The organism is Parafrankia soli (assembly GCF_001854695.1).
Lineage (GTDB): Bacteria > Actinomycetota > Actinomycetes > Frankiales > Frankiaceae > Parafrankia > Parafrankia soli.
In genome coordinates this window covers 1-167,260 of the sequence record NZ_MAXA01000268.1, presented here as the reverse complement: position 1 = coordinate 167,260, position 167,260 = coordinate 1, and the positions used below count along the sequence as shown (strand labels likewise).

Annotated in this window: 141 protein-coding genes and 3 pseudogenes; 64 read left to right on the top strand and 80 right to left on the bottom strand. The window is 72.6% G+C overall.

The window, feature by feature from the left end:
- Window positions 1-463: TerC family protein (locus BBK14_RS32215; protein WP_420849208.1), on the bottom strand; the 463-nt coding region annotated here is incomplete at its 3' end.
- 880 nt (window positions 464-1,343) lie between these two features.
- Between BBK14_RS32215 and BBK14_RS32210 the strand changes: the two genes are divergently transcribed.
- A complete protein-coding gene (locus BBK14_RS32210; protein WP_071066905.1) occupies window positions 1,344-1,763 on the top strand; it encodes a hypothetical protein in 420 nt (139 codons plus the stop codon).
- 122 nt (window positions 1,764-1,885) lie between these two features.
- On the opposite strand, the gene BBK14_RS32205 is transcribed toward BBK14_RS32210, so the two are convergent.
- From BBK14_RS32205 to BBK14_RS32190, 4 genes are all read right to left on the bottom strand, one after another.
- Window positions 1,886-2,530 carry a class I SAM-dependent DNA methyltransferase gene (locus tag BBK14_RS32205; protein WP_071066904.1) on the bottom strand — a complete coding sequence of 215 codons (645 nt, stop codon included), beginning with the start codon at window positions 2,528-2,530 and terminating at the stop codon, window positions 1,886-1,888.
- A 289-nt stretch (window positions 2,531-2,819) separates the two neighbouring features.
- Window positions 2,820-4,964, bottom strand: coding sequence for a tetratricopeptide repeat protein (locus BBK14_RS32200; RefSeq protein ID WP_083391399.1), 2,145 nt, complete (start codon window positions 4,962-4,964; stop codon window positions 2,820-2,822).
- Between the two features lie 228 nt (window positions 4,965-5,192).
- On the bottom strand, window positions 5,193-7,571 hold the full coding sequence (locus tag BBK14_RS32195) for an FdhF/YdeP family oxidoreductase (protein WP_241832023.1): 2,379 nt from the start codon (window positions 7,569-7,571) through the stop codon (window positions 5,193-5,195).
- Window positions 7,572-7,674: 103 nt separating this feature from the next.
- Window positions 7,675-8,346: an enoyl-CoA hydratase-related protein gene (locus BBK14_RS32190; protein ID WP_071066902.1), complete on the bottom strand. Its 672-nt coding sequence runs from the start codon at window positions 8,344-8,346 to the stop codon at window positions 7,675-7,677.
- A gap of 956 nt (window positions 8,347-9,302) precedes the next feature.
- Between BBK14_RS32190 and BBK14_RS32185 the strand changes: the two genes are divergently transcribed.
- The 3 genes from BBK14_RS32185 (at window position 9,303) to BBK14_RS42550 (ending at window position 12,909) form a co-directional block, all read left to right on the top strand.
- Entirely contained in the window at window positions 9,303-10,658 is a 1,356-nt protein-coding gene (locus BBK14_RS32185) for a DUF2889 domain-containing protein (protein ID WP_071066901.1), read from the top strand.
- Window positions 10,659-10,794: 136 nt separating this feature from the next.
- Window positions 10,795-11,430, top strand: a complete 636-nt coding sequence (locus tag BBK14_RS32180; RefSeq protein ID WP_020460044.1) for a response regulator — start codon at window positions 10,795-10,797, stop codon at window positions 11,428-11,430.
- Between the two features lie 396 nt (window positions 11,431-11,826).
- A complete protein-coding gene (locus tag BBK14_RS42550; protein ID WP_071066900.1) occupies window positions 11,827-12,909 on the top strand; it encodes a protein kinase domain-containing protein in 1,083 nt (360 codons plus the stop codon).
- Window positions 12,910-12,939: 30 nt separating this feature from the next.
- On the opposite strand, the gene BBK14_RS32170 is transcribed toward BBK14_RS42550, so the two are convergent.
- Entirely contained in the window at window positions 12,940-15,258 is a 2,319-nt protein-coding gene (locus BBK14_RS32170; RefSeq protein ID WP_241832022.1) for a HelD family protein, read from the bottom strand.
- A 104-nt stretch (window positions 15,259-15,362) separates the two neighbouring features.
- Window positions 15,363-16,094, bottom strand: a complete 732-nt coding sequence (locus tag BBK14_RS32165; RefSeq protein ID WP_071066898.1) for a TetR/AcrR family transcriptional regulator — start codon at window positions 16,092-16,094, stop codon at window positions 15,363-15,365.
- Window positions 16,095-16,642: 548 nt separating this feature from the next.
- Between BBK14_RS32165 and BBK14_RS39240 the strand changes: the two genes are divergently transcribed.
- Window positions 16,643-16,807 (top strand): hypothetical protein, encoded by a 165-nt coding sequence (locus tag BBK14_RS39240; RefSeq protein WP_020460040.1) that lies wholly within the window; start codon window positions 16,643-16,645, stop codon window positions 16,805-16,807.
- Between the two features lie 107 nt (window positions 16,808-16,914).
- On the opposite strand, the gene BBK14_RS32160 is transcribed toward BBK14_RS39240, so the two are convergent.
- Complete coding sequence (locus tag BBK14_RS32160) at window positions 16,915-17,226, bottom strand: hypothetical protein (RefSeq protein WP_071066897.1); 312 nt, start codon at window positions 17,224-17,226, stop codon at window positions 16,915-16,917.
- Window positions 17,227-17,679: 453 nt separating this feature from the next.
- On the opposite strand from BBK14_RS32160, the gene BBK14_RS32155 reads away from it, so the two are divergent.
- Both BBK14_RS32155 and BBK14_RS32150 read left to right on the top strand, forming a co-directional pair.
- Window positions 17,680-17,979 (top strand): Prokaryotic metallothionein, encoded by a 300-nt coding sequence (locus tag BBK14_RS32155; protein WP_235013981.1) that lies wholly within the window; start codon window positions 17,680-17,682, stop codon window positions 17,977-17,979.
- A 142-nt stretch (window positions 17,980-18,121) separates the two neighbouring features.
- Window positions 18,122-18,688: a GNAT family N-acetyltransferase gene (locus BBK14_RS32150; protein WP_241832021.1), complete on the top strand. Its 567-nt coding sequence runs from the start codon at window positions 18,122-18,124 to the stop codon at window positions 18,686-18,688.
- 22 nt (window positions 18,689-18,710) lie between these two features.
- Here the strand turns inward: BBK14_RS32150 and BBK14_RS32145 are convergent, their stop codons facing one another.
- The 4 genes from BBK14_RS32145 to BBK14_RS32130 all read right to left on the bottom strand — a co-directional run bounded on the left by BBK14_RS32145 (window position 18,711) and on the right by BBK14_RS32130 (window position 21,511).
- Window positions 18,711-19,145 carry a CBS domain-containing protein gene (locus tag BBK14_RS32145; protein ID WP_071066896.1) on the bottom strand — a complete coding sequence of 145 codons (435 nt, stop codon included), beginning with the start codon at window positions 19,143-19,145 and terminating at the stop codon, window positions 18,711-18,713.
- Window positions 19,146-19,299: 154 nt separating this feature from the next.
- Window positions 19,300-20,397 carry a cation diffusion facilitator family transporter gene (locus tag BBK14_RS32140; RefSeq protein ID WP_071066895.1) on the bottom strand — a complete coding sequence of 366 codons (1,098 nt, stop codon included), beginning with the start codon at window positions 20,395-20,397 and terminating at the stop codon, window positions 19,300-19,302.
- Entirely contained in the window at window positions 20,394-20,810 is a 417-nt protein-coding gene (locus tag BBK14_RS32135; protein WP_071066894.1) for an ArsR/SmtB family transcription factor, read from the bottom strand. The genes BBK14_RS32140 and BBK14_RS32135 overlap by 4 nt, the downstream gene beginning before the upstream one ends.
- A gap of 107 nt (window positions 20,811-20,917) precedes the next feature.
- Entirely contained in the window at window positions 20,918-21,511 is a 594-nt protein-coding gene (locus tag BBK14_RS32130; protein WP_071066893.1) for an alpha/beta hydrolase, read from the bottom strand.
- Window positions 21,512-21,688: 177 nt separating this feature from the next.
- Between BBK14_RS32130 and BBK14_RS41510 the strand changes: the two genes are divergently transcribed.
- Window positions 21,689-21,823: a hypothetical protein gene (locus tag BBK14_RS41510; RefSeq protein ID WP_255565694.1), complete on the top strand. Its 135-nt coding sequence runs from the start codon at window positions 21,689-21,691 to the stop codon at window positions 21,821-21,823.
- Here BBK14_RS41510 and bfr read toward each other — a convergent pair.
- Together bfr and BBK14_RS32120 are read right to left on the bottom strand one after the other, a co-directional pair.
- Window positions 21,820-22,293, bottom strand: a complete 474-nt coding sequence (gene bfr / locus BBK14_RS32125; RefSeq protein ID WP_071066892.1) for a bacterioferritin — start codon at window positions 22,291-22,293, stop codon at window positions 21,820-21,822. The two genes, BBK14_RS41510 and bfr, sit on opposite strands and share 4 nt — an antisense overlap.
- Before the next feature lie 349 nt (window positions 22,294-22,642).
- A pseudogene (locus BBK14_RS32120) lies at window positions 22,643-23,079 on the bottom strand (response regulator).
- Between the two features lie 318 nt (window positions 23,080-23,397).
- Between BBK14_RS32120 and BBK14_RS32115 the strand changes: the two are divergent.
- The gene (locus BBK14_RS32115; protein ID WP_071066891.1) at window positions 23,398-24,723 is read left to right on the top strand and encodes a hypothetical protein; all 1,326 of its coding nucleotides are present in this window, start codon (window positions 23,398-23,400) and stop codon (window positions 24,721-24,723) included.
- Window positions 24,724-24,733: 10 nt separating this feature from the next.
- On the opposite strand, the gene BBK14_RS32110 is transcribed toward BBK14_RS32115, so the two are convergent.
- The 5 genes from BBK14_RS32110 to BBK14_RS32090 form a co-directional block, all read right to left on the bottom strand.
- The gene (locus BBK14_RS32110) at window positions 24,734-26,290 is read right to left on the bottom strand and encodes a CoA transferase (protein ID WP_071066890.1); all 1,557 of its coding nucleotides are present in this window, start codon (window positions 26,288-26,290) and stop codon (window positions 24,734-24,736) included.
- Window positions 26,268-26,957: an AIM24 family protein gene (locus tag BBK14_RS32105; RefSeq protein WP_071066924.1), complete on the bottom strand. Its 690-nt coding sequence runs from the start codon at window positions 26,955-26,957 to the stop codon at window positions 26,268-26,270. The genes BBK14_RS32110 and BBK14_RS32105 overlap by 23 nt, the downstream gene beginning before the upstream one ends.
- Window positions 26,958-27,030: 73 nt before the next feature.
- On the bottom strand, window positions 27,031-27,822 hold the full coding sequence (locus tag BBK14_RS32100) for a class I SAM-dependent methyltransferase (RefSeq protein ID WP_241832020.1): 792 nt from the start codon (window positions 27,820-27,822) through the stop codon (window positions 27,031-27,033).
- Between the two features lie 27 nt (window positions 27,823-27,849).
- The gene (locus BBK14_RS32095; RefSeq protein WP_071066889.1) at window positions 27,850-28,296 is read right to left on the bottom strand and encodes an NUDIX domain-containing protein; all 447 of its coding nucleotides are present in this window, start codon (window positions 28,294-28,296) and stop codon (window positions 27,850-27,852) included.
- A 42-nt stretch (window positions 28,297-28,338) separates the two neighbouring features.
- Entirely contained in the window at window positions 28,339-29,346 is a 1,008-nt protein-coding gene (locus BBK14_RS32090; protein WP_071066888.1) for a TerB family tellurite resistance protein, read from the bottom strand.
- A 342-nt stretch (window positions 29,347-29,688) separates the two neighbouring features.
- Between BBK14_RS32090 and BBK14_RS32085 the strand changes: the two genes are divergently transcribed.
- On the top strand, window positions 29,689-30,045 hold the full coding sequence (locus BBK14_RS32085; protein WP_071066887.1) for a hypothetical protein: 357 nt from the start codon (window positions 29,689-29,691) through the stop codon (window positions 30,043-30,045).
- A 101-nt stretch (window positions 30,046-30,146) separates the two neighbouring features.
- Here BBK14_RS32085 and BBK14_RS32080 read toward each other — a convergent pair whose 3' ends face one another.
- Window positions 30,147-31,049 (bottom strand): proline dehydrogenase family protein, encoded by a 903-nt coding sequence (locus tag BBK14_RS32080; protein WP_241832019.1) that lies wholly within the window; start codon window positions 31,047-31,049, stop codon window positions 30,147-30,149.
- A 237-nt stretch (window positions 31,050-31,286) separates the two neighbouring features.
- On the opposite strand from BBK14_RS32080, the gene BBK14_RS32075 reads away from it, so the two are divergent.
- Complete coding sequence (locus BBK14_RS32075; protein WP_071066885.1) at window positions 31,287-33,197, top strand: DUF7800 domain-containing protein; 1,911 nt, start codon at window positions 31,287-31,289, stop codon at window positions 33,195-33,197.
- Between the two features lie 1,846 nt (window positions 33,198-35,043).
- Here the strand turns inward: BBK14_RS32075 and BBK14_RS32070 are convergent.
- Together BBK14_RS32070 and BBK14_RS32065 are read right to left on the bottom strand one after the other, a co-directional pair.
- On the bottom strand, window positions 35,044-36,381 hold the full coding sequence (locus tag BBK14_RS32070) for an ATP-dependent 6-phosphofructokinase (protein ID WP_071066884.1): 1,338 nt from the start codon (window positions 36,379-36,381) through the stop codon (window positions 35,044-35,046).
- Window positions 36,382-36,848: 467 nt separating this feature from the next.
- Window positions 36,849-38,027, bottom strand: coding sequence for a phosphotransferase enzyme family protein (locus BBK14_RS32065; protein ID WP_420849207.1), 1,179 nt, complete (start codon window positions 38,025-38,027; stop codon window positions 36,849-36,851).
- A 454-nt stretch (window positions 38,028-38,481) separates the two neighbouring features.
- Between BBK14_RS32065 and BBK14_RS32060 the strand changes: the two genes are divergently transcribed.
- Window positions 38,482-38,841, top strand: coding sequence for a DUF6011 domain-containing protein (locus BBK14_RS32060; protein WP_071066883.1), 360 nt, complete (start codon window positions 38,482-38,484; stop codon window positions 38,839-38,841).
- Between the two features lie 97 nt (window positions 38,842-38,938).
- Here the strand turns inward: BBK14_RS32060 and BBK14_RS32055 are convergent, their stop codons facing one another.
- Together BBK14_RS32055 and BBK14_RS32050 are read right to left on the bottom strand one after the other, a co-directional pair.
- Window positions 38,939-40,114, bottom strand: a complete 1,176-nt coding sequence (locus BBK14_RS32055; protein ID WP_241832018.1) for a cobalt-precorrin-5B (C(1))-methyltransferase — start codon at window positions 40,112-40,114, stop codon at window positions 38,939-38,941.
- 8 nt (window positions 40,115-40,122) lie between these two features.
- Window positions 40,123-40,749 (bottom strand): precorrin-8X methylmutase, encoded by a 627-nt coding sequence (locus BBK14_RS32050; RefSeq protein WP_071066882.1) that lies wholly within the window; start codon window positions 40,747-40,749, stop codon window positions 40,123-40,125.
- Window positions 40,750-40,949: 200 nt separating this feature from the next.
- On the opposite strand from BBK14_RS32050, the gene BBK14_RS32045 reads away from it, so the two are divergent.
- From BBK14_RS32045 to BBK14_RS32005, 9 genes are all read left to right on the top strand, one after another.
- Window positions 40,950-46,151, top strand: a complete 5,202-nt coding sequence (locus BBK14_RS32045; RefSeq protein ID WP_071066881.1) for an AAA domain-containing protein — start codon at window positions 40,950-40,952, stop codon at window positions 46,149-46,151.
- Window positions 46,148-46,630: a hypothetical protein gene (locus BBK14_RS32040; protein WP_241832017.1), complete on the top strand. Its 483-nt coding sequence runs from the start codon at window positions 46,148-46,150 to the stop codon at window positions 46,628-46,630. The genes BBK14_RS32045 and BBK14_RS32040 overlap by 4 nt, the downstream gene beginning before the upstream one ends.
- A gap of 174 nt (window positions 46,631-46,804) precedes the next feature.
- Window positions 46,805-47,023 carry a hypothetical protein gene (locus BBK14_RS32035; RefSeq protein WP_071066880.1) on the top strand — a complete coding sequence of 73 codons (219 nt, stop codon included), beginning with the start codon at window positions 46,805-46,807 and terminating at the stop codon, window positions 47,021-47,023.
- Between the two features lie 213 nt (window positions 47,024-47,236).
- Window positions 47,237-48,040: a DUF3050 domain-containing protein gene (locus tag BBK14_RS32030; RefSeq protein WP_071066879.1), complete on the top strand. Its 804-nt coding sequence runs from the start codon at window positions 47,237-47,239 to the stop codon at window positions 48,038-48,040.
- A 132-nt stretch (window positions 48,041-48,172) separates the two neighbouring features.
- Window positions 48,173-50,035 (top strand): class I adenylate-forming enzyme family protein, encoded by a 1,863-nt coding sequence (locus tag BBK14_RS32025; protein ID WP_071066878.1) that lies wholly within the window; start codon window positions 48,173-48,175, stop codon window positions 50,033-50,035.
- A 100-nt stretch (window positions 50,036-50,135) separates the two neighbouring features.
- Complete coding sequence (locus BBK14_RS32020; protein WP_071066877.1) at window positions 50,136-50,795, top strand: carboxymuconolactone decarboxylase family protein; 660 nt, start codon at window positions 50,136-50,138, stop codon at window positions 50,793-50,795.
- 43 nt (window positions 50,796-50,838) lie between these two features.
- The gene (locus tag BBK14_RS32015) at window positions 50,839-51,777 is read left to right on the top strand and encodes an NAD(P)-dependent oxidoreductase (protein WP_071066919.1); all 939 of its coding nucleotides are present in this window, start codon (window positions 50,839-50,841) and stop codon (window positions 51,775-51,777) included.
- A gap of 433 nt (window positions 51,778-52,210) precedes the next feature.
- The gene (locus BBK14_RS32010; protein ID WP_071066876.1) at window positions 52,211-53,581 is read left to right on the top strand and encodes a hypothetical protein; all 1,371 of its coding nucleotides are present in this window, start codon (window positions 52,211-52,213) and stop codon (window positions 53,579-53,581) included.
- A gap of 68 nt (window positions 53,582-53,649) precedes the next feature.
- The gene (locus BBK14_RS32005; RefSeq protein ID WP_071066875.1) at window positions 53,650-55,932 is read left to right on the top strand and encodes an AfsR/SARP family transcriptional regulator; all 2,283 of its coding nucleotides are present in this window, start codon (window positions 53,650-53,652) and stop codon (window positions 55,930-55,932) included.
- Between the two features lie 105 nt (window positions 55,933-56,037).
- On the opposite strand, the gene BBK14_RS32000 is transcribed toward BBK14_RS32005, so the two are convergent.
- Window positions 56,038-56,448: a hypothetical protein gene (locus BBK14_RS32000; RefSeq protein ID WP_071066874.1), complete on the bottom strand. Its 411-nt coding sequence runs from the start codon at window positions 56,446-56,448 to the stop codon at window positions 56,038-56,040.
- 120 nt (window positions 56,449-56,568) lie between these two features.
- Window positions 56,569-57,804, bottom strand: a complete 1,236-nt coding sequence (locus BBK14_RS31995; RefSeq protein WP_083391392.1) for an enoyl-CoA hydratase/isomerase family protein — start codon at window positions 57,802-57,804, stop codon at window positions 56,569-56,571.
- Between the two features lie 88 nt (window positions 57,805-57,892).
- Here BBK14_RS31995 and BBK14_RS31990 point away from each other — a divergent pair, with 88 nt between their 5' ends.
- Window positions 57,893-59,347 carry an amidohydrolase family protein gene (locus BBK14_RS31990; protein ID WP_071066873.1) on the top strand — a complete coding sequence of 485 codons (1,455 nt, stop codon included), beginning with the start codon at window positions 57,893-57,895 and terminating at the stop codon, window positions 59,345-59,347.
- 510 nt (window positions 59,348-59,857) lie between these two features.
- A complete protein-coding gene (locus tag BBK14_RS31985; protein WP_071066872.1) occupies window positions 59,858-61,093 on the top strand; it encodes a cytochrome P450 in 1,236 nt (411 codons plus the stop codon).
- A gap of 140 nt (window positions 61,094-61,233) precedes the next feature.
- Here the strand turns inward: BBK14_RS31985 and BBK14_RS31980 are convergent, their stop codons facing one another.
- Window positions 61,234-63,060 carry an ABC transporter ATP-binding protein gene (locus BBK14_RS31980; RefSeq protein WP_071066871.1) on the bottom strand — a complete coding sequence of 609 codons (1,827 nt, stop codon included), beginning with the start codon at window positions 63,058-63,060 and terminating at the stop codon, window positions 61,234-61,236.
- Window positions 63,057-64,769, bottom strand: a complete 1,713-nt coding sequence (locus tag BBK14_RS31975; RefSeq protein WP_071066917.1) for an ABC transporter transmembrane domain-containing protein — start codon at window positions 64,767-64,769, stop codon at window positions 63,057-63,059. The genes BBK14_RS31980 and BBK14_RS31975 overlap by 4 nt, the downstream gene beginning before the upstream one ends.
- 458 nt (window positions 64,770-65,227) lie before the next feature.
- Between BBK14_RS31975 and BBK14_RS31970 the strand changes: the two genes are divergently transcribed.
- Complete coding sequence (locus tag BBK14_RS31970) at window positions 65,228-66,100, top strand: AraC family transcriptional regulator (protein WP_071066870.1); 873 nt, start codon at window positions 65,228-65,230, stop codon at window positions 66,098-66,100.
- 315 nt (window positions 66,101-66,415) lie between these two features.
- Window positions 66,416-66,679: a hypothetical protein gene (locus BBK14_RS31965; RefSeq protein WP_071066869.1), complete on the top strand. Its 264-nt coding sequence runs from the start codon at window positions 66,416-66,418 to the stop codon at window positions 66,677-66,679.
- A gap of 171 nt (window positions 66,680-66,850) precedes the next feature.
- On the opposite strand, the gene BBK14_RS39235 is transcribed toward BBK14_RS31965, so the two are convergent.
- A complete protein-coding gene (locus BBK14_RS39235; protein WP_165938707.1) occupies window positions 66,851-67,015 on the bottom strand; it encodes a hypothetical protein in 165 nt (54 codons plus the stop codon).
- Window positions 67,016-67,367: 352 nt separating this feature from the next.
- On the opposite strand from BBK14_RS39235, the gene BBK14_RS31960 reads away from it, so the two are divergent.
- The gene (locus BBK14_RS31960; RefSeq protein ID WP_071066868.1) at window positions 67,368-68,243 is read left to right on the top strand and encodes a hypothetical protein; all 876 of its coding nucleotides are present in this window, start codon (window positions 67,368-67,370) and stop codon (window positions 68,241-68,243) included.
- 35 nt (window positions 68,244-68,278) lie between these two features.
- On the opposite strand, the gene BBK14_RS31955 is transcribed toward BBK14_RS31960, so the two are convergent.
- Window positions 68,279-68,767, bottom strand: coding sequence for a flavin reductase family protein (locus BBK14_RS31955; RefSeq protein WP_071066867.1), 489 nt, complete (start codon window positions 68,765-68,767; stop codon window positions 68,279-68,281).
- A 291-nt stretch (window positions 68,768-69,058) separates the two neighbouring features.
- Here BBK14_RS31955 and BBK14_RS31950 point away from each other — a divergent pair, with 291 nt between their 5' ends.
- The 4 genes from BBK14_RS31950 (at window position 69,059) to BBK14_RS41830 (ending at window position 71,649) form a co-directional block, all read left to right on the top strand.
- Window positions 69,059-69,910, top strand: coding sequence for a type 1 glutamine amidotransferase (locus BBK14_RS31950; protein ID WP_241832015.1), 852 nt, complete (start codon window positions 69,059-69,061; stop codon window positions 69,908-69,910).
- Window positions 69,911-70,303: 393 nt separating this feature from the next.
- Entirely contained in the window at window positions 70,304-70,531 is a 228-nt protein-coding gene (locus BBK14_RS31945; RefSeq protein WP_420849206.1) for a recombinase family protein, read from the top strand.
- Complete coding sequence (locus tag BBK14_RS41835) at window positions 70,528-70,848, top strand: helix-turn-helix domain-containing protein (protein WP_338045531.1); 321 nt, start codon at window positions 70,528-70,530, stop codon at window positions 70,846-70,848. Before BBK14_RS31945 ends, BBK14_RS41835 begins: the two co-directional genes overlap by 4 nt.
- A gap of 108 nt (window positions 70,849-70,956) precedes the next feature.
- Complete coding sequence (locus tag BBK14_RS41830; protein WP_338045530.1) at window positions 70,957-71,649, top strand: RNA-guided endonuclease InsQ/TnpB family protein; 693 nt, start codon at window positions 70,957-70,959, stop codon at window positions 71,647-71,649.
- On the opposite strand, the gene BBK14_RS31935 is transcribed toward BBK14_RS41830, so the two are convergent.
- Window positions 71,556-71,789, bottom strand: coding sequence for a DUF433 domain-containing protein (locus BBK14_RS31935; protein ID WP_071066866.1), 234 nt, complete (start codon window positions 71,787-71,789; stop codon window positions 71,556-71,558). The genes BBK14_RS41830 and BBK14_RS31935 overlap by 94 nt on opposite strands.
- A 155-nt stretch (window positions 71,790-71,944) precedes the next feature.
- Here BBK14_RS31935 and BBK14_RS31930 point away from each other — a divergent pair, with 155 nt between their 5' ends.
- Window positions 71,945-74,242, top strand: a complete 2,298-nt coding sequence (locus tag BBK14_RS31930) for a protein kinase domain-containing protein (RefSeq protein WP_071066865.1) — start codon at window positions 71,945-71,947, stop codon at window positions 74,240-74,242.
- A 65-nt stretch (window positions 74,243-74,307) separates the two neighbouring features.
- Here BBK14_RS31930 and BBK14_RS41035 read toward each other — a convergent pair whose 3' ends face one another.
- From BBK14_RS41035 to BBK14_RS31920, 3 genes are all read right to left on the bottom strand, one after another.
- A complete protein-coding gene (locus BBK14_RS41035) occupies window positions 74,308-74,625 on the bottom strand; it encodes a hypothetical protein (protein ID WP_420849209.1) in 318 nt (105 codons plus the stop codon).
- Between the two features lie 331 nt (window positions 74,626-74,956).
- Window positions 74,957-75,271, bottom strand: coding sequence for a hypothetical protein (locus BBK14_RS31925; protein ID WP_131802481.1), 315 nt, complete (start codon window positions 75,269-75,271; stop codon window positions 74,957-74,959).
- 571 nt (window positions 75,272-75,842) lie between these two features.
- The gene (locus BBK14_RS31920) at window positions 75,843-76,163 is read right to left on the bottom strand and encodes a hypothetical protein (RefSeq protein WP_071066863.1); all 321 of its coding nucleotides are present in this window, start codon (window positions 76,161-76,163) and stop codon (window positions 75,843-75,845) included.
- A 59-nt stretch (window positions 76,164-76,222) separates the two neighbouring features.
- On the opposite strand from BBK14_RS31920, the gene BBK14_RS31915 reads away from it, so the two are divergent.
- Both BBK14_RS31915 and BBK14_RS31910 read left to right on the top strand, forming a co-directional pair.
- On the top strand, window positions 76,223-76,441 hold the full coding sequence (locus BBK14_RS31915; protein ID WP_071066862.1) for a hypothetical protein: 219 nt from the start codon (window positions 76,223-76,225) through the stop codon (window positions 76,439-76,441).
- Window positions 76,442-76,504: 63 nt separating this feature from the next.
- Window positions 76,505-77,500 (top strand): hypothetical protein, encoded by a 996-nt coding sequence (locus BBK14_RS31910; RefSeq protein ID WP_071066861.1) that lies wholly within the window; start codon window positions 76,505-76,507, stop codon window positions 77,498-77,500.
- Window positions 77,501-77,825: 325 nt separating this feature from the next.
- Here the strand turns inward: BBK14_RS31910 and BBK14_RS31905 are convergent, their stop codons facing one another.
- From BBK14_RS31905 to BBK14_RS31835, 15 genes are all read right to left on the bottom strand, one after another.
- Window positions 77,826-78,062: a FitA-like ribbon-helix-helix domain-containing protein gene (locus tag BBK14_RS31905; RefSeq protein WP_071066860.1), complete on the bottom strand. Its 237-nt coding sequence runs from the start codon at window positions 78,060-78,062 to the stop codon at window positions 77,826-77,828.
- Window positions 78,063-78,199: 137 nt separating this feature from the next.
- Window positions 78,200-78,517, bottom strand: coding sequence for an antibiotic biosynthesis monooxygenase family protein (locus BBK14_RS31900; RefSeq protein WP_071066915.1), 318 nt, complete (start codon window positions 78,515-78,517; stop codon window positions 78,200-78,202).
- Between the two features lie 17 nt (window positions 78,518-78,534).
- On the bottom strand, window positions 78,535-78,858 hold the full coding sequence (locus BBK14_RS31895) for an antibiotic biosynthesis monooxygenase family protein (RefSeq protein WP_071066859.1): 324 nt from the start codon (window positions 78,856-78,858) through the stop codon (window positions 78,535-78,537).
- Window positions 78,858-79,598, bottom strand: a complete 741-nt coding sequence (locus tag BBK14_RS31890; protein WP_071066858.1) for an SDR family NAD(P)-dependent oxidoreductase — start codon at window positions 79,596-79,598, stop codon at window positions 78,858-78,860. The genes BBK14_RS31895 and BBK14_RS31890 overlap by 1 nt, the downstream gene beginning before the upstream one ends.
- Before the next feature lie 102 nt (window positions 79,599-79,700).
- On the bottom strand, window positions 79,701-80,978 hold the full coding sequence (locus BBK14_RS31885; RefSeq protein ID WP_071066857.1) for a beta-ketoacyl synthase N-terminal-like domain-containing protein: 1,278 nt from the start codon (window positions 80,976-80,978) through the stop codon (window positions 79,701-79,703).
- Window positions 80,975-82,246 carry a beta-ketoacyl-[acyl-carrier-protein] synthase family protein gene (locus tag BBK14_RS31880; protein WP_071066914.1) on the bottom strand — a complete coding sequence of 424 codons (1,272 nt, stop codon included), beginning with the start codon at window positions 82,244-82,246 and terminating at the stop codon, window positions 80,975-80,977. Before BBK14_RS31880 ends, BBK14_RS31885 begins: the two co-directional genes overlap by 4 nt.
- A 77-nt stretch (window positions 82,247-82,323) precedes the next feature.
- Entirely contained in the window at window positions 82,324-82,746 is a 423-nt protein-coding gene (locus tag BBK14_RS31875) for a cupin domain-containing protein (protein ID WP_018505688.1), read from the bottom strand.
- 10 nt (window positions 82,747-82,756) lie between these two features.
- Entirely contained in the window at window positions 82,757-83,251 is a 495-nt protein-coding gene (locus BBK14_RS31870) for an SRPBCC family protein (RefSeq protein WP_071066856.1), read from the bottom strand.
- A 49-nt stretch (window positions 83,252-83,300) separates the two neighbouring features.
- Window positions 83,301-83,558, bottom strand: a complete 258-nt coding sequence (locus BBK14_RS31865; protein ID WP_071066855.1) for an acyl carrier protein — start codon at window positions 83,556-83,558, stop codon at window positions 83,301-83,303.
- Window positions 83,559-83,949: 391 nt separating this feature from the next.
- Entirely contained in the window at window positions 83,950-84,327 is a 378-nt protein-coding gene (locus BBK14_RS31860; protein ID WP_018505685.1) for a TcmI family type II polyketide cyclase, read from the bottom strand.
- Between the two features lie 332 nt (window positions 84,328-84,659).
- Complete coding sequence (locus tag BBK14_RS31855; RefSeq protein ID WP_020459985.1) at window positions 84,660-85,658, bottom strand: LuxR C-terminal-related transcriptional regulator; 999 nt, start codon at window positions 85,656-85,658, stop codon at window positions 84,660-84,662.
- Window positions 85,659-85,720: 62 nt separating this feature from the next.
- Window positions 85,721-86,344: a GTP-binding protein gene (locus BBK14_RS31850; RefSeq protein WP_020459984.1), complete on the bottom strand. Its 624-nt coding sequence runs from the start codon at window positions 86,342-86,344 to the stop codon at window positions 85,721-85,723.
- Entirely contained in the window at window positions 86,325-86,696 is a 372-nt protein-coding gene (locus BBK14_RS31845) for a DUF742 domain-containing protein (protein ID WP_020459983.1), read from the bottom strand. Before BBK14_RS31845 ends, BBK14_RS31850 begins: the two co-directional genes overlap by 20 nt.
- 116 nt (window positions 86,697-86,812) lie before the next feature.
- Complete coding sequence (locus BBK14_RS31840) at window positions 86,813-87,232, bottom strand: roadblock/LC7 domain-containing protein (protein WP_018505681.1); 420 nt, start codon at window positions 87,230-87,232, stop codon at window positions 86,813-86,815.
- Window positions 87,232-90,642 carry a sensor histidine kinase gene (locus BBK14_RS31835; protein WP_071066854.1) on the bottom strand — a complete coding sequence of 1,137 codons (3,411 nt, stop codon included), beginning with the start codon at window positions 90,640-90,642 and terminating at the stop codon, window positions 87,232-87,234. Before BBK14_RS31835 ends, BBK14_RS31840 begins: the two co-directional genes overlap by 1 nt.
- A gap of 1,669 nt (window positions 90,643-92,311) precedes the next feature.
- Between BBK14_RS31835 and BBK14_RS31830 the strand changes: the two genes are divergently transcribed.
- From BBK14_RS31830 to BBK14_RS31810, 5 genes are all read left to right on the top strand, one after another.
- Window positions 92,312-93,292 (top strand): hypothetical protein, encoded by a 981-nt coding sequence (locus BBK14_RS31830; RefSeq protein ID WP_071066853.1) that lies wholly within the window; start codon window positions 92,312-92,314, stop codon window positions 93,290-93,292.
- A gap of 303 nt (window positions 93,293-93,595) precedes the next feature.
- Window positions 93,596-93,919, top strand: a complete 324-nt coding sequence (locus BBK14_RS31825; RefSeq protein WP_083391396.1) for a DUF6343 family protein — start codon at window positions 93,596-93,598, stop codon at window positions 93,917-93,919.
- A gap of 122 nt (window positions 93,920-94,041) precedes the next feature.
- Complete coding sequence (locus BBK14_RS31820; RefSeq protein ID WP_071066852.1) at window positions 94,042-95,337, top strand: DUF445 domain-containing protein; 1,296 nt, start codon at window positions 94,042-94,044, stop codon at window positions 95,335-95,337.
- A gap of 11 nt (window positions 95,338-95,348) precedes the next feature.
- Window positions 95,349-96,983 carry a glycosyltransferase family 87 protein gene (locus BBK14_RS31815; RefSeq protein WP_071066851.1) on the top strand — a complete coding sequence of 545 codons (1,635 nt, stop codon included), beginning with the start codon at window positions 95,349-95,351 and terminating at the stop codon, window positions 96,981-96,983.
- 663 nt (window positions 96,984-97,646) lie between these two features.
- A complete protein-coding gene (locus tag BBK14_RS31810; RefSeq protein WP_198541493.1) occupies window positions 97,647-99,047 on the top strand; it encodes a DEAD/DEAH box helicase in 1,401 nt (466 codons plus the stop codon).
- Window positions 99,048-99,210: 163 nt separating this feature from the next.
- On the opposite strand, the gene BBK14_RS41030 is transcribed toward BBK14_RS31810, so the two are convergent.
- Entirely contained in the window at window positions 99,211-99,387 is a 177-nt protein-coding gene (locus BBK14_RS41030) for a hypothetical protein (protein WP_235013670.1), read from the bottom strand.
- Window positions 99,388-99,740: 353 nt separating this feature from the next.
- Here BBK14_RS41030 and BBK14_RS31800 point away from each other — a divergent pair, with 353 nt between their 5' ends.
- The 4 genes from BBK14_RS31800 (at window position 99,741) to BBK14_RS31785 (ending at window position 107,677) form a co-directional block, all read left to right on the top strand.
- Window positions 99,741-101,315, top strand: coding sequence for a pyridoxal phosphate-dependent decarboxylase family protein (locus tag BBK14_RS31800; RefSeq protein ID WP_071066848.1), 1,575 nt, complete (start codon window positions 99,741-99,743; stop codon window positions 101,313-101,315).
- Window positions 101,316-101,720: 405 nt separating this feature from the next.
- On the top strand, window positions 101,721-105,257 hold the full coding sequence (gene dnaE / locus BBK14_RS31795) for a DNA polymerase III subunit alpha (protein ID WP_071066847.1): 3,537 nt from the start codon (window positions 101,721-101,723) through the stop codon (window positions 105,255-105,257).
- Between the two features lie 329 nt (window positions 105,258-105,586).
- On the top strand, window positions 105,587-107,068 hold the full coding sequence (locus tag BBK14_RS31790; RefSeq protein WP_071066846.1) for an SAM-dependent methyltransferase: 1,482 nt from the start codon (window positions 105,587-105,589) through the stop codon (window positions 107,066-107,068).
- A gap of 99 nt (window positions 107,069-107,167) precedes the next feature.
- A complete protein-coding gene (locus tag BBK14_RS31785; protein WP_071066912.1) occupies window positions 107,168-107,677 on the top strand; it encodes an NUDIX domain-containing protein in 510 nt (169 codons plus the stop codon).
- 235 nt (window positions 107,678-107,912) lie between these two features.
- On the opposite strand, the gene BBK14_RS31780 is transcribed toward BBK14_RS31785, so the two are convergent.
- Together BBK14_RS31780 and lat are read right to left on the bottom strand one after the other, a co-directional pair.
- The gene (locus BBK14_RS31780; protein ID WP_071066845.1) at window positions 107,913-109,514 is read right to left on the bottom strand and encodes an aldehyde dehydrogenase family protein; all 1,602 of its coding nucleotides are present in this window, start codon (window positions 109,512-109,514) and stop codon (window positions 107,913-107,915) included.
- The gene (gene lat / locus BBK14_RS31775) at window positions 109,511-110,959 is read right to left on the bottom strand and encodes an L-lysine 6-transaminase (RefSeq protein ID WP_235013671.1); all 1,449 of its coding nucleotides are present in this window, start codon (window positions 110,957-110,959) and stop codon (window positions 109,511-109,513) included. Before lat ends, BBK14_RS31780 begins: the two co-directional genes overlap by 4 nt.
- A 397-nt stretch (window positions 110,960-111,356) precedes the next feature.
- On the opposite strand from lat, the gene BBK14_RS31770 reads away from it, so the two are divergent.
- The 4 genes from BBK14_RS31770 to BBK14_RS31755 all read left to right on the top strand — a co-directional run bounded on the left by BBK14_RS31770 (window position 111,357) and on the right by BBK14_RS31755 (window position 117,216).
- Entirely contained in the window at window positions 111,357-113,138 is a 1,782-nt protein-coding gene (locus BBK14_RS31770; RefSeq protein WP_071066843.1) for a protein kinase domain-containing protein, read from the top strand.
- Window positions 113,139-113,366: 228 nt separating this feature from the next.
- On the top strand, window positions 113,367-115,442 hold the full coding sequence (locus BBK14_RS31765; RefSeq protein WP_071066842.1) for a protein kinase domain-containing protein: 2,076 nt from the start codon (window positions 113,367-113,369) through the stop codon (window positions 115,440-115,442).
- Window positions 115,443-115,609: 167 nt separating this feature from the next.
- A complete protein-coding gene (locus BBK14_RS31760; protein ID WP_071066911.1) occupies window positions 115,610-116,050 on the top strand; it encodes a carboxymuconolactone decarboxylase family protein in 441 nt (146 codons plus the stop codon).
- A gap of 146 nt (window positions 116,051-116,196) precedes the next feature.
- Entirely contained in the window at window positions 116,197-117,216 is a 1,020-nt protein-coding gene (locus BBK14_RS31755) for an ADP-ribosylglycohydrolase family protein (protein ID WP_071066841.1), read from the top strand.
- A gap of 109 nt (window positions 117,217-117,325) precedes the next feature.
- Here BBK14_RS31755 and BBK14_RS31750 read toward each other — a convergent pair whose 3' ends face one another.
- From BBK14_RS31750 to BBK14_RS31740, 3 genes are all read right to left on the bottom strand, one after another.
- Window positions 117,326-118,444, bottom strand: a complete 1,119-nt coding sequence (locus BBK14_RS31750) for a S8 family peptidase (RefSeq protein WP_235013724.1) — start codon at window positions 118,442-118,444, stop codon at window positions 117,326-117,328.
- Window positions 118,445-118,619: 175 nt separating this feature from the next.
- On the bottom strand, window positions 118,620-119,603 hold the full coding sequence (locus BBK14_RS31745) for a hypothetical protein (RefSeq protein WP_071066839.1): 984 nt from the start codon (window positions 119,601-119,603) through the stop codon (window positions 118,620-118,622).
- Window positions 119,604-119,743: 140 nt separating this feature from the next.
- The gene (locus tag BBK14_RS31740; protein WP_071066838.1) at window positions 119,744-120,277 is read right to left on the bottom strand and encodes a peptidase inhibitor family I36 protein; all 534 of its coding nucleotides are present in this window, start codon (window positions 120,275-120,277) and stop codon (window positions 119,744-119,746) included.
- A gap of 1,076 nt (window positions 120,278-121,353) precedes the next feature.
- Here BBK14_RS31740 and BBK14_RS31735 point away from each other — a divergent pair.
- The gene (locus BBK14_RS31735) at window positions 121,354-121,977 is read left to right on the top strand and encodes a hypothetical protein (protein ID WP_083391389.1); all 624 of its coding nucleotides are present in this window, start codon (window positions 121,354-121,356) and stop codon (window positions 121,975-121,977) included.
- 237 nt (window positions 121,978-122,214) lie between these two features.
- Here the strand turns inward: BBK14_RS31735 and BBK14_RS31730 are convergent, their stop codons facing one another.
- Window positions 122,215-122,559, bottom strand: coding sequence for an ArsR/SmtB family transcription factor (locus BBK14_RS31730; RefSeq protein ID WP_071066837.1), 345 nt, complete (start codon window positions 122,557-122,559; stop codon window positions 122,215-122,217).
- Between the two features lie 67 nt (window positions 122,560-122,626).
- Here BBK14_RS31730 and BBK14_RS31725 point away from each other — a divergent pair, with 67 nt between their 5' ends.
- The gene (locus BBK14_RS31725; protein WP_241832014.1) at window positions 122,627-123,190 is read left to right on the top strand and encodes an LLM class oxidoreductase; all 564 of its coding nucleotides are present in this window, start codon (window positions 122,627-122,629) and stop codon (window positions 123,188-123,190) included.
- Here the strand turns inward: BBK14_RS31725 and hepT are convergent.
- The 4 genes from hepT to BBK14_RS31700 form a co-directional block, all read right to left on the bottom strand.
- Window positions 123,166-123,588, bottom strand: coding sequence for a type VII toxin-antitoxin system HepT family RNase toxin (gene hepT / locus BBK14_RS31720; protein WP_071066836.1), 423 nt, complete (start codon window positions 123,586-123,588; stop codon window positions 123,166-123,168). The genes BBK14_RS31725 and hepT overlap by 25 nt on opposite strands.
- A 3-nt stretch (window positions 123,589-123,591) precedes the next feature.
- Window positions 123,592-123,984, bottom strand: coding sequence for a nucleotidyltransferase domain-containing protein (locus BBK14_RS31715; RefSeq protein WP_071066835.1), 393 nt, complete (start codon window positions 123,982-123,984; stop codon window positions 123,592-123,594).
- Between the two features lie 1,269 nt (window positions 123,985-125,253).
- Complete coding sequence (locus BBK14_RS38625; RefSeq protein WP_157904373.1) at window positions 125,254-125,421, bottom strand: hypothetical protein; 168 nt, start codon at window positions 125,419-125,421, stop codon at window positions 125,254-125,256.
- A 435-nt stretch (window positions 125,422-125,856) separates the two neighbouring features.
- Window positions 125,857-128,001 (bottom strand): diguanylate cyclase domain-containing protein, encoded by a 2,145-nt coding sequence (locus BBK14_RS31700; protein WP_241832013.1) that lies wholly within the window; start codon window positions 127,999-128,001, stop codon window positions 125,857-125,859.
- Window positions 128,002-128,945: 944 nt separating this feature from the next.
- Between BBK14_RS31700 and BBK14_RS31695 the strand changes: the two are divergent.
- Both BBK14_RS31695 and BBK14_RS31690 read left to right on the top strand, forming a co-directional pair.
- A pseudogene (locus tag BBK14_RS31695) lies at window positions 128,946-130,241 on the top strand (APC family permease); the annotation flags it as partial.
- 241 nt (window positions 130,242-130,482) lie between these two features.
- Entirely contained in the window at window positions 130,483-130,950 is a 468-nt protein-coding gene (locus tag BBK14_RS31690) for an SRPBCC family protein (RefSeq protein WP_083391386.1), read from the top strand.
- Between the two features lie 116 nt (window positions 130,951-131,066).
- Here BBK14_RS31690 and BBK14_RS31685 read toward each other — a convergent pair whose 3' ends face one another.
- Window positions 131,067-131,846 (bottom strand): helix-turn-helix domain-containing protein, encoded by a 780-nt coding sequence (locus BBK14_RS31685; protein ID WP_071066831.1) that lies wholly within the window; start codon window positions 131,844-131,846, stop codon window positions 131,067-131,069.
- 84 nt (window positions 131,847-131,930) lie between these two features.
- Here BBK14_RS31685 and BBK14_RS31680 point away from each other — a divergent pair, with 84 nt between their 5' ends.
- Window positions 131,931-132,914 (top strand): LLM class flavin-dependent oxidoreductase, encoded by a 984-nt coding sequence (locus BBK14_RS31680; RefSeq protein ID WP_071066830.1) that lies wholly within the window; start codon window positions 131,931-131,933, stop codon window positions 132,912-132,914.
- A gap of 250 nt (window positions 132,915-133,164) precedes the next feature.
- On the opposite strand, the gene BBK14_RS37925 is transcribed toward BBK14_RS31680, so the two are convergent.
- Complete coding sequence (locus tag BBK14_RS37925) at window positions 133,165-133,683, bottom strand: hypothetical protein (RefSeq protein WP_131802479.1); 519 nt, start codon at window positions 133,681-133,683, stop codon at window positions 133,165-133,167.
- Between the two features lie 161 nt (window positions 133,684-133,844).
- Window positions 133,845-134,309 (bottom strand): flavodoxin family protein, encoded by a 465-nt coding sequence (locus BBK14_RS31670; RefSeq protein WP_071066828.1) that lies wholly within the window; start codon window positions 134,307-134,309, stop codon window positions 133,845-133,847.
- Between the two features lie 232 nt (window positions 134,310-134,541).
- On the opposite strand from BBK14_RS31670, the gene BBK14_RS31665 reads away from it, so the two are divergent.
- From BBK14_RS31665 to BBK14_RS31645, 4 genes are all read left to right on the top strand, one after another.
- Window positions 134,542-134,898, top strand: a complete 357-nt coding sequence (locus BBK14_RS31665) for an ABC transporter permease (protein ID WP_071066827.1) — start codon at window positions 134,542-134,544, stop codon at window positions 134,896-134,898.
- A gap of 280 nt (window positions 134,899-135,178) precedes the next feature.
- Window positions 135,179-136,456, top strand: a complete 1,278-nt coding sequence (locus tag BBK14_RS31660; protein ID WP_071066826.1) for a TIR domain-containing protein — start codon at window positions 135,179-135,181, stop codon at window positions 136,454-136,456.
- Window positions 136,429-137,346: a PfkB family carbohydrate kinase gene (locus BBK14_RS31655; protein WP_131802478.1), complete on the top strand. Its 918-nt coding sequence runs from the start codon at window positions 136,429-136,431 to the stop codon at window positions 137,344-137,346. Before BBK14_RS31660 ends, BBK14_RS31655 begins: the two co-directional genes overlap by 28 nt.
- 297 nt (window positions 137,347-137,643) lie before the next feature.
- Window positions 137,644-138,531, top strand: a complete 888-nt coding sequence (locus BBK14_RS31645) for a DMT family transporter (protein ID WP_071066823.1) — start codon at window positions 137,644-137,646, stop codon at window positions 138,529-138,531.
- 36 nt (window positions 138,532-138,567) lie between these two features.
- Here BBK14_RS31645 and BBK14_RS31640 read toward each other — a convergent pair whose 3' ends face one another.
- The 3 genes from BBK14_RS31640 to BBK14_RS31630 form a co-directional block, all read right to left on the bottom strand.
- Window positions 138,568-139,602, bottom strand: coding sequence for an AIM24 family protein (locus BBK14_RS31640; protein WP_071066822.1), 1,035 nt, complete (start codon window positions 139,600-139,602; stop codon window positions 138,568-138,570).
- A 29-nt stretch (window positions 139,603-139,631) separates the two neighbouring features.
- Window positions 139,632-140,309, bottom strand: a complete 678-nt coding sequence (locus BBK14_RS31635; RefSeq protein WP_071066821.1) for an AIM24 family protein — start codon at window positions 140,307-140,309, stop codon at window positions 139,632-139,634.
- 96 nt (window positions 140,310-140,405) lie between these two features.
- Window positions 140,406-142,025, bottom strand: a complete 1,620-nt coding sequence (locus BBK14_RS31630) for a TerD family protein (protein WP_071066820.1) — start codon at window positions 142,023-142,025, stop codon at window positions 140,406-140,408.
- Between the two features lie 642 nt (window positions 142,026-142,667).
- On the opposite strand from BBK14_RS31630, the gene BBK14_RS31625 reads away from it, so the two are divergent.
- Window positions 142,668-143,702: an aldo/keto reductase gene (locus tag BBK14_RS31625; protein WP_071066819.1), complete on the top strand. Its 1,035-nt coding sequence runs from the start codon at window positions 142,668-142,670 to the stop codon at window positions 143,700-143,702.
- Between the two features lie 65 nt (window positions 143,703-143,767).
- Here BBK14_RS31625 and BBK14_RS31620 read toward each other — a convergent pair whose 3' ends face one another.
- Together BBK14_RS31620 and fdhD are read right to left on the bottom strand one after the other, a co-directional pair.
- Entirely contained in the window at window positions 143,768-144,355 is a 588-nt protein-coding gene (locus tag BBK14_RS31620; RefSeq protein WP_071066818.1) for an Ntn hydrolase family protein, read from the bottom strand.
- 94 nt (window positions 144,356-144,449) lie between these two features.
- Window positions 144,450-145,310 carry a formate dehydrogenase accessory sulfurtransferase FdhD gene (gene fdhD, locus BBK14_RS31615; RefSeq protein WP_020459906.1) on the bottom strand — a complete coding sequence of 287 codons (861 nt, stop codon included), beginning with the start codon at window positions 145,308-145,310 and terminating at the stop codon, window positions 144,450-144,452.
- A gap of 335 nt (window positions 145,311-145,645) precedes the next feature.
- Between fdhD and BBK14_RS31610 the strand changes: the two genes are divergently transcribed.
- The gene (locus BBK14_RS31610) at window positions 145,646-146,425 is read left to right on the top strand and encodes a sporulation protein (protein WP_071066817.1); all 780 of its coding nucleotides are present in this window, start codon (window positions 145,646-145,648) and stop codon (window positions 146,423-146,425) included.
- Window positions 146,426-146,730: 305 nt separating this feature from the next.
- A complete protein-coding gene (locus BBK14_RS31605) occupies window positions 146,731-147,264 on the top strand; it encodes a DNA polymerase beta domain-containing protein (protein ID WP_241832012.1) in 534 nt (177 codons plus the stop codon).
- Window positions 147,265-147,326: 62 nt separating this feature from the next.
- Here BBK14_RS31605 and BBK14_RS31600 read toward each other — a convergent pair whose 3' ends face one another.
- Window positions 147,327-147,797: a DUF3995 domain-containing protein gene (locus BBK14_RS31600; protein ID WP_241832011.1), complete on the bottom strand. Its 471-nt coding sequence runs from the start codon at window positions 147,795-147,797 to the stop codon at window positions 147,327-147,329.
- Between BBK14_RS31600 and BBK14_RS42545 the strand changes: the two genes are divergently transcribed.
- Window positions 147,701-148,069, top strand: coding sequence for a Tn3 family transposase (locus BBK14_RS42545; protein ID WP_116430197.1), 369 nt, complete (start codon window positions 147,701-147,703; stop codon window positions 148,067-148,069). The genes BBK14_RS31600 and BBK14_RS42545 overlap by 97 nt on opposite strands.
- Window positions 148,070-148,260: 191 nt before the next feature.
- On the opposite strand, the gene BBK14_RS31590 is transcribed toward BBK14_RS42545, so the two are convergent.
- The 3 genes from BBK14_RS31590 to BBK14_RS43090 all read right to left on the bottom strand — a co-directional run bounded on the left by BBK14_RS31590 (window position 148,261) and on the right by BBK14_RS43090 (window position 150,906).
- Window positions 148,261-149,043: an oxidoreductase gene (locus BBK14_RS31590; protein WP_071066815.1), complete on the bottom strand. Its 783-nt coding sequence runs from the start codon at window positions 149,041-149,043 to the stop codon at window positions 148,261-148,263.
- A gap of 77 nt (window positions 149,044-149,120) precedes the next feature.
- Complete coding sequence (locus BBK14_RS31585) at window positions 149,121-149,852, bottom strand: TetR/AcrR family transcriptional regulator (RefSeq protein WP_198541490.1); 732 nt, start codon at window positions 149,850-149,852, stop codon at window positions 149,121-149,123.
- 733 nt (window positions 149,853-150,585) lie between these two features.
- Window positions 150,586-150,906: a hypothetical protein gene (locus BBK14_RS43090; protein WP_241832010.1), complete on the bottom strand. Its 321-nt coding sequence runs from the start codon at window positions 150,904-150,906 to the stop codon at window positions 150,586-150,588.
- On the opposite strand from BBK14_RS43090, the gene BBK14_RS43085 reads away from it, so the two are divergent.
- Window positions 150,896-151,525, top strand: a complete 630-nt coding sequence (locus BBK14_RS43085; RefSeq protein ID WP_241832009.1) for a pectate lyase — start codon at window positions 150,896-150,898, stop codon at window positions 151,523-151,525. The two genes, BBK14_RS43090 and BBK14_RS43085, sit on opposite strands and share 11 nt — an antisense overlap.
- A gap of 54 nt (window positions 151,526-151,579) precedes the next feature.
- On the opposite strand, the gene BBK14_RS31575 is transcribed toward BBK14_RS43085, so the two are convergent.
- The 4 genes from BBK14_RS31575 to BBK14_RS31560 form a co-directional block, all read right to left on the bottom strand.
- Window positions 151,580-152,356 carry a DUF4097 family beta strand repeat-containing protein gene (locus BBK14_RS31575; RefSeq protein WP_071066812.1) on the bottom strand — a complete coding sequence of 259 codons (777 nt, stop codon included), beginning with the start codon at window positions 152,354-152,356 and terminating at the stop codon, window positions 151,580-151,582.
- On the bottom strand, window positions 152,349-153,083 hold the full coding sequence (locus BBK14_RS31570) for a response regulator transcription factor (protein ID WP_198541489.1): 735 nt from the start codon (window positions 153,081-153,083) through the stop codon (window positions 152,349-152,351). The genes BBK14_RS31575 and BBK14_RS31570 overlap by 8 nt, the downstream gene beginning before the upstream one ends.
- Window positions 153,084-153,114: 31 nt before the next feature.
- Window positions 153,115-154,413, bottom strand: a complete 1,299-nt coding sequence (locus BBK14_RS31565) for a sensor histidine kinase (RefSeq protein WP_071066811.1) — start codon at window positions 154,411-154,413, stop codon at window positions 153,115-153,117.
- Window positions 154,414-154,945: 532 nt separating this feature from the next.
- Entirely contained in the window at window positions 154,946-155,371 is a 426-nt protein-coding gene (locus tag BBK14_RS31560) for a GNAT family N-acetyltransferase (RefSeq protein ID WP_041255763.1), read from the bottom strand.
- A 260-nt stretch (window positions 155,372-155,631) separates the two neighbouring features.
- Here BBK14_RS31560 and BBK14_RS31555 point away from each other — a divergent pair, with 260 nt between their 5' ends.
- Window positions 155,632-156,264, top strand: a complete 633-nt coding sequence (locus BBK14_RS31555) for a GNAT family N-acetyltransferase (protein ID WP_241832008.1) — start codon at window positions 155,632-155,634, stop codon at window positions 156,262-156,264.
- A 39-nt stretch (window positions 156,265-156,303) separates the two neighbouring features.
- Here the strand turns inward: BBK14_RS31555 and BBK14_RS31550 are convergent, their stop codons facing one another.
- The 4 genes from BBK14_RS31550 to BBK14_RS31535 form a co-directional block, all read right to left on the bottom strand.
- Entirely contained in the window at window positions 156,304-158,628 is a 2,325-nt protein-coding gene (locus BBK14_RS31550; RefSeq protein ID WP_071066810.1) for a S9 family peptidase, read from the bottom strand.
- Window positions 158,629-160,410: an N-acetylglutaminylglutamine amidotransferase gene (locus BBK14_RS31545; protein ID WP_071066809.1), complete on the bottom strand. Its 1,782-nt coding sequence runs from the start codon at window positions 160,408-160,410 to the stop codon at window positions 158,629-158,631.
- A 256-nt stretch (window positions 160,411-160,666) separates the two neighbouring features.
- Window positions 160,667-163,264 (bottom strand): carboxylate--amine ligase/circularly permuted type 2 ATP-grasp protein, encoded by a 2,598-nt coding sequence (locus tag BBK14_RS31540; protein ID WP_071066808.1) that lies wholly within the window; start codon window positions 163,262-163,264, stop codon window positions 160,667-160,669.
- Window positions 163,265-164,160: 896 nt separating this feature from the next.
- Entirely contained in the window at window positions 164,161-165,123 is a 963-nt protein-coding gene (locus BBK14_RS31535; RefSeq protein WP_071066807.1) for a LysR substrate-binding domain-containing protein, read from the bottom strand.
- A gap of 110 nt (window positions 165,124-165,233) precedes the next feature.
- Here BBK14_RS31535 and BBK14_RS31530 point away from each other — a divergent pair, with 110 nt between their 5' ends.
- The 3 genes and pseudogenes from BBK14_RS31530 to BBK14_RS41010 form a co-directional block, all read left to right on the top strand.
- Window positions 165,234-165,797 carry a peroxiredoxin gene (locus BBK14_RS31530; RefSeq protein ID WP_071066906.1) on the top strand — a complete coding sequence of 188 codons (564 nt, stop codon included), beginning with the start codon at window positions 165,234-165,236 and terminating at the stop codon, window positions 165,795-165,797.
- Entirely contained in the window at window positions 165,797-166,336 is a 540-nt protein-coding gene (gene ahpD / locus BBK14_RS31525; RefSeq protein ID WP_020459890.1) for an alkylhydroperoxidase, AhpD family, read from the top strand. The genes BBK14_RS31530 and ahpD overlap by 1 nt, the downstream gene beginning before the upstream one ends.
- Window positions 166,337-167,005: 669 nt before the next feature.
- Window positions 167,006-167,260: pseudogene (locus tag BBK14_RS41010) on the top strand (FadR/GntR family transcriptional regulator); the annotation flags it as partial.

Here is a 167,260-nt window from a genome sequence, read left to right as displayed (position 1 = left end):
AGCTGCCCTCTTCCTCCTTGAGGATCTTGTAGGTGCTGTAGAAGAGGACCGCCGCGAAGGCGAACAGCACCGCGGTGAACCGGCTGACCACGGCCACTCCGGCAGCCAGAAAGATGCCTCGGAACACCAGCGCGCCCATGACGCCGAAGAACAGCACGCGGTGCTGGTAGGCCCGCGGCACCTTGAAGTAGGCAAAGATCAGCGCGAAGACGAACAGGTTGTCGACCGACAGGCTCTTCTCCAGCAGCCASGCAGTGGTGTACTCCACCCCCGGCGTCACGCCCAGAACCAGGAAGACGACCGCCCCGAAGACGAGGCCGAGRCYGACCCACACCCCGCTCCAGGCGGCAGCTTCCTTGAACCCGATGACATGCGCCTCCCGGTGCGCCAGCAGATCCACGGCCAGCGACACGACCACGGTGACGGCGAACGCCACCCACAGCCAGAACGGCACATCAAGCACGGAAGACCCCTCACGAGGGCGGAGTGAAAGCCTGCTCCCTGAAAAGTCTGACCCCGCAGTTCCGGCTTGTCGCCCGCACCCACGCGATGGACGCCCCAGACCTCGGCTGCCGTCCATCGATGCAGGGGCAAGAGCGTCTGTGCCGGCGCGGCGCTGACAGTCCTCCTCCGGAGGATGCTTGCTGAGCAGGGCCTGGCCTGCCGGTCGACCGCGGTTCGCCGGGGCGACCAGGCGGTCCGGCTTGACCTGGAGTGCGGCCAACGCCTGGCGGAGCCGGCCGACGACACTGCCCGGACCGGGGCCGGGTCGGCAGCCGCCGTACCAGGGGGATGACCGGAATACGACCGGAAGCCGCTATAGCGATCAAGGGACGGCGCTGTTCGTCGACGATGAGGGGATCCCGGTAGTCCTGGCGGAAGAACCAACGTCAACGCGGGTCAACGGCCCTGCCACGGTGGCCTACATCCGCGAAACCGCTGGTCAGACGCGCCCGCGCCTTGACCGGAACGCGCATCGGGATCTACTACACGGACCTGAGTCCCGGGCCTACGGAGGGGCTGTGGAGCAGCCTTCTCGCCACACACCCGTCCCGGCTCGCAGCCCCCGCCGGCGACACGACACGACGGTTCGCCGTCGGGTGTTCCCGCTCTGCCGGGGGTCTCCTACGCTGCACCTGGCGCGTCGACGAGGACCGCCCGTTGCCGCGCCCCAGGGCCGGGAACGTCCCTCCACGCGGGACGTTCCCGGCCTTTCCTCGTCCCCGGGTTACAGCCCCCACCCCGCGACCACCACCCCGGCGAGGGGTTCCGGCCTCGCCGAGAAGACAACGAATGCGCTGGTCGGCGCGGACAGGGCGGCGGAGCAGAACGGCCGTTTCACCGTGCTGAAGGAGGCCGTCGACCGGATCGGAGACGACACCGACCGCCTGGATGTCGCCGGTCTGGCCGACACCATCCCGGCCGCGCTCGCCGTCTGTCGCACCGCGGGTCTGCCCGCCGACCCGGTTGAAGCGACCGACGCCCAGGCGGACGCGGCGGCGGGATGCGCCGCGGCGGCACGAACCCGGGACCAGTTCGCTATCACCGACTACCGGTCGCTCGTATTCGCGACCACACTGCGTATCGAGGGGGCCATGGGTTTGTTGACCGCGGCGAGCGAAGCGGACAGCCGCTACCAGCCCCTCGTCGAGGGGATCGAACCAGTCCAGCAGGACCTGCAGACCCTCGCGTTCGATCAGCTGCGCACCGACGGCCCCAATCTGCTCACCGCCTGCGACCGCCAGGGATTGCCGCACAAGTAGAGACGAGGCCGTCCAGAGACTTGCCGGGGTGCAAGTCGAGGACGTCGACCGCACGGCGGACGGTCAACCCGTTCGTCGGCAGCGTCGACGACTGGATGTCGCTGGCACCCGCTGGTGCCCTCCTACAGGCAGCGGGCCAGCAGCTGTGCCTGCCGGCCTCGTTCTTCATCCGTCGGTGCTCGCACCAGCCGGGCTACCTCGACAAGGCCTGCCTGCCTCACCAACCCGGCGAGGTGATCGGGCGGCCAGCGGTAGGCGCCTGTCACCCGATGGTCGTAGGCGTGCACCCCGGCCGCGGACTCGTCTGTGGCCAGGAAGCCGAGGAGCAGGTGGCCGCCGGGCGCCAGGACACGGTGGACCTCAGCGAGGACGGCGGGGATGTCGGCGGGCGGGGTGTGGATGAGCGAGTAGCGGCAGAGGGCACCGCTGACCGCGCGGTCCGGCAGGTCCAACGCGGTCAGCGTGCCCACCTCGAACCGCAACCCTGGATGAGAGCTTCGAGCCAAGGCGACCATCTCCGGCGACAGGTCCACACCGAACACGTCCAGCCCCAACCTGTGCAGGTAGGCCGTCGCATAGCCAGGCCCACAGCCAAGGTCAGCGACCGGGCCCGCGAGATCGCGCACGACGTCGGCGAACGCGGACAGCAGCGCACGCTCCAGCGGCTGGCGATCGAGCACGTCAGCGAAACGCTCGGCATACACCTCGGCCACACCGTCGTACGCCGCCGCGACGGTCGCCAGATAGCTCGGGGCAGACTCGGCCATGGCCGATCATCATAGGGGTGGGCCACACGATCATCGGCCCTGCCGACCAACGCGACCGGAACCCTGCCACCTACCGGGGCCGGTCACAACAGCACTCACGTGACATCAGACATGCATTTCGTTCCTTAAATGATGTTGAAATGGATACGGCGGGACCGTCACCTCTCCGGACCCCACGACACGGCCGCACCAGCCACGCCAATAACCACGTACGCCCGTCCCCCAGCGCACCATCCACCTGTTCCTACGTCGAAGGTTCGCCCCTGTGCAGCAGGACGCGCGGCCGGACTCAGCCACCCGACCACAGCGCGCGGATGTCCTCCCGGTGGCCCTGGGCCCACCGGGTGACCCAGGCGCGCGGGCCCGCTGGAGGGTCGTCGTGCCATCCGACGACGTCCCAGCCGATGACTTCGGTGAACAGGTCGCGGCCGGCGTCGGCTGCGCCGAGAGCGGCCAGGTCGAGTGCGAGGTGCAGCGCCGCGTACAGGGTCAGCGGATGCTCGTCGCCGAGGCGCGCCCGTGCGCCGGCCAGTGCGCGGGTGTGCAGGTCGCGGGCGTACGCGCAGCGGCCGAGGCCACGCAGCGCGACGCCGAGCACCGCCGCGGTCCACACGGTGTCCGGGTGGGCGGCACCGGACGTCCGGCCGCGGCGGGCGAGCGTCTCCGCGAGCAGGCCGTGGGCCGCGGTGTACTTCCCCAGCCGGGTCAGGGCGTGGCCGAGACTGTGCGCCGAGCGCAGGGTGTCGCGGTCGTCCGGGCCGAGCTCCGCCCGCTGCCGGGCGACGGTGTCGTGCAGCAGGCGGGCGGACTCGTCGTGATCGCCGCTCTCTCCGAGCGCACGCGCGAGGTTCCAGGCCGAGTGGAGGGTGTCGCGGTGCTGCCCGCCGAGCACTCGGACCCGGCGGGCATGGACGTCACCCAGCAGCGCCCGCGCGGAGTCGGGGTCGGCGGACCCGTCCACGCGGATCGACGCCTCCAGGTCGGCGGCGGCGAGCGTGTCCGGGTGATCCGGGCCCAGCTGACCGCACCAGCGGATCCGTGCCCGGTGAGCGAGCCGTTCGCCCGCCTCGTATCCGGCGGAGGCGGCCAGATAGCGGGCGGTGCGCAGCACCAGCCGGCGGTGGTCCGGGCACTCCTCGTCGATCCACGTGGTGAGCGTGCGGACGTGCGGGTCGAGCGTGGCGAGTGCCGGCCAGGATGCCGGGTCCGTGGGGTCGGGACCGGCGTGGTGCGCACAGACCAGCAGCCGCTGGGCGCCGAGCAGGGCCGCCGCCCGCCGGTCTCCGGCCAGCCGGCCGCGCACCAGGGCCTGGACGTGCCCGTGCACGCGGATCGTTGTCCCGTTCCAGTCGGCCAGCCCGAGGCGGTCGAGCCGGCCCGCCGCGGCGGCGGTGCCGGCCGGCGCCCGGGTGAGCGCCAGGGGCTCCACGGCAAGGAAAGCCATCTGTTCAAGGAGACCGGCCGCGGCAGGATCGGCCCCGTCGAGTCGCGCATGGCCCGCCGCGACAGCCGCGGCGACCGGATCGGCCGGCGAGGCCGCACCCGGATCGGAGCCGGGCGCGGCGCCGGCCGAGGTGCCGGGAGCCGCGCGGCCCGGCCCGCGTGGGATCTCCGGGCCCGGGAGCCGCGAATCAGCCCCCCGCCCGAGCAGGGCCAGGTAGTCGGCGACCGGCTGGCCGGTCGTCGCCAGGTGGCGGCCGGCCAGCGCGACCGCGAAGGGGACGTCCGCCAGCACACAGGCAAGCGCCTCCGCGGCCGGCGGGCTGATCCCGCGGTGGTGCTGCCGCAGTAGCAGGACCGACTCGTCCCGGCTGAGGTCGCCGACCTCGATCAACACCGGCGCGAGCCTGGCCACTGCCGGTCCGCGGCTCGTTACGAGCATCCGGCCGCTGTCCGGCGGTGCCACGGCGGCCAGGTCGCGGGGATCACCGACGCCGTCGTAGATGAGCAGCCAGTCCGTGCGCTGGCCGAGCTCGGCCCACAGACGGCGCAGCACGGCGGCGCGGGGGCCGGCCGCCGGCGGGGCGATGGCGGCGGCGAGCTGGGTCAGGCAGGACTCGGCGCGTTCGGGAGTGTCCGCGTCCACCCACCACACCAGGCCGTAGTCGCCGGCGTGCTGATGCGCGTACTCGACAGCGAGCCGCGACGCGCCCATCCCACCCGCCCCGCGCGCGGACACCAGCCCGACGCTGTGCCCCCGGCCGACGTCACGTCCCTGACCTGCGTTGCGCCCCCGGCCGAAGTCGTGTCCCCGGCCAGCTCCTGGCGGGCGCAGTTCGCGGTGAAGGCGCTGGAGCAGCGCGTCGCGGCCCACGAAGAACGGGTCGCGGCGCGGGACGTTCCATTCGGCCGGCTGCCAGTCGCCCGTGGCACGGGTCGCGGGGAGCCTGGGACGGACACCCTCGCGCGGGTCCGGTCGGCCGCCGGTCAGCACCCGCGTCACCTCGGATTTGCTCAGCAGTCAGGTCGGTGTAACCCGCGTCGATCCCCCGCGGGACGAACCCGTCGACCGGATCCCCATCTTCACCGACAGTCGGTGCTGTCAGCCGCGTCCGCGCCCGGCCAGGTGGGGGTGGCGGCATCGCCGCAGGCCAGGGGCGTGCCACCGGCTCCCGCCGCCGCCACCTCGGTGGGGATCCGCGCCGGGCGCCCGCGGGCCGCGTCACTGTTCCGGGTGGACGTCCAGCCGGATCAGGATGGACTTCGACGTCGGGGTGTTGCTGCGCTTGGCGGTGCTGTCGAGGGGCACCAGGACGTTGGTCTCCGGGAAGTAGGCGGCGGCGCAGCCGCGGGCGGTGGGATACGAGACCACCCGGAAGTCGGGGGCGCGGCGCTGCACGCCGTCGGTCCAGACCCCGATCAGGTCGACCCGGGCGCCGTCGGCGATGCCGAGCTCGGCCAGGTCGTCCGGGCTTACCAGCACGACCCGGCGGCCGTGGCGGACCCCGCGGTAGCGGTCGTCCAGACCGTAGACAGTGGTGTTGTACTGATCATGGGAGCGGATCGTCTGCAGAAGCAGGTGGCCGGGGGGCGTCGGCCGGATCTCGCAGGTGTTCACGGTGAACGCGGCCCGCCCGCTCGGCGTCGGGAAGGTCCGGCTGTCGCGGGGCGGGTGCGGGAGCAGGAAGCCGCCGGGCTCGTCGAGGCGGGCCTCGTAGTCGGCGAACCCGGGGACCACGTTCGCGATGTGCGCGCGTACCCGCCGGTAGTCCTCGGCCAGCGCCGCCCAGTCGACCGTCGGCGCGGCGGCCGTGGCCGTGGCCGTGGCCGTGCGGTCGAGGGTCGCCGCGGCCAGGCCACAGATGATCGCGATCTCGGAGCGCAGCTCGGGCCCGGCCGGGGCCAGCCGGCCGCGGGAGGCGTGGACGGAGCCCATCGAGTCCTCGACGCTGACCCGCTGCGGGCCGCCGGCCTGGACGTCCAGCTCGGTGCGGCCGAGTGTGGGCAGGATGAGGGCGCGCTCGCCGGTGATGGCGTGCGAGCGGTTGAGCGCGGTGGAGACCTGCACGGTGAGCCGGCACCGGCGGATCGCGTCCTCGGTGACGGCCGAGTCCGGCGTCGCGGCGACGAAGTTGCCGCCCATCGCGACGAACACCTTCACCCGGCCGTCGCGCATGGCCCGGATGGTGTCGACGACGTCCAGGCCGTGGTGGCGGGGCGGCGCGAAGCCGAACTCGGCGCCGAGGGCGTCCAGGAACGCGTCGGGCATCCGTTCCCAGATGCCCATCGTCCGGTCGCCCTGGACGTTGGAGTGGCCGCGCACCGGGCAGACCCCCGCGCCGGGACGGCCGATGTTGCCCCGCAGCAGCAGGAAGTTCACCACTTCCCGGATCGTCGCTACGGCGTCCGGGTGCTGGGTCAGTCCCATCGCCCAGCAGACGATCATCTTGTCGGCGGCGAGGACCCGCCCGGCGAGCTCGTCGATCTCATCTGGGCGTAGACCGGTGGCGGTGGCGACGTCGCCGGGGGTCAGGTGGGCGCGTACGTGCGCCGCGAACTCCTCGAACCCGGTCGTGTGCCCGGCGATGAAGGCCTGGTCGAGGACGGTGCCGGGGCTGGCCTCCTCGGCGGCGAGCAGCCGGGCGGACAGCGCCTGGAACAGGGCCATGTCCCCACCGAGGCGGATCTGCAGGAACTGGTCGGCGAGCGCGGTGCCCCGGCCGAGCACCCCGGAGACCCGCTGCGGGTTACGGAACCGCATCAGCGCCGCCTCGGGCAGCGGGTTGACCGCCACGACGCTGCCACCGGCCCGCTTCAGCCGCTCCAGCGACGTCAGCATCCGCGGATGGTTCGTGCCCGGATTCTGCCCGACGACGAGCACCAGGTCCGCCGTCTCCAGGTCCTCCAGGGTGACGGAGCCCTTGCCGACCCCGATCGTCTCGGTCAGCGCGGCACCCGACGACTCGTGGCACATGTTCGAGCAGTCCGGAAGATTGTTCGTGCCGAACGCCCGGGCGAAGAGCTGGTAAAGGAAAGCGGCCTCGTTGCTCGTCCGCCCCGAGGTGTAGAAGGCGGCCTCGTCCGGGTTTTCCAGGCCGGTCAGCTCGTCCGCGACGATCCGGAACGCCTCGTCCCAGCCGACGGGGGCGTAATGGTCGCTGCCCGCGGCCTTGTACACGGGGTTGATGAGCCGGCCCTGCTCACCGAGCCAGTGCCCGGAGCGGGTGGCGAGGTCGGTCAGGCTGTGCGCGGCGAAGAACTCCGGTGCCACCCGGGCCCGGGTGGCCTCCTGCGCGACGGCCTTCGCGCCGTTCTCGCAGAACTCGGCGCGTGAACGGTCGTCCGGCCGCGGGTCGGGCCAGGCGCAGCCGGGGCAGTCGTAACCGTCGTCCTGGTTGAGCAGCCGCAGGGTCTGCACGGAACGGCGCACGCCCATCAGCTCCCGGCAGCGCGCCAGCGCGTGTGCCACGCCGGGAACACCGGCGGCGGACGTCGCCGGTTCACCGATCCTCAGCTCACCGGCACTCAGCTCACCAGTGCGCGGCTCACCAGTGCGCGGCTCACCGGTGCTCGGTTCGCCGGTCCTCAGCTCGGGGTCCATAGCGGTCCGTCCGTCGTCGGGAAGCTCGCTGGTCGGGCGGCCGTCCGTCCGTCCGTCCGTCCGACGCTACGCGCGGCGCGCGCGAACGGGGAGGTCCGCCGCGTCAGCCGAGGGGACGCTCCCGGTCGCGCAGGGCGTCCAGGACGGGGGCGTACATCCGTGCCTTGATGGTGCCCAGGGTGGTCCCCGCCCGGCCGGCCTGGGCTCGCGCGATCTCCACGCCGGTGCCGCGTACCTCCTCCTCCGCCACCGCGCGGTCGACGACGGCGGCGGCGCAGGCGTCGCGGCCGCCGTAGCGGCGGGCCGTGGTCATCGCCTCGTGCGCGGTCTGCGGGCTCAGCCGGGCCTGGATCAGCGCGGACATCGCCGCGGTGAAGGGGATGTCGATGTCGGCCTCGGGCAGGCACCAGTAGCCGCGGTCGGCCCGCATCACCCGGAAGTCGTGCGCCAGGGAGAACATCGCGCCCGCGGCGAACGTGTGCCCCTGCAGCGCGGCCACGGTGACCACCGGCAGGGCCAGCATCCGGGCCAGCAGTTCGTGGACGCTGACCGCGTACTCCTGCTGCCGGTCGGCGTTCGCGAGCAGCCAGTCCAGATCCAGCCCGTTGGAGAAGTACTTCCCGGTCGCCGCGGTCACCAGGGCCCTGGGCCCGGTCGCCTTCTCCACCTCGTCCAGTGCCGTGTCGACGGAGGCGATCCAGTCCGGGTGGAAACGGTTCTCCCCGTCGCCGATGTCGAGGACGAACACGTCGTCGTGGCGGTCGAGCGTGGGCACGGCGGCTCCTTCTGGGCGGGCGGCGGACCGGGCTGGTGGGACTGACTCGGCGGGACCGGGCTGGCGGGGGTTCGGCCGCTGGCGTTGACCAGGCCGATGACCACCTGCCCCGCAACGGTTCCCGGTACCCGCACCACTTCGACCCACAGCCGGATCACTCTGTCGCGCATGCGACCCCGATGCACTGTTCCTGATGCAGCGCGTCAGAAGAAATGTCCGTATCGACCCGAAGGTCAACAAAGGTCACGTTGACGGGTGGGGGCATCCGGCAGGAATCGCCGAGCGGGAACCGGCGACCGCAGTGACAGCCGACGATCTCAAGGCCGGCGAGACCCGACCATCGAGCAGGCGACCGAGCAGGGCCAGCCCGCGGTGAAGACAACGGCACGCTCGACGCCACGTTCACCGAGTTCGGGCAGCCGGTCACGGCCTCCGCCCCCACCGACGTCTTCGGGATCCCGCGAGCCGCCTCCTGATCCGGTTCCACCCGCTCTCCGGCGACGCCCGCCGGGTGCGCGCTTCCGCGCGCCCGGCGGGCGTCACGCGTCCGCGGTCGACCGTGACCGCCGCCACGGCGGTCCTCCGCCCGGTTTTTCGAATACAACCGGGATCAATAAGAAACAGAAAACGGCAACGACGAACACTGGTTCGCTGTTATCTCGAACACAGCCCATCCGGGAATCCCCGGGCGACAGTCCGACCACGGCACGACCGGCCGGGCATCCAAGCGGCGCAGGTCACACATTCGGACGAGCTATGTGAAAAGGCCATCACCCACGAGGGAGGTGATTTGCCGGCGGCCCGCCATATCGTGGGAAGCCAAGTAACCCGCGGGAACCGCGGCTACCGTGCTGCGGCCATTGGCCACGGCCAGCGGGAGCCACGGCAAGTGGGAGCCGCGGGCGCGTGCACCGAGGAGCGGGTGCGCGCACGACAGCAGTGATCGGAGTACGCGCATGGCGCACGGTCAGACGGCCCCCGTCGCCGTCCAGGCATCCCCGACCCAGGTGCCCCGCCAGGCCCCCGGCCGGACCGGTCCCCGCAGTCCGCACACCGGCCGGCCCCGGTCCGGCGAGGATGCCCGCCGCTCCGGCACCGGCGGCCCCCGCACCGGCCAGCCGCTCCCCGGCGCCGACACGGCCGTCGGCCAGTGGCCGGGGACCACCGGCTCGGCGCAGGGCACACCGCCGCGCCGCCCCGGCTCCGTCCGGCGGACGACCTCGATCATGATGGAGCGCCCGGACGGCCTCACCGGCCCGCTGCACCTCACCGGTGTCGGCCGTGACCTGCTGACCACCGCCACGGGCGAGGTGGAGGTCCTCGGCGAGGCGCGGCTGCGTGTCGTCCTCGACTACATGGCCGCGCCCGGCCCCGTCCTCGAGATCGAGTCCGAGCCTGCCGTTCCCGGCCTCGCGAGCCTGGTCGGCGCCTCGGCGCGGGCCGGCTTCCGCGGCGCCGCCCGGCAGATCCTCGCGGCCGCCGACGCCGACGCCGCCGGCGCAGAAGGCGACGCGGCCGACACCGACAGCGGCGTGGCCGACAGCAACGGCGACGGAGCTGGTGGGGCGTCCACCACCCGGCGCTCGCTACTCGAGCAGCTCCTCGACGACGTGCCCGTGGCGACCCTGGTGTCGGGCTCCGCGCTCGGGCGCAACGGCATCTTCCGCGACGACCCCTCGCGGCACGCCGGCGCGGAGGCCGGCGGCAACCCGATGCTCGACGTCTGCGCCGGCTGGCAGCGGGAGGGGCTGCTCGCCCGCGTCTCCGCCGAGCGCAGCGCCGACCCCGAGGCCCCGGTGCGGACGACCATGGTCGTGGCCGGCGACCTCGCGGTTGACGAGGACCCGCTCGGGTGGCATCCGCTGCCGCCGATGGGCACCCATGCCATGCGCCGCCTGCGCCGCATCGACCTCGTCCCGATCGGCGGCGAGCCCGCCGGCGCCGGACCCGCCCGTACCGGGGCCGCGGACGGGGCCGCCGCCTTCCGGGCCGACGTATTCTTCCGCGACACCTACCGGGAGGCGTCCGGCGCCGAGGTCGTCGTGCACGAGTACGGGATCGACGCCACGGTCGACCAGTCGGCCCGCGTCGTGCGCTCGATGGGGCGGGCCGGGGTCCTGCCGGGCCCCGAGTGCCCCCAGGCACTGGCCAGCGCCGAGCGCATCGTGGGGCTCGGCGCCGCGGACCTGCGCCGCACCGTCTCGCGCACCTTCACCGGGACGACCACGTGCACGCACCTCAACGACACCCTGCGCTCCCTGGGCGATCTCCCCGACCTGATCGAGCGGCTCCGCTCGGCCACCGCCCGCTGAGGATGGCCGACCGGTCGCCGTCATCGGGCCTTCCGCGCCGGGCATCAGGGACAAAAGTCCTGCACCCGGAGTCCGTACCGGCCGACCTCCCGTCCGGGAGGCCGCGGCGCGTCTCCCCGCGGGTACCTTGACGATCATGACTGGTGTTCGCGTCTTCCTGCTGGACGATCATGAGATCGTCCGCCGGGGCATCCGGGAGATGCTGGAGGACTCCGGGGACATCGAGGTCGTCGGCGAGGCGTCGACCGCGGCGTCCGCGCTGCGGCGCATCCCGGCCGCCCGTCCGGACGTCGCGGTGCTCGACGCCCGGCTGCCGGACGGAAGCGGGATCGAGGTGTGCCGGGAGATCCGCTCGGCGCAGCCCGCCGTGGGCTGCCTCATCCTGACCTCCTATGACGACGACGACGCGCTCTTCGCCGCGATCATGGCGGGGGCCTCGGGGTATCTGCTGAAGCAGATCCGGGGCAACGACCTGGTCGGGGCGATCCGCACGATCGCCGCCGGGCGCTCGCTGCTCGATCCCGCCGTCACCCAGAAGGTGCTGGCCCGGCTGCGCGACGAGCCCGCCGAGGACGAGCAGCTCGCCGCGCTCGGCAGCCGCGAGCGCCAGATCCTCCGGCTGATCGCCGAGGGCATGACGAACCGCCAGATCGCGGGCTGCGTCCACCTGTCGGAGAAGACGGTGAAGAACTACGTGTCGGCGATCCTCGGCAAGCTCGGCCTGACCAGCCGCACGCAGGCCGCCGTGTTCGCGGCCCGACTCAAGAGCTGACGGCGGCCTGGCCGCTGACACACGGGGCCGGTGGGCGGCACTCCGTCAGCTGCGCGTAAGTGCCTCCCGCCAGTGCCAGGCGGGCGAGGTGCCATCGCCGCGCGGCTGCCCCAGGTAGAGGGCGGAGGCACCGGCCACGGGGGCGGGCGGGAAGTGCCGGACCGGCCCTGGAGCGGTTTTCGAAACATTCCCGAGCAGGTGCCCGCGGACGTCCGCACCTCGCTTCGGACGTCCCGCCCGATCGGTCCATCGCCACCACCATCGGACCGCCACCGCGCCCGGACTGTCCGGTTGCCGACAGTGCGGGCCCTGGCACGCAACCAGGCGTGATTACTCCGCATCATGACTGACGGAACGGCGCGCGGCCCGGCGTGCCGGCCAACCGCCGGAGGGCCCATGGACGCGTGCCGCAGCGCCGAGGAGCCAGTCACCGCTCCCGGCGGCCAGCCCGCCGCCGGCCCGCTGCGGCCTGACGATCCCTCCGAGCTGGGGCACTACCGCGTTCTCGGGCGGCTCGGCGAAGGCGGGGTGGGCACCGTCTTCCTCGGCGCCGCCGACCTTGAGCGGGTGGCCGTCAGCGTGGCCGCGGCGCTGACCGCCATCCACGGCGCCGGCCTGGTCCACCGTGATCTCAAGCCGGCGAACGTCCTGCTGTCGTCCCTGGGGCCGCGCGTCATCGACTTCGGGATAGCCCACGCGGCGGACATCACGCACGTCACCCGGGACTCGATCGTCGGAACGCCGGCGTTCATGGCTCCCGAGCAGGCCCTGGCCCAGCCGGTGTCCGGCGCGGCCGACGTGTGGGCCTGGGCCGGCCTGGTCGCCTTCGCCGGAACCGGCCGGTTGCCGTTCGGGGACGGCCCGCCCGAGGCGCAGATCTTCCGGATCGTCCACGGCGACCCGAACCTCGACGGGCTCGACCCGGCGCTGGGCACCGTCGTCCGGCGGGCGATGAGCCGCCAGCCCACGGACCGCCCCACCGCGCAGGACCTACTGCAGCAGCTGGTCACCCTCGGCGTCGAGGTCCCGGCTTCGGCGACATCCGCACTCGCGCTCCCCGCGGCGGCCGGCGGTACGCCGCCCCAGGGTCGGGCGCCCGCGAGCGACCCGATCCCGCCCACCAGCCCAGCCGGCCCGTCCAGCTCACCCAGCTCACCCAGCGCGGCCCGGCGGACGCGCCCGGAGCACCGGCCGTCCGGACGCATGCTCGACGACCGGCCCGCGGGCTCCGTCATCGGGATGCACCCCGCCGCGGGCAGCGAGGTGAGCCGGGACGCGGCGATCGAGCTCGACGTGTCCGACGGGCCGGGGCACACCACCGTCCCCGACCTCGTCGGGCGGTCGGAGGTGGACGCCCGCTCCGGGCTGTACAGCGCCGGCCTGGTGATGGTCATCCAGGAGAACAGCGGGCCGTCGTCATCGCCCAGCTGCCGCGGGCGGGCCTCGTCACCCGGGGGGCGACCGTCACGATCACCGTGAGCCAGCCCCGGTCGAACGGCGACTCGCAGGTCACGCAGACCCCGGAGCCACCTCCAGTCCCCTGACCAGCGCGGGATCCGGGCGGCCCGCTCCCCCGGGCCGGGGTACCCGCGGGAACGGGCCGCCCTGATCCGCGAGAGCGCTCGGGAGCTCACCCGTGTGGATCACTGCCAGGGAGGTCACCGCCCGGGTCAGCACCACGTAGAGCCGGCGCAGCCCCTGGACGGAGCCCGGCCCGGAGCCGGCGACGGACGCCGGGTCGACGAGGACCACATGGTCGAACTCGAGTCCCTTCGCGAGCGACGCGGGCACGACAGTCACCGGCCGGGACGCCCGCCCTTCCGGCACGGGCTTGTCGGTGAGCGAAGCGCCCTCGGTGGGCTCGGCGTCGCCGGTGAGCACAGCCTCGCCCGCGGGCTCGGCGTCCACGGTGAGGGCGGCGTCCTCCGTAAGAGCGGCGTCGTCGGTGAGGGCGGTGGCGGGCAGGCCCGCCGCGCGCAGCGACGCCGTCAGGCCGCCGACAGCCTCGTCAGGGGCGATCACCGCCACCGAACCGCCGCGGCCCAGCCCGGCACGGACCTGGCGCGCAGCCTCGCCGGCCAGGTCGTCCAGCGGGGCGGCGATCACCCGCAGCGCACCCGGGACGGCGCGGGTCGACGACGCGGGAGGCAGATCCGGCGCGATGCTCGGGAGCAGACGGTCGGCGAACGAGAGGATCTCGGCCGGTACCCGGTGGCCCCGGGTCAGCACCTCCAGCCGCGCGGCGGGCTTACCGAAGTGGGCAAGCGCCTGCTCCCAGGAGCGCGCGGCCCAGGCGGTGGTGCCCTGGGCCAGATCCCCGAGGACGGTGAGCGAGCCGGTGGCGCAGCGGCGTCCGACGGCCCGGCACTGCATGGCCGAGAGGTCCTGGGCCTCGTCGACGATGACGTGCCCGAACGCCGGCACGCCGTCGATCAGGTCCAGTGCCTCGTCCAGGCAGAACAGGTCGGCGGGCGACCAGCGGACGGCCCGCCGCGACGTCGGCCGGTCGGCCAGCAGCAGGCGCTGCTCGGGCGCGGAGAGCACGCCGTCGGCGGCGTGGGCGAGCAGGGCGGGGTCGGTGAACAGCCGGTGGATCAGCCCGGCCGCGTCGGTGCGCGGCCAGACGGCGTCGACCGCCGCCCGGACGGACCGGGTGCGGGCGAGGCGCTCCACCGCGGAGTCGGCCGGCAGGTGCCCCCGCTCCTCGGCGCGGCGGACCACCGCGGCGGCGATCCGCCGGGCGAGCAGGTCCCGGGCCACGCGATGGCGGTGGCCGCCAGCCTGGATGCCGGCGGCCAGGCCGGCGATCTCGTCGCCGCTCACCGTCCACCGACCGAGCGAGCTCGTGATCAGGGCAGCCGGCGGGGAGGCGCCGGGCCGGGTGGCGCCGAGCGCCCGGCGGATCACCACGGCCATCCGGGCATCGCCCTTGATCTCGGCCACCGGCTCCGGGTCGGTTCCGCGAGCCGTCGCGACGTCCACGAGGGCGGCGAGACTACGGTGGGTGACAGTGAACTCGCCGAGCGCGGGCAGGACCGCGCCGATGTAACGCAGGAAGGCCCGGTTCGGCCCGACGACGAGCACCCCGGCGCGGCTGAGCCGCTCCCGGTAGGCGAACAGCAGGTAGGCGGCCCGGTGCAGGCCGACCGCCGTCTTGCCGGTGCCCGGCGCGCCCTGGACACAGACACTCACCTCGAGATCGGCCCGGACGATCTCGTCCTGCTCCGGCTGGATCGTCGCGACGATGTCACGCATGGGCCCCGAACGGGGCCGCGCGATCTCGCGGGCGAGCAGGTCGCCTCCGGCCGGCCCGCCGGCCCGTGACGCGCCCGCCGGGCCGGGCGACGGTTCGACGAGTGGCTCCTCCTCGAACGCGGTGAGCTCGGGGCCGTCGAACCCGAACCGGCGCCGCGCCACGAGCCCCATCACGTCGCCCCGATGGGCGCGGTAGTACGGACGGGCGATGTCGGTGCGCCAGTCGACGACCAGCGGATCATCGCCGGCGGCCTCCCGCACATGGCGCCGTCCCAGGTGGACGCGCCGACCCGGCGCGGCGGCGGCGCCCGCGGCGTAGTCGATCCGTCCGAAGAACAACGGCGCCCCGCTCGCGGGGTCGCTCAGCGCCTCGAGGCGCCGCCGCCGCGCCGCTTTCAGGGACGCGTTCGTCACCTTGTCAGCGACGGGGTCGCCTTCGGCGATCTCCGTCGCCTCGGCCTCGTGCCGCATCCGGACCAGCGCCGCGCGGGCGCGGTCCAGGTGACGGCGCTCGGCGGCGAGCTCCGCCGACCACGGATCCACCGACCGGGCGTCCGCTGGCCGGAGATCCACGGACCGGGGATCCTCATCGCGCCCCTCGGCCGCGCCGTCGCCCATGCCGACCCCTCCACTTTACGAAGTCAATAACTTGACCGAGTAAAGCAGATCGAAACCGCTCACCCGGCCCCGGGCACCGTCCGACCCTGAAGATCCGTCCGATCGGGGAAGTCCGCCCGGTCCGCACGATCCGCCCGGTCCGGGAGATCCACGAGTCCCGGGAGGTTCGCGAGTCCGGCGAGCGCGCCGAACGCCCGGCGGGCCGCCGCCTCGGCGTCGGGCAGGACGTCCACCGCGGCCGCGCCGGCGTCGAGGCGGCGCCAGTTCTCTCGGGCCAGCACCCGTTGCACGGTGAGGACCGCCGCCGCGGCGAGCCGCGCGTCCACCTGGGCGGCGGGCGAGCCGGCCGCCTCGGCGAACGCGTCCGCCAGGGCGTCCTCGTCGGCGGCGGTGTACTGGGCCATCCGGCCCAGCAGGCTCGGGGTCGAGAAGACCAGGCGATGGTAAGCGAGCACCTCGGGCGCGTCGCACAGCCCGGTGACCGGTTCGTGCTGTCGCAGGCCCGCGAGGAAATGAGCCTCGAGAGCGGCGAGCGGCGACTGGCCGGCCGACCGCGCCCGCACCACCCGGGCCGCTTCACCACGGTGGTCGAGCACGCGGTGGAGGACGAGGTCCTCCTTGGCCGGGAAGTAGCTGAACAGCGTCGGTTTCGACACCTCGGCGGCCGCGGCCACCTCGGCGACGGAGACGCGCTCGAAGCCCCGTTCCAGGAACAGCGAGACGGCGGCGGCGGACAGCGCGTCGCGGGTGCGCTGCTTCTTGCGGTCCCGCAGGCCGAGTGGCTCGGTCATCGCCGCCGCCTACCCGCTCCGCTCCCCCACGAGCCGTCGAAGGGCCTCCGGGGCGCGACTGTGCCGCCGGGCCGCCGGGCGTCCGGCGGTTCGCTCGGGTGCGATCTCGTACTTCACGACATGCACAGTAAGGCGCGCCGGCGCCGGACCGTCACGACCCCGACGGGCCCGGGTGCGACCAGGACCCGCCGGCCGGCGCGCCGGTGTCCGCTACCAGGCGTCAAGAGCGGCCCGGAAGGGAAAGAAGATGGGACAGGCACGCGGACCACCAGGCGTCACAGCCAGTTCCCCGGCGGCCCGCTGCACCGCTCCGGCGGCTCCGGCGGCAGGCGTCCCGCACTGCCGGCGGGCCGACGACGCAATAAAGGGGGACGGGATGACGCGACAGCGCCGATCACGCCCACCTGGGGCGGAGATCGCCGCACCGGGGACAGATCGTCACTTATCGCATCCGGGCCAGGCCCGAAGTTAACACGAAGGAAGCCTGGATTTAATTTCTGTTGAATCGCCGTGTGCAATTCTGCAGTATGCAGACAGGTGGTGCTCCCGTGGTCGATATCGTTAAGATAGCAGCGTCGATCGACGATATCCCCACCGTTGAGGAAACAGACGCGATGCTGGAGGAGCTGCGCAGGCTCCCACGCACCATGGAGACGATCAGGTTGATGGATGACCTGCTGGAGCTCCGATCGCTACTCGGCGCGACGTGCTGAGAACGCGCGCCGAGTAGCGTCGGAGGGCTTGGCGGCGCACCGCTGGACGCACTGTTCAACTGTGGTGCGCCGACATTCCGGCCTGGCCGGTCAGCAGGAGGGTGTTACTAGGCGCCGAAACCCTGCTGGCCCTGCTGGCCCTGGTTGCCCTGCTGGCCGCCACCGAAGCGCTCGCCGGCCTGACCCTGGCCGCCGCCGACACCGGCCAGCTCACGCAGGCGGTTCTCGACGTAACGCTCGCTGTGGTGCGTCTTGTCCGCGATCCGGGCGACGAGGTCATTGATGTCGGTCGCGGAGTCGAGGTCCGCCGCGCTGACCTGACCGAACTGGTCAAGGAGGCGGTAGCGGAGCTGCCGCCAGTTCTGACGGAGCTGCTGCTCCACCTGCTGGCGCTGCTGCTGCTGCTCCTGCTGGCTCATTTTCTGATCCCTTTCTCAGTGGTCATTTACTGGCGCGCACCGAGGTGCGGGGCGAACGCTACCGCAGCGACTTCGGGCAGCGTCAAACCCACGCCGGAATCCGAATGTGTGCGGCCAGTCCGGGGCCACCACGGCGGAAACAGCCCGCCGGGCGCATAAACGGTGCCCAGGGTTCAGCACGAGGCCGACCGATGAATACCGGCTCGCCGGCCATCATTTCGCCGTTTCCCGCCGAAGCGGATGGCGTCGCGGCCCGACGCCACGCGCTCGCCGCTCGCATCACCGGCGAACCGCCGACCCGGCCGCGGCGGAGTGCCGCGATCGCGCCGGTTCGCCCAGGGACCGCCGGGGGCGAGAACGTGCGATCAGGAGCGCACCGAAAGTAGCGTCGGGACGTCCTGACGCAAGGAGGCTGTCATGCGTGCGTGCGACACCTGCGGAAACGATTACTGGATGTCCTTCGAGATCCGGGTCGTCAGCGGTGAGACGTACACCTTCGACTCGTTCGAGTGCGCGGTGCAGAAGCTCGCCCCGCGCTGTGAGCACTGCGACTGCCGGGTGATCGGGCACGGCGTGGAGGTCTCCGGGCGTTTCTTCTGCTGTGCGCACTGCGCACGCCAGGCGGGCGGAATGGGCCGTGAGATCCGCGACGCCGTCGGAGCGCACCCCGACGGATCGGCGGCCGGGGCGGGAGACGGTGCGCACCGGCGACGGGTCGGCCAGGCGACGGCGGGCGAGCGGTCGGATGGGTGACAAACACCCTGGAGCGCCTGTTTTCCGCAGGTGAACTGGATGGGTGACCGGACCCACCACGCAATCAGAACGCTGGCATCCGGAACGGCGGAAACGAGAACGGCGGAAACCGGAACGGCGCCGGCTCGTACGCCGGAGCCGCGTGCGAGCCTGCCCGCCACCGGGGCCGCGAATCCGCCTGCTGCGCCCCGGCGAGCAGGCCATCGTCGACGAGGTGTTCGCCGGGCTCTCACCGAGAAGCCGTTACCTGCGTTTCCACGCGCCGCTGGGCGCCCTTCCGGCAGCGCACCGCCGCGCCCTCGTGGACGTCGACGGCCGTGACCACATCGCGCTCGTCGCGGTGGAACGCCGTCCGCTGGGAATCGCGCGGCTGATCCGCACCGGACCGGCCGAGGCCGAGGTGTCGGTCGCGGTCGTCGACGACGCCCACCGCAACGGGGTGGCCCGTCGGCTGCTCGCCGAGCTCGAACGTCGCGCGTGTGCGGCCGGTGTCCGCGAGCTGCACGCCAACGTGCTCGCCGAGAACACCGCCGCGCTGGCGCTGTTCCGGGCGAGCTTCGCGCAGGGCCCGTGCGTGGTGGAGGGCGATGTGCTGCGCCTGACGTGCCTGCCGGGCCGCCGTGCGCGGTGGCCGGCCCGGCCGGGCCGGCCGGGCCGGCCGGCCCGGCGCCGCCGTGGCAGGCGCCGGGCGACGCCTGCCACGGGCTGACGCCGGACGGGACCGGTCGGGATCAGGTGACCCGGTCCGCCGGGCCGCTCTTGATCGCCTCGACGAGAGCACCGAGCTTCTCACCGGAGAGGTTCCTGGCCAGGTCCGCCTCGCTGATCATCCCGACGAGCCGCTTGTTGTCGATGACCGGCATCCGCATCACCCGGTGCTCCATCATCTCGTTCAGGACGGTGTCGAGGTCGGCGTCCGCCCGGACGAACAGCGGCTTGCCCTTCCCGAGGTCACCGGCCCGGGTCGACGCCGGGTCCCGGCCCTCCGCCACACAGTTGATCACGATGTCGCGGTYGGTGATGATGCCACCGAGGCGGTCGTCGGCGCCGCAGATCGGCAGCGCGCCGACGCCGAGGTCGCGCATCATGCGGGCCGCGCTGGCCAGTGACTCGTCCGCGCCGACGCACTTCGCGTCGCCGTGCATGATGTCCCGAGCGGTCGTCATGGCTGTTTCCCCTTCGTCGTCATGCCTGCTGGGAGCCGTCCCGCGGCTTCCGGGGAAGCCGCGATCCGACTCGACATGACATACCCACCGCGACTGGGTGCACACGATCAGTCCACGATGGCGACGGTGCGCCAGGGAGGCGGGGCGCCGGGAATCAGTGGCGGTGCGCCGGGGCCAGCTGGTGCACGGTCACCCTGCGCACGTCGCACGGGTCGCCGCCGGCGGGCGAGCACGGCTCGCACTCCGTCTCGACGGTGGCGTGCACGACGCCGTGCTTCTCCGCCAGCACCGCCTTGACCCGGTCGGAGACCGCCCGCGCCTCCTCGAGTGTCGGATGGCCGGCCACCTCGACATGGGCGCTCGCCGCGGCGACCCGGTCGGACAGGCCCCACACGTGCACGTCGTGCACCCCGGTCACGCCCTCCACGGCAAGGACGTCCGCCTGCACTGCCGCCAGGTCCAGCCCGGCGGGGGTCGCCTCGAGCAGCACCCGGGACGACTCGGCCAGCAGGCGCACGCCCTGGATCCCGATCAGTGCCGCCACAACCAGGGAGAGCACCGGGTCGAGCCAGTACCAGCCGCTGGTGAGCCAGATGACGAGCCCGGCGCCGGCCACCGCGACCGACACCAGCGCGTCGCCGGCCAGGTGGGTGACCGCCGCCCTGGTGTTGAGATCACCGTGCCGTTCGTGGACGAAGAGCGCGCTGACCCCGTTGCCGACGGCCGCGGCGATCGCCACGATCAGGACGACCAGGCCGTCGACCGGCTCGGGGTGGGCGAGCCGCCCGGCGGCCTCGACGCAGACCAGGGTGGTCACGACCAGCACGCTCGCCGCGTTCGCCTGGGCGGCGAGCACCGGCCAGCGCAGCCCGCCGAAGGTCCGGGTGGCGGACGGCGCCTGCCTCGCGAGCCGGATCGCCATCAGCGCGAACGCGACGCCCGCCGCGTCCACGAGGTTGTGCGCGGCGTCGGCGAGCAGGGCGACCGACCCGACGAGCAGCCCGGCCGCGGCCTGGCCGACGACGATCGCGACGTTCAGGCCCGTCGCGAACGCCAGCCTGCGGTGCTGGGAGTCGAAGCCGCGCGGAGCGGACCGACCCGCCGCGTGCTCGTGCCCGCCCGGCGCGCCGGGCCCGCCGTGGGCGTGGGTGTGGCCGGAGTCGTGGCCGTGGACGGGCCGGGTCTGCGGCGGGACGAGACCCTGACCGTTGTCGTGCCCGTGGTCGCCGTGGCGGCCTTCGGGGGTGTTCACCGGTCCACCAGGTCGGTGAGGTCGCGCGCGGCGACGCTCCCACCAGTGGGCACGAACCGGGCCGGCTGCTCCCCCGCAGGCGCGACGAGATCGCCGCCGGGCTCCCCGTGGGCGTGGTCGGGGTCGACCGCGAGCACCACGCTGAGCAGGTCGTCCAACGCGTGCGCGAGGGCGTCGTCGGCGAGCTCGTAGCGCAGGCGCCGGCCCTCGGAGACGGCCACCACCAGCCCACAGCCCCGCAGACAGGCGAGGTGGTTGGAGAGATTCGTCCGGCTCACCGAGAGGACCTCGGCGAGCTCCGTCGGGTAGGACGGGCCCCTGCGCAGCACGAGTAGCAGGCGTGCCCTGGTGGGATCGGACAGAGCGTGCCCGAACCTGGCCAGGACCTCACCGTGCACCACAAGCTTCACCATAGACTGAACAGTACAGCGACCGCTGACGTCAGTCGAGCCTGAACAATTGACACAGCCCGAACGGTCGACACAGCCACCTGGCGCCCGCCGGGCAGCGGGCGCGAGCCTCAGCCGGCGATCAGGTCCTCGAGGAAGAGCAGCACCCGGGCCGGGACACTGCGCCGGCCCGGCCCCGCCAGCACGGCGTGCCCACCGGGGACCACGGTCAGCTCGGTCCGGGCGGCCGTCCGGGTGGTCATCCGCACCAGCTGCAACGGGCTGATCGGGTCGTCCCGGCCGTGGATGAGCAGGATGGGGAGATCGGGCAGCACCCGCGGCGGCGGGTCGCCGACAGGTATGCCGGCGACCGGCACGTGCAGCAGCGGCAGCCCGAGCAGGACGAGCCCGTCGGGGCGCACGGCGGGTGAGCCGGYCATCGCCAGTGCGGCCAGCGCGCCCGAGTCCGAGCCGAGGAGGACGAAGGGGAGTCCGGGGCGGCGCACCTCGCCGACGGCGTGCGCCACGTTCCCGCTGGCGGGAACGACCGCGGCGGCGTAACCGTCGAGCGCCAGCCGCCGGGCGAGCCACTCGTAGGGCTCGCGGCTCTCGCCCCGCCCCATGAGTATCGCGACGGCCACCCGGACCGGCTCGGCGAGGAGGTCGTCACCCGGGACGGCGTCGTAGTCCGCGAGCGGGGGGCTGATCGTTGTCGAGGGCGTCATGGCGCCGTGGTCTCCTTCTCTGGCGCTCCGTTGCGCCGTCACGGCCCGCGGCGGGGGATACGCGAGGCTCGTGCCGCCGGCGTCACCGGCGCCGCGGCCCCGGGCCCACATGAGTCACGGCGGGGCCAGGAACCCCGGCAGACTATCTCCCGCGCCGGGGTAGCGGCGGAGGCCGGGGTGTCCGCCGAGCGACACCGCCAGGCGACACCACCGAACCGCACCGCCCACGGCGGGCCCTCCGCCGATCCCGGGGCGCGGCGCCCCGGGATCGGCGCGACCGGCGCCAGCAAGCCGTCGCCGATCCCCGACTAGCTCTCGTGGATCTGCTGCGTGAGGTAGTTCGTCGCGCCGAGCTGGGCGATCAGCGTGAGCTGGGCGTCCAGCCAGTCGATGTGCTCCTCCTCGGAGACGAGGATCTTCTCCAGCAGCACCGCCGAGCCCACGTCCTTCTTCGACCGGCACAGCGCGATTCCGTCACGCAGAAGGCTGACCGCCTCGTCCTCCTGCGCCACGTCGGTCTCCAGCTGCTCCTGCACGGTCTCGCCGATCCGCAGGGTGTGCAGCCGCTGCAGGTTGGGTAGGCCGTCCAGATAGAGAACGCGCTCAATCAGCGCATCGGCGTGTCGCATCTCGTCAATGGACTCGTGGTAGAAGTAGTCCGACAGTCGGCGATATCCCCAGTTACGCTGCATCCGCGAATGCAGGAAGTACTGGTTGATGGCCGTCAGCTCGTTCGTCAGCACCTTGTTCAACAGGTCGATGATGTCCTTGTCGCCACGCACCGTCTACATCTCTCCTCAGTCGTCTTCGACGCGCCCACAGGCCGCGGGGGTGCAGCCCTTCCGGACGAACGGCCACGGTCACCGGGACCTCCGGCACCGTTCCGGCACGTCCGCGCCGGTCCGTCCTGGGCGGCGTCGCGACGCAAGGTACCCGGACCGTCGCCGGACACCCTGGCCACCGCCACCGGTGGCCGCCGCCACCGGATTGGGCCGGCGCGCCGCAAATTCGCCCAGGAAACAGGAAATCACAGTGGAGCCCGGCGCGCATACCGGTAAGAGCGCCGCGAACCTCACATCGACGCCTATTTAGGCTAGCCTGTCCTCAGTTAGGGAAGGCTTCGCTGACGCGTCACCGGCGAGGCAGCCGCACCAGACCGAGATAGAAGTCGTCGATCCGATGAATCACCTCGGTGAAGGCCTCGAAGTCCACGGGTTTCGAGACGTAGGCGTTCGCGTGCAGCGTGTAGCTGTACAGCACGTCGTCCGGCGCCTCCGAGGTTGTCAGCACAACCACCGGGATGGACAGCAGCCGCGGGTCCGCCTTCAAAGCGCTGAGAACCTCCCGGCCGTCCATCCGCGGCATGTTGAGGTCCAGCAGGGGATGAGGTCGGGCCGAGGGTTCGCGGGGTCCCGCAGGTAGGCCATCGCCTCCACGCCGTCGACGGCCACGTGGAGCTCGTGGTTGACACCGCGGTCGGTCAGCGCCTCCTCAACCATCAGCGTGTCGCCGGGGTCGTCCTCCACCAGCAGGATGTTGAACGCGCGAACAGCGGCGGCAGCGGTCACGAACGGCCTCTCTTGTCACGGAGTCTGGATCAGGTCACGGAGTCTGGATCAGCTCGGAGCACCGGCCGGACGCCGTGGCGTCACGCCCGTGTCCGGCCATCGTGCGACCGCCGGGCACGACCGTCGGCGCGGCCAACGATAGGCCGATCGACAGCGGGGCGGGGCGCGGGGCGTCCACCCGCGTGCTCCCGTCCGCGGGTGCGCCACGAACCACCAGCCACCCGGACCAGCCCCGACGACGAGGCGTAGCCGTCGTGCGACGCTGAGGCTGGATCGGTCCCCACCGGAACATCGTCAAGACAGCATGGAGTGCCATCGATGCGACGTGCCGTGGACGCGGACGCGGCGCTGTTCGTGGGCTGCGCGCTGACCAACGCCCTCGGCATGACCGGGCTGGTCCGCACCTTCGGCTATCCCGGCATGCTGAACGACCCGGCCGCGGCGACGCTGGCCGCGCTGGGCTCGCGGACCTGGACCCTCACACTGTTCACCCTGCTCACGGCGGCATCCGCGGTGCTGCTCGTGCCGCTGACGACGCGAATCGTCCGCCTCGGGGCCGGCCCGGGCCCGGGCCGGCCGGCCGCGAACCCGAACCGGGCCGCCTGGGTGCTGCTCCTCACGGGCCTCGCCGCCGCGACCGCCATGATCTTCGAGTGGTCCTTCTGGCTCATCGGGGTGCCGCTACTCACCCGCAATCCGCCAGGACCCGGGCCGATCTCCCCCGGTGTGACCACCTTCGACGCGTTGCGCGTCACTCTTGGTGTCCTGTGCGGCGAGACGATCGGCCCGCTGCTGCTGGCCGCCTGGACCGTCCTGGTCGCGTCCCGTTTCGTCGCGTCCGTCTTCGATGACTGGTGGCCGCTCGCGCCCGCCCGTCCTGACCGTCCTGACCGCCCCGGACGCAGCCCGCTCGGAGGCCGGCTCGTCGGGCGCGGGCTGGTCGAACGCGGTCGCCGCGTTGTCGCCGCGGCGGCGGACTGGCTGCGGTTGGAGGTCCTGCGCTGGGCGCGGCCCGTCCTCATCGGGAGCGGCCTCGCCTGCGCCGCGCTGCTGTTCGCGGCCGCCGTCTCGGCGGCGGGCCTGCTCCCCACGCCCCACCTGCCCGTTCTCGCTCGCCTGCTGTGGAGCCTGTGGCTGGCCGGGATCGGGGCCCTGGTCTGGATCTCGCGGGCCCGGGGAGCGGGCCCCCGGCACGGGGCGGGGGGCCACGGCGTCGTCCTCGGGCTCCCGTGGCGGGCGGGCGGGCCCCGGGCGGCCGCCCGGCCGCGCCCGTTCCAGCGCACGCCCTTCCGGTATACGGCCTACCGCGCCGCCGCGCGGAGCAGGGCGCTCCCCCGGCACCGGCCAGGTCAGCTCGACGCCGGTCCGGTGAAACTGCGGGCCGAAGTAGGCGGACTGGTCGGAACGGACGGGAACGACGCCGTCACCGAGGCCGGCGACGAGGCGGTCGTGGACGCGGGTCCCCACGCCCGCGTCGCTCATGCCACGGCCGATGCCCACGCCGACGCCAATGCCGGCCCCGGCCCCGGCCCCGGCCCCGACGACGACGGGACGGATCCGCCGACCGAGATCGTCTCCGGGCTCCGGGAGGTCCACGCGGCAGGCGACGACGAGCCCGCGGATTCCGGGTCCGCTGAGGGCTGACCTCGTCCGCTCAGCCGGGCAGGCGGGGGCGGCGCGGCGCGAGCACCCGGCCCTGGGCGCCGGACTGGCGCACCGTCCAGCCGAGCTCGTCGGAGCCGGTGACCGACCAGGGCCCTTCCCCCCACCGACGCCCCGGATCGCTCAGCCCTCGGCCGCGGACCCGCGGGGCGGCGACGAAGGCCGCGACGTCGCGCATGGCGACGTCCAGCAGGGCCCCCCGCCCGGCCGCCCGGCACAGCGCGACCGCCAACGCGCCGAAGAGGCCGGTCAGCGGGTCGGCGATCGCGTCACCGCAGAACACCGGGACGGAGCCGCCGGGAGCCGTCCGGTCCCAGCCGACGAGTCCGCCGGCGACGGCGGCGTCGTCACCGAAGGCGACCGGGCCGGGCCCGTGCCCGCCGGCGCCGGCCGCCCGCCCGTACCCGGTGATGCTCAGCCAGACCCGACCGGAACGGGCCCGCACCCACCGGTCGGCGTCCAGACCGAGCTGCGCGAGCGCGCGTGGCCGGGAGCCCTCGATCACGACGTCGGCCCGCTCGACGAGCCGGTGCAGCGCCGCCCGCCCTCGCGGGTCGGTGAAGTCGAACCGCTCCTCGTCCTGGCCCGCGTGCAGCCACCGGTAGAAGTCCGGGTCACCGAGCCGTGCCCCGTCCGGGCGGTGCACGCTCTCGACCTTCACAACCCGCAGGCCCATCCGCCCCAGCAGGCGGGCCGCCAGCGGACCAGCCCACAGCGACGAGAGGTCGACGACAAGGGGACAGCCGGCCCCGTTCCCAACCGCTGCCGGTCCGGCGGCCTCCCCCTGCCGGCCCGGCACCTCGCTCTGGACGGCGATGCCCTGGACGGCGATCCGGACCGGTGGCCGGGGCTCGGCCGGCTCGGCGGATGGGAGCGACGCCACGGGTAGCCCAAGCAGCCAGGCACGATCGACCAGGTCGGCGCGGTCATGGGCGGGCAGCAGGGCGGTCAGCGCCGCCCATGTCGTCTCAAGTGGGTCACGGTGGCCACCCGCGGGTGCGGTGACCTCCGCGGGATCCACGCCGAGCAGCGCCGGGAGCATCTCCACGTCGTCCCGCCGGGCGAGGTTCACCGCGACCCAGCCGTCGGCGGCCCGCAGCAGCCGGCAGCCGCCGTTGGCGGAGATCGTCCCGCCACGGCGCAGGCCGAGCAGCGCGGCCCGGCCCACGAGCAGCTCGGGGACGTCAACCTCGACCGCCGCGCCCAGCTGCGCGGACGCGGCGCGGAGCAGCGCGGCGGCCGCCCGGGCCCGCCCCAGCACCGGGGCGTCCGGCACGACCGGGACCGCCGCGGGCCGGCCGGTGAGCCACATGAGCCCGGACCCGGCCCAGTCGAGCGCGGGCCTGGCCGCGGGCGCCGCCGTCGGTCGGGCCTCGAACGGCGCGGCCTCGAAGGGCAGGTATTCGAGCGGGAGGGATTCAAGCGGCAGGCCCGCCGCGAGCAGCGCCTGTCGCAGTTCGACTTCCAGCTCGGCCTCGGCCTCGATCTCGGCGTCGGCGTCGATCTCGGCGTCGGCGGGGCCGAGGTCAGCTGCTCGGTTCCGCGCCACGGGCCGGGATCTCACCACACTGGACCACCACGAAGCCACCGCGCCCGCTGTACTCGATCTGGGCGAGCTCGCCGGAGGTGCGCCCGATCAGATTGCCCACCTTGAAGCTGGAGATCACCCGGGTGCGGACGCCGGCCGTCCAGGCGACTGCCGCGTCGCGATCGACGCACACCGGCTCGTCCGTCGGGAGGACGAGCGGGCTGCCCAGGCACAGCACGCCGACACCGCCCGTTCCGGAGACCTCGGTGTTGAACACGCCGCCCGCGATCATCGCACCGATCCCGCCGGACGTCGTAGTGATCTTGTAACGGACGCCGGACTCCAGGGCGAGCAGGCTGCGGCCGTTGACCGTGATCCGGTCGTTGTCCAGGTGGAAGATCGAGATGTGGCTGCCGGACTCCGCGAACCAGACGGTGCCGCGGCCCTTGACCCGCATCAGGTCCTGGCCCTCGCCGGTGACCGCGCGCCGGAGATAGCCGCCGACGCCCTGCCCCTTGTAGGCGAAGTCGACCTTGCCGCGGTAGGCCACCATGGACCCCTGCTTCGCGTACATCTCGCCGCCGTCGAGGCGGACCCGGAGCATCCGGTCGCCCTCCTCGAGCGCGAACGGCGGACCGCCGGAACTTCCCGCCGCATGCTGCCCAAGTGGTTGATTCACAGGCACCATTGAACGCCGGACGGCGATCCCCGTCACCACCGATCGACAAGGCCGGGCCGGCCGATCCGCCTCCGGGGCCGGGTCAGTCCCGGCGGTGCACGCTCACGGCGTAGCCGTCCTCGGGACGGTCGGGCGCGCCGTCCCAGGTCGCGAAGCGGCGCTCGAGGGTGAGGCCCGCGCCCGCGCACCAGCGGTCGTACTCGGCGAGGCCGAAGGGCGCCTCGGGCAGCGGCAGGTGCGCGCCGTCAAGGCCGAACCCGGCGACAAGAAGGCCACCCGGGCGCAGGACACCCGCGAGGACCCGCAGCACGTGCGCCTCCGTGCCCTCCGCGAGCAGCGGGATCACGTTGCCCGCCGCCACGACCAGGTCGAACGGGCCAGCCCGGCCCGCCGGCGCCGTGGCGCCCTGGTCGGCGAGCGCGGCGGGCAGGTTCGCGAGATCGCCGAGAATCCAGGTCACCTCGCCGGACACCGCCTTCGCCCGCGCGAGCATCGACGGGTCGACATCGACACCGGTGCACGAACAGCCCAGCTCGGCGAGCCGGATGGCGACCCGCCCGGTGCCGCAGCCGGCGTCGAGGATCCGCGCACCGGCGGGGACGAGCGCGGCGCAGAAGCTCGCCTCGCCGTGAATGTCCAGGCCGCTGGCCGCGAGGCTCGCGAACCGCTCGTCGTAGCGGTCCCCCACGGCGACGCTCGGCGCACCTCCGCCGCGTGTACCGGTCAGGGACGCCCAACGGCTCGGCGGCGCCTCCCCCGCCGGGCCGCCCGAACCAGCCCGGCCGGCCGCGGGGCCACCCTGCCCGAAAAGATCACCGGGGAGATCACCGGGCTGATCCGGGAAACCGCCGCGTTCGCCGGTGCCATTAACCACCAGGCGAGATTATCGGACGGCGGAGTGTCACCTCGCGGCCGGCGCCGCTCCGTGCCAGCTCGGCTCCCGGTCGGCCAGCCAGCCGTGGATGACGTCCCGCAGGCTCGCCGGGCGCAGGTCGAGGCCGGACAGGTTGCCGATCGACACCGAGGTGATGTCGACGTCGAACTCATGGCTGCCGATCTGCGACCCCCAGGGCAGATCGGCGGCGAACAGGACGTTGATCTCCTGGTGGCGGACGCCGCCCTCGACGTAGACGTTCTCGGCGCAGCCGATGAACTCCAGGTCGGCCACGTCGAGGCCGGCCTGCTCCTGGGTCTCTCGGCGCAGGGCCGCCTCGACCGTCTCTCCCGGGTTCACGTTGCCGCCCGGCAGGTAGAACCACGGCTGCCCGCGGCGGTTCGCCAGCAGCACGCGGTCCTGGGCGACGAAGAGCACCCGGGCGCTGATCTCGACGGGGGCGGGCGGGGCCATGAGTGCTCCAAACGGGGGGTCGATGCGGGGGGTGCGGGCGGGCTAGGCGATGCGACGGGCGGAGTGCATCCCGAACTCGGCGGGGTCCAGCCTGAGCACCTGCACGGCCTCGAGGACGACCGCCTGTTCGCTGGCGACGAACTCACCGTCCACCCGCCCGATGACCTCGCCCAGATGGATCACCGCCGCCGCCTCCGTGGGCCGGTTGCGGACCTTCGCGATCTCGGCGAACGCGGCGGCCCGGCCGGCCTGCGGATCGGTGACGAGGCGCCGCAGGTGCGCGTCGAAGAGGGCCTCGAGCTCGTCCGGCGGGAAGTGCGACATGACCGGGTCGCTGGCCACGAACGCGCGCAGCCCTTCGCGTTCCGCCGGGTCGACCCGGCCGTCCGCGGCCGTCACCAGCGCGCACATCGCGACCGCGGCGTCGCGGAAGGCATTGCCGCGAAGCTCCTCCCGCCGGGCGGCGAGCTGCGCCCGCAGGGACGCGACGGAAAGGCGGCGCCCGAGGCGCCCGACCTCGCCGGCGCCCGGCGCGATGCCCCGCCAGACGGGCCATTCGTCCATGGCCCACCTACGTACCGCCGCGCCCACCGGCAGCGGGCGGATCCGCGTGGTGAGGAGCAGACCGGACTCGACGAGGGCCAGGTCGTACCCCTGCCAACCGGGCGGGACCGGTACTCCGGCCGGCCACTCGGCGGCGAACAGGATCGTCAGGGTGTGGGCCTGCCCGAGGCCGGCGGCGCTACCCAGGTCTCCCCCGGCGTGCTCGGCGTGCTCGGCCGCGCCGACGAAGCGCCAGCCGGGCGGCCGCGTCGCGGACGGGCCGCCAAGGCGCCCGGCCGGCCGGCGGGCGGGGGCGGCGCCGAGGGACCCCAGGTCACCGAGGCCGGCGACGTGGCGGGCCAGCGCCTGCTCGGTGTGCTCCTCGGGCTCCACCGGACCGCCCGGCAGCACGTGCCAGGTGTCGTCCGGCGGGCGGGCGAGCAGGACGCTGCCGCCCACCCGGACGAGCAGGCGGGTCTCGAGCCGTATCGAGGCGGGCGAGGACATCGCGGTGAACCTCCCGGGGCCAGGATGAGGAGCGCGGGTGCCCGCGTGGACAGGCCGCGGGAGACATCATCCCCCAGACGGGTGGTCCGCCGGCACGGGCCGCCGCAGCCACTCGGTCACGGATGTGGTCCGACCGTCACCGAAACGGACCGAAGACGGGTCCGGGCCGGGTCGCGCCTCGGCGCATCAATTCGCCGCCGTTGGTGTAGCCCGGCGCATGTCGGGCATGCAGGGAGCACGGACGAAATCTGCCTCCCGGCCCCGCTTTCGACCCGAGAGCGGCAGTAGCCGAGCCGCCGTCCGCTCATCTCACCCTGTGCGGCCTTGGAAGGGCGGTGCGACATGCGCACGGTTATCGCTGCGGCGGTCCTCGTCGTCACGGCGGGGGTGGGTTTCGCCCTCGTCGGTGGCGCGGGCGGCGCCGCGTGGAGCTATGCCCTGGTGGTTCTGATCGCCGTCGGCGCCGCGTGGTTCGCCGCCCGCCTCGCGCCCGGCCGCCGGCTGGGAATGGGCGACGGCACCTGCCCGGAGTGCCGTGGTGAGGGGCGGGCCTTCTACGGCAGCGGCCGGACGACCTACCGCCGCCGCTGCCGGGCGTGTCGCGGCTCCGGCTCGGCCCCCGCCGACCTGCGGATCCCTGAGGCCCTGCTCCACCCGGGCACCCGGACCGACGGGGAGACCGTCCCGGTCCGGCAGTGACTCCCCGTCCGGCGGTGACGACACGAGCCGAACGACTCCGCTCTGTCCCGTGCCCGCCGGCTCCGTGTCCGTCGCCCGCTCCGGCCGGCCCGCCCGCGGACCTACCGCGGGCGGGCCGGCCGGAGCGGGCCGTACCCGACGCACACCCTGGTCCGGTAGCCCTCGGCGGCCAGCCGCCGGTGCTCGCGGCCGAGCGTGCCCGTCAGGGCCTGGAACTCGAAGCTGTCGCGGCGGCGACCGACATGCATGGCCAGCCGGGCGGTGAGCGCGATCAGCCCCGGATCGTCTGTGGCGGCCATGGGATAGCCCGGTCCGGCCATGAGGACACCCAGGGAGCTGGCGAACGCACCGCGCCGGTCGAGCCGCGCCCGGCGCGCGCCGGGCGCCGACTGCCTGGCCCGCGCGGGCCCCGGACACAGCCGGACCCGGCAGCCCGGACGGGCGAGGTCCCGGCAGTCCGCCACGGTGCGGGCCAGGCCTGTCCGCAGCACGGCACCGGTCGCCGGGACGTCCCGGCGCAGCTCCGACAGGGTCACCAGCATCGCGTCGACGGCGGCCGGTTCGGCGGCGTCCAGGGGGAAGATGTCCAGAGTGACGGTGGCGCCGACCTCGCGGGCGCGGGCGCAGATCTCGGCGGCGTTCCCGTGGGCGATCTTGGCACCGTCGCGGGGGACGGCCTGGCCGACCGCGGCGAGCCGCAGACTGATGTCGAGATCGTCGGCGATCCCGGCGCGGTCGGCGAGGTCGAGCAGGGTCAGGTAGGAGGCGGTCGTGGCGCCCGCCGCCTCGGCGTCTGTCGCGATGGGCCCGACCCGGTCGATGCTCGCCAGCACCCGGGCGTCCGCGACCTGCGCGGCCCGCGCGAGCGCGTCCACCGGACCGGCTCCCGCACGGTCGAGGCGGTCGACGAGCGCCCTGGCCGCAGGAACCCGTCCGGCCAGCTCACGGGCCCGCCCGGCGGCCGGCGGCCGCTCCGCCCGGCGCTGCGTCCCGGGGCGGATCACGGCCGGCTCCGATGCGGACGAGCGCCGGCAACCACCCACGATCGTGACTGTATGGACACAGATAGAAGCCTCACGTAACCGCCGGCCGCTGTCCAACCGAACGGCCATCCGGATTACCGCGGCCGGCGACCAGGATTCCGCCAGCGGTGATCCAGTTCGCCGCGGCCGGTCACCCACCACCGCGGCGGGCCACCCCCCGTTGGGCGCCTCCCACGGGGCACGGAGAGAGTAGGACTCATGACCAGCCTCCTCCTCGGACCCATGCACCGGTATGCCGGCGACCGCCACGTGTCCGTGTGGGTGGAGACCGACGAGCCCTGCACCGTCGAGATCCGGTCCGGGCTCGGGCCACGCGCGGCGGCGCCGACCTTCGCCGTCGCCGGGCACCACTACGCGCTGGTCGTGGTCGACGGCCTCGAGCCGGGCACGGCCTACCCGTACGAGGTCTGGCTCACTGCGGCGGGCGTGCCATCGCCCGACCAGGCGGTGTGCGTCTGGCCCGAGGAGGGCAGCCCGCCCAGCCTGCTGCGGCCGGTGGGTGGCGACCGTCCCGTCCGGCTGGTGTTCGGCTCGTGCCGGGTGACCGCGCCGCAGGAGAAGCCGTACACGCTGTCCCCCGGTGAGGACCCGCGTGGCCTGGGCACCGACGCGCTGCACGCCCTCGCCCTGCGCATGGCCGAGACCCCGCCGGACACCTGGCCCGACGCGCTGCTGCTCCTCGGCGACCAAGTCTACGCGGACCACGTGTCGCCGGCGACCGCGGCCCGCGTTCGGGCCCACCGTGACGTCACGGTGCCGCCCGGCGAGGAGATCGCGGATTTCACGGAGTACGCCTGGCTGTACCAGGAGGCCTGGTCACAGCGGGAGATCCGTTGGCTGCTCTCGACCGTCCCGACCGCGATGATCGCCGACGACCACGACGTCCGCGACGACTGGAACATCTCTGCCGCCTGGCGCGCCGAGATCCGGTCGCAATCCTGGTGGGACACCCGGATCACCAGCGGGATCATGGCGTACTGGCTGTACCAGCACCTGGGCAACCTGGATCCGCGGACGCTCGCCGACGACCCGGTGTTCACCGCGGTCACGGCGCTTGCCTCCGGCGGCGAGGACGGCGAGAACCTGCTGCGCGCCTTCGCCCGGCGGGTCGACCGGATGCCGGACCTCGGAGCACTCGCGTCCGACCAGGACCACGACACCAGCACCGCGGTCGGTGACCACGCCGGCGCCGGCCACGACACCGGTGACCTGGCCGGCAAGCGCCCCCCGACGCCGCCACGCTGGAGCTACCGGTGGGACCTCGGCCGCACCCGGCTGATCGTCATCGACTCCCGCCTCGCCCGGGTCGTCGCCCCCGACGGGACCCGCGCCATGGTGCACGACGCCGACTGGTCCTGGATCCGGGAACAGACCCGGCACACCGGCGAAGTCGATCACCTCTTGCTCGGGACGTCCGTGCCGTACCTGCTCACCCCGACGATCCACAACGTCGAGGCGGCGAGCGAGCGCCTGGCCTCCGGCCGCTTCGGACGGATCGCGGCCGCCGGAGCGGAACGGCTGCGGCAGGCGCTCGACCTCGAGCACTGGGCCGCGTTCAGCGACTCCTTCATCCGCATGACCCAGCTGCTCGGCCAGGTCTCGACCGGTGAGCACGGCCCGGCTCCCGCGAGCGTCGTGGTGCTGTCCGGGGACGTCCACCACGCATATCTGGCCAGGGCGGAACCTGCCCGCGGCCCGGTCGCGGCAAGTCGCGCACCGGCCGACCCCGCCGCCGGTACGCACCTCACCGGAAGCCACGCCACCACGACCGGCACCGCCACCACCAGCGCCACCAGCGCCGCCGGTGGCGAGTCGGCGGTATGGCAGGCGGTGTGCTCGCCGTTCCGCAACCCGCTCGGGACCGGCGTCCGCCGGATCGACGCGCTCTCCCGGCGCCGCCCGCTCGCCGCCGTCTCCAGCCGGGTCGCCCGGCTGCTCGGCATGCGGGGGCAGCCCGTTCGGTGGAAGGTCACCCACGGGCCGTGGTTCGACAGTCAGCTCGCCACGCTCCTGCTCGACGGCCGCGCCGCGACCATGACGCTGGAGAAGACCGAACCGGACGGCAAGCCGGGCGGCCTCGACGAGGTCATGCGCGCGACGCTGAGCTGAGCGACGGCGCACCAGGTCAACGAGATCACCCMATCTGGTGACGCCCACGTCGGGCAGGCCGTAGCACACAGCCGAAAAGCCGAATCCGGAGACGAGAAGATTTTCCATGTAGCGGGGCCGCGACGGCCGCGGAAAGCATGTCGAAGACGCCGACGAACGCCGCCGCCGACCTGCGGGACGATAACTGCCCCAGCGAGCCGTCTACCGATAAGTGATCGTCGCTGCCCCGATCACTCACGGGCCCGTGCCGATTGCCGTGGACAGCGCAGCCACCTGGCTGCGGCCGGCTGCCGCGCGTCAAAACCATCTGTTCACCGACTTCGACGGCCTCGTCGGCATCCTCCCGTGCATGGCCTGGACGCAGGCAACACCGGCCGTACCTGGTCGAGGACCTCGCCACCGCCATCGACCTGACTCCGGGCCATCGTGATCTCAAATCGGCATCACGAGTTGAATCTCGCCAGCTGGAACGGATCCACGCAATGAGATAAGTCCGCATGGACTACCTGGCGGTCCCGATCGCCGTTYGGCGTGTCGCGCGAGCAAGGATCTTTGTTCCTGATATTTATTTAGACACCGCACCCGCCGACAGCCAGGCCGTCAGGAAAGTCCGCACGGCACCAAGAATCTCTTTCGGCATGGCGCCCGATTTCCGGGAGGAATCAGAGGAGTCTAGGAAGGCCTCGACGGATGCTGTCGAGATACTGGATCTTGTGGGCAGTCGGCGGGCGCCGCGATCACGCCATTCTGGTCATGTGCGAACCTACCGTCCCACGTTCCTGATCCCCTGACACTTTTTGTCGTACGCCTCGAAAAACAGGCGGATTCCCCGTGCCGGTCTCCACCAAACCGGAACCACCCGCCGCGACACTTCGGCCTAACTGTCGGAGCTTTTTTAATTCGAGCACCAATGGTGCCGAGAGTTCTACCGGATCGACAGCTCGGTCGAACCAGCGCCGGAGGTCTTTGGAGTGCGCCCTGGGTGCGATGGGGAAAAGCCGACGCGGAGAGAGCGACCTTTCCTAAGGGAGGTCAAAACCCAGGATCCGTGGTGACGTTGTGGTCGCACCGGAGACTGGATCCATGCGCCACAGTACATGTTTCCCGCATGCAACGGAGATAAAATATGAGCCGTTATACCCTCAAGAAAAACATAGTCAGAGCCACCGTCATGCTGTCGACAGYCGGAGGCTTGCTCGGCACCATGATGATCAGTCAGGCGTCCGCCGCCCCGACTGAACCGATAGCCGAAAGCCTCGTACGGAGTTTTTACAATACTCCAGACCCGGACGACGCGACGAGTTCCGAATCCCCGCCTGCATTCATCGCCCTGTTCGATCGCAAAGACGACTGCAGGGACATCTTCGAGAAGTGCCCGGGACCCCCTGGGCCTCCCGGGCCTCCCGGGCCTCCCGGGCCTCCCGGACCTCCCGGACCTCCCGGACCTCCCGGACCTCCCGGACCTCCCGGACCAAGCGCCGGGGCCAGCAGCACAGTCGTCTTCGCCACCGCCGACAGGTCCGCGCTTGTGTCCTGCCCGGTAGGCACCTTTGCTCTCGGCGGCGGCGGCGTGTCGTCGAACGGAAGCGCCCTCACCGCGTCGTTCCCCTTCCCCCTCGTCGGCTCGCAGGCGACCGGCTGGGTGGCCAGCCACAGCGCCAATCAGCCGATTACCGTATACGCGATCTGCGCACCATGAGCCACCACGGGGCGTAATCTCGTTTGCCGAGATCGACGGCCCGTGCCAGCGCCGGGCGGGCGGCACCCGGTCCATCTCGTCGGGTACCGCCCGCCCGGTCGATCCCGCTGCCGGCTGGCCACTGTGCCAGGAAGCCGAATCCCCGGCTCAGCCGAAGCGGTAGGGCTGGCCGGTGGCCTCCAGGACCGACATCCACAGGTCACCGGCCGGGTCGACCTGGTTGCGCTGGCTGACGGCGAGCGCGATCGGGATGTGGATGAACCGGCGGCGCCAGCGCCCGACGACCATCTCCGTGCGCCCGGACATCGCGGCGTGGACCGCCGCGTGCGCCAGCCGGATCGTGTAGACGTTGTCGTACGGGTTCGCCGCCACGCTGCGGATGTGGTAGCTCGGGTCGATGTACTTCAGGTTGAGCTCGGCGCCGCGGGCGGCGAAATCCTCGGTGATCCGCCGGGAGAGCTCCGGGCCGATGTCGTAGAGCTTGCGGTTCCCCGAGGCGTCGGACGACTCGGGCAGGCCGGCGACCAGGTCCTGCCCGGCGCCCTCCGCCACGACGACGACGGCATGGCCCCGCTTCTCGACCCGCTGACGGATGTAGGCGAGCAGGCCCCGCTCCCCCTCCAGGGTGAAGGGCAGCTCCGGGATGAGCACGATGTCCGCGTCGCTCTTGGCCAGCACCGCGTAACAGGCGATGAAGCCGGAGTGGMGGCCCATCAGCCGGACAATGCCGACCCCGCCGGGAGCCGAGGTCGCCTCGGCGTACGCGGCGCGGATCGACTCGGCGGCCTTCGCGAACGCGGTCTGGAACCCGAAGCTCTGGTCGATGTAGGGAATGTCGTTGTCGATCGTCTTCGGGATACCGACGACCGCGATCTTCTCCCCGCGCTCGGCGACGATGCCGGCGATCGCCCGCGCACCGCGCAGCGTGCCGTCGCCGCCGATCACGAACAGGATGTTGATGTTCATCCGGGACAGGCAGTCGACGATCTCGGCCGGGTCCTGCTGGCCGCGGGAGGTGCCGAGGATCGTGCCGCCGTCCTCGTCGATGTTCGCCACCCGCTCCGGGGTGAGGTCGACGACGCTGTGCCCGTACTTGGCGATGAAACCCTGGTAGCCATGCCGGAAGCCGAAGATCCGGTTCACGCCGTAGTGGTTGGTCAGCTCGAGCACCAGCCCACGGATGACGTTGTTCAGACCGGGGCAGAGCCCCCCGCAGGTCACGATCCCCACCCGGGTCTTGGAAGGGTCGAAGTAGATCTTGCGGCGCGGCCCGGCGGGCTCGAAGCCCGGCAGCTCGTCCAGCGGCACCTTCCGCGCGGAGATCATCGAAACGGTGTCGTCGAAGAGGACCTTGTCGCCCTCGTCGATGTAGTGCTGGGTCGTCGGCCGCGCACCGAGCAGCGGGAGCAGCGGCGAGTCGATCCGGCACGGGCCGAGCCTGCGGACGTCCAGCTCGGCGCCGTCGACGGTCAGCGGCTCGTCCACGGCCCCCCGATCCCGGCACCGCTACGGTCCCCCGACGCCCGACTGGATCGGACCACGATCGCCCCAGCTCCCTTCCGTTTCTCGGACCGAGCGTACCGGTCCGGACGACTCGCCCACCGGCGCCATCGGCCGGGCAACCCGGTCATCACGCGGCGGACACCAGCCGATCGCCATCTCGCAAGGTGGATGGCGCGCAACCGACACCTCGCGGACATACCCGGGGCGACCTCCGGACAGGCCTCCCGGCCTCGCGGGACGAGGCCCGACGTCCCGCGACGTTCCTTGGCAGCGCCCGGCCACCGGCCACCGGCGCTCCTGGCCGGCCCCGGCCGGCCCAGCCACCGCCTCCCCACCACCCATTCCCGCCGCCCCGGACGCGACGCCCCTCGGCGGCCCTCGCTGGACTGCCGTGGCGGCTCAGTGACACCCGCGACTCACTCACCCGCCACGCCGCAACGGGGACGGGACTACGGACGGGAATGGTGCGGAAGGTCCGGTAGCAGGGTGCCGGTGAGGTAGCGGTGGGCGAGCTCGGCGGTGTCCCGGGCGTACACGGCGGCGTCGGGGACGGCGTCGGAGTGCGGGTGGGTGCCGAGCCAGCCGACGAGCAGCAGCCGGCGCAGCAGGACGAGTGTCGGCACGACCGCGAGGTCGTCAGGCCCGAGTGGGCGGTGGGCTCGGTAGGCCTCCAGCCAGGCCGCGACCAGCGCCGGCAGGGCGGGACTGTGCTCGATGAACGACAGCGCCGCGGCGAGGTCGTAGAGGTACCAGCCGAAGCCGCAGTCATCGAAGTCGATCACGTTGATCACCGTGCCTGACCGTGCGACCGCCGCACCGCCGGCGGCCGCACGGTCAGGGGCTCGGTGGGCGGCCGGCCGGGCCACGAGCAGGTTGGCCAGGCGCATGTCCGCGTGGATCAGCCCGAAGCGGTCCGGCCCGCGGCCATAGGCGGCGAGCCCGCGCTCCACCTCCGCCGCGGCCGGTTCGAACATCGTGATCACGTGCTCCGCCTCGCCGGGCAGCGCCGCCGCCACCCCGGCGCGCCAGCTCCCCCACCGTGCCCCCGGCCCGAGCGTCGCGTGCCAGGACCAGGCGAAACGCCTGAACCCGGCGGGCCGTGACCAGCGGGCCGCATGGTCGTGCATCCGGCCGGCGATGTCGCCGAGGAGGCCAAACGAGGAGATCAGCCCGGCGGTGTCACCGAGCTCGGGCGAGACCCCGTCGACCCACTCGAACAGCACGGCGTGCCGGATCGCATCCCCCGACCGGACGGTGGTCACCACCGATCCGAACCGGTTCGCCACCACCGGGGGCGTGGCGACCACTCCCTCGGCCCGAAGCGCCGTCACCCAGGCCAGCTCGGCGGCGATCTCGGCGGCATCGTGATACTCCGGCCGGTGCAGCCGCAGCGCCCAGCGACGGCCCCCGGCGGCGTCGTCGATCCGGTATGTCATGTTCTCGGAGATGTTGACCAGGGTCGGCACCGGGGCCGGCCCCAGGTCGTAGGCAGGCAGGACGTCGGCCAGCGCCCCGGCGAGCTCAAGCAGCACTCCGGTAACCACGCCGGTCCCGCCTCCGTGCTCACCGGCCCCGTCGCTGAGTTCACCGGGCTCGCTGGTCCCGTCGCCAGGTTCGCCGGTTCCCACCGTGCCCATCCCCCTCATCACCCATGTCCGCCAGCGGCCTGCTGTCCGCCCCGCAGTCCACTCGAGACACGCGGCCGGGCACCTCAGCCGATGCACGTTGTCGCAGCAGCGTATGGAGTGGCTGAGTCGACTCGCATCGCCGCGCCACCCGGGCGTCAGGCGCGCCCGGCCCAGGCGCCGCCCGCTCCCGGCGTCGCGGGCGATTGTCGGGGTCGGCCTCGAGCCCCGGGATTCTCGCGGCGGGCTGGATGCGGCCCGACAATCACTCATGCGGCGCAGAAGGAACTCCACCCGACCGCGCTCTCGGTTCCCCGTTTCCCCGGCCGGCCTTCTTCCAAGGAGCAGGACGCACGGCCGGCGCGGGCCAGGAAATCATGGTGGATAATTCCGGGAATTCCCGCCCGACGAGGTACCGGAAGATATCATTTGGGTACGCACTCCGAGGGGAGCCGACATGACCGTTCCCATCACTCCCGCCCCCATCCCCGTGGCCACACCCACCCTGTGCCTGCGCTGCGGCCGCGCGCTCACCAGCCCGCTCAGCGTCGCCGTGGGGCTCGGGCCCGGGTGCACGCGCCACATCCGCCTCACCGTGCCGACCCTCACCGGCTACTCCGACCAGCAGCTTGAGGATGCTCTCGAGCTGCTGGAGCTCGGCGGCCTCACCCCGCTGCGCGGTCGCCGGGTCTGGCTCACCGTCGGCCATCGCGGCGCCACCTATCGAACCGCCGTCACCGGGCACTGCACCTGCGTCGCCGGGCTGTACGGAAAGCCCTGCCATCACGCGGCCGCCGTTCACCTCGTCGCCGCATAGTCGACGGTCCAGCCGTCGGCCCGCGGCGAATTCCGCCGGAATTCGCCGCGGGCCGCAATCCGGTTCTGCGGGCGGTCAATCTGGTTTCGGCCACCGGTCAGCAGGTCCCGTCCGAATGCCCCACCACCGTTCCGGCCCGGTCGATAACGAGGACGTCGACCGTCACGGACGCCTCGCGCAGGACCTCGCAGGCGGTCCTGCGGGCGTCGGCGGCGATGAGATCACCGAGTGCTATCCCCGCGTCGTCGCAGACCCGCAGCGCTCCGAGGGCGGTGTTGGCTCCGAGGATCGCGGCCTGAAGATCCTCGCCCGCTCCGCCGGAGCGGGCGAGCGCGGCGAGGCCGGCGAGGTCGACGCGTGAGCGGCCGGAATGCAGGTCGAGGTGTCCGGCGGCGAGTTTCGCCAGTTTGCCGACCCCGCCGACGACCGTCAGCCGTGGGATCGGGTGACGCCGCAGGTACTTGAGCACGGCGCCGGCGAAGTCACCCATGTCGAGCAGGGCGTCGTCGGGGATGCCGTACCGGTCGCGGGCGACCTGCTCGGAGGTGCTGCCGGTGCACGCGGCCACATGCCGGTGGCCCGCCGCACGAGCCACGTCGATGCCACGGCGAATGCTGTCTATCCACGCAGAACAGGAATAGGGGACGACTATTCCGGTGGTGCCGAGGATCGACAGCCCCCCGAGGATTCCCAGCCGCGGGTTCCAGGTGCGCGTCGCGAGCTCCGCTCCGCCGTCCACCCCGATCGCGATCTCGACGTCGCCGCCGCCGTGTGCCGCGGCGACTTCGGCGACGGCGGCGCGCATCATCCGGCGGGGCACCGGGTTGATCGCCGGCTCCCCCACCGCCAGCGGTAGGCCCGGCCTGGTCACCGTGCCCACTCCCGCGCCGGCGCGGAACACCACGCCGGTTCCCGGCGCTCCGCGGCGGACGGACGCCGTCACGACGGCGCCGTGTGTGACGTCGGGGTCGTCCCCGGCATCCTTGATCACGGCCGCGGTGGCCGAGTCGGGCCCGAGCCACTCGCGGGCCAGCGCGAACGCGGGCCGAGCCCCGCCAGGCAGGGTGATGGTCACCGGATCGGGGAACTCGCCGGTCAGCAGGGCGGTATAGGCGGCCGTCGCCGCCGCCGTCGCGCAGGCGCCGGTGGTCCAGCCGTACCTCAGCGTGCCGCGGTCGGCGCCGGACCGCCGGCCCGACCGCTCGCCCGCGGTCCCCGGCGCGGACGCACCTCGCGGTTCCAGCACCGGGTCGGAACCCGATTCCGTCGCCACCGGTCCGGTCAGTCCGCGTCGCGGGCGAGGGCGTTCACGGCCGCCGCGGCCATCGCGCTGCCGCCGCGCCGGCCGTGCACCACGAGGTGCTCGAGCCCGCTCGGGTGGGCGGCCAGGGCCTGCTTGGACTCCGCCGCCCCGACGAAACCGACCGGCACCCCGACGACGGCGGCCGGCCGGCCGGCTCCGTCCTCGACCAGTTCGAGCAGGCGGAACAGCGCGGTCGGGGCGTTGCCGACGACGACCACCGCGCTGTCGAGGCGGCCGCGCCACAGCTCCACCGCGGCGGCGGTGCGGGTGGTTCCCGAGTGCCGGGCGAGCTCCGGGACCCGCGGGTCCGAGAGCGTGCAGATGACGGGGTTGTCCGCGGGCAGCCGGCGGCGGATCACCCCGGCGGCGACCATCGCCGTGTCGCAGAGCACCGGCGCGCCGCCGACGAGTGCGGCCCGCGCCGCGGCGGCCACCCCGGGAGAGAACGCGATGTCACGGACGAGATCGACCATCCCGCAGGAGTGGATCATGCGTACGACGACGTGGGCGAGGTCGGCGGGCAGGCCGGTCAGGTCCGCCTCGGCCCGGATCGTCGCGAACGACAGGCGGTAGATCTCGTCGGCGTCGCGCAGGTAGCCGGTCATCGGGCGGCGATCAGGCCGATCAGGCGGGCGAGCACCCGCGGAGCATATGTGGGCAGGTCGCCGTGCGCACCCGACCCGGCGGCGGCCTGCGCGACGGTTCTGTCGGTGCGGCGCCGTATCGTCGCGGTGTCCCGCCAGCCCGGCCCGTGCGGGCGGACGGGGCGCTCCGCGCCACCTGACCCACCCGCCGGAGGAGTCCGATGTCCGCCCTCGACCTGGTCAAGAGCCGTTCGCTCCGCCTGCTCGACTACCTGGCCGCGCTCGCCACCGACCTGCGCGGTGCGCCGCGCCGCCGCCTGGCCGAGTACACGCCGGTGCCGGTGCTGCCGCGTGACGTGCCGGTGCACGCGGCCGTGCGGCTCGGCCCCGGCGAGACGCGGGCGAGCTGGCTGGAGGTCGGCAAGGTCGCCGCCCCGGAGCCGCCACGGGTCCCCCGGGAGCTGTATCCCTACATCGGCGGGGTGGAGGTGCTGCCGGACGCGCCACCGGCGCTGCCGGTCGATCTGCCCGAGCGGGCGGCCGGGCGCGGTGAGGATCCCGCCGCCGTCACCCGCGCCCATGCCCGGTGGGTTCACGACTCCTGGCAGCCCTGGGCGGCGCCGGCCCGGGCGGCCCACGCCGCCCGGCAGCTCTACGAGAGGCTGTTCGACCTGCGGTTGCGGCATGCCGCCGACACCGCCGGGCTGCAGCTCGTCTGGGGCCACTCGGTGCTGAGCTGGCAGCCGGCCGCGGCCGGTGGCGAGCAGGTAATCGTCGAACACCCCCTGCTGGTGACCCCCGTGCAGGTGGAGGTCGACCAGGACACCGGCCTCATCCGGGTGTCGCCGGACGGTTCGACCGTGCTGGAGACCGATCCGGTGCGGGGGCTGGAGGCACCGGAACTCCGGTCGCTGCCCGGCCTGCGCGACCGGCTGCGCGCGGACCCGCCGGACGTGTGGGATCCGGCCGAGCTCGCCGAGATCCACGATCAGCTGGTCGCGCCGCTCGGTCTGGACGCCGCCGTCCTGCCCGGGCCGGACCTGCCGCCCCCCGGGCCGGACGCCCGTGTCGTCGACACGTGGGTGCTGTTCCTGCGGCCGCGGCCCGCCACCGGCGCGCGTTTCTACAGCGAGCTGCGCGAGGCGATGGCCGAGCTCGACTTCCTGCCCGAGGCGGTCGCCGCCGTCGTCGCGCCGGACGCGCTGGTCACCGAGGCACTCGAGGAGGCCCGCGGCGAGTTCGCCGGTGGCGGGAACCCGGATCCGATCAGCGGCGGAGCCGACGACGGCTGGGCGGCGACAGGGGCACGGCTGCTCATGCCGCTGCCGACCAACGATGACCAGGAGCGGGTGGCGACCCAGCTGGCGACGTCCCGTGGCGTCACCGTGCAGGGCCCGCCGGGCACGGGCAAGAGCCACACGATCGCCAACCTGGTGTGTCACCTGGTGGCGCACGGGCGCCGCGTGCTCGTGACCGCGCAGGACGAACAGGCGCTGGTGGTCCTGCGGGAGAAGATCCCCGCCGAGCTGCGGCACCTCTCGGTCGCCGTTCTCGGTTCCAGCCAGGCCGACATCGAGGAGCTGCGCGCCTCGGTGGTGGAGATCCAGGCCGCCGTCGCCGATGTCGACCTGCGCGCCGAGACCCGTCAGGTCGCCGGGCTCGCCGCCGAGCTGGACGCGGTGCGTTCCCGCACCCGCGCGCTGGAGCTCGAGCTGGTGGAGCTGCTGCGCGGCGAGGAGCACGAGTTCGAGCTGCCACACGGCCGGGCCCGGGCGGCGGACGTCTCCGAGTGGCTCGCGCGCAACGAGCACGAACTCGGGCTCGTCCCCGACCGGCTCGACCCGGTGGCGCCACCGCCCCTGCGGCCGGGCGAGCTGGTCGACCTGGTCGCGCTGGCCCGGCAGATCTCCCCCGAGGAGGCAGCGGCCGCGGGCCGGCCGCTGCCGGACCCGACGGCGCTGCCGGGCGCCACGCCGCTGTCCGCGCTGTTCCAGCGGTTGGACGAGCTGGGCTCCGGCGTGGCCGAGGCGGAGCGCGCCGGGCTCACCGCCATCGCGGTCGATCAGCTGGGCGAGGCTGGGCTCGCCCGGCTGCGCGCCGAGACCCTGGCCGGCGTCGCGGCGCTGCGCGCGGTCGAGGAGCCGTGGCTGGTGGCCCTGCGCGACCAGTGCGCCTCCTCGCCCCGCCTGGCCGACTTCTGGCGCGGCCAGGCGGCCGAGCTCGCGGCGGCCGTCACCGCGCTGCACGCCCTGCGCGTCCGGGTGTTCGGGCACACCGCGCAGGTGCCGGGCGGTGACCCCCGTGACCAGCTCCGGCTGCTCGGCGAGCTGCGCGAGCGCCTCGCCGGCGGGCGCGGCCTGCCCCGGTTCGGTGGGCGGGAGCTACGGGAGTTCGCCGAGCGGCTGATCGTCGACGGCTATCCGGCGAAGACGGTCGCCGACCTCGACATCGCGGCCGCGGTGATCGAGGGGCGGGTGCGGTCCGCCGCGGCGCTCACCCGCCATGCGGACATGGCCGTCCAGCTCGGCGCGCCTCCCCTGGCCGAGGGGCCCGGGGGCGGCGGTGAGGCCGGGGTGTTCGCCGCGCTGCCCGCGCTCGACGCGGTGAGCTCCGCGATGGCGGCCGCGCTCACCTGGGACTCCGGCCCCGGCCCGGCGCTGGCCGGCCGGCTGCGAGCGCTCTTCCCGGCGCTGCCCGTCCGCCCGACGTCCTCGGACCTGCTCCGTCACGCCGAACTGCTCGAGCTCGCCGGGGCACGGATAGCCCAGCGCGCGGCCGAGACCGAGCTCGCCGACCTGGCCGAGCTGCTGCGGATCGGCCGGCACACGCCCGAGGCGAGTGTGCTGTGGTCGGAGCTGACCGACGCGCTGCGGAGTCGGGATCTCGACGCCTGGGCGCGGGCGCTGGAGGAGTCGGCGCGGCTGCGTGCGTTGCGCCCGGCGGCCCACCGGCGCGCCGAGCTGGCGGAGCGGCTCGCCACCGTGGCCCCCCGCTGGGCCGGGCTCATCCTCGCCGACCTAGGCGATCCCACCACCTGCGGTGATCCGGAACAGCTCGCCGGGCTGTGGCGGTGGCGGCAGGCCGAGACCTGGCTCGACGACCTCCATTCCGGCGCCGACGTCCCGGCATTGCAGCGGCGTCTCGACGATGCCACCGAGAGCGTCCGCCGACTCGTCCTCGAGGTTGCCCGCCGCTCCGCCCGTCTCGCGCTGGCGAACAATCTCGGGCCGGAGCAGCGGCAGGCCCTCACCGGGTGGGTGCAGGCGCTGAGCCGCATCGGCAAGGGGACGGGCCGGTTCGCGGGGCGTTGGCGGGCCGAGGCGCGCGGCCACATGACCGAGGCGATGGGCGCCGTCCCAATCTGGATCATGCCGATCCACCGGGTGATGGAGAGCTTCGACCCCCGGGTGAACGACCCGTTCGACGTCGTGATCGTCGACGAGTCCAGCCAGTGCGACGTGCTCTCGCTCGGCGTGCTCAGCCTGGGCCGCAAGGCGGTCGTCGTCGGCGACGACCAGCAGACCAGCCCGTCGGCCGTCGGCATCCCCCGCGACCGGGTCTTCGCCCTGATCGAGGACCACCTGCCCGACGTCGCGCACCGCTCGCTGCTCGACGTCGAGGCGAGCCTCTACGACACCGCGACGCGGGTGTTCCCGCGCACCGTGGTGCTCAAGGAGCACTTCCGCTGCCTGCCGGAGATCATCGGCTTCTCCAACCGGTTCTACGACCACCAGATCCTGCCGCTGCGGGAGACGCCCGAGGTCACGGTCGGCCCGGCACTGCGGCCGGTCCGGGTGGCCGGCGGCGGGCGGGCACCGGGCAGGTTCGGCGACGCCAACGCGGTGGAGGCGGCCGCCGTCGTCGACCAGATCGTCGACTGCTGTGCCGACCCGGCCTACGACGGGATGACGTTCGGCGTCGTCACCCTGCTCGGCGCGGGCCAGCCCCGGCTGATCGAGCACAGCCTGGTCGAGAAGCTCGGGGAGGAGGAGTACGTCCGCCGCCGGATCCGGGTGGGCGACCCGTACCAGTTCCAGGGGGACGAGCGGGACGTCATCTTCGTGTCCGTGGTCGCCGACGACAACCGCTCGGCGGCCACCCGGCGGCGCGACATGCAGCGGGTCAACGTGGCCGCGAGCCGGGCCCGTGACCAGCTCTGGGTCTTCCACACCGTGGCCGCGGAGACGCTGCGCGACGACGACGTGCGCCGCCAGCTCATCGAGTACATGTACGCCGCCCGGGCCCCCGACGAGGTGGCGCGGCTGCAGGACCTGTGCGAGAGCGAGTTCGAGCGGGCGGTGCTGCGCGAGATCCTCGCCCGGGGGTTCCGGGTGCGCCCGCAGCATCCGGTGGGGCGCTTCCGCATCGACCTGGTGATCGAGGGCGAAAGCGCCCGGATCGCCGTCGAGTGCGACGGGGACCGCTACCACGGCCCGGAGCAGTGGGAGGCCGACCTGCGCCGCCAGCGCATTCTCGAGCGGCTCGGCTGGACCTTCTGGCGGATCAGGGGCTCGGAGTTCTACCGGCACCCCGCCCGCACCCTCGACGGGCTGTGGCAGCGTCTCGACCAGATGGGCATCCGCCCGGCACCGGCGAGCCCCACGCCGCCAGACCCAGCCGAGGAGATGCGCTGGACGCCGCTCGCCCCGACGGTCCCGACGGTCCCGACGGCGCGGATCGCGCCGGACACCCAGCCGAACGCCGGATCCCCGGACGCGCCCACCGCCCCGCTCCGGCCGGCCGGCCCCGGTACCCCGCCTGATTCAACGGGCCCGGGGGGCTCGGGCATCGCGGATCTCGGCACCCCGGGCGTCCCGCCCGGGGTGCCGTACCAGCGGCCCGAGCCGCCCGGGGAGAGCACCGCCACCGGACCAGCGCACCCGGGACCGAGCAGAACGGGGCCGCCTGTCGGGGCGGGGGACGCCGTCCCGGACGGATACCGCCATGCCGGGTGGGTCCGGCCGGAGGAGGCTGAGGCCGTGCTCACCGCCCTGGCCCTCGCCCGGGACGTACCGGTCGGGGCGACCGGGGGCCGGGCCCGCATCGTCGCGATCGACCCGTGTGATCTCCTGCTCGCCCATCCGGAGCTCGCGGCGTCGGGGTCCGGCGGTGGCGAGGTCGAGCCCCAGCCCGGAGCCGCCGTGCTGCTGCGGCCGCGGGCGGGTCCGAACGCGGGCGGGCGCCGGATCACCTGGCTCACCGAACGCGAGGCACGTGCGGTGCTGCGGGCCGCGGACCGGCGCCGCGACCAGCCGGTCGACCTGTCCGACCGTGCTCCCACCGGGCCCGGTGGGAGCACCCGGGCCGGGCTCGTGCAGTACTTCCCCGAGGAGTCGGACGTCGCCCGGCGGTACGGCTCGGTGACCAGGCTGCTGCGCGCCGAGCCCGCGGGCGGACGACCACCGCGCCCGGGCCGGCCGTGAGCGCCGGCGGCTACCCTCGGCTGATGCCGGCCCGCCGTTCCGTCCGCGCCTCGCTGCTCTGGGCGGCGTTGCTGGCGGTGCTCGGGCTGGTCGGCGCCACGCCGAACGCTCTGAGCCAGGCCGCGGCAGGGGCGGGCTGGTCAGCGGACATCGCCGCGATCGCCCCGGCGGCCGTGACAGCCGACGGGCCGGCGGCCCCGAGCACGTCAGCGTCCCCGGGCACCCTGTCGAGCGCCTCGACCGCGGCCGCGCCGATCCCCACGGATCTCGGACGTGCCTGGTTCGACGGCCGGCCGCCGATGGTCGGCCAGCAGCAGCGCTCGGACCACCAGCTCCTCGCGCTGGGCGCCGCGCTGGGTGTTCTCGCGGTGGGTGCCGCCTGGCTGGTGCCGGGCCGGGGTTCCGCCGGGCGCACCCCGTTCGAGCATCGCGGCGGCCCCGGCCCGCGCGCGCCGCCGAGGGCGCCCGCCTACGCGTGACGCGACCGACTGCCCCGAGGGGAACGGACTCCACGCCCGCTGACACCCGCGTCGCAGCATGCTGAACAGCCACGTAACCCGCTGAACAGCCACGTAGCCCACTGAACGCGTCCTGCTACGCGTCCCCGTGTCACCGGACCGTGGAGCGGCTCCTCTGGACGTTCCAGGAGCCGTATGAATCCCGAGTTCGAATGGGGCCGCCTGCTGATCGCGGTCGCCCTGCTCGCCGTCATGTTCGCCGTGCCGCTGGTCTTCGTCGTCCGGGATCACCTGGCCGACCGGCGGCGTTACGGCGAGGCGGCGCTGGCCGCGCCCGTCCGCTACGCACCGGACGGGCGCCGCTACCGCGAGGGCTACCCGCCTTCCGGGGAGGACCCGAAGCAGCGGCCCTGACGGTGCCGTCCGAACCGGGGCGGCCGGCGCGGCGCCCATGCGCCCGCGCCGGCCGCCCCGGCCCCATGCCAAGTAGCGGCAGGAAGCTGCCGGCACGCTACCGGTGCGCTACCGGAGACGGGAAACCTGCTCCCACCGGTCCCCCACGGGCCGTCCGGTCGACGGACGGCCGCGGACGGCCGGTTCCTCAGGCCGTCGAAAGGTGGATGACCCGTGCCGAGTCGCTATTCCTGGGGTGGCGCCCATCCGTCGGTCCGGTGGCTCAAGGAGGAGATAACCCCGGCCCGGGACGACGTTCTCACGCATGCCGTGTACGGCCGCCTGGTGACGCCGGACGACGTCACGACCTTCATGACCAGCCACGTGTTCGCGGTCTGGGATTTCATGTCCCTGCTGAAGACCCTGCAACGCRGGCTCACGTGTGTCGACGTGCCGTGGGTGCCGACCCCGCACCGGAACTGCCGCCGCCTGATCAACGAGATCGTCCTCGTCGAGGAGAGCGACGAGTACGGCGACTCCTACATCAGCCATTTCGAGCTGTATCTCCAGGCGATGGCGGAGGCCGGGGCGGACACCGGGCCCATCGAGCGATTCCTCGCCGAACTGGCCGCCGGTACCCCCGTGCCGGAGGCGGTCTCCCGCGCGCGGGTGCCGGCGCCGGCCGCGCGGTTCGTACGCCTCACCTGGGACCTGCTGGGCTCCGCGCCACTGCACTCTCTGGCCGCCGCGTTCGCCTTCGGGCGCGAGGACCTGATACCGGAGATGTTCACCCAGGTCCTCGACGGCGACGTCGACTTCTCGGCCTTCCGGGACTACCTGTCCCGGCATGTGGCCGTCGACGGGGAGCAGCACACCCCCATGGCGATGGAGATGCTCGTGGCCCTCGCCGGCGACGACCGGGAGCGGTGGCGGGAGTGCGCGGCCGTGGTGCGGGACTGCCTGCGGGCCCGCGCGGCRCTGTGGGACGGCATCGCCGCGTCGCTCCCGAACCGGCGTCCCGTCCAGCAGGTCTCCTGACCACCGCACCAACGCCGCCGCGCCACCACCCGCCACATGGCCACATAGCACCCGTTTGGCCACCTTGCGCCACCAAACCACCTCACACAAACACCGCTTCGTCGTCTCACCCTCCGGCCGTCAGGAGCGCCGATGATCGTCGCCTTAGTCGTGGTCCTGGGAGTCCTCGCCGCCTACACGGCGTTCGTCTGCACGTCGGTCGCGCTACCCCGACGGCTGCGACTCGCACTGGGACCGATATCGCTGGAGCGGATCCCCGACCGGGCGGCCCGCCGCCATCGCGGCCGGGTTCTCTTCACCAGCGACGAGCCGTGCTCGTGGTCCGTGCCCCAGCCCGGTGGCACGGGCGGGCCCGGCCCGGACAGCTGGACGGCACGGGACGTCCAGACCACGGCCGGCCGCGTCGCCGCGGCCCTGTCCGCCCTCGGTCTGCGCCACGGCCAACGGGTTGCCATCCTCAAGCGGAACCACTTCGACATCCACCTCCTTCATCTCGGGGTGGTGCGCGCAGGCGGGGTCGCCTGCCCCATGAACGGCGCCTTCGCCGCCGACAAGGTCGCGCCCTACCTGCTCAACGTCAACGCCCGGATCCTGCTGGCCGACGTCCCGACGCTGCTGCGCGTCCTGCGCGAGGGCGGCGCTCCGGACGGGGTCGACACGGTCGTCCTGGTCGGGCGGGCCGGCGACACCCCGGAGACAGACGTCCGGGAGCTGTCCGCCGCGCTGGAACGCGCCGGGGTGCCGGCCGTCCACTGGATCGAGGAGCTGCTCGCGGCGGTCGAGCGGCCCGCCCCCGCCGTCCGCCGCGGCCGGCGGGAACCGCTCTACCTGGTCCACACCTCCGGCACCACCGGGTTCCCCAAGGCGGTGATCCTGCGCAACGGGCCGCAGGCCCGCGCCATCCGCGGGTGGCTGTGCTACGTCCACGTCTCGCCACAGCGGGACAAGGGCTACTTCGCGGTGCCCAACAACCACCAAGCGGTCATCATGACCTTCCACAGTCTGCTCCTGCTGGGTGTGCGGACCCACTGGACGCGGGCGACCGGCCTCGACTTCGACGCGCCGCGGGCCGTCCAGGAGCTGGCCAGCGGCCGCTACACCGGTTTCTTCGGCTTTCCGATCACCTACACCCAGCTCAAGGAGGTCCCGCTCGCGGCGCACGACCTGCGCGCCATGCGGTTCTGGGCGAGTACGGCCGACGCCGCGCACGAGGAGATGATCAGGCCCTGCGTCCGGGTGGGCGGCACGTTCCGCCGGCTGGGCCTGCCGATGGGGGGCTCGGTCTACCTGGACGCGCAGGGCTCGAGCGAGGTCGGCACCCCGTCGGTGCTGCGCTACTACAGCCGGTTCACCCGTCGCTACGAGCGCCGGATCGGCCGGCGGCACTCCACCCCCTTCGGGCCCCGGGTCCGCATCGCCCGGGACGGCAGGGTGGTCCCGCGCGGAGAGGTGGGCCGGCTCGAGGTCCGCGGGAGGACGCTGTTCGAGGCCTACTGGAACAACCACTCGCTCACCTACGAGGCCGTCCGCGACGGCTGGTTCTTCACCGGCGACGTGGCCCGCTGGTCGGGCGGCCACGTGGTCCAGCTCGACCGGGAGGTCGACGTCATCCGCACGCGGGTGGGAGAGGTCTACAGCCTTCCCATCGAGGAACGCGTCCACCGGCACCCGGCGGTCTTCGACGCCTGCGTCTACGCCGCCCGTCAGCCTGACGGGAGCCAGCTGCCCGCCGCGGCGGTGGCGGTGCGGTCCGGCGCCTCGACCACCGCACGGGAGCTGCGCGACGAGCTGAACGCGCTGTTGACCCCGGCCGAACACCTGGTGGCCGTGGAGATCGTGCCGTGGGACGAGTTCCCGATCGGGGTCACCGGCAAGACGCTCAAGCGGGCGTTCCGTGAGCGGACCGAACCGACGCCGGTGCCGGAGGCGAACCGCCCCGTCGCCCTGGAGATCGCCGACCGCCCGGCGCCACTGGTCGCGGCCTCGTCCGGCTAGCCCCCATGCGGTGTCCCCGCCGGCCGGCCGGACGCGGGCCGGCCGGCGGAAGCCGGGACGGGGCGGCGCACGCCCCGCAGTCGTCGACAGAGGGACGGACATGACCATCACAGGAACGGATCGCCAGGGCCTCGACACGAAGGGCCGCCGCTGGGTCGAGCTGGTGTGCCTCGCCTCGGCCGGCTCCGCCGACACGCTCGCCGAGCGGGTACTCGAGGTACTCGACCGGGACGAGATCACCCTGGCGGAACTGCAGGAGTTCGTACTGCAGTACGCCGTGTACGCCGGCTGGCCGCGGGGCTCGGAGGCCGAGGCCGTCATCCGGCGCCAGTGGGCCCGGCTGCGGTCCGAGCGAGGCGAGGAGATCACGCCCTGGCCGCTGCTCGACACCGCGTCGCTGGGCCCGGAGAGCTGGGAGACACGGCTGCGGGCGGGCGAGGACGCCTTCCGCACGGTGAACCTGCTCGAGGCCCCGCGCCGGGACACGCCGTTCGTCCAGGCCGGGATGCTCGGGTTCGTGTTCGGGCAGGTGTGGCGACGGCCGCACCTGACGGTACGGGAGCGACGACTGATCTCGATCGGCGTCTGCGCGACCGCGCAGACGTTCCACGCGCTGCGCCACCACGTCCGCTCGGCCCTCGAATCGACGGACCTCTCCGTGGCGGACCTGCGGGACGTTCTCGACGAGGTGAGCAGGCACATCCCCGCGCGGGCCGCCGAGACGCTGCGGGACGTCCTGTTCCAGGACGACTCGCGCTGACCGCCGCGGACCGAACCCTTCCACCGCTGAGGAGACGCACGTGATGCTGGCCGCCCCGCAGGGAGACTCGTCCCTGGCCAACGAGACCTACGGCTTCGTCGGCCTCGGGCATCAGGGTTCCCAGATAGTCAGGCGCTGTGCCTCCGCCGGCCGGCACCTCGTCGTGTACGACACGCAGACGGACCGCGCCGAGCAGTTCCGGCCCGCCGGGATGAGCGTCGCGGGGACGCTGGCGGAGCTGGGCCGCCGCGTCACCGTCGCGAGCGTGTGCGTCTACTCCGACGAGGACGTCCGGACGGTCGTGGCGGGGCCGGGAGGGCTGCTGGAGACGATGCGGTCGGGCGGCCTCGTCGTCATCCACAGCACCTGTTCGCCCCGGACCTGCGTCGATCTCGCCGCCCGGGCCCGCGGACGTGGCATTAGAGTCCTCGACGCCCCGGTCAGCAACGGTGCGCCCGACGAGTCGGGCCGTCAGCTCGTGGTCCTGGCCGGCGGCGACCGGCGGGATGTGGACAGGTGCGCGCCTGTCTTCGAGCTGTTCGGGAGAACCGTGGTGTACACGGGTGACGTGGGCAGCGCCCAGCTCACGAAGCTGGTGAACAACGCGCTGTTCATCGTGCACCGCAGCGCCGCCGTCGAGGCGCTTCGGGCGGCGGGCGCACTGGGCCTTGACCCGGACGGGGTGCGGGTGGCCCTGCAGGAGTGCAGCGCGAACGCGCGATCGCTCCCCATCCCGGGCGGCCCGCCCATCGGTGGGCACGGCGGCCCTCCCCCCGAAACGTTCGTGGCGCTGTTGACGAAGGACCTGAATCTTCTGGAGGCGTCGCTGGCCGACTGCCTTCCAGGCACGGAGCACCTCGTCGCCACCGCACGCCGCGCGCTCGCGACGATGCTGGCCCCGCCGGCCCCGCCGGCCCCGGCCGGCTTCGCCACGGCACCGGCCGACCTCACTCCGGCACCGCGACCGATTGTGACGGCCTGATTCGCCGGACACGTGATCCCGCCGGAACAACCGGATTCGTTCCCGGCCGCCGGCGGTTTCCACGAGAACCCGTCCGCGCAGGTGAGAAACCCGTACTTCCCAGTTTCCCGCCCGCCACGCCGGACACAGCAACGCCGATCTCGACGAAGAACGGTGACGGGCAGCGCGGAAGATCTCGCGCCGAATGTAACCAAACGTAGTGTGTTGACAAGTCTCCACCCGCAATCCAAACTCCTAATCGAGTTGGCGAGAAAAACGTTTCACGGACGGCAATGAATCGACCGGCAATGGCAGCGGGGAAAAGTGGGACCCTGCCGCGGATCGGCCGGCACCTCTGTCCGCCGGTGGGCATCGCCGGCGGGCGGCGGCCGCCGCTGCGCGGATACGGGATTCCAGAGCCCCGCCCTGACTGGCGACGTGAGGACAGACCAGGTTGTTTCGGAACCACCAACGAAGACGGCCACCGCGAGAAAAACAGATAACGGCGCTCCTGCGGGGCGCGCGGGACGCGGGACGCGGCGGTGACCTGCACCTGGCGATCGCGTTCCAGTCGAGCGCGGGCCGGCTGGCGCGCGTGCTCCACGCACAATCCCCCGGGGACGTGCGCGGAGCCCAGCTGCTCGGTGGCGTCCTGTATGACCTGGCAGCCCTGCTGCATCGGGCCGGCAGTGACGGCGAGGCCATACGGGCACTCGAGGACAGTGAGCGGGCGTACGCGACCCTCGCCGGGCGCGTACCGGCGGCGGGTGGGTGGATCTCCGACGTGTACGCCCGGCGCGCCGTCCTGCACGCCCAGCGGGGCTGCGGCGCGTCCGCGCTGGCGGATGCGCAGGCGGCGCTGCGCGCCCGCCACGTGCTCGACGGGGCCGACGGGGCCGACGGCCCCGATGAGGCCCGGACCCTCGCGCTCGGCAGCGACGTCCTCGGCGCGTTCGGGGACCCGGACATGGCGGTCGCGGCCGCCGACCGCGCCGTGCGCGGCTACCTGAGCTGTTTCGGCCCGGCCGGCGTGGCCGGCCCCGGCCTGCCCCGTACCTCCCCCCACGTGGGCTACCTGGCCCGGGCCTGCCGGGTGGCGGCCGTCATCCGGCAGGCCCGCGGGGCCGGCGAGGAGGGCCGGGCCGCCCGGTTGGCGGCCGCGGCCGCCAACCTCGGCGCCTCGGCGCCGGCGACCGTTCTGGAGCGGCGGTTCTCCTCACCGAACCCGCCGGATCTCGCCACCGGCCTGGAGGACGCGCTGCGCGTGGTGCCCCGCTGTGGTGGCGATGGCCGTCGCGCCGAGCTGCTGCGCGCGGCGCTGGTGCGCGCACGGGCCGACCGAACCGCCCTGACCTGGTACGAAGGCGTCACCGTCGACGCACCCGAGACGACAGCGGGCACGGCGACCGGCGCCACGATGGGCATGGGGCCGCCCGGTGTCGGAGGGTTGCTGGCGCGGCTCGCCACGGCCGTCCTGCCCACCGACGCCGCGGCCGGGATGCGGCTGGCCCTGGAGGCACACCGCCTGCGCGCCGGCGCACCGGCGGCCCGCTCCGGCCGGGCGCACGCGGATGACGCGGCCTGGGCGGAAGTGCTGCTGACCGCCAGCAGGCAGGTCGCCGGCACCGGGGACACACTGTTCGCCCTGGATCTCGCCGCCTGGGCCGCCCGAGCCACGCAGGCCCCCGCGGACACCTGCCCGGCGGGTGCGATCGACGGTCTCGACGCGTGCGAGGGGGGACCACCTCGACACAGCTCCCGGCCGTCCGACATCCACTGCCGGCCGGATCTGGGTACCGGGGCCTGGGAGGCCCTGCCGTGCTAGCGGCGGCGCCTCGGGACGCGCCAAGGGCATCCATCCCGGTCAGATCACCCGATCGCCCTGGAGGACCGTTGAAGACAGCCGGAACGGACCAGGCCGGCGGGATCCCCCGGTTCCAGCTGCTCGGCCCGCTCGAGGTCCGAGACGGGCACGACCGCCCGATCCCGGTCTCCGCCGCGAAGCAACGCGGTGTGCTGGCCGCGCTGCTGGTCGACGCGGGCACCGTCGTCTCGACGGACCGATTAGCCGACCTGCTCTGGGACGGCTCGCCACCACCGTCCGCCAAGAAGACGCTGGAGAACTACCTCAGCCGGCTGCGCCGGCTGCTGGGGCCGGCGGTGGGTGGGCACCTCGTCACCCGTTCCCCCGGCTATGTGATCGAGCTCCGGGACGGGCTGGAGGTCGACCTGGTCATGCTGGCCGATCTCGCCGGACGGGCGCAGGAGGCCGCCGACCGGGCGGACTGGACCCGTGCCGGCCGCGACGCCCGCGAGGCGCTGGCGCTCTGGCGCGGCGACCCGTTCTGTGACGTGCCGGTGGAGCGGCTGCGGTGCGAACAGACACCGCACCTGGCCGAGGCCCGGTTGCGGCTGCGGGAGCTGGCCCTGACCGCCCAGGTGATGCTGGGCGATCACCACATCGCCCTGCCCGGTCTCCGGCGCCTCGTCGAGGAGACCAGAATCCGGGAGCACCCCTGGGAGCTGCTGATCAGCGCCCTGTACCGCTGCGGCCGCAAGGCCGAGGCGTTCGAGGCGTACCGCCGTGTCGGCAGGATCCTGCGGGATGAGCTCGGGGTGGATCCCGGCCGCGGGCTCCAGCGCCTGCACGGCCTGATGCTGGCCGACGACCCGCATCTCCTGCCCACGGCGGACGTCCACGCGCGCCTGCCCCCGCCGGGCACGCCCGGGACTCCGCCGGCCGACACCCTCCCGCCGCCGGCCGACACCCTCCCGCCACCGGCCGACACCCTGTCGCCACCAGCCGGCACCCTTCCGCCACCGGCCCCGCCCGGGGCGTCCGCCCGGCCCGGACCGCCCGTCCTGTCGACCGTGGACGCCCCGGCAGCCGAGGTCCGCCAGGGCGTCGCCGCCCGCTACGGGAGCCTGCCGGCACCGCGCACGGCCACCGATCCGGACCCGGCGCGGGCGCTGCGCCTGCTCAGCGGATGGGACGGAGACGACCTGCCACTGGCGGCGGCGGGTGCCATGCTGCGCCGGCCGGTGGAGATCGTGCGGCGTGAGCTGGGCATCCTGACCGATCTGCGGCTTCTGGAGAGCCCCGCCCCGGGCCGGCACCGGCTGCCCCCCGCCGTGCGGGTGTTCGGGCGCACGGTGGCCCGGGCCCAGCACACCGACGCCGAGCGGCAGGAGGCCCTGGCCCGGCTCCTCGGGTGGTATCTGCAGACGGCGATCGCGGCCGAGGACGTGCTGCATCCCTACGGCCGTCGGCAGGTCCCGGGTACGGGCGTGGCCGAGTTCCCCCGCGAGGGCTTCGCCAGCTACGGGGACGCGTCGGCCTGGTTTTCGGCCGAGCACGCGAACCTCGTGACCGCGGTCCGGGTCGCCGCCTGCACGGCCGAGCACACCATCGCCTGGCAGTTGGCGGCCGGTCTGACCGGCTATCTCCATCTCAGCAAGCGCTGGACGGACTGGATCACGACCGCCCAGATCGGCCTCGTCTCCGCCAGGCACCTGGGCGAGCGGTCCGGCGAGGCCGCGCTCCTGCTGAGCGCCGGCCTCGCCTATCGCGACCTACGCCTGCTCGGCCGCTCCGTCGACCTGATCGAGAAGGCGACGGCGATCCGGCAGGAGACGGCGGACCCATGGGGTGAGGCGTGCAGCCTGCTCGGCCTGGGCCAGGTGCACGGACCGGACCAGATGATCGTCCACCACCGCCGCGCGGAGAAGATCTTCACCGAGGCCGGGAACCTCTGGGGCTACGCCCTGACCCAGATCGAGCGGGGGCGGGCCCTGCGCAGGCTGCACCACCCCGAACGGGCGGTCGCCTGCCACCGCGGCAGCGCCGCCATCCTGGCGGACCTCGGTGACCTGTGGGGAGTGGGGCTGGCGCACCTCGGCCTGGCCGAGGACTACCTGGCCTACGGAAGCCACGAGGACGCGGCCACCTCGTGCCGCCGCTCGCTGGCGGTCTGCTGCGAGATCGGCGACCGTCACACCAGCGCACGCGTCCTCGCCCTGCTGGGACAGATCTACCTCCAGCTCTCCGATCCGGCTGCCGCCCACCAGGCATGGAGCAGGGCGTTGCGGATCTTCGAAAATCTCGCCGACCCGCGCGCCACGCAGGTCCGGGTGGGCATGGCGAACCTCGACGCGGCGGTGGCGATGGCGTCCTGACCGCGGCTGGTCGGCGACGGTCGTCAGCGAAGGGCGGACGGCGGAGGGCATTCCGTGAACGGGCGGCCCGCCGACGTTCCGTGGGCGGAGACACGCACCGAAGTCCTACGGGAAACGGAAGGTCCGGGGGTGCAGCTGGGGGCGCAGCGGCAGCAGGAACGGGAAGGCGGTGCGCCGCTGCGGCCACTCGTCGCGCGGCCAGGTCCGCCAGGACGGCCAGGGCACCGCGTGTACCGGCCGCGGCAGGCCGAGGGCTGACGGCGGTTCCACCGCGGGCGGCAGCGGGGTCTCGGCCCAGTCGACCGTGAGGCTGCCGCAGAACGCGCACGGCGGACCGCCGCGAGGCGAGGGGACCGGGACCCCGTTGTACCGGTAGACCTCGACGAGGCCGCCGTCGTCGTCGAACCAGCGGGTGACACCGAACGAGCGCTCCCACGCACGGCCGCATCGCCGGCATCGGTAGAAGATCTCCACGTTCGCGTTCTCCACGTCCACCACAGGGTGTTCGACGCTCATGGACCGAGCCCTTCGTCCGCTTCGGTGGGGTCAGGCCTGCCCCCACCTCTGCCCGACAGGGGCGGAGTTAACCCGGGACGGGAGGTCGTCACCCAACTCGCCGCGCGGCGACCTGGGCGATCACACCGGAGGGCGGGCGTCTCCGCGCACTGGGCGGACCTCGTCAACCAGGCCCCAGTTCGCCGCGGTGGCGGCGTCCAGCGGCCAGCCGGTCAGCGACAGGAACGCGGCGCGCTCCCGACCGACCCGGCGCACGACGCTGGACGTCCCACCCGCGCCGGGCACCAGCCCCATCGCGAGCTCGGGCAGCCGGAGGGTGGTCGCCGGATCGGCGATCACCCTCCGGGCGAAGGCCGGGACCTCCACCCCGGCTCCCACGCAGGTCCCGTGCATGTACGCGGTGACCCGGCGCGCGCAGCGCAGCAGCGACAGCGGGATGCTGCGGGTGGTCCGCACCGCGTGGGCGCGGGCCGGGTCGGGCAGCGAGCCGAACTCGGTGAGGTCGCCGCCGCTGCAGAACGAGCGGCCGGCCCCCCGCAGCCGCACCTCGGCGACGGTCGGGTCGGCCCCGGCCAGGGCGAACGCGGTGGCGAGGCCGTCCCGCAGATCGCGGCTCACCGCGTTGTGCACGCGCGGCCGGTTCAGCACGACCCACAGCTCGTCGCCGTCCCGCTCGACGAGAACCGCCGGCTCCGTGGGCTGGCCGATGGGCTCGGCACGCACCGGCGCGGTGGCGGCCCCGGCCTCGCGACGCTCCCGCGCGGCACGATGCCCGGCGAGCCAGGCGGCGAACTCGGGGCCGCCTTGCAGCGTCGAGTAGGTGAACGACTCGGCGATCACGGCGTCGCGGACGTCGATCCCCGCCGAGTACCGCACCAGCTGGGTGAACGCCACGCAGGCGCCGGGGACGGCACGGGTCATGGCTGCGATCGCGCCGAGGGCGGCCGTGAACCCGTCGCCCGGCCGCAGCGGGCCGACCCACGGGGCGGGCGGCGTGGCCTCGCCGGTCAGCAGCACGTCGTAGCCGGCCGACTCGATGCCCGGGGGGAGATCGGCGAGATCCGGCGCGACACCCACCAGCACGCACGGCAGCCAGCGGGCGAGCTCGCCGACCTCGACCGCCAGCGGGCCGTGGGCGCGCACGGCCAGCAGCGGCCGTCCGGTGTGCGCGGCGAACATCTCGGGATCGGCGCGCAGCAGGAGCAGCGCCTCCTCCGGCTCCAGGACATCGATCTCCGGGACAGCCACATCCGCGGCGGCGACATCCGGGGCAGCGACGCCGGGGACGATCGTCGTACTCCCCCGCCCGGTCGGGTGGGCCCCCGCCTGGTCCTGACGAACATCCACGGCGCCCACGTTAGGCCCGTCCCGTGCCGTCGTGCCGGGCACGGGCCCGCGCACCGTACTCTCGGGCTGCCGCTCCCCCGCGCCCCGAGGTGATCCCGTGCTGGTCAGACGCGCCGAGGCTGTCCTGGGCCGCGGTGGGCGGCCGGCGGGCGGGCTGGTGGACGTCCGGATCGGCGGCGGGGTCGTCACCGAGATCGGGCCGCCCGGGCAGCGCCTCGCCCGGCAGCGTGGCGAGGACGAGCTCGACGCCGTCGGCGGGGCCCTGCTCCCCGGCCTGCACGACCACCACATCCACCTGATGTCGCTGGCCGCGGCCGCGTCATCGGTCGTGCTGGGCCCGCCTGAGATCACCGGGCCACGGGATTTCGCGAACCGGCTGCGGACGGCCGCCGCCGCGGCGCGCGCCGGGACGGCCGGCGGCTGGCTCCGTGGGGTCGGCTATCATCCGGCCGTCGCCGGGGACCTCGACCGGGTGGCCCTGGACGCGCTCACCGGCGACGTCCCGGCCCGGGTGCAGCACCGGGGCGGCGCACTGTGGGTGCTCAACTCGGCCGGTCTGCGCGCGGTGGGCCTGGGCCCGGAGTCCTTTCTGGACGTCGAGGGCGTCGAACGGACGCCCGACGCGGTTCCCACGGGGCGGCTGTGGCGGCTCGACGGCTGGCTGGCCGGCAGGGTTCCGCGTGTTCCGGCCGATCTCGGCGCGGTGGGCCGGGCCGCCCTCGCCGTCGGTGTCACCGGCTTCACCGACGCCACCCCGCAACGGCGGCCCTCCGATGCCGCCGCGCTCGCCGACGCCGTCGCCTCGGGCGCGCTGCCGCAGCGTCTGACGCTGATGCGGCCGTTGGACGGCGGACCAGCCCTCCCGGACGGGATCTCACCCGGCCCGGTGAAGATCATGCTGGATGACACGAACCTGCCACCGCCGGACGCGCTCGCCGAGCGTGTCCGGTGGGCGCACCGGGCCGGCGCCTCGGTGGCCGTGCACTGCGTGACCCGCGTCCAGCTCGTGGTGGCCCTCGCCGCGATCGGCGACGCGGGCCCGCCGCCGCCGGGCACCGCCGACCGGATCGAGCACGGCGCGGTCGTCCCGCCGGAGCTGGCCACGCTGGTCGGCGCCGCCGGGCTCACCGTCGTCACCCAGCCGAACTTCGTCGCCGAGCGCGGGGACGCCTACCTCGCGGAGGTCGACCCGGACGACCTCGACTGGCTCTATCCCTGCCGGTCGCTGCTGGCCGCTGGGATCGCGGTAGCGGCCGGCACCGACGCACCCTTCGGTCATCCGGACCCGTGGCGGGCCATCCGGGCCGCCCGCGAGCGGCGCACGGCGTCCGGTCGGGTGCTCGGCGGCGGGGAGCGGGTCGACGGGCGGACCGCGCTCGACCTGTTCCTCGGCCGCCCCGGCGACCCGGCCCGCCCCCGCCGGCTCCACCCGGGTCTGCCCGCGGATCTGTGCCTGCTGCGAACACCGCTGGACGACGCGCTGGCCGACCCTGACGCCGCGCACGTCGCGGCCACGATCATCGACGGCGCGCTCGCGCACACGGCGCCTTAGGGTCCGTCACGGCACCCGGCCCGCATGCTCCGCCGGGCCACGTCTCCCGCCGGGCGCGTCGACTGCCGGGCCGGGTCCACTGCTGAACCGGGTCCTCTGCCGGGGCGCGTCAGCCAACCACAGACCGGGACTCCGCGCCGGGGAACCAGCTGCCAGGCCCTGGCATGTTTTGACCCGAGGCAAATCGGCGGTCTTGCTCTCCCGCAACGATCGCCTCGCTAGGGTAATTTCGACGCAACTGCCCAGGTTCGAGGGGGTTTGTGCGATGACGGACCCGGGCCGGCACGACCACCGGGCGGGCGGTCGCCACCCACCGCGGATGAGCACATCCCGGCCGATCTGAGGGCCGAGCGCGTACCACAACGTCACGCCCGCGCGGCGGCGCGGCCGTCTCCGCCCGGCCCTCAGATCGGCCGGCACCCGCGTACACAGCACCGGCAGCGATCCCCCGTCAGGCCGTGCGCGGTGCGTCGTTTCCTGACCCTGACCGTGAAAGGATCCATTTCTCCCATGTCGGTCACCGAGACTGTGCCTCAGGATCAGGACCAGGATCTTCCGTCCTTTCCTTTTCCGGACACCTTCAGCCCGCTCCCGTCGGGAACACTGGCCGAGATCGCCCGGCGCGCGCCCGCGATACGGGTTCGTTTCGGCCCCGGGCAGATCCCGATCTGGCTCATTGTCCGGCACGCCCCGGCCCGGGCGATGCTCAGCGACCCGCGCTTCTCCCGTACGAAGACGCTTGAGTTCCGGCCCCCGCTGACCGGGGCGCAGATTCCCGACCCGAACTCGCTGCTGTGGCTGGATCCGCCCGACCACACCCGTATCCGACGGCTGGTCTCCACCGGATTCGCCCACCGCCGCATCGAACAGCTCCGGCCGTGGGTCGCCGAGACCGCCCGCCGGCACGTCACCGCGATGACCGCCAAGGACGCCCCGGCCGACCTGCGCGCCGCCCTGGCCGCCGCGCTGCCGGTCGACGTCATCTGCCAGATCCTCGGCGTTCCGGAAATCGACCGGGAGAACGTCCGGACGTGGAGCGAGACGCTTTTCCGCTTCGCCACCAACCGGGAGGCCGCCGCCGCCGGGCAGAAGGCCCTGTACGGCTACATGGACAGCCTGGTGCGCGAACGGCAGGCCCAGCTCGCCGCGGGAGAGCCCGTGACGAAGCTGTTCGACGTCCTGATCACCACCCAGGACACCGACGACGGCCGGCTGAACGAGGTCGAGCTGCGTTCGCTGGCGCTGACGCTGCTCATCGGCGGGTTCGAGACGACCGCCGGCGTGATCACCAATGCGGTCACCACGCTGCTGACCGACCGGTCGCAGTGGGAGTCGCTGGTCGGCAACCCCGCGCTGCTACCGAACGCCGTCGAGGAGCTGCTGCGTTACCACCCGCTGTCGATGACCTTCCCCCGGGTCGCGACCGAGGACGTCGATCTCGGCGAGTTCACCGTGCGGGCCGGCGAGGTCGCGATCGCCCCGTTCGCCGCCACCAACCGGGACCCGGACCTCTACGACGACCCCGACCGGCTCGACCTCACCCGGGAGCCGGTGGCGAACCTGGCCTTCGGCCACGGGGCGCACCACTGCATCGGTGCGCACCTGGCCCGGGTCGAGCTGACCGAGGTGCTCTCCGCGCTGATCGACATCGTTCCCACCCTGCGCCTGGCGGTGCCGGTGTCGGAGCTGCGCTACGAGCTCGCCGCGCCGATCGGCCGTCCGGAGAAGCTACCCGTCGCCTGGTGACTCACCCGCCGGCGCGCCTGCCCACCCCGGCGTGGCCCGTCCGGCCACGTCGGGGTGGGCGCCGCGACCGGACGGGCTCCCTCGTCACGAGCGCAGACGTCAGGCCCGCCACGCACCCGTCGGCCCACCCGTCGGCGACCTCACGCCGAGGCCGAGGACGGAGCGCTGCTCGCGGGACCCTTGGTGGGATCACCGTTCGACGACCAGGCCGACCACATCCGCGCGTAGTGACCGCCCGCGGTCACGAGCGCGTCGTGTGAGCCGCTCTCCACGACCCGGCCCCGGTCGAGGACGACGACCCGGTCGGCCGCCGCCGCCTGCGTCAACCGGTGGGCGACCAGCAGGACGGTGCGGCCACTCAGCGCCCGCTGTGCGGCGAGCTCCAGTCGCCTGGCCCCGGCGCTGCCCGCCTCGGCGGTGGCCTCGTCGAGGATGACGATCGGGGCGTCGACGAGGAGGATGCGCGCGAGCGCGAGCTCCTGGGCCTGCGTCGGGGTGAGCCGGTGGCCACCCTTCCCCACGACGGTCCGGATGCCGGACGGCAGCGCGGTGACCCACTCCAGCGCGCCCGCCCGCTCCAGCGCCCCCTCGAGGTCCGCTTCGGTGGCCTCCGGCCGGGCCAGCCGAAGATCCTCGATCAGCGGCCCGGCGAACACGTGGACCTCCTGGGTGATCAGGCCCACCGACCGGCGCAGCTCGTCCGGGCCGAAACGGTCGACCGGCTGGCCGCCGAGCCGCAGCTCACCGGACGCCGGCGGGTGGAGCCCGGCGACGAGCTTGGCCAGCGTGGTCTTGCCGGCGCCGCTGGCACCGACCACCGCCAGGCGTTCCCCGGCCGGCACGGCGAGGTCGACACCGTGCAGGACCTCATGGCCGGCCCCGTAGGCGAATCGGACGTCGCGCAGGTCGATCGACGGCTCGGTGAGGACCGTCTCCTCCCGCTGCTCCGGCAGCGGCACCCCGGCGACACCGACGAGACGGGACAGTGCCGCGCCCGCCTCCTGCACCATGTCGATCATCATCAGCACCATGTTGACCGGTTCGAACAGGCGGCTGAAGTAGAACGCCGCGGCCGTGGCCGCGCCGACCGTCACGGACCCGTCCCGGACCAGATAGAAGCCGGCGACCAGGACGGCCGCCACGCCGATGGCCTCGGACAGGTGCATCCGGCCCCAGAAGCGCGTCCGGAAGCGCATCGCCCGGAAGGAGCAGTCCATCGCCTCCTCCGACCGCCCCGCCATCAGCCGCAGGTGGTCGGGACCGAGCCGGAAGGCCCGGACGGTGTCCGCGCCGCCAACCGAGTCGAGCAGCTGCTGGGCACGGGCGCCCTCGGCCACCCGCTGGGCGGCGAACACCGGTCCCGATCGCCGCAGGTACCACCGCAGCGCGTAGAGGTCCGTCGGCACGGCCAGCAACGCGACGGCGGCGAAACGCCAGTCGATGACCGCCAGGCCCACCGCCGTCATCCACACCAGGAAGACGGACATGGCCAGCGTCGGCACGATGTTGCGGATCGCCGTCGTCACGACCTCGACGTCACCGCTGATCCGCGCCACGAGGTCGCCGGCGCCACTGCGCTCCACCGCGCCCGAGGGCAGGTGCAGCGCCCGCTCGACCACCTCCTCCCGTAACGTCGCCAGAACGGGCTCGGCGACGAACGCGATCAGCGTCCTGGTCAGCACCTGGAAGACGCCCGTGGCGACCGCGACGAGCACCAGGACCTGGACCGGCCAGACGATCGCCCCCCGGTCACCCTCGATCGCCGCGTCGATCACCCATCCGAGGGCCCGCGGCGTGACCAGCTGGACAGCCGCGCCGACCGCCAGCGCCAGGACCGTGAGCACCGCGAGGTACCAGCGGGGCCGCAGCAGGCGGAGCGCGTACCGCCAGGTCTCGCCTGCTCCCGCCTTCGGGAGGAGACCGTCCTCGGGCTCCGGGCCCGCGGACGGGCCTGGGCGGCGCCTCATGCGAGCACCAGCTCGCGGTAGCGGGGGTGCGAGCCGACGAGCTCCTCGTGGGTCCCCTCGGTTGTGATCACGCCGCCGTCGAGCACCACGACACGGTCGCAGAACGACAGCACGGCGGGGCTCGAGGTCACGCAGACCGTGCTCGCGCCGTCGCGCAGCTGTCTGACGCCCTGCGTGATCTTCAGCTCGGTGAGCGAGTCCACCGCGGTCGTCGGCTCGTGCAGCACCAGCACGGGGACGTCCGCCGCCAGGGCCCGGGCAAGGGCGACCCGCTGGCGCTGACCGCCGGACAGCGACACCCCCCCGTGCAGGAGCCGGGTCCGCAGGCCCTCGCTGAGCACCTCCTCGAGGTCGTCGAGCCCCGCCGCCGCGACCACCGGGCCCAACTCCGCCCCGGGCGCCGCGGAACGGATGTTGTCCGCCACCGTCCCCTCGAACAGCTCGGCGTCGTGCGGGGCCACCAGGACGACCGATCGGGTCTCGTCGGGGTACAGCTGCGCGACGGACTCACCGTCGAGCAGGACGGTTCCGGTCTCGGGGTCGGCGTCGCGGGCCAGGACCGCCAGCAGGGCCGCCGCCTCCTTCGGATCGGAGGCGACGATGCCGACGAACTCGCCCGCCGCCACCTCCAGGTCGAGACCGCGGATGGTGCCGGCCGAGAAGCCCTCGAAGCGGAGGCGCCCGGGGCCGGCCGCCGTGGCCTGGCGGGTGCCGCCGACCGCGTGGGGGGCGTCGAGGATCGCGGCGATGCGACCGGCCGAGGCCAGCGACTGCGCGCGCTGCGAACCGAAGCCGGTGATCCGGTTGAGGGGATCGACGAGGAACTGCGCCAGGCCGACCGCGGTGATCAGCGCGCCGATGCTGATCGACCCGCCGGCGGCCAGCCGCCCCGCCACCAGGGTCACGGCGGCGAGCAGACCACCGGCCAGCACGACGGCCACCGCCCGCACGGTCGACTCCGCGGCCGCCGAGCGCAGGGTCGCACCCAACGCCTCCCGGCTGGCCGACCGGTAACGCGCGACGGCGGGACGCTCACCACCGAAGCCCTTGAGGACCCGCAGGCCGGCGATCAGGTCCGCGGCCAGGCCGGTCGCCGCGGCCATCTTCGCGCGTTCCGCGGCGCTGCGGTGCTCCAGCGGCCGGCCGAGCACATGCGTGATCACCAGCAGCAGCACCGAGCCCGCGGTCACGAGGGCGGTGAGCGGCAGGGAGAACCGGACGAGGGCGACCACGGCCACGCCGACTCCCGCGAAACCGGAGATGGCCATCGCGGTGGCGTAGTTCAGCATGCCGACCTTCAGGGCGTCGCCGGTCGCCAGAGAGACGAGCTCGCCGGGCATCCGCTCGGCCCCGGCGGCGCCGCGTGGGTCGAGAACCCGTTCGGCCAGCAGCATCCGCAGGTCGTGACCGGCCCCCTGGGTCGCCCGCAGGTTCGCCCGGAAGCCCCACCTCATCGCGCAGGTCAACACCACGAAGAGCCCGAGGAGCGCCGCCAGCCACCACAGCATGGACGGGCCGTCCCCGGTCGCGACCGCGCGGTCGACGGCGAGGCCGATCGTGACCGGCACGAGTGCCTCGGCCACCTGGTGGCACGACAGGAAGAACGACGAGGCGCCGAGGTGGCGAAGCTGGCCCCTTCTCGCCCGGCGCAGGATCGACGCGGCCGTGTGGGTCTGACCGGTGGAATCAGGTGCCACCGCCGCGTTCACGGAGCGTTCCACCCAGCGCCATGAGTTCCTCGCACCGCGCGCGCGGGTTCTCTTTCCTCCCGCTGCCGGGCATACAGCCGGGACTGTTTGGTCGGCAGGTTCTTCCATAACAGGTCTGGCGGCTCGACCACGTTGCCGTCAATGCCCACCAGGACCGGATCGTCCCACTTAATTTTTGTCTCCTCGGCCGTCGGATCGGGAAGCCGTCGGCGCGCGCATCGAATCAGCGGGAACTGTGATCGCACCTTTCGACTTCCCCATACTTGTACGCTTCGCGGCCGTGACCGTCTCTGCATCTACGGCCAGATAGCCAACACAAACGGCCAACATCAACACACGGATCCGGGCGCAGGCCGCCGACCTGCACATCCAGCGCGGCCGACGGCCAGACTGATCGCCTTCCGGCGCGCGACCGTGACCGGTAGACCACAGCAGGCCCCGTTTGTACACTCTCGACCATGACCGCCTCCGCACATTCCGCCAGGAGAGCGCCGGAAACGGCCAGAGCCAGCCTGGTCGATGTGCGCCGAGGGGGGCAGGCCCTCGGCGGCAGCTACCTGTACGAGGGCGAGCGGCTCGTCACCGGCTGGCACTCACACGACCTGCACCAGATCGAGTACGCGGTCGCGGGCGTGGTCGAGGTGGAAACCGCCACCGCGCACTACCTGCTGCCGCCGCAGCAGGCCGCGTGGATTCCCGCCGGCCTCGAGCACCAGGCCACCATGAACACGGCGGTGCGGACGGTGTCGGTGATGTTCGACCCGCGGCTCGTCCCGCATCCCGGAGACCGCGCCCGCATCCTCGCGGTGGCGCCACTCATCCGCGAAATGATGATCTACGCCCTGCGGTGGCCGATCGCCCGGGCGGAGCACGACCCGGTGGCCGACGGCTTCTTCCACACGCTCGGCCACCTCGTGTCCGAGGCACTCGACCACGAGGCGCCACTCAGCCTGCCGACCTCGACCGACCCGATCGTGTCGGCGGCCATGGCCTACACCCAGAACCATCTCGACTCGGTGACGGTCGGTGAGGTGAGCCGGGCCGTCGGCGTGTCCGAGCGGACGCTGCGCCGCCAGTTCCGCTCGACGCTCGGCCTGTCGTGGCGCAGCTACCTCCTCCAGGCCCGCCTGCTGCGCGCGATGGCGCTGTTCGCCGTGCCCGGGCAGTCGGTGCTGGAGGTCTCGACGGCCGTCGGCTTCGACAACGGCAGCGCGTTCGCCCGCGCGTTCTCCCAGTACTGCGGCGAGACGCCGTCGTCCTACCAACGGCGGATAAGCACCGCGCCGCAACCATTGACCGTGTCCGGCACCGCGGCCGGGCAGCAGGCCTGACGCCGCGGCTCCGGCACGCCCGACGGCTCCGGCCAGCCGGGGCGAAACTGAAAAGCCGGCAGCGCCTCCCGCATTTCACCCGGCTGCCCGGGCGACCGAGATGACGGCTATTAACGCCTCTCGTGCGCCCTTTTCGATTCCCGATCGGGGAGCATCCCAGATGCCGCGGCCCATTCGGCGCCAGACATCCCAAGTGCGACCTTGAGTTCGCATTCCGGCGGCGCTTCAACGCCATCCGAAGCAGCTGGGGTAGCGTTCGCTGCGCGCCTTCAGGCGCGTCAGGAAAACGACCACCGAGAAGGGGATCCAAAGAAAATGATCCAGCAGCAGGAGCAGCGCCAGATCGAGCAGCAGCGGCGCCAGGTGGAGCAGCAGCTGCGCCAGAACTGGCGGCAGCTGCGCTACCGCATCCTCGACCAGTTCGGCCAGGTCAGCACGGCGGACCTCGACGCCGCCACCAACATCAACGACCTCGTCGCCCGTATCGCGGACAAGACGAACCACAGCGAGCGGTACGTCGAGAACCGCCTGCGCGAGCTGTCCGGTGTCGCGGCCAACCAGGGCGGCCTGTTCGTCTGAATGGACTGTCCAGCGCATCTCGGCGCTGGACAGCCGGGCGATCGGCAGCGCCAGCCGTCCGACACCCCGCGGTAGAGGAATGCCAGGCCGGTCAGGACTCGGCACATCCTGGGGGAACGTGACGTAAGCCGGCACCCCGCCCGAACTTCGATCGCTACTCGGCGCGTGCTCTCACTCCGCCGCGCCGAGTAGTGACCGAAACTCGAGAAGATCGTCCATCAGCTTGATGTTCTCCGGGGTCCTCGGGAGCTGACGCAGCTCCTCGAGGATCACGTCCGTTTCCTCCATGGTGGGAACATCATTGATCGACTCGACCAGCCTGACGATGTCCGTCATGGGAATACCACTCTCCCGCCGTTGTGACGCGGATGGGCCGACCCGGTACCACACCACCGGATGTCACGCAAACCAAGAGTCGCACACGGCGATTCACCGGAAGTTAAGCTCCGGGCTCCTTCCGTGTTAAATGCCCCTCTGGAACCGCTTCGGCACGGTGGGCTACATCTCGCCCGCAGTGCCAGAGCCGGTAGCGGCAAGGCCGCTACCGGTCCGCTGGCCGCGCGCTACCTGCGCCAGGGACCCTCGTCGCACCCGGTTCACCCGGCCGTGTGATCCGCGGCGGCGTCCCGGTAGCCAGCTCCGAGAGCCCGCGGCCCGAGCGGCCCGCGCCAGAGAAAGGCTCCAGTTCATGCCCATCGATGTGTCGCAGTACGCCGGCGTCTCCGCGACCGACTACCTGCTCGAGCTCGTCGACCTGTTCGAGAACTCGAACATCGGAATCATGGTCACGGGCTTCGACGGAACCGTGCGCCGGGCGAACCGGGCGCAACACCGGATCGCGGACTGGCCCGACGCCAGCTCGTCGCCCTCCGGGCTGTCGGCCAGGGCGCTCCTGGACGCCGCGACCTGGGACCGGCTCACGGCCACCGCGGCCGACGGGTACGCGCTCCACAACGTGCCGGTCACGGTCCGCCGGGCCGACGGCTCGACCGCGGACTGCCTGCTCGACGTCAACGGCGAGCCGGACGGCGGCATGCTCCGCATCGTCACCCGGCCGGCGTTCCAGGCGTCCCTGCCGGGGCCCGACAGCACCGACGCGTCGGAGTGGCACCGCGAGTGGGACCAGGCCGACGTCTCCCCGCTCGTCGAGCCGCTCGACGAGGCGGGCGTCCAGTCGCTGACGAAGGAGCTCGACGATCTCTTCGAGCTCCTGCCCGTCCCCGTCCACGCGATGGCCCGCACCGCCGAGGTGCGGCGGACCAACCAGGTTCACCTGCGGTTGCTCGGCTGCGAGGACGAACCGGCGCGGTTCGTCGGCCAGAACCTCCTCCCGATCTTCGCGGTCGAGGCGGACCTGGTGGCGATGGGCGAGGCCATGACCGGCCAGAGTGGGATCGTCAACTTCCCGACCACGATCCGCCGGCTCGACGACTCACTCCTGCCGATGATCGTCTATTCGAGCATGGTGATGCGGGACGACGCCTTCGTCGGCACCCGCTGCTTCGTCTTCTTCGCCGACGCGTCGGACGCCCCCGACAGCGCACCGGCCGGCGAGCCTGCCTGAGAGCCGACCCCGCGGGGCCGATCAGTCGGGGCCCGTCAGGCGGGGTGGCCCGGTTCCATGTCGCGCACGTCCTGGAACCCCAGCTGGCGCAGCGGACCGTGGAACTCCCCCGCGACCGGATCGATCACGAACGCCGTGTGGTCACCGACCTCGACTGTGGTCATCACGGGACCGGCGAACCAGGCACGCGGACCCGCCAGCACCGGCATCCCGAACGGCCCACCCGACCAGCGACAGCGGGCGAACTTGTCGACCTCGTCGCCGGTGAGCTCGCCGAACAGCTTCGACAGCTCCCGGTCGGCGACGTCGAGGAGGTGCACGGCCAGGTGCGTCGCCCGCCGGGCCACGCCGAAGGTGTGGTTGCCGCGTGAGACGCAGACGAGGTAACGCGGCGGATCGATGCTGCACTGGGTGTGGAAGCCGACGAGGCAACCGCTGCGCTCACCGCCCGCCGCGGTGGTCACGATCGCCATCGGATAGCTGACGACGCTCACCGCCTCGTGAAACGCGCTCGGTTCGACCATGGATCGCCCAGCTCCTCTCCTGCCCAGGTACGGCATCTCCCGCCCAGGTGCGACGTTCCCGCCCCACACTGCCGGCCGCCGGGTCGGCCGGGTGCCTGGGACATTCCCAGAGATCAGCGCCTCACGCCCGTCCCGGCGGTCGCACGGCGCGCCCCGCCAGGCGCGCCCCGCGGCCGGGCCGCACCGGCTGCCTTCCGGACCCCGGGGCGGGCCAGCTCGACGACTGGGGTATCCCGATCGGGATCTGGTTCTGAGCCGTCCGCGAGCACGTGGCGTACCGTCGGGAACACTGTGGGCGTCGAGAACACGCTGGGCTCCGACAAGGCGATCCGGGCCGGCACGCCGCCACGGGCGGTGGTGATCGTGCACGACGTCACGGATGGGGCCGCCGTGGCCGAGATCGGCAGCGTCGGCGACCGGCTGCGCCACCACGGCATCGACTTCACCCTCGTCACCTCCGGCTCACCGCCGCCCTCGCCGCGGTCGCTGGACCTGGTCGTGGTCATGGGCTCGGACAAGTCCGCCTACGACGACACCGTGCCCTGGCTGCCGTCCGAGCTCGCCTACCTGCGGGCCGCGGTCGAGGCCGGGACACCGGTGCTCGGGATCTGTTTCGGCGGCCAGTTGCTCGCCCGCGCCCTCGGCGCCGCCGTGCGGCAGGCGCCGCGCCCCGAGCTCGGCTGGCGCTCGGTGACGACAGCGGCGCCGGATCTCGTCCCCGCGGGCCCATGGCTCGAGTTCCACTTCGACACCTTCGACGTCCCGCCCGGCGCCGAGGAGATCGCCTGGACCGCGGACGCCCCGCAGGCGTTCCGCTCCGGGCCGCACCTGGGCGTCCAGTTCCATCCCGAGATCACGCCGGCCAGTTTCGAGGGGTGGGTCCGCGGGTGGCGGGAGCAGGGGCTCGAGCCGTGGCTGCGCGGCCACGGCGTCGACGCCGCCGCCCTGCGCGCCGAGATCGCCACCCGGGCCGACGAGGCGCGGCACCGCTCGGACGCCCTCTTCGACGCCTTCTGGGCGAGCGCACGCACCACAGCCGGCCCCGGACGGCCCCGGACGAAGCGAGCCGGCCGTCCCGGCGCGACGGGTTCGGGGCATCGCGACGCGACGGGCTCCGGACGTCCCGGTGGCAGACCGTCGTGATCGCCACCCGCCCTTCAAGGGCCTACGCGACGACTTCGACCCGCGTGACGCGACCCGCGAGGGCTGACGCGCCGGACCAGCCTCATGCCACGTCGCCCCGGGATCCTCCCTGTCGGTACCTACGATCGCCTGATGTCGAAAGGCAGAGCGCGTATTCGCATCCGGTCGCGCAGCAGTGTGACAACCGCGCCTGCTACGCCACCCGAGGAGACAGGTTGGCGTCGACAAGCACCCTCATGCGGGTTCGGCGAGGGGGTAAAATTGCTGCCGGTCCGGCGTCTGGTAGCTCCGGGTAGCGCCATATGATGGCACTGTGAATCTCAAGGAGTGGGCGGCCGCGCGTGGAGTGGGTTACTCCACCGCGCGGCAGTGGTTCCTTGACGGGAGGCTCCGGTGCCCGCGCGCAAGGTCGGCGGGCTGATCCTCGTCGAGGAGCCCAGCCGGCCCGCCGCGAAGGTGGTGGTGGTGTACGCCTGCGTGTCGTCCGCCGACCAGCGTGGCGAGCTGGACCGGCAGGTCGCCCGGGTCGCCGCGTGGGCGGGCGAGCAGGGCATCCCGGTCGGTCGGGTCGTGACCGAGGTCGGCTCCGCCGCCGCCGTGAACACCAAGGCGGCGCGGTGAACACGAAGGTCTTGCGGGCGTACCGGTTCGCTCTCGACCCGAACGGCGCCCAGCGTGCCGCGATCCGCCGCCACGCGGGCGCGGCACGGTTCGCTTTCACCTGGGGGCTGGCTCGGGTCAAGGCAGCGCTCGCGCAGCGCGACGCCGAGAGGTCCTACGGTCTCGACGGGGACGCGCTCACCCTGGTGCCGTGGACGCTGCCCGCGCTGCGCCTGGCCTGGAACACGGCCAAGAACGACGTCGCCCCCGTGCGTGGTGGCCGGAGTGCTCGAAGGAGGCGTTCTCCGCCGGCCCGGACCATCTCGCTCGGGGCCTGAAGAACAACACCGACTCCCGCAGGGGGAAGCGGTGCGGCTGCTCGGCGTGACCGTCTCCCGCACCGCGGACCGCTGGCACGTCAGCCGCTCGCCCGGTCGCTGCGCACGTTGCGCCACCAATCCCGCGCCTACGCCCGATCGAAGCCCGGTTCCACCGGCCGACACACACACGCCGCCACGCTCGCGCGTATCCACGCCCACGTCGCCCACCAGCGGCGCGACGGGCTACACACGCTCACCACACGGCTCGCCACGAACCATGATGTCGTGGTCGTCGAGGATCTCCACACCGCGGGGATGGTCCGTAACCGGCGGCTTGCCCGCGCGGTCGCGGACACCGGGATGGGTGAGATCCGCCGCCAGCTCGCCTACAAGACCCTCTGGTACGGCTCGCGGCTGGTCGTCGCGGACCGCTGGTACCCGTCCTCGAAGACCTGCTCCGGCTGTGGCTGGCAAAACCCACACCTGCGACTGTCGGACCGCACGTTCACCTGCCAGTCCTGTGCGCTGGTGATGGACCGTGACACGAACGCCGCGGTCAACCTGAAGAACCTCGTCGCCGCCAGTACATCGGAGACGGAAAACGCCCGTGGAGCCGACCGTAGGACCCACCCCGGTGGGCAGGTGGCCACGAAACGGGAACCCGGCACCCGCATCAGCGGGCCAGGCCGGGGGTGCCCCGCCGAGAGGCGAGGCGGCATGACGCGCTACCTGGCGTCCCCATGCAACGGCAGCTCACGTTCGCTCACTGCCGCGGCGGCATACTCCAGGGCGGCCAGGACGTCAGCACGCTCAAGATAGGGATAGTCGGCAAGGATCTCGTCGATGGTGCGGCCGGCCGCAAGCTGCCCGACCACGGCGCTGACTGTGACCCGCATGCCCCTGATGCAGGGCAGGCCGCCCATCCGCGCCGGGTCAACGGTGATCCGTTCAAACGCCATGCCGCCATGCTAACGGCGCATGTTCAGGTCGACTCCGTGCGCGCGTCCAGGGACCACACGGGGTAGCGAAGGCGCAGCGGGATCTGGAGCGGTCCGACAGGCCCGCGATACTGGACGTGCGACGGATCCGGTGCGGCGGCGCGGAGGGGGCAGTGATGGCGGACGTCCCCCCGGGAGTCGAACCGCTGGAGGAGGGCGACCCGACCGAGATCGGCGGGTACGCACTGGCCGGCCGGCTGGGCGTGGGCGGGATGGGCACCGTCTACTTCGGCCACGCCGAGGACGGCAGGCCGGTCGCGGTGAAGGTCATCCGGCGGGAGTACGCCCGCGAGCCGGAGTTCCGCTCGAGGTTCCTGCGCGAGGCGCGGGCGGCGCGCCGGGTCGCGCGGTTCTGCACCGCGGAGGTGCTCGACGTCGACACCGACCGGCCCGAGCCCTACCTGGTCACCGAGTACATCGACGGGCCCACCCTGTCGGACCTCGTCCGGCGCGGCGGCCCGCTGCCGGCACCGGAGCTGGAACGGCTGGGGGTGGCGGTCGCCAACGCCCTGACCGCCATCCACAGCGCCAGTCTGATCCACCGGGACCTGAAGCCGAGCAACATCCTGCTGTCCTCCTCCGGGGCCCGGGTCATCGACTTCGGCATCGCCCGGGCGCTGGAGTCCAGCACCACGTACACCCGGCAGGGCCTCGTCGGCACTCCGGCCTTCATGGCGCCCGAGCAGGCGCTGGGCCAGTTCCTCACCCCCGCCGTCGACGTCCACGCCTGGGGCGGGGTGATGCTCTTCGCCTCGACCGGGCGGATGCCCTACGGGGACGCGGTCACCCCGGTGATCCTCTACCGGGTCGTACACGAGGAACCCGACCTCACCGGGGTCGGCCCCGGGCTGCACGCGCTCGTCCAGGACGCGATGAGCAAGAATCCGGCGGCCCGTCCCACGACGGCGGACCTGCTCCGGCGGCTCACCGAGGGCGGTGACGGACGGGCCGCCACGGTTGCCACCCGCCCGGGTGCCCGCCCGGCGGCCGGCGGCAGCGACGGCAACGCCGGTGGCCGCGACGGCCGTCGCAGCGGCGGCGGCACGGCAGATCATCCCGGTGCGGGCGACGCGGCGTGGTCGGCTCCCGACCCGGTGACCCGCCCGCTCGGCGCGGACCGTCTCACGCCGCCGAGCCGGGCCGCGCCGTTCCCGACGGCGGGCGGTCCCGATCCCGATCCCGGCCGGAGTCTCCCGCCCGCTCCGGTCACGGGCCGGGCCCAGCCGGCGTGGCGATCACCGGCGGCGCTGGTCGCCGCGATCGTCTCCGCCGTACTGGTGCTGACCGTCGGCACGGCGGTCCTGCTGGACCCATTCGGCCTGCGCGGGGACGGCACCCCCGCCGCAGCCGGGTCGCCCACGAGTGATCCCGGTGCCGCCCCGGGCGGCACCCCGACTGGCTCCGGCACGGCTGGGCCCGGCACGCCGATCACGCTCGCCGACTACCGCGACCAGGACGCCGCCGTTGTCACCAAACGGCTGCGTGAGTCTGGCCTGACCGTGCGGACCGCGTCCCGCCAGAGCGGGACGAGTCAGCGGGGCCGGGTGCTCGACACCGAGCCGCCGGCAGGCTCCAGCGTCAGCCCGGGCAGCACCGTGCTGCTCCGGGTCGGCGACGGTTCACAGGCCGAGGCCCGCGGCTGGCGGGTCTTCAAGCGGTACGCGGGCTCCAGCCCGATCAACGCGAGCCCGATCATCGTCGTCAACCCGGCCGGTACCGAACGCCAGATCGGCACCGGCGACAACCCGGTGCTGGCTCCGGACGCGAGCCGGGTCGCCTACACCGGGCCCGACGGCGAGATCCTCAGCGTCCGGCCGGACGGCACCGACTCCCGCCAGATCACCGACGAACCGGACGGGTCGTCGGACCACGCGGCCTTCTCTCCTGACGGCCGCACGGTCGCGTACACCCGCAACATCGGCGGGGTGTTCCTGGTCGGCGCCGACGGTTCCGGCCGCCGCCGGATCAGCACCGTCCGCGACGCTTACGAGCTGTCCTGGTCCCCGGACGGCACCCAGCTCGTGTTCCGGCGCGGCAACGATCAGTCGCTGCACATCCTGGCCCTGGACGGGTCTGTGCGGAACCTGACCGGATCGCCGGTGCCCGGGGCCGCCGCGGTCGAACCGGCCTGGTCCCCTGACGGCGGCACGATCGCCTTCAGCACCTCGGCGGGCGGCATCTACCTGATCAGCCCGAACGGTGGCGACGCCCGCCAGGTCGCCGGCCCGGGCACCTGGCACCCGAGCTGGTCCCCCCAGGGCTCGCTCGTCTTCGTTCAGGACGACGGCGTCGGTGACTTCTTCGCCGCCACCGGCCCGGTACACGTGATGAACCCGGACGGGACCGGGAATCGGGCGCTGGGCGGACAGCCGGCCAGCAGCGTGGTGCGGTGGGCGCCGTCGGCTCGGCAGTGACCGTCCGGGAGTTGCGGACCGCCGCCGGGCACAGGCCGCGACCGCGGCGGCGTCAGGAATCCGCGTCAGGTCCGCGTGGGCCAGGGCCGCGGTGTCCGCGGTGATCTCGCCGGCCATGGCGGCTCACCGCAGCACATTGGCGACCTCCACCGGCATGAGTTGACGTCCTCCCCCGCGTGGTGAACGCCGGGGATTCCAACTCCTACACACCCGCCGGAAGGGGGGCGCGGTGTTGAGGTTCGCGGTTCACGGGCACGGCCAACCAGCGTGAGCCTGCTCGACCTTCGACGCGAAGGCCACATGGCCGGCCGGTCGACGTTCGCCTCCTGAACGATGTTGCTCAGGACGTAGTTGCCACCATGACCGTTCACCAGCACCAACACGCCGATCCCCGAACGGCGAAGCGACGCGGCGACGTCGCGGATGACCGCGGTCAACGGACGACGTGCCGCGCTTCGGTCGGCACGCCACGCGTTGGTGGGAGGAAGTGCGCCCAGGTCGGGGCGCACTGACGTTGGCGAGCTCTAATGAAGTTGAACCCGAGGCCGGTGACAGGGTGTCGCCGGCTCCCACGTGGCCACCGCCGCCAACCAGTCAACGGTCGGATACCCGACGGCCAGGTCCGGTTCGTAAGAGGCACCCACCCGCTCGGGGCGTTACTGAGGTGGGCCCGGGCCGGAGCGGACCGAACCCACCTCGGCCGCGGAAAGGCCCTCAGCCGTCGCGCTTCTGGATGCCGTTCGCCATCACGACGCCGTTGGGATGCGTCGAGGTGCGGCACTTGACGGTCGACATGTAGGCCGTCGCGCGCGGCGCGTACCAGGTGCCGTACAGCGTCGACGCGCTCCAGTTGCAGCGAGCCCACGCCCTGTAGGTGCCGTAGCCCTTGTGGCACCAGGCCCAGGCTGTGCCATTCTCGTGGTCCGTGTGACAGTCATAGGGAGGAGAGGGCTCGCGGGCCTCGGCGGGCGACACCAGGGCCACGCCAGCCACACTGAAAGCGAGCGCGAGGGCGGCCAGCGCGGTCACGAATATCYGGCGCATAGATCTGGATTCCTTCGTCATCGGAATGGGTGGCGAATCTTCATCCGCCTGCTGCCCCCCCAGCCGGCCAGACTATAACAGCCTGCTCGCGACTGCGAGAGTATGCGTCCAGAATCCGAGAGCCCACGGATTGGTGCCGTTTGGCCGGCGCGACCAAAGAGTAGTTCACAATTTCGCTTCCATAGTGGCGGCACAGTTGATTCAAATCGTTCACCATGGTGGYACAATACTTCGATCACTTCACCCCATTGGAGCACGCTTCCGTCCGCCAGCGGCGAGGTGCCAGGGCCGGTGAGCTGCGCGGAAAGAGCCGGGACGACTGCCGCCGACAACCGCGTCTCAGCGACGAGCACGCAATGCCAGTGAGATGAGCGGGTTCGCTGGTGGTTGACTGCCTCGGTTGTTGGTCACGGTAGGTGACGCCGGGGGGCGGTCGGGCGGGGGTGACACGCCCGGCTGTGTGGGGGATGCCCGGGATGCGGGACTTTGTGGGGGACTCCAGGTAGGGAGCGGGTTGTCGAAGCCATACCCCTGTCCCTGGAGTCCTGGTGTCTTTCTACTCGCCTGTCTCGTTGTCGGTGTCGTCCGGGTCCGTGGAGGGCTGGCCGGCGGAGCTGGGCTCGGGGATGGTCGCGGTGCGGCTGGCGGATCTGGCCTGGCCGGGGCGGGTGGGGGCCGATGGCCGTTCGGCGCTGGTCGTGGCGGCGGGTGGGCCGGTCCGTTCCGGGGAGCTGGTCGTCTTTCTGAAGCCGGTGGCCGTGGCGGCGGCGGTCGTGCGCCGTGACGGGCGGGTCCAGGCCGCGGGCCGGCCGGCGGGCCACGCCCGGCTCGGGGTGGTTGAGACGGCGCTGGACGCGCTGACCGGCCAGGACGGCACGATCGATCGGCTCGCCGCCGGCGTCGAACTGGGCGGCCAGATCAGGGGCGGGGCGGGTGATGACCCCGGCGGCGGCGCTGCGGATGGTGCTGGTGGCCACGCTGATGCCCGGCGCCTCCCAGGAGGAGGTGCTGGCGACGCTGTTCGGGGACCTGGCCGGCGTGCCGTGGCGGGTCCCGTTCCAGGTCCCGACCAGCGCGGTGGCGGGCCGCGCTGGGCCCCGAGGTCGTCGAGCGGCTGCAGCGGCTCGTGCTGGCCGCGGTGGCTGGCGAGCATGAGGCCCCCGCGCCGGCGCCCCGGTCGCGGGCCTGAGCCTGGCGCTCGGCGCCATCGACGGCACCGTGACCCGGATGCCGGACACGGCGGCGAACCGGGCCCGTTTCGGGACGGCCCGCGACCCGGCACCGTTCCCGCAGGTGAGAACCCTGCTGGCCACCGACGCCGCGACCCGGGCGACGCTGGCGGTGGTGTCCGGCCCGTCCGGCGGCGAGAAGAGCCAGGCCGAGCAGGAACTGCTCGACCAGATCCTCGCCGCCTGGCCCGAGGTGTTCACGTTCGGCCGGCTCTGGGTCCTCGACCGTAACTTCCCGGGCCTGGACCGGCTCCGCCGCCTGACCGGCACCACGCATGTGCTGGTCCGGCTCAAGGCAGACCTGACCGTCACCCCGGTCGTCCGGCTGCCCGACGGCTCCTTCCTCGCCGACCTCGGCACCGGGACGAAGAAGCTACGGCTACGGGTCGTCGAGTACCACGTCACCCTCGCCGACGAGCCCACGCCCGAACTGTTCGCCCTGGCCACCGACCTGCTCGACTGGCAGGCCTGGCCCGCGCCCGCGCTGGCCGCGGCCTACCGGTGGCGCTGGGACGGCTCCGAGACCACGCTGCGCGAGAACAAGTCCCTTCTGCACGGCACCGGCCCGTCCACCGGCCCGATCCTGCGCTCCACCACCCCGGAACTGATCGCCCAGGAACACGCCGCCTGGACCATCACCACCAGCCTGCTGCGCGCCCTGCTCCGCCAGGCCGCCGCCAGCGCCACCCCGGCCCGCCGCGGCCGACGAGCCGGACAACCCGTGGCGCCCCGCGAACTGTCGTTCACCGCCGCCCGCCGCGCCGCCGTCGCGACCATTCGGTCCGGCGCCGCCACCGCCAGCCTCCCCGACAGACTCGTCCAGGACCGCCACCAGCAGGTACTGGCCGACCTCGGCCGCCACCGCCACACCATCGACCGCAACCGCCACCGCGACCGCAAGGCCAAAAGCCCCCGGCCGTTCCCCGCCGCCGGACCCACCCTGCCCACCCGCACCGCCGCCAGCCGAGTCAACATCGCCGCATAAGTCACTCACCGTCACCAGCAGCCGGGGCAGTCAACCGCCAGCGATCAAGCGGAAGTCGCTGGCATTGCTCAGGCGACCCGCACACCGTCTCGCCACAATCACGAAAGAAGACATACACTTTCTGAACAGCGAGATTATCCACCTGTTACGTCACGCTCTCAAACAGCGGTCCGCCTGGCGGCGGACCGCATGCCCCTGCCCCGCTCCGCGGGAGACCGGATTCCTCCCCGGCCTGAAGTCCGGGAGCTCCGGTGATCCGCCCAGGTGCCGACCTGCCCGCTGTCGACGAGTGCCGCGACCACGAAGCCGGAGTCGACGACGAGGGTCATCGCTGGTCGGCGTCGCGGTGGCCGAGAATCGACTCGACCGACAACCTGCTGCCGACACGCTGCTTGCGATCGCGGACCCGCGCGAGCAGCGCCTCCGCGGCCGGCCGCCGGGCCAGCTCGATCAGCTGGGAGCGTACGTACTCCTGGAGCGAACGACCGCTGAGCGCGGCCCGTGCGGCAAGCTCGTCGCGGGTCTCGTCGGGGACGTCCCGAACGGTGATCGCCGTCGACATAGCAGCGTTATGCTGCGGCCAGCAGCACAATGCCAAACGCCTGGGCATGAGTCATGACGGAGCCCGGCGGCGCGCGGGGGCCGGGCTCCCGCGCGCCGCCGGGACGTGCCGTCCCGCGCCGCTCGAATCCGTTCGGCTCAGAATCCGTTCGGCTCGGTGAAGGGGCCGTCCGGGCCGTAGGCGGCGACCTCGGTGAAGATGGTCGCGCGCATCGCCGGGTCCTGCAGCGGACGCAGCGGCGAGGTGGCCGGCTTGTGATCCGCCCCGCGTTCCCAGGTCACGAACTCGGCCATGCTCGCCCACTCGCTGACGACGGCGAACTTCGCCGGCTCGGCGGCGGAGCGCAGCAGGCGGTTCCCGAGCAGGCCGGGCGTGCCCACCAGCTTGGAGCTGATCTCGTGATAGGCCCGCTCGACCGCGCCCGGATCCTCCGGCGGGTCGATCGCCCACAGCATCACCCGGACGCGGCCGGTCACTCGGCCGCCGCGCCGACGAGGTGGGTGAGCACCGTCCCGGTGGCCATCGAGCCGCTGGCCCGCAGCGGGTGCAGGATCTTGCGGTGCTCCAGGTGCCCGGGGCTCAGCTCGAACTCCCGGAACTGCGGCTCGTCCACCCAGTCGCTGATGATGTAGTACGTGCTCGGCTCGTCCTCGGAGCGGATCAGCCACTGGCCGAGGTTCGCCGGGTGGCTGGTCACGCCGTCCCCGATCCGCAGCCAGGTCTGCTCGAACTCCTGCTCGCGGCCCGGGTGGATGTGCATGGTCAGCATGATGCGGAACGGCTGGGGGTGGCCCATCAGATTCCTCCGTCGACCGTGAAGGTGGCGCCGTTGACGTAGCTGGACACGTCGCTGGCGAGGAACAGGACGACGGCGGCGACCTCGTTGGCCTCGCCGAGCCGGCCCAGCGGGATGCGGTTGGTGTACGCGGCGCGCGCCGCCGGGGGCATGCCGGCCGCCTGGTCGGTCTCGATGACGCCCGGCGAGACCAGGTTCACCCGGATGCCCTTGGAGCCGAGCTCCTTGGACAGCGAGCGGGTGAGGCCGATCAGTCCCGTCTTGGCCGCCGTGTAGTGGGCGCGCAGCGGCACGCCGACGAGCCCGGCGCCGGACCCGATGTTGACGACCGTCCCGGAGTCGCCGAGCAGCGGCAGCGCACCCTGGGTGACGAGGTGGGTCGCGGTCAGGTTGGTGGTCAGCACCTGCGTCCAGGCGTCCAGCGGCAGGTCGGCGTACGGGATGTGGCTGATCGTCCCGACGCTGTTCACGACGATGTCGAGGCTGCCGCCGAGGTGGGTGCCGGCCGCTGACAGCAGCTCGGTGATCTGCGCGGGGTCGGCGACGTCGGCCTGCACCAGCAGGTGGTCGTTGCCGGTGTCCTTGAGCTCGCGGCGCAGGCTTTCGGCGTCCTCGGTCTGGCGCTGGTGGCCGACCACGACGGTGGCGCCGGCCTGGGCGAGCCCGAGCACGACGGCCCGGCCGATACCGCGCGTGCCGCCGGTGACCAGGGCACGCTTGCCGGCCAGGTCTGGGAACATCAGTGATCCTCTCGAAAGGTGAGTCCGGAACGTTCCGGTGGCCTTGGCCACCCGGGATCCCCCGGCGCGCCGACGGCGTCGTCAGCGCGCCGGAGAGGCAGGTCAGTCGGTGTCGACCGCCCGCAGGACGAGCGAGCTGTTGAACCCGCCGTGGCCGCGCGCGTTGACCAGCGCGACCCGGACCCGGCCCTCGCGCGGCGAGCGCACCAGGTCGAGGCCGTGGGCGGGGTCGGGCTCGTCGAGGTTGCCCACGGCGGGGATCACCCCGTCGCGGATCGACAGCAGCGCGGTCGCCGCGGCGAGGGCGGAGCCGCCGGCGCACAGCCGTCCGATGAGCCCCTGCGGGGCGGTGACGGGCACCGCTCCGGCGCCGAAGACGGCCCGGATGGCCTCCGCCTCCAGCGCGTCGAGGTCCGGTGAGCCGGCGCCGTCGGCGAACACGACGTCGACGTCGGCGGGGGTGAGCTCCGCGTCGGCGAGCGCGCGGCGCATCGCCGCGGCCAGCCAGCGCGAGTCCGCCGGCGCCTGCTCGTGGTGCGCGCCGTCGTGGGTGGCCGCGTAGCCGGCGATCTCGCCGTAGACGCGGGCGCCGCGGCGGGCCGCGGCAGCCGGGTCCTCGACGAGCAGGGTCGCCCCACCCTCACCGGGCAGGTAACCGTTGGCGCGGACGTCGAACGGCTTGTAGCCGTCCGCGGGGCTCGCCGCGGAGCTGACCCGGCCGCTGCTGAGGTGGCAGGTCAGCGCGTACGGCGTCAGCCCGCACTCGGCGCCGCCGGCGAGCACCGTGGGGGTGCCGCGCCGGATGGTGCGCCGGGCCTGGGCGAGGCTGTCGACGCCGCCGGCGCCGTCGGAGACGAGGACGCCTGACGGGCCCTTGAGCCCGTGCCGGATCGAGGTCTGGCCGGTCGTCGCCGCGTAGAACCAGGCGATCGACTGGTAGACACTGACCGCGGTGCGCCCGCGCGTCCACAGCCGGGACAGCTCCCGCTGGCCGAAGTCGTTGCCCCCCGAGCCGCTACCGAAGACCACCGACGTCTCGTACGGGTCGTGCTCGGCCGGGTCGTAGGCGGCGTCGGCCAGCGCCAGCTTGGACGCGGCCATGCCCATCCAGGTCCAGCGGTCGGTCTGCACGAGGTAGCGGTGGTCGACGAACTCCTCGGCGACGAAGTCGGGGACCTCGCCGGCGATCCGGGTGTCGTAGCGGCTCGCGTCGAACCGGGTGATCGGCGCGACGCGCAGCTCGCCGCGCAGCGTCGAGGCCCAGTAGGCGTCGAGGCCCACTCCGCTGGGCGCGATGACCCCGAGCCCGGTGATGACCGGCCGCACCGGGCCCGCGGCCCGGCCGACCGTACCGGCCGGCGCGGTGTCCAGGACGGTCATGCCCGGTCCGCCGAGGCCAGGACGATGGCCGACTGGAACCCGCCGAACCCGCTGCCGACCGACAGTGCCGCGTCCACTGTGTGGTCGCGGGCGGTGTTCGGGACGTAGTCCAGGTCGCACTCGGGGTCGCGGGTCGACCAGTTCGCCGTCGGCGGCACCACGTTGTGCTCGATCGCCAGGGCGCAGGCCGCGAGCTCGATGGAGCCGATCGCGCCGAGGGAGTGGCCGACCATCGACTTGATCGAGCTGACCGGCACCTCGTGGGCGTGGGCGCCCAGCGACCGCTTGAAAGCGGCCGTCTCGTGCCGGTCGTTCTGCTTCGTCCCCGACCCGTGGGCGTTGACGTAGTCGACGGCGGACGGGTCGAGCCGCGCCTGGTCCAGGGCGATGCGGATGGCCTCGGCCATCTCGACGCCGTCCGGGCGCAGGCCGGTCATGTGGAAGGCGTTGGACCGCGAGGCGTACCCGCCGACCTCACAGTAGATGCGCGCGCCACGGGCCCGGGCCGACTCCAGCTCCTCGAGGATCAGCACGGCGCTGCCCTCTCCCATCACGAAGCCGTCGCGGCTGGCGTCGAACGGCCGCGAGGCGTGCTCGGGGTCGTCGTTGCGGGCCGAGGTGGCGCGGATGGCGTCGAAGCAGGCGATGGAGATCGGCGAGAGCGGCGCGTCGGAGGCGCCGGCGATCACGATGTCCGCCTCGCCGTCGACGATGAGCTGGTGGCCGTAGCCGACCGCGTCGATGCCGGAGGTGCACCCGGTGGAGACCACGAACGACGGGCCGTGCGCGCCGAAGCGGCAGGCGATCTCGGTGGCCAGGCAGCTCGGCACGAGCGCGTGGTAGAGGAACGAGCTCGCGTAGCGCGGGTCGACCTCCCAGTGCTTCCCGCCGTCGCTGACGACCACGTACTCGTTCTCGAGCCGGGTGGTCGCCCCGACGGCGCTGCCCATGCTCACCCCGACGACCGGCCCGTCGCCCGGCTCGCGTTCGGTGCCGCCGACACCGAGGCCGAGGTCCAGCCCGCTGTCGGCCACCGCCTCCGCGGCCGCGGCCAGCGCGAACTGCACGAACCGGTCGTTGCGCGCGATCTCCTGGCGGGTGAGGCCGGCGGCGAGCGGGTCGAAGTCGCATTCGGCCGCGACCTGTGACCGGAACGGCGACGGGTCGAAGAAGGACAGCCGGCGGGTGGCGGTGCGGCCGTCTGTGAGCAGGGTCCAGAACTCTTTGCGGTTCGAGCCACCGGGGGCGACGACGCCGACCCCGGTCACCGCGGTGCGGCGCGGACCCCCGTCCCGTGACGCCGGCCCGTGAGCGTCGTCCGGCCGCGACCGCTGCGTGGGTTTGTTCACTGCTGCGACTGCTCAGGTAGCGGCTCGGTGTCCACGTGCCCGAGGTCGGGCCGCGGCGCGAGCGGGCTGAGGTGGAAGACGAGGAAGGCCACCTCGTCGCCGGTGTTCACGATCCGGTGCCGCATGCCGATCGGGATGAGCAGGCCGTGCTCGGCGGGCAGCGCGGTGTGCTCGCCGTCGAGGCGGGCGGTGACCGCGCCGCTGACGCAGTAGAGGAACTCCTCGGAGTAGGGGTGCCAGTGCTCGGTCACCACTTCTTCGGGCTGCAGGGTGAGGGTGCCCAGGAACCCGGACTTGGCGCCGACGGTCGCCGGGGACAGCAGCGTGCGGATGTCACCGCCGCGGCGCCGGTTGGCCGGCACGTCGTGGATCGAGAGGACCTTGGGGACCGTCAGGGGCGCGGGGGTTGCGATGCTCACCGTTATCTCCTCAGACCTGCTCGGGAACCTGGACCTGGTCGGCCGCCGGCGCGGCGGCGCGGGCCGCCGCCTCGACCTTGCCGCGGATGGCCGCCTGCTCGCGTGGTGTATTCGTGTTGATCCGCTCGGTCATCTGCTCGGTCGTCACCGGCGCCGTCGGGCGCATCTTGAAGTCCTGCACCCAGCGCATCCGGGTGCCGGTGCCCTCGGGCAGGTACGTCCACTCGATGTGCATGTACTCGAAGGGCCCCGTCTCCACCCGGTAGGCGCGGACCTTGTGGTTCACCGGGTCGAGGGTGCGCTCGGACACCCAGCTCCAGGATGTCCCGTTCTCGTCCGGGTGCATCGTCAGCCGAAACTTGAAGGTGTTCTCGGCCTTCTCGAGGATCTCGACCGAGGCGTACTCGGTGAACAGCGACGGCCAGGACTCCAGGTCGTTCGTCATGGACCAGACGAGGTCGATGTCGGCATCGATGAAGATCGAGTTGTCGGTGTGCCCGCTCATGTGTTTCTCCGGTTCGCTCACTGGAGGGGAATGGTCTCGGCCTGGAGTCTCAGGCGACCTCGGACTGCAGGAGCGCGCTGTTCACCGTGGTGAGGATGTCGGCGAGGGTGTATCCCTCCGGCGCCTCGTTCGGCAGGTCGACACCGAACCGCTCCTGTACCTCGGCCTGGAGCTGCAGGTAGGCGAGCGAGTCCAGACCGATGTCGGTGAACGTCACGCCGAGTTCGGTCGGACGGTCCTCCGGCGGCAGGCCGGCCTGCTCCACGAGGAAGTCGAGAAGCTCGTCGGCGGTCCACTGCAGGGGCATCTGCGTTCCCTTCTCACCATTCCCGCGTCCGCGGGATACGGTTGTGACATCAATCTCTGAAACTCGGGCAGCCTGAAAGCTCGAAAGACAGCGCTCCGGAGACCGGGCGGCCTGAACCCAGGGCACCCGAAACCACGGTGACCTGCGTTCGGGGGGGCTGGGAGCGGACGGCCGGCGGACCGCCGGCCGCGGGCGCGCGGACCCGGCCCGGACAGCGGCGTCCGAGGCTCGGGCAGGGCGGCCTGCGGGCATGGCGGGGCCACCAGCCGCGCGGGGCGGATGGCTGCGCATGCGACGAAGGTCGGGACGGCCCGTTCGTCCTGCGGCGGCCGGCCGCGCGGAGGCGGAGCCCCGGGGCCGGCGCGGAACCTGGTCCCGCGCCGGCGCGGGCTCAGGGACCGCTCTGATCGGCCACCCAGGTGTAGAAGCTGTCGGCCATCGCGTCCCGGGGGCCGCGCCAGGTCTGCGGGTCGTACGCCGCGATGTACTTCTCGAGCTTGCTGTTCACGTCGACGAACAGCGGGTGCTCCCGAACCGGCGGCAGCGTGCCGTTGATGTCCGCCCGGCTCTCGATGAGATGGAAGTACAGCCCGTGGAAACGGAAAAGGTCGCGCCGGGCGACGCCGACGAGATGTGGAAGCTCGCCGGCGTCCGACTCCGCGAAGACGTCGGCGACCGCACCGGCGTCTTCGGGGTTCATCCGGGCGACAATCAGCGTCCGCTGGCTGGTCGTGCGTTGGTTCGGAACCGAGCCGGATTCCGTCGGCACTCGATCTCCTCTTTCGCCAGTCACGATGAACAGGCTGCGCCGCGCGTGTTCGAACACGGCCGACCGCTACCGAAGGGCCGGATCGACCMGAAGGCACCGGCCATATCGGATGCGCTCGGCACCAACACGCGCAAGTGACCGGTCTCACGCGTTCGCCGGTCGGCGAAGCCACCTGGCCGGTTCCTGCTGTGGTGGTCCGCGCCAGTTATACGTAATTCCGGTTGCTCATCGGAATCATGCGGCCCATCGGAACTTCTGTCCGGCATTCCGGGTGGCAGGAAGTTGCCCTGACCATCTACTGCCAACGATCCGACCAACTGATCACAACGCGGTTACAACCAACCCCGCCGGGCCGCGACCGTCCCGGCCTGAAAGCGGCTACGGGCGTCCAGGCGGGTCATGAGGTCGGCGACCATCCGACGCACCGTACGGACGGACACCCCGAGATGGCGGGCCGCCGCCTCGTCCTTCACACCCAGGCTGAGCAGCCTTAAAAGCAGCCGCTCGGTGTCGTTCGGCCGGTCGTCCGCAGGGCTCTCCAGGTCGCCGTCGGCCTCCGCGGCCAGCGGCTCGGCGCTGTCCCAGACCTGCTCGAACAGCATCGTGACCAGGTTCGCCAGCGCGGGCGAGCGCACGATCAGCGCGTGCGGGTCGGTGCCGTGCTGCACGAACTGCACCAGCCCGACCCGGCCGTCCACGGTCGTCGCGTCGATGCGCGGGTCGTCGGCGAGCCGGGCCTCCAGGCCGTGCGAGGCGACCGTGCGGACGTAACCGACACCCGTCTCGTCGGTGCTGACCGTGCGTGGGAGGACGCTGCGCATCGCGACACCGCGCTGCAGCGCCCGCAGCTCGACCGGGAGAACCTCCGCGGTCAACGCCGGCGGGCGGCCGCGCCGGGTGTGCAGCGCGAGCACCTCCTTCTCGGCCCGGCCGACAAGGGTGAGCAGTTCGGCCCGGGCCTGGTCGGCGCTGTCGATGTGCTCGACCTCCGCGCCGTCCCCACCGGGCCGGTTGTCCAGGTACTCCGAGACGAACGTGCTCACCTGTGCCCGGGCCCGGACAAGCCGCTCGTGGCGGCGGATGAGCGCCTCGTGCTGAGCCTGGAGCAGATGCTCCAGACCGGCCTCCGGGTGGACGGCGACCAGGTGGCCGGGGTGTTCGGTGGAGGGCAACAGCAGTGACAACTCGACGAGCCGGTCCCGTGACCGGCGGACCGTGTCGTTCGCCTGCCCCACCGCCGTGGCCACCCCGTCGACATCCATGTCGGGATGTCTCAGCCACAACCGGTAGGCCGACAGCGTGACGTCGTCGAGACCGAGAAGCTCGAGCAAGATCCCCTTCCCAGGTCGAAGCGGATGGTCCGCGGGCGCTGGGGCGGCACGCGCGGTGTCGTTCACCGTGAGCCGGTCGGCAGCCCCGGTCGCTGACTCTCCGCGGAGACCACCTCCAGGGCGTGGCGGACCAGCGCGATGAGCGACTGGCGCACCGACTCCCGCTGGCGGGCGTCGCACAGCACCATCGGCCGGCGGGGGTCGAGGTCCAGCGCCGCGCGGATGTCCTCGCTGCGGTAACGGCGCGCGCCCTCGAAGTGGTTCAGGGCGATGAGGAACGGGATGTCACGTTCCTCGAAGTAGTCGATGGCGGGAAACGAGTCGGCGAGACGGCGGGTGTCGACGAGCACGATCGCGCCGATCGCACCCAGGACGAGTTCGTCCCACATGAACCAGAAGCGGTCCTGGCCGGGGGTCCCGAACAGGTAGAGAATCACGCTGTCGACCAGGGTGATTCGGCCGAAGTCCATGGCCACCGTCGTCGTCGTCTTGGACGCGACGGCGCTGGTGTCGTCAACACCGATACTCGCGGACGTCATCGCGGCCTCGGTGGTGAGCGGGGGAATCTCGCTCACCGCGCCGACGAACGTCGTCTTCCCGACTCCGAAACCACCGGCAACGATGATCTTGACCGGATGCGGCGCCGGTGTATCGGCCGCTCGGGTCCTAGAGAGCCTGGAGTCCACTGAGCACCTTTTCGATAATCGCCACGCTGGGGCGGTCCGACGTTCGTTCGGGCCGGTGCACACTCACCAGCCCGGCGTCGAGCATGTCGCCGACGAGCACACGTGCCACGCCGACTGGGAGGTTGAGTCGGGCGGAGATCTCGACGACGGACTGGAGCCGCTGGCAGAGCACCGCTATGGCACGCTGCTCCGGTTCCAGCGTGGTCGCGATGGCCCGCCCCTGCGGAGAGGTGGACACCAGGGCCACCAGATCTAGGGTCCGGTTACTGGGACGGGTGCGCCCCCCCGTGACGGCGTAGGGCCGCACCACCGGCCCGGCCTCGTCGTCGAACCATTCCTCATCCCCTGACACCGCGGTCCTCCTGCCTGGGATCGTCATTTGCCCGCGGTGGCCGCGTCACCGGTTCCAGCCCGTGGGGAACGGGCCGGAACCGGTGACGCGCCACCGCGCGTGCATTCGGACAGGTCCTAAATCGGCAGCGCCGACTGCATTTCGGCGCGAAGCTCCGGCGTCAGAAACTCACCCACCCTCGTCACCAGCAGCGCCATCTCGTAGGCGATGAGACCGATATCCGCGCCCGGGCTGCTGAGAATAGCCAGGCACGAGCCGTCACCGACCGCGGTGACGAACAGGAATCCCGCCTCCATCTCGACGATGGTCTGCCGAACGTTACCGCCGCCGAAGAACCGGCCGGCGCCCCGGGCGAGGCTGTTGAATCCGGACGCCACCGCGGCGAGCTGGTCAGCGGTGGCCCGGTCCATTCCACGCGAGGTCGCAAGCAGCAGACCGTCCGAAGAAAGCACGATCACATAGGTGACCTCGGGGACCTTCTTGACCAGGTTGTTGAGCAACCAGTTCATGTTCTCCGACGGCCCCAGCGGACGCATCAGGTTACCTTCCTCACATCATCTCCGTCATTGGACACCGTTCCGTCCTCGATCCCACGGCCGAAGTTGGCCTGGAAGGACGACATCATGCTGCGGATCTCCTCGGGTGAACGAGGGCCCGCGGCGAGCGCCGAACGGCCCGCGTCCGCGTTCTCCCGGCGCAGCTGCGGCGCCAGGTTCGCGCGCCGCCGCCGCTTGGGCAGGCCGAGCTCGTCGAGACCGTCGTCGGCGGACTCCTCCGCCGCGGCGGCTCCCGTGTCGAACGGGGGTGCCGCCGGCGGCGGGTTGGCCCCGGGGTAGGCGGAGCCCCCACCGGTGGACTGCCCCGGGTGCGACGACCGGGCCGAGCGGCGGAAGGCGCCGTCGCCGATGCCGCCGTCCTGGCGTCCGGGGTAGGCCTGTTCCGCCCCGCCGTACCCGTTCTCCCGCATGGGACGGCCGAATTCCTGGCCGCGGTCCGCGCGGGGCTCGCGGTAGCCGGTCCCGTCCCCGGCCGGGCCCTGCTGGCCCGGTGGCGTGTAGTCGGCGCGGGCGTAGTCGCCCGAGGCCCGCCCGGTCCGGGAGCGGGACGGCAGCCCGGCCCCGGGCTGGGAGTCAGCCGAACCGAAACCGTCACCCGAACCGAAGCCGTCACCCGAGCCGAAACCGTCACTCGAGCCGAAACCGCCGCCGGTCTCCTGCCCCTGGCCGCCGTCGTTCCCGGGACCGCCGTCGTTCCCGGGACCGCCGTCGTTCCCGAAGCCGCCGCCGGTGCCGAAACCGGACCGGCTGAACTCGGCGGTGTGGTAATCCGAGTCAGCGAAGCCACCCGATCCGTTGCCGGCCATGCCGTTGGCGCCGACATCGGTCGCGCCGCCACCGAAGCCGCCGGCGTAGCCGCCGCCGTCACCGAAGCCCGCGTCACCGTAGCCGCCGCCGTCACCGAAGCCGTTCGGACCGAAGCCGCTGAACTGACCGGTGTCGGGCGGAGCGCTGAACAGCGAGCCGCCACCGAACTCGCCACCGCCCGGAGGCGGACCGAACAGCGAGGCCGCCGGGTCGGACCGTCCGTCGGACCAGCCCGTGTTCCTCCCGGCCCCCGCGTCGTCCGGGTAACCGGCGCCGTCCCGGGACGGCGGGAGCTCGGCCCGCCGCGTCGGGCCGGTCAGCTCGCCCGGACGGCGCGGCGGTACCGGACCGTCGTCGTCTCCCTCGCCGTCTGTCCGGTTCCTGCCACCGGGCTTCTCCGCGACGAACCAGCTCGACCGCGCCGTGGCGAAGACCGGGAGGTCGTCGATCAGCGTCTCGTCGGCGCTGGGGCCGGCACCGTTGACGGCTCCGCCCGCCGACAGCGCCGCCGCGTCCAGGGCGTCCCCGGGGATGTCCCCCGCCCAGTGGCCGTTGCTCTCCGGGCCGGACGCGCCGGCCCCCACCCGCTCGCTGGTGCCGTTGAGCGAGCCGGCCAGGCCCGAGCCCTGGGCGCCGACGCTCGACGCGCCGACCGCGGCGAACTCGCGCGGACCGCTGTCCTCGCCCTTGTCGTCGGAGGCACGCAGCAGGGTCGCGGGCAGCAGGACGATCGCCATCGTGCCGCCGTACGGCGACGGCCGCAGCCGCACCTGGACGTCGTGCCGCTCCGCCAGCCGGCTGACCACGAACAGACCCAGCCGCTCGCTGGTCGACAGGTCGAACGGCGGCGGGTTCGCCAGCCGGTTGTTGAGCGCGTCGATCTCCTCCTGGTTCATCCCGAGCCCGCGGTCCTCGATCTCGACCACGAAGCCGTTGGAGACCGGGTGCCCGGCGACCTGCACGGGGGTGTGCGGGGGCGAGAAGGAGGTCGCGTTCTCGATCAGCTCGGCGAACATGTGGATCACGTCACCGACGGCGTGGCCGGAGACGGCGCCGCCGGTGATGGGCAGGACCTTGACCCGGGTGTAGTCCTCGACCTCGGCGACGGCACCGCGGACGACGTCCTTGATCGGAACGGGCCGGCGCCAGCCACGGGCGGGCTTGGAGCCGGAGAGGACGATGAGGTCCTCGGCGTGGCGACGCATACGGGTCGCGAGGTGGTCGAGGCGGAACAGCTCCTCGAGCTCGTCCGGGTCGGTCTCCTTGCGCTCCAGCGCGTCGATGATCTTCAGCTGGCGGTGGATCAGGGCCTGGCTGCGGCGGGCGAGGTTGAGGAAGGTGTCCCCGATGCTCTTGCGCATCGCGGCCTGCTCGACGGCGGTGCGCACCGCCACCTCGTGCACCGTGGCGAACGCCTCCGCCAGCTGGCCGATCTCGTCCTTGCTGGTCGCGGGTACCGGGAAGGACTCGGCGTCGATGTCGACGGGCTCACCCCGGTGCAGCCGGTCGACGACGCTGGGCAGCCGGTCGTTGGCGACGTCGAGCGCTCCGCCTCGCAGCCGGCGGAGCTGGCCGATCATGGGGCTCGCGACCAGCAGCGAGATCACGACCGAGAGCACGAGAATGAATGCCACGCCGATGCTTCCGAGCAGGGCGTCCCGTGAGGCCGTGGAGGCGATGTCGCGGCTTGTCGCCGCCAGGTCGTTGGCGATCCGCACCTCGACGTCGTGCATCTGCGCGATCTTGCCGTCGGCGGCGGTCCGCCAGGCATCGAGGGTGACGTCGGGAGYCTCCTGCCCGCTGAACCTGTTGACCACGTCTTCGCGCATCTGGTTGACGCCGGTGGCCGAGCGCCCGACCGTGTTCGTGAACAGCTCCAGCTCGGCCGGCGTCGCCGTGGAGCGGAACTGCTCGGTCCAGGCGGTCTCGGCACCGGCGTAGGCCAGCAGAGCACGCAGCATCTGCGGCGTGGCCTGACTCGAGGAGAGCATCTGAGCGACAGATCCACGCTGCTGGGAGGCTTGTTCCTTGGCCTGGGCGATACCGGCCAGCGTGGTAGAGCCGTTGACCAGCTTGGCGTCCGAGCTACCGGCCGCGATCCGCGCGTTGAGCAGCAGCAGCTCGTTCACGGCCTCGTTGTAGAAGGCCCCGTTCGACGCGATCTCGGTCTGGTGCGCGTCGATCTGCTTGCGGTGCTCGCCGAGCTGGTCGAGATGGGTACGGATGGAGCTCAGCGTCGTGCCGAGGGCGTCGCGCGCGGATGCGGGCAGCGCCTGCTCGTCGGCCAGGTAGACGGCGAGGGCGTCGTCCACCGGTTTGCGGGCATCCACAGCCTGCTGGCCCAGCATCGGGATGAGGAAGTTCGAGCCGACGTAGGAGTTGGTCGCATAGCGTTCGCGCTGAAGCACGTGGACCAGGTTGTTACCTTTGATCGAGAAGTCGGCGAGCGCCTCGATCCGGTTCGCGGCCCGGACGTTGTCGACGTCCCCGCGCACCTGTATCGCGCTCAGCACGGCCAGCGCGGCCAGCGGGACGATGAGAATCACCACTAGCTTCGAGCGGATGGGCCAATTCCGGAGCATCCAGTCCTCTCGTCCGACGCCCCGGGGTTGGGCGCCTCGTGTGCGGGTTGAGCGAGTCGCTCATTCGATGCCTGGTCCGCGACGGACGGCGCGCGACAAGGGCGGACCGCGATCGAATGACACCCGGCCCGMGCCCGCCTGAAAGCGTCCGACGTCGGACAACTGTAGCGAGCCTGCCTGCAAGTCCCCTCAGCACGTCCCATCAGCACACCGATGAGGACGGCGAGAGTGGGCGACCTTTGTCAACCGGCTCACGGAAGGGGTATTCCCGGCAGGAATCACGGAATCACAGGCTGTAAGCGCTCCCCGCCTTGGCGCCAGCGATTGTTGGACGCCCTTTGATATACAGGAATACATACGGCATGGTGATGCACATCACATCAGGCGTGGTCTAGGTCCTGTCCCGATAGCCGTCAGCAGGCGTACTACCTGCGCATTCGCAAATGGGAACCGATCACCGTCGACGAACGGCGCAGCGGACGGGGAAGCCCCGGCGGCCCGCGGCGGCCCATTCGCCCGCGGCGCAGGCCACCATGCCCGGCGCCCGAACGCGGGCCGACACGCCCGAGGCATCCGACGGCACGGAGCGCCCCGGATGAGCAAATTTGCCGCCCGTTGGGTTGAAGTCGGGTTTGGGTTCGCGATCCGGAGCGCTGCGCCGACCCGCCGCGCGACCCGGCGGCCATCCACCGCCGGCGCCTCGGACGGTCGCTGTCGCGGCAGCCGAACTCACTGCCGCGTGACGGCGATCCCGCGCGCAACCGCGTGAAGACCCAGGTGGGACGTGCCCCGGAGAGACCGGCCGGGACGGACCGGGTCCCGCCCTCACACCCCTGGATTTGACCGAAAGCGGCATTCCTCGTGTAGCAGCTTCGACCAGGCCGCTCCCCGCCGACCGCACCGCCCAACCCGGTTTGCGCTGCTGGCCACCAGACATCCTCGCTGGCCACCGGACGTCCCGCCGGCCGCCGCGCGCAACCCGCGGACCCGCACAACCCGCAAGCCGCTGTCCGAACACGGGATGGTCGCAAGACCGCGGACAGGGCGCGAGCGATCAGGCTCATTCGATCGGGCATTACGCGGGTACCGGCCGTCCGCCGTTCGACTCCGGTCCCACGGACGCGGTGCTGTACCGCATCGTCCACGGCACACCGCGCCTGGACGGCCTGCCCGGCTGTCGCACGGCTGGAGCAGAGCGCGGCCGGGCGGCGCCGCCTCGCCGTCGACGGTGCCGGGACGACCTTCGCCGCCGCGGGCGGCGGGGGCGGCGGGGGCGGCGGGGGCGGCCCGACCGTGTTCACCGTGGACCCGGCGCGGCTCGTCCGGCTGGCCTGCGCCGGTGAGGACGCGCCCGACGAGCGGTGGTGGTCCCGGGAACTGCCGGACGTCCCCTTCCTCGGCCCCTGCACACGCTGCGCGAGCGCCCACTCTCGATATGGTCGCCCGACGCGGCAGGCAGGCGCTCAGCGCCAGGTACCACCCACGCAGCGCGACCAGCGGCGGCCGCCCCCCGTGGATGCAGGTCACAACACTTTCCCCGCCGCCACCTGGCACGCCACCGTGGACATGCAGGACACCGGGGCGCAACGGGGCCGACGCGGCCAGACCACCATGAGCAGCCGAATCACACCGACGCCCGCCATCCGTTTGGAGAAGGAGCGTTCGGTCCATGACTGTCGGGGAGTGGCTCGTCTCGGTCGGGGTGCGTCATCTGGTGACGATGCCGGACGGGCCGTCCCCGGGCGCGGCGCTGACGGGGCCGGGCTCGCCCCACCAAATCGCCGCCCCGGATGAGGCCTGCGCCCGCCTGCTGGCGACAGCCGCCGCCGCACTGGGCCACGGACCTGGCGCGACCTGGGACGGCGAGGTGCTCACGCTGCTGTCCGCGCCGGCCGTGGCCTCCCCCGGGGCCCCGCCCGCCGCACCGACCCGGGTGGATCCGATCCCCTCACCGGCCGCCCTGGTCGCCGCGCTCGAGGCGGCCCGCGCCCGCGGCACGGCCGAGATCCGGCTGCGGCTGGGCTTCCCCCTGGACTTCCCCGTCCCCGTGTCTGCCGCCGCGCCCGCGCCCGTGGCGACGGCGACGGCGACGGCGACGGCGACGGCGACGGCGACGGCGACGGCGACCGAATCGGGCACCGCGGCCGGTGCGGCGTCCGAGGTCGTCGGCTCGCTCCTCGCACGGGACGACGCGCCGCTCAACCCGGCCCGCGCCGCCGCCGACGTCGCCGAGACGCTGCCGGCGAACGGGATCGTCCTGGCCGAGCCGGGTGCCGCCGGGCTGTGGGTGGATCACACCGTGCCCACTGTCGGCGGAGAGGTGCGCGTCGCGCCAGCCGGGGGCGGTGTGGCGGTGGCCGGTGCCCTGCTGGCATGGCGGCAGGGCCGGGTGGGGGTGGCGGTCGTCGAGCAGCCCCCGACCGGCACCGCCGCCACCCTGCTCGAGCTGGCCTCGGATCTGGATGCCAGCCTGGTCGTCGAGGTGTGGGGCCGCAGGGGCGGGCTCCGCTCGGCCTCCGACCACCGCGAACGCCTGGCCGCCGCGCTGGGTGCGGGCGGGGTCCGGGTGATCGAGGTCCCGGTCGATTTCACCGCGACGAAACTGCTCATCGACGCGGTCGGCGACGCCGCGGCCGCGCAGGCACGCTAACGCCGGGCTACCGGCACCGGGGCTCTGGCGGCGGGACACCGAGGCCGCCGCCCGGCGACCGACCGGGCCGCGCTAGCGAGAACATCGCGGGAACAGGCGGGAACGCGCCGTCACCTACGCTCGCAGACCCCTCCACGCCTTTATCACGGGATGAAGCATCGGAGGGGGCCAGGCAGGCCGACAGGCAACTTCCTGCCAAACCTTTTCGATACCCTTTTTATGTCTGATGATTACTTTCCTGTGACCTCCCCTGCTGCGGGGTGGTCCTGGTTCGTCCGCGCCTGGGCGGGCACACCGCAGGGCGTGACCGCTCCAGTGCCCCGGCAGCGCACCGAACGCCCCGCGCACCCCCCACCCTGGTGGCGCACACCGTGGTGGCGCCGGCTGGGCTCGCTCGGCGACGCGCGGACGGGTGCCGCGCCGGCCGCCAGCGCCCTCGGCCTGCGCCGGGCGCTGGCCGTGTTCGGCCTGGTCTTCTGCGGGGTCTTCAGCGGTCTGCTCGCGGTGGCCGGCCGAACCGTGCCGGCGGTCGTTCTCGGGATCATCGCCGCCACGGCGCTGGTCGACCTCGTCGTCATCCATCGCCGCGCGGGCGCGGCCCGCCGGGCTGACGGGCCGCGCCCGTAGGGTGTTGCTGTCTCCCCGCCGGAGCGGGTCGGCGCCGCCGCGCGAGCCCGGCCCGGGCCCGCGCTCTCCGGCAGGGTCCTGCGGAGGGGCGGGCGGGCGCGGATGACACCTGTGGGCGGGCGATGACACTGACAGCGACGGGCGGGGCCCCACGCGATCTCGGCGGCGACCCGTTCAGCGAGGCCCGCATGCGCCAGGGGCTGCGCCGGATGCGCACCATCGCGACCGGGCTGCTCGCCTTCATGGTCACCGTGTACGTCGTCGCCTGGCGGTGGGACGCCTCCGGCGCGCCGGGCTGGGTCGGCTACGTGGCGTCCGCGGCCGAGGCCGGCACGGTCGGCGCGCTGGCTGACTGGTTCGCGGTCACCGCGCTGTTCCGGCACCCGCTCGGGCTGCCGATCCCGCACACCGCGATCATCCCGCGCCGTAAGGACGCCCTCGGCCGCGGCCTGCAGAACTTCGTCGGGACGCACTTCCTCGCCGARGAGGTGATCCGCGAGAAACTGGACCAGCTCGGGGTCGCCAGCCGGGTCGGTGGCTGGCTGCGCCGCCGGGAGAACGCCGAACGCGTGACCTCCGAGGTCTCGGCACGGGTGGCCTCGATGATCTCCGGCATCAGTGACGACCTCGTCCGCGAGCTGGTCGAGAAGACCGTCCTGCCCCGGCTCGTGGAGCGGCGGTGGGCGGGGGTGCTCGGGGTGGCCCTCGACCGGGTGGTCGCGGAGGGCACGCATCATCACCTGGTCGACCTGCTCGTCGCCGAGATCGAGGACTGGCTGAAGCAGAACCCGGACACGGTCGTGCGGATGGTCCGGGAGCAGGCGCCGGCCTGGTCGCCCAAGTGGCTCGACGAGGCGGTCGCCGCCAAGGCGTACGCCGAGGCGCTGCGGTTCGCCGCCGACCTGCGGAGGGACCCCGACCACCGGGTGCGCCGCGCGCTGGACTCCTTCCTCACCACGTTCGCCGAGCGCCTGCGCACCGACGACGAGCTCGGCGACCGGGTGGAGGCGCTGAAGCGGCGGATCATCGCCCACCCGGAGACCGACCGGGCGGTGTCGGCGATCTGGGCGACCGCCCGCGGCGTACTGCTCGACCTGACCACGGACCCGGACGGAACCGCGCGCACCAGGGCCACCGAGGAGCTGGCGGCCTTCGGGAACCGGCTCGCCACCGAGCCGGCGCTGGCGTCCACCGTGAACCGGGCCGCCGCCGACATCGCCGCCCGCACCGTCGGCCGCTACCGCGAGGACATCGCCGCCGTCATCGGGGACACCGTGGCCCGCTGGGAGCCGGCTGACACGTCCCGGCGGATCGAGCTGCACGTCGGTCGCGACCTGCAGTTCATCCGCATCAACGGGACGGTGGTCGGCGCGCTCGCCGGCCTGGTCATCCACCTGCTCACCGAGCTGCTGCTCTGACGGGTGGGAACATGACCGACGCAGCACACGACGACCCTGGGGGTTGGGTGGAGCGCCGACCGGAGCAACGCGGCACGGGGCCGGGCCGTGCCCGGCCGCCGGCGGCCGTGGCCGCGGCGGCCGGCGCCGCGGGCCCGCTCGTCATCGCCGGGCTCCTCGCCCTGATCTGGGTGGGCTACGTGGCCCCGATCGCCCACTTCGACGTCGACGTCTTTCTCCGCGCGGGCGCGGCGGTCGCCGACGGCCGCGACCCCTACCCCCCGCCCGGCACACCCGAGGTCTACTCCGGTTTCGCCTTCGTCTACCCGTACCTGGTGTCGCTGCCGTTCGTCCCGCTCTCCGCCCTTCCCGGCGCCGCCGAGCTGTTCATCGCGCTGTCGGTGGTCGCCCTGCTCGCCGCCTGCCGGCTCGCCGGCGCCGGCCGGTGGACGTTCGCCCTGGTGCTGACGGCGTCCTGCACCATCACCGGGCTGCAGATGGGCACCCTCAACGCGCTGCTGTTCTGCGGGCTGGTGGCACTGTGGCGGCTGCGGGACGTCCCCGTGGCGGCCGGGGTCCTCACCGCGGTGCTCGTGTACAGCAAGCTCTTCCTCGTCCCGGTCGTGCTCTGGCTCGCGCTGACCCGCCGGCCGCGCGCGACGGTGGTGGCGCTCGTCACCCTGGCCGCGCTGTTCGGCGTCGGGGAGATCTACAGCCCGGTGGCGGCGCACACCTACGCCGACATGCTGTCCGTCCTCGCCCGCGAGGAGGCGCCCGACGGGCTGAGCCTCACCGGGCTGCTGATGAACGTCGGGCTCGGCCTCGGCGCCGCCACCTGGGGCGCCCGCGCCGCCGCCGGCCTGCTGCTGGCCGGATGTCTGTGGCGGGCCCGCGGGCGGAGCCGCGCCGGCGGCGACGGGCTGCTGTTCGCCGGCGTGGTGGCGGCGGCACTCGTGGCCTCGCCGATCGTGTGGAGCCACTATCTGCTCCTGCTGGTGGCCCCGCTGCTCGCGATCACCCGCGGCGGCCCGGGCCACCCGGCCGCCCCCGGCGACCCGGACCTGCCCCTCGCTCTGTTCACCGGCGGCAGCTGGCTGCTGGTGACCCCACATCTGAGCACTCCGATCGACCTGCTCGTGGCGGCCGTCGTCCTCGGTCCGCTGGTCGCCCTGCCGCTGGTGCGCACGGCCCGTCGGCGGCGGGAAGGACGTCCAGCCGACCCGGACCAGGCGACCGAGCCGGACCATGTGGCTGGGTCGGGCCATGGGGCCGAGCCGGCGGTCGCGGCACCGGCCGTGGCGGTGCCTGGGAGCCCCGTACCCGGGCTGGCCGCGGCCGAGCCGGTGGCGGCGCCACGGATGGCCATGACGGCGCTACGGGCTGTCCTGGTGGCCGCGCTGGTCGGCGGGGTCGGGGCGGTGTGCTGGATCGCGGCGCGCGCCCGCGGCGAGGACGCGCGGGTCGTCGGCGCCTACGGGGCGCTCGTCGGAACGCTGGCCCTGCTGGCCTGGGCGGTCGGCGCCAGCCGGGACCGGGGGGCCGCGCAGCCTGGTCCGGCGGGCCCGCTCGGCCCGGTGAGCCCGCGCCGGCGCCGGGTCCGGTGGCCGGTGCCGATGCCCGCCACCGGCGCGCTGCGCACCCGAACGGGCCGGGTGCACCCCCAGTAACAGATGCCCRCCAGGCATGGGCAATCCGGCGTATGCTGACGTCTTCAAGGTCATCTAAAGAGGAAATGTCGTCCAACCGACTCCGAACCGCAGTTCGGCGCTTCACTGGACCAGATGTGACGTAGAACCTCCTCCCCTGATGGTTAACCACACACCTCGCGCCCCCCGATCACGGCCCGGTACGAGGTAACGTCTTCATGTCGGCGTCACCGAGGGCAACCACCCCCGGGGCGGCGACAAGATCTCTGGGGCATCCGGCCAATCGGGCCGGATGTCCGAAGGTCGGTGCGAGCGCCATGGCGGTCTCAGACCGCGGTTGGGTCCGGTCGCGTGAAAACCGGCCGCCCCCTGGCCGCCGGACGACACTTTCCGCGCTTGTAGACCACGCCGCATGGCGCGTGGAACCGACGTGGCGTTGTTCTGTCGGCCCTGACCTGATCGGCGGATCCCCTGACTCAGCCCCGCAGCACCCAGCCCACCCCCGCCCACCGTCCGGCCCGTCCCTCCCGGGGCGGCCGTACCCGTCCCACCGGACACGGCCGCGGCGGGCCTCGTCCCGCCCCGTTCCGCGGCGGTGAGCGCCCGGCGGCGCGCCCGGCGCTCGCCACCCGCTCCCCCCGTCCGCCCGCCGAGTCCTTCGCCGAGGCGGGCCTGCCCCCGCGGCTGGTCTCCGCCCTCGCGGACAAGGGCATCCACGGGCCGTTCCCGGTCCAGGCCGCCACGTTGCCCGACGTGCTGGCCGGCGAGAACGTGCTCGGCCGGGCCCGCACCGGCTCCGGCAAGACCCTGGCGTTCGGCCTGCCGCTGCTCGCCCGGCTCGCCACCACCGGCGCCGCCCGCCCCCGTCAGCCCCGCGGGCTGATCCTCGTCCCGACCCGTGAGCTGGCCCAGCAGGTCAACGACGTGCTGGCCCCGCTCACCCGGGCGCTGGGGCTGTGGATGACCCCGGTCTACGGCGGAACGTCGATCAGCCGGCAGATCTCGGCCCTGCGCCGGGGTGTGCACCTCGTCGTCGCCACCCCGGGCCGGCTCACCGACCTGGTCGAGCGCGACGCCTGCATCCTCGACGAGATCGAGATCACCGTCCTGGACGAAGCCGACTTCATGTGCGACCTCGGGTTCCTCCCCGCGGTCAAGGCGCTGCTGGACATGACCCCATCCGACAGCCAGCGGCTGCTGTTCAGCGCCACGCTGGACCGCGAGGTCGAGGTCCTCGTCCGGGGCTACCTGCCCGAGCCGGTCCTCGTCGCCGTCGACCCGGAGGTGTCGCAGGTCTCGACCCTGGCCCGGCACGCGATGGAGTCCGTCGACCGCACCGCCCAGCTCCGGCTGGTCACCGCGCTCGCCTGCGGCGCCGGCCGCACCCTGGTGTTCGTGCGCACCCAGCGCGACGCCGACCGCGTCGCGCAGGCGCTCACCGAGGCCGGGGTACCGGCCGAGCCCCTGCACGGCGGCATGCCGCAGGGGGCCCGCACCCGGGCGCTCGCCGGGTTCACCGACGGGTTCTACCGGGTTCTGGTCGCCACCGACGTCGCCGCCCGCGGCATCCATGTCGACGGCATCGGCCTCGTACTGCACCTGGGCCCGCCCGAGGACGCCAAGACCTACCAGCACCGCGGCGGGCGCACCGCCCGGGCCGGGGCCGACGGCGCCGACGTCCTGGTGACCGTGCCGGCCGAGCGTGGCAAGGCCCGGTCGCTGCTGCGGGCCATGGGCATCCCGACCCAGCCGGTCCCGACGCAGCCCGACGACCCGATCGTCGCCGAGCTCGCCGGACCGCCGGCGCCGCCGGTCGACCCGGCGACCATCCAGGCCCGCCGCCAGCGCAGCGACGGCCGGCGTGGTGACGGCCGACGCGACGGTGGCGGCCGCCGGGACTCCGCCCGGCGCGACGGCGCGCCGCGTGAGGGCGGCCACCGGCGCGGCGGGCCGGGCGCCCGCACCGCCGGCTCGACCTTCACCGGGGCGGCCCGCGACGCTCACCGCCCGGGCCGCCCGGCCCGGGGCCTGGCCCAGACGCGCCCCGCGCCGCGGGTGGACCCCCACCCCGCGCCCGGAGCCTGATCCCACCGCCCCGGGCCTGACTCCGACTTCGGGTCAGGCCCGGGGATGGCTCTCATACGAACGGTGCCCCGGAACGCTTCCGCGTTCCGGGGCACCGGTGGTTTCGTCTCGGCTTCCTGGATCAGTCGCGGGCCGCGACCTCCGGAGGATCACCCGACGGTGGTCACAGCGAGCGCGAGACGCCCAGTCGCAGCCGGTTCGGGTTCGCCACCGGGCCCAAGGAGAGCCCATCGGTGCTCGTCTCCGAGAGGTCGGCGACATCCGCCGTTACTGAGACCACCTCCCGCTGACCTGGCACCACAGACCCCATCTCGGGGCCAACCGACTCGTCCTGCTCCATGCGCAACACCTTTCCGAAGAGGCGCCGAATCGACACTGGATACCAAAACGGTATCGAGTGGACCCACATCCTTACGCACCAGGTGTCTGCGGTCACAGTGATCCCGACCCGCCCCCGGCGCCGGGTCCGATGTGCTCGCTCCGGACGTCCCGTGCCACTCACAGCCACCACCAGCACGGACGATTGGCCGGCCGCGTGGCGCCGGCCTCCAGTCGGGAGGGTCACGCCGGCGCGCGGGTGGGCCCGGATGTCCGGCATTCTCGGGACACAGCTCGCGGACGGGCCGGAACGGCCGACGGGAAGCAGGCGGCTCGGCGGCCGGCGCGGACCGTCCAGGACTGGAGGGGTGACCGGTGGCGGGAGGCCGACTCGACGGCACAGACACGCTGGACGGCACAGACACACCGGATGGCACGGACACACTCGGCGGCACGGACACCCCGAACGGCGCGCAGACTTCGACAGCCCAGGCCGCGCAGGTCCGGGCGGCGACGGTCCGGGCCTTCGAGCATGTCGCGGGGTACCTGGACGGCCTGCGGGAGCGCCCCGTCGCCCCGGCCTCGGGATACGAGAAGATCCGCGCCCAGCTCGGCGGGCCGCTGCCGGCCGGGCCCTGCGATCCCGTCGAGGTCGTCGACACGCTCGCCGCCGCGGCGGCCGACGGGCTCACCGCCACCGGGTCGCCCCGCTTCTTCGGGTACGTGATCGGCGGGATCGTGCCCGCGGCGCTGGCCGCCGACGTGATGGCCGTCGCCTGGGACCAGAACGCGGGCCTGTCCAGCCTGGCCCCGGCGGCTGCCGCCGCCGAGTCGGTGGCCGGGTCGTGGGTCAAGGAGCTGCTCGGGCTGCCCGCGTCCGCCTCGGTCGGAATCACCACCGGCACGCAGATGGCGCACGTGACCGCGCTGGGCGCCGCACGGCACCGGGTGCTGGCCCGCCACGGTTGGGATGTGGAGGCCGACGGCCTGCACGGGGCCCCGCCGGTGCGCGTTCTCGTGGGCGCCGACCGGCACACCACGGTGGATGTCGCGCTGCGCCTGCTGGGGTTCGGTACCCGCCGGCTGACGGTGGTGGCCGCGGACGAGGCGGGGCGGATGCGGCCCGACGCGCTGCGCGCGGCGCTCGCGGACGGGTCCGGCCCGGCGATCGTGGTGGCCCAGGCCGGCGAGATCAACACCGGCGCCTTCGACCCGCTCGCGGAGATCTGCGCGATCGGCCACGAGCACGGGGCGTGGGTGCATGTGGACGGCGCCTTCGGACTGTGGGCGGCCGTGTCCGCGTCGGCCCGGCGCCGGGACCTGGTCGCGGGGATGGCGGCTGCCGACTCCTGGGCCACGGACGGGCACAAGTGGCTCAACGTGGCCTACGACTGCGGGATCGCGATCGTCGCCGACGATCGGGCGCACCGGGCGGCGATGTCCACCCGGGCGGACTACCTCGTCCACGCCACGGACGGCGAGCTCGACCCCCTGGAGTGGACGCCGGAGTTCAGCCGGCGGGCCCGCGGGTTCGCCCTGTACGCCGCGCTGCGCTCGCTCGGGCGGTCGGGCCTGACCGAGCTGGTCGACCGCTGCTGCGCGCACGCGCGGCGCTTCGCCGTGTCCCTTGCCGCGCTGGACGGCGTCGCGGTGCTCAACGAGGTCGAGCTCAACCAGGTGCTGGTGCGGGTGGACGACGACGACGCGACGACTGCCGCGACCACGGATCTGGTGGTCGCGGGCGGGGAGGCGTTCGTGTCGGGCACGGTGTGGCGCGGCCGGGTGGCGATGCGGGTCTCGGTCTGCAACTGGACGACGACCGAGGCCGACGTCGACCGGGCGGTGGCCGCGGTGGCGGCCGCCGCCACCGGGGCCCGCGCCGGCAACCGCCCCCGCGCCGCCGCCGCCCACACGACCAGCCATCCTCGCGCGGGCTCGGCAGGCGGGTAGCCCGACTCGGCCCGACCAGCGCCGCACCGTCCTCGGTGCAGTCCGGTGCGCAGTCCTGCGTGTAGTCCTGCGTGTAGTCCGATGAAGAGCCGGCGGGTGTGCGACGGCCTGTTTGCGTGCCCCCGGGCGGGACACGTCGGCATCTTCCCGAAGTCCGTCCAGCGGGCCGGGTTAGGCTGCTGGGAAGACGCCGGACGACGACCGGCACCCCACACGGACACCGAGAGACACAATGCCGTCACCGTCACCCCGAGAATCAACCTGAGGACAATTGAACGAGGGAACTACCTAAATCTCGTCACACGTTTCTCAGCGCGTCACCGAACACCCCGAGCCACCGCCCCAGCACCGCCTCCCACAGAGCATCGACCGGCGTGCCCTCCGCGCGCGGGAAGGTCCGACGACATGCCGAACTCTTTCGTCCACCTTCACGTTCACACCGAGTACTCGATGCTCGACGGTGCGGCACGACTCAAGGACATGTTCAACGAGGTCTCGCGGCAGGGCATGCCCGCCGTGGCGATCACCGACCACGGCTACATGTACGGGGCGTACGACTTCTACAAGCAGGCGACCGCGGCGGGCGTKAAACCGATCATCGGCTGCGAGGCATACGTCGCGCCGGAATCACGGCTGCTCAAGCAGCGCGTCCGCTGGGGCGAGCCGCACCAGAAGAGCGACGACGTCTCCGGCGGTGGCTCCTACACCCACATGACGATATGGGCGCGGAACGCCGAGGGCCTGCACAACCTTTTCCGGCTCAATTCCCGGGCGTCCATCGAGGGCCATTACATCAAGTGGCCGCGCATGGACCAGGAGATCATCTCCGAGCACGCCGCGGGCCTGATGGCGACGACCGGGTGCCCGTCCGGAGAGGTCCAGACGAGGCTGCGGCTCGGCCAGTACGACGCCGCACTGAAGGCCGCCGCGACCTACCAGGAGATCTACGGCCGCGACAACTACTACTGCGAGATCATGGACCACGGCATCGAGATCGAGCGCCGGGTCCGTGACGGGCTGGTCGACATCGCCCGCGCGCTCGACATGCGTTTCGTGGTCACCAACGACTCGCACTACACCTACGAGTCCGAGCGGACGACCCACGCCGCGCTGCTGTGCGTCCAGACCGCCTCGACGGTGGCGAACCCGTCCTTCCAGTTCGAGGGCTCGGGCTACTTCCTGAAGAGCGCCGAGCAGATGTACGCGATCGACACGTCCGACGCCTGGCAGCAGGGCTGCGAGACGACGCTGATGATCGCCGAGCGGGTCGACCCGGCCGGCATGTTCACCAAGCAGAACCTGATGCCGCGCTTCCCCGTCCCCGAGGGGGAGACCGACGAGTCGTGGTTCCGCAAGGAGACCTGGGCGGGCATGGCCCGCCGCTTCCCCGACGGGTTCGACGAGGAGCACCGCGCCCGGGTCGAGTACGAGCTCGGGGTCATCCTCGCGATGGGCTTCCCGTCCTACTTCCTGGTGGTCGCGGACTTCATCATGTGGGCGAAGAGCCAGGGAATCCCGGTCGGCCCCGGGCGCGGGAGCGCGGCGGGCTCCATGGTCGCCTTCGCCCTGGGCATCACCGACCTCGACCCCATCCCGCACAGCCTGCTGTTCGAGCGGTTCCTCAACCCCGACCGCGTCTCGATGCCGGACATCGACATCGACTTCGACGAACGTCGGCGCGGTGACGTGATCCGCTACGTCACCGAGAAGTGGGGCGACGACCGCATCGCCCAGATCGTCACCTACGGCACCATCAAGGCGAAGGCCGCCATCAAGGACTCCTCCCGGGTCCTCGGCTACCCCTACGCGGTGGGCGACCGGATCACCAAGGCGATGCCGCCGGCCGTCATGGGCAAGGACATCCCGCTCGGCGGGATCTTCGATCCCAAGCACCCCCGCTACAGCGAGGCCGGCGAGATCCGGGGTCTCTACGAGTCCGACGCGGACGTCCGCAAGGTCATCGACACGGCGAAGGGCCTGGAGGGGCTCATCCGCCAGGCGGGCGTGCACGCCGCCGGTGTGATCATGTCAGCTGAACCGATCATCGACCACATCCCGGTGTGGCGTCGCGACGCCGACGGCGCGATCATCACGCAGTTCGACTACCCGACCTGCGAGAACCTCGGCCTGCTGAAGATGGACTTCCTCGGCCTGCGCAACCTCACCGTGATGGACGACGCGGTGCGCAACGTGGAGGCGAACCGCGGCTTCAAGATCGATCTGATGGGTCTGGAGCTCAACGACGCCGCGTCCTACGAGCTGCTCGCCCGCGGCGAGACGCTCGGGGTGTTCCAGCTCGACGGCGGGCCGATGCGCTCACTGCTGCGGATGATGCGCCCGGACAACTTCGAGGACATCTCCGCCGTCCTCGCGCTGTACCGGCCGGGGCCGATGGGCGCCAACTCGCACATCAACTACGCGCTGCGCAAGAACGGCCAGCAGGAGATCACCCCGATCCATCCCGAGCTCGCCGAGCCGCTGGCCGACATCCTGGACACCACCCACGGCCTGATCGTGTACCAGGAGCAGGTCATGGCCATCGCGCAGAAGGTCGCCGGCTACACGCTCGGCCAGGCCGACCTGCTGCGCCGCGCGATGGGCAAGAAGAAGAAGGAGATCCTCGACAAGGAGTTCGTGYCGTTCTCCGACGGCATGAAGGCCAGCGGGTTCTCCGAGGCCGCCATCAAGACCCTGTGGGACATTCTCGTCCCCTTCTCCGACTACGCCTTCAACAAGGCGCACACCGCCGGCTACGGCCTGGTCTCCTACTGGACGGCCTATCTCAAGGCGAACTTCCCAGCCGAGTACATGGCGGCGCTCCTGACCTCGGTACGCGACGACAAGGACAAAAGCGCGATCTATCTGAACGAGTGCCGGCGGATGGGAATCCGCGTCCTGCCGCCGGACGTGAACACCTCCGACGCCGACTACACCGCGCACGGCGACAACGAGATCAGGGTCGGCCTCGCCGCGATCCGCAACGTCGGCATCAACGTCGTCGAGTCGATCGTGCGCAACCGGAAGACGAAGAGCCGGTTCACCTCGTTCCCCGACTTCCTCGACAAGGTCGACGCCGTCGCCTGCAACAAGCGCACGGTCGAGTCGCTCATCAAGGCCGGTGCGTTCGACGCCCTCGGCCACACCCGCCGCGGCCTGGTAGAGAAGCACGAACAGGCCGTCGACGCGGTGATGGGCGTGAAGAAGAAGAACGCCGAGGGCCAGTTCGACCTCTTCGCCTTCGACGGCGAGGACGCCGAGGAGGACACCGCCCCCATCTTCGGCGTGCAGGAGTTCTCCGACCAGGAATGGGACAAGTCCGTACTGCTCTCCCACGAGCGGGAGATGCTCGGGCTCTACGTCTCGGACCATCCGCTGCTCGGGGTCGAGCACATCCTCGCGGCGAAGGCCGACTGTGGCATCGCCTCCCTCAACGGCGGCGACTACCCGGACGGCTCGGTCGTCACCATCGGCGGGATCATCTCCAGCCTGCAACGCAAGGTGACCAAGCAGGGGAAGCTGTGGGCCCTGGCCACCGTGGAGGACCTCGAGGGCGGCCTGGAGGTCATGTTCTTCCCGGCGACCTACGAGACCTGCTCGACCCAGCTCGCCGAGGACGCGGTCGTCATCGTCAAGGGGCGGGTCGACAAGCGGGAGGACACCCCGCGCCTGGTCGCCTCGGATCTGACCGTGCCCGACCTCAGCGAGCACTCCCTGAGCCCGCCGGTGGTGATCACCCTGCCGGCGTCGCGGGTCAACCCGCCCACCGTCGATCGGCTGCGCGAGGTGCTCGGTGACCACCCCGGCACCACCGAGGTCCACCTGCGCCTGCAGTCGGCGAGCCGCACGACCCTGCTCCGGCTCGACGACGCTTACAAGGTGCAGCGGACGGCCGCGCTGATGGGTGACCTCAAGGCCCTGCTAGGGGCCTCCGCCGTCGCCTGAACAAACCCCCGGCCGGGGCCCCTGCCCGGGGCTCCCGCCGCGGTCCGACGCCTGCCGTCACCTCCTCCGCGCGACGCTGGCTGGTGGCCCATCACCGCGACACGCGCGACGCGATCCGCGACACCGTTTGCGACACCCCTCGCCGGGGGGAGCATGGGCGTTGACGTGGGTTCGCGTCGCCCTGCCTTCGCCGACGCCACCCCTGGCAGACTGATGGGCCGAGTTCCGCGTGCACCGCGAGACCGGCCTCCGGGCCGCGTGCGCACCGCGCGGGCCCGGTGGCGGCGCCTCCGGCAGGCGGACCCGGTATCCCGGGACCGGAGGAGAATGTGACGGTCGATCGTCCCGTCGACACAGAACCCGACCAATCCGCGCTCGACCAATCCGCGCTCGACCAGCCCGCACTCGATCACCAGCCCGCCGCCGCGACACGGCCGGACCGGCCCTCAGCGCCGCCGCTGACGGCCGACGCGGGGCCGCCTCGGCAGTGGAGCCCCCCGACGACCCGGCCCGCGGGCTTCGACTGGCCGTCCGAGGTCGACCGGGCCGGCCGGGACCTGCTGCTCGACCTGTTCGGGCCCGACCCGGAAGTCCGCGTCGAGATGTGGGACGGGTTCATCCTCGGGCCCGACACCTCGACGAAGGTGGTCATCCGCTCGCCGCACGCGCTGCGACGGGCGCTGTTCCACCCCGGCGAGCTGGGGTTCGCCCGCGCCTACGTGGCCGGCGACGTCGAGATCGACGGGGACGTCTTCGCCGCGCTGGCACTGCGGGAGCGGATCGCGCGGCTGCGGCCGTCCCCGGCGGCGGTGCGGGCGCTGGCGGTGCTCGTCCGCCAGTTCGGCCCGCGGCCGCCGCAGCCGCCTCCAGAGGAGGCCCGGATGCGTAGGCACGGCCGGCAGCACAGCCGTTCCCGCGACGCCGCCGCGATCTCCCACCACTACGACGTCTCGAACGACTTCTACCGGCTGGTCCTCGGGCCGTCCATGACCTACTCGTGCGCGGTCTGGGACTCACCGGCCACCAGACTGACCGCCGCGCAGACAGCCAAGCACGAGCTGGTCTGCCGCAAGCTCGGTCTGCGGCCCGGCGAGCGGCTGCTGGACATCGGCTGCGGCTGGGGCAGCATGGCGCTACATGCCGCGTACCACCACGGTGTCCAGGCGGTGGGGATCACGATCTCCGCGGAGCAGGCAGCCGAGGCACGCCGCCGGGTCACCGAGGCGGGCCTGGAAGACAAGATCGAGATCCGCCTGCAGGACTACCGGGAGATCACCGACGGCCCGTTCGACGCGATCAGCTCGGTGGGCATGGTCGAGCACGTCGGCCGGGCGAAGCTGCCGATCTACTTCGACAACCTGTTCCACCTGCTCCGGCCGGGCGGGCGCCTGCTCAACCACGGCATCTCCTTCCCCGGCGACCCGGTCGGGGCCGCCCGCGGCCGGCCGCGACTCGGTCCGCTCCCACTGCCCCGCGACGCTGACTTCCTGCACCGCTACGTCTTCCCCGACGGGGAGCTGCACGAGATCGGCGCGCTCGTCACACTGATGCAGGCCGGCGGCTTCGAGGTGCGCCATGTGGAGAACCTGCGCGAGCACTACGCGCTGACGCTGCGGGCGTGGGTCACCAACCTGGAGAACCGGTGGGACGAGGCGGTCGCGCTGGTCGGGGCGGGCCGGGCCCGGGTGTGGCGGCTGTACATGGCCGGCTCCGCGCTCAGCTTCGAGGCCGGCCGGTCGCAGATCCATCAGGTCCTGGGCGTGCGCCCCGATTCCGGCGCCTCGCACCAGCCGCTGAGGCCGTCCTACTGACCGACTGGGCGTCCTACTGACCCCGTCTGGGAGGTCGGACGACAAGGATCCGAGGATCCCCCGGTGTGCCCCGTCGGCCCGGGCTGGGATCGTGCCACCGTGAGCGAACTGGTCGAGCACGTCGACGGGCAGGACCGCGTGCTTGGAGTAGTCACCCGCGGCGATGCGGTGCGTCAGAGTCTGCCGCACCGCATCGCCGCGACGATCTGCCGCGATGGAGCGGGCCGGATCCTGGTACTGCGGAGATCCGAGCGCCTGACCCGGTTCCCCGGACACTACGACGTGCTGGTCGGCGGCGCGGTTGGGGTGGGTGAGTCCTACGAGGACGCGGTCGCCAGAGAGCTGACCGAGGAGCTGGGCCTGCGCCTGCCCGTCCGCTTCATGTTCAAGTTCTTCCACCGGGATGCCACCGGTCCCGTTTGGATGGGAGTGCACGAGGCTCTGGTGGTGAACCACCCCCTGGCCCCGGACCCCGAGGAGATTTCCTGGCACGGCTGGCTGACCAGTGCCGAGACAGACGCAGTCGTCAACCGACCGCGCTTCGCGCCCGGAGGGCGAGAAGCGATGTACCGGTATCAGGAACATCGGAACCGTCCAGCAACGCCCTGACCGCCCGCCGGCCACCGCCAGGCCCACCGCGCACATTTCCTGCAGGCGATGCCATCCGCCCCCCCCCCCCGCGGAACCACCAACGATCATGCGCAATCCAGCTCTTATACACGGCCAGCTCCGCCGCCGGGCGATGTGTGGCCGTTCAGTGAGTCCAGGCTGTCACTCAGCCGCCGCGGTTCCTCGACGCTGTGCATAGCGACCACGCTGGCCTGATACTCATCGCTTCGAGGCGTCAGCGCGGCAGGCGGAAGCCGAGGTCGGCCGGGGGGACGGAGACGTCCAGCTGGGCCTTCTGGAGGCGGCCGGAGAGTTCCCAGGTCAAGGACTGCCAGCGGGTCACCTGGTCGAGGACCCACTGGCCGGACTGACGGGCGCCGTTGCCGGAGCGCCCGTTGCCGCCGAAGGGCAGGTGCGCCTCGGCGCCGGAGGTGGAGGTGTTCACGCTGACCATTCCGGCGCGCACCCCGCGCCGGAAGCGCCGGACGGTCACCGGGTCCCCGGTGAAGATCGACGAGGACAGCCCATAGCCGGGCAGGTTCGCGAGCTCGACGGCCTCCTCCAGGTGGCGGTAGGTGGTCAGCCCGACGATCGGGCCGAAGGTCTCCGCGGTGAACAGCTCGTCGTCGGGGCGTACCCGGTCGACGACGACCGGGTGGTAGTAGAGGCCGGGCTCGGGGTCGCCGACGAACCCGCGCCGCGGGCTGGCCGGGCCGATCCGGCCGAGCGCGGTGGACCCGAACGGCTCGTGGTGGTCGCGGACGCACGCCAGATAATCCTCGAACCCGGCGGCGAACCGCGCGTCGAGCAGCGGGCCGTAGAGGACGTCCCGGGTCGGGTCGCCGAGCACGGCGCCGCTGACGGCCGCGGCCAGCCGGCGCCGGAACGCGTCGTGCACCGACTCGTGCGCGATCACCGTGCCCAGCGAGGTGCACCGCTGGCCGGCCGTCCCGAACCCGGCGAACAGCGCGGCGGCGACGGCGGCGTCCAGGTCGGCGTCGGGGGCCACGACCATCGGGTTCTTGCCGCCCAGCTCCAGGCAGGGCGACTGCAGGTGCCGGCCGCAGAGCGCGCCGACGAAACGGCCGACGGCCGTCGAGCCGGTGAAGCCGACCTTGTCGACGAGGCCGGCGTCCAGGGCGCGTTCGAGGCCGAGCGAGGTGGCCGGGCCGTCGGCGAGGACGAGGTTCGCCACGCCGGGCGGAACGCCGGCGGCGGTCAGCAGGTCCATCAGGGCCGCGGCGCAGGCGGCGGCGTACTCGGCGGGCTTCCACACCACCGCGTTGCCGGTCAGCAGCGCCGGCACCAGATACCAGGACGGCACCGCCACCGGGAAGTTGCCGGCGGTGATCACCATGACCACGCCGAGCGGCTCACGGTAGGTGAACAGCTCCCGGTCGGGCATCTCGGAGGGCACCGTCTGGCCGTGCGGGCGCCGGCCCTCGCCGCGGAACAGCGCGCAGGTGTCGATGATCTCGCGGACCTCCCCGCGCGCCTCCGCCAGCGGCTTGCCGACCTCCCGGGTGACCAGCCGGGCCAGTGTCTCCGCGTTGTCCTCGACGAGCCGTCCGAAGGCGCCGACAACCTCGCCGCGCACCGGCGCCGGGACGTCGGCCCACTCCCGCTGGGCGGCGCGGGCGGCGGCCGCGGCCGCGACGATGGCCTCCGCCCCGTCCAGCACGACCTCGGCGACGACGTCGCTCAGGCGGGCCGGGTTCGTCGAGCTGACGACGCGCGCGGTCTCCGGGGCGATGCCCGCCGGGCCGGCCGCGGCGTACAGGTCGTGCTGGCGGCCGCCGATCACCGCCGCCACCCGGCGTGGATGAACGAGCGTCATAGCGGTCCTTTCTCCTGCGTGGCGGTGACCGGCGGCGAGGCCTTCTCAGCAGCCTCGGGCTCCGCCGGAACGAGGGACTCCGGCGAAACGAGGTGGGTGAGCACCCGGTCGAGGGCACGCACCCCGGCGGCGAGCTCCTCTGCGCCGATGGTGAGCGCCGGACGGAAGCGCAGCGCCCGCTCCCCCGCCGGCAGCAGCAGGACGTGCTCGCGTTCCCGCAGCAGCCGGACGACCTCGTCGCGCAGGGCACGGTCGGGCAGGTCCACGGCGCACATCAACCCACGGCCGCGGGCGTTGCTCAGCAGGCGGGGGTGGCGGCGGGCCAGCTCCTCGAGTCCGGCCAGCAGATCGGAGCCCAGGACGGCGGCCCGGTCGAACAGCCGCTCCGACTCCATGATCTCCAGCATTCGCCGGGAACGCACCATGTCGACGAGCCCACCGCCCCAGGTGGAGCTGATCCGGCCGGGCAGCCGGAAGACGTTGTCGGCGACCTCGTCCACCCGCCGCCCGGCCATCACCCCGCCGAGCTGGACCTTCTTGCCGAACGCGACGACGTCGGGGCGCAGGCCGAGCTGGGTGTGCGCCCAGGCGGAGCCGGTCAGGCCCACCCCGGTCTGCACCTCGTCGACGACGAACAGCGCGTCGTGGCGCTCGCACAGCGCCGCCATCGCGCGCAGGAACTCGCCGCGGAGGTGGTTGTCCCCGCCCTCGGCCTGGATCGGCTCGGCGAGGAAGCAGGCGATGTCGTGGCGGTGGCGGGCGAACGCCTCCTCGGCCTGCGCGAGCGCGCGCCGCTCGGCGGCGACCACCGCGTCCAGCGCCGCGCCGGTGCAGGGGAAGGTCACCGCCGGGCAGTCGACCCGGGGCCAGTCGAAGACCGGGAAGCGCGCGGTCTTGACCGGCTCGGTGTTGGTCACCGAGAGGGTGTACCCGCCGCGGCCGTGGAACGCCGACCGCAGGTGCAGCACCCGCCCGCCGAGCTCGGCGGGCCGCCCGTGTGCCTCGTTGTGCCGGCTCTTCCAGTCGAACGCGCACTTGAGGGCGTTCTCGACGGCCGCCGACCCGCCCTCGACGAAGAACAGGTGCGGCAGCTCCGGGTCGCCCAGCACCCGCGCGAAGGTCTCGACGAACTCGGCGTAGGCGGCGGTCGCCATGTCGGGGTTCGCCGGCTTGTTGACGGCCGCCCGGGCGAGCTCGGTGAGGAACTCCGGGTCGCCCAGCAGGGCCGGCGGGTTGATCCCGAGCGGCGCGGAGGCGAAGAAGCTGTAGAGGTCGAGGTAGCGCGTCCCGGTACGGGCGTCGACGATCGTGCTGCCGGTGCTGGCCGTCAGGTCGCAGACGACGTCGTACCCGTCGGTGAGGACGTGTCGGGACAACATCGGGATCACGTCGGCCGGCTCGGCCCGGGCACGGCTCCCCCCGCCCGGGCGGCCCGCGACACTCATGACGGCCACGGCCGGCCTCCTTCCAGCACCGCGCGGCCGTCCCACGAGGACGTCCGCGTCAGGGCACCAGGGTCGCGGTTACCGAGCGGAACCGCGATCCGATCATGGACAGCCCGGCCCCGCGGGCCGCCGGCACCCGGCCGCCCGCCACCCCATCGCGCCACACGAATCATCTCCTACCAGGACAGATCAGACACCAATACAGGCACCTGGCGTGGTGCGTCGACCCCGCCTTCTGGGAACATCCCCTTCTGGGATCACCGGAAAAGTCCGACCGGTCGCGTTCCGGCGTCCCCGACAGGTTCCACCTGGAACGTCCAGCGTCACCGGACGCACCAGGCGGGCCACCACCGAGCGCCGCACGGGCGCCCCCGCACGAGGAGGTATCCAGGACGCGGTGCTGACGCCCCTGACCACGGACGACCCGCAGCGGATCGGTCCGTACCGGCTGGCCAACCGCATCGGCGCGGGCGGCATGGGCATCGTCTACCTCGGCTTCTCCGACGACGGCAAGCCGGCCGCGATCAAGGTTCCCTCGGCGGGGCTGGTGGACGACCCCGAGTTCCGCGCCCGCTTCCGGCAGGAGGTGGACGCCGCCCGCCGGGTGCGCGGCAACGCCGTAGCCGCCGTCATCGACGCCGACCTCACCGGGACGCGCCCGTGGATGGCCACCGAGTACGTCGAGGGCCGCAACCTCACCGACGCGGTCGCGACCCGGGGCCCGTTCGACGAGCGCCTGCTCACCGGGCTCGCCGTCGGTCTGGCCGACGCCCTGGTCGCCATCCACGCCGCCGGGGTGGTGCACCGCGATCTCAAACCGTCCAACATCCTGCTGGCCTGGGACGGGCCCCGCGTCATCGACTTCGGCATCGCCCGGGCCGAGAACAACACCTCGCACACCCGGGCCGGCAGCCTCATCGGCACCCTGACCTGGATGGCGCCCGAGCAGCTGCGCGGCGAGCGGGCCGGGCCGGCCGCCGACGTCTTCGCATGGGGGGCGTGCGTCGCGTTCGCGGCGGCCGGGCAGCCGGCGTTCCGCGGCGACCGGGCCGAGGCCGTCGGCCTGCAGATCCTCACCGGCGAGCCGGTGCTGGAACGCCTGCCACCGACCATCGAGCCGCACGTGCGCGCCGCGCTGCGCAAGGAGCCGGCCGCGCGGCCCAGCGCCGCCGAGATCCTCGGCGGGCTGCTCGGTCGGCCGGTCAGCGGCCCGGCCGACTCGGACGCGGCGACCGGGCTCCTGATGAGCCGGTGGTGGAACCTGCCGCCGACCCCGCCCGAGGGCGCCACGCCGCTGCGCGGGCACCCGCCGGCGGGCAGTCATCCCCGGGACGCCGATCCACACGGTGCCGGTCCACGGGGCGGCCCACCTCCCAGCGACTCCTACCGGGGCGGCTGGGCCGACTCCGGCCAGTCGGGCGGTGGCTGGCCCGGCTTCGGCGGGCCGGGCACGGGACCGCCCGGAGCAGGACGTCCGGACGGCGGCGGACGGCCCGATCACGGCCGTCGCGGGATGCCCGTGGCCGTGCTCGCCGCCCTGGCGGTGCTGCTCGTCGTCGGTGGCGTCACCGCGGGAGCCCTGCTGCTGTCGGGCAGCGATGGGGACGGCGGCCAGGCCGGCCCGTCCACGGGGCCGGACGTGACCTCCACCCTGAGCGGCCCGACCACCGCCCCCAACGGCGGGCCCACCACCTCGGCCGGGCCGACCGGGCCGGTCACGAACCCGACGAGCCCCGGCTCGGGCGCCACCACAGCGCCACCGACCACACCCGGGAGCGGGCCGACATCCACCTCGACGCCACGGCGGGTGATGAGCGCCGACGAGGCGGCCGGGGTCGTCCGCGAGCATGGCTACACCCCCGACATGGGCTCCTACGACCCGGACCGGATGCTCAACCTCGTCCGCGGCACCAGGCAGGGGGATGACGGCCGGCAGCGCCAGACGGCGTTCGTCTTCGCCGACGGCGAGTACCAGGGCACCGACACCAAAGCGCCGAGCAACGCCATCACGGTGGAGGTCAGGACGAACACCGACGCGACGGTGACCTACCAGACCTACGTCGCGAACGGAACGACACCCACGGGGACGACGTCGGTGCGTTTCCGCTGGAACGGCACGGATTTCGTGGCCCTCGACCCCATCCCGTCCGATGATCCGACGGTGGACAACCACCGCTGACGTGGCCATCGAGAACCGGCGACCCACCCCCCAACCGGGCGAGTGTGACGGGCACAACGGACGCACCCGGACGGGCCTACCGCGATTCGGGCACGAGAGTTGGCATTGTGGGACGCCCGACACAGTCGGGCGAAAGCAGCGCGCTCATGACATCACGGACAGGGGGCGGACGACGCCCACGGCAGGATCGACGCAGCGGCCCGGCCGGGCCGGTAACGAGGGGGCACGGTGCTGACACCGCTGGCGGCGGGTGACCCCCGGCGCATCGGCCCGTTCGAGATCCACAACAGGATCGGCGCCGGCGGGATGGGCTCGGTGTACCTCGGGTTCACCGCCGAGGGCCGCGCCGCGGCCGTCAAGGTGCCCGCCGAGGGCCTCGCCGGCGACCCCGAGTTCCGCGCCCGGTTCCGGCGCGAGGTCGAGGCCGCCCGCCGGGTCCGCGGCCGCGCCGTCGCCGCGGTCGTCGACGCCGACCCCGACGCGACCTCGCCCTGGATGGCCGTCGAGTACGTCGAGGGCACCAGCCTCGCCGACGCGGTGATCCGGCACGGCCCGCTCGAGCAGCGGCTGCTGCACGGCTTCGGGGTGGGCCTCGCCGACGCCCTCGTCGCCATCCACGCGGTCGGCGTGGTGCACCGCGATCTCAAGCCGTCCAACATCCTGCTCGCCTGGGACGGGCCGAAGGTGATCGACTTCGGCATCGCCCGGGCCAGCGGCACCCCGACCCACACCCGCACCGGCATCCTCGTCGGCACCCCCGCCTGGATGGCGCCCGAGCAGCTGCGCGGCGAGCGCGCGACCCCGGCGGCCGACGTGTTCGCCTGGGGTGCCTGCGTCACCTACGCGGCGACCGGGCACCCGCCCTTCGGCGGCGCCGAGCCGGCCGACGTGCTGACCGTGCTGCGCCGCGACGAGCAGCCCGACCTCGACGGCGTCCCGCCGGACCTGCTGGCCGCCGTGCGGGCGGCGCTGGCCCGCCGGCCCGAGGCCCGCCCGAGCGCGGCGGAGCTGGTCCGGACGCTGGTCACCGAACCCGGCTCACGCGGCGGCTCCCCTGATCCCGCCCGGGCGGCGGCGAACGCGCTCACCCCGTGGCAGTGGGAACCGCCCGCGTCACTCGCGCACCACCCCGCCCACTCCGGCCGGGATGAGCGACCGGCCGCCGAGCGGGCCGAGCGACCAGACCGGGGCGAGCGACCAGACCGGGACGAACGGGCGACGCAGACGGCGCGCGGGGAACGAGAACGCGGGGAGCGGGGCGAGCGCGGAGAACGTGCCGGACGGATCGCGGCCGCGGCCGGCGCGGTGGCCGGCGCCGCCAACCCGGGCGGGCCCGCCGCCGGCATCCGGCGGACGGCGACGCGCGGGCCCGGGGGGCCGGCCGGCGGCCAGGGGGACGGCCCGGCGAAGTTCCGCGCCGTCGACCGGCCCACCCAGCCACTGGCGACCCGCGCGGACCCCGGTTCCTGGGAGGAGCCCCCGGGTGGGGACTCCTCCCTCGGCACCGTGCCCGTGCCGCGGTTGTCGGCGCTGGCCGACAACCGGAACGAGACCACCGACCCGTCGATCCGGCCGCGCCGGACCGCCACCGTGGCCTCGGTGTCGGCGTTCAACGCGGCGGAGGTGACAGGGCCGTTGCTGACCGCCCAGGCCCCCGCCGCCACCGGGGCCGGAGGGACCGGTACCAGTACCGGTAGCGCCGCCGGCGGCGCCGGTACCCGGGCCGGTGCCGGCGACCAGCCGACCGGCCGCGACCGCGAGCCGGACCACCCAGGTGGCGCCAGGGCGGAGCCGGGGGCCTGGCCGCCCGACCCGCGGGCGTGGCTGAGCCTGCTGGCGGCATCCGGCCGGCGGGACCGTGCCGCCATGGTCGCGGCCGTCGTCGCCTTCGGGCTCGTCGTCGGCGTGGTCGTCCTGCTCACCGCGTCGGACGCCTCCCGGGCGGAGAGCGGCCCGAGCCGCCCGTCCCCGGGCCCGTCGCAGCGGGGCGTCACCGCCACCACCCCGCCCGCCACCACCTCCCGGCCCACCGTGGTCGCGCCGACCACCGTCGCGCGTACCGGCCGTGCCGAGCCGGGGCAGGGCAGCGCGCCGCCGACCCAGGCCGGCATCCCGGCCGGCCCGGAGCCGACGGCGGGCGTCCGGACCGACCCGTCGGCGCAGGCGACACCGACGCACGCCGTCTCCCCCACCGGCGACGCCTCCGCCCCGCCGACGCCCGATCCGTCGCTCTCGGCGACACCGTGCGCCGCCGGAGCCCGGCCGGAGGGTGTTGTCGCCACCGCCACGCCCGAGCCCTGCTGACAGGACGCCCCGCCGACGCCGATGCCCCGGCCCGCCCGCTGGCGGCGCCCCGACGCAGCCCCGATCATGTGACCGGGAGCACATYGAGACGATGTCACGGTGCGCCCCGGGACGTCGTCGTCGAGGTGGAACCATCCCACGGCACGCACGATGACGAGGAGGTCACCATGCAGCGCATGGACATGGCGAGCGTCGTACCGAACGCCTACAAGGCGGTGATGGGCCTGGAGAAGTACGTCCGGTCGACCGTCGACGGGACCGTGCTGGAACTCGTGAAGCTGCGCGCGTCGATCCTGAACGGCTGCGCGTTCTGCGTGGACATGCACAGCCGCGACGCGCTCGCCGCCGGCGAGTCGAGCCGGCGGCTGTTCGCGGTCGCCGCCTGGCACGAGTCGCACTTCTTCAGTGAGAAGGAGCGGGCGGCGCTCGCACTGACCGACGCCGTCACCCGGCTCGGCCAGGACGGCGTCCCCGACGACGTGTGGGACGGCGCGACGAAGGTCTGGAGCGAGGAGGAGGTGGCGAACCTGGTGGTCGCCATCGCGACGATCAACGTCTGGAACCGCGTCGCGATCTCGACCCGCACCCAGCCTCCCGCGACGGTCTGACCGTCCGCGGACGGTCAGGCGGATCGCGAGAACGGTGAACTGTGGCGGCCTGAGCGAGTCCATAGTGACACTCAGCCGCCGCGCATCGCCCCGGACTGCGTCGGGGCATCCGGGGGCGTCGGGATGGCTGGCCGGGGGAGGGTGTCGTGACGTCCAGGGGCCAGACATTCGCGGGGGGACCGGCTGGGGCGGCGTCCGCGGCGGGGCGGATCGCGGGGGCGCTGACGGCGTACGCGTGCGGCGACGCCTTCGGGCTCCCGTGGGAGGGGAGCGCACCGCGGGACGTCGACCTCCGGCGGGCCGCGGACATCCCGGCCCGCGGGCGGTGGGAGCGCGGCAGCACCTCCGACGACACCGCGCTGACTCTGCTCGTCGCGGAGCACCTGACCACCCACGGCGGCGCGGGTGATCCGGCCGCGCTGATGGGGACGCTGGCCGACCGGGCGGCGTCGATCTACGGGCTGGGCCCGAGCACGATCGCCGCGATCGAACATTTCCGCGCACACGGGAGGCCACCGGCGCGGGGCGGCCGTACCAACGGCGCCCTCATGCGGGCGCTGCCGATCGGCTGGGCGACCGCGCCGGAGGCGACGGAACGGCGCCGTCAGTGGGTGCGCGCGCTGTCGGCGATCACCCACCCCGACCCGGTCGCGCAGGCCGCGGCCGCCGTCGCCGCCGCCTGCGCATCCTGGGCGGTCGAGGGCGTGGACGGGCCGATGCTGCTGGCCGTGGCGGCGGCGGAGGCCGACGCGCTGGCCGGGATCGCCTCGCCGGCGGCGTCCGACGCAGTGGCAGGAACCGACGCGCTGGCAGGGGTCGACGCGGTTCAGTCGCTTTCCGCTCTGGTGAGGGCGATCGAGCGGGGACGGTGGGCACCACCGCCGGCCGGGGTCAGCCTCGACCCGGTGGAGACCCTCGGCGCCGTGTTGCACTGCGTGGCGACGAGGCCGACGCTCGGCGCGGCGCTGACGGCCGCGATCGGTCTCGGCGGGGACACCGACACGGTCGCCGCCCTCACCGGCGGAATCCTGGGGGGCCGCCACACGCCCGAGGAGGTCCGCGCGGAACTCCCCTGGAGCTCACATGCCCTGCTCCCGCCCCGGGGCACGATCGACGTCCTCGCGGACGGCCTGGCCACACTGCGCGAGCCGGGCCCGGCGGGCTGACGCGAAGCGCGTCTCCCCGCCGAGCCCGGCCTTGTACTGKGCTGTCTCAGGTTTTCAAGATCCTTTTTGCCCGAGGCGGAACGTCAACATTGTTGACTATCTTGATGGGTCAGAAGCCCGACCCGCGTGAGTAGAGCAGCAGGTTCGGCGAGCCGGCGCCGATGTTGGTCAGCGCGCCGCGGGTCGCGGTGTCCACGATCGCGTCGCGCACCTTGTTGGGCCCGGCGCCGGGATGCTGCTGCAGGTAGAGCGCCGCCACACCGGTGACGTGCGGGGTCGCCATCGACGTCCCGCTGATGGTGTTGGTGGCGGTGTCGGAGGTGTTCCAGTCCGAGGTGATCCCGGTCCCCGGAGCGAAGACGTCCACGCAGGAGCCGAAGTTGGAGTACGTGGTGTCCCGGCTGTCGGCGGTCGTCGTCGCCCCGACGGTGATCGCCCGGGGCACCCGCGCGGGCGAGATGGCGCAGGCGTCGTCGTTGCTGTTTCCCGCGGCCACCGAGTACACCAGGCCGGAGGCGATCGACTGCCGCACCGCCTGGTCGAACGCCCGCGACGCGCCGCCGGTCAGGCTCATGTTCACCACGGCGGGGCCACTGCCGTGATGGGCGGTGACCCATTCGACGCCGGCTATGACGCCGCTGACGGTGCCGAACGCGGCGCAGTCCAGAACACGCACCGAGACGAGCCGCACCGACTTGGCGACGCCGTGCGCCGTTCCCCCGGTCGTTCCGGCGACGTGCGTGCCGTGGCCGTTGCAGTCCTCGGTTCCGTAACCGTCATCGATGACGGAGAAACCGCCGGAGGCGCGGCCACCGAAGTCCCGGTGGCTGGTGCGGATACCGGTGTCGACAATGTAGGCGGTGACCCTGGCGCCGGTCGAGGCGTACGTGTACGCCCGGTTCAGTGGGAGCTTGCGCTGGTCGATGCGGTCCAGGCCCCAGTCTGCCGTTCGCTGCTCGGTATCGGCCCGCACCACCTGGTCGGGTTCCACGTAGGCGACCTCGGGATCCGCCCGGACGGCGGCAAGCTGAGCCGGGTCGAGCTGCGCGGAGTACCCGTTCAGCGTGTACTGGAACTCGCGGGTCACCTGGGCACCGAGATCCCGGGCCCGGGTCGCGGCCGCCGCGGAGGCGGCCGCCGAGGGCGCGGATTTCAGCACCACGATGTAACGGCCGGTGAGGTCGGGCGGCGCCGCGGACGCGGCACCCGGAGCAGTTAACTGGGTCATCGCCACTGCGCCGATGAATCCGCAGGTAGCCGCGGCCCGGCGTAGATGTCTCTTCACTGCTGCGCACTTCTCCTAACCCGGCCGGAGGATATCCGGCCTCGTCGCGCATGATTCCGTTTGATGGTTGGAAGCCGAACTTCGGTTCGCTTTCGCTGACTTCCTCGGGCTGGCAGGGCTAACCGAGTCCGAGGCTCCGCGCGACCTTCAGCTGGATCTCGTTGGTGCGCCTGATGCGCTCCAGCGGCTCCCGATTCGCGGCGACCTCGGGGCGCTGGATCTCCGACTCGACGGTGAACCAGACGCCGACCAGATTGGTCTGCCGCTTACAGGCGATGTCCGTGGTCGCGACGGTGATCTCCGCCGCCGACACCGGCCCGCTGCGGAAACGCGGGTCGCCGGCGGCCGCCAGCGGCGTCGGGTAGTCGAAATGATGGCCGTGCATGCACCCCGACCAGGCCCGCAGCGCCGCGCGTACCCGGGGGTCACGTCCGGAGTCGACATAGCTGTCCTGGGCGAGCCGCTGGGCGAGGTACATGTCCTCGACCAGCGGTGCGCCCGCGGTCAACCGGCGCTGCGCCTCACCGGAGCAGCCGCCGTCCGGCACGGCCTGGCCCGCGACCGTCCCGCCGCCGGTCCCGGTGAGCACCTCCAGCGTCCGGGGATCGACCGGTCCCGCCGATCCCGCCGGTCCCCCGGGCTTCGACGGGCCGGACTCGGGATCGGCACCGGAGTCGGGACCGGGCTCCGACACCCGGAATCCGGTCGCCCTGGCCTGTTCCAGGTCGGTGATGCCGTAACGGCGCTCGTTCAGCGTGGCCGGTCCGTCCACCGCGCCGGACCGCTGCGGGCTGGGCAGCCCGAACCGGTGCATGCACTCGGCGAGCAGGATCCGGTAGGACCGCGCGACCGCTTCGGACTCTTGCGGCCCGAGCAGGTAGCGGTCGAGCGGAAGGTGCAGCGCGGCGCCGTCGAGCAGCGCCGGCGGGCTTGTCGCCGACACCGTGGCCGCCGGCTGCGGTGGCGCGGCACCGCAGCCGGCGCCGAGCGCCGCCGGCACCAGCGCGGATGCCAGCAGGCAGCGCGCGGCGCGCCGCGGCCACCGGGCATCGAGCCACCCGCGGGGAGCAGGGCACCGGTGGCGGCCCGCCCTGGGGGGCATCGAGTCTCCTCTCGTTCCACCACCGGACTCCGGCCGACGGACCCGGAGCCGGTCCCCGTCATCGGTGACGGGGACCGGCTCCGCACAGCGTCCCGTCGGCGGGAGCGGTGAAATCAGGACGGATCAGCCGTTGGTCCGGCTCAGATCCACTGGAACGACTCGACGTTGTTGCGGAACGTGCTGGTGAAGTTTCCCCCGCTGTTCGGGGCAATGGTTCCGTTGGTACCGGTGTAGTTCACGCCGGTGTAGACCCGGGCGGTCAGGTGGCGGTCGTAGTTCCAGACGGACTCCGAGTTGTTGCCCACCCAGGCGCCCTGACCGACGCCGGGCGAGTTGAACTGGTTGTTGTTGAGGTTGCTGTCCGAGAAGAAGAAGTCCGCGTGGCTGCCCGAGTAGTTCTGGAAATACCACAGGCAGAGGTCGCCGTCGCCGTTGCTGTACAGGTTGCAGGCGCCGTCCAGGTGCGCGGCACCGACACCCCCGGTGCTGTTACGGGTGGCCTTGGTCGAGGCCGCCCCGACACTCGAGACGCTCGCCGGCGCGGGCGCGTCGACCTTCGGGCTGGTGACGGGGCCGGTGGCCGCGCCGGCCGGCTGCCCGACCGCGACCATTCCGGCCATGAAGGCCCCGCCGAACGCGATGGCCATGCCGCGACGAATAGCTGTTCTGTTCATGAAGAAGCTCCTTGCGTAGTTGGGTCGGTTCGTGCGTGCCGCTCCCGCGACGGCATCTGGATCACTCTCCGGAAAGTTGATCGAAATCGTTCACGCATCATGTGGCCGGGTGTCCCTCCGACCTGACCGCGAGATCGACCACGACTCGAATCGCCACCTGACGGACACATTTCGCGCCTGCCGCCGGATCACGTTTCGGCCGTAAACCACCGCCCGGATAAGTAGAACCCGTATGCGCGACGAAAATATGAGGGCGAGGCGGTCGGTGTCCAGGACGCCCACCTGGCGCGTGTCGACGGCAATGGCCGGCGGAATGTCACCGTCGCACACGTGTCGCACACGTCCGGCCGAAACAGAAGGAAAGTCCGGATACGTTTGGCGATTCGGGGCGACGTGCCCGGGTTACGGCACGTATTCGAGGCCCCGGCCGCGGCGGAGAAACGCCTCGACGCCCGGCGCCACGCGGCGACCTGTCGTGGCCGCGACACCAGCCGCCGCGTGGCTCCCAGTGTTCTCGCCGACGGCGGCCCACCCCGCCGGCCATCGCAACGGGGCGATCGCCGCACCCGGGCCCGCCGGCCGCACGCGCGGCCCGCCGCCGACCGTGGAACCCGAGAGCCGGAGAGACCAAGAGGGGCCACAAGGGTAGGAAAGGGACGAAAGACATGGCCCGAAGGTGCCGGTCGCGAACCTGACACCGCTGGCGGTTCGAACAGTGGCATCGCTACCGACCGGTAGATCAACCGGCGTCGCGCCCGGCCCGTCGGGCACCGCCGCACGGGCACCCCCGGACCACGTGCGCCACCGGGATGTCCGCTCCCCGCAGCCGGTCCGGGACGCCCCGTGACCCGCCGACCGCCCGACCGCGGACACCACCCCGAAAACGACGGGGCCACAATTCCGGCCGGCGCCGCCGATGTGCCACACAGCGCGCGATGTTGTCGCCGCAACAGTCACGGAGTTACCCAACTCCCGGTCGTTGACAACCCGACGACCGTTTTCCTACGGTCGCCCTGCGTCCGGACAGATGGCCTTGGAGAAGCCGGCGGGCGAAACCAGCGGCCAGAAACAGGGCCGTGCTGCCCGCGCGAGCCGCGCTCGTTGTCGCGGCCGCCGCGGTGGGGCTGTCCGCCTGCCTTCCGGCCCAGGGCTCGGGCGGCGGCGCCGGCCCGGTACCGAGCGCGACCGCCTCGGTCACCGCCGCGCCGACGAGCACGGTTCCGCCCAGCACCGCCCCGACCAGCACCGCTCCCGCCGGCACGCCCGGCCCGAGCACGCCGCCCACCGCGGGTGCCACTCCCACCGCCGGGGCGACGCCGGGCACCAGCCCGGCGCCCGGCGGAGGCGGCGGGACTCCCGCCGCGGCCGCACTGAGCGGTACCGGCTACGCCGACCACGATGAATGGGCCTCGTGGCGCGGCTGGCCGGTCCAGATCTCCGAGACCTGGAACGACGCCAAGAACCCGGCGACCGGCGTCACGACCTGGGGGTCGATGAACGGTCTCTACACGGTCAAGCAGATTCCCGTCGGTGACTCCCCCAACACCGTGGCGTTGGACGACGACCATCGCCAGCCCCGTGCCTACACCAGTAACTTCTGGTCAGGTGACGTCTCGGTGATCGACCTGAAGCGCGGCGCCGTCGTCGCGACGGTCCCCGTCGGCGGCAATCCACTCGGCGTGGCGGTCCTGAAGAAGTAGCGGCGGGCCCACCCTCACCGCCCGAGCGAGGTGCGAGTTAGCCGGTTGGGCGTCGGGCCGTGACTCCGCCCGACGCCGGGGTCGGCCGCCTGGCACGCGCCTGGAAGCGGCGATTATGAGCACGGACTGGCTCAGTCTCGGCCAGTCGCGTTCGCAACGACCCGGTTGTCGGGAGTGCGCACCTCCTGGCGGCAACCGGAGCCCGGCCTGTCCTACACCGACCCGGACAGGCGGCCCTCAGTGCGTGGCGGCCGGCTCGCCCTCGGCGAGAACCAGGGCGAGCAGGCCCGGGAAGCGGGCGTCGAACTCGGCCCGGCGCAGCCGGTTGAGTCGACGCGGACCCTGGTCGACCTGTTCGAGCAGGCCGGTGGCGCGCAGAACGGCGAAGTGGTGACTGGCGGTGGCCTTCGACACCGCCAGGTCGAATGTGCCGCAGGTACGGGCGAAGTCCGCCTCGCCCGCCAACGTCCGCACGATCGACCGGCGCACCGGGTCGGCCAGCGCCTCGAGCGCCTCCTGCAGGCTCACCTCGCCCGGGTCCGTGTGCCGCAGGCCGAGTACCCGTCTCGACTTCGTCGCCATTCTCCCCTCAGCCTCACTTTCACCAACCTCCCAACTGTTCGACCGCTATCGAACAGTTCTGGGACGGGTGGGCATCTGGTCCCCGTCTTTCGCCTGGAACATGCCGGATGCCGCCGAGGCGGCGGCGGAGCTCGACGAGCTCGGGTACGGGGCGCTGTGGCTCGGCGCCTCCGCCCCCGAGCTGCGCCAGCCAGCACAGCTGCTCGCGGCGTCCCGCAGGATGGTCATGGCCACCGCGATCGTCAACGTGTGGGCCACCGAGGCCACCGCGCTCGCCGCCGCCTTCCACGAGGTCGCACGGACGTACCCGGACCGGCTCCTGCTCGGCCTCGGCGCCAGCCACGCCCCCAGCGTGGCGGCGCTCGGCAGGACGTACACCCGGCCCCTGCGATACCTGGCCGGCTTTCTCGACACCCTCGACACGGCGCCGGAGCCGGTGCCGGCCGGCTCCCGTGTCCTGGCCGCGCTGCGCCCGAAGGCGCTTGCTCTCGCGGCAACCCGCTCCGCCGGGGCCCATCCCTACCTCGTGACCGGGTACCTGAATCCGGCCCTTCGCCACGGGATCCTCACCCGGCGGCTACCGTCGCACCTTCCCGAGGCCGTGGGCTACGCGTCCGTCTCGGACACATAGACGACCATTTCCCGGACGAATTCGTCAAGGTCGTCGAGGGCCCTCAGCCGGGCGATGACGATCTCGTCGTTGACGTCGATGTAGTCATGGACGAGGACGTTCCTGAAGCCGACGGCCTTGCGGAGCGACCGGGCGAGCGCCGGGTCCATCGCTCCGTGATCGCCGAGAAGGCGGACCGCGTCGCCGTTGTCCGCTGGTGGTCCCCAGCCCCGCGCCGCGCAGATGTGCTGCGCGACGTCGACGCAAGCCTCGATCGCTGTCACGAAGGTGTACTTGACGCCGCGCAGCCAGATCGGGTCCGCGCGGCGCTCGTCGCCGGCGTCTGCCTCGCTGCGCAGCACGGAAAGGTCGTCGGTGACGGCGCGGAGCAGGCGCAGCACCCGGACCTGGTCGACCACCGGTTACACGGTCCTGGGCAGCAGGGCGGCGGCGAACTCCCGGTGGGAGCGAGTGATCCGTGGGAGTTCGTCGAAGTAGATCTTTCTGGTCATCGCCTCCCAGTGCACGCGCGCGGCCCGGTCGTCTTCGAAGAGCAGTGTTCCGCCGACGGCGACCCGGCCGGCAAGCTCGAGCGGAGCGTTGTCCAGGACGAGGAGGTCGACTCCAGGCGGCAGAAGTACGTCGAAGGCGTTGGGAGGCCGCGGCCCGCCGAAGTAGGCAGCGATGTCGATGTCCGAGTCCGCCCGCTGGCGCCCGACAGCGCGACTGCCGTGCAGGTAGGCGAACCGCGCGCCCGCCTGACGCAGAACGGCGACAGCGTCGTGCGTCGCCGTGCGTGCGAATGTCTCGTCCACACCCCGATCTTCGCAGACGGGACGGCCGTGCGGCATTCACCTCCGCCCGCGTCGCGATCCGCACCGGGCGCGCGGGGCGGCCACACGCCGCCGCCCACAAGCCCCCTCCGGCGGCGGCATCGCAGAAAGGCCGTCCGACCGAGCCCCGTGCACGTTACCTTCCGTCGCTCCGATCCGTCATAGCCGTGACTCGTCAGTCGAGTGGGCGGACGCCCCAGGAGGAGAGTTGACGATGCAATCACGGATGACCAACCCGGCGATGGTGCTCCCGCACACGATGGAGGCGATCCAGGGCCTCTACAAGGCGATKAGCACGACGGAGCAGCCGCGACCAAGTGGCGCTTCCGCGGCCGTGCCGTGTTCGCGCATCACGGGTCACGCGCCCCTATCGTCCAGATTGAGCAGAATCGGACAGGTCCGCGGCGCGGTGCTGCCATTCATGCGGGAGTGAGCATGGTCGACGGGACTGACGACGTCTGGGCTGGCGACGCGGGAACCGACGGCACGGACTCCGTACCGATCGACCGGACGACGCCTGACACGACGCAGGACGCCGAGCCCGATGCGGCGCAGGACGCCGAAGCGCCGGGCCGAGGGTCCAGGCCCACTGCGAGGCTGGTGGCCTGGTCGCGCGACGTCGACCGGGCAGAGGCGTTGGTCGCGGTCTCGATCGTGATCGCGGCCGTCGTTGCCCTCGTCGGCTCGTTCCGATTCCAGACCAAGCCCGATGCGGAGGGCGACCACTACCAGTCCGGCTACGAAGCGGCCCTCGTCGACCTGCGCAACGCCCCGATCGGCGAAGAGCAGGACCTGTCGACCGACGAGGATCGGGCGCCGCCGGCGGCCGGCGATTTCCCGCCGCCGCCGGACCGGGGCGTCCGGCTGGCACCCGGCGCCTATCGGGTGCTGTTCGAGGGCAGCGGGATCCCGGACCGGCATGGCGCGGCGGTGGTGACCGCGATCGGCGACGACGCGGTGACCTGCCGGGCGAGCGACTGGGACGACCACCGGGGCGACGAACAGGTCGACGTCGTATGCGTCGGGGCGGGCGGAGAGCCGGCGGACGCAGCGTTCTCGGTGATGTTCGCCTACCGGCTGCCCGGCGACCCGGGACACGACGAGGTGTTCGCGTACCTGCGGATCGACAGACCCTCGCCCCCTGCTGCGCCGTCGATCGCTGCTGGACCAGTGCCGCCTGCCGCGTCCTCGACATCCGCTGCGGCCTCGGACCAGCAGGCCGAGCCGATGCGGCTCACAGACGGCTGGAGTTCAGGGGAGGGCACGGTCGAGGTGGTCCGGCTCGCCCGGGGTCGGCACGAAGTCCGCCTGGTGGCGGAAGGTTTCGGTCGGATGGCGGGAAACCTGCAGGTGAACGCGCTCGGCGAAGGTGACGTCTTCTGCGCGCCGACCGACGTCGTCGCGGTCGACGACGGTCACGACACTGCGACGGTCACGGTCGGTTGCATCCGCGACGGGGCCCTCGCCGACGTGCCGTTCGCGCTGACCTACGCCGGGTCGCCGGCCGGCGGCGACGAAAGGTCGTCCACCCACCTTGCCTACCTCGTCAACGGTGTCCGCCTCGCCGGTGACGACCGAAACGGGACGGGCTCGGGTCGACTCGACGTGCCGCCGATCGCCGACGGTGCGGGGCGACCGAGGTCCACGGCAAAGAACCGTCCGGCCCGGCCCGCACGGAGCAGGGCCGCAGCGCCTCGCCCACATCACAAGGCTCGCGGGGCCGTGGCGCCGAGATCCCAGCAGGCCTCGCGGTCCGCAGCGATCAGCTCACCGACGATGGTGATCGGCTCACGCAACCGCTTCCATCTCAGACCAGTCGTGATGGTCTCGACGCCACGGACCGCACCTGCAATGTCACTGTTGCCGCGGCTGACCAGGCAGTGCGGCTGGCGGTCCGAAGAACTGTCCTTGTCCGAAGCGGCAGCCATGGCGCGCCAATGTGCGTGCCTGCTCTCGGTTCTGGACGCCGGTGGCAACGACCGTGAGACCGAGGTCCCTGGCGAGGGCGAGCAGTGCCCGGCGGAGCAGGTCGGCCCGGTTGGCGCTGCCCGTCAGGCCGCCGGCGTAGTAGCTGTCGAACATGAGTATCTGGATCGGCAGCTCGTCGAGCGCCAGAAAGGTGCTCTGGTTCCTGGCGATGGCGTTCAGCGCGAGGCGCAGGCCACGGGTGACGCATGTCCGCAGGCTGCGCGCGGCCTCCTCGTCGAGGCACTCCATGTCCGTAAGCCTGAGGATCAGGGCCTGGGCGGGGATGCGGGAGGCCACCAGCGCCGCCTCGACGTCGGGCAGTAAGTCACCAGCCGGCCTCGCCGCCGAAACGCCGACGCAGACGGCGACGTTCTGCCCTGTCTGCCTTCGGTAGTGGCCGATATCATGGCAGGCGCGGCCGAGGATCAACTGTTCGAGCTGTGCTCTTAGCCCCACTCCGGTTGCGACCGTGACCGTCTGCTCTGCCGTGAACGACCCGAGCGTCGGATGGTGCCAGCACGTTGAAGCCTGAAACGCGACCGTGTGATGGCGGGTCAGATCGACGATCGGCTGATAGAGGACATCGATGACGCCGCCGGCGGGATCGCCCCGCAACAACTGGGACAGCGCGAGTTGCGCCGTCGGCGACCGGTCGTGAGCGAAGATTTCAGGATCGTAGACGACCAGACTGTTTTTCCCCCGCCGCTTGGCTGCGTACATGGCGAGATCCGCCTGCTGGACCAGGTCCTCGGCACTTATCGAGGATGCCGACACGGCGACTGTCAGGCCAAGGCTCGCGTGAATGGCGCACGGCTGCCCGGCGAGAAAGCACGGTGCCCGGACCACCGCGGCCACCCTCTTGCCGACCGCCTCGGCGTCCGCGGCATCGTCCGCCAAAAGAACCGCGAACTCGTCGCCACCGAGACGGGCGACCGTGTCCGAGGGCGGTACGCAACCAAGCAGCCGCCGAGCGGTTATCCTCAGCAATTCGTCCCCGGCCGGATGACCCAGGGTGTCGTTGACACTCTTGAAGTCATCGAGATCGCAGAAGAGCAGAGCCAGCCGGCCGCGGGCTCGCCGAGCGACCGCCTCTTCCACCCGGTCACCGAACAGCACACGGTTCGCCAGCCCGGTCAGCGGGTCATGGAGCGCCTGGTGGCGCAGCTGGCGACGGCTGCGCTGAACCCTGTCCAGCAGCTTCTGGTTGTCCGCCAAAGTCAGCATCTGCCGGATCAGCACCATCAGCACGAGCGCGAAGATGCCGTATATCTCGATCGGTTCGACCCGCGCCTCGGTTGACATCTGAATGACCGCCAGCACGCCCAGCGCGGACAGCGGAACGTACGGGAGGAATATCCTCACCCAGCGTACGCCGGGTCCGGCCCGCCAGCCAGCCCACCGGACGCGCCACGAGTCAGGAGCGGATTCGAGACTTAGGGGGGCAGCGGCAACTACAGAGCCAGTCGATGGCCGTGGTGGCGCGATGCAGGCAAGCCCGATCATCACAGTGCCAATGGCGTTGGCGGCTTCGAGTTGCAGGGGCTCCGGTTGGCCGCTCGCGATGAAGTAGAGCGACACGTGCAGAAGTATGGTGATGGAGGCCAGCCCGCCACCGAGCAATGCGAACGACTTCTTCTGGTGCGGGCGCCGGAACGCCGCTACGAGCAGGACGGTGATCAGTAGCAGGAGACATCCGATGCCGAACGCCAACAAGGCCGCGAGACTAACTGGTGCGGGTGCTCGCRCACGCACCAGAGGCTGGAGGACGACCACCCAGCCGAGCAGGCTCAGCGAGCCGGCGAGGAGCACCGCGTCCATTACGGTGACAGTCCGCCAATGGGTGCCGTGCTGGCCGGCTCGGCGCACCGGCTCGTCCTCCGGGCTGAGTGGGTCGGTGGGAAAAGCCAGCAGCGCGGCAACGGATGCTGGAATGAACGCCAGATACGCCGGTTCCGTCCCCGACAAGGGTGGCACCGGGCTCTGGCCCGAGAACAACGCCCTGACGGAAGTGATGACCAGGCCGGCTGCCACCGTGATCCATCCGGTGAGAAGGAGCAGTCGCCAACGTCGCTCGCCACCCCTCGCTCGCCGTGCCGACCACAGTTCGCACCCACCCTGGAACGCTATAGCGGCCATGCCGCAGGCGCGGACCACCAGGTCAGCGGTGCGCGAGGGAAGGACGAAGGAAGCGAGCATGACTGCGGGCGCGACTGCCGCCCACACACAGACTATTCGGCGGAAAACGGCCGCGCCGCAGTTCGGTGCGTCGCACTCCGCCGCGGCCGCTCGAGCGATCTCCGCGCGCGACATCGTCCTCTCCGCCTGGGATCATTTCCGCCCATCTGGCCTGGATCGTCCTGCCAGCCGGAATGGATCGCCGCGACGAACCTCCCTCGGACCCATCCAACCGAAAGCGACGCCATATATACCCAGAGCGATGGCGCGTACATTAGTACGGGCGGACGAAGACCGCCAACGAGCCGAGGATGCCCGATACGCCCTCCGTGCGTTCCTCGCCCCGATCCCAGTGCCGATCAGACCGAAACGGCCTGGCGATCCACCCTGGAGCCAGCCACACAGCACGTCCATGAGCTCCGGCACACGCTCGGCATCCGGCCCGGTGTGATGCAACTTGGCATTACATGTCTCCAGCCGGAGCGCCCGTTGTCACCGGGCGCGCCCCCGGAGCGACAGGCGGGTTTCGGCGAGCCGACCGGGCCGACCGGGCCGACCAGCCGGGGCCCCGGTCGGGAGGATGACCGGCCCGCCGGCGGCGCGGGGGGGCGCCCTGGGCGAAGCGCCGTCATCATCCACGCCGGGTCCGACAGTTCCCGATCGTGACCATCTGAGCTGGGCAAGCTCCAACAGGCGGGCTGGCGGGCACGGTGTCAGTATTCGGCCCGGGGGACGTCGGCCCGGCTCTCCCGGCGGCGTGGCGGGCAGCGACCAGCCCGCGGATCAGGGGCACCCACACGATGAACGGGCGTCCGACCGCTATCGGCCGGACGACGGCCGGCCAAGCCCGCGGGGACAGGACAACCGATGACGAGACGGCGGTGACCGGACGAACGGCGCACGCCGCACAGCCCACCCTGGCGCGTGTCCTGAGTGGGCGGATGCTGTTGTTCCTCGTGCTCGGTGACGTCCTCGGATCGGGGATCTACGCGCTCACCGGGCAGATCGCCGCCGACGTCGGCGGGATGATCTGGGCACCGTTCCTGATCGCCTTCGCACTGGCGTTCCTCACCGGGACGGCCTACGCCGAGCTTGTCGGCAAGTACCCCCGGGCGGCCGGAGCAGCGCTCTACGCCAACGAGGCGTTCCGTCGCCCGTTTCTCACCTTCATGGTCGGCTTCACCGTGCTGGCCGCCGGGATCACCTCCACCGCCACGGCCGCGCGGGCCATCGGGGGCAAATACCTCGCGGAGTTCGTGGCGGCCCCGACGGTCGTCGTCGCGGTCGTGTTCATCCTGCTGACCGCGGTTCTCAACGCCCGTGGGATCGGGGAGTCGGCCCGGGTGAACCTTGTGCTCACCGTGATCGAGCTGACCGGGCTGTTGCTGATCGTCGGGATCGGCGTGCACGCGCTGGCTACCGGAGCGGGCGAACCGGGACGGGCCTTCGAGCTGCGTGCCGAGGGGCCTGCGCCGCTCGCCCTGCTCGCCGGCACGACGCTCGCGTTCTACGCGATGCTCGGCTTCGAGAACTCGGTGAACCTCGTCGAGGAGGCCCGCCGGCCGCGCCGGGACCTGCCCCGGGCGCTGTTCGGCGGCATGTTCATCGCCGGCACGGTCTACCTGTTCGTCGCGTTCACCTGCGCGATGCTGGTGGATCCCGACATCCTCACCGGCTCCGGTGCCCCGCTGCTGGAAGTGGTGAAGGCATCCGACGTGCCGGTGCCGTCGAAGCTGTTCGCCGCGGTCGCGCTGGTCGCGGTCGCCAACACCGCCCTGATGAACATGGTGATGGCTTCCCGTCTCGTCTACGGCATGGCTGCCCAGGGCACGATCCCGACCGTCTTCGCGCGGGTGCTGCCCGGCCGACGCACCCCGCCGATAGCGATCGGCTTCGTGACGGCCCTGACGGTGGCGCTGGCCAGCACCGGCCAGCTGGCCGGCCTTGCCGACACCACCGTCCTGCTCCTGCTGCTGGTCTTCTTCGTCGTCAACACCAGCGCGCTGGTGTTGCGTCGCGAGCCCGTCCCGCCGGGCGCCTACCGTGCCCCCACCTGGGCCCCGGCACTCGGCGCGCTGTCCTGCGCGGTGCTGGCCACCCCGCTGGTCCACCGCGAGGGCACCGTCTACCTGCGCGCCCTCGGCCTGCTCGCGCTCGCCGCCGTCCTCATCCTCGCCCAGAAAGTTGTCAGCGGCCGGTTCCGCGCGTGTGAGTTATCCGGTGCCGCCAGACCGCCCCGTCACAGCAGCCGCTTCCAGCGCAGGCCGGTCGCGATGGCCTCTACGTCGGTCGATCACACTGGGCCAGCCAGCCACGCCTTCACGCTCGACGGCCAATATGGTTCTGAAGATTTCCCCCCCACACGACACCGCCTCCGACCAGGAGATCAACATCGCTTCCATCCGACACGAAGTCGTTGTCGCCCTGCCTCCAGAAGAGGTGTGGGACGTCCTGCGCGACGTGGGAGCGGTGCATCGGCGGCTGCTACCGGGACGGGTGCTGGATGTCAGCCTCGACGGGGACGTCAGGACGCCGACCATGCCGGACGGGCACCTGGTGCGGGAGCTCATCGTCGCCGTCGATGACGAGGTACGCCGACTCGTCTACGCGGTCGTCGAGGGAGCCAGACCGCCCCTACGCCACCACCATGCCTCCTTCCAGGTCCTACCCGACGGCGACAGACACAGCCGACTTCTCTGGATCACGGACCTCCTCCCCGACAGCCTGGCGGGCCTGATCGAGGCCCGCACCGCACACGACATCAAGGAGATGAAGGAGGTACTCGAACTGTCCGCCGGCACGTGATCACGATCGTCTCCCCGTTCTGCGCGGGTGACCTTCGAGGGGCCTCGTCCACTGACTGTGGCGGGAGGCGGCCTGGAGTTCGCTGTGCTCGACGACGGCGGCCGGAGCAAGGTCGGCTACATGTTCCCGGGAGCCTGACCGGGAGTCGCGGGAGACACCGCCCCGGCGGCGACCGAGAGGGCCTTGGCCGTCGCCGGGTCGACCGGCAGGAACGCCTCCAACTTCAGCTCGGCGAGGGTCACATCGACGGCGGTGGCGAAGGTCGTCACGGTCGTCATCAGGCGCAGCTCACCGCGCGATGACCCCAGGTGAAGCGGGACGGCGAAACCGAGCTGCCCGTCGGACGGCGCCAGCTCGGGGACGTACCTCGTAAGTTCGGCGCGCAGCTCCGCCACGTGGCCGAGGCGCGCCAGGATGTGGCGCGCCCATTCGGCGAAGTTGCGGATGCGGGGCGCCAGGCCCTCTGGATGCAGCGCGAGGCGGTAGATGTTCTTGCCCGGACCGACCAGCTCAGGCGCCGCGCCCTCGGTGATCAGATCGAACGCGTCGTTCGCGGCGACCATGTCGCCGTTACGGTCCACGACCAGCGCCGGGTACGGCAGGTGCCCACGGACGATGTGGTCGATCGCGGTGCGCACAGGGGCCAACACCGGGTCGTCGAGCCGGCTCTGCGGGTAGACGGGCGCGTACCCGGCAGCCAACAGCAGCTCATTGCGCTCCCGCAGCGGCAGTTCGAGTGACTCGGCCAGGCGTACGACCATGTTCCGGCCGGGGACGGACCTGCCGGACTCGATGAAGCTGAGGTGCCGCTGGGTGGTGCCCGCCCGCAGCGCCAGGTCGAGCTGGCTGAGATGCCGGCGGGTACGGCGTTCGCGTAGCGCGCGAGGGAAGTCCACGGACCTGTTCTACCGGCAGTGGCATCCCGCGCCATTCCTCACCGGGAATTGTCGCTGTCCGCCCCGGTCACAAGCATCACTGCCATGGACATCGGTGTACTGCTTCCGACCGGAGCCGCCCAGTGGGGCGCGGACGGGGACCCTCGAGAGCTGGTCGCGTTCGGGCGCAGGGCCGAACGCCTGGGTTTCTCCTCGCTCTTCGTCAATGACTCGCTGATCAGCCCGCGTATCGAGGCGCTGACGATGTTGGCCGCGCTCGCCCCGGCGACCGAGACCGTGACCCTGGGAACGGGCGCGCTGCTGCCGTTCCTGCGAAGGCCGATCCAGGCCGCGCAGTCTTTGGCGTCGATCGACCTGCTGTCCGGCGGCCGGCTCACGGTGACGGTGGGCGCGGGCTTCCCCGGCCGTTTCGGACGGCCCTTTTACACCCTTTCCGAGGTCCCGTGGGAACGGCGCTTCGCCCGGCTGGACGAGACGGTCGCGTTGTGGCGGGCGCTGTGGAACGGTGCCGGCTCCTTCCACGGCGAGATCCTCAGGTTCGCCGGCATCCCGCCCGCGACCAGGCCGTTCCAGGCAGGCGGCCCGCCGATCTGGCTCGGCGGCGCGACCCCGGCCGCGCTGGCCCGCACCGGCCGGACGTACGACGGGTGGCTGCCCTATCCGCCCGACCCCGCCGACTACGCGTCCGGGCTGCGGAACATCCGCACGGCGGCGGCCGACGCCGGCCGCGCCGCCGAGGACATCACACCCGCGCTGTTCGTCTCGATACGAATCGATGACGACGTCGAGCGCGGCCGGCGGGCGCTGGACGACTACGCGCGGGCCGCCTACGGGATGCCGCTGGAGGAGCTGGAAAAGATCCAGGCGGTGGTCACCGGCTCCGCCGGCCAGGTCCTCGAGGGCTTGGACCGGTACGTCGCCGGCGGCGCACGCCACATCGTCACCCGCCTTGGTGCTCTGGACCTGCGCTCCCAGTTCGACCAGCTGGAGCGGATCGGCGCCCTGATCCCCGCCCTCCGGGCATCAGCGGATCACGCGTCCGCACCGGGAGGGTCTGACCGTCCGTAAGGCCTCACACTCGATCGCTGTCACGACAGCGTCGTGCGTCGCCGTGTGTGTGAATGTCTCGTCCACACCCCGATCTTCGCAGACGGGACGGCCGTGCGGCATTCACCTCCGCCCGCGTCGCGATCCGCACCGGGCGCGCGGGGCGGCCACACGTCGCAGCCGCCCACAACCCTCCGGCGGCGGCATCGCCCCGGAATCCTCGAGCGACGCGTGCTATCAGCCGACGCGAACCTCGATACCTGCAGTTAGATCAACGGATGCAGACGCAGCTACATATTCGTCCTTCCAGCTTCCTCGCGGTCTTGCTGCTGATGGCAGCCGTGTCGGCGGCGTGCTCCTCGGACGGCGCGGACGCCGGAGCGCAGGCGCACTCGCCTTCTCCGACGCGCTCCCCTGCTTCGATCGGCCCGTCCACGCCGTCACCCACCTCAGCATCACCGACAATGCCGGTCGCGAAGGACGGGACGGATCTGAACGCGTGTACCGACGGTGAATGCGAGGTCCAGGTCACGGCCCCGACAGACATCGCACTCCCGGCAACATCCGGCGCCACCGAGATCCATGTGACCCTCATCGAGAAGGACACGGTGCACATGGTCATCGTGCTCGATGGCGGAAATTTCAGCTCCGATGGCGGCTGCACATCGACCCTGAGCGTGAGCACGACGGCGTCTTCCCAGCTGACCTGCCACAACGGCGAGAGGAACACGTCGAATGGAGTAACCGTCGAGGTCGGCGGGATCGCCAGTCCGACGGCGGTGATCCGCATTCGGACCACCTCATGGCCGTCATGATCGGATGCCGCGACCGACAGCGCAGCGCGTCACGCCCGGCCGCCGCAGGCGGGCCGGCGGGCGAGGGCGGCCGGAAACGGGTGTCCTGACCATCGCCGGGCCCTGCCGGGCCGGGCGGGCAGCCGGTCCGTGCCGATCAAACTGGCATCAGACTGGCCGCCGTCGTCGCGCCGAGTTCCCAGCAGGCCTCGCGGGCTGCGGCGTCCAGGTCGCCGACGACGCTGACCGGGTCGCGCAGCCGCTTCCAGCGGAGGCCGGTCGCGATCGACTCCACCGCCCGGACAGCACCAGTCGTGTCGTTGTTGCCGTGCACGTACAGGGCGTAGGAACGACCCACCGTAGCGTCCAGACACGGATAGTAGATCTGGTCGAAGAAGTGCTTGAGCGCGCCCGACATGTAGCCGATGTTGGCAGGTGTGCCGAGCAGGTAGCCGTCGGCGGCGAGGACGTCGACCGCTGTCGCGGCCAGCGCCGGACGGACGACGACGTCGACACCCTCGATCGCGTCATCCCGGGCGCCGACGAGCACCGCCTCCAACATCACCTGCATCGTCGGTGACGGGGTGTGGTGGACGACCAGGAGCATCGGCATCGCGGCCATGTTATGGCCCCGGTGGGGCGGCAGCCGCGGCCGACCGCGCGCACCTCGGCGAGGGCGGCGGGGTCCAGGACGCGCTCGCCGATCTGGAGGAGTCCCTGAAGGACGGGCGGGGGCGCGGTGGCGGATCCGCGCCTGAGCCAAGCCGTCGGTCAGCCGCGTCAACCGGTCCGCCGACGACCCTCACGCATCAGGTCGCCTCTGGCCCCACCGACGCGGCGGGATCGCCGGCGAGGTGGCGGACCAGCCGCCGCATCAGCTCGCTGTAGCGGGCCTGGAAGCCGGTTCCGCCTGGTCGGCCGCGCTCGGAGTCACCCTGCGCGACATCGGCAGCCTCGCCGCCGTGGTCACCGGGCTGCAGCTGCCGCTCACCCTGCTGTCCGGCGTCCTGCTCCCGCTGTCCCTCGCGCCCGGTTGGCTGCGCGGCCTCGCTCACCTCGACCCGCTCTACTACACGGTCCAGGCCGCGCGCCTGCTGTCCGTCGGGATCGTGTCAGACCGGACGGTCGCCGAGGGCTTCCTCGTGGTCGGCGCTCTCACCTGGCTCACGCTCACCTGGKCAGTCCGCACCTTCCGCACAGCTACGACCTAGGAACCAGATGTGTCCCCGGCGGCGTACGCGCCAGTACCGACGTGAGGCGGAGCAACACCGCCTGCCGCAGACGTACGCCGCGTTGCGGGACTCGACCGGCGCGGAATCTTACCAGTACACCCTCGGATCCATCCAATCGACTACGGGCCTGGACGGCCATTTTGGCGCCGACCCGGTTGAACGCACCGGGATCCCGACGAGATACGGGCACTTTCGCGGCACGTGCGGGTACCATACGTCGCAGCACCGATTCTGATCTTCGCGACGGGKCGGAGTCCGCATGGCCGTCTTCATCAGCTATCACAGCAGCAAAAAGGCCGTCGTACAGCATCTGGCCGCCTACTTCGCCCGCCACACGATCACTACCTGGTACGCCCCCCGCGACGTCCCGCCAGGGTCAGACTGGGATGCCGAGATCTCACGGGCCATCAAAAACTCGACTGCCCTCGTCTTACTGTTCTGTTCGTCCGCCGACTCGAGTATGCACGTGAAGAGGGAAATACTACTCGCAGACAAAGCGCGCATACCGATCTACTGGGTGCGACTCGAGAAGGTCGAACCCGAGAAACTGGGATACTTTCTGAACGCAACCCAGTGGATCGACTGGCTCGACAAGCGCGACACCACACTCGACACGCTTGTTCAGGACCTCAAGAGCCCGGTCTCGCCGGGCAGAGTTCTGGAACCGAACGAGATCGATCGGACGGCCCTGCCCGCGACGGAGGCCCCGGTCGAGGGATGGCCGGCCGAGTTCATCGCCTTCGAGAATGAAAGGGTCGCGGCCGACGCTGCCGCACACAGCTATTTTCGCATTGCACAGGAATCGCCGGACCGGAGCCTTGTCCTGCCCACCGGAAGAGCCGCCACACAGCTCTTCCGAGGGATGCTCCGAGTAGCCGGAGACTACGCACCACGCCCTTTCGGTGACGCACGTCTCGTTTCAGACACCGAGACCTTCGGCGTGCACGAGCGCCACTACACGTCACGCACTCGCCACGTGGTCGAGACCTTGATCGAGCCACTGAACGAGAAAGGGCTGGGCCCGAGCGAGAGTCAGCTGAATCTCTTGACGGGTCAGATAACAGACGACGATCCCATCCTCCGGACGCAACGAGTGCTGCGGCTCTGGCCACCCGCAGTGCACGCCGTGTCGGTCTCCCCTGCCGGCGAGGTGCTCGGCTACGAGGTCGGTTCGTACTCCGACCCCGAAGAGATCGTCAGCGACGGCTGTCGAATCGTGGAGCTGAGCGAGCAGGGCAGGAAGTACATCGATCCGAACCAGCCGTCACGTTCCGTGATCACGGTGGGTCTCGGCACGGCCCTCGAGTCCCCGGGACTCATGGTCCTCGGATTCGACCGGAGCAAGGCACGGATCATTCACCAGATGGCCCACTATCCGGAGACGGCCGGGATTCCCGCGACGCTGCTGCGCCGACACGACCATGCCGTGACCGTGGGGACGCGAGCGGTAGCCGAGGCCGCGGACATCAAGAACGCGCGCGTGCCCGCGTCCGCCGAGGAGGGTTGCGAGTGGATTCTTCACAGGTTCAGCCAGTGAGGTCGCCTGTCATCGCCATGGTCGGCATGGTGACGATCGACTATCTGTACGTGCTGGAGAGCCACCCGGTCGAGGGCAGCACCAATGCGGCAAAGGCCCACCGTGTCGTCGCTGGCGGGCCAGCGGGACGGAGTGCGATCGCCGCCGGACGCCTCGGCGGCGATGTCCGCGTTCTGGGGATGTGCGGAAATGATCTGCATGCCGACGTCCTGCGAGCCGAGTTCGGCCGTGAACCGCTGAGCCTGACCCTTTTCCCCGAAGACCAGCCGAGCCAGCACTCCTGCGTGATGGTCGCCGACGAAAGCGGCAGCCGCACCATCATCTGGACGCCTCAGCCACGGGTGAACCACCGGCTTCTCGATGCAGTGGACGATACTCTCCGCGGTGCGGCGGCGGCCCTGCTGGACTGTACCGATCCGGTGCTCAGCCGAGCCGCGATCGATTCCTGCCGCAAGTTCGAAATACCCGTGATCATCGATACAGGATCGTACCGGGAGTCAAGTGAAGAGTTTCTTTCTGGAGTAGATTACATCATCGCCCCGGAGAAGTTCTTCAGCGCAAGGCACCCCGAGGAGAGCCTCGAGGACGGCATGCGCAAGGTCTACTCCGATTTTCAGCCGGCGGTGCTTGCCGCAACGCGTGGTGAACTGGGCGGAATTTACCTGGACGCCTCCGGCGCACACTCGTACGACCCCCATCCGGTAACGGTGGTCGACAGCTGTGGCGCAGGCGACACCTTCCACGGCGCCTTCACCTGGGCAATTGCGACCGGAGCGTCGACGGAAGAAGCCTTCCGTATCGCGTCCTGGACCGCGGCGCGGAAATGTTCGGCGCTCGGGAACGACGGCCTCCCCGACGCCGCGACTTTTTCTGCCTCACGGGAAATATAGACACCGCACCATTACTTCGCCGGCACGCCCTCGCACCTCGGCATGCCGAGGCGGACGGCGGCGGGCGCCGATGGAAGTGATCCCACCTGGGTGGATGCCGTTGTCTTCGTCAGCGCGTCGTGTTCGGTGCTCGGTGGTCCGGCGGGGGTGGGGCCGGTCGCGCCGATCCGGGCATGCGCCGAGGTCAGCGGGTTGGCCSGGGCCGCCTGGTGGCCATCCTGCGCGGTTCGCTCCTGTTCTGTGACAATTCCGATCCCGTGATCTTGGCTGTCCGGTAGCCATCCTGGTTGGGTGACCATGCCCGCCGTCGTCCCTGTCAGTCTGCTGGCGTCCTTTCTGTTCGCCTCATCCGCCGCCCTGCAGCAACGCGCCGCCGGACGGAGCAGTTTCGCGAAGCGGGTGGACAGCGCACACGCCGTGCCCGGAGTCGGGCTGCTGGCCGAGCTCGTCCAGGACAGGCTGTGGGTGCTGGGCTGGACGGCGAACATCAGCGGGTTCTGCGTGCAGGCCGCCGCGCTGCACCTGGGGTCGGTGGCCGAGGTGCAGCCGCTGATGGTCTGCCAGCTGCTGTTCGCGCTCCCGCTCGGCCTGATCGGCACGGGCCGGCGGATGTCCGCCACGGCCTGGTGGGGTGCGGCGGGGATCTGCGCCGGGCTGGCCGCCCTGCTGTCGGCCCGGGGCGACCTGCCGGCGGCGGGCGGGGTCGACCGGCCACGGCTGCTCCTCACCATCGGGGCGATGGTGCTCGTCGCCGGGGTGCTGACCATGGTCTCACTCGGCCGGTCGCCCACCGCCCGGGCCGTGCTGTTCGGGGTGGCCGCGGGCATGGTCTACGCGCTGACCGCCGTCCTCATGAAGGAATCCGCGGACCGGCTCGTGACGGACGGCTTCGTGGCGACGGCGGCCGACTGGTGTGGCTTCGGGCTCGCCGCGGCCACGCTGTCCAGCCTGCTCCTCGGGCAGGCCGCCTACGCCAGCGGACCGCTCGCCCCCGCGCTCACCGCCATGAACATCACCAACCCGATGATCTCCTGCCTGCTGGCGGTGCTGCTCTACGCCGCCCCGGTGCCGAGCACCGCCTTCCAGCTCCTCGGCGTCACCGTGGGCGCCGGGCTGATCGTCACCGGAGTCGTGCTGCTGGCCCGCACGCCCACGCTGCCCCGCCCCAGCAGCCAGCTGCCCTGACAGCCGGGCCGAGGCCGGGCAGGGGCGCGAGCCCGGTCAGTGGCGGCCCTGGTTCCCGAACAGTCCACCGAAGCCGCCGGACCCGCCGCCGCCGAAGCCACCGAACCCGCCCTGGCCCCCGCCGTGCCCTCCGTGACCGCCGCCGCCCTGCCCGCCGAGCTGGTTGCCGGCGAACCCGCCCTGGCCGAGGCCGAACTGCCCGGCCAGGCCGGAGCCGGCGAGCGCGTTGTAAGGCGGCAGCAGCTCGCAGGGCTGGACGATCACATAGCCCTCACCGGAGAACTGGAGCTGCCAGCTCTCCCCGGTGTTGCCCCGCGGCTTCCAGGCCGCGCTGGAGGTGACCGCGGCCTGCATCGAGACCTGCAGGCTCGACGACCAGCCGACGACGGCGTCGGCGTCCGCGAAGTAGTAGTTCTGGGTGGTCACCCGCATCACCAGCGGGGCGCCCGAGGTGCACACGACGGCCTGGCCGTTGCCGCGCAGCTCGATCTGGTAACCGCCGACGCCGGCGATGCCCACCTGGCTGTCGACACGGACGAGATCCCAGTTCAGGCCGGCGTCGAACGCGAGCACGTTCTTGCCGTCCACGGTCAGGCCGTCACCCGCCAGGTCGAGGATGTGGATGTCCTGGGCCTGGTTGGCGAGGTAGACCGTGCCGGAGCCGGCGACGTTCATCAGGTTCAGGCCCTCGCCGCCGCTGAAGAAGCTGCGGAACCGGGAGCCCCAGCCCTCCCAGCGGGCGTCGAAGGTCGCGGCGCCCTGGTAGGCGACCATGGCGCCGCGCCGGGCGTAGAACTCGCGCATCCCCTGCGCGCCGAGGGTCGCCTTGAGCATCTTGCCGTTCTGCAGGGCGAACCGCTCGCCGCTGGTGACCTCGGGGTTGCCGAGCAGGCTGCTGCGGATCCCTCCCGCCGGCCCACCGGGGCCTCCTGGCGGCATCCCCCCGGGGGGCATCCCACCCGGAGGCATCCCTCCGGGCATGCCGGGACCGGGTCCGGGCGGAAACCCGCCAGGGGGCATCCCACCGGGCATCCCGCCGGGCTGGCCGCCGTACATCCCGCCGTGCGTCATGATCAGATCCTCTCACCCACGCCGGCGGATCAGCCGCGTGCCGAGAACGAGGGCCGCTCGTCCTCGCTCGGCTGCACCACGACGAAGCCCTGGCCGGAGAAGCCGAGCTGGAACGCCTCACCCGAACCGCGCCCGATCAGCCCGCCGAGCCGGGCGGTGCGCCTCGGCTCGACCCGCAGGCCGTCGGTATAGGCGACGAGGGCGTCGGTGTCGACGAACGTCGGCGCCTCCCGGGTGTCCAGCATGATCGGGTTGCCCTTGGCCGTCAGCGCCACCCAGCCGTGGCCGCGGACCACGACGTTGAACATGCCCATGCCGGAGAGCATGTTCACGCCCTTGACCCGCTCGATCCCCCACTGCAGGTTCGCGTCGAAGGCCAGGACGTTCTTGCCGTTGATGGACAGGCCCTCGCCGGCGAGCTGGGCGACGATGACCTCCTTGCCGTAGTCGGCCAGGTAGAGCAGCCCCTGACCGGTCGCGGTCATCAGCGGGACGCCCTCGCCCGTGGCCCAGGAGGACGCGATCCGCCCGAGCTGCGGCGGCTGCGGGTTGAAGTCGATCAGGCCCTCGTAGGCGATCATCGAGCCGACCCGGGCGAACAGGTCCTGGCCCGGCTGCATGACCACCTTGGCGATCTTGGACCCGTGCCTGCTCATCCGGTCCATGATCGGAGTCGGGCCGTAGTTGTTCATCAGGCTGCCCTGCACGGCCTGCTCCCCTCTTCCCGCGCACCCGCGGGAACGCCCGGGATCGCCCCGGCGCGCATCTCAGCCATCCCGGCGCGCATCTGCGACCTCATAGGGTCAGACCTCATACGGCTGGACGACGACGAAGTGGCCGGCGAACCCCATGAACTGCAACGCGAACGACTCGCCGCTGGCTCCCGCGTAGATCTGGCGGGAGATGCGGACCTGGGTGGACACGCTCACCCGCATGCCGGACGTCCACGCCACCAGTGCGTTCATGTCGGCGAACGTGGGACCGGCGACGTTGAGGGTCATCGGCGTGCCCTTGGTCATCACGACGACCGACCCGGGCCCGGAGACCTCGAAGTGGAAGAAGCCGCCGCCGGGGATGCCGGGGCTCTCGATGCGTCGGACCTCCGAGCGCACGGTGGCGTCCATCGCCAGCAGGTTCTTCGAGTTGATGCACAGCGACTGGTTGCCGAGCTCGACGATGTGCAGGTCGGCGGCGTCCTGGGCAAGGAAGACCTCGCCGTCGCCCTTGCACGTCATGAGCTTGAGGCCCTGGCCGGTGAGCTTCTCCTCGATCAGCCCGCGGATCCCGCCGCTCTTGTAGTCGAACTCGATGTTGCCCTGGTAGGCGACCATCGAACCGCGCAGCGCCAGCGCCTCCGGGCCCAGGGTGACCTTGACCAGCTTGCTGTTCTGCTGGGTCCAGCGCCCCGCGGTCGGCACCTCGCGGTACGGGTTGAGGCTGTTCATGGCACCGGGCTGGACGGGGCGAGCCTGCGACGGCAGGACCTCCGTGGGCCCGAACCCGCCCGGCATCGGCTGACCAAATGGCTGCTGGCCGGGCATCGGGTGGCCCGGCGCCGGTTGGCCGGGCGCGCCGAACCCCTGGGCGCCGGGCATCGCCGGCGGGGGCGGCGGCTGGCCGTAGCCCTGCTGCACGCCGCCAGCCTGGCCGTACGCCGGCTGCGGCTGACCGTAGCCCTGGCCGGGATGCGCCGGCGCCGGCGGGGGCGGGGGCGGGGGCGGCTGACCGTAGCCCTGGCCGGGATGAGTCGGCGCCGGCGGGGGCGGTCCCCCGGGCGGGGCACCGAAGCCCGGGGCGGCAGGTGGCTTCTGCTGGTCGAAAGCGGGGGCGGGCGGGGCGCCGAACCCGGGTACGCCGCCCGCCGGCGGGCCGGCGGGCGCGGGGGTCGGCTCGGGCTCGTCGGCCACTTCGCCGCCGAAGCTGCGGATCAGCTCCGCCAGCCCGCCCCGGAACCCCTGGCCGACCGCGGCCACGCGCCAGACACCCTTGCGGTAGACGTCGCCGATCATGACCGCGCGCTCGTCGGAGAAGTCCGCGCCGGTGAACGCGTAGCGGAGCACCTCCGTACCACCGGCCACGATGCGCAGGTAACCGGACGTGATCTGCGCGGCGCTGCCCGGGCCGTCCAGCGCCGCGCAGAACGACAGCTTCTGGATCGCGTCGGGGACCTTGTCGAGCGTCACCCGGAACGACTGGGTGTCACCGGACTGGGCGCCGAGGAGCTGGATCGAGGACTCGGGCGAGTTCGGCTGGTTGAAGAAGACGAAGTACCGGTCGTCGGAGAGCCGGCCGGCGCCGTCCAGCCCGAAACAGGACACGTCCCATTCGCCCGGCGCGTTGATCTGGATCCCGATGTACAGATCGGTGCCAGCGGTGATCGCCGACAGTTGGGACTTCTGCCCTCGACTGAACTGCGTTGCCACCGCGCTCCCTCCCGTCAGCGTGCCGGCTGAATCGGCGCGCGAGCGTCGCGCGCGTGGCCCGACCGCACCCGCACGAACCGGACTGTCCGGAAAACTAGCAGCCCGGACGGCCCCCGGCAGAACCTGTCCGTTCCCGGAGCGCTGTCGGACCGCGGACACACAGCGCGCCACCGCCTCCGCCTCCACGCCCCGGGCCTGACGGCCGGCCGTGCCGCCGTCGCGCCGTGGCGCCGGGGCGCCGTGGCGCCGGGGCGCCGGGGGTACGGCCACCGGGCCGGCGATCCCCAACCCCGATGACCACAGCGACCTCCGACCACAGCAGTCCAGTCCGGGATATACCACCATCTATTAGACAAAACGCCCATTGCATCAGGCGGCCTACTTGCCCTTTGCTGACCTTCTCGCCCTATCAGGCTGGAATCAGCCGACATCGACCCCCGAAACGGCGAGGAAGAAACCAAACGGCGAGAGGGCAGAGCCGAATACCAGGACAGGAGCTGCGCGAGCGGCTCGTCCTGCCGGCCAGCCGCCGAGGACGGGCCTGCCACGGCTGCGCATCCGACCCCACCGGCGCCCATCACGCCCCATGACACAACGGACTCCGCCCTCGCCCCGGGTGCGCACCTGGCGTTGACTGTTCTCATGCGCTACGCGGCAGGCGTCTCCACCACGAAGAAGATCTCCAAGATCGGGCTCGGGACCTGGCAGTTCGGCTCGCGGGAGTGGGGCTACGGCTCCGCCTACGCACAGACCGACGCGGCCCTGATCGTCCGGCGCGCCCTGGAACTCGGCGTGACGCTGTTCGACACGGCCGAGATGTACGCCTTCGGGCGCAGCGAACGCATTCTCGGCCAGGCGCTGGCGGCCGCCCCTGGCGACGGGGTGCACCCGGGAACCGACAAGTCGATCGTCGAGACGGCCGTGCCACCGGAGGCGGCGTTCATCGCCACCAAGATCTTCCCGGTGCTGCCACTGGCCCCGGTCGTCGAGCAGCGCGCGGTCGGCAGCGCCAACCGGCTCGGCGTGCGCACGATCGACCTGTACCAGGTGCACCAGCCCAACCCCGTCATCCGGGACGGCACGACGATGCGCGGGATGGCCGCGCTGCGCCGGGTCGGCCTCGTCGACGAGGTCGGGGTCAGCAACTACTCGCTCGAGCGCTGGCGCGCCGCCGAGGCCGCGCTCGGTGACCGCGTCCTGTCCAACCAGGTCCAGTACAGCCTGGTGCGCCGCGAGCCGGAGCGTGACCTGCTGCCGTACGCCCGCCGGGAAGGACGCCTGATCATCGCCTACAGCCCGCTGGCGCAGGGCCTGCTCTCCGGGCGCTACGACGTCACGAGCCGGCCCACCGGCGCCGTGCGGATGGCGAACCCGCTGTTTCTCACCGAGAACCTGGCCCGGCTGACGCCCCTGCTGGACACGCTGCGCGAGGTCGGGGCGGCGCACGGCGCCAGCGCGTCACAGATCGCGCTGGCGTGGGTGATCCACCATCCGTCGGTGGTCGCGATCCCGGGGGCGTCGAGCGTGGCCCAGGTGGAGAGCAACGCGGCGGCCGCCGACATCGAGCTGACCGACGCCGAGTACGACGCGCTGACCTCGGCCGCGGAGAACTTCCAGCCGCTGACCGGCCCCGCCTCGTGGGCGGCCGTCGCGGCGGAGCGGATGCGCCGCCCCTGACCACCGACCGCGATTGCCTGAGCCGCGGCTCAGGCAATCGCGGCTGTGAGCGGGCCGGCACCGGGTTACATGAGTGGCTGACCGCCGTGCTCGCCGGGGTCGTGGCCGCCGCCGTCGTGAGCGTCGTCGGAGAGGATGTGGAACGGCGGGCAGACCCCGGTCGAGTGGTGGGCGGCGGCCTCCAGGGCCTTGCGGACCCGTTCCTCGGGCTCCTCCCCCACCGTGCTGTGCAGCGACCCGCGCGCGTACTCCTCGCCGCAGCCCGCCGCGTCGTAGTTGTCGAGGGTGCGGCCGATCTGGTAGTCGGAGTCGATCCGGTACAGCTGCCCCCGGATACCCACGAGGAACAGCCCACCCGACTCGTTGCCGGCGTCGTTGCGGGCGAAACCGCCGTCGCGCAGGCAGTCACGGACGACCGAGACGAACTCGGTCGCCATGAAGCGGTCGAGGTCCCAGCTGTGCGGCACGGGCGGGACGAGGCTGTACCGAAGCAGCTGCCCCATCCGGAACGAGTCCGTGAAGCCCATGACGAACTCGCCGTTGCGGAAGACCTTCGTATCCGCCCGGACCGTGATCGACCAGCCGGCTACGCCGGCGCTGTCTCCCCCGATCACGACCCGTCCGTCGTGCTCCACACCGACGATGCAGGTCACGGTTGAGGATGCTATCCGGTGCTTCGGACGGCCCGGCGACCTCGTCCCCTTCGTCCGCTTCCGACATGCCCAGATCCCATCCCGGGACGGGATCTCACCGGGCCGCGGCGACCGCCGGCAGGATCACCCGGTGCGTCCCGGCGTAGAGGTTCATCGACGACCCGCGGACGAACCCGGCAAGTGTCATCCCGGACTCCTCCGCCAGGTCGACGGCGAGCGCCGACGGCGCCGACACCGCGGCGAGCACCGGGATCCCGGCCAGCAGCGCCTTCTGCACCAGCTCGAACGACGCCCGGCCGCTGACCAGCAGCACCAGCCCCCGCAGTGGCACCATCCCCGCCCGCGCCGCCCACCCGACGACCTTGTCGACCGCGTTGTGCCGGCCGACGTCCTCGCGCACCGCCAGCACCTCGCCGTCGGCGTCGGCGAGGGCGGCGGCGTGCAGGCCGCCGGTCGTCGCGAACAGCCGCTGCGCGCGGCGCAGCCGTCCCGGCAGGTCGACGAGCACCTCGGCGGTGATGCGCAGCGGGTCGTCGCGGATCTCGTACCGCCCGCGCAGCCGCACGGCGTCGATGCTCGCCCGCCCGCACACCCCGCACGAGCTCGTGGTGTAGAAGTTCCGCCGCAGGTCGACCTCCGGCTCGGGCACGCCGGGGGCGAGAGTCACGTCCAGCACGTTGTAGGTCAGCCGGCCCTCGCCGTCGACGGCGCCCTCGCTGCCGGCGCAGTAGCGCATGCCCGCGACGTCCGCGGCGGTCGCGATCAGGCCCTCCCCGATCAGGAAGCCCACGGCGAGGTCCATGTCGTCGCCCGGGGTCCGCATGGTGACCGCCAGGGGCTGGCCGCCGACCCGGATCTCGAGCGGTTCCTCCCCGACGACGGTGTCGGGCCGAAGCGTCGGCTCCGCCCCCAGAGTCACCCGCATGACCCGGCGTCGCGCGCTTGCTCGCCCCATAGCGACACGGTCCCCCAGGAGGGACGAGAAATCCATCATGTCGAGCCTTCGACGCCACGTTCACGGCATCCTCGGCGATCGCATCAGGACGGACCGAGCGCGTCGGGACACCCGACCGGAAAACCATCCACCGTCAGCCAGAGCCCGCTATTCCGGGCCAGGTGACGTTTGTGGGACGGGGGACGTCCGGGGCGCGGCAGGGGTGTCTGTTCGGCGACGCGAGGCGGCGGGGCGGCGTGCACCTGCTACAGCTATGGGGCGGAGTGTGGGGCTGTGGGATCGTCACTGCCCGCCACGGGACGATCGGGACTCTCGAACGAAAGGGTTGAAGAGGGATGGGAATGAAGCGGTTCATGTCGCGGCTCGGGGTCGGCGCCGCCGAGGTGGAGACCGTGCTGGACCGTCCGGACGCACTGCCCGGCGCAGTGGTGACCGGACTGACCACCATCAAGGGTGGCAAGGTCGAGCAGGAGATCGAGAAGGTGCTCGTCGCGCTGGAGGCGACGGTCGAGGTCGAGACCGACGACTCCACCTGGTACGAGCAGGTGACCTTCGGTACGCAACAGATCGGCGGTGGCTTCGTCATCCAGCCCGGGCAGGAGCAGTCCGGGCGCTTCGAGCTGCCGGTGCCGTGGCAGACGCCGATCACGGATGTCGCCGGCTGGCACCTGCGCGGGATGAAGATCGGCGTGCGGACGACGCTGTCGATCCCCGGCGCGCTGGACCCGGGTGACCTGGACCCGGTGTCGGTGCACCCGCTGCCCGTGCAGGAGGCGGTGCTCGCCGCGCTCGGCGACCTGGGCTTCCACTTCCACACCGCGGACGTCGAGAAGGGCCGCCTGCAGGGCTCCGACCTACCCTTCTACCAGGAGATCGAGCTCAAGCCGTCCGGCGAGTACGCCCGGCGGATCAAGGAGCTGGAGGTCACCTTCCTCGTCGACGGCAACGGGATGGACGTCGTCCTGGAGGCGGACCGCCGCGGCGGGCTGCTCTCCTCCGGCGGCGACCAGCTCAGCCGGTTCCGGGTCGGCCACCACGACACCGACCGCCACCAGCTCGCCGGCGCGCTGCACCAGCAGCTGCAGGCCCTCGGCGCGCGCCGCGGCTGGTTCTGACCGGGCCACGGTCTGGTGCCGACCGGGCCGTGCCGGATGCCGGCCGGCGTCTGCCGGACTGGGCCGGTCACCACACGGGGTGAGCACCATGAACGATGATCGTTTCCTCGACGAAGTGGCCCGGGAGCTGATCGGGCTGCCCGCCGTCGAGGCGGTGGCGCTCGGTGGCTCGCGCGCCCAGGCAACCCAGCGAGCGAACAGCGACTGGGACTTCGCGATCTACTACCGCGACCGCTTCGACCCGCACGCTCCGAGACCTCGGTCACGAGGGTGCGGTATCGGAGGTCGGCGGCTGGGGCGGCGGTGTGTTCAACGGCGGCGCGTGGCTGACCATCGCCGGCCGATCCGTGGACGTCCACTACCGTGATCTCGCCGTCGTGGAGGAGCAGCTCACGAGGGCCGAATGCGGTGAGTTCCACATCGAGCCGCTGATGTTCCATCTGGCCGGCATCCCCAGCTGTCTCGTGGTCGGCGAACTCGCGGTCAACCGGGTGCTGTTCGGATCGCTGCCCAGGCCGGCCTATCCCGAGGCGCTGCGCCGCTCGGCACCGCCGGTCTGGTCCGGCCGGGCGGCGCTGACCCTCGGGTATGCCGAGCGCAACCACGCACCGTATGGGCGCTCGGCCCAGTGTGCGGGTCTGCTCGCGGTCGCCGCGTCGGAGTACGCGCACGCGATCCTCGCCGCGCGCGGCGAATGGGTCACCAACGAGAAGCAGTTGCTGGACCGCGCCGGGATACGCGAGGTGGACGGCATCATCGCCGGCCTGACCGTCGATCCCGTCGCCCTCGCCGGGGCCGTGAACGCCGTGCGCGCCTTCGGGAGCTCGATGCTGCGGTAACCGACGGGGCCCCGTCGCAGCTACCCGGGAGCCTTGTTCCGACCAGCAACGCGGACGAGCTCCTAGCCGGCCGGCGCCGCGTCCTGGGCGGCGTCCGCGCGGTCGAGCAGGACGCCGGCGGCGGACAGGCCCGCCAGGCCCAGGCACAGCGGCGAGTAGAAGCGTCGGTCCAGCCTGCGGAACCGGTCGGAGACGGAGCCCCGGGAGACCAGGTCGGTCCGGCCGGCCGCTCCCAGCAGCCCACGGCTCGCGAGCACCACGGCGACGCCGGTCACGCCGGCGCGGTGCGGGGCGTCCAGGCGCGGTATGCGGCGGGGCGGGTGCGCGACGACGGCGGCCGCCGCGACCAGCGCACCCGCGACGGCGAAACACTGACCGGCGCCGGGCACGGCCGGCCGGCCGACGACGGCGTCGGCGAGCGCCGCCCGGTCGGCCAGTGGCCAGCTCGACCCGGCGCCCCAGGCCGCGTGGAGGACCCCGGCTCCCGCCAGGCCCGCCGCGCCCGTCCACCGACTCACCGCCGCGATGCTCACGCCCGCAGTCTGGCACGGTCACGGCTCCCGGCCACCTGGCCGGGGTCGTTGTCGGTGAGCACGAGAAGACCGCGAAGTTCAACGCCCTGGCCGCCAACGCGGCCATCTTCCACAATGCCCTGGACATCGCCGAGATCGTGCGCCAGCTCCAGGAGGAGGGCCACGTCATCGCCCCCGAAGATCTCGCCCACATCTCGCCGTACCTGACCGCGCACATCCGCCGCTTCGGTGAGGCCCACGCACTCCGGTGGATGCCACCGACCAGTCCCTAACCGAAGGATCACTCTATGCCCGCTGAGCAGTGCGGACGCTGGGCCAGCGCCGACACCGCCGGCGGGCTGCGGCCGTTCCACGACCCGGCTGGMGACCAGGAAACGGAGGACGCGTAGGCGGCCACCGGCATTCGCCCAAGACCTGCAGGCCGGGTCCCGAACGTATGCCAGTGTCCCCCCCGTCGTGCGCCTCACACCGTCTTGATGCCACCGCCCTCAATGAGGTAGTCGGCGCCGGTCATGCTTGCCGCGCGGTCCGAGGCGAGGAAGGCGACGACGGCCGCGACCTCGTCGGGTTCGACCATGCGGCCGGTGGTCATGCCCATCGCCATGGGCACCCCGGACACGAACTCGCGGTGCCCGACGCCGTTCGCCTCGGCGAGGCGGGCGCCGAAGCCGTCAGCGTCCTCCCACATGCCGGTACGCGTCGGGCCGGGGGAGACGGTGTTCACGCGTACGCCCTGGGGTCCGAATTCCTCGGACAGCGCTTTGCCGAAAGCGTTGAGGCCCGCCTTTGCGACGCCGTACTCGATCGGGCCCGTGCCGGGCAGGCGCGCGCTCATCGACGAGATGTTCACTACCGAGCCGCGGCGTTCCAGGATGCTCGGCAGCAGTCGTCGGGTGACCCGGACCGTGCCGAACAGATTGACCTCGAAGCTTTGCGCCCATAGGGCGTCGTCGGTCGCGAGGAACCCGTTCAGGGTGAACGCGTCTCCGCCGCCGAGGTTGTTGACCAGGATGTCCACGCCGCCGAGTTCGGCAAGCGCTTGCGCCTCCAACTCCTCGGCGCCTTCCGGCGTACTGAGGTCGACCGCGACCGGGTGGGCGCCGGCATCCTTCAGTTCGGCCGTGATCGTGCGGGCCGCACCGACTACGCGGACCCCCTCTGCGATGAGCTGCCATGTGATCGCGAGGCCGACACCTCGGCTGGCCCCGGTGACGACCGCTGTCTTGCCGACGAGATTGAGCTCCATGTCAGACTCCTTGCAGATTTTTGAACTACAGGTACAAAACACGTCCACAAAAAAGGGGCGTCGGGCGATAACACTGATTAGAGCGACCCCATCACTGCGTCCACGACCCGCCTCAACTGCGTGGGATTCTCGGCGGTCTTCGCCAGTACTCGCATGCCGATCACCGTCGCGAGTAGCCAGGCGGCCACCGCCGCCGCGTCACGGCCGCCGTCGATCTCGCCGGCCCGCTGGCCTTCCTCGACGGTCGCCCGGAACGCACTCTCCGTACGCGCGAACATCTTGCGCACAGTGTCAGCCGTCTTGGCGTCCGAGGGAGCCGACTCGGCGGCGGTGTTGACCGCCATGCAGCCGCGCCGATCCGGATCGCCCAAGTCGAGCTCGACCAGCGCCTCCAGCGCGCCCCGCAGCCGGTCCTTCGTCGAACCGGGATGGTCGAGGAGTGCCTCCAGCCACTCGGCCTGCGAGTCCTGGTAGCGCGCCAGCGCCCGTTCGAACAATGCATGCTTACTGCCGAAGGTGTTATACAGGCTGCCCTTGCCGATGCCGATCTCGTCCACGAGGTCCTGAGGCGTCGTCGCTGCGTACCCCTTGCGCCAGAACACGCCCATCGCGCGGTCCACCGCCACGTCCGGATCGAACTGCTTCGGCCTACCCATGGCGCTACCTAACAGTATTTTGACCTTGAGGTCAAATAGCTGTCCTTCTCGACGGTCAGCCCCACGCCCAGCCTGAAGACCACTGAAGATGTTGGTCGAACGGCGCGGAACCGGGACGAGGATCTCGGCGACGTGCCGCGACCAGAACGTCATGATGCGGATGGACGCTGACGTTGCGTCCGGACGCCGAGGTCGTACACCGCGACCGCAGTGGACAGCCGGTTGGAACGCGAGTACATCCGCGACCGAACCCTCGAAGGCCACGAGAGCGCCCGCAAGCGCGGCAAGACCATCGGCGGCGCGGGCGTCACCGACGACTCCATGCTGTCCATGGTCCTCCATCTGCGGGAGCAGGAGATGACCAGACCACCGCGGCCTCGGCGCCGTGAGCGACCCGTCAGACGCTCAAGATCATCTCGTGGCGGGTTTCTGGCGTATCTGGGTCATGCCTGCTCAGGACTCCACGTGACGAGCGGTTCACTGTGCAGACCCGTTCCGGCGCGAGAACTCATCGAGTTCATCGTCGATCGACGACCCGAGGCTCCTTCAACCCGCCGGGTGACCGCGAGCATTCTGTGTTGTGCGGAAAGTGGCGACGCCGAGAGCAACCTTCCGACCCCCCACAGCGACAGTTCGGGTGGAAGCGTCGGAAGAGCGGCATCCACCGAGGAGGGGCGAAGACGGGTCGGCTGGTGGCCGCCGCTGAAAGGACGACATTGGTGGCACGCCGAACAAGCACCAGACACACGTACCGGGGGGAATCGACCTCGAGCGGGGAGGCGGCACCGGCCGGCCCGGCACGCAGAGCACGTCCGCGGGCCGGGTGGGGCGTCCCCGTCCTGATGGCGACGCTGGCCCTCGGGGCCGGCACGCTGTTCGCCGGGTGTCAGCCGTTCGACGGCACCCCGGTGGGTGGCGGGGGCGCTCCGGCACCGACGTCCTCGCCGACCGCGGGCCCGACCGCTCCGGTCACGCAGACACCGACAGCCGGGCCGGGTAGCCCGTCGCCGTCGGCGCCGCCGGCGCCGCCGGTCACCGCGACACCGAGCGCCGGACCGTCGGCCCCCGCGAGCCCGACCACCGCACCGACCGCAGGGCCGACGACCTCCGCGAGCCCGGGCGCGCCCGCGTCGCAGGGGCCGCTGCCGAGCTGGCCGCGCGCCACCGCGGACGTGGACGTCAGCAGCACCATCTCGGTGACGGGCACGTTCGACGGCGGCCTCAAGCGTTACTCCGGCGTCAGCGACGGCGGCCAGGAGGAGGGCCAGGACCCGATCTTCGAGGTGGCCGACGGCGGAACGGTCCAGAACGTGATCATCGGGTCGCCGGCCGCGGACGGCATCCACTGCAAGGGCACCTGCACCCTGCGCAACGTGTGGTGGGAGGACGTCGGCGAGGACGCGGCGACGTTCAAGGGCACGTCCGCGGCACAGACCATGACCATCGACGGCGGCGGGGCCCGCGGCGCCTCGGACAAGGTGTTCCAGCACAACGGGCCCGGCACGATGGTCATCCAGAACTTCCAGGTGCAGGACTTCGGCAAGCTGTACCGGTCGTGCGGGAACTGCTCGAAGCAGTACGCCCGGCACGTCGTCGTCCGCAACGTCACCGTGACGGCGCCGGGCAAGACGCTGGTCGGCGTCAACACGAACTACGGGGACTCCGCCCAGCTGTCCGGCGTCACCATCGTCGGCGACAGCAGCCGGAAGATCAGTATCTGCGACCGCTACACCGGCAACAGCAGCGGCTCCGAGCCGACGAAGACGGGCAGCGGGGCGGACGGGACGTACTGCCGCTACACGCCGTCCGACATCGCCTACCGGTAGTCCTACCAGTAGGACTACCGGTAGGCGGGCCGGCCGCTACGCCGATCCGGCCGGTCAGGTCGGGTCGGCGTAGTCGATCTCCGCGTTCCCCGAGCTGGTGGACACGCGCAGGCGGCGCGTCGCCAGCGGGTCCGTTCGCACACCGACCAGGGTGTTACCCGACCCGGTGTGGACCTCGGTCGCGTACACCTCACCGTCGTCCGGCACGGTGATCCGCACGTTGCCCGACGCCGAGTGCGCGGAGACGTCCTCGGGGGCGGTGGCCAGCTCGATGCGCACGTTCCCCGACGCCGTGGACGCGTCGACCTCGGTGGCGGTGACGCCGACCGCGCGCAGGTTCCCCGAGGCCGTCGACATCGTCAGCTGGGCACGGGCACCGTCCACCCGGACAGTCCCGGATCCGCTGCGCAGTGTCGCCGCGGAGAGCAGGTTGGTCGCCTCGACCTCGCCGGAGCCCGTTTCGGCGACCACCCGGATGCCCGCCGGCACGCGGACCGCGAACGACGCCTCGCAGTCCCAGAACCCCCCGCCGCAGTCGGCGTCGAGGGTGAGGACGCCGTCACGGACCTCGGCCGACATCGCCGGGACGGAGACCGTCCCGGCGAGACTGCCCTCGACGTCGACGACGCGCCCGGCAGCGCCCGCGATCTGGATGCGGCCGGAGTTGGTGTGGACCCGGACCATCTGGACGTCACCGGAGAACACCCGGTGCTCCACCCGCCGCACCTCGCCGGACGTCTCGTCGACGGTCTGCACGCCGCAGACCGCGGTGCCCACGACGGCGAGCAGCGCGCCGACGGCGAGCGCGGCCCGCCGGCCCGGCTCAGACATCGCCGCGCCCCGCGCTCGCCCGCGCGCCCGCCGGACGGGCCGGCCGCTCGCCGCGGGCGCCGGCGCCGCCGACTCCGCCGGCGGCGGAGTCCAGGAAGCGCAGGACGGCGAGCACGCGACGGTGGTCGTCCTCGGCCGGGGCCAGATCGAACTTGGTGAAGATGCCGGTCACGTGCTTCTCGACCGCCCGTTCGGTGACCATGAGCGCGGCCGCGATCGCGGTGTTCGACCGGCCCTGCGCCATAAGCGCCAGCACCTCGGACTCCCGTCTGGTCAGGCTGGCGAGCGGGTCCCGCCGGCGCGAGCGGAGCAACAGCTGGGTGACGACCTCCGGGTCGAGCACGGTGCCGCCGGCGGCGATCCGGTGCAGCGCCTCGCGGAAGTCGGCGACGTCGGAGACCCGGTCCTTGAGCAGGTAGCCGACTCCCCGTGCCTGCCCGGCGATCAGGTCGACGGCGTAGCGCTCCTCGACGTACTGGGACAGCACGAGCACCGCGATGTCCGGCCACTGCCGGCGCAGGACGAGCGCGGCGCGGATGCCCTCGTCGGTGAAGGTCGGCGGCAGGCGGACGTCGACGACGCACACCTGCGGCTGGATCCGGGCGACCGCCCGCAGCAGGCTCTCGCCGTCCCCGACCGCGGCGGTGACGGTGCAGCCGTCCTCCTCGAGGAGCCTGGTCAGCCCCTCCCGCAGCAGCACGGAGTCCTCCGCGATCATGATGTTCACCGGGTCACCGCCCCGGGCCGGCCGGCCCCGGTCATGTCGCGTCCCCGCATGGCAGCTCCATCCGCAGGGTCGTCCCGCCACCGGGCGGGCTGACGAGTTCGAACGCGCCGTCGACGGCGCGGGCGCGGTCACGCAGGCCGGCGATCCCGGAGCCGGCGCCCTCCCTGGCCCCGCCCCGCCCGTCGTCGGACACCTCGACCGTCAGCCGGTCCCCGGCCCGGCGCACGGCGATGCGGACGTGCCGGGCCTGCGCGTGGCGGGCGATGTTGGTCAGCGCCTCCGCGACGAAGAAGTAGGCCACCGACTCGGTCGAGATGTCCGGCCGCGGTGTGGCCTCTATGTCGAGGGTGACGGGTACCGGGGAGCGGGCGGCGAGGCCCGACAGCGCGGCGTCCAGCCCGCGGTCCGTGAGCACGGACGGATGGATCCCGCGGGCCAGGTCCCGCAGCTCGACCAGCGCCCGCTTGGTCTCCGCGTGGGCTTCGGCGATGAGCCCGTGGGCGCCGTCCGGGTCGTCGGCGAAGCGCGCCTGGGCGCGGCCCAGGGTCATCGCGACGGCGACGAGGCGCTGCTGGGCGCCGTCGTGCAGGTCCCGCTCGATGCGGCGCCGCTCGGCGGCGGCCGCGGCGACCATCCCGGCCCGGCTGGACTCCAGGTCGTCCACCCGGGCCAGCAGCTCGGGATCGCCCGGTGGGGAGAGCACCAGCCGCGCCAGCGCGAGGTGCGCGGCGACCACCCCGCGGGCGATCCACGGCGCGGCGAGCAGGACGACCAGCCCGACGCCCACGTGGAACGCCAGCGAGCCGCCGTAGCCCAGGTTCATCCCGAAGACCCGGCCGCCGTCGGCGAGCGCGTGCCCGTACAGCGGGAACATCAGGAACGACAGCCCGCCGCCCCACGCGCAGAAGACCACCCAGGCGCCCAGCCAGCCGAACAGCGGCAGGATGACCAGGGCGTAGAGGACCTCCAGCCAGTTCCCCGGGCCGCGCAGCCGGAGCCAGCCGCGGCGGAACCAGCTCGGGGTGTCGGCGGGGGGCGTCCCGGGGGGCACCGAGCCCGGCGGGGGACGAAGCCACAGCCGCTGGCGGAGCACCACCCGGAACCGCCAGGCGTCCACGACCGCCGCCATCCGCGCGCTGAACAGGGCGAACCACACCAGCGGGAGGCCGAGAAGCGCCACGAACATCATCGGGATGCCGGCGGCGATCGCGACGAGGACCACGACGAAGGCCACGGTGGCGACCACCGCCGACTGGGCCACGAAGATGGTGGCGGTCCAGCCGGCCGGCCCGTAGGTCGCCCGCGCGGCGTCCACGAGCGCCCGACGCACCCCACGCGCCACTGTTCCGGGCGCCGTCGTTCCGGGCGCCGCTGTTCCGGGCACCATCGCCACGGGCGGCGAGGCGGCCGGTTGGTCCGACCGTCCCGCCGGCCCATCCGGCGTTGGTGCCGCCGACGCGCCGACCTGCACCTCGCTCACCTTTGCTCCGTCCGCTGCCGCGTCCGCCCGTCGGGCCCGGGCCCGACGGGCGGGTCAGGACCGTCTGTGCCGACGGTAGATCGCCGGTGCCGGCCCCGGCGACGGAGCTGGCCCGTCAGTTCGTCCGGGGGCTAACCGCACCGTTGCATGTGAGCGCCTGGTAGCGCCTGGTAGCGCCTGGTCATGCCGCCTCGCCTCTCGCACGTCGTGGTTCTCGTGAGCCGGGTGGTGAGCTTGTGCAGCTAACAGCAGGTTTCACCCCCCGGTCGCGATGATCATGTTCCATGGCGGGAGAGGACGGCGGGGCACCGGGACAGGACGGCGACACATGACGGCGGAGGGGCCGGAGCCGACGGAGAAGCTCAGAGCCGGCGGGGAGGATTCAGAGGCGGCGGGCGAAGTGGAACGACGGGATGATGTAGCCGTTGCGCAGATAGAGGCGGTGGGCCTCGTGGCGGTGCGTACCGGCGTCCAGGTGGATCTGGGCGCAGCCCAGGCGCTTCGCCTCCCGTTCGACCCAGGCGAGCAGCCGGGTGGCGTGCCCGCGCCCGCGCATGCCGGGCATCGTCGTCAGGTCGTCCACCAGCAGGTGCCGGCCGTAGGCGAGCGAGCTGCTCTCCCGGAAGCCGACGGCCGCCACGACCCTCCCGGTCTCGCCGTCCCACGACCCCACCAGGCGGTACCCCTGCGGACGCTGCACCTCGTTCACCAGCTTGACGAACCCGGTCGAGGTCAGATGAGGACGCAGCTGCCGCATGGGATCGAAAGCCAGCCAGGTGCGTTCGGCCTCCAGCTCCTCTATCTTCACATTACGCATTGTTACAGCTCGATGGCGTGATGTGTGGACGGTGCTGTGTGGACGGCGTACATCCCGCCGGGTGCGGCGCCCGAGACGCGGCACCCGTCCGGTGGCTCGGACACGCCGCCCGGGCCGAAAACGCCTCGCGAACTGTCGGACCCCCCGGCTAGGGTCCCCAGCGCGACCGGGAGATCGGCGCCGGTCACGCGGGCCCGCCCACACCGGACGGGCGTACACAGAGAGACCCCAGGATGCCTTCAGGAGCAGCGTTGTCGACGGCCGACCCACACTGTCCCGACTCACCCCGTCCCGGCGCAGGCGGCCCGGCGCCGGTCGGCGGGGGCGGCCCGGTGCTGAACGGGCCGCGGCTGTGCCTGCGGCCGCTGACCGTCGAGGCGCTGGGAGCGCTGCTCGGCGGCGACCGCGCGGGCGCGCAGCGGGCCACCGGGGCGGTCTTCCCCGACCCGCTGGCGGCTCCCCCGCTGGAGGAGGGCGCACTCACCCGGACGCGCGACCGCCTGGCGGCCAGCCCGGCCGAGCTGGGCTGGTGGGCCTGGCTCGCCGTCGACCGTGCCACCGGGGCCGCGGTCGGGTCGCCGGCGCTGTCCGGCCCGCCCGACGCGGACGGCACCGTAGAGCTCGGCTACGCCACCTACCCCGAGTTCGCCGGGCGCGGGTACGCGGTCGAGGGCGGGCGGCTGCTGCTCGACTGGGCGTTCGAGGACCCACGGGTCCGGCGGGTGCTCGCCGTCGTCCCGCCGGCGCACGACGCGTCGGTCAGCGTCGCGCGCCGGCTGGGTCTGTCGGTGATCGGCCGGGCGCACGACGAGGAGGCCGGCGAGCTGCTCCTGCTGGAACGCGCACGAGCGGACCAGCCCACCGGCCCGTCCGTCCGCCGCTGACCGGCGCCAACCGCTGCCGACCGCCACGGGCGCGATCGGTCAGACGGCCTCGATCGGTCGGACGGCCTCGCCGAGGGTGTCCGCCGGCGTCTGCGCGCCGGTCAGGCGGGCCGCGACGAACTCCACCACGGCGCGGACGAACACCAGCCGGTTCGCGCGCTCGGCGACCTCGTGACCCTCGCCCTCGAAGAGCAGGTACTCGCACGGGATCCCGCGGGCCCGGGCCGCGGCGACGGTCTGCTCGGCCTCACACACGGGGACGTTGGTGTCGTTGGCCCCGTGCACGACCAGCAGCGGGGCTGCGAGCGCATCCATCCGGTGCAGCGGCGACAGCGCCCGTAGCAGGTCACGGTCGGTCGCCGGGTCGCCGTACTTGGTGACCGCCGGCGCGGCGATCCACGGTTCGGTGTGCCGGTAGAAGGTCTCCAGATCGGCCATCCCACACACGTCGACACCGACGGCGAACAGCTCGGGGTGGCAGACCAGCGCGGCCAGCGTCAGGTACCCGCCGTAGGACCGGCCGGCCACGCCGATGTGGCCCGGCGCGGCCAGACCCTCGGTGACCAGGTGCGTCACGGCACTCGCGACGTCGGCGATGCCGGCGAAGCGGCCGGCCAGGTGGTCGGCCTCCTCGAACGAGCGACCGAACCCGGTGGAGCCGCGCACGTTCGGCGCGAACACGGCGATGCCGCGGGCGAGCAGCGCGTGGAAGAGCGGGTTGAGGACGGGGCGCTCCTGCGCCTCCGGGCCGCCGTGGAAGTAGAGCAGGGTGGGCACCGGCCCCGGGGCCACCCGTGGGCGGTACCACCAGCCGGTGAGCTCCAGCCCGTCGTGCGCGAGGAACCGGCGCGCGATCGGGCGGACGAACCGGTAGCCCACGTCCTCCGTCCCGCCGGGCACCTCGGGCGCCCCCGCCGGGCCCGGGCCCGCAGTGTGCGTCCCGCTCGCGGCCACGGCCGTGATCTCGACGGTGGGGTACGCCGTCGGCGTGTGCGAGACCAGGCAGCGGTAGGCCGGCACGCCGCTGTCCGAGGTGCCCGCCGAGGTGCCGTCCGGGGCGTCCGACGCGGTGCCGGGCGGAATGTCCGCCGCGGTGCCGGTCAGGTCGCAGGTCCACACCTCGCCGGGGGCGGTGGAGCCGTCCAGCGCCAGGAGCAGGCTCGCCCCGCCGGGCCCGGGGAGCAGGCCGGTGACCACCTCGCGCGGCAGCGGCGGCAGGGCCTGCGACGTCCCGTCGTCCAGGCTGTGGACGGCGAGCTCGGTGCGCCCGCCGACGTTCCAGCCGAGCACGGCCGTGGCCGGGGCGAGGAGGAGGAAGCGCTCCAGGTCCGCGTCGTCCCGGCCGGCCAGCAGTCGGGTCGGCCCCGGCCGGCCGTGCGGGTCCAGGGGCACCTCGAGCAGGCCCGGCCGCTCGCGGCCCAGGTCGCAGGCGAGCAGGGCACGCGAGGCGTCCGCGGCGAAGGTGCCTGAGACGGCCGTGGCGGTGCCGCCCGCGACCTCGAACGCCTCGGTCGCGATCCCTCCGGCGGTCCCCCCGCTGCCGGCCGCTCCGCCGGCCATCTCGTCGTTGAGCGGGAACGCCTCGAGCGGGGCGGCGGCCGGTGCCAGCGGGTCGGGCGCGTCCACCCGGGCCACCAGCACACGCCGGGCGCCCCGCGGGCCCTCCCGCAGGAGCAGCAGCCACCGGTCGGCGGTCTCGTGGACGGCGCAGACCTGCAGGGCCAGCCCCACCGCGAGGTGGCGGCGGTGGCCGGCCGGGTCGACGGCGACCGCGTGGGTCAGCCCGGAGCGGGCCGACTCGGTGACCACGAGCAGCCGGCCGCCCGCCGCCCACCGGGAGACCGTGGCCGCGCACGCCTCCACGGCTCCCGCCGTGCCGGGCCGGACGCCACCGGCCAGCCGGTGCGCCGCCGTGCCGTCCGGGCAGGCCGTGCCGTCCGGACGAACAAGGTGGACCTCGGTGTGCTCCCCGCCGCCCGGGGCCACGGTGATCGCGATCCAGGCGCCGTCCGGGGACCACAGCGCCGACCGGACGTGCGCCGGGCCGGTGTCGAGGACCCGCTCCGTCCCGTCGGCCGCGCGGACCCACAGGGCCGGGCGTCCGGTGGCGTCCCCGACGAAGGCGATCGAGCCGTCCGGGCCGGGTGAGGGCCCGCGCACGCTCGGCGGCGCGGCCCACTCGTCCACCAGGTCCCGCGGTGCCGGGAGCGGCGGCTCGGCCGCTCCCAGGACCGGCGAGTCCACCGGTTGGACCGGGACGGCACCGGCCGGCAGGGCGCCAGCCGGTGCCGCGGTGGTCTCAGACCGCGCCGCGGCGGTCCGGGACGGGATGCCGGTGAGCGCCGACTCGACCGGACGGATCATTCACACCCCCTGTGTCTGCAGCCACATCTCGAGCAGGGCGGCCTGCCAGAGCGCGTTCGCCCCGAGCGTCGTACGGTTCGAGTTCGGGTCGGCGAGCATCTCGTCGACCCAGTCCTTGCGGAACAGCCCGCGGCTCCGGGCGACCGGGTCGGTCAGCGCGTCGGCGACCCGGGCGAGGAACGGGCCGTCGAGGTGGCGGATCGCCGGCACCGGGAAGTACCCCTTCGGCCGGTCGATGACGTCCACCGGCATCAGCGGCCGGCTGAGGTCCTTGAGCACGCCCTTGCCGCCGGAGGCGAGCTTCAGCTCGGGCGGGCACGCGGCGGCGAGCTCGACGAGTTCGTGGTCGAGGAAGGGCGTGCGGGCCTCCAGGCCGGCCGCCATCGTCATGTTGTCGACCCGCTTCACCGGGTCGTCGACCAGCATCACCGTGGAGTCGATGCGCAGCGCGGCGTCGACCGAGGTCTCGGCGCCGGGCTCGGCGAACCGCTCGGCGACGAAGTGCCGACTGGCGTCACCCTCGATGAGGTGGTGCGACTCGACCATCGCCGGCAGCTCGGCGTGCGGCCGGTCGGCGAACACCCGCAGGTAGGCGTCGACGGCGTCGCCGCGCGGGACGGTCGCCAGCGGCGGGTACCAGGAGTAGCCGGCGAAGACCTCGTCCGCGCCCTGGCCGGACTGCACGACCTTGACGTGCCGGGCCACCTCCTGCGAGAGCAGGTAGAACGCGACGCAGTCGTGGCTGACCATCGGCTCGCTCATCGCGGCGACGGCCGCGTCGATCGCCGGCAGCAGCCGGTCGCCGGGGACGCGGATCTGGTGGTGGTCGGTGCCGAAGCGGCGGGCGATGATGTCCGAGTAGTGGAACTCGTCGCCGGACTCGCCGCCGGCGGCCTCGAAACCGACGCTGAACGTGGCGAGGTCACGCTGGCCGGCCTCGGCGAGCAGCGCGACGATGAGGCTGGAGTCCAGGCCGCCGGAGAGCAGCACCCCGACCGGGACGTCGGCGACCATGCGCCGGCGCACGGCGGTGCGCAGCCGCTCGCCGACCGCGTCCCGCCAGTCGTCCGCCGTCCAGGAGGCGTGCTCCTCCTGACGGGTGGAGTCGGGCCGCCAGTAGACCTCGTCGCGGGTCGTGCCGTCCGCCTCGACGGTCCGGATGGTGGCCTGCGGCAGCTTGCGCACGCCGGCCAGGATCGTGTGCGGCGGCGGGACCACCGAGTGGAACGACAGATAGTGGTGGAAGGCGACCAGGTCGATGTCGGAGGACACCCCGCCGCCGGCGAGCAGGGCCGGCAGGGTCGAGGCGAACCGCAGGCGGTGCGGGTCGCGCGTCACGTAGAGCGGCTTGATCCCGAGCCGGTCGCGGACGAGGACGAGCCGGCCGGTGTCGCGCTCGTACACGGCGAAGGCGAACATGCCGGCGAAGTGGTCGACGCACCGGGGGCCCCAGTGGTGGTACGCCTTGAGGATCACCTCGGTGTCGGAGGTGGAGAAGAAGCGGTAGCCGGCGTCGACGAGCCGGTCGCGCAGCTCCTGGTAGTTGTAGATGCAACCGTTGAACACCGCGGTGAGGCCGAGCGCGGTGTCGACCATGGGCTGGGCGCCCCGCTCCGACAGATCAATGATCTTCAGCCGACGGTGGCCGAACGCCACCGGGCCGGTGGCCCACAGCCCGACCCCGTCCGGGCCCCGCGCCTCCATCGCGGCGGTCATCCGCCCCACCGCGGCGACGTCCGCCTCACGGCCGTCGAACCTCAGCTCCCCGCTCAGCCCGCACATGGTCCAGCTCCCGTCGATCGGTTGGTCAGACGGCCGTTCTTCCCCTCCTCGACGACGTCCGCCCACCCGGTTCCGGGGACCCGCCGGGACCGACGGGGCGGATGCCCCGCGATGACGACGGGTGGCGCGGTGCCATGCCGAGGACCACATTCGACGGCCAAGGTTTCACCACAATGACAAGGATGTTGCGGTGTGCGACCGTTCACGCGCACGCCGACAGCCGGCGGCCCAGGGGACCGCCGGCCGTCGGGCACGCTCAGGGACGCAGCAGCCAGGTGTCCTTCGACCCGCCGCCCCGGGACGAGTTGACGATCAGGCTGCCCGGCGGCGCGACCCGGCTCAGGGCGGCCGGTGCGACCACCGCCGTCTCGCGGCCGGCGTAGACGAAGGCCCGCAGATCGACCGCGCACGGCTGGAGCTCACCGTCGACCCAGGTGGGATGGGTCGACAGGGCGACCATCTCCTGGCCGATCCAGCCCCGCGGGTCGGCCAGGATCCGCTCGCGGACCTCGGTCAGCTCGAACGGCTCGGCCTGCGGGCCGATCACCACCCCGGAGCCCCCGTAGCCGTCCACCGGCTTCACGACGAGCTGTTCGAGGTGCTCCAGGACGTGCGCGCACTGCTCCTGGTCACCGCACACATAGGTCGGGACGTCGTCGAGCAGCGGCTGCTCACCCAGGTAGTAGGTGATCATCCGGGAGACGTAGGCGTAGACGACCTTGTCGTCGGCGACCCCGTTGCCCAGCGCGTTCGCCAGCGCGAGCGTGCCGGCCCGCACCGCGCGCAGCAGCCCGGGGCCCAGTGGCAGCCCGTCAGCGCCCGGCAGCCCCGTCAGCTCGTCCTCGTCCACCCGCCGGTAGAGGACGTCGATCCGGCGCCGCCGCCCGCCGTCGACGGCGTAGAGCACGTCGTCGTCGACCAGGATGTCGGCCGGGGTCAGCAGCGGCACCCCCATCTCCTCGGCGAGGAAGGTGTGCTCGTAGTAGGCGGAGTCCTCCTCGCCGACGGTGAGGACGGCGACGGCGGGCTCGCCGCGCACCGCCGGCGGGGCGGCCGCGACCAGCGCCTCGTGCAGCAGCGCCGGCACCGCGTCCACCCCCAGGATGGCGCCGGGCGGGTTGAGCTCGGGCAGCGCCGACCGGGTCAGCCGCCGGCCCTCGATCGCGTAGGCGATCCCGGACGGCACCCGCAGGTTGTCCTCCAGCACGAGCCACTTGCCGTCGGCGCCGCGGACGAGGTCGATGCCCGCCACCGTCACCCGCACGCCGCCGGAGCGCGGCGACCCGTCGCCGGAGAGGACCCGACCGGAGTGGCGCAGCCCCGGCGAGTCGTTCACCAGCCAGGCCGGGATCACCCCGTCGGCGACCGCGGCGCGCTCGGAGTAGGTGTCGCGCAGGAACGCCTCCAGTGCCCGCACGCGCTGGGTGAGCCCGGCCTGCAGGCGTTCCCAGTCGCCCGCGGTGACGACCCGCGGAACCAGGTCGAACGGGAACGGGCGCCGCTCGGACTCGCCGTTCACCCGGAAGACCACGCCACGTTCGATCTGCTCGGCCTGCATGGCCTCGCCGCGCTCGGCGAGCACCGCCGGGCCGAGGCGGTCCAGGGTGCGCACCACACCGCGGTAGTGCGGCCGGACGCCACCGCCCTCGGCGATGACCTCGTCGAACCCGGACGGCTGGTAGCGGTCCAGCAGCGGCGGCAGCGCTGCCCCCGCGCCCGCCGACGGGACGGTGCCCGGCGGGTGGACCGCCGACGCCGGCGAGTCGCGCGTCTCGGCCAGCACGAGGTCCGCGACGTCGGTCAGCAGGCCGCGGCGGGCGAAAGCCCGGCGCTGGCGGGACGCGGCGCTGCCCCGCCCCACCGCCGCCTCGGCCAGGTCACGCACCAGGTCCCAGTCCCCGACCTTCTCCAGGTCGGGACGGACCTCGGTGAGCAGCCGGCGCAGCAGCTCCTCTGCCGGCATGCTGCCGGTGCCCGACAGGTCCACGAGGTCGCCCTCGATGCCGGAGCGGGCCGCGCGCCAGGTCGCCGCGCGCAGCAGCTCGGCGCGCGGCGGCGGAGCCGGTGCGCCCGCCTCGACCGCCTCGATCGCCCGGCACACCAGCGCCCGGAACAGGCCGGCGATCAGGATGACGTTGTCGACGTCCGGGCAGGCGTCGCAGATCCGCAGCTCGACGGTGGGCAGGTGCGCGGACGGCCGGACGTCGAAGTAGACCATGCCCGGGTCGCTGATGACGCCGGACTTCACCAGGTCCGCCACGAGCTGGTCGTACTCGGCGGCGGTGCGGAACGGCCCGGCCACGCCAGCGGTCGGCCAGCGCTGCCAGACCATCGTCCGCATGCTCGCGTAGCCGCTGTCGGCACCGCGCCAGAACGGCGAGCTCGCCGACAGCGCCAGCAGCATCGGCAGCCAGGGGGCCACCCAGGCGGTGACGGCCATCGCCAGGTCGCGGTCGGCGACGTCGACGTGGACCTGGGCGCCGCAGATGAGCTGCTCGCGTGCGAGGAGCTGGTACTCCTCGGTCATCTGGATGTAGCGCGCGTCCCGCGAGACGTCGAGGACGGACATGTCGACGATCGGCACCGTTCCCGCCGCGGCGGGGCCGAGGCCCAGCGGCTCGGCGACCGCGGCGAGGCGGCGGCGCAGGTCGAGCAGGTCCGCCCGGAGGTCGGAAAGGTCGGTACAGGGCCGGCTGTTGGTTTCGACCACGGAGCGCAGCAGCTCCGGGGAGAACTGGTCGTCGGGGAGGCCGCGCAGAATCTCCTCCGCGCGGGGTACCAGCTGTCTGGTAGCGAGATCGAGAATGTGGAATTCTTCTTCGACACCGACGGCCGCGATCCGCGCGTCGCTCATGAATACCTACACTAGGCCCGAGGGGTTACGGCGATATGTCCTGAGTGTGTCACAGGTCGCCGTGAATCGRAATTCTTCGGGAGCGGTCTCCGATGGTGCCGCGCCCGGCACGGAAATCGCCCGCGCCGCGGCCGCGCCGCCGTCCTCGATGTTCACGTCGGCTCCGTACCTCATCCTGCGCGGTCGGCCGCGCATGGCGGTTCCATGCGGGCCGAATCCGCGGACGGCCACCGCTCACGCGGCCGGGGCCGGGAGCGGGCAACGCCCTGCGCGCCGGCCGGAGCACGCGTCCACCCCTGGGCCGGCACGGCTGTGGTACCCACAGGGAACCTGTTAAAACCGTGATGAAACACCCATGGGCAGCACGTCCTGCCTGCTCGCGGCGCATGTTCCGGGCGGCCGGGTACGCACCCGGCCGAACCCCGCGCGACGGTTCCGCCGGGGTCACCGCGGCACACATTCCATCGCCACGGGCGGCGCGACGGATCAACCACGGAGCAGCCCACGGAGCAGCCCACGGATCGGCCACCGGACGGCCACGGATCGCCAGGGCGCCCGGACGCGGGGCCACCGGCCGGTTTCGGATACCGGACGATCCGGCCCGCGCGGGCACCGGCTGACCCGGCCACGCGCGGTACGCGAGACGATTCCGGCGAATAGCCACCGCCCGCGCAAACTCTGGCCGATTTACCGTCGCGGCAACGGCTCCAGGCCACGGAAACGGTATTCAGGCACGGAGATCACAACGTTTCCCATCCCGATTGGGACCGCGCGGAGGGCGAGGCGTGGCGGGGCGGAGGCCCGGCGGAGCGCGGCCGGGCGGGCGGCGGCGGGCGGGCCTCGGCCGCGTGCCGGGCGTCACGGAGAGCAGCCGCGGTCGACCCGGGCGGGCCGGGTCAGCCGACGGGAGCCGGTGTCCGCTCGGGTGCGGGCACCGGCGTGACCTCCAGGCCCGTGCCGGGCAGCGCCTCGCGGATCTCGGCCGCGAGCAGGGTCCAGTCCGCCACCCGGGCCGAGGTCGTCCGGTAGGCAAGGCCGATGCGCCGGCGCGGCGCCGGGTCACGGAAGGTCGCCGTTGCCAGGCCGCGCCCCTCCCCCACCTCGACGCCCACCGCCGCCGCCGGGATCAGCGTCAGCCCCAGGCCGCCGGCGACCATCTGCACGATCGTGGACAGGCTCGCCGCGCGCAGCGCGCTGCGCTCGCGTGCCCCGGCCTCGCGGCAGACGTCCAGGGCCTGCGCCCGGAAGCAGTGGCCGTCCTCGAGGAGGAGCAGGTCCCGGCCGCACAGGGAGGAGACCGGCAGCGCGGCGCTGCCGGCCATCGGGTGGTCGACGGGCGTCACGAGCACGAAGTCCTCGTCGTAGAGCGGCAGCTCGGCCACCCCGGGCTCGTCCGTCGGCAGGGCGAGCAGCGCCAGGTCCAGCGAGCCGCCGCGCAGCTCCTCCAGCAGCGCGGACGTCTGCGCCTCGCGCAGCCGCAGCCGCGCCTCCGGCCGGCGGGCCCGCAGCGACGGCAGCAGCTGGGGCAGCAGGTAGGGCGCCACCGTGGGGATGACGCCGAGCCGGATGTCGCCCGACAGCGGCGCCCGCGCGCGCACCGCGAGCTGGGCGATGTCGTCGACGGCCCCGAGCACCCCGCGCGCCCGCTGGACGATCTCCTCCCCCACCGGCGTCAGCAGCACGCTGCGGGTCGTCCGCTCGACGAGCTGGATGCCCAGGGTGCGCTCCAGCGCGGCGACGGCGCTCGACAGCGTCGGCTGGCTGACGTGCAGCGAGGTCGCGGCCCGACCGAAGTGCCGGTGATCCGCGACACCCACGAGGGCTCGTAGCTGAGCGAGCGTGGGCTGAGGTTGAGTCATAGAGAGAAGCTATCAGACTTGCCGAATCTTTCGATTTCTCTTCTGAGTCCCCGATCGCGAGAGTGGAGCCCGTGTCCCACTCCGGGGCACACCGAAAGGAGATCATCCAGGTGCTGACCGTCGGCGACGTGTTCCCCGCCTATGACCTGACCGGCGTCGTGTCGAGCGACCCCGACACCGCGTTCGTCCAGGAGACCTCCACCAGCCGCACCGGTCAGTGGCGGGTCGTGTTCTTCTGGCCGAAGGACTTCACCTTCGTCTGTCCGACCGAGATCGCCGCCTTCGGCCGGCTCAACTCCGAGTTCGCCGACCGCGACGCGCAGATCCTCGGCGTCTCGACGGACAACGAGTACGTCCACCTCGCATGGCGGCAGAACCACTCCGACCTGCGTGAGCTCCCCTTCCCGATGCTGTCCGACATCAAGCGCGAGCTCGCCGTGGCCTGCGGGGTGCTCGGCGACGACGGTGTCGCGCAGCGGGCGACCTTCGTCATCGACCCGGACGGCGTCATCCAGTTCGTCATGGTCACCGCCGGCAGCGTCGGCCGGAACCCGGCCGAGGTGCTGCGCGTACTCGACGCGCTGCAGACCGACGAGCTGTGCCCGTGCAACTGGCAGAAGGGAGAGGCCACCCTGGGTGCGGCGGCGCCGGCCCCGGCGGAGGTCGCGGCGTAATGGGAGTCGCCCGACTGCGGGAGCTGCTTCCCGACTACGCCAAGGACCTGCGCCTCAACCTCGGCTCGGTGACCTCCCAGTCGCAGCTGAACAACCAGCAGCTGTGGGGCACCGTTCTGACGTCGGCGATCGCCAGCCGCGGCGCGACCACCCTGACCGAGCTCGAGGCCGAGGCGCTGGAGCACCTCAGCCCCGAGGCCGCCAAGGCGGCTCGCACGGCCGCCGCGCTGATGGCGATGAACAACGTGTACTACCGGACGCTGCACCTGCTGGAGGACAAGGAGTACTCCAGGATGCGCGCCGGGCTGCGGATGAACGCCATCGCCAACCCCGGCGTCGACAAGGTCGACTTCGAGCTCTGGTCGCTGGCCGCGTCGGCGGTGAACGGCTGCGGCATGTGCCTGACCGCCCATGAGCACGAGCTGCGTGGGCGGGGGGTGTCGCGCGAGGTCATCCAGGACGCGATCCGGGTCGCCTCGGTCGTGCACGCGGTGGCCGTGACGATCGAGAGCCACGAGCAGGTGCCGGCCACCGCCTGAGCCCCCTGCCCCGTCGAGCGGGCCGGGCGGACGCCCGCCCGCCCTGCCCGCCATCCCCCAGCTGATATTCACCGAGGCCCGGTGTCGCGGTCCCCCCGACCGCGGCACCGGGCCAACCTCATGTCCGGGGCCACCCGCGGCCGGCGACGGCCGCGACTCGCTGTGGTCTCCCTGGTTGCCGACCGGCGACCGAGCGTGATCGCGAGAGACTCCCGCCCACGGGCCGCGGGACACCGCCCCGGCACCGGATCGCACCGCCACGGCCGGAGAACACGCAGATCCGGCCGCTGACCGGACTCCCACCGGCGCGGCGGCGGCAAGGTCTGAGCATCCTCACTTCAGCACTTTGAGTAACCATGACGCCCCATTGAGCCAAGCCATCTTTGGTTTACACCGTGGTCTGATTCCTCCCAGCCCAACCAGGCAGTCCATCTGATGCCACAATGCAACTTCGCAAGCACGCCTTGTAGTCGGAGTTGAGCAACAGTCGCAGGTCGCAACGGTGCCAGGTCAACCGGGATCGCCTCACCGACGGGCAGCGGCGGGCACCGACGGGTCCTCCCTGCGGAGCCGACCGCCGACGACGAGCGTGGACAAGGGCAACACGGATGCCGCCGGCCGCGACAACGAGCGGGCACCGGCAGCTTGAGGAACTGGGGGACCATCATCATGGCGTTACTGAATCCGGCAAATGTGAGCACGTCCCGCAGCGGGCACGCGCTGCGGGTGCCACGGCGCGGCGGCGAGGGTGCCGCCACGGCCGCGTCCGGCGGATCCGGCGCCGGATCAGCCGGCCCACCGCGGATCCCGCTGCTCCCCGAGAACAAGGTCGGTCAGCAGGTCCGCGTGCCCAAGACCGCCGAGCTCGTCGCGGCCCAGCTCCGCCGCCAGATCGTCCGTGGTGAGCTCGTCGAAGGCGACGCC

Coding starts and splice junctions, on each gene's coding strand:
- BBK14_RS31815 (WP_071066851.1), top strand. CDS start 95,349: ATGACCGACGCAGCACACGACGACCCTGGGGGTTGGGTGGAGCGCCGA.
- BBK14_RS31680 (WP_071066830.1), top strand. CDS start 131,931: ATGGACATCGGTGTACTGCTTCCGACCGGAGCCGCCCAGTGGGGCGCG.
- BBK14_RS32095 (WP_071066889.1), bottom strand. CDS start 28,296: ATGGCCCCGCCCGCCCCCGTCGAGATCAGCGCCCGGGTGCTCTTCGTC.
- BBK14_RS42550 (WP_071066900.1), top strand. CDS start 11,827: ATGGACGCGTGCCGCAGCGCCGAGGAGCCAGTCACCGCTCCCGGCGGC.
- BBK14_RS31900 (WP_071066915.1), bottom strand. CDS start 78,517: ATGCTGTGGGCGATCGACCCGCCGGAGGATCCGGGCGCGGTCGAGCGG.
- BBK14_RS31540 (WP_071066808.1), bottom strand. CDS start 163,264: ATGAGCGACGCGCGGATCGCGGCCGTCGGTGTCGAAGAAGAATTCCAC.
- BBK14_RS31865 (WP_071066855.1), bottom strand. CDS start 83,558: ATGCCCCTGCAGTGGACCGCCGACGAGCTTCTCGACTTCCTCGTGGAG.
- BBK14_RS31640 (WP_071066822.1), bottom strand. CDS start 139,602: ATGACGCACGGCGGGATGTACGGCGGCCAGCCCGGCGGGATGCCCGGT.
- BBK14_RS31985 (WP_071066872.1), top strand. CDS start 59,858: ATGTCGGTCACCGAGACTGTGCCTCAGGATCAGGACCAGGATCTTCCG.
- BBK14_RS31535 (WP_071066807.1), bottom strand. CDS start 165,123: ATGACTCAACCTCAGCCCACGCTCGCTCAGCTACGAGCCCTCGTGGGT.
- BBK14_RS31895 (WP_071066859.1), bottom strand. CDS start 78,858: ATGGGCCACCCCCAGCCGTTCCGCATCATGCTGACCATGCACATCCAC.
- BBK14_RS31965 (WP_071066869.1), top strand. CDS start 66,416: ATGATCCAGCAGCAGGAGCAGCGCCAGATCGAGCAGCAGCGGCGCCAG.
- BBK14_RS31955 (WP_071066867.1), bottom strand. CDS start 68,767: ATGGTCGAACCGAGCGCGTTTCACGAGGCGGTGAGCGTCGTCAGCTAT.
- BBK14_RS32195 (WP_241832023.1), bottom strand. CDS start 7,571: ATGGACCCCGAGCTGAGGACCGGCGAACCGAGCACCGGTGAGCCGCGC.
- BBK14_RS31550 (WP_071066810.1), bottom strand. CDS start 158,628: ATGATCCGTCCGGTCGAGTCGGCGCTCACCGGCATCCCGTCCCGGACC.
- BBK14_RS32135 (WP_071066894.1), bottom strand. CDS start 20,810: ATGGTGAAGCTTGTGGTGCACGGTGAGGTCCTGGCCAGGTTCGGGCAC.
- BBK14_RS32035 (WP_071066880.1), top strand. CDS start 46,805: ATGAATCCCGAGTTCGAATGGGGCCGCCTGCTGATCGCGGTCGCCCTG.
- BBK14_RS31545 (WP_071066809.1), bottom strand. CDS start 160,410: ATGTGCGGGCTGAGCGGGGAGCTGAGGTTCGACGGCCGTGAGGCGGAC.
- BBK14_RS31830 (WP_071066853.1), top strand. CDS start 92,312: ATGACTGTCGGGGAGTGGCTCGTCTCGGTCGGGGTGCGTCATCTGGTG.
- BBK14_RS31585 (WP_198541490.1), bottom strand. CDS start 149,852: ATGACGTTCTGGTCGCGGCACGTCGCCGAGATCCTCGTCCCGGTTCCG.
- BBK14_RS31885 (WP_071066857.1), bottom strand. CDS start 80,978: ATGACCGTCCTGGACACCGCGCCGGCCGGTACGGTCGGCCGGGCCGCG.
- BBK14_RS32105 (WP_071066924.1), bottom strand. CDS start 26,957: ATGGTGCCTGTGAATCAACCACTTGGGCAGCATGCGGCGGGAAGTTCC.
- BBK14_RS32185 (WP_071066901.1), top strand. CDS start 9,303: ATGGCGCACGGTCAGACGGCCCCCGTCGCCGTCCAGGCATCCCCGACC.
- BBK14_RS31760 (WP_071066911.1), top strand. CDS start 115,610: ATGCAGCGCATGGACATGGCGAGCGTCGTACCGAACGCCTACAAGGCG.
- BBK14_RS32000 (WP_071066874.1), bottom strand. CDS start 56,448: ATGAGCGTCGAACACCCTGTGGTGGACGTGGAGAACGCGAACGTGGAG.
- BBK14_RS31575 (WP_071066812.1), bottom strand. CDS start 152,356: ATGTCTGAGCCGGGCCGGCGGGCCGCGCTCGCCGTCGGCGCGCTGCTC.
- BBK14_RS31740 (WP_071066838.1), bottom strand. CDS start 120,277: ATGAACAGAACAGCTATTCGTCGCGGCATGGCCATCGCGTTCGGCGGG.
- BBK14_RS32090 (WP_071066888.1), bottom strand. CDS start 29,346: ATGTCCTCGCCCGCCTCGATACGGCTCGAGACCCGCCTGCTCGTCCGG.
- BBK14_RS31935 (WP_071066866.1), bottom strand. CDS start 71,789: ATGGCGTTTGAACGGATCACCGTTGACCCGGCGCGGATGGGCGGCCTG.
- BBK14_RS31625 (WP_071066819.1), top strand. CDS start 142,668: ATGCGCTACGCGGCAGGCGTCTCCACCACGAAGAAGATCTCCAAGATC.
- BBK14_RS31840 (WP_018505681.1), bottom strand. CDS start 87,232: ATGCGTCCGCTGGGGCCGTCGGAGAACATGAACTGGTTGCTCAACAAC.
- lat (WP_235013671.1), bottom strand. CDS start 110,959: ATGAGTGTCGCGGGCCGCCCGGGCGGGGGGAGCCGTGCCCGGGCCGAG.
- BBK14_RS32020 (WP_071066877.1), top strand. CDS start 50,136: ATGACCATCACAGGAACGGATCGCCAGGGCCTCGACACGAAGGGCCGC.
- BBK14_RS31670 (WP_071066828.1), bottom strand. CDS start 134,309: ATGGCCGCGATGCCGATGCTCCTGGTCGTCCACCACACCCCGTCACCG.
- BBK14_RS37925 (WP_131802479.1), bottom strand. CDS start 133,683: ATGCGGATCACCGCCGTCGGACTGGCGATCCCGCCGACCTCGACGGTT.
- BBK14_RS31730 (WP_071066837.1), bottom strand. CDS start 122,559: ATGGCGACGAAGTCGAGACGGGTACTCGGCCTGCGGCACACGGACCCG.
- BBK14_RS39235 (WP_165938707.1), bottom strand. CDS start 67,015: ATGACGGACATCGTCAGGCTGGTCGAGTCGATCAATGATGTTCCCACC.
- BBK14_RS31970 (WP_071066870.1), top strand. CDS start 65,228: ATGACCGCCTCCGCACATTCCGCCAGGAGAGCGCCGGAAACGGCCAGA.
- BBK14_RS32025 (WP_071066878.1), top strand. CDS start 48,173: ATGATCGTCGCCTTAGTCGTGGTCCTGGGAGTCCTCGCCGCCTACACG.
- BBK14_RS31980 (WP_071066871.1), bottom strand. CDS start 63,060: ATGAGGCGCCGCCCAGGCCCGTCCGCGGGCCCGGAGCCCGAGGACGGT.
- BBK14_RS31960 (WP_071066868.1), top strand. CDS start 67,368: ATGCCCATCGATGTGTCGCAGTACGCCGGCGTCTCCGCGACCGACTAC.
- BBK14_RS31690 (WP_083391386.1), top strand. CDS start 130,483: ATGGTTCTGAAGATTTCCCCCCCACACGACACCGCCTCCGACCAGGAG.
- BBK14_RS32050 (WP_071066882.1), bottom strand. CDS start 40,749: ATGACCGGCTACCTGCGCGACGCCGACGAGATCTACCGCCTGTCGTTC.
- BBK14_RS31660 (WP_071066826.1), top strand. CDS start 135,179: ATGGCCGTCTTCATCAGCTATCACAGCAGCAAAAAGGCCGTCGTACAG.
- BBK14_RS32060 (WP_071066883.1), top strand. CDS start 38,482: ATGACCGTTCCCATCACTCCCGCCCCCATCCCCGTGGCCACACCCACC.
- BBK14_RS31905 (WP_071066860.1), bottom strand. CDS start 78,062: ATGTCGACGGCGATCACCGTTCGGGACGTCCCCGACGAGACCCGCGAC.
- BBK14_RS31745 (WP_071066839.1), bottom strand. CDS start 119,603: ATGCCCCCCAGGGCGGGCCGCCACCGGTGCCCTGCTCCCCGCGGGTGG.
- BBK14_RS31915 (WP_071066862.1), top strand. CDS start 76,223: ATGACCCCGGCGGCGGCGCTGCGGATGGTGCTGGTGGCCACGCTGATG.
- BBK14_RS32165 (WP_071066898.1), bottom strand. CDS start 16,094: ATGACCGAGCCACTCGGCCTGCGGGACCGCAAGAAGCAGCGCACCCGC.
- fdhD (WP_020459906.1), bottom strand. CDS start 145,310: ATGGGGCGAGCAAGCGCGCGACGCCGGGTCATGCGGGTGACTCTGGGG.
- BBK14_RS31930 (WP_071066865.1), top strand. CDS start 71,945: ATGGCGGACGTCCCCCCGGGAGTCGAACCGCTGGAGGAGGGCGACCCG.
- BBK14_RS31780 (WP_071066845.1), bottom strand. CDS start 109,514: ATGACGCTCGTTCATCCACGCCGGGTGGCGGCGGTGATCGGCGGCCGC.
- BBK14_RS32115 (WP_071066891.1), top strand. CDS start 23,398: ATGCGACGTGCCGTGGACGCGGACGCGGCGCTGTTCGTGGGCTGCGCG.
- BBK14_RS31750 (WP_235013724.1), bottom strand. CDS start 118,444: ATGACCCAGTTAACTGCTCCGGGTGCCGCGTCCGCGGCGCCGCCCGAC.
- BBK14_RS31890 (WP_071066858.1), bottom strand. CDS start 79,598: ATGTTCCCAGACCTGGCCGGCAAGCGTGCCCTGGTCACCGGCGGCACG.
- BBK14_RS32160 (WP_071066897.1), bottom strand. CDS start 17,226: ATGAGCCAGCAGGAGCAGCAGCAGCAGCGCCAGCAGGTGGAGCAGCAG.
- BBK14_RS31645 (WP_071066823.1), top strand. CDS start 137,644: ATGCCCGCCGTCGTCCCTGTCAGTCTGCTGGCGTCCTTTCTGTTCGCC.
- BBK14_RS31610 (WP_071066817.1), top strand. CDS start 145,646: ATGGGAATGAAGCGGTTCATGTCGCGGCTCGGGGTCGGCGCCGCCGAG.
- BBK14_RS32015 (WP_071066919.1), top strand. CDS start 50,839: ATGCTGGCCGCCCCGCAGGGAGACTCGTCCCTGGCCAACGAGACCTAC.
- ahpD (WP_020459890.1), top strand. CDS start 165,797: ATGGGAGTCGCCCGACTGCGGGAGCTGCTTCCCGACTACGCCAAGGAC.
- BBK14_RS32155 (WP_235013981.1), top strand. CDS start 17,680: ATGTCCTTCGAGATCCGGGTCGTCAGCGGTGAGACGTACACCTTCGAC.
- BBK14_RS31590 (WP_071066815.1), bottom strand. CDS start 149,043: ATGGAGCTCAATCTCGTCGGCAAGACAGCGGTCGTCACCGGGGCCAGC.
- BBK14_RS32205 (WP_071066904.1), bottom strand. CDS start 2,530: ATGGCCGAGTCTGCCCCGAGCTATCTGGCGACCGTCGCGGCGGCGTAC.
- BBK14_RS32085 (WP_071066887.1), top strand. CDS start 29,689: ATGCGCACGGTTATCGCTGCGGCGGTCCTCGTCGTCACGGCGGGGGTG.
- BBK14_RS32180 (WP_020460044.1), top strand. CDS start 10,795: ATGACTGGTGTTCGCGTCTTCCTGCTGGACGATCATGAGATCGTCCGC.
- BBK14_RS31870 (WP_071066856.1), bottom strand. CDS start 83,251: ATGAGCGGGCACACCGACAACTCGATCTTCATCGATGCCGACATCGAC.
- BBK14_RS41030 (WP_235013670.1), bottom strand. CDS start 99,387: ATGGAGCAGGACGAGTCGGTTGGCCCCGAGATGGGGTCTGTGGTGCCA.
- BBK14_RS32075 (WP_071066885.1), top strand. CDS start 31,287: ATGACCAGCCTCCTCCTCGGACCCATGCACCGGTATGCCGGCGACCGC.
- BBK14_RS32045 (WP_071066881.1), top strand. CDS start 40,950: ATGTCCGCCCTCGACCTGGTCAAGAGCCGTTCGCTCCGCCTGCTCGAC.